Source organism: Pseudomonas sp. CP-1, assembly GCF_021213715.1.
Lineage (GTDB): Bacteria > Pseudomonadota > Gammaproteobacteria > Pseudomonadales > Pseudomonadaceae > Pseudomonas > Pseudomonas aeruginosa.
Genome location: NZ_JAJQKY010000011.1, coordinates 1 through 207,603 on the forward strand (window position 1 = coordinate 1; position 207,603 = coordinate 207,603).

The 207,603-nt window shown below is 66.7% G+C and carries 194 protein-coding genes, 2 tRNA genes and 4 pseudogenes; 110 read left to right on the forward strand and 90 right to left on the reverse strand.

The annotated features are described in order from the left end of the window. Nucleotides 1-675, reverse strand: a 675-nt coding sequence (locus LT948_RS20725; protein ID WP_442964591.1) for a hypothetical protein, incomplete at its 3' end; no start/stop codon positions are given. Nucleotides 676-1,141: 466 nt separating this feature from the next. Here LT948_RS20725 and LT948_RS20730 point away from each other — a divergent pair. The 5 genes from LT948_RS20730 (at nucleotide 1,142) to LT948_RS20750 (ending at nucleotide 6,346) form a co-directional block, all read left to right on the forward strand. After that, complete coding sequence (locus LT948_RS20730; protein ID WP_021265099.1) at nucleotides 1,142-2,182, forward strand: aliphatic amidase; 1,041 nt, start codon at nucleotides 1,142-1,144, stop codon at nucleotides 2,180-2,182. Nucleotides 2,183-2,264: 82 nt separating this feature from the next. Further along, nucleotides 2,265-3,380, forward strand: a complete 1,116-nt coding sequence (locus LT948_RS20735) for an AAA family ATPase (RefSeq protein ID WP_021265098.1) — start codon at nucleotides 2,265-2,267, stop codon at nucleotides 3,378-3,380. Nucleotides 3,381-3,405: 25 nt separating this feature from the next. Beyond that, complete coding sequence (gene amiC / locus LT948_RS20740; protein WP_033995023.1) at nucleotides 3,406-4,563, forward strand: aliphatic amidase expression-regulating protein AmiC; 1,158 nt, start codon at nucleotides 3,406-3,408, stop codon at nucleotides 4,561-4,563. Further along, nucleotides 4,560-5,150 carry a transcriptional antitermination factor AmiR gene (amiR, locus tag LT948_RS20745; protein ID WP_003091749.1) on the forward strand — a complete coding sequence of 197 codons (591 nt, stop codon included), beginning with the start codon at nucleotides 4,560-4,562 and terminating at the stop codon, nucleotides 5,148-5,150. Before amiC ends, amiR begins: the two co-directional genes overlap by 4 nt. A 521-nt stretch (nucleotides 5,151-5,671) precedes the next feature. Next, on the forward strand, nucleotides 5,672-6,346 hold the full coding sequence (locus LT948_RS20750; protein ID WP_015502570.1) for a DUF3313 domain-containing protein: 675 nt from the start codon (nucleotides 5,672-5,674) through the stop codon (nucleotides 6,344-6,346). Between the two features lie 46 nt (nucleotides 6,347-6,392). Here the strand turns inward: LT948_RS20750 and LT948_RS20755 are convergent, their stop codons facing one another. Next, nucleotides 6,393-6,740 (reverse strand): fucose-binding lectin II, encoded by a 348-nt coding sequence (locus LT948_RS20755; RefSeq protein WP_003091745.1) that lies wholly within the window; start codon nucleotides 6,738-6,740, stop codon nucleotides 6,393-6,395. 466 nt (nucleotides 6,741-7,206) lie between these two features. Here LT948_RS20755 and LT948_RS20760 point away from each other — a divergent pair, with 466 nt between their 5' ends. Both LT948_RS20760 and LT948_RS20765 read left to right on the forward strand, forming a co-directional pair. Next, nucleotides 7,207-8,265, forward strand: a complete 1,059-nt coding sequence (locus LT948_RS20760; RefSeq protein WP_003091742.1) for an HlyD family secretion protein — start codon at nucleotides 7,207-7,209, stop codon at nucleotides 8,263-8,265. Between the two features lie 22 nt (nucleotides 8,266-8,287). Further along, the gene (locus tag LT948_RS20765; protein WP_003119630.1) at nucleotides 8,288-9,298 is read left to right on the forward strand and encodes a DUF2955 domain-containing protein; all 1,011 of its coding nucleotides are present in this window, start codon (nucleotides 8,288-8,290) and stop codon (nucleotides 9,296-9,298) included. A 4-nt stretch (nucleotides 9,299-9,302) separates the two neighbouring features. On the opposite strand, the gene LT948_RS20770 is transcribed toward LT948_RS20765, so the two are convergent. Beyond that, on the reverse strand, nucleotides 9,303-10,181 hold the full coding sequence (locus LT948_RS20770; RefSeq protein ID WP_022579679.1) for a DMT family transporter: 879 nt from the start codon (nucleotides 10,179-10,181) through the stop codon (nucleotides 9,303-9,305). A gap of 56 nt (nucleotides 10,182-10,237) precedes the next feature. Continuing rightward, nucleotides 10,238-11,584 (reverse strand): D-serine ammonia-lyase, encoded by a 1,347-nt coding sequence (gene dsdA / locus LT948_RS20775; RefSeq protein WP_073656905.1) that lies wholly within the window; start codon nucleotides 11,582-11,584, stop codon nucleotides 10,238-10,240. Between the two features lie 325 nt (nucleotides 11,585-11,909). On the opposite strand from dsdA, the gene LT948_RS20780 reads away from it, so the two are divergent. The 3 genes from LT948_RS20780 to LT948_RS20790 all read left to right on the forward strand — a co-directional run bounded on the left by LT948_RS20780 (nucleotide 11,910) and on the right by LT948_RS20790 (nucleotide 15,292). Then, nucleotides 11,910-13,151 (forward strand): glutamine synthetase family protein, encoded by a 1,242-nt coding sequence (locus tag LT948_RS20780; protein ID WP_073647204.1) that lies wholly within the window; start codon nucleotides 11,910-11,912, stop codon nucleotides 13,149-13,151. Between the two features lie 183 nt (nucleotides 13,152-13,334). Further along, the gene (locus LT948_RS20785; protein ID WP_009313683.1) at nucleotides 13,335-14,639 is read left to right on the forward strand and encodes an MFS transporter; all 1,305 of its coding nucleotides are present in this window, start codon (nucleotides 13,335-13,337) and stop codon (nucleotides 14,637-14,639) included. A gap of 41 nt (nucleotides 14,640-14,680) precedes the next feature. Further along, nucleotides 14,681-15,292: a TIGR04282 family arsenosugar biosynthesis glycosyltransferase gene (locus LT948_RS20790; RefSeq protein WP_003109303.1), complete on the forward strand. Its 612-nt coding sequence runs from the start codon at nucleotides 14,681-14,683 to the stop codon at nucleotides 15,290-15,292. A 3-nt stretch (nucleotides 15,293-15,295) separates the two neighbouring features. Here LT948_RS20790 and flgZ read toward each other — a convergent pair whose 3' ends face one another. The 4 genes from flgZ to flgA all read right to left on the reverse strand — a co-directional run bounded on the left by flgZ (nucleotide 15,296) and on the right by flgA (nucleotide 17,807). Further along, on the reverse strand, nucleotides 15,296-16,087 hold the full coding sequence (flgZ, locus tag LT948_RS20795; protein WP_003119635.1) for a flagellar brake protein FlgZ: 792 nt from the start codon (nucleotides 16,085-16,087) through the stop codon (nucleotides 15,296-15,298). Nucleotides 16,088-16,115: 28 nt separating this feature from the next. Continuing rightward, nucleotides 16,116-16,586: a flagella synthesis protein FlgN gene (locus LT948_RS20800; protein ID WP_003091733.1), complete on the reverse strand. Its 471-nt coding sequence runs from the start codon at nucleotides 16,584-16,586 to the stop codon at nucleotides 16,116-16,118. Nucleotides 16,587-16,640: 54 nt separating this feature from the next. Then, a complete protein-coding gene (flgM, locus tag LT948_RS20805) occupies nucleotides 16,641-16,964 on the reverse strand; it encodes a flagellar biosynthesis anti-sigma factor FlgM (protein ID WP_003098742.1) in 324 nt (107 codons plus the stop codon). A gap of 144 nt (nucleotides 16,965-17,108) precedes the next feature. Beyond that, complete coding sequence (gene flgA / locus LT948_RS20810) at nucleotides 17,109-17,807, reverse strand: flagellar basal body P-ring formation chaperone FlgA (protein ID WP_009876846.1); 699 nt, start codon at nucleotides 17,805-17,807, stop codon at nucleotides 17,109-17,111. 131 nt (nucleotides 17,808-17,938) lie between these two features. Between flgA and LT948_RS20815 the strand changes: the two genes are divergently transcribed. The 10 genes from LT948_RS20815 to LT948_RS20860 all read left to right on the forward strand — a co-directional run bounded on the left by LT948_RS20815 (nucleotide 17,939) and on the right by LT948_RS20860 (nucleotide 30,049). Then, complete coding sequence (locus LT948_RS20815; RefSeq protein WP_003091730.1) at nucleotides 17,939-18,871, forward strand: chemotaxis protein CheV; 933 nt, start codon at nucleotides 17,939-17,941, stop codon at nucleotides 18,869-18,871. Between the two features lie 76 nt (nucleotides 18,872-18,947). Further along, complete coding sequence (gene cheR, locus LT948_RS20820; protein WP_003091728.1) at nucleotides 18,948-19,772, forward strand: protein-glutamate O-methyltransferase CheR; 825 nt, start codon at nucleotides 18,948-18,950, stop codon at nucleotides 19,770-19,772. Between the two features lie 314 nt (nucleotides 19,773-20,086). Beyond that, on the forward strand, nucleotides 20,087-20,392 hold the full coding sequence (gene hsbA / locus LT948_RS20825; protein ID WP_073657388.1) for an anti-anti sigma factor HsbA: 306 nt from the start codon (nucleotides 20,087-20,089) through the stop codon (nucleotides 20,390-20,392). 1 nt (nucleotide 20,393) lies between these two features. After that, entirely contained in the window at nucleotides 20,394-22,109 is a 1,716-nt protein-coding gene (gene hsbR, locus LT948_RS20830) for a two-component system response regulator HsbR (protein WP_023091505.1), read from the forward strand. Nucleotides 22,110-22,174: 65 nt separating this feature from the next. Continuing rightward, nucleotides 22,175-22,525 (forward strand): two-component system sensor histidine kinase HtpB, encoded by a 351-nt coding sequence (htpB, locus tag LT948_RS20835; RefSeq protein ID WP_003109305.1) that lies wholly within the window; start codon nucleotides 22,175-22,177, stop codon nucleotides 22,523-22,525. An 83-nt stretch (nucleotides 22,526-22,608) separates the two neighbouring features. Next, complete coding sequence (recQ, locus tag LT948_RS20840) at nucleotides 22,609-24,747, forward strand: DNA helicase RecQ (protein ID WP_003091724.1); 2,139 nt, start codon at nucleotides 22,609-22,611, stop codon at nucleotides 24,745-24,747. 88 nt (nucleotides 24,748-24,835) lie between these two features. Continuing rightward, nucleotides 24,836-26,005, forward strand: a complete 1,170-nt coding sequence (locus LT948_RS20845; RefSeq protein WP_023981148.1) for a GGDEF domain-containing protein — start codon at nucleotides 24,836-24,838, stop codon at nucleotides 26,003-26,005. A gap of 150 nt (nucleotides 26,006-26,155) precedes the next feature. Then, nucleotides 26,156-27,172: a DUF2804 domain-containing protein gene (locus tag LT948_RS20850; RefSeq protein ID WP_003109306.1), complete on the forward strand. Its 1,017-nt coding sequence runs from the start codon at nucleotides 26,156-26,158 to the stop codon at nucleotides 27,170-27,172. Nucleotides 27,173-27,289: 117 nt separating this feature from the next. Beyond that, nucleotides 27,290-27,724 (forward strand): MarR family transcriptional regulator, encoded by a 435-nt coding sequence (locus LT948_RS20855; RefSeq protein ID WP_003091721.1) that lies wholly within the window; start codon nucleotides 27,290-27,292, stop codon nucleotides 27,722-27,724. Nucleotides 27,725-28,000: 276 nt separating this feature from the next. Beyond that, nucleotides 28,001-30,049, forward strand: coding sequence for a FimV/HubP family polar landmark protein (locus LT948_RS20860; RefSeq protein WP_069376615.1), 2,049 nt, complete (start codon nucleotides 28,001-28,003; stop codon nucleotides 30,047-30,049). Nucleotides 30,050-30,056: 7 nt separating this feature from the next. Here LT948_RS20860 and plpD read toward each other — a convergent pair whose 3' ends face one another. Beyond that, nucleotides 30,057-32,243, reverse strand: coding sequence for a patatin-like phospholipase PlpD (gene plpD, locus LT948_RS20865; RefSeq protein ID WP_023108600.1), 2,187 nt, complete (start codon nucleotides 32,241-32,243; stop codon nucleotides 30,057-30,059). Between the two features lie 68 nt (nucleotides 32,244-32,311). Here plpD and LT948_RS20870 point away from each other — a divergent pair, with 68 nt between their 5' ends. Next, nucleotides 32,312-32,602, forward strand: a complete 291-nt coding sequence (locus LT948_RS20870; protein ID WP_033995025.1) for a SelT/SelW/SelH family protein — start codon at nucleotides 32,312-32,314, stop codon at nucleotides 32,600-32,602. A 95-nt stretch (nucleotides 32,603-32,697) separates the two neighbouring features. Further along, nucleotides 32,698-33,690 carry an ADP-glyceromanno-heptose 6-epimerase gene (rfaD, locus tag LT948_RS20875; protein ID WP_003106207.1) on the forward strand — a complete coding sequence of 331 codons (993 nt, stop codon included), beginning with the start codon at nucleotides 32,698-32,700 and terminating at the stop codon, nucleotides 33,688-33,690. Nucleotides 33,691-33,700: 10 nt separating this feature from the next. Here the strand turns inward: rfaD and LT948_RS20880 are convergent, their stop codons facing one another. The 10 genes from LT948_RS20880 to LT948_RS20925 form a co-directional block, all read right to left on the reverse strand. Beyond that, nucleotides 33,701-34,867, reverse strand: coding sequence for an MFS transporter (locus tag LT948_RS20880; RefSeq protein WP_003109309.1), 1,167 nt, complete (start codon nucleotides 34,865-34,867; stop codon nucleotides 33,701-33,703). A 91-nt stretch (nucleotides 34,868-34,958) separates the two neighbouring features. Continuing rightward, on the reverse strand, nucleotides 34,959-35,711 hold the full coding sequence (locus LT948_RS20885; protein ID WP_003130295.1) for an SAM-dependent methyltransferase: 753 nt from the start codon (nucleotides 35,709-35,711) through the stop codon (nucleotides 34,959-34,961). 117 nt (nucleotides 35,712-35,828) lie between these two features. Then, nucleotides 35,829-36,068, reverse strand: a complete 240-nt coding sequence (locus tag LT948_RS20890) for an acyl carrier protein (protein WP_003106204.1) — start codon at nucleotides 36,066-36,068, stop codon at nucleotides 35,829-35,831. 13 nt (nucleotides 36,069-36,081) lie between these two features. Further along, nucleotides 36,082-37,074: a beta-ketoacyl-ACP synthase III gene (locus LT948_RS20895; RefSeq protein ID WP_003130297.1), complete on the reverse strand. Its 993-nt coding sequence runs from the start codon at nucleotides 37,072-37,074 to the stop codon at nucleotides 36,082-36,084. Nucleotides 37,075-37,077: 3 nt separating this feature from the next. Beyond that, nucleotides 37,078-37,503 (reverse strand): nuclear transport factor 2 family protein, encoded by a 426-nt coding sequence (locus LT948_RS20900; protein WP_003091711.1) that lies wholly within the window; start codon nucleotides 37,501-37,503, stop codon nucleotides 37,078-37,080. Then, on the reverse strand, nucleotides 37,500-38,756 hold the full coding sequence (locus LT948_RS20905; protein WP_003091710.1) for a cytochrome P450 family protein: 1,257 nt from the start codon (nucleotides 38,754-38,756) through the stop codon (nucleotides 37,500-37,502). The genes LT948_RS20900 and LT948_RS20905 overlap by 4 nt, the downstream gene beginning before the upstream one ends. Then, nucleotides 38,749-39,663 (reverse strand): SDR family NAD(P)-dependent oxidoreductase, encoded by a 915-nt coding sequence (locus LT948_RS20910; protein ID WP_003109310.1) that lies wholly within the window; start codon nucleotides 39,661-39,663, stop codon nucleotides 38,749-38,751. The genes LT948_RS20905 and LT948_RS20910 overlap by 8 nt, the downstream gene beginning before the upstream one ends. A gap of 1 nt (nucleotide 39,664) precedes the next feature. Next, on the reverse strand, nucleotides 39,665-40,993 hold the full coding sequence (locus LT948_RS20915) for a condensation domain-containing protein (RefSeq protein ID WP_073657387.1): 1,329 nt from the start codon (nucleotides 40,991-40,993) through the stop codon (nucleotides 39,665-39,667). Then, entirely contained in the window at nucleotides 40,990-42,156 is a 1,167-nt protein-coding gene (locus tag LT948_RS20920) for an FAD-dependent oxidoreductase (protein ID WP_003091709.1), read from the reverse strand. Before LT948_RS20920 ends, LT948_RS20915 begins: the two co-directional genes overlap by 4 nt. After that, on the reverse strand, nucleotides 42,153-49,211 hold the full coding sequence (locus LT948_RS20925; protein ID WP_033989505.1) for an amino acid adenylation domain-containing protein: 7,059 nt from the start codon (nucleotides 49,209-49,211) through the stop codon (nucleotides 42,153-42,155). Before LT948_RS20925 ends, LT948_RS20920 begins: the two co-directional genes overlap by 4 nt. A 481-nt stretch (nucleotides 49,212-49,692) precedes the next feature. Here LT948_RS20925 and LT948_RS20930 point away from each other — a divergent pair, with 481 nt between their 5' ends. Then, on the forward strand, nucleotides 49,693-50,298 hold the full coding sequence (locus LT948_RS20930; protein WP_003091706.1) for an ATP-dependent Clp protease proteolytic subunit: 606 nt from the start codon (nucleotides 49,693-49,695) through the stop codon (nucleotides 50,296-50,298). A 341-nt stretch (nucleotides 50,299-50,639) separates the two neighbouring features. Here the strand turns inward: LT948_RS20930 and LT948_RS20935 are convergent, their stop codons facing one another. The 3 genes from LT948_RS20935 to LT948_RS20945 are packed head-to-tail and all read right to left on the reverse strand — an operon-like array spanning nucleotide 50,640 to nucleotide 54,190. Next, on the reverse strand, nucleotides 50,640-51,527 hold the full coding sequence (locus tag LT948_RS20935; RefSeq protein WP_003091705.1) for a metal-dependent hydrolase: 888 nt from the start codon (nucleotides 51,525-51,527) through the stop codon (nucleotides 50,640-50,642). Nucleotides 51,528-51,539: 12 nt separating this feature from the next. Next, complete coding sequence (locus LT948_RS20940; RefSeq protein WP_058176423.1) at nucleotides 51,540-53,318, reverse strand: SDR family oxidoreductase; 1,779 nt, start codon at nucleotides 53,316-53,318, stop codon at nucleotides 51,540-51,542. Further along, complete coding sequence (locus LT948_RS20945; protein WP_003138275.1) at nucleotides 53,315-54,190, reverse strand: M24 family metallopeptidase; 876 nt, start codon at nucleotides 54,188-54,190, stop codon at nucleotides 53,315-53,317. The genes LT948_RS20940 and LT948_RS20945 overlap by 4 nt, the downstream gene beginning before the upstream one ends. A 311-nt stretch (nucleotides 54,191-54,501) precedes the next feature. Here LT948_RS20945 and LT948_RS20950 point away from each other — a divergent pair, with 311 nt between their 5' ends. Next, nucleotides 54,502-55,314: a MerR family transcriptional regulator gene (locus LT948_RS20950; RefSeq protein ID WP_003091701.1), complete on the forward strand. Its 813-nt coding sequence runs from the start codon at nucleotides 54,502-54,504 to the stop codon at nucleotides 55,312-55,314. A 7-nt stretch (nucleotides 55,315-55,321) separates the two neighbouring features. On the opposite strand, the pseudogene LT948_RS20955 reads toward LT948_RS20950, so the two are convergent. Beyond that, nucleotides 55,322-56,236 (reverse strand): annotated as a pseudogene (locus LT948_RS20955) (LysR substrate-binding domain-containing protein). Nucleotides 56,237-56,324: 88 nt separating this feature from the next. Between LT948_RS20955 and LT948_RS20960 the strand changes: the two are divergent. Beyond that, nucleotides 56,325-56,780: a DMT family transporter gene (locus tag LT948_RS20960; protein WP_003091697.1), complete on the forward strand. Its 456-nt coding sequence runs from the start codon at nucleotides 56,325-56,327 to the stop codon at nucleotides 56,778-56,780. Nucleotides 56,781-57,011: 231 nt separating this feature from the next. Beyond that, a complete protein-coding gene (locus LT948_RS20965) occupies nucleotides 57,012-59,090 on the forward strand; it encodes a phosphocholine-specific phospholipase C (protein WP_003091692.1) in 2,079 nt (692 codons plus the stop codon). Nucleotides 59,091-59,147: 57 nt separating this feature from the next. Here the strand turns inward: LT948_RS20965 and LT948_RS20970 are convergent, their stop codons facing one another. The 6 genes from LT948_RS20970 to LT948_RS20995 form a co-directional block, all read right to left on the reverse strand. Next, nucleotides 59,148-59,648: a hypothetical protein gene (locus tag LT948_RS20970; protein ID WP_003091690.1), complete on the reverse strand. Its 501-nt coding sequence runs from the start codon at nucleotides 59,646-59,648 to the stop codon at nucleotides 59,148-59,150. A gap of 65 nt (nucleotides 59,649-59,713) precedes the next feature. Then, nucleotides 59,714-60,442: a hypothetical protein gene (locus tag LT948_RS20975; protein WP_003130333.1), complete on the reverse strand. Its 729-nt coding sequence runs from the start codon at nucleotides 60,440-60,442 to the stop codon at nucleotides 59,714-59,716. 106 nt (nucleotides 60,443-60,548) lie between these two features. Then, entirely contained in the window at nucleotides 60,549-61,319 is a 771-nt protein-coding gene (phnE, locus tag LT948_RS20980) for a phosphonate ABC transporter, permease protein PhnE (RefSeq protein ID WP_033939279.1), read from the reverse strand. Continuing rightward, the gene (locus LT948_RS20985) at nucleotides 61,316-62,149 is read right to left on the reverse strand and encodes a PhnE/PtxC family ABC transporter permease (RefSeq protein WP_073657384.1); all 834 of its coding nucleotides are present in this window, start codon (nucleotides 62,147-62,149) and stop codon (nucleotides 61,316-61,318) included. Before LT948_RS20985 ends, phnE begins: the two co-directional genes overlap by 4 nt. Further along, the gene (locus tag LT948_RS20990) at nucleotides 62,143-62,946 is read right to left on the reverse strand and encodes a phosphonate ABC transporter ATP-binding protein (protein ID WP_003138286.1); all 804 of its coding nucleotides are present in this window, start codon (nucleotides 62,944-62,946) and stop codon (nucleotides 62,143-62,145) included. Before LT948_RS20990 ends, LT948_RS20985 begins: the two co-directional genes overlap by 7 nt. Beyond that, the gene (locus tag LT948_RS20995) at nucleotides 62,943-63,800 is read right to left on the reverse strand and encodes a putative selenate ABC transporter substrate-binding protein (RefSeq protein WP_003111582.1); all 858 of its coding nucleotides are present in this window, start codon (nucleotides 63,798-63,800) and stop codon (nucleotides 62,943-62,945) included. The genes LT948_RS20990 and LT948_RS20995 overlap by 4 nt, the downstream gene beginning before the upstream one ends. A 148-nt stretch (nucleotides 63,801-63,948) precedes the next feature. Between LT948_RS20995 and LT948_RS21000 the strand changes: the two genes are divergently transcribed. Further along, complete coding sequence (locus tag LT948_RS21000) at nucleotides 63,949-64,839, forward strand: NAD(P)-dependent oxidoreductase (RefSeq protein WP_043082777.1); 891 nt, start codon at nucleotides 63,949-63,951, stop codon at nucleotides 64,837-64,839. Between the two features lie 3 nt (nucleotides 64,840-64,842). On the opposite strand, the gene LT948_RS21005 is transcribed toward LT948_RS21000, so the two are convergent. Next, nucleotides 64,843-67,023, reverse strand: a complete 2,181-nt coding sequence (locus tag LT948_RS21005; protein ID WP_023099361.1) for a putative bifunctional diguanylate cyclase/phosphodiesterase — start codon at nucleotides 67,021-67,023, stop codon at nucleotides 64,843-64,845. Nucleotides 67,024-67,354: 331 nt separating this feature from the next. On the opposite strand from LT948_RS21005, the gene LT948_RS21010 reads away from it, so the two are divergent. After that, nucleotides 67,355-69,010 (forward strand): phosphoethanolamine transferase, encoded by a 1,656-nt coding sequence (locus LT948_RS21010; RefSeq protein WP_058180805.1) that lies wholly within the window; start codon nucleotides 67,355-67,357, stop codon nucleotides 69,008-69,010. Nucleotides 69,011-69,079: 69 nt separating this feature from the next. On the opposite strand, the gene LT948_RS21015 is transcribed toward LT948_RS21010, so the two are convergent. Both LT948_RS21015 and rapA read right to left on the reverse strand, forming a co-directional pair. Then, a complete protein-coding gene (locus tag LT948_RS21015; protein WP_003091672.1) occupies nucleotides 69,080-69,535 on the reverse strand; it encodes a universal stress protein in 456 nt (151 codons plus the stop codon). A 240-nt stretch (nucleotides 69,536-69,775) separates the two neighbouring features. Then, on the reverse strand, nucleotides 69,776-72,628 hold the full coding sequence (gene rapA / locus LT948_RS21020; RefSeq protein ID WP_003130341.1) for an RNA polymerase-associated protein RapA: 2,853 nt from the start codon (nucleotides 72,626-72,628) through the stop codon (nucleotides 69,776-69,778). A 235-nt stretch (nucleotides 72,629-72,863) separates the two neighbouring features. On the opposite strand from rapA, the gene LT948_RS21025 reads away from it, so the two are divergent. The 7 genes from LT948_RS21025 (at nucleotide 72,864) to LT948_RS21050 (ending at nucleotide 77,625) form a co-directional block, all read left to right on the forward strand. Continuing rightward, nucleotides 72,864-73,172, forward strand: coding sequence for a hypothetical protein (locus tag LT948_RS21025; protein ID WP_004351097.1), 309 nt, complete (start codon nucleotides 72,864-72,866; stop codon nucleotides 73,170-73,172). Nucleotides 73,173-73,225: 53 nt separating this feature from the next. Continuing rightward, nucleotides 73,226-73,828: an alpha-ketoglutarate-dependent dioxygenase AlkB family protein gene (locus LT948_RS21030; protein WP_073657382.1), complete on the forward strand. Its 603-nt coding sequence runs from the start codon at nucleotides 73,226-73,228 to the stop codon at nucleotides 73,826-73,828. Further along, on the forward strand, nucleotides 73,825-73,986 hold the full coding sequence (locus LT948_RS21035) for a hypothetical protein (RefSeq protein WP_003091659.1): 162 nt from the start codon (nucleotides 73,825-73,827) through the stop codon (nucleotides 73,984-73,986). Before LT948_RS21030 ends, LT948_RS21035 begins: the two co-directional genes overlap by 4 nt. Before the next feature lie 248 nt (nucleotides 73,987-74,234). Beyond that, nucleotides 74,235-74,348, forward strand: a complete 114-nt coding sequence (ccoM, locus tag LT948_RS33275; RefSeq protein WP_003091657.1) for a cytochrome c oxidase subunit CcoM — start codon at nucleotides 74,235-74,237, stop codon at nucleotides 74,346-74,348. A 207-nt stretch (nucleotides 74,349-74,555) separates the two neighbouring features. Beyond that, on the forward strand, nucleotides 74,556-76,550 hold the full coding sequence (locus LT948_RS21040) for an FUSC family protein (protein ID WP_031635895.1): 1,995 nt from the start codon (nucleotides 74,556-74,558) through the stop codon (nucleotides 76,548-76,550). Further along, on the forward strand, nucleotides 76,537-76,740 hold the full coding sequence (locus tag LT948_RS21045; protein ID WP_003091655.1) for a DUF1656 domain-containing protein: 204 nt from the start codon (nucleotides 76,537-76,539) through the stop codon (nucleotides 76,738-76,740). Before LT948_RS21040 ends, LT948_RS21045 begins: the two co-directional genes overlap by 14 nt. Before the next feature lie 27 nt (nucleotides 76,741-76,767). Next, nucleotides 76,768-77,625: an efflux RND transporter periplasmic adaptor subunit gene (locus LT948_RS21050; RefSeq protein ID WP_003091654.1), complete on the forward strand. Its 858-nt coding sequence runs from the start codon at nucleotides 76,768-76,770 to the stop codon at nucleotides 77,623-77,625. Here the strand turns inward: LT948_RS21050 and LT948_RS21055 are convergent. From LT948_RS21055 to LT948_RS21065, 3 genes are all read right to left on the reverse strand, one after another. Continuing rightward, the gene (locus LT948_RS21055; protein ID WP_003117592.1) at nucleotides 77,606-78,781 is read right to left on the reverse strand and encodes an MFS transporter; all 1,176 of its coding nucleotides are present in this window, start codon (nucleotides 78,779-78,781) and stop codon (nucleotides 77,606-77,608) included. The genes LT948_RS21050 and LT948_RS21055 overlap by 20 nt on opposite strands. Before the next feature lie 150 nt (nucleotides 78,782-78,931). Next, the gene (locus tag LT948_RS21060; RefSeq protein WP_073657381.1) at nucleotides 78,932-79,402 is read right to left on the reverse strand and encodes a MaoC family dehydratase; all 471 of its coding nucleotides are present in this window, start codon (nucleotides 79,400-79,402) and stop codon (nucleotides 78,932-78,934) included. Continuing rightward, entirely contained in the window at nucleotides 79,399-80,349 is a 951-nt protein-coding gene (locus LT948_RS21065; RefSeq protein WP_073657380.1) for an alpha/beta hydrolase, read from the reverse strand. The genes LT948_RS21060 and LT948_RS21065 overlap by 4 nt, the downstream gene beginning before the upstream one ends. Nucleotides 80,350-80,595: 246 nt before the next feature. On the opposite strand from LT948_RS21065, the gene fadD2 reads away from it, so the two are divergent. The 4 genes from fadD2 (at nucleotide 80,596) to hrpA (ending at nucleotide 88,697) form a co-directional block, all read left to right on the forward strand. Beyond that, nucleotides 80,596-82,284: a long-chain-fatty-acid--CoA ligase FadD2 gene (fadD2, locus tag LT948_RS21070; protein WP_033990726.1), complete on the forward strand. Its 1,689-nt coding sequence runs from the start codon at nucleotides 80,596-80,598 to the stop codon at nucleotides 82,282-82,284. Nucleotides 82,285-82,518: 234 nt separating this feature from the next. Beyond that, nucleotides 82,519-84,207 (forward strand): long-chain-fatty-acid--CoA ligase FadD1, encoded by a 1,689-nt coding sequence (gene fadD1 / locus LT948_RS21075; RefSeq protein ID WP_003091643.1) that lies wholly within the window; start codon nucleotides 82,519-82,521, stop codon nucleotides 84,205-84,207. A 122-nt stretch (nucleotides 84,208-84,329) separates the two neighbouring features. After that, nucleotides 84,330-84,539, forward strand: coding sequence for an addiction module protein (locus LT948_RS21080; protein WP_023090424.1), 210 nt, complete (start codon nucleotides 84,330-84,332; stop codon nucleotides 84,537-84,539). A 177-nt stretch (nucleotides 84,540-84,716) separates the two neighbouring features. Beyond that, a complete protein-coding gene (gene hrpA, locus LT948_RS21085) occupies nucleotides 84,717-88,697 on the forward strand; it encodes an ATP-dependent RNA helicase HrpA (protein WP_073657378.1) in 3,981 nt (1,326 codons plus the stop codon). Nucleotides 88,698-88,769: 72 nt separating this feature from the next. Here hrpA and phoA read toward each other — a convergent pair whose 3' ends face one another. Further along, entirely contained in the window at nucleotides 88,770-90,200 is a 1,431-nt protein-coding gene (gene phoA, locus LT948_RS21090) for an alkaline phosphatase (RefSeq protein WP_003091639.1), read from the reverse strand. Between the two features lie 204 nt (nucleotides 90,201-90,404). Between phoA and LT948_RS21095 the strand changes: the two genes are divergently transcribed. From LT948_RS21095 to LT948_RS21125, 8 genes are all read left to right on the forward strand, one after another. Further along, nucleotides 90,405-90,842 carry an HIT family protein gene (locus LT948_RS21095; RefSeq protein WP_003091638.1) on the forward strand — a complete coding sequence of 146 codons (438 nt, stop codon included), beginning with the start codon at nucleotides 90,405-90,407 and terminating at the stop codon, nucleotides 90,840-90,842. Nucleotides 90,843-91,070: 228 nt separating this feature from the next. Continuing rightward, on the forward strand, nucleotides 91,071-93,137 hold the full coding sequence (gene tssI, locus LT948_RS21100) for a type VI secretion system Vgr family protein (protein WP_073657377.1): 2,067 nt from the start codon (nucleotides 91,071-91,073) through the stop codon (nucleotides 93,135-93,137). Nucleotides 93,138-93,146: 9 nt separating this feature from the next. Further along, nucleotides 93,147-93,962 (forward strand): DUF4123 domain-containing protein, encoded by an 816-nt coding sequence (locus LT948_RS21105; RefSeq protein WP_023097359.1) that lies wholly within the window; start codon nucleotides 93,147-93,149, stop codon nucleotides 93,960-93,962. Then, entirely contained in the window at nucleotides 93,959-94,480 is a 522-nt protein-coding gene (locus tag LT948_RS21110) for a DUF3304 domain-containing protein (RefSeq protein WP_033995040.1), read from the forward strand. The genes LT948_RS21105 and LT948_RS21110 overlap by 4 nt, the downstream gene beginning before the upstream one ends. Continuing rightward, on the forward strand, nucleotides 94,465-94,815 hold the full coding sequence (locus tag LT948_RS33200) for a DUF3304 domain-containing protein (protein WP_170869368.1): 351 nt from the start codon (nucleotides 94,465-94,467) through the stop codon (nucleotides 94,813-94,815). The genes LT948_RS21110 and LT948_RS33200 overlap by 16 nt, the downstream gene beginning before the upstream one ends. After that, entirely contained in the window at nucleotides 94,812-95,015 is a 204-nt protein-coding gene (locus LT948_RS33370) for a DUF3304 domain-containing protein (protein ID WP_071534090.1), read from the forward strand. The genes LT948_RS33200 and LT948_RS33370 overlap by 4 nt, the downstream gene beginning before the upstream one ends. Beyond that, nucleotides 95,003-95,554: a DUF3304 domain-containing protein gene (locus LT948_RS21120; RefSeq protein WP_071534297.1), complete on the forward strand. Its 552-nt coding sequence runs from the start codon at nucleotides 95,003-95,005 to the stop codon at nucleotides 95,552-95,554. Before LT948_RS33370 ends, LT948_RS21120 begins: the two co-directional genes overlap by 13 nt. After that, nucleotides 95,539-98,220 (forward strand): T6SS phospholipase effector Tle1-like catalytic domain-containing protein, encoded by a 2,682-nt coding sequence (locus LT948_RS21125; RefSeq protein WP_073657376.1) that lies wholly within the window; start codon nucleotides 95,539-95,541, stop codon nucleotides 98,218-98,220. Before LT948_RS21120 ends, LT948_RS21125 begins: the two co-directional genes overlap by 16 nt. A 38-nt stretch (nucleotides 98,221-98,258) precedes the next feature. Here LT948_RS21125 and LT948_RS21130 read toward each other — a convergent pair whose 3' ends face one another. Further along, nucleotides 98,259-98,672 carry a hypothetical protein gene (locus LT948_RS21130; protein ID WP_003091632.1) on the reverse strand — a complete coding sequence of 138 codons (414 nt, stop codon included), beginning with the start codon at nucleotides 98,670-98,672 and terminating at the stop codon, nucleotides 98,259-98,261. Between the two features lie 112 nt (nucleotides 98,673-98,784). Here LT948_RS21130 and LT948_RS21135 point away from each other — a divergent pair, with 112 nt between their 5' ends. Then, nucleotides 98,785-99,255, forward strand: a complete 471-nt coding sequence (locus LT948_RS21135) for a cysteine hydrolase family protein (RefSeq protein ID WP_023105117.1) — start codon at nucleotides 98,785-98,787, stop codon at nucleotides 99,253-99,255. 3 nt (nucleotides 99,256-99,258) lie between these two features. On the opposite strand, the gene LT948_RS21140 is transcribed toward LT948_RS21135, so the two are convergent. After that, nucleotides 99,259-99,774 carry an ankyrin repeat domain-containing protein gene (locus LT948_RS21140; RefSeq protein ID WP_003091630.1) on the reverse strand — a complete coding sequence of 172 codons (516 nt, stop codon included), beginning with the start codon at nucleotides 99,772-99,774 and terminating at the stop codon, nucleotides 99,259-99,261. A 490-nt stretch (nucleotides 99,775-100,264) separates the two neighbouring features. Between LT948_RS21140 and LT948_RS21145 the strand changes: the two genes are divergently transcribed. From LT948_RS21145 to LT948_RS21205, 13 genes and pseudogenes are all read left to right on the forward strand, one after another. Further along, a complete protein-coding gene (locus LT948_RS21145; RefSeq protein ID WP_003104436.1) occupies nucleotides 100,265-101,386 on the forward strand; it encodes a beta-ketoacyl-ACP synthase III in 1,122 nt (373 codons plus the stop codon). 2 nt (nucleotides 101,387-101,388) lie between these two features. Then, nucleotides 101,389-102,000 (forward strand): RNA polymerase sigma factor, encoded by a 612-nt coding sequence (locus tag LT948_RS21150; RefSeq protein ID WP_003091628.1) that lies wholly within the window; start codon nucleotides 101,389-101,391, stop codon nucleotides 101,998-102,000. Continuing rightward, a complete protein-coding gene (locus LT948_RS21155; protein WP_003091627.1) occupies nucleotides 101,994-102,233 on the forward strand; it encodes an anti-sigma factor family protein in 240 nt (79 codons plus the stop codon). The genes LT948_RS21150 and LT948_RS21155 overlap by 7 nt, the downstream gene beginning before the upstream one ends. A 405-nt stretch (nucleotides 102,234-102,638) precedes the next feature. Beyond that, entirely contained in the window at nucleotides 102,639-102,953 is a 315-nt protein-coding gene (locus tag LT948_RS21160; RefSeq protein ID WP_003091625.1) for an HvfA family oxazolone/thioamide-modified RiPP metallophore, read from the forward strand. An 18-nt stretch (nucleotides 102,954-102,971) separates the two neighbouring features. Continuing rightward, nucleotides 102,972-103,826 carry an HvfB family MNIO-type RiPP peptide maturase gene (locus LT948_RS21165; protein WP_003091624.1) on the forward strand — a complete coding sequence of 285 codons (855 nt, stop codon included), beginning with the start codon at nucleotides 102,972-102,974 and terminating at the stop codon, nucleotides 103,824-103,826. Further along, on the forward strand, nucleotides 103,823-104,557 hold the full coding sequence (locus LT948_RS21170) for an HvfC family RiPP maturation protein (RefSeq protein WP_019484735.1): 735 nt from the start codon (nucleotides 103,823-103,825) through the stop codon (nucleotides 104,555-104,557). The genes LT948_RS21165 and LT948_RS21170 overlap by 4 nt, the downstream gene beginning before the upstream one ends. Nucleotides 104,558-104,559: 2 nt before the next feature. Beyond that, a complete protein-coding gene (locus tag LT948_RS21175; RefSeq protein WP_031635915.1) occupies nucleotides 104,560-105,150 on the forward strand; it encodes an HvfX family Cu-binding RiPP maturation protein in 591 nt (196 codons plus the stop codon). 246 nt (nucleotides 105,151-105,396) lie between these two features. Further along, a complete protein-coding gene (oprO, locus tag LT948_RS21180) occupies nucleotides 105,397-106,713 on the forward strand; it encodes an outer membrane porin OprO (RefSeq protein WP_003104423.1) in 1,317 nt (438 codons plus the stop codon). 458 nt (nucleotides 106,714-107,171) lie between these two features. Further along, a pseudogene (locus LT948_RS21185) lies at nucleotides 107,172-108,582 on the forward strand (OprO/OprP family phosphate-selective porin). A 168-nt stretch (nucleotides 108,583-108,750) separates the two neighbouring features. After that, nucleotides 108,751-109,050, forward strand: a complete 300-nt coding sequence (locus LT948_RS21190) for a hypothetical protein (RefSeq protein WP_003091621.1) — start codon at nucleotides 108,751-108,753, stop codon at nucleotides 109,048-109,050. Between the two features lie 124 nt (nucleotides 109,051-109,174). Continuing rightward, on the forward strand, nucleotides 109,175-109,987 hold the full coding sequence (locus tag LT948_RS21195) for an SDR family oxidoreductase (RefSeq protein ID WP_003091619.1): 813 nt from the start codon (nucleotides 109,175-109,177) through the stop codon (nucleotides 109,985-109,987). A 232-nt stretch (nucleotides 109,988-110,219) separates the two neighbouring features. Next, the gene (locus LT948_RS21200; protein WP_003091617.1) at nucleotides 110,220-110,642 is read left to right on the forward strand and encodes a hypothetical protein; all 423 of its coding nucleotides are present in this window, start codon (nucleotides 110,220-110,222) and stop codon (nucleotides 110,640-110,642) included. Continuing rightward, the gene (locus LT948_RS21205) at nucleotides 110,639-110,968 is read left to right on the forward strand and encodes a YnfA family protein (RefSeq protein ID WP_003091616.1); all 330 of its coding nucleotides are present in this window, start codon (nucleotides 110,639-110,641) and stop codon (nucleotides 110,966-110,968) included. Before LT948_RS21200 ends, LT948_RS21205 begins: the two co-directional genes overlap by 4 nt. A gap of 78 nt (nucleotides 110,969-111,046) precedes the next feature. Here the strand turns inward: LT948_RS21205 and LT948_RS21210 are convergent, their stop codons facing one another. Beyond that, the gene (locus LT948_RS21210; protein WP_003091615.1) at nucleotides 111,047-111,334 is read right to left on the reverse strand and encodes a hypothetical protein; all 288 of its coding nucleotides are present in this window, start codon (nucleotides 111,332-111,334) and stop codon (nucleotides 111,047-111,049) included. Between the two features lie 166 nt (nucleotides 111,335-111,500). Here LT948_RS21210 and LT948_RS21215 point away from each other — a divergent pair, with 166 nt between their 5' ends. Then, the gene (locus LT948_RS21215; protein WP_003091614.1) at nucleotides 111,501-111,884 is read left to right on the forward strand and encodes a hypothetical protein; all 384 of its coding nucleotides are present in this window, start codon (nucleotides 111,501-111,503) and stop codon (nucleotides 111,882-111,884) included. A 68-nt stretch (nucleotides 111,885-111,952) separates the two neighbouring features. Then, nucleotides 111,953-116,299, forward strand: a complete 4,347-nt coding sequence (locus LT948_RS21220; protein ID WP_033995044.1) for a DEAD/DEAH box helicase — start codon at nucleotides 111,953-111,955, stop codon at nucleotides 116,297-116,299. A 7-nt stretch (nucleotides 116,300-116,306) separates the two neighbouring features. On the opposite strand, the gene LT948_RS21225 is transcribed toward LT948_RS21220, so the two are convergent. Further along, nucleotides 116,307-119,786 carry a PAS domain-containing hybrid sensor histidine kinase/response regulator gene (locus tag LT948_RS21225; protein WP_003091610.1) on the reverse strand — a complete coding sequence of 1,160 codons (3,480 nt, stop codon included), beginning with the start codon at nucleotides 119,784-119,786 and terminating at the stop codon, nucleotides 116,307-116,309. Between the two features lie 265 nt (nucleotides 119,787-120,051). Between LT948_RS21225 and LT948_RS21230 the strand changes: the two genes are divergently transcribed. The 4 genes from LT948_RS21230 (at nucleotide 120,052) to LT948_RS21245 (ending at nucleotide 125,871) form a co-directional block, all read left to right on the forward strand. Then, on the forward strand, nucleotides 120,052-120,639 hold the full coding sequence (locus tag LT948_RS21230; RefSeq protein ID WP_003119682.1) for a GNAT family N-acetyltransferase: 588 nt from the start codon (nucleotides 120,052-120,054) through the stop codon (nucleotides 120,637-120,639). Nucleotides 120,640-120,705: 66 nt separating this feature from the next. Beyond that, complete coding sequence (locus tag LT948_RS21235) at nucleotides 120,706-121,560, forward strand: AraC family transcriptional regulator (RefSeq protein ID WP_003091607.1); 855 nt, start codon at nucleotides 120,706-120,708, stop codon at nucleotides 121,558-121,560. 96 nt (nucleotides 121,561-121,656) lie between these two features. Beyond that, a complete protein-coding gene (locus tag LT948_RS21240; protein WP_019484608.1) occupies nucleotides 121,657-123,822 on the forward strand; it encodes a TonB-dependent receptor family protein in 2,166 nt (721 codons plus the stop codon). 174 nt (nucleotides 123,823-123,996) lie between these two features. Next, nucleotides 123,997-125,871 carry an MFS transporter gene (locus LT948_RS21245; protein ID WP_003117607.1) on the forward strand — a complete coding sequence of 625 codons (1,875 nt, stop codon included), beginning with the start codon at nucleotides 123,997-123,999 and terminating at the stop codon, nucleotides 125,869-125,871. Between the two features lie 60 nt (nucleotides 125,872-125,931). Here LT948_RS21245 and LT948_RS21250 read toward each other — a convergent pair whose 3' ends face one another. The 4 genes from LT948_RS21250 to rdgC all read right to left on the reverse strand — a co-directional run bounded on the left by LT948_RS21250 (nucleotide 125,932) and on the right by rdgC (nucleotide 128,752). Beyond that, entirely contained in the window at nucleotides 125,932-126,141 is a 210-nt protein-coding gene (locus LT948_RS21250; protein WP_003091604.1) for a cold-shock protein, read from the reverse strand. A 214-nt stretch (nucleotides 126,142-126,355) separates the two neighbouring features. Then, nucleotides 126,356-126,670, reverse strand: a complete 315-nt coding sequence (sugE, locus tag LT948_RS21255; RefSeq protein WP_003091603.1) for a quaternary ammonium compound efflux SMR transporter SugE — start codon at nucleotides 126,668-126,670, stop codon at nucleotides 126,356-126,358. A gap of 139 nt (nucleotides 126,671-126,809) precedes the next feature. Beyond that, nucleotides 126,810-127,745: a bile acid:sodium symporter family protein gene (locus tag LT948_RS21260; RefSeq protein WP_003452887.1), complete on the reverse strand. Its 936-nt coding sequence runs from the start codon at nucleotides 127,743-127,745 to the stop codon at nucleotides 126,810-126,812. 86 nt (nucleotides 127,746-127,831) lie between these two features. Beyond that, complete coding sequence (gene rdgC / locus LT948_RS21265) at nucleotides 127,832-128,752, reverse strand: recombination-associated protein RdgC (RefSeq protein ID WP_003091601.1); 921 nt, start codon at nucleotides 128,750-128,752, stop codon at nucleotides 127,832-127,834. Between the two features lie 164 nt (nucleotides 128,753-128,916). Here rdgC and LT948_RS21270 point away from each other — a divergent pair. The 4 genes from LT948_RS21270 (at nucleotide 128,917) to LT948_RS21285 (ending at nucleotide 130,905) form a co-directional block, all read left to right on the forward strand. Next, a tRNA-Val gene (locus tag LT948_RS21270) sits at nucleotides 128,917-128,992 on the forward strand. Nucleotides 128,993-129,008: 16 nt separating this feature from the next. Further along, nucleotides 129,009-129,085, forward strand: a tRNA-Asp gene (locus LT948_RS21275). Between the two features lie 256 nt (nucleotides 129,086-129,341). Next, nucleotides 129,342-130,103 (forward strand): FKBP-type peptidyl-prolyl cis-trans isomerase, encoded by a 762-nt coding sequence (locus LT948_RS21280; RefSeq protein WP_003091600.1) that lies wholly within the window; start codon nucleotides 129,342-129,344, stop codon nucleotides 130,101-130,103. Between the two features lie 370 nt (nucleotides 130,104-130,473). Then, nucleotides 130,474-130,905: a YkvA family protein gene (locus tag LT948_RS21285; protein WP_003091599.1), complete on the forward strand. Its 432-nt coding sequence runs from the start codon at nucleotides 130,474-130,476 to the stop codon at nucleotides 130,903-130,905. On the opposite strand, the gene LT948_RS21290 is transcribed toward LT948_RS21285, so the two are convergent. Beyond that, nucleotides 130,893-131,639 (reverse strand): substrate-binding periplasmic protein, encoded by a 747-nt coding sequence (locus LT948_RS21290; protein WP_003091598.1) that lies wholly within the window; start codon nucleotides 131,637-131,639, stop codon nucleotides 130,893-130,895. The genes LT948_RS21285 and LT948_RS21290 overlap by 13 nt on opposite strands. Before the next feature lie 103 nt (nucleotides 131,640-131,742). On the opposite strand from LT948_RS21290, the gene LT948_RS21295 reads away from it, so the two are divergent. From LT948_RS21295 to LT948_RS21305, 3 genes are read left to right on the forward strand one after another with little or no spacing between them, the layout of a single operon-like run. Then, a complete protein-coding gene (locus tag LT948_RS21295) occupies nucleotides 131,743-132,054 on the forward strand; it encodes a helix-turn-helix domain-containing protein (protein WP_003114792.1) in 312 nt (103 codons plus the stop codon). A gap of 2 nt (nucleotides 132,055-132,056) precedes the next feature. Beyond that, nucleotides 132,057-132,422 (forward strand): hypothetical protein, encoded by a 366-nt coding sequence (locus LT948_RS21300; RefSeq protein WP_003114793.1) that lies wholly within the window; start codon nucleotides 132,057-132,059, stop codon nucleotides 132,420-132,422. Then, the gene (locus LT948_RS21305; RefSeq protein ID WP_003109166.1) at nucleotides 132,412-132,891 is read left to right on the forward strand and encodes a sel1 repeat family protein; all 480 of its coding nucleotides are present in this window, start codon (nucleotides 132,412-132,414) and stop codon (nucleotides 132,889-132,891) included. Before LT948_RS21300 ends, LT948_RS21305 begins: the two co-directional genes overlap by 11 nt. A 13-nt stretch (nucleotides 132,892-132,904) precedes the next feature. Here the strand turns inward: LT948_RS21305 and LT948_RS21310 are convergent, their stop codons facing one another. Together LT948_RS21310 and LT948_RS21315 are read right to left on the reverse strand one after the other, a co-directional pair. Continuing rightward, nucleotides 132,905-134,653 carry a bifunctional diguanylate cyclase/phosphodiesterase gene (locus LT948_RS21310; RefSeq protein WP_023095344.1) on the reverse strand — a complete coding sequence of 583 codons (1,749 nt, stop codon included), beginning with the start codon at nucleotides 134,651-134,653 and terminating at the stop codon, nucleotides 132,905-132,907. Nucleotides 134,654-134,748: 95 nt separating this feature from the next. Next, nucleotides 134,749-136,845 carry a carboxy terminal-processing peptidase gene (locus tag LT948_RS21315; RefSeq protein ID WP_003091593.1) on the reverse strand — a complete coding sequence of 699 codons (2,097 nt, stop codon included), beginning with the start codon at nucleotides 136,843-136,845 and terminating at the stop codon, nucleotides 134,749-134,751. Between the two features lie 129 nt (nucleotides 136,846-136,974). Here LT948_RS21315 and LT948_RS21320 point away from each other — a divergent pair, with 129 nt between their 5' ends. Beyond that, nucleotides 136,975-137,937, forward strand: coding sequence for an NAD(P)H-quinone oxidoreductase (locus LT948_RS21320; protein WP_034084526.1), 963 nt, complete (start codon nucleotides 136,975-136,977; stop codon nucleotides 137,935-137,937). A 66-nt stretch (nucleotides 137,938-138,003) separates the two neighbouring features. Here LT948_RS21320 and LT948_RS21325 read toward each other — a convergent pair whose 3' ends face one another. From LT948_RS21325 to LT948_RS21350, 6 genes are read right to left on the reverse strand one after another with little or no spacing between them, the layout of a single operon-like run. After that, nucleotides 138,004-138,654, reverse strand: a complete 651-nt coding sequence (locus tag LT948_RS21325; RefSeq protein WP_003091591.1) for an HAD family hydrolase — start codon at nucleotides 138,652-138,654, stop codon at nucleotides 138,004-138,006. Continuing rightward, the gene (locus LT948_RS21330) at nucleotides 138,654-139,649 is read right to left on the reverse strand and encodes an ABC transporter ATP-binding protein (RefSeq protein WP_003091590.1); all 996 of its coding nucleotides are present in this window, start codon (nucleotides 139,647-139,649) and stop codon (nucleotides 138,654-138,656) included. Before LT948_RS21330 ends, LT948_RS21325 begins: the two co-directional genes overlap by 1 nt. Before the next feature lie 2 nt (nucleotides 139,650-139,651). Then, nucleotides 139,652-140,449, reverse strand: a complete 798-nt coding sequence (locus tag LT948_RS21335; RefSeq protein ID WP_003091589.1) for an ABC transporter permease — start codon at nucleotides 140,447-140,449, stop codon at nucleotides 139,652-139,654. Next, the gene (locus LT948_RS21340) at nucleotides 140,436-141,275 is read right to left on the reverse strand and encodes an ABC transporter permease (protein ID WP_003091588.1); all 840 of its coding nucleotides are present in this window, start codon (nucleotides 141,273-141,275) and stop codon (nucleotides 140,436-140,438) included. Before LT948_RS21340 ends, LT948_RS21335 begins: the two co-directional genes overlap by 14 nt. After that, nucleotides 141,272-142,081 (reverse strand): alkaline phosphatase family protein, encoded by an 810-nt coding sequence (locus tag LT948_RS21345; RefSeq protein ID WP_103119304.1) that lies wholly within the window; start codon nucleotides 142,079-142,081, stop codon nucleotides 141,272-141,274. The genes LT948_RS21340 and LT948_RS21345 overlap by 4 nt, the downstream gene beginning before the upstream one ends. 54 nt (nucleotides 142,082-142,135) lie before the next feature. Further along, complete coding sequence (locus LT948_RS21350; RefSeq protein ID WP_003091586.1) at nucleotides 142,136-143,194, reverse strand: ABC transporter substrate-binding protein; 1,059 nt, start codon at nucleotides 143,192-143,194, stop codon at nucleotides 142,136-142,138. 363 nt (nucleotides 143,195-143,557) lie between these two features. Here LT948_RS21350 and LT948_RS21355 point away from each other — a divergent pair, with 363 nt between their 5' ends. Then, entirely contained in the window at nucleotides 143,558-144,274 is a 717-nt protein-coding gene (locus LT948_RS21355; protein ID WP_003091585.1) for a UTRA domain-containing protein, read from the forward strand. A 65-nt stretch (nucleotides 144,275-144,339) separates the two neighbouring features. Continuing rightward, a complete protein-coding gene (locus LT948_RS21360; RefSeq protein ID WP_009313721.1) occupies nucleotides 144,340-144,891 on the forward strand; it encodes a GNAT family N-acetyltransferase in 552 nt (183 codons plus the stop codon). 42 nt (nucleotides 144,892-144,933) lie between these two features. Here LT948_RS21360 and LT948_RS21365 read toward each other — a convergent pair whose 3' ends face one another. The 5 genes from LT948_RS21365 to minC form a co-directional block, all read right to left on the reverse strand. Next, a complete protein-coding gene (locus LT948_RS21365; RefSeq protein WP_003091583.1) occupies nucleotides 144,934-146,223 on the reverse strand; it encodes a M18 family aminopeptidase in 1,290 nt (429 codons plus the stop codon). 153 nt (nucleotides 146,224-146,376) lie between these two features. Further along, nucleotides 146,377-147,012 carry an RluA family pseudouridine synthase gene (locus LT948_RS21370; protein ID WP_003091582.1) on the reverse strand — a complete coding sequence of 212 codons (636 nt, stop codon included), beginning with the start codon at nucleotides 147,010-147,012 and terminating at the stop codon, nucleotides 146,377-146,379. Between the two features lie 103 nt (nucleotides 147,013-147,115). Continuing rightward, nucleotides 147,116-147,370 carry a cell division topological specificity factor MinE gene (gene minE / locus LT948_RS21375; RefSeq protein WP_003091581.1) on the reverse strand — a complete coding sequence of 85 codons (255 nt, stop codon included), beginning with the start codon at nucleotides 147,368-147,370 and terminating at the stop codon, nucleotides 147,116-147,118. After that, nucleotides 147,367-148,182: a septum site-determining protein MinD gene (gene minD, locus LT948_RS21380; protein WP_003091579.1), complete on the reverse strand. Its 816-nt coding sequence runs from the start codon at nucleotides 148,180-148,182 to the stop codon at nucleotides 147,367-147,369. Before minD ends, minE begins: the two co-directional genes overlap by 4 nt. A gap of 61 nt (nucleotides 148,183-148,243) precedes the next feature. After that, nucleotides 148,244-149,035, reverse strand: coding sequence for a septum site-determining protein MinC (minC, locus tag LT948_RS21385; RefSeq protein ID WP_003114802.1), 792 nt, complete (start codon nucleotides 149,033-149,035; stop codon nucleotides 148,244-148,246). 159 nt (nucleotides 149,036-149,194) lie between these two features. Between minC and LT948_RS21390 the strand changes: the two genes are divergently transcribed. Together LT948_RS21390 and LT948_RS21395 are read left to right on the forward strand one after the other, a co-directional pair. Then, nucleotides 149,195-150,133 (forward strand): lipid A biosynthesis lauroyl acyltransferase, encoded by a 939-nt coding sequence (locus LT948_RS21390; protein WP_003091577.1) that lies wholly within the window; start codon nucleotides 149,195-149,197, stop codon nucleotides 150,131-150,133. Between the two features lie 67 nt (nucleotides 150,134-150,200). Continuing rightward, nucleotides 150,201-151,370: a patatin-like phospholipase family protein gene (locus LT948_RS21395; RefSeq protein ID WP_003091575.1), complete on the forward strand. Its 1,170-nt coding sequence runs from the start codon at nucleotides 150,201-150,203 to the stop codon at nucleotides 151,368-151,370. Between the two features lie 63 nt (nucleotides 151,371-151,433). Here LT948_RS21395 and LT948_RS21400 read toward each other — a convergent pair whose 3' ends face one another. The 4 genes from LT948_RS21400 to LT948_RS21415 form a co-directional block, all read right to left on the reverse strand. After that, on the reverse strand, nucleotides 151,434-152,291 hold the full coding sequence (locus LT948_RS21400; RefSeq protein ID WP_003109175.1) for a pirin family protein: 858 nt from the start codon (nucleotides 152,289-152,291) through the stop codon (nucleotides 151,434-151,436). A 139-nt stretch (nucleotides 152,292-152,430) separates the two neighbouring features. Then, nucleotides 152,431-153,234: an MlaA family lipoprotein gene (locus tag LT948_RS21405; protein ID WP_004351060.1), complete on the reverse strand. Its 804-nt coding sequence runs from the start codon at nucleotides 153,232-153,234 to the stop codon at nucleotides 152,431-152,433. Between the two features lie 3 nt (nucleotides 153,235-153,237). Then, the gene (locus tag LT948_RS21410) at nucleotides 153,238-154,599 is read right to left on the reverse strand and encodes an alpha/beta fold hydrolase (protein ID WP_031685568.1); all 1,362 of its coding nucleotides are present in this window, start codon (nucleotides 154,597-154,599) and stop codon (nucleotides 153,238-153,240) included. Between the two features lie 142 nt (nucleotides 154,600-154,741). Further along, nucleotides 154,742-154,963: a DUF2061 domain-containing protein gene (locus LT948_RS21415; RefSeq protein ID WP_003091551.1), complete on the reverse strand. Its 222-nt coding sequence runs from the start codon at nucleotides 154,961-154,963 to the stop codon at nucleotides 154,742-154,744. 293 nt (nucleotides 154,964-155,256) lie between these two features. On the opposite strand from LT948_RS21415, the gene LT948_RS21420 reads away from it, so the two are divergent. From LT948_RS21420 to LT948_RS21450, 7 genes are all read left to right on the forward strand, one after another. Next, nucleotides 155,257-156,114: a glycine betaine ABC transporter substrate-binding protein gene (locus LT948_RS21420; protein ID WP_021265067.1), complete on the forward strand. Its 858-nt coding sequence runs from the start codon at nucleotides 155,257-155,259 to the stop codon at nucleotides 156,112-156,114. Nucleotides 156,115-156,331: 217 nt separating this feature from the next. Beyond that, nucleotides 156,332-156,643, forward strand: coding sequence for a DUF485 domain-containing protein (locus LT948_RS21425; protein ID WP_003091547.1), 312 nt, complete (start codon nucleotides 156,332-156,334; stop codon nucleotides 156,641-156,643). Then, nucleotides 156,640-158,295: a cation acetate symporter gene (locus LT948_RS21430; protein WP_003091546.1), complete on the forward strand. Its 1,656-nt coding sequence runs from the start codon at nucleotides 156,640-156,642 to the stop codon at nucleotides 158,293-158,295. The genes LT948_RS21425 and LT948_RS21430 overlap by 4 nt, the downstream gene beginning before the upstream one ends. 89 nt (nucleotides 158,296-158,384) lie before the next feature. Beyond that, entirely contained in the window at nucleotides 158,385-160,184 is a 1,800-nt protein-coding gene (locus LT948_RS21435) for a CBS domain-containing protein (protein ID WP_003091544.1), read from the forward strand. After that, complete coding sequence (locus LT948_RS21440; protein ID WP_003091543.1) at nucleotides 160,181-160,807, forward strand: 3'-5' exonuclease; 627 nt, start codon at nucleotides 160,181-160,183, stop codon at nucleotides 160,805-160,807. The genes LT948_RS21435 and LT948_RS21440 overlap by 4 nt, the downstream gene beginning before the upstream one ends. A gap of 108 nt (nucleotides 160,808-160,915) precedes the next feature. Then, complete coding sequence (locus LT948_RS21445) at nucleotides 160,916-161,074, forward strand: DUF3309 family protein (RefSeq protein ID WP_003091542.1); 159 nt, start codon at nucleotides 160,916-160,918, stop codon at nucleotides 161,072-161,074. 314 nt (nucleotides 161,075-161,388) lie between these two features. Next, nucleotides 161,389-162,513 (forward strand): GNAT family N-acetyltransferase, encoded by a 1,125-nt coding sequence (locus LT948_RS21450; protein ID WP_218816306.1) that lies wholly within the window; start codon nucleotides 161,389-161,391, stop codon nucleotides 162,511-162,513. 32 nt (nucleotides 162,514-162,545) lie between these two features. Here LT948_RS21450 and LT948_RS21455 read toward each other — a convergent pair whose 3' ends face one another. The 5 genes from LT948_RS21455 to LT948_RS21475 all read right to left on the reverse strand — a co-directional run bounded on the left by LT948_RS21455 (nucleotide 162,546) and on the right by LT948_RS21475 (nucleotide 167,297). Continuing rightward, entirely contained in the window at nucleotides 162,546-162,812 is a 267-nt protein-coding gene (locus LT948_RS21455) for a DUF2790 domain-containing protein (RefSeq protein WP_003091540.1), read from the reverse strand. A 281-nt stretch (nucleotides 162,813-163,093) separates the two neighbouring features. Then, complete coding sequence (locus LT948_RS21460) at nucleotides 163,094-164,926, reverse strand: ABC transporter ATP-binding protein (RefSeq protein WP_021265065.1); 1,833 nt, start codon at nucleotides 164,924-164,926, stop codon at nucleotides 163,094-163,096. 62 nt (nucleotides 164,927-164,988) lie between these two features. Further along, nucleotides 164,989-165,552: a peptidylprolyl isomerase PpiA gene (gene ppiA / locus LT948_RS21465; protein WP_003109185.1), complete on the reverse strand. Its 564-nt coding sequence runs from the start codon at nucleotides 165,550-165,552 to the stop codon at nucleotides 164,989-164,991. Continuing rightward, complete coding sequence (locus tag LT948_RS21470) at nucleotides 165,534-166,361, reverse strand: alpha/beta fold hydrolase (RefSeq protein ID WP_023100909.1); 828 nt, start codon at nucleotides 166,359-166,361, stop codon at nucleotides 165,534-165,536. The genes ppiA and LT948_RS21470 overlap by 19 nt, the downstream gene beginning before the upstream one ends. A gap of 6 nt (nucleotides 166,362-166,367) precedes the next feature. Next, nucleotides 166,368-167,297: a LysR family transcriptional regulator gene (locus LT948_RS21475; protein WP_003091534.1), complete on the reverse strand. Its 930-nt coding sequence runs from the start codon at nucleotides 167,295-167,297 to the stop codon at nucleotides 166,368-166,370. Between the two features lie 199 nt (nucleotides 167,298-167,496). Here LT948_RS21475 and LT948_RS21480 point away from each other — a divergent pair, with 199 nt between their 5' ends. Next, nucleotides 167,497-167,814, forward strand: coding sequence for a hypothetical protein (locus LT948_RS21480; protein WP_003091533.1), 318 nt, complete (start codon nucleotides 167,497-167,499; stop codon nucleotides 167,812-167,814). A gap of 146 nt (nucleotides 167,815-167,960) precedes the next feature. Then, on the forward strand, nucleotides 167,961-168,602 hold the full coding sequence (gene azoR3, locus LT948_RS21485; RefSeq protein WP_003091530.1) for an FMN-dependent NADH-azoreductase AzoR3: 642 nt from the start codon (nucleotides 167,961-167,963) through the stop codon (nucleotides 168,600-168,602). Nucleotides 168,603-168,856: 254 nt separating this feature from the next. Here the strand turns inward: azoR3 and LT948_RS21490 are convergent, their stop codons facing one another. From LT948_RS21490 to LT948_RS21510, 5 genes are all read right to left on the reverse strand, one after another. Further along, nucleotides 168,857-169,600 (reverse strand): DsbA family protein, encoded by a 744-nt coding sequence (locus LT948_RS21490; RefSeq protein WP_003109186.1) that lies wholly within the window; start codon nucleotides 169,598-169,600, stop codon nucleotides 168,857-168,859. Nucleotides 169,601-169,684: 84 nt separating this feature from the next. Next, nucleotides 169,685-170,071, reverse strand: a complete 387-nt coding sequence (locus tag LT948_RS21495) for a glycine cleavage system protein H (RefSeq protein WP_009313725.1) — start codon at nucleotides 170,069-170,071, stop codon at nucleotides 169,685-169,687. A 111-nt stretch (nucleotides 170,072-170,182) separates the two neighbouring features. Beyond that, nucleotides 170,183-171,022: an SDR family oxidoreductase gene (locus LT948_RS21500; RefSeq protein WP_023091530.1), complete on the reverse strand. Its 840-nt coding sequence runs from the start codon at nucleotides 171,020-171,022 to the stop codon at nucleotides 170,183-170,185. Nucleotides 171,023-171,166: 144 nt separating this feature from the next. After that, a complete protein-coding gene (locus LT948_RS21505) occupies nucleotides 171,167-171,784 on the reverse strand; it encodes a glutathione binding-like protein (RefSeq protein WP_003091520.1) in 618 nt (205 codons plus the stop codon). A 75-nt stretch (nucleotides 171,785-171,859) separates the two neighbouring features. After that, nucleotides 171,860-172,414 (reverse strand): NAD(P)H-dependent oxidoreductase, encoded by a 555-nt coding sequence (locus LT948_RS21510; RefSeq protein WP_003091518.1) that lies wholly within the window; start codon nucleotides 172,412-172,414, stop codon nucleotides 171,860-171,862. Between the two features lie 101 nt (nucleotides 172,415-172,515). Between LT948_RS21510 and LT948_RS21515 the strand changes: the two genes are divergently transcribed. Then, entirely contained in the window at nucleotides 172,516-173,469 is a 954-nt protein-coding gene (locus LT948_RS21515) for a LysR family transcriptional regulator (RefSeq protein WP_033995047.1), read from the forward strand. Nucleotides 173,470-173,548: 79 nt separating this feature from the next. Here the strand turns inward: LT948_RS21515 and LT948_RS21520 are convergent, their stop codons facing one another. The 3 genes from LT948_RS21520 to LT948_RS21530 all read right to left on the reverse strand — a co-directional run bounded on the left by LT948_RS21520 (nucleotide 173,549) and on the right by LT948_RS21530 (nucleotide 175,616). Further along, entirely contained in the window at nucleotides 173,549-174,442 is an 894-nt protein-coding gene (locus LT948_RS21520; RefSeq protein WP_003109190.1) for a DMT family transporter, read from the reverse strand. Nucleotides 174,443-174,451: 9 nt separating this feature from the next. After that, a complete protein-coding gene (locus LT948_RS21525) occupies nucleotides 174,452-174,787 on the reverse strand; it encodes a tRNA-binding protein (protein WP_023095351.1) in 336 nt (111 codons plus the stop codon). A 64-nt stretch (nucleotides 174,788-174,851) separates the two neighbouring features. Further along, nucleotides 174,852-175,616 (reverse strand): helix-turn-helix domain-containing protein, encoded by a 765-nt coding sequence (locus LT948_RS21530; protein ID WP_003091511.1) that lies wholly within the window; start codon nucleotides 175,614-175,616, stop codon nucleotides 174,852-174,854. A 146-nt stretch (nucleotides 175,617-175,762) separates the two neighbouring features. Here LT948_RS21530 and LT948_RS21535 point away from each other — a divergent pair, with 146 nt between their 5' ends. Together LT948_RS21535 and LT948_RS21540 are read left to right on the forward strand one after the other, a co-directional pair. Beyond that, a complete protein-coding gene (locus tag LT948_RS21535) occupies nucleotides 175,763-176,575 on the forward strand; it encodes a UDP-2,3-diacylglucosamine diphosphatase (protein WP_003091510.1) in 813 nt (270 codons plus the stop codon). Then, entirely contained in the window at nucleotides 176,572-177,627 is a 1,056-nt protein-coding gene (locus LT948_RS21540; protein WP_003109193.1) for a glycosyltransferase family 4 protein, read from the forward strand. Before LT948_RS21535 ends, LT948_RS21540 begins: the two co-directional genes overlap by 4 nt. Here LT948_RS21540 and LT948_RS21545 read toward each other — a convergent pair. Then, on the reverse strand, nucleotides 177,617-179,008 hold the full coding sequence (locus LT948_RS21545) for an adenylate/guanylate cyclase domain-containing protein (RefSeq protein WP_019485235.1): 1,392 nt from the start codon (nucleotides 179,006-179,008) through the stop codon (nucleotides 177,617-177,619). The genes LT948_RS21540 and LT948_RS21545 overlap by 11 nt on opposite strands. Before the next feature lie 218 nt (nucleotides 179,009-179,226). Then, nucleotides 179,227-179,544 (reverse strand): Mpo1-like protein, encoded by a 318-nt coding sequence (locus LT948_RS21550; RefSeq protein ID WP_003091504.1) that lies wholly within the window; start codon nucleotides 179,542-179,544, stop codon nucleotides 179,227-179,229. A gap of 142 nt (nucleotides 179,545-179,686) precedes the next feature. On the opposite strand from LT948_RS21550, the gene LT948_RS21555 reads away from it, so the two are divergent. Then, complete coding sequence (locus tag LT948_RS21555) at nucleotides 179,687-180,700, forward strand: AraC family transcriptional regulator (protein ID WP_033995050.1); 1,014 nt, start codon at nucleotides 179,687-179,689, stop codon at nucleotides 180,698-180,700. 22 nt (nucleotides 180,701-180,722) lie between these two features. Here the strand turns inward: LT948_RS21555 and LT948_RS21560 are convergent, their stop codons facing one another. From LT948_RS21560 to LT948_RS21580, 5 genes are all read right to left on the reverse strand, one after another. Then, nucleotides 180,723-181,367 (reverse strand): ABC-type transport auxiliary lipoprotein family protein, encoded by a 645-nt coding sequence (locus LT948_RS21560; RefSeq protein ID WP_003109195.1) that lies wholly within the window; start codon nucleotides 181,365-181,367, stop codon nucleotides 180,723-180,725. Continuing rightward, complete coding sequence (locus tag LT948_RS21565) at nucleotides 181,364-182,302, reverse strand: MlaD family protein (protein WP_033995051.1); 939 nt, start codon at nucleotides 182,300-182,302, stop codon at nucleotides 181,364-181,366. The genes LT948_RS21560 and LT948_RS21565 overlap by 4 nt, the downstream gene beginning before the upstream one ends. A 1-nt stretch (nucleotide 182,303) precedes the next feature. Next, nucleotides 182,304-183,098 (reverse strand): ABC transporter ATP-binding protein, encoded by a 795-nt coding sequence (locus tag LT948_RS21570; protein WP_003109197.1) that lies wholly within the window; start codon nucleotides 183,096-183,098, stop codon nucleotides 182,304-182,306. Next, nucleotides 183,095-184,240, reverse strand: a complete 1,146-nt coding sequence (locus tag LT948_RS21575; protein WP_004363206.1) for an MlaE family ABC transporter permease — start codon at nucleotides 184,238-184,240, stop codon at nucleotides 183,095-183,097. The genes LT948_RS21570 and LT948_RS21575 overlap by 4 nt, the downstream gene beginning before the upstream one ends. Before the next feature lie 66 nt (nucleotides 184,241-184,306). Further along, entirely contained in the window at nucleotides 184,307-185,761 is a 1,455-nt protein-coding gene (locus LT948_RS21580; RefSeq protein WP_003091497.1) for a TrkH family potassium uptake protein, read from the reverse strand. 157 nt (nucleotides 185,762-185,918) lie between these two features. Here LT948_RS21580 and LT948_RS21585 point away from each other — a divergent pair, with 157 nt between their 5' ends. Together LT948_RS21585 and LT948_RS21590 are read left to right on the forward strand one after the other, a co-directional pair. Next, the gene (locus LT948_RS21585; protein WP_003130476.1) at nucleotides 185,919-186,290 is read left to right on the forward strand and encodes a YkgJ family cysteine cluster protein; all 372 of its coding nucleotides are present in this window, start codon (nucleotides 185,919-185,921) and stop codon (nucleotides 186,288-186,290) included. 64 nt (nucleotides 186,291-186,354) lie between these two features. After that, on the forward strand, nucleotides 186,355-186,915 hold the full coding sequence (locus tag LT948_RS21590) for an NAD(P)H nitroreductase (protein ID WP_003130478.1): 561 nt from the start codon (nucleotides 186,355-186,357) through the stop codon (nucleotides 186,913-186,915). On the opposite strand, the gene LT948_RS21595 is transcribed toward LT948_RS21590, so the two are convergent. The 7 genes from LT948_RS21595 to LT948_RS21625 form a co-directional block, all read right to left on the reverse strand. Next, nucleotides 186,896-187,372 (reverse strand): hypothetical protein, encoded by a 477-nt coding sequence (locus LT948_RS21595; protein ID WP_003091494.1) that lies wholly within the window; start codon nucleotides 187,370-187,372, stop codon nucleotides 186,896-186,898. The genes LT948_RS21590 and LT948_RS21595 overlap by 20 nt on opposite strands. 43 nt (nucleotides 187,373-187,415) lie before the next feature. Then, the gene (locus LT948_RS21600; protein ID WP_003091493.1) at nucleotides 187,416-188,753 is read right to left on the reverse strand and encodes a sensor histidine kinase; all 1,338 of its coding nucleotides are present in this window, start codon (nucleotides 188,751-188,753) and stop codon (nucleotides 187,416-187,418) included. A gap of 114 nt (nucleotides 188,754-188,867) precedes the next feature. After that, nucleotides 188,868-189,308 (reverse strand): Spy/CpxP family protein refolding chaperone, encoded by a 441-nt coding sequence (locus LT948_RS21605; protein WP_003091492.1) that lies wholly within the window; start codon nucleotides 189,306-189,308, stop codon nucleotides 188,868-188,870. 128 nt (nucleotides 189,309-189,436) lie between these two features. Continuing rightward, nucleotides 189,437-190,114, reverse strand: coding sequence for a response regulator transcription factor (locus tag LT948_RS21610; protein WP_003091491.1), 678 nt, complete (start codon nucleotides 190,112-190,114; stop codon nucleotides 189,437-189,439). Between the two features lie 10 nt (nucleotides 190,115-190,124). Continuing rightward, a complete protein-coding gene (locus LT948_RS21615; protein WP_003111064.1) occupies nucleotides 190,125-190,493 on the reverse strand; it encodes a hypothetical protein in 369 nt (122 codons plus the stop codon). A 175-nt stretch (nucleotides 190,494-190,668) separates the two neighbouring features. Beyond that, complete coding sequence (locus tag LT948_RS21620) at nucleotides 190,669-190,968, reverse strand: YciI family protein (protein WP_003091489.1); 300 nt, start codon at nucleotides 190,966-190,968, stop codon at nucleotides 190,669-190,671. Nucleotide 190,969: 1 nt separating this feature from the next. Next, nucleotides 190,970-191,557, reverse strand: coding sequence for a septation protein A (locus LT948_RS21625; protein WP_003091488.1), 588 nt, complete (start codon nucleotides 191,555-191,557; stop codon nucleotides 190,970-190,972). A gap of 215 nt (nucleotides 191,558-191,772) precedes the next feature. On the opposite strand from LT948_RS21625, the gene LT948_RS21630 reads away from it, so the two are divergent. The 6 genes from LT948_RS21630 (at nucleotide 191,773) to LT948_RS21655 (ending at nucleotide 196,257) form a co-directional block, all read left to right on the forward strand. Continuing rightward, entirely contained in the window at nucleotides 191,773-192,660 is an 888-nt protein-coding gene (locus LT948_RS21630) for a PHP domain-containing protein (RefSeq protein WP_003091487.1), read from the forward strand. After that, the gene (locus LT948_RS21635) at nucleotides 192,657-193,286 is read left to right on the forward strand and encodes an L-threonylcarbamoyladenylate synthase (protein WP_003091486.1); all 630 of its coding nucleotides are present in this window, start codon (nucleotides 192,657-192,659) and stop codon (nucleotides 193,284-193,286) included. Before LT948_RS21630 ends, LT948_RS21635 begins: the two co-directional genes overlap by 4 nt. A gap of 172 nt (nucleotides 193,287-193,458) precedes the next feature. Beyond that, nucleotides 193,459-194,211, forward strand: coding sequence for a segregation and condensation protein A (locus tag LT948_RS21640; RefSeq protein WP_003124353.1), 753 nt, complete (start codon nucleotides 193,459-193,461; stop codon nucleotides 194,209-194,211). Between the two features lie 144 nt (nucleotides 194,212-194,355). Continuing rightward, the gene (gene scpB, locus LT948_RS21645) at nucleotides 194,356-195,348 is read left to right on the forward strand and encodes an SMC-Scp complex subunit ScpB (RefSeq protein ID WP_023875071.1); all 993 of its coding nucleotides are present in this window, start codon (nucleotides 194,356-194,358) and stop codon (nucleotides 195,346-195,348) included. An 81-nt stretch (nucleotides 195,349-195,429) separates the two neighbouring features. Then, a complete protein-coding gene (locus LT948_RS21650; RefSeq protein ID WP_003114836.1) occupies nucleotides 195,430-195,960 on the forward strand; it encodes a hypothetical protein in 531 nt (176 codons plus the stop codon). 114 nt (nucleotides 195,961-196,074) lie between these two features. Further along, nucleotides 196,075-196,257: a DUF1289 domain-containing protein gene (locus LT948_RS21655; RefSeq protein WP_003091481.1), complete on the forward strand. Its 183-nt coding sequence runs from the start codon at nucleotides 196,075-196,077 to the stop codon at nucleotides 196,255-196,257. Between the two features lie 6 nt (nucleotides 196,258-196,263). On the opposite strand, the gene gap is transcribed toward LT948_RS21655, so the two are convergent. Next, nucleotides 196,264-197,268, reverse strand: coding sequence for a type I glyceraldehyde-3-phosphate dehydrogenase (gene gap, locus LT948_RS21660; RefSeq protein WP_023875072.1), 1,005 nt, complete (start codon nucleotides 197,266-197,268; stop codon nucleotides 196,264-196,266). 129 nt (nucleotides 197,269-197,397) lie between these two features. Between gap and edd the strand changes: the two genes are divergently transcribed. From edd to LT948_RS21710, 10 genes and pseudogenes are all read left to right on the forward strand, one after another. Next, complete coding sequence (edd, locus tag LT948_RS21665; RefSeq protein WP_003091478.1) at nucleotides 197,398-199,224, forward strand: phosphogluconate dehydratase; 1,827 nt, start codon at nucleotides 197,398-197,400, stop codon at nucleotides 199,222-199,224. Nucleotides 199,225-199,326: 102 nt separating this feature from the next. Beyond that, nucleotides 199,327-200,322 (forward strand): glucokinase, encoded by a 996-nt coding sequence (locus LT948_RS21670; protein WP_003091477.1) that lies wholly within the window; start codon nucleotides 199,327-199,329, stop codon nucleotides 200,320-200,322. 34 nt (nucleotides 200,323-200,356) lie between these two features. Beyond that, the gene (gltR, locus tag LT948_RS21675; RefSeq protein WP_003091475.1) at nucleotides 200,357-201,085 is read left to right on the forward strand and encodes a two-component system response regulator GltR; all 729 of its coding nucleotides are present in this window, start codon (nucleotides 200,357-200,359) and stop codon (nucleotides 201,083-201,085) included. Nucleotides 201,086-201,108: 23 nt separating this feature from the next. Beyond that, nucleotides 201,109-202,530: a two-component system sensor histidine kinase GtrS gene (gene gtrS, locus LT948_RS21680; protein WP_003130488.1), complete on the forward strand. Its 1,422-nt coding sequence runs from the start codon at nucleotides 201,109-201,111 to the stop codon at nucleotides 202,528-202,530. A 57-nt stretch (nucleotides 202,531-202,587) separates the two neighbouring features. Further along, nucleotides 202,588-202,940 (forward strand): annotated as a pseudogene (locus tag LT948_RS21685) (endonuclease domain-containing protein). 113 nt (nucleotides 202,941-203,053) lie between these two features. After that, entirely contained in the window at nucleotides 203,054-204,316 is a 1,263-nt protein-coding gene (locus LT948_RS21690; RefSeq protein WP_003091472.1) for an ABC transporter substrate-binding protein, read from the forward strand. A gap of 100 nt (nucleotides 204,317-204,416) precedes the next feature. After that, on the forward strand, nucleotides 204,417-205,349 hold the full coding sequence (locus LT948_RS21695; protein ID WP_003091471.1) for a carbohydrate ABC transporter permease: 933 nt from the start codon (nucleotides 204,417-204,419) through the stop codon (nucleotides 205,347-205,349). Continuing rightward, complete coding sequence (locus LT948_RS21700; RefSeq protein WP_003091470.1) at nucleotides 205,342-206,187, forward strand: carbohydrate ABC transporter permease; 846 nt, start codon at nucleotides 205,342-205,344, stop codon at nucleotides 206,185-206,187. The genes LT948_RS21695 and LT948_RS21700 overlap by 8 nt, the downstream gene beginning before the upstream one ends. A gap of 32 nt (nucleotides 206,188-206,219) precedes the next feature. After that, nucleotides 206,220-207,380: an ABC transporter ATP-binding protein gene (locus tag LT948_RS21705; protein WP_003091469.1), complete on the forward strand. Its 1,161-nt coding sequence runs from the start codon at nucleotides 206,220-206,222 to the stop codon at nucleotides 207,378-207,380. Nucleotides 207,381-207,423: 43 nt separating this feature from the next. Continuing rightward, nucleotides 207,424-207,603 (forward strand): annotated as a pseudogene (locus LT948_RS21710) (porin); the annotation flags it as partial.

The following is a 207,603-nucleotide window of genomic DNA, read 5'->3' on the forward strand; positions in this document are numbered from 1 at the left end:
GAGGTCCTGCAGGTTGCGGCTTCCCTGCTGTTGCTGCTGGTCGAGGACCGCCGCCAGGTCCTGGAGGAACTGCCGGCCCTTCTGCTGTTGCTGCTGGTCGAGCAGCGCGACGAGGTCCTGCAGGTTGCGGCTTCCCTGCTGTTGCTGCTGGTCGAGGACCGCCGCCAGGTCCTGGAGGAACTGCCGGCCCTTCTGCTGTTGCTGCTGGTCGAGCAGCGCGGCCAGGTTCGGCAGGTTGCGGCCTCCCTGCTGTTGCTGCTGGTCGAGGACGGCGGCCAGGTCCTGAAGGAGCTGCCGGCCTTTCTGCTGCTGTTGTTGGTCAAGTAGAGACGCAAGGTTCTTCAGTGCCTGCGCTCCTCCTTGTTGTTGCTGCTGGTCGAGTAGTGCCACCAGATCCTCTAGCATGTTCGTCGCTCCTTTTTGCTGGCTGACCAGATAGACGAAGTCCTTCAACGTTCGTGTCGAAGGACTCCGGTTGGGTGAATCGGGCTTTAGCAGGTGCTCGAGACGCTCGGCTGCGCGGGCGAGCAGTGCGCTATCGATGGATGAGAGAAATTGCAGATCGTCCGAAGAGATTTCGTGCTCTGCCGAGCGAATGGCATCCTCGGGCGCCGACGCCAGGGCATGGGCCAGCTTCGGATCGAGCAGTGCGCGGGATAGCAAGCTGGAAATCATTTTCCTCACCGTCGGTGATCAACATCCTGTGATGTATTTCGGATTAGCCCACGCCATTGGGGCCTGCAAGCTCCAGGGAATTGACATTTCGCGATTAGATTTCATGCGAAAGGTTATTGCGTTCGAGTGATCGGCGGCGGCGGTATTTCCACTCTGCCGTCGGCTGCCGTTTTCACAGGACGGGGGGGAAATTGCAGAAAAAAGGAACTGTCGCCGGGGCGTCGCGGAACCTTCGTAGGCGTACCGTTCGTCGCCCATGGCGGCGTCCGTGGTCGATTGCATAGCGCTCACAGCTCTTGACAGCCCTTTCCGGCGGGGCTTATATGTCCGCCATCAGGTCATGCGCATCAGCGTCGATGTCGCGGGACCGAACCTAACGCATACGCACAGAGCAAATGGGCTCTCCCGGGGTTACCCGGGAGGGCCTTTTTTCGTCCCGAAAAAATAACAACAAGAGGTGATACCCATGCGTCACGGCGATATTTCCAGCAGCAACGACACCGTCGGAGTGGCGGTGGTCAACTACAAGATGCCGCGCCTGCACACCGCGGCGGAGGTCCTGGACAACGCCCGGAAGATCGCCGACATGATCGTCGGCATGAAGCAGGGCCTGCCCGGCATGGACCTGGTGGTGTTCCCCGAGTACAGCCTGCAGGGCATCATGTACGATCCGGCGGAGATGATGGAAACCGCGGTGGCGATCCCCGGCGAGGAAACCGAGATATTCTCCCGCGCCTGCCGCAAGGCCAATGTCTGGGGCGTATTCTCCCTCACCGGCGAACGGCACGAGGAGCATCCGCGCAAGGCGCCGTACAACACCCTGGTGCTGATCGACAACAACGGCGAGATCGTCCAGAAGTACCGCAAGATCATTCCCTGGTGCCCCATCGAGGGCTGGTATCCCGGTGGCCAGACCTACGTCAGCGAAGGGCCGAAGGGCATGAAGATCAGCCTGATCATCTGCGACGACGGCAACTACCCGGAAATCTGGCGCGACTGCGCGATGAAGGGCGCCGAGCTGATCGTGCGCTGCCAGGGCTACATGTACCCGGCCAAGGACCAGCAGGTGATGATGGCCAAGGCCATGGCCTGGGCCAACAACTGCTATGTGGCGGTGGCCAACGCCGCCGGCTTCGACGGCGTGTATTCCTACTTCGGCCACTCGGCGATCATCGGCTTCGACGGCCGTACCCTGGGCGAGTGCGGCGAGGAGGAAATGGGTATCCAGTACGCCCAGCTGTCGCTTTCGCAGATCCGCGATGCGCGCGCCAACGATCAGTCGCAGAACCACCTGTTCAAGATCCTCCACCGCGGCTACAGCGGCTTGCAGGCGTCCGGCGACGGTGACCGGGGCCTGGCGGAGTGTCCGTTCGAGTTCTACCGCACCTGGGTCACCGACGCCGAGAAGGCGCGCGACAATGTCGAGCGACTGACCCGCTCGTCCACCGGCGTGGCGCAATGCCCGGTCGGCCGGCTGCCCTACGAGGGACTGGAGAAGGAGGCCTGACGGCAGACGCCGCCAGCCCGGCGTGCCGTCGCGCGGCACGCCGTCTCCGCCATTTCCCCCTGTGGCAGAAGGAGTTTCATCCATGCCTTTTCTGAGCGACATGCTCGACCAGTCCCGCCGGCAGCAGGACGAGGAACAGGCCCTGGCGCGGGAGAATCTCGCCGAGGCGAGTCTGCTCCAGGCCCACCTGAGTCACCGCAGCGCCCTGCACAGCCGCTTCCGTTTCGACCCGGCGGCGGTGATGGACTGCCTGCGCGCCGAGGTACTCGGCCAGGAATCGGCGCTACAGGCCGTCGAGGACATGCTCAAGGTGGTTCGCGCGGACATCGCCGACCCGCGCCGTCCGCTGTTCAGCGCGCTGTTCCTCGGCCCCACCGGGGTCGGCAAGACCGAGATCGTGCGCGCCCTGGCCAGGGCCCTGCACGGCGACGCCGAGGGGTTCTGCCGGGTGGACATGAACACCCTGTCCCAGGAGCACTATGCCGCCGCCCTCACCGGTGCGCCGCCGGGCTACGTCGGGGCGAAGGAGGGCACCACCCTGTTGGAGCAGGACACGCTGGACGGCAGTCCCGGGCGCCCCGGCATCGTTCTCTTCGACGAACTGGAGAAGGCCAGCCCGGAAGTGGTCCATACGTTGCTCAACGTGCTCGACAACGGCCTGCTGCGGGTCGCTTCCGGCGAACGCACCTACCATTTCCGCAATACCCTGGTGTTCATGACCAGCAATCTCTGCGCCCATGAGATCCAGCGCTACGACGAGCGTCGCCAGCGCCTGCCCTGGCGCCTGCTGCCGGTCGGCGGCGAACGCCGGCGGCGGGACATCGACGGGATGGTCCGGGCCCGGCTGCTGAAGACCTTCTCGCCGGAGTTCGTCAATCGTCTCGATAGCGTGGTCACCTTCAACTGGATCGAACGCAACGTCGTCGCGCGCCTGGTCGAGTTGGAGGTGCAGCGGCTCAACCGGCGCCTGGAGAAGCATCGCTGCCGCCTGGAGGCGACCCCGGAGGTGCTGGCGAAGATCGCCCGCGCCGGCTTCGACCGGCAGTTCGGCGCCCGTGCGTTGCGCCGCAGCGTCCGTCATCATCTCGAGGTACCGCTGGCCGAGCATCTGCTCGACCACCACCAGCCGGGCGACGGGAACTGCACGACCTACCTGGCGAGCCTGGAGCACGAGCGGGTTCGCTTCGTGCGGCGCTGAGCGACAGTCACAGGAGAGGAAACGGATGGGATCGCATCAGGAGCGGCCGCTGATCGGCCTGCTGTTCTCCGAAACCGGCGTCACCGCCGATATCGAGCGCTCGCAGCGCTATGGCGCATTGCTCGCGGTCGAGCAACTGAACCGCGAGGGCGGCGTCGGCGGTCGCCCGATCGAAACGCTGTCCCAGGACCCCGGCGGCGATCCGGACCGCTATCGGCTGTGCGCCGAGGACTTCATTCGCAACCGGGGGGTACGGTTCCTCGTGGGCTGCTACATGTCGCATACGCGCAAGGCGGTGATGCCGGTGGTCGAGCGCGCCGACGCGCTGCTCTGCTACCCGACCCCCTACGAGGGCTTCGAGTATTCGCCGAACATCGTCTACGGCGGTCCGGCGCCGAACCAGAACAGTGCGCCGCTGGCGGCGTACCTGATCCGTCACTACGGCGAGCGGGTGGTGTTCATCGGCTCGGACTACATCTATCCGCGGGAAAGCAACCATGTGATGCGCCACCTGTACCGCCAGCACGGCGGCACGGTGCTCGAGGAAATCTACATTCCGCTGTATCCCTCCGACGACGACTTGCAGCGCGCCGTCGAGCGCATCTACCAGGCGCGCGCCGACGTGGTCTTCTCCACCGTGGTGGGCACCGGCACCGCCGAGCTGTATCGCGCCATCGCCCGTCGCTACGGCGATGGCAGGCGGCCGCCGATCGCCAGCCTGACCACCAGCGAGGCGGAGGTGGCGAAGATGGAGAGCGACGTGGCGGAGGGGCAGGTGGTGGTCGCGCCGTACTTCTCCAGCATCGATACGGCCGCCAGCCGCGCCTTCGTCCAGGCCTGCCATGGCTTCTTCCCGGAAAACGCGACCATCACCGCCTGGGCCGAGGCGGCCTACTGGCAGACCTTGTTGCTTGGCCGCGCCGCGCAGGCCGCAGGCAACTGGCGAGTGGAAGACGTGCAGCGGCACCTGTACGACATTTGCATCGACGCGCCGCAGGGGCCGGTCCGGGTGGAGCGCCAGAACAACCACAGCCGCCTGTCTTCGCGCATCGCGGAAATCGATGCGCGCGGCGTGTTCCAGGTCCGCTGGCAGTCGCCCGAACCGATTCGCCCCGATCCTTATGTCGTCGTGCATAACCTCGACGACTGGTCCGCCAGCATGGGCGGGGGAGCGCTCCCATGAGCGCCAACTCGCTGCTCGGCAGCCTGCGCGAGTTGCAGGTGCTGGTACTCAACCCGCCGGGGGAGGTCAGCGACGCCCTGGTCTTGCAACTGATCCGCATCGGTTGTTCGGTGCGCCAGTGCTGGCCGCCGCCGGAAGCCTTCGACGTGCCGGTGGACGTGGTCTTCACCAGCATTTTCCAGAATCGCCACCACGACGAGATCGCTGCGCTGCTCGCCGCCGGGACTCCGCGCACTACCCTGGTGGCGCTGGTGGAGTACGAAAGCCCCGCGGTGCTCTCGCAGATCATCGAACTGGAGTGCCACGGCGTGATCACCCAGCCGCTCGACGCCCACCGGGTGCTGCCTGTGCTGGTATCGGCGCGGCGCATCAGCGAGGAAATGGCGAAGCTGAAGCAGAAGACCGAGCAGCTCCAGGAACGCATTGCTGGCCAGGCCCGGATCAACCAGGCCAAGGCGTTGCTGATGCAGCGCCATGGCTGGGACGAGCGCGAGGCGCACCAGTACCTGTCACGGGAGGCGATGAAGCGACGCGAGCCGATCCTGAAGATCGCCCGGGAGTTGCTGGGAGACGAGCCGTCCGCCTGAGCGATACCGGCCTGTTTTCTGGCAACAGGCCGGGGCATGCCGATGTCGGAACGTTCGTCGAAGCATCTTCCTTGGGTTGCGGCGATTCTCTCCAAGTTCTTCGATTCTGTTTGGGAGTGGATCGTCTTCCGCAGGCGCTCGGGTAGAATTCGAAGCCGCTGTTCAGTGTAAATTTAATATGCCCGGAAGTTCGGTAGCGTTCGGGCGGGAAAGCGCAGGCTTGCCCTGGACAGACGCGGGGGCGGCGCGCCTGCGGGCCGTCGCTGTGCGAAGAGGCGCAGATGAACTGCGGCTCCCGCGGTTAGGGCTTCTCAATATTCCGGAGCTGGGTTTTCCTGCGCACTCATAACAGTTCTGAAATGAAAAGGTATTCGCTCTTCGAGAGTTGCGGAGCAATTCCGAATATAGCGTCGGCAAGCGATTTCCGTTTTTGCAACTTCTGCCTATATTCTGAGCGACTCGCTCTCGACTGAGCGTTTTCCATTGTTCGGCGACATTCCTTTCCCTGTTCGAGGCTCTTAATGAAACGACTTCGAGTTGCCGTTTCCTGCGCGCTGCTGGCGGCGCTGGTGGGTTGTTCCAATGGTCAGGTCAAGCCGGAAAACTACTCGGGCTTCATCGGTGACTATTCGATGCTGGCGCCTGCCACCGCGCCTTCCGGAGCGCCGCTCCTGCGCTGGGTAGACCCGCAGGCGGACGTGCGGCACTACCAGCGGATCTACATCGAGCCCAGCAGGTTCTATCCGGTCCCGAAACCGAACGACAAGGTTTCCGCGAAGACGCTTGCGGACATCACGACCTACTACGATCAGGCATTGCGCCGTGAGCTGGGCAAGAGCCTGCCGCTGGCCAGCGCCCCCGGCCCGGGTATCCTGGTGCTGAAACCGGCGATCACCGCAGTTTCCAGCCATACCCAGGGCCTACGGCCATACGAGGTCATCCCCATCGCGCTGATCGCTGCTGGGATGAGCACGGCGGTCGGAATTCGCGACCAGGATACCCAGATCGCCACCGAGGCCATGCTGCTCGACGGTGGGGACAACAAGGTATTGGCGAAGATGGTGCGCCAGGGCACCGGCAAGGCGCTGGACGATTCCGATCAGCCGATCACGGGAGACGATGTCAAGGCGGTGCTGGACGGTTGGGCGGCCGACATGCGCATGTCGTACGAGAAGACTCTCGGTTCTCGTCGATGACGGTCGGCGGGGAACTGGCTAAGCGTCCCCGCCGCCTTTTCCGACGCTAGCCGAGCGGCCAGTTGATCACCACGACGGCGTCGTTGTAGTCGTTGTCGGTGCTGTCTTCAGAGCCGACCAGGGCGAAGTTCAGCTCATTGGCCAGGATCACCTGCGCCGAAACCAGATCCGAAGAGCGGCCATTGACGCTGACCAGGATCTGCACCTTGCCGCCGCCGCCCGAGTTGAGCACCTTGCTGCCGATGATGCCGTTGTTGGTGCTTTGCCCGGTGAAGGTCGCGACGGTTTCGTTGTTGACCTGCACGTTCACCGTCTGGGTTCCGGCCGAGTTGGCGAAGGCGGTGACGCCGAACTGGGTGTTGGCGGGAAGGGTGAACACTCCTTGTGTTGCCATGATGTATCTCCACTGAATACCTGGCCTGCCTTTTCAGGCAGCCGTCTGGCGCGCGGTATGGCGTGTCGGGAGAGATCCGCAGTCCTTGGCGGCAGGCGATGCGCAGGCAGGAAGGACGCATCGTTCAGCCAATCTACGCCGTCGACCGGGCGCGACCACTGCTAGAGTTCGCAGGAGGGCTACAGGGGTGTCCTGGCACTGGCGATGCATGGCCCGGTGCCGGTCTATGGCAGCCGCCTGCCGGCCCGCTCGTTCGATTGTTACGCTGTCTGTAATGATCTATTGCCGATGCCGGCAGGCCAGGGGCGATTGTCTCGAAATATACTGCGTCACCTGGTCGCCGCAGCGGCGACGGCTACCCACTGGCCGTCGTCCGGGTCGCCGGTTCCATCCCGGCCGCGCCAACCCCCGCATTCAGGCCCCGCTGCGGCGACTGCATTCCCGCTGGATTCGAGGCTCGTACCCTATGACTCCCGATCAACGATTTGCCCGTTGGGTTCAAGTCGCTATCGCGGTATTCGTGTTGCTGTTCGTCTACTTCCTGGTCGCCGACCTGTGGATGCCGCTCACCCCGCAGGCCCAGTTGACCCGGCCGGTGGTGCGCGTCGCGCCGCGTGTCAGCGGTCAGGTCGCCGAGGTGCTGGTGTCCAACAACGGCCACGTGCAGCCCGGCGAAGTGTTGTTCCGCCTCGATCCCGAGCCGTTCCAACTGGCCGTGCGCCAGGCCGAACTGGCACTGGAGGAAGCCGAGCGCACCAACCGCGAGCTGGATGCCGCCATCGCCTCGGCCAAGGCCGACCTCCTGGCCGCGCGCAGCAGCGCCGGCGAGCTGGACAGCGAGGCGCGCCGCACCGCCCAACTGGTGCAGCGCCACCATGTGTCGCAGCAGATGCACGAGCAGGTCAGCGCCCAGGCCCAGGCCGCCCGTGCCCGGGTCGCCGCGGCCCAGGCGCGGATCGGCGAGCTGACCGCGCGACGCGGCACGGCCGGCGAGGACAACCTGCGCCTGCGCCAGGCGCGTAACGCCCTGGCCCAGGCCCGTCTGCAACTGCAATACAGCAGCGTCCGGGCCGACCGCGCCGGGACCCTGAGCAACCTGCAACTGACCCCGGGCACCTACGTTCCGGCCGGTACGCCGGTGGCGGCGCTGGTGGACGACCGCATCGACATCGTCGCCGACTTCCGCGAGAAATCGCTGCGCTACGTGCGCCCTGGCGACCGTGCGGCGGTGGTGTTCGACGCGCGTCCCGGCGAAGTGTTCGGCGCGCGGGTGGCGGCCATCGACGCCGGGGTCAAGGAGGGCCAGCTGGACGCCAACGGCGACCTCGCCGCGCCGGTCACCTCCGACCGCTGGGTCCGCGACGCTCAGCGCCAGCGCCTGCACGTGGTGCTCGACGAACTTCCCGAAGGCCTGCTGCCCACCGGTGCCAAGGCCACCGTGCAGCTCTATCCCGGCGACGGCCTGAGCCACCTGCTCGGTCGCGCGCAGATCGTCGCCATCAGCCTGCTGCACTACGTCTACTGACGCCATGCCGGCCAAGCTCGCGATGTCCGCCAACGACCTGCGTCAGTGCCTGCGCATCGCCGGCGGCGGCACCCTGGGGTTCTTCGTCTGCAAGCTGATGAACTGGGACTACGGCTCGTTCTTCGGCGTCTACCCGATGCTGCTGCTCGGCCTGACGCCGGTGATCAACCTGCACATCGTCCGCCAGTTCCTCGCCAACTCCGTGGTGATCAGCGTCGAGGTACTGGTGCTGTACGGGTTGTTCGGCGACCGGCCGCTGCTGATGACGCCTATCGTCTTCGGCCTCTTCGTCTACCGCTTCGCCCTGATGGCGCGCGGCCCGCTGTTCTTCTTCGGCGCACTGAGTTCGGTGTTCCTCTCGATGCTGCTGCACTTTGCCAGCTATCCGGACGTCGATCTGTTCGACATGCTCGCCAGCAACATGGTCGCCACCTGGCTGACGGTGGCCATCGCCGTGCTGATGTTCTACCTGTTCCCCGACGTCGAACCGCGGCCGCCGCGCCAGGCGCCGGCCAAGGACGCCCCCAGCCGGCGCCACGAGACGCTGCTCGGGGCCACGGTGGCGACCCTGTCCTTCGTGGTCTTCCAGACCTTCGACCTGAAGGACTCGCTGTCGGCGCAGATCGCCTCGATCTTGGTGTTGTTTCCCATGCACTGGAAGGGCGTGCACTTCGCCGGGCGCATCCGCGCCCTCGGTACGCTGCTCGGCTGTGCGCTGGCGGTGGGCTTGCAGGTGCTGCTCTACGATCACTACGACATCCTGCCCTTCGTCGCCCTGTTGCTGTGGATCTCGGCGATGTTCTGCGCGCGCATCCACATGCTGGAGAACGGCGTACCGGGGATCGGTTTCGGCGCGCTGACCACCCTGGCGATCGTCCTCGGCCAGTACCTGACGCCGACCCACGACATGATGTACAGCGTGCTCTACCGATTTACCTCGGTGTGCTTCGCGGTGCTGATCACGCTGATGACGGTGCTGGTGATCCACCTGTTCCTCAACCGCTTCGCCGCCACCCGGCACTACAGCCACTGAGGCCTCAGGCGCGCCGGCCCGGCCAGTTGACCAGCGCGACGCCGAGCATCACCAGCAGCATGCCGCCGATCGCCGCCGGCGCCAGGCGCTCGTCGAACAGTAGCCAGGAGGCCAGCGCGGTCACTGGCGGCACCAGGTAGAACAGGCTCGCCACCTTTGACGCGGCGCCATGCCGGATCAGCGTGTAGAGCAGGCCGACGGCGCCGAACGAGAGTCCCAGCACCAGCCAGCCGAGGGTCAGCACGAACGGCGTGCTCCACTGCACCTCGCGGCTTTCGAAAAGCAGCGCGGCGAGGCCGAGCAGGGCGCCGCTGGCCAGGTACTGGACGACGCCGCCGGTGCGCAGGTCCATGCCGCCGCAGAAGCGCTTCTGGTACAGCGTGCCGCAGGTGATCGCCGCCAGCGCCACCAGCACCGCGGCCCAGGCCAGGCCGTCGGCGCCACCGTGGATGCGGCCGAGCACCACCAGGGCTACGCCAGCCAGGCCGAGCGCCAGTCCCAGCCATTGCCGGCGGCTGACCCGCTCGCCGAGCCAGACGCCGGCCAGAGCCGCGGTAGCCAGCGGTTGCAGGCCGACCAACAGGGAGGTCAGGCCGGCCGACATGCCGTGCTCGATGGCGAGGAACACCCCGCCCAGGTACAGGCCATGGACCAGCAGGCCGGCGACCGCGACATGCCCGGCCAGCCGTGCCGAGCCCGGCCAGGGCGCACCGCTGAGCAGGGCGAAGGCGGCCAGCAGGGCGGCCGCGAGGAGCAGGCGGATGGCCAGGAAGGTGAAGGGCTCGGCGTACGGCAGGCCGAACTTGGCGCCGAGGAATCCAGTGCTCCAGAGCAGCACGAAGAGCAGCGGCATGCCGCTGCCGAGCCAGGCGGGTGTGCGCATGCAAGGTCCTCGTCGGGAGGTGGCGGGACGGTCGTGGCGCCCCGCGCGTGTCGGTGTCAGTCCAGCAGCGAGAGGCCTCGCTCCAGGTAGGCGCGCATTTCCGCCTCGGGCACCATGCCGCCGCCGGTGGCCCAGACCAGGTGGGTGGCATTGGCCAGGCGCGCCGAGGTCAGCCCCATGCGTTCGCGATAGCCCTGCGGCTCACGGGTGACCCGGGCGATGCCCGGCGCGCCGGCCAGGGCCGAGGGTTCCAGGCGGATGCCCTGGCTGCGCTCGAGCAAGGCGAGCAGGCGGAACAGTTCGTCGTCGTCCACCGTGTAGTAGCCGTCGAGCAGGCGCTGCATGGCGCGGCCGACGAAGCCCGACGGACGCCCCACCGCCAGGCCATCGGCGGCGGTGCGGTTGTCGATGCTGAAGTCCTGCACCGAAACCTGCTCGTGGCGGCCGGTATAGACGCCGAGGAACATGCAGGGCGAATGGGTCGGCTCGGCGAACAGGCAGTGCACCGCGTCGCCGAACGCCAGCTTGAGGCCGAAGGCCACCCCGCCGGGACCGCCGCCGACCCCGCAGGGCAGGTGGACGAACAGCGGGTGCTCGCTGTCGACGCGGATGCCGGCGGCGTCCAGCTGGCCGCGCAGTCGCTCGGCGGCGACGGCATAGCCGAGGAACAGGTCGCGGGAGTTTTCGTCGTCGACGAAGTGGGTGTAGGGATCGCCGGCCGCTTCGCGGCGGCCCTGTTCCACCGCGACACTGTAGTCGGAGGCGTACTCCACCACCGTCACGCCGTGGGCGCGCAGCTTGTCCTTCTTCCACTGGCGGGCGTCGGCGGACATGTGCACGCTGGCCTGGAAGCCCAGCGCGGCGCCGATGATGCCGATGGAAAGGCCCAGGTTGCCGGTGGAGCCCACGGCTATCCGGTGGCGGGCGAAGAATGCCCGGCAATCCGCCTCGGCCAGCCGCGAGTAGTCGTCGTCGAGGCCGACCAGGCCGTGCTCCAGGGCCAGGCGCTCGGTATGGGCGAGCACTTCATAGATGCCGCCGCGGGCCTTGATCGAGCCGGAGATCGGCAGGTGGCTATCGCGTTTCAGCCAGAGCCGGCCGGGCAGTTCGGCGGCGTAATGCTGGCGCAGGGCATCGTGGAAGGCGGCGACCTCGACCAGGTCGGACTCGATGATGCCGCCGCTGGCGGCGGTTTCCGGAAACAACCGGGCGATCAGCGGGGCGAAGCGCTGCAGGCGGGCGCTGGCGTCGGCCACGTCGGCGGCGCCGAGGCCGACGTCGGCCAGGGCTTCGGCGCTCGGCGCGATGGCCGGGTTGAACCACTCGCTCGGGCGCAGGGCGATCAGGTCGGCCAGGCGCGGGAATTCGGCGAGCCAGTCGGCCTTGGGTGTTCCGAGAGTCAACGGCAGTACTCCTGTGGCGGGTAGGGCGGCGAAGGCACAGAGGATATACGCCTGGCCGGCGTTTTTCCTCGTACCCGGCAGGCAAGGCAGAACGCCTCTGCGGCGAAAGGCTTTGCACACGCGAGAATGTGCCGCATGCTTGATATCTTGAACAAGCGATGCGTATTTTGTACGCGGCCGCCGCCCGGTGCGGCATCCGCGATACCAACAAGGATAAGAAGTCATGACTATCGAAGGCCAAGGCTCACTCGCCGAACGGCTGGCTGGAGTTGAAGAAATCGAATGCGTCACCCCCGACCTCAACGGGGTGCCGCGCGGCAAGGTGATGACCGGCGAGGGCTTCCTCAGCGGCCGGCGCCTGCAGCTCGCCCGTGGCGTACTGCTGCAATGCATCATGGGCGGCTACCCGCCGGCGCGCTTCTATGGCAGCGACGATGGCGACCTGGCGCTGGTCGCCGAGCCGACCCAGGTCCATCGCCTGCCCTGGAGCAACACTCCGCGCGCCTTCGCCATCTGCGACGCGCAGGAACTGGATGGCACGCCGTCCGGGTTGTCCACCCGCGGCCTGCTCAAGCAGGTGGTGGCGCGCTACGCCGCCCACGGCTGGCAACCGGTGGTGGCCACCGAACTGGAGTTCTTCGTCTTCGCCCCGAACACCGATCCCAACGAGCCGTTCCAGGCCCCGCTGGGGCCGGATGGCCGGCGTGAGCTGGGCTATTCGGCCTTCAGCGTGTCTTCCAACAACGGCCTGCGGCCGTTCTTCGAGGACGTTTACCGCTGCATGGATGCGCTGGGCCTGGTGCGCGACACCTTCATGCACGAGATGGGCACCAGCCAGTTCGAGATCAACTTCCTGCATGGCGACCCGGTGCTGCTGGCCGACCAGACTTTCCTGTTCAAGCACCTGCTCAAGGAGGTCGCGCTCAAGCACGGCCTGATCGTGGTGTGCATGGCCAAGCCGCTGGCGAAGACGCCGGGCAGCTCGATGCACATCCACCAGAGCATCGTCGAACTGGACGGCGGGCGAAACATCTTCAGCGAAGCCGATGGCGAGCCTTCCGCCGCGTTCCGCCACTTCATCGGCGGCCAGCAGGCCTGCCTGGCGGACTTCACGCCCTTCTTCGCGCCGCACGTGAACTCCTTCCAGCGCCTCTGCCATCCCTACGCTTCGCCGAACAACGCCTGCTGGTCCCACGATAACCGCGCCGCCGGCCTGCGCATCCCGGCCAGCGGACCGTCCGCGCGGCGCGTCGAGAATCGCCTGCCGGGCGCCGACGCCAACCCTTACCTGGCCATCGCCGCCAGCCTGGCCGCCGGCCTCTACGGCCTGGAGCACGAACTGGAGCCGAGCCCGGCGATCCAGGGCGAGTTCGAGGTGCCGGAGGAACTGACCCTGCCCTGCACCATGTACGATGCCCTGCGGCGCCTGAAAGGCAGCGCGCTGGCGCGCGAACTGTTCGGCAGCGAGTTCGTCGAAGGCTACGTGGCGACCAAGAGCATGGAACTGACCAGCTTCTTCGACGAGATCAGCCCCTGGGAGCGTCGTGTCCTGGCAGCCCAGGCCTGATCCACCGTGGTACTTTCCTAGCCCTGTGTCACCCCCTGCCGCCTCGCGGCGGCAGGGTCGTGGTGTCGGGTGCCGGCTTCGGCATCCCGCGTCCTGTCCCGGGGCCTCCCCGGGACTCCAACGCTGTGCGAGCCGGGCAGTCCGCGAGCGGCGCCGGCTCCCTTGTACGGGACCGGAGGTCCGATGCGGCGGATTTTCTTCTCTTTTCGCGCTCTCTATTTCGCTACCCTGCTGATGCTCACCGGCTCCGGCCTGCTCAGCACCTACCTGGCGCTGCGCCTGGCGGCGGACAAGGTCGACGGCCTGTGGGTCGGCGCGCTGATGGCAGCCAACTACTTCGGCCTGGTGCTGGGCGGCAAGGTCGGTCACCGGCTGATCGCCCGGGTCGGCCACATCCGCGCCTACGTCGCCTGCGCCGGGGTGGTCACCGCCGCGGTCCTCGGCCATGGCCTGCTGCCCTGGCTGCCGGCGTGGATCGCCTTGCGCATGGTGATGGGCCTGGGCCTGATGTGCCAGTACATGGTGATCGAGAGCTGGCTCAACGAGCAGGCCGATGCCAGCCAGCGCGGCGCGGTGTTCGGCGGCTACATGGCGGCTTCCTACCTGGGCCTGGTGCTCGGCCAGATGATCCTGGTGGCGCATCCGCAACTGGGGCCGGAATTGCTGATGCTGGTGGCCTTCTGTTTCGCCCTGTGCCTGGTGCCGCTGGCCCTGACCCACAAGATCCACCCCGCGGCGCTGCGCCCGGCGCCGCTCGAACCACGTTTCTTCATCCGCCGGGTGCCGCAGTCGCTGACCACCGTATTGGTCTCGGGGCTGGTGGTCGGCTCCTTCTATGGCCTGGCGCCGCTGTACGCCAACCAGTTGGGGTTGCCCAACGAGGAGGTCGGCCTGTACATGGGCGCCTGCATCTTCGCCGGGCTGCTGGTGCAGTGGCCGCTCGGCTGGCTGTCCGACCGTCGCGACCGCGCCTGGCTGATCCGCGCCTGCGCCATCCTGCTGTGCCTGTTCGCCTTGCCGCTGGCATTGTTGCAACAGATGCCGCTGGCGTTGCTGCTGGCCCTGGGAATCGCCGCGAGCATGTTGCAGTTCACCCTCTATCCGCTGGCAGTGGCCTTTTCCAACGACCATGTGGAGACCGAGCGACGGGTTTCGCTGACCGCCATGCTGCTGGTGACCTTCGGCGTCGGCGCCTGCATCGGGCCGCTGGCGGCCGGCGCGCTGATGCGGCTGTTTGGCGCTAACATGCTATATGCGTTCGTCAGCGCCTGCGCGCTGATCCTGGTCTGGCGGGTCCATCCGGAGAAGGTCAGCGGCCTGCACCGGGTCGACGACGCGCCGCTGCACCACGTGCCGACCCCGGACAACATGACCAGCTCCCCGCTGGTCGCGGCGCTCGACCCGCGGGTAGACGAACAGGCGGTGCAGGAACAGATGGTCGATGGCGAGCCCGACGCGCCGCAGGCCGACGGCGCGATGCAGAACTGAATTCCGCTCGCCGCGGGAGCCGATAGGCAGGAGAGGTTGCGATGAGTCCGACGCTTTCCCTTCACCTGATGGTGCGCAACCTGCCGCCAGGGCAGCGGCGGCCGAAGATCGCCCAGGCCATCGGCGAGGAGAGCGCGGGACGCTTGCAGCGGGTATTGCTGGAACGCGCCCTGCGCCTGCCCGATCGCGGTTTCAGTGCCCGCATCCTCTGGTTCGACGACGATCTGGACAGCGATCTGCAGGCGCTGGCGGTGGCGTTGGGCTGGAGCCTGATGAGCCAGCCGGCCGGCGATCCCGGCGAGCGCATGCGGCGTATCGCGGCGCTAGGGTTGGCGGAAAGCGAGGCGGTACTGCTGATTCGGCACGACTGCCCGGTGCTGGACGGCGACTACCTGGAAGCGGCCTGCACCGCCCTGGGCCGCCACCAGGCGGTGCTGGGGCCGGTGGAGCGGGGCGGCTACGCGCTGCTCGGCCTGACCCGGGTCGACCCGCTGTTGTTCGAAGCGATGCCCTGGGGCGGAGACCGCCTGCTGGCGCTGACCTGCGAGCGTCTCCGGCAACTGGGCTGGGAGCATCACCTGCTGCCGGCGCTCTGGGACGTCGACCGTCCCGAGGACCTGCCGCGCCTGGCGGCGCTGGGAGTGGTCCTGTGAGACTCAGAACAGTTCGTCTTTCTCGAAGCGCCGGGCTTCGCGTTGCAACTGGTAGACGAAGCGATCCACCTGGCGCTGGGCGAGGCCGCTCATCTCGCTGAAGCGGACGCCGGCGAAGGTCGCGTCGAGCTTTTCGTCGAAACGCACGTGACGCAGTTCGATCGCGCTGCTGATCGCGCCCTGTGGCAACTGGGCGCTGAAGTCTTCGTAGATCTCGCCGGGATGCAGGCGTTCGGCGACATTGCCGGCGAAGCGCAGCTTGGCGCCGGTGGCGGAGATATCCAGCAGTTGTCCGCTCAGCGGCGCGCGGAGTTTCTCCCCGGCGATTTCCGCGGCGATCGGCTGGCTCTGCTTGATGCTGGCGCGGTAGGCGTTGCGGCGCTGGTGGTAGAGCACTTCGGCGGGAAGGGCGGCCCAGTAGCAGGGGACGCCGTCGTGTTCGCCGAACTGCACCGGGCGCTCGCATTCCCAGGCGATACGCACGCCTTCGTGGAAGGCTTCGACGCGAAACGCCTCGCCGTTCTGCAGGAAACGTTCGCCGGTGTTGGGGATGAGTTCGTCCAGCGCGACCATCCCGCGGTCGCGGTCGATGTCCACCAGGAAGCTCTGGAAGCGCTGGTTGCGATCGGCAAAGGTGATCAGCAGGGAGTCGCGGCTATCCTGCAGTAGGCGCAGGTTGGCCTGGATTTCCACGGGGGCCTTGAGCACCTTCGGGGGTTGCGGCCCCGCTTCTTCGACGAACGGGTTGGGCACCTTCAATGCTCTCCTGGGGCACGAATGCCTCAATGATAGCACTGTGCCTTGATACGTGTGCTGGTCGGGTTCAGGCCTGGCTGAGCGGGCGTTGCCGGCTGCTCGAGGCGGTGCCGCCGCGGCTGTCGTACAGGCTAGGGGCGTCCTGGCCGCGGAGGATGTTCAGCAGGCTGCCGGTGGAAGCCTGGTTGGCGCGGATGATCCGCCCGTTGCGCAGGTTGGCCTGCTGGCAACGCTCCAGCAGTTCGCCCAGTTCGTCGCCGCGCGCCAGCAGCTCGGCGCCATCCGCACGCTCGCGGGCGTAGCGGGCAAGGCCTTCGCGGTCGAGGGAAACGCCGGCTTCGCGGAGGATTTCCGCGCGGGCCCGGCCATTTCGCTCCAGTTGCTGCATCAGTGGCTGCTTGGCCCCGAGAAGCTGTTGCAGGACCGGCAGTTCGCGCCGTTCCAGGGCCTGGAATTCTTCGTCGACCAACTGCAGGAGTTGGCTGGCGTGGCCGATATCCTCGGCGAACAGATCGAGCAGGGTAGGGGAGTCAGGCATCTCGGGCTCGGGAGTTCATTCGGCGTCCAATGTCCTCCAGCGCGTCCTTCGAGGTCAGCGCTGGGATTCGAAGTCGAGCAGCTTGCTGGCAACACGCTCGCTGTCGACTTGATAAGTGCCATCGGCGATCGCTTGCTTGATCCGGGCAACCTTATCGTTGTCGACCACCGGCAGGGTCTGCAGCTGGTCCGTGACTTTCTGCATGTTCTGGGCGGTTTCGCTGATCTGCACCGACTCGCCGCTCTTCGGAGCGGAAGTCGCGGCCTGGCCTGCCTTGTCGGCGCCAGTGGCGTCGGGACGCCCCGCGGCGGTGCTGCCGGTACGGCCGGTGGTGGCTGGCGTGCTGCCGGGATTCAGCCGGTTGAAGTCGATGACCATGGTTGTAAACCTCGAAGGTATTGGACGCTTGCCTAGCTTTTCGGCGAAGGCTTGAAAAACTTTAGGACTTATTTTCGTGCGTCGTTTCCCAGTTTAGAGAAACCCGCCGGGGTAGCGCCAGCGCTACCGGCCACGGCTTTCCCTCTACATATTCACCTCGACCGTGCCGGGTTCTATCACGCGGGCCTTGATTATCCGCTGCGAGCGCAGGTTGCGCACGCGGATCTGCTGGCCCGGGGCGCCATCGGACAGCGCCTCGCCGGGCATCTTGACGTTGATGGTGGCGGTGCGTGCGAGGATCACCACCTGGTCGCCCTTGCGCACGGCCTCGGCCTGCTCGAGGAAGACCGGCGCCAGCACCTGGTCGTTGACCACCGGTCGGCGCAGCTTCTGCCCGACGACGCGGGCCGGATCGGTCAGGTAGCCCTGGGTCAGCAGGCCGACGTCGCGCTCGACCAGGGCGATGTCGGCATCCTCCAGCACGTGCGCGCGCTTGAGTGGCTGCACCGCGACCACTACCTGGCGGAACAGTTTCACCTGGGCCGGCATGAAGATGGTCCAGGGCGCACTGCCTTCGCAACCGATGCGCACGGTGACCCTGCCGATCGGTTGTGCCGGACTCTCCTGGCTGAGCGTCAAGTCCCTGTCGCATTCGGCCAGGCGCAAGCGCGGGTCGACGCGATTGACCTGAATCTGGTAGCGCCCGTCGAGTCCGCTATTCTGCAGATATTCTTCTACCTTGAATTCAAGAAACCCCTGGGTGGAGCCGATAAGTACCTCGGGAGCGGTAAAACCCTGGGCCTGGCTGTTGTTAGCCGCGCACAGGTAGCCGAGCCCGAGCAAAACGGGTAAAAACCGTAGAGAAGTATGGCTACGGGCCATTATTCGTCGAAAAACTGTCGTTGCCTGTTTCATGCAACGGGTTAAGCAATGGTCGTGCCGGAGTCCGGTACGACCGTCTGAGGGGAGCGCCAATGGCCGGTGTTTTGGATTCAGTCAACCAGCGTACGCAGTTGGTCGGACAGAACCGTCTGGAGCTGCTTCTGTTCCGTCTGGACGGTAACCAGCTCTACGGCATCAACGTGTTCAAGGTGAAAGAGGTGTTGCAATGCCCGCGCCTGACGGTGATGCCCAAGTCCAGCCCGGTGGTGCGCGGGGTGGCGAACATCCGTGGAGGCACCATTCCGATCCTCGACCTGGCGCTGGCCACCGGCCGCCGCGGGTTGCAGGACCTGACCAACAGCTTCGCGATCATCACCGAGTACAACACCAAGGTGCAGGGCTTCCTGGTGCGCTCGGTGGAGCGCATCGTCAACATGAACTGGGAAGAGATCCATCCGCCACCCAAGGGCGCCGGCCGCGAGCATTACCTGACCGCGGTGACCCGGGTGGACAAGCAGTTGGTGGAAATCATCGACGTGGAAAAAGTGCTCGCGGAGGTCGCACCGACGTCCGAGGAAGTGTCCCACGGCGTGGTGGACGCCGAGACCCAGAGCCGCGCGGTGACCAAGCGGGTGCTGGTGGTGGACGATTCGTCGGTGGCGCGCAAGCAGGTGACCCGTTGCCTGGAGGCGGTCGGCGTGGAAATGACCGCGCTCAACGACGGGCGCCAAGCCCTGGAGTACCTGCAGAACATGCTCGCCGAGGGACGGCGTCCGGAAGACGAGCTGCTGATGCTGATCTCCGACATCGAAATGCCGGAAATGGACGGTTATACCCTGACGGCGGAAATCCGTAGCGATCCCCGCCTGCAGAAACTGCACATTCTCTTGCATACTTCGTTGTCCGGGGTCTTCAACCAGGCGATGGTGAAGAAGGTCGGTGCGGACGACTTCCTCGCCAAGTTCCGTCCGGACGATCTGGCGGCGCGGGTGGTGGAGCGGATCAAGGCGGTGGACGCGGGCTGAGCGATCGGCCCTCGACAACAATGTGAATACGGGCGACCGGCTGCGTTCCGGTTGCCCAGGGCGAAGAGGCTTATGCGTGTCGGCAGCTAATGCGGATTTCGAGTTGTTCAGGGTCTTCCTCGAGAAGACCTGCGGCATTGTGCTGGGCAGCAACAAGCAGTACCTGGTCTCGAGCCGGCTGAACAAGCTGATGGAGCAGCAGGGCATCAAGAGCCTGGGAGAGCTGGTGCAGCGCATCCAGACCCAGCGCGGCGGCCTGCGCGAGATGGTGGTGGACGCGATGACCACCAACGAGACCCTGTGGTTTCGCGATACCTACCCGTTCGAGGTGCTCAAGCAGCGGGTTCTTCCCGAACTGATCAAGGCCAACGGCGGGCAGCGCCTGCGGATCTGGTCGGCGGCCTGTTCGTCCGGCCAGGAGCCGTACTCGCTGTCGATGGCCATCGACGAGTTCGAGAAGACCAACCTGGGGCAGTTGAAGGCGGGTGTGCAGATCGTCGCCACCGACCTGTCGGGGTCGATGCTCACCGCCGCCAAGGCCGGTGAATACGACACCCTGGCGATGGGCCGCGGCCTGTCCCCGGAGCGTCTGCAACGCTATTTCGACGCCAAGGGACCGGGGCGCTGGGCGGTCAAGCCGGCGATCCGCAGCCGCGTCGAGTTCCGCGCCCTGAACCTGCTGGACAGCTACGCCAGCCTCGGCAAGTTCGACATGGTGTTCTGCCGCAACGTGCTGATCTATTTCTCCGCCGAGGTGAAGCGCGACATCCTGCTGCGCATCCATGGCACGCTCAAGCCTGGCGGCTACCTGTTCCTCGGCGCCTCCGAGGCGTTGAACAACCTGCCCGACCACTACCAGATGGTGCAGTGCAGCCCGGGCATCATCTACCGGGCCAAGTAGCGCAAGGAAGCGGACCCGCGCCAGGTTGCGCCGGGGGTGACCTGGCAGCCTGGCGCGGGTCCGCTTGGGACGGGCAGGTGGGACGAGACTTTCGCCCACTGCCCAGGCTCCGAGCGCCACGCGCGGCGGCGCCGTCGCAGCCCGCTCGGCACAGGACGGCTGGCTCGGAGCGGGGCAGTTTAGGACTGCGCGATCTAGTTGTATTGACAGATATTTCTGATAGTCAGGTGATCTGGCAAGTTGCCGCTTTGCCGGGGAACTGCTTACATGATTCAAGCGTTCCCTCGATCCGCCACGCCTACCAGGAGACTTCCATGGCCGTCACTGCGCTGCCCTCGGCCGATGGGCAAGAGTTGACCATCCAGATCCAGGGGCGCTTCGACTTCGGGGCCCATCAGGATTTCCGCGACGCCTACGAGCGCGTCGCGATCACTCCGCGACGCTATGTCGTCGACCTGCGCAACGCCACCTACCTGGACAGCTCGGCCCTCGGCATGCTCCTGCTGCTGCGCGACCACGCCGGCGGCGAGAACGCGCAGATCAGCCTGGCGAACTGCAGCCCGGAAGTGCGCAAGATCCTCGCCATCTCCAACTTCGAGCAGTTGTTCAAGATCAGCTGAGATGAATCCCCCGGCGGCGCGGATCGAGAGCCTGACGATTCTCATCGCCGAGGACAACGCGGCCGACCGCCTGCTGCTGTCGACCATCGTCAGCCGCCAGGGGCACCGCGTGCTGACCGCCGGCAACGGCCTGGAGGCGGTGGCGCTGTTCGAGACCGAGCGGCCGCAACTGGTCCTGATGGACGTGATGATGCCGGTGATGGACGGCTTCGAGGCGGCCCGGCGGATCAAGCAGCAGGCTGGCGAAGAGCTGGTGCCGATCATCTTCCTCACCTCCCTCAGCGAAACCGAGGCGCTGGTGCAGAGCCTGGAGGCGGGCGGCGACGATTTCCTCTCCAAGCCGTACAACCGGGTGATCCTCGAAGCCAAGATCAACGCCATGGGACGCCTGCACCTGCTGCAACGAACGGTGCTGGAGCAGCGCGACCTGATCGTCCGGCACAACGAGCACCTGCTCAACGAACAGCGGGTGGCCAAGGCGGTGTTCGACAAGGTGGCCCATTCCGGCTGCCTGAACGCCAGCAACGTGCGCTACCTGCAATCGCCCCTCGCGCTGTTCAACGGCGACCTGCTGCTGGCCGCCTACAAGCCGTCCGGCGGCATGCACGTGCTGCTCGGCGACTTCACCGGCCACGGCCTGCCGGCGGCGATCGGCGCGATGCCGCTGGCCGAGGTGTTCTACGGGATGACCGCCAAGGGCTATCCGATGTCCGACATCCTCCGCGAGATGAACGCCAAGCTGAAGCGCATCCTGCCGGTCGGCGTGTTCTGCTGCGCCACCTTGCTCAACCTGAGCTTCCAGCGCGAACTGGTGGAGGTCTGGAACGGCGGCTTGCCGGACGGCTACCTGCTGCGCGCCGCCAGCGGCGAGCGGGTCGCCCTGGTGTCCCGCCACCTGCCGCTGGGAATCCTCGAGCCGGCGGCGTTCAGCGACCGTTGCGAAACCTATCCGCTGGATATCGAAGATCGGATATTCCTGTTTTCCGACGGTGTCCTCGAGGCCAGCAACAAGGCTGGCGAGATGTTCGGCGAGGCGCGGCTGCTCCAGCTGTTCGAGCACAATCGCCAGCCGTCCGCGCTGTTCGACGAGATCCAGCGCAGCCTGGCGCAGTTCCGCGGCGCGGTGCAGGACGACGTGAGCATGCTCGAGGTGCGCCTGCAGCCGGATAGCGGCCTGCAATGCCCGCCGCTGGCGTTTTCCGATAGCGGCGTGAGCAGTCCGCTGGACTGGTCGGTGAGCTTCGAATTCCGCGCCGAAACCCTCAAGCACTTCAACCCGTTGCCCCATGTACTGCAACTGCTGCTCGAGGTCCACGACCTGCGCGCGCGCGGCGGCGCGCTGTATACGGTACTCGCCGAACTCTACTCGAACGCCCTGGAACATGGCGTCATCGGCCTCGATTCGACGATGAAGAGCGACGCGGCGGGATTCGCCCGCTATTACCAGGAGCGGGTCAGCCGCCTGCAGGCCTTGCGCGACGGGTACGTGCGGCTGCACCTGGACCTGGCGCCGCATGGCGCGGGGGGGCGTCTGCTGGTGCGGGTCGAGGACAGCGGCGAAGGTTTCGACGTGGAGCGCGCGCTGAATGCCGTGGAGCGTCAGGAACGCCTCTGCGGCAGGGGTTTGCGCCTGATCCGCGAATTGTCCGATCGTTGCCAGTGGTCGGCCGACGGAAAGGTGGTGTCCGTGGAGTTTTTCTGGTCGCCTCAGGCATAATCGCGCTTTCGTCGCGGTGCTCCTAATGGGTAGGGCATCGGAAGTCGACTTCAGGGAGCGATCGAATGTCCGCGCCGCATCTCGATGATCGTGTTCTGGCTTCGTTGCAGGAGGTCATGGAGGACGAATATCCGGTCCTGCTGGATACCTTCGTGCTCGACTCCGAGGAGCGCCTGCGCAGCCTGCATGCCGCCCTCCAGGCCGGCGATGCCCAGGCTTTGCGGCATACCGCGCACAGCTTCAAGGGAGGCAGCAGCAACATGGGCGCGGTACTCCTCGCCGGCTACTGCAAGGAGCTGGAAGAAAGCGCCAGGCGCGGCGAGCTGCAACGGGCGCCGGCGCTGATCGAACAGATGGAGCGCGAATTCGCCATCGTCCGCATCCTTTTCAAACAGGAACGTCAGCGCTATCGCTGAGGTTTTCGTCCTTTCCGGCGACAAGGTACCGGCCCGATCGAGCCTCCCTGGCGTATAATGCGCCGCTCGATTTGGAGTCCTTCATGCGCGAGCAAGCCCTACGCATCCTCAAAGACGTTTTCGGTTACGACGCCTTCCGTGGCAACCAGGCACGGATCATCGAGCGGGTGGCCGAGGGTGGCGATGCGCTGGTACTGATGCCCACCGGCGGTGGCAAGTCCCTGTGTTTCCAGGTCCCGGCGCTGCTGCGCGAAGGCCTGACGGTGGTGGTGTCGCCGCTGATCGCGCTGATGGAGGACCAGGTCGCCACCCTGGACGAACTCGGCGTGCCGGCGGTGGCGCTGAACTCCACCCTCAACCCCGAGCAGCAGCGGGACATCGCCGAGCGCCTGCAGCGTGGCGAGATCAAGCTGCTCTACCTGGCACCGGAACGGTTGGTCCAGCCGCGCATGCTGGCCTTCCTGCAACGACTGCCGGTCGGCCTGTTCGCCATCGACGAAGCGCACTGCGTGTCGCAATGGGGCCATGACTTCCGTCCCGAATACCTGCAGCTCGGCCAGCTTGCCGAGCTGTTCCCGCAGGTGCCGCGGATCGCCCTGACCGCCACCGCGGACATGCGTACCCGCGAGGAGATGATCCAGCGCCTGCACCTGCAGAACGCCGAGCAGTTCCTCTCCAGCTTCGACCGGCCGAACATCTTCTACCGCATCGTGCCCAAGGAGCAGCCGCGCAAGCAGTTGCTCGGCTTCCTCTCCGAGCGGCGCGGCGATGCCGGTATCGTCTACTGCCTGTCGCGGAAGAAGGTCGAGGAGGTCGCGGAATTCCTCGGCAACCAGGGCTTCCCCGCGCTGCCGTATCACGCCGGACTGTCCAACGAACTGCGTGCCCACCACCAGAAGCGCTTCCTCAACGAGGAAGGCTTGATCATGGTGGCGACCATCGCCTTCGGCATGGGCATCGACAAGCCCAACGTGCGATTCGTCGCCCACCTCGACCTGCCCAAGAGCCTCGAGGCCTATTACCAGGAAACCGGTCGCGCCGGCCGCGACGGCCTGCCGGCCGACGCCTGGATGGCCTACGGCCTGCAGGACGTCCTGCTGCTGCGGCAGATGATGCAGAGTTCCGAGGGCGACGAGCGGCACAAGCGCGTCGAGCGGCACAAGCTGGAAGCCATGCTGGCGCTCTGCGAGGAAACCCGCTGCCGGCGCCAGGCGCTGCTGGCCTATTTCGACGAGGAGATGCCGCAGCCCTGCGGGCATTGCGACAACTGCGTGGACGGCGTGGAAACCTGGGATGCCACCGAATCCGCGCGCCAGGCGCTGTCGGCGATCTACCGCAGCGGCCAGCGCTACGGCGTCGGCCATCTGGTGGATATCCTGCTCGGCCGCGAGACCGAGAAGATCCGCAGTCTCGGCCACCAGCACCTGGCGGTGTTCGGGATCGGCAAGGGGCGCGGCGAAGACGAGTGGCGGACCCTGTTTCGCCAGTTGGTCGCGCGCGGCCTGGCCGACGTCGACCTGGACGGCTTCGGCGGCCTGCGCCTGACCGAGGCCTGTCGTCCGCTGTTGCGTGGCGAGGTGCGGCTGGAGCTGCGCCGCGACCTCAAGCCACAGCGCGCCAAGGGCTCCTCCAGCGGCGGCGCCAGCGCCGCCAGCCAATTGGTGCGCAGCGAAGAGCGGGAAATGTGGGAGGCCCTGCGCGCGCTGCGGCGCAAGCTGGCCGAAGAGCATTCGGTGCCGCCCTATGTGATCTTCCCCGACGCGACCCTGCTGGAAATGCTCCGCAGCCAGCCGCGCTCGCTATCCGACATGGCCCAGGTCAGCGGGGTCGGCGCGCGCAAGCTGGAGCGCTACGGCCAGGCCTTCCTCGATGTCCTCACCGACTCGCCGGCGGCGCCCGCCGCGCCGCCGCAGGACCTGCGCCACGAATTGGCCAGCCTGGCCTGTGCGGGGATGACCCCGGCGCAGATAGCCCGCCAGCTCAATTGCAGCGAGAAGAACGTCTACGCGATGCTCGCAGAGGCCATCGCCGGCCAGCAGGTGAGCCTGGAGCAGGCGCTGGATCTGCCCGAGGAACTCCTCGGCGAAATCCAGGACGCCTTCCTCGAGGAAGACGGCGAACTGCCGCCGGTGGCGGCGCTGGAGGAGCGTTTCGGCAAGCGGGTGCCGAGTGGCGTGCTGCACTGCGTGCGCGCCGCCCTGCAGGTGGAACTGGAGTCGTGATATGGCCATTTGCCGGTATTTTCTGACGCCAATCTTGTGACGTCCTTCGCAAGCGTCTACTGTGACGCCAAGCCCTCCAAGAGAAGAGGTGTGCGTGACACAGAAGGACCGGTTGGACGACTCCCGTTCCAACCTCTATGCGGACCAATTGAACCGCGGTTTCCGCGGCCTGCGTTTCCTTCCCGAACTGGAGCGTGACTACCGGCGCTACATGCTGGAGGACAGCTTCGCGCTGAAACGCATCGCCCTCAGCGTCGGCATGCTCGTCTGGCTGGCGTTCATCGGCATCGACCTGCTGATCCTCGCTGGTCCCCCGCTGTGGGGCGTACTGGCGGTGCGCCTTGGCGTGCTGGTCCTGCTACTGGTCTGCGGCTGCCTGATCATGCTGCGCCGGCACATCCAGCTGATGGTGCCGCTGAGCATCGCCTGCGTCCTCGCCCTTGGCGTCGGTGCGGCGGCGGTGGTCGGCCTGGCGCACCGGGCCGATCCCGGCTATCCCTACGAAGGCCTGCTGCTGGTCAGTTTCGCCGCCTATTTCCTCGCCGGCCTGCGGTTGTCGCAGGCATTGAGCTGTGCGTTGGTCGTGCTGCTCGCCTACCTGGGTTTCGAGTGGTGGGCGGGGGCCCAGGAACCGCTGGGCAACAACCTGCTGTTCCTGCTGTTCGGCAACCTGATCGGCGCGGTCGGCTGCTACCTGCTGGAGTTCAAGTCGCGCGAGCATTTCCTCATCAGCCGTCTGCTGCGGGTGATGGCCGACCACGACAGCCTGACCGGCCTGCACAACCGGCGCAGCTTCAACCAGCACCTGGACCGCCTCTGGCGCCAGGCCCAGCGCGAACAGAAGACCCTGGCGCTGCTGCTTTGCGACGTCGACCATTTCAAGGCCTATAACGACCGCTACGGCCACCAGGCCGGCGATGCGGTCCTGCAGCGTATCGGCGCGGTGTTCGAGGCGAATGCCAGGCGTCCGCTGGACATGGCGGTGCGCCTGGGCGGCGAGGAGTTCGCCCTGTTGCTGTACGGCGCCAACGAGCATGAGGCGAGGCTGCGCGCGGAAGCGCTGCGCGCGCAGGTGCAGGCGCTGCGCATGGAGCACGAGGCGTCGGACACGGCGCGCGAAGTGACCCTGTCGGTCGGCGTGTCCTGCCTGTGGCCGACCCCGGGCAACGACCTGAAGCGCCTCTACGATCTCTACGAGCATGCCGATCGCGCGCTTTACGAAGCCAAGGCGTTCGGCCGCAACCAGGTGGTGGCCTGAGTCCATGGCCGATTTTGTCCCTGTGGCTGGCGCCGCCGGTGACTGCGGGACGAAGCGGCGAATGCTAGGTTCGACAGGAAAAAATGGCAGGCACGGCCGCTCTTCGCAGAGCTGCCGGCCCCGCCGCGAGACGACTTCCGGACGGACCCCATGCAGCGCTTGATCCAGGCCAACGGCCAACCGCACTACGGCATCTTCCCGAGTGCCCCGCAGCACATCAATTACCGCGATTTCGACTTCCGTTCGCCGATGGGCCGGCGCGTGGGGGCCCTGGGCAAATGGCGACGCTTCCATCAGTTCCAGTACTTCGGCCTGATCAGCCCGGAGCTGATCGGCGGCTGCGCCCTGGCCCAGCTGAGCTTGCTTGGCGTCGGCTTCGTCTACCTCTACCAGCCTTCCAGCGGACGCATGCTGGAGCGGCGCTTCAAGCTGCCGCTGGGGTTCGGAACCCGGTTTTCCCAGACCCCGGACGACGGCGTCTGCGAACTGCGCCAGGGGCGCAACCTGCTACGCCTGGAGAACCGTACGGCTCCCCGGGAGAAACGCCTGCTGGTGGAACTCGACGATGGCACCCGCATCGACGCCTGCTTCAGCGAGGAGGCGCCGAGCTTCCAGCCTATGTGCCTGTGTACGCCGACCGCGGTGAACGGCTGGGTCTATGCGCAGAAGGTGGCCGGCGTGCGCTGTCGCGGCGACGTGCGCAGCGCCCTCGGCGACCACGACCTGCAGGCGCTGGACGCCTTCGCCCATCACGACTGGTCGGCGGGCTACATGCGCCCGGAAACCTTCTGGAACTGGGCTTGCCTGTCCGGCGAGGCGGACGGCTTGCGGGTCGGCCTGAACCTGTCGTGCGGGGTCAACGAGACCAGCTTCACCGAGAACTGCTACTGGCTGGACGGCGAACTGCTGAAGGTCGACAGCGTGCGCTTCGACTTCGACCGCGACCAGCCGCTGCGGCCCTGGACCATCCGTTCATACGATGGCCAGGTAGAGCTGCGCTTCGAGGCCCACGGCATGCACCAGGAGCGGCTGAACCTCGGTCTGCTGGCGAGCAACTTCAAGCAGATCTTCGGTTGTTTCAGCGGTGTGCTGCGCCCGCGAGGTCGTGCCGAGGTGAGGATCGAGCGGCTCTGGGGCTTCGTCGAGGACCAGTACGCCAAGTGGTAGACAGGGCCTGGCCTGGGCATATCGTGCGACAATTTGTCATTGTACGGGGGGAAATTGGACGGGCATTATTAGCCGACTAATAATTAGTCAAATGAAATATCGGACCTCCTTTTTCCTATGGCTCAGACAGACAAGCACTATTTCGGCACCTTGCTAGCCCAGACTTCCCGTGCTTGGCGCGCTGAACTCGACCGCCGCCTCAGTCACCTCGGCCTGTCCCAGGCGCGCTGGTTGGTGTTGTTGCATCTGGCGCGCCATCGCGATTCGCCCACCCAGCGCGAGTTGGCCCAATCGGTCGGGGTCGAAGGCCCGACCCTGGCGCGACTGCTCGACGGCCTCGAGTCCCAGGGCCTGGTACGACGCCTGGCGGTGGCGGAGGACCGGCGGGCCAAGCACATCGTGCTGACGCCCAAGGCCGATGTGCTGATCGCCGATATCGAGGCCATCGCCGCCAGCGTTCGCAACGACGTACTGACCGGCATCGACGAGTCCGAGCAGGCGCTATGCCAGCAGGTGCTCTTGCGAATCCTGGCGAACCTGGAAAAGCGCTGAGCACTGCGTCACGAAATTCCGCTAGAATCGCCATTTTTATGGCATCACCTCCAGGGCTTTCGTTCGAAAGCCCTCTACAGAGGTTTTCGTCGGTTTTCTGACGAAAAATCTTGACCGTTTCCACGGCATTCCTCTATTCAGTGATGGCAAAAAGCCATGTCTCGCGCCATGTGGTGCGTTCAGCCCTGTACGGGGCGAAATTCGGGCTAACGTGAAATAGATGTAGCAGTCGACCGCTGGCCGGCTGCGTGCTCGAAGTGCGGAGAAAAGAACGGAATGCCCGGTAAAGCCTTGCGTGTCATGCTGTGTGCCTGGTCGTGCCTGTTGGCCGGCCAGGCGAGCGCCCTGGGAGTGGGGGACATCACCCTGCATTCGGCGCTCAACCAGCCGCTGGATGCGGATATCGAACTGCTCGACGTTGGCGATCTCGGCGCGGACGAGATCGAGGTCCGCCTGGCGGGCGCCGACGTCTTCGCCGCGGCCGGGGTGGAACGCTTGCAGTTCCTCAACGAGCTGCGTTTCAGTCCGGTGCTCCAGGGGCGCGGTGGCAATCGCATCCATGTGTCCTCGAGCCGACCGGTGCAGGAGCCCTACCTGAATTTCCTGGTGGAGGTGGCCCGCCCCAACGGCCGCATCGTCCGCGAATTCACCGTACTGCTCGATCCGCTCGGTTATACGCCGCGTATGCTTCCGGCCGCGCGCAGCGGGATCGAGCCGCAGCGGCAATCCTCGACGCCGGCGCCTGCGCCGCGTAGTGCCGCGGTCGTCGTAGACCCGGCACTGCTGGAGCCGGGCGACGACTACCTGACTCGCCCCAGCGACAACCTCTGGGCCATCAGCGGACGCCTGCGTGGTGCCGGCAACGCCGATCGCGCGCAACTCATGGAGGCCCTGTACCAGCTCAATCCGCAGGCCTTCGTCAATGCCGACCGGCACCGGCTCAAGGCCGGCGCGCGCCTGCGCCTGCCGGCCGGCTACCAGGCGGAGCGAGGCGCGCCCGGCGCCGTGAAGGAGGCGGCCGTGGAAGTCCTGCCGCCAGCCGATGCCGCCGTGGTGGAAAACGCTCCGGCGGCTCTCGTCGAGGCGCAGCGCCAGGCGGATGCCGAGGCCGAGGCGCTGGCCCGGCAACGGGAGGAACTGAGCCAGCGGATGGACGATCTGCAACGCCAGTTGCAGGCCTTGCAGGAACAACTGCAGCAGCGCGATCGCCAGGTCGCCGAACTGCAACAGCAACTGGCCCGGCGCCAGGCGGTGCGGCCCGCGGCGCCGCCGCCCGCCGCGGCCGCGCCTTCGGTTGCGCAACCGGTTGAAACGCCGACGGACTCGCAGCACTGGCGCTGGATGATCGTCCTGCTGCTGGTCCTCGCCCTGCTCGGCGTATTGCTGTTGCGTCGCCGCCGCGAAGAGACTCCTGTCCCGGCGGTCGAACCGAAGCGCCGGGTCGCCCTGAACCTGCCGCTGCGGCGTGCGCCGCGCCCCCCGGCGGCCGCACCGGCGCCGGCAAAGGTCGAGGAACAGGCCAGGCCGCCGGTCGCCGTTCCCTCCAGCCCGCCGCCGTCTCCTCCGCCTGCTCCGGCCGCCGCTCCGCGCGCCGCCATGGCTGCGGCGGACAAGCTGGACGGCGCCGACATCTATATCGCCTACGGTCGCTACGGACAGGCCCGCGACCTGCTGCGTCAGGTACTCGCCGAGCAGCCGCAGCGCCTGAGCGCGCGGATGAAGCTGTTGCTGGTGCTGGCTGAGCTGGGCGATGCGGCCGGCTTCGACGCGCTGGCCGAGGAAACCCTGGCCAGTGGCGGCAACCCGGAGGCCATCGACGAGTTGCGCGGACGCTACCCGGCGCTGCTACAGATGCCGGCGACCGAGACGCCGGCGGCAACCAAGGACGACGACTGGAGCGACCTGCCGCTGGCCGACCCGCCCGCCGCGCAGCAGCCGGATGCGACCTCGGGCGCCGACGGCTTCGGCGACCTCAACCTCGATCTCGATCTCGACTGGGGCGCCCTGGAGAATCCCCTGGACAACCCCGACCTGCCGCGCCGCGCCGCTGCCGGCAAGGCGGAACCGGCGGAGGAGGAGCCCCTGGCGTTCGAGAGCAATCTCCATGAACTGCCGGATGTCGCCGAGTACGAACACCTCGAACTCGACCAGCCAGAGCCGGCCACGGTGCCGCCGGAGGAGGCCTCGGCCAGCCTGGACCGGGCCCGCGCCTGCATCGACAGCGGCGATCTCGACCAGGCCAGCCGCATCCTGCGCCTGGTGGTGGCGCACGGCGACCCGTGGCAGAAGGCCGAGGCGCGCGAGTTGCTGGCGCTGATCGCCTGAACTCCGCTCAGAAGTTCTGCCCGAGGTTCAGGTAGAACGCCTTGAAGTTCTCGTCGTTGATCCCGTAGCTGAAGGTCAGCGGCCCCAGCGGCGTATCGAAGCCGATCATCAGGCTGGCGGCGTTGATGTAGCCGCTGTCGTATTCGTTGTCGTTGTTCCAGATGCGTCCGCGCTCGATGCTGCCGCCCAGGTACAGCGGGAAGTCCAGCGGCAGGAAGGAACGTTCGGTGAGGCGCCGGTAATAGACGATCCGTCCCAGGCTGTAGTTCTGCCCGGACAGCGCGTCGCGGCGGAAGCCCGACAGCTCGCGGGCGCCGCCGAGGGTGAAGCTGGAGGTGACCACCTCGGCGTCGTCCAGGGTGCGCCCGTAGCCGCCGCCGAACACCCAGGTGTCGGCGCCGAAGCTGAGCGCCTTGTTCAGCCGCAGGTCCCACTGCCGGTAGCTGTCGTCCGAGCCGAGGGACTTGTCGTAGCGGCGCATGGTCAGGCCGATCTCCTCGCCCTCGTGGGGGAAATTGACGTCGTCGACGGTATCGAACGAGTACTTCAGTTCGTAGTAGCCCTCGGTGAAGTCGATGTCCGGCAGGCTCGGGTCGCCGATGCGCACGTCGGCCTTGCCGTAGGCCTGCACCGCGCCCAGGCGGATTTCGCCGTTGTTGGCGATCTGCCGGCCGACGTTGAGGCCGTAGCCGTAGCGCTCCAGGCGATAGCGCAGCAGCGGGTCGTTGTCCTCGGTGACGTCGACGTTCTGTGCCTCGTGGAACAGGAAGGGCGCGACGAAGTAGCGCGAGCCGACGTCGAGCGGCTGGTAGAACTCGCTGTAGAGTTCCTGGCGGTCGCCGAGCTGGACCCGGGTCAGCCACTCGGCGCCGAGCCGGTTGAGGCCGTTCATGCGGTAGCTGCCGCCGAGGTTGAAGGTGCTTTCGCCGCGCATGTCGTCTGACAGGTTGAGGCCCAGGCGAAGGAAGTCGGTGCCGCCTTTCTTGCCGGTGGCGTGGATCACCAGGGTGTTGAGCTTCTTCTCCTTGACCACCCGGTACTGCACCTGGTCGAAGTAGTCGAGGCCGTAGAGGGTGCTCATGTCGTCCTGCAGGCGGCCGAGGTCGAGGCGCGTGCCGAGCGGCTGGCGGATGTAGTGGCGGATCACCTCGTCGCTGACCTTCGAGTTGTTCTCCACGCGGATCGCGTCGATCACCGGCTTGCGCTGGTTCGGCGTGCGCGCCACGTCGAGCGCTTCGCTGTTGAGGTCCTTCGGCTTGCGCAACTCGGCGAGGCGCGCGGCGAGCACCGTGGTGGCGCGGTAGCCGGCGTCGATCAGTTGCGGCACGCGGCCGAAGTCGGTGGTGCCGTAGCCGGACAGCGGCGGCTGGATCAGCACGTCGCCGGGCTTGAGCGTGGCCAGCTGGGCTTCGGAGTTCTTCCGGGTCATCAGGGTGATCGACTGGTTCATCACGTCGAGCACGGTGCTCAGGTCCTTGCGGTCGCGCAGCGGGTTGCCGATGTCGACCACGATCACCACGTCCACGCCCATGTCGCGCGCCACGTCCACCGGGATGTTGTCGACCATGCCGCCATCCACCAGCAGCCTGCCGTCGATCTCCACCGGGGCGAACACGGCGGGGATCGACATGCTGGCGCGGATCGCCTGGGGCAGGTGGCCCTTGCGGAACACCACTTTCTCGCCGGTTGCGATATCGGTGGAGACGGCGCGGAAGGGGATCGCCAGCTTGTCGAAGTCGCGGTTGTCGCTGGTGTGCACCAGCAGGCTTTCCAGCACCATCGCCAGGTTCTGGCCCTGGATCACCCCCAGCGGCAGGCCGAGGGTGCCGTCGTCGCGGAAGCTGATCTTCTGCTTGACCAGGAAGTCGCGGTCGTCCTGCTTGCGCCGGAACGGCACGTCCTTGCGCGGCGGTGCGTCGGACAGTGCCTGCTGCCAGTCCATCTCCAGGGCGATGCGCTCCAGTTCGGCGGGGGTGTAGCCGGAGGCGTACAGGCCGCCGACCACCGCGCCCATGCTGGTGCCGGCGATGGCGTCGATCTGGATGCCCTGTTCGTCGAGGGCCTTGAGCACGCCGATATGGGCCAGGCCACGGGCGGCACCTCCGGAGAGGACCAGGCCGATCTTCGGCCGGGCCTCCGTGGCGAGGGCGGACAGGGGAAGCAGGAGCAGCAGTACGAGCAGCAGGCGGCGCATGAGAACGATCCGGAGCCGGGTGAAAAGGCGGCTATTATAGGCGCGACCGTTTCCCCTGAGCCGCCGACATGCCCACCGCCAAGCCCGAAATCGTCATCACCTATTGCACCCAGTGCCAGTGGCTGCTGCGTGCCGCCTGGCTGGCCCAGGAACTGCTCAGCACCTTCGCCGACGATCTCGGAAAAGTCTGCCTGGAGCCCGGAACCGGTGGCGTCTTCCGTATCACCTGCGACGGCGTGCAGGTCTGGGAACGCAAGGCCGACGGCGGCTTCCCCGAGGCCAAGGCGCTCAAACAGCGGATTCGCGACCGCATCGACCCGCAACGCGACCTCGGGCACAACGATCGTCCTTCCCGCTGAACCGCTGCCGTCCGCCCATGGCTTGTTGCAGGTCAACGGGCGGCGCGGCGCATAGGCATAGCCTGGGGGCATTCATCCTGTCGAAGGGAGTGCCCATGAGCATCATCGTCACCGGCGCCGCCGGCTTCATCGGCAGCAATCTGCTGCAGGCGCTGAACCGGCGCGGCGAGACCGACATCATCGCGGTGGACGATCTCACCGACGGCGAGCAGTTCCGCAACCTGGCGGACGCCGATATCGCCGACTACCTGGACCAGAACGACTTCCTCGAGCGCTACGCCCGCGGCGACTTCGGCACGGTCCGCGCGCTGTTCCACCAGGGTGCCTGCGCCAGCACCCTGGAAAGCAATGGCCGCTACATGATGGAGAACAACTACCGCTACAGTTGCCGCCTGCTGGAAAGCAGCCTGGAACTCGGCGTGCCGTTCCTCTACGCCTCGTCGGCGGCGGTCTACGGCGCCGGCCGGACCTTCCGCGAGGCGCGCCAGTACGAGCGGCCGCTGAACGTCTATGGCTATTCCAAGTTCCTCTTCGACCAGCGTGTGCGCCGGGCGCTGCCGCAGGCGCGCAGCCAGGTGGTCGGCCTGCGTTACTTCAACGTCTACGGGCCGCGCGAGGAACACAAGGGGCGGATGGCCTCGGTGGCCTACCACTGCTACCAGCAATTGCGCCGCGACGGGCGGGTCGAACTGTTCGGCGAACACGGCGGCTTCCCGCCCGGCGGCCACCTGCGCGACTTCGTCGCGGTGGAGGACGTGGCGCGGGTCAACCTGCATTTCTTCGATCATCCGCAGCGTTCGGGAATCTTCAACCTCGGCAGCGGCCAGGCGCGGACCTTCAACGAGGTCGCCCTGGCGGTGATCAATAGCGTCCGCGCCAACGCCGACCAGCCGCCCCTGTCGCTGCAGCAGGCGGTGGAAAGCGGCCTGCTCGGCTACCGCGAGTTCCCCGAGTCGCTGCGGGCGCGCTACCAGAGCCACACCTGCGCCGACCTGGAGCTGCTGCGCGAGGCGGGCTACCGCGACGATTTCCAGAGCCTGGAAGAGGGCGTCGCCGGCTACTGCCGCTGGCTGGCGCGCAGCGCCTGAGGGATCTCGCTCAGCGGCCCAGCGCCCCGCCCACCGGGGCGCGGGCGAAGCGCAGCTCCGGCAGCAGGGTCAGCAGCGCCAGCACCCCGAGGGCCGCGCCGACCCAGAGCGCGCCCTGCAGGCCGAATCCGCCGGCGATGCCCAGGCCGCCGATCCAGGAACCGGCCATCACGCCGAGCATGATGCAGGCGGTGTGCACCGAGTTGACCAGCATGTTGTTATGGCCGACCCGTGCGCCGCGAGTCACCAGCGCCGGGTTCATCGACACCCCGGTCAGGCCGATCACCACCAGCGCCGCCACCGCCACCGCCGGAACCTGTCCGAACAGGGCGAAGGCCACCATCGCGGCGATGGCCGCCAGCAGGCCGAAAGCCAGGACCGCGATGGTATGGCGGTCGGCCAGGCGGCCGACGATGTTGTTGCCCACCAGCGTCGCCAGGCCGTAGACCACCAGCAGCAGCGGTACGGTCGAGGCGGAGAAGCCGCTGACCTCGGTGAGGATCGGCACGAAATAGGTGAAGCCGGCGAAGGTGGCGCCGATCAGCAGCAGGCTGGTGGCGTAGACCCACCATAGATGGGCGTTCCTGAACACCTTCAGTTCCTCGCGCAGCGAACCGCTGCCCGCCGACCCCGGGATCGCCGGCATCAGCTGCAACACCAGCAGGCCGACCAGCACCGCTACCAGCGCCACCGCGAAGAAGCTCGCGCGCCAGCCGTACCATTCGCCCAGCCAGGTGGCGACGGGCAGGCCGAGCACGGTGCCGACCATCAGGCCACCGAGCACCAGCGACGACGCGCGGCCGAACTGGTTGCCTTCGACCAGTTCGGCGCAGGCGGTCAGCGCCACGCCGAAGAAGGCCGCGGCGGCGACCGCGGTGACCAGTCGCGCCGCCACCATCACCGCATAGCCCGGCGCCAGGGCGCCGATGACCTGGCCGACCACGAACAGCGCGATCAGGCCGAGCAGGGCGTTCTTGCGCGGCACCCGGAGCAGGGCGGTGGTCAGCAGCGGGCCGCCGAGCGCCATCGCGCCGGCGTAGAAGGTGACCAGGTAGCCGATCGCGGCGAAGGACACGCCGAATTCGGCGGCCAGCGCCGGCATCAGCCCGGCGACCATGTATTCGCTGGTGGTCAGGGCGAAGATCGCGGCACCGAGCACGTAGACAATCAAAGGCATGTTTCCAGCTCCCGAGCGGTTCAGACGACGATGAAGCGAGCCACGGCGAGCTGCCCGTGCCGTGGCCGCGCGATGAATGTACGACGGCGACTCATGCCGCCGACGAACCGAAGCCCTGGTCGGCGCCTTCGGGCAGCACCGTCACGCAGTGGGCGAACAGGTTCGAAGCGCTGCGCACCACGGTCAGCCCGCACTCGGCGAGCAGGGCGTGGAGGCAGGCGCGCGAATACGAGCGCGAGTAGAAGCCGTCGCTGCCGGTGAACACGGTGCCGTCGTCCCGCGCGTGCAGCTCCAGGCCCTGCACCCCGCAACGGCGGTAGTAGCTCTGGCGGACGCGGGTGGCCTCGGCGCTGTCGCCGAACACCGAAACCACCGCCGCCACGCTGCGCTCGGCGAGGGAGTCGAGCAGCCGTTTCGGCTCGCGGAAGTTGCCCAGCAGGTTGAACGGCAGCAGGTAGAGTGCGCGCGAGCCGACCGAGGCACCGCGCCTGGTGTGGTTGAGGATGTCGTCGACCACCGTGTCCGCGCGATCGCTCATGCCCTCGCGCTCGATCCGCGTGCGCAGCGTCTCGATCGCCCGCTGGTCGAGGTCGACGCCGAGATAGCGGGCATTGAGCAGGCGCGCGATTTCCAGCGCCCGGCCGTCGTAGCAGCCTAGCTCGACCAGTGCGTCGCAGCGCAGGTAAGCCATCGCCTCGAAGGTCATCAGGCTTTCCATTTGCAACAACGGCAGCACGTCGTCCGGAAAGTTGGCCAGGGTCATTATCGTCCTCGGTCCGAACTCCAGCTCGTAGAAAGCCGACTCCCGATGCGTCCCGATCGTGAGATCCATGTTCTGACTCACCTCTTCCTCCAGCGAATCTCGCTCTGGTGTTGGTTGATCGAAGGCGATGCGCGTTCCCGTGTCCCGGCACCGCCTTCGCCTGGCAGAGAAGCGACGGAACGCCGGCGTTCGCTGGCCTCAGGCGGCGCGGTGCTTCTCGACCAGCTGGAACAGTTCGTCCACCGTTTCCAGCAGGTCGAGTTCGTCGTCGACCCCGGTGACGCCGAACTCCTTGCGCAGCTTCAGCGACAGCTCGCTGACCACCAGCGAATCGAAAGCCAGGTCTTCCATCCTGCTGTCCCGGCTGATTTCCTCCTTCGGCACGCCGCTGGCGACGCTGAGCACGGTGAGGAGATGGTCTTCCATGTCGTTGGGCATTGTTCTTCCCTCTTCAGTCCATTGTCGGAACGATCTTCGGCCAGCGCAGGGCGACCGAACCCCAGGTCAGTCCGGCACCGAAACCGGTGAGGACCATGTTGCCGCCGTCGTGCAGGATGCCTTGGCGCAGGCCGTGGGCCAGGGCCAGGGGAATCGAGGCGGCGACGGTGTTGCCCACCTCGGCGATGTTGCTCACCACTCGCTCGACGGGAAGGTCGAGCTGGTCGGCGACCGCCGCGAGGATGCGTGTGTTGGCCTGGTGCGGGACCAGGTGATGGAGGTCCGAAGCTTGCCAGCCGACCCGGTCGAGCACCCGCCGCACCGAGTCGCTCATCTGCGTCACCGCCTGGCCGAACACTGCCTTGCCGTCCATCCGGAAGTAGTTGGAGGCCTGTCCGGAACTGCGTTCGGCGCGACTGACGGCGGGGGTCATCAGCAGGTCGAACTGGTGGCCGTCGCTGCCGAGGTCGAAGGCCAGCAGCGCGCCTTCTTCCTCGGCATCGCCGGCACGCAGCACCACCGCTCCGGCGCCGTCGCCGAACAGTGCGCGGGTCGAGCGATCGGCGGGGTCGAGGGTATGGCTGAAAGTGTCCACCCCGACCAGCAGCGCGCTGTCCGCCAGCCCGGCGCTGATCAGCGAGCCGACGCTGGCCAGGCCGTAGACGAAGCCGGTGCAGGCGGCGGACAGGTCGAACGCGAGCGCGCCGACCAACCCCAGGCGCGCTGCGACCCTGGGCGCGGTGGCCGGGCAGCAGAAGTCGCCGGTGCTGGTTGCCAGCACCACCGCGTCGACTCGCTCCAGCCCCGCCGAGGCGAGCGCGGCGGAGGCCGCCCGCAGGGCCAGGTCGCCGCTGCCGAGGTCGCCGGCGATATGCCGCTGGCGCACGCCGGTGCGGCTGCTGATCCAGGCGTCGGAAGTGTCCAGCTCGGCGGCGAGCATGTCGTTGCTGAGCACGGCCTCGGGCAGGTAGCTGCCCAGGCCGCAGACCACGGCGGCGCGCGGCATGGCTCAGGCTCCCTGGACGATCTTGGCGGCGGCCTCGACCCCGCCCAGGGCCTCGAGGTGCCGCAGCGGATTCCAGAAGTCGCGGTAGAGCAGGATCTGTCCGTCGCGGGTGCGCAGCACCGAGATGTAGTCCTGCGCCAGCTTGCCGCCGGAAACGGTGGCCACGCCGTCGCCATGGAATTCGCCGATGGCCAGGTCGGGGTCGGCGGTCTCGTAGAACTGCACGTCGGTGAAGCGCACGGTCAGGTGCTCGGGAAACAGGCGCATGTGCGCCCAGATGGTTTCGCGGCCCTCGAAGCGGGTCTTCCAGCCCGGCGGGGCGTAGGGGAATTCGAGTACGCCTTCCGGATGGAACAGGTCGCACCAGCCACGGGCATCGCCGTTTTCCAGGAGGCGCAGGCTGTGGACGAGAATTTCCTTGGCATTCATTGGGCGATCCTCTCGATCGGGTTGGCGTGGGAGGCGGTGTTCGCCGGGGCGCTGCATCCGGTGCGCACCGGCACGCTGATCAGGGCGCGGAGGAAGGTGATCGGCAGCCATTGCAGTTCCGCGTGGGGCACCGCCAACTGGAGGTCGGGGAAGCGCGCGAGCAGGCGCTGGATGGCGATCCGCCCCTCCAGCCGGGCCAGCGAGGCGCCGACGCAGTAGTGCACGCCGAAGCCGTAGCCGAGATGGCCATCGGTGTTGCGGGTGAGGTCGAGGCGGTCGGGATCGTCGAAGCGCTCGGCGTCGTGGTTGGCGGTCAGGTTGGAGACCAGGATGTATTCGCCGGCGGGAATGGTGACCCCGTCCAGTTCTACGTCTTCCACGGTGAAGCGCAACATCGAGGCGCGCACCGGGCTGTCGTGGCGGACCAGTTCTTCCATGGCGTTGGGCAGGAGTTCCGGCTGCGCCCGCAGCAACGCCAGTTGCTCCGGGTTGACCAGCAGGGTGACCAGCGCGTTGCCGATCATGTTCATGGTGGTCTCGAAGCCGCTCATCATCAGCAGGTGGGCCATGGAGACGAGTTCCGCCTCGCTCAGCTGGCCGCTCTCGTCGGCGGCCTGCACCAGCCCGCTGTAGACGTCGTCGGCTGGCTGCCGGCGCTTGGCCTCGAGCAGCACGCGCAGGTAGTCGACCTGCGCATCGGCCAGGGCCTGGGCCTCCTCCGGCGACAGCAGTTCCGCCTGGCGCTCCCAGGACTGGCGGGCGTGTTCGCGCTCGGCCTCGGGAATGCCCAGCAGCTCGAAGATCACCGCGATGGTCAGCGGGATCGCGAAGTCGGCCATCAGGTCGGCCTGTTCGCGGCCGGCCATGGCGTCCAGCAATTCCTCGGTGATCCGTTCTATATGCGGTTGCAGGCGCTCCACCTGGCGCGGGGTGAACGCGCGGCCGACCAGCGAGCGCAGGCGGGTATGGTCCGGCGGGTCGAGGTTGAGCATGTGGTGGCTGAGTCCCTCGCCGATCCCCGCGCGCGGGCTGCCGGTACGCTTCGCGTAGAGTTCGGCGGCCTGCCGGGCGTCGCGGCGGACGCCCGGATGGTTGAGGACCTTGCGCGCGTCGCGGTAGCGCGTCACCACCCACACCGGATGCTCGGCGGCGCGATGCGCGGGACGCGGCGCGCCGTCCACCTGCAGGCCGTCGTAGAGCGCGTGCAGTGGCGAGATCAGTTCCTCGCCCAGTCTCAGTTTGCGATCAGGCACGTTGCTCCTCCTTCGCCGCCGGGGCGGCGGTGACGATGGGGCGGAACATCCCGTCGATCACGCTATCGGGCAGCAGCCGCGCCAGCAGGGTGCCGCGGCGCACGTCGGCGCCCACCCGGTAGCGGGTCCGCGGCTTGGCCGCGGTGAGCGCGGCATGCACCGCGGCGGCGACGTCGGCGGGCTTGGTCGCGCTGTTGCGCGCGCCGTCCTCGTTGGCCTGGAGGAAGCGCAGGTAGGTATCGCGATAGAGGTCGGCGACGGCGTCGGGGGCGTCGGCCAGGGCGCGCTCGCCCTCGCTGGCGATCTTGCCCCAGATCGGCGTCCAGATCGCCCCGGGGCTGACCACCGAGACCTGGATGCCCATGGGCGCCAGCTCGCGGCGCAGGGCGTCGCTCACTCCCTCCTTGGCGAACTGCGCGGCGGAGTAGGCGCCCAGGTAGGGAATGGCGACCGAGCCGAGGCCCGAGGTGACGTTCACCAGGCGCGCCGCGCCGCCACGGCGCAGCAGCGGCAGGATCGCCCGGGTCACCGCGAGCTGGCCGATCAGGTTGACTTCCAGCTGGCGCCGCAGCAGGTCGCTGGAGACGCATTCCAGCGGCGCGGAAATGCAGATCCCGGCGTTGTTCACCAGGCCCCAGAGCCCGGTATCGCCGACTTTCTCCGCCACCTGCGCGGCGGCCCGGCCAATGGATTCCTCGTCGGTGACATCGATCAGCAGCGTGCTGACCCGGCCGGACGGGCAGGCGTTCGCCAGGCGCTCGCCATCCTCCTGGCGGCGCACCCCGGCGATCACCTGGAAACCCTGTTCGGCCAGGTGCAGCGCGGTTTCCCGGCCGAGGCCGCTGGAGGCGCCGGTGATCAGCACGTGGCGGCCCTGGGGCGAGAGAGGTTTGCTGGTGAAAAACATGTCATTGCTCCTCGAGGGCGGATCGTTGGGGGGCGTGGATCGCCGACAGCAGGGTGCCCAGGCAATCTTCGGCCAGGCGTTCGGCGCGTTCGCCGGGGACCGCTTCGTCGATGTAGGTGAAGTTCCAGAACAGCCGGCCATGGCTGGAGTTGATGGCGGCCACGAAGTAGCCGTTCACCGAGATGCCGGTGAGGAACTGCGCGTCGGAGAGGCGCAAGGCGCCGATCCGCTCGGGGAACGGATAGCGACCGATGTTGGAGGAGCACAGGTTGATCGGCCCTTCGGCTTCCATGAAGGCCATGAATGGCCGCGCGTCGGCCATGCAGCGCGGCGCAGCGCTGGCGACCAGGGTGACCAGGTTGAAATGATGGCCCTGGCGACGGCGTTCGCCGAGGTCGTCGGTGAGCGCGCGGGCGACCTCCCAGAACGGCCGGGCGATGTCCAGCACCACCGGTACCGTGGCGACGTAGGTGCCTACTTCGTCGGGGCGCACCGGCGGCTCCAGTTCGTCGCGGAAGTCGATCGGCGAGCCGATGGCGATGTGGCTAGGGCGGCGCTGGTGGTCGTGGCCGGCGGCGATGGCCAGCGCCGCGGTCAGCGCGCCGTGTACCGTGGTGCCGTGTTCGCGGGCGCGTCGTTGCAGCTGTTCCAGCTGCGCGCCGTCCAGCTCCCGGTGCAGCAGGCGGGTACGCCGCGCTTCCAGCGGCACCGGGTGGCTCGGCTCGATCCGGCCCGGGCGGTGGCGGCCGACCAGCGCTTCGTCCTGGGCGGTCTGCTCGGCCAGGCGCGCCGCGCCTTCGTCGCCGGTGAAGCGGCGTGGACGCAGATCCTCCGCCGGCGGCAGGGCGCTGGCGGTCCAGGGTTGCGCGGCGGGGTCGGCGGCCAGGGTCAGCCATTGTTCGGCGAGGGTCAGCACGGTAGTGCCGTCGGCGATGATGTGCGGTACCACGACCAGCAGGTCGTGGGCGCCGGCGTCGGTGGCGATCGCCACGGTACGGATCAGTGGCCCGCTGTCCGGATCGATGCGTTCCGGCAATTCGCGCTCGTTGATTTCCCGCAGCCATTGCTCCTCGCCGCCGCCGCGCACCTCGCGCAGCGGGATGGGCCGCTCGCAGGGCACCCAGCGCGGATCGAGCCCGGCATCGTGCTCGATCCGCGCGCGCAGCAGCGGATGACGCGCCTGCAACGCGTCGAGGCCGCGGCGCAGGTCGTCGATGGACAACCGGCCATGGACCCGCACCCGGGAAATCACGTTCAGCGCGGAGAACTGGTCGCTGAGCCAGTACCAGCGTTCCACCGCGGACAGCGGGCGTCGTATCTCGGCCATCATTCGACTCCTGGGAAGGTCAGTGCCAGTTCGTTCTGCCGGGCGAAGGTTCGCTCCGGAGCGAAGCGGAAGTAGAGATCGCGGGCGACGGTGCGCAGCGGATGCTCCAACTGCTCGATGCGGCTCAGCGCCCGCGAGGTCTCGACCATCGCCCTGGCGCGGTCGCGACGGCGGTTCTCGTAGGCGCGCAGGGCGGCTTGCGGGTCGTCGATGGTGGCCAGGCAGTGGGCCAGCACCGCGGCGTCTTCGATGGCGATGGCAGCGCCCTGGCCGAGGCTGGTCAACATCGGATGCGCGGCATCGCCGAGCAGGGTCACCGGGCCGTCGCCCCAGCGCTCCAGGAACGGTCGGTCCTGGGCCGGCAGGCTGCTGATGTCGGCCTCCGGGGTCGCCTCGATGACCGCCTGCACTTCGTCGGCCCAGCCGGCGTAGAGGCGCTGGATGCCCGCCTTGCCGCCGCGCCAGTCCTTCGCCTGTTCGGCCGGCATGTTGCGGGTGCCCCACCAATAGACGTTGCCTTCGCCGATGTCGGCGAGACCGAAGCGCTGCCCACGACCCCAGTAATGGGCGACGTAGCCCGGCGTCACCTTCGGATGGCGGAACGCCGGCGTGGCGCGCCAGATCACGTAGTGCCAGTCGGTGGGACGCTCCGGGCCGGTCATGGTGGCGCGGATCGCCGAGTTGAAGCCGTCCGCGCCGATCAGCACGTCGGCGTGCACTTCGCGGCCGTCGCTGCAGAGCACGGTGACGCCTTCGCCGTCGGCGTGGCGCAGGTAGCCGGTGGCGCTCACGCCCAGTTCGATGCGGCAGTCGCGGGCCTGTTCCAGCAGCGCCTGCTGCAGGCTCGCGCGGTGGATCGCCAGGCTCGGCTGGCCGAGCTGGCGGGCCAGGCCGCCGAAGTCGATGGCGCGGATCGGTCGCCCGCGCCGGGTGAGGAACCGCAGCGAGTCGAAGGCCTGGGCGCGGGTAAGGTCAGGGCGCACGCCGACCCTCTCCAGGGCGGTCAGCGCGTTGGGCATCAGCGACAGCGCCGAGCCGACCGCGCGCAGCTCCCTGGCCCGCTCGTAGAGTTCGACCTCGAAGCCGGCGGCCTTCAGGCAGGCGGCCGCGGCGAGCCCGCCGATGCCGGCGCCGGCGATGACGATCTTCAGGGGGTGTCTGCTCATGGGCGGGTCCGTTCGCTGGAGGTGGAGGGTTCGAGTAACGCGGCGATCTCTGCCGCGACCGTCTCGACATAGGGTTCTTTCATCAGCACCAGGTGGTCGCCGGGTACGTCGATCACATCGAGGCGGCCGCTGGTCCAGTGCTGCCAGCCGTTCTTCGGGTCGCCGTAGTGGGTGCCGGCGGCGTCGTGCATCGGCTTCAGCGCCAGCGGCAGCGGGCCGTCCGCGCGCAGCAGGGTCATGTCCTGGTCGCTGACTTCCGGGCGATAGCCGATGAGTGCCTGCCAGCTCGCCCGGAACAGCTCGTAGAGCCGCTGCACGGTGGCGCGCGGGGTGCCGGCGGGAAGTACGCCGGCCTCGATGGCGCGTTCGACGATGTGGTCGAGTTTCTGCTCCAGGCTCGCGCCTTCAGGCAGCGGCTCGACCTCCTCGTCGCTGCGCTCGAACCAGACCAGTTCCCAGTAGAAGAACAGCAGCAGGGCTTCGTCGCTGGCGCTGCCGGCGTGGTTGCGGTCGACGGTGATGGAGTCGAGCACGATCAGTTGGGCGACCGCCTGCGGGTCGAGCGCGCGCAGTTGCCGGGCCATCTCGTAGGCGACGAAGCCGCCGAACGACCAGCCGCCGAGGTAATAGGGGCCTTCCGGCTGCACCCGGCGGATCGCCGCGAGGTAACTGGCGGCGATGTCCTCGAGGACCGCCAGCGGCGTACTGCCCTGGCCGGTGCCGGCCGCCTGCAGGGCATATACCGGCTGGTCCGGCGGCAGTGCGCGGACCAGCGGCAGGTAGCAGAGTACGTGGCCGCCGAGCGGGTGGACGAGGAACAGCGGCGGGCGGCTGCCGCCGGCACGGATCGGTACCAGCGGGTCGAAGGCGCGCACCGCCGAGCGTTCCCGCAGGCGTTCGGCCAGGCCCTCCACGGTCGGCGTCTCGATCAGCGCGGCCATCGGCAGGTCGACGCCATAGCGCTTCTCGATCAGCAGCATGAAGCGCATCGCGCTGAGCGAGGTGCCGCCGAGGTCGAAGAAGCTGTCGCGGATGCCTACCCGGGGACGATCCAGCAACTCGCCGAGGAGTCCGGCCAGGGTGCGCTCGTAGTCGTCGCGCGGGGCCAGGTACTCGATGTTCGACCCGTGCTCCAGCGGCAGCGCGCGCAGGGCGGCGTCGTCGCGCTTGCCGCTGGGAGTGAGGGCGAAGCCGTCGACCCAGGCGAAGTGCGCCGGCACCATGTGTTCCGGCAGTTCGCTGCGCAGCGCCTGCTTCAGTTCGGCGAGATCCACCGCCTCGGGCTCGCCGAGCAGGAAGGCAGCGAGGAATGCATCGTTGCCCTGGCGCTCGCGAGCCACCACCGCCGCGCCGCGCAGGCCCGGCTGGCGCTCGGCCTGGCGCATGATCGCCAGCTCGACCTCGGCCGGCTCGATGCGGAAGCCGCGGACCTTGACCTGGGTATCGGCGCGGCCGAGCCAGACGATCTCGCCGTTGCCGAGGATGCGCCCGAGGTCGCCGGTGCGGTAGAGCCTGGCGCCGGGGCGCCAGGGATGTTCGACGAAGCGCTCGGCGGTGAGTTCGGGGGCGCGGTGGTAGCCGCGCGCGAGGCAGTCGCCGCCGAAGTACAGCTCGCCGGTAACGCCGACCGGTACCGGGCGCAGCGCGGCGTCGAGCACCTGCACCTCGACCCCGTCCAGCGGCCGGCCGATCGGCGGCAGGTCCGGGTAGTGCGCCGGATCGCCGCTCAGCGAGTGGTAGGTGACCTGGTGCGTCTCGGTGGGACCGTACTGGTTCTCCAGCAGCAGCCCGGGCATCGCCGCGCAGAACGTGCGGACGTCTTCGGTGATGCGCAACTGCTCGCCGGAGGACACCACCACGCGCAGGGCGCCGGGGCGTACGCCCAGGGTGTTGGAGGCCTCGGCGAGGCGTTGCAGGGCGACGAAGGGCAACAGCACGCGCTGGACCTGGCGGCGTTCGAGGACATGCAGCAGCGCGGAGGGGTCCATCCGCTCGCGGTTGGAGATGAGTTGCAGCTCGCCGCCGCCGCACAGCGTGGAGAAGATCTCCTGGAAGGCCATGTCGAAGCTCAGCGGCGCGAACTGCAGGGTGCGCAGCCCCGGTACGCCGCTGGCGACGCGCAATTGCCACTGGGTGTAGTTGGCCCACATCCGGTGGCTAAGCTCGACGCCCTTCGGCCGCCCGGTGGAACCGGAGGTGAACAGCAGCATGGCCAGTTCGTCGAGCTGCGGCGCGGCGAAGGTCTCGGGCTCGATGTCGGCGACCAGTTCCTCTACCGGCAGCACCCGTTCCGCCGCGGCGACATGGGCGTGCTCGGGATGCGCGACCACCCGGAACGGCTGTGCGGTCTCCAGGATCAGCGCCAGGCGCTGCGCGGGATAGCTGACGTCCAGCGGCACGCAGACCAGGCCGGCGCGCAGGATGCCCCAGATCGTCGCGATCATCTCCGGCGAACGGTTCAGCGCCACTCCGATCGCATCGCCGCGGCGCGCGCCGGCGCGGACCAGGCGGGTGGCCACGCAGCGCGCCACATGGTCGAGGTCGCGATAGGTCCAGCGTTGCTCCTCGAAGGCCAGCGCGGCGCTGCCCGGCAGCGCCTCGACCTGGCGTTCGAACAGGCTGACGACGTCGACCAGCGGCTCGGGCTGGGAAGCGGCGTCGCGGCGAGGGGCGAGGAAGGCGAAGTCGGCGGCTTCGTCGGGATGCTCGGCGAGGCGCCACAGGAGCTCGACGAAGGTCGCGCCGATCAGCGCGGCCTGGCTGCGGCTGATGCCGCGGCCGTCGCTGTCGATGCGCAGGTACATGCCGTCGCTGGGCGTGGCGATCACGTTGACCAGCAGGGCGAAGTTGGTTTCTTCCCAGACGCGGAAGTCGCGCAATTGCCACAGCGGTTCGAGGACATGCAGGTTGACGTAGTTGAAGGCGCTGCTCAGTTCGTCGCCGACGATCTGCTGGATGGCGCTGAGCGGATAGCGGCGGTGGGCGTGTCCGTCGCGCTCCTGGCGGAACAGCGCATCGGCTACCTCGATCCAGCTACACCCGGCAATCTCCGAGCGGACCGGCACGGTATTCAGGAACAGGCCGACCATGCGGTCGGCGTCGGGCAGTTCGGGGCGGCCGTTGCTGATCGCGCCGGTGACCACGCTGTCGCTGCGGGAGAACAGATGCAGGGTCAGGCAATGGGCGGCGAGCAGCAGCGATTTCAATGGCAGTCCGCGTTGCGCCGCAGTGGCCTTGAGTCGTTCGAGCAGCCCGTCCGGCAGCGCTTCGCGATGGCTGGCCGGACCTTGCGCGGCTTGCGGCTCGTGGGCGCCGAAGCCGTCGAGGCGGGTCATCCTCGCGCCCTCCAGCAGCCCGGTCCAGTACCCCACGGCGGCCGGCGAAGCCAGCGCGGCCAGCTCCTCGCGGACATGGCAGGCCAGCGCCGGCGCGGGGCCCGGCAGCGGCTCGCCACGGTAGGCGGCGACCAGCGCGACGATCAGGTTGGCCACGCTCCAGCCGTCGAGGATCGCATGGTGGAAGCTGAACACCAGGTCCAGGCCGTCCTCGCGGACGAACGCGGCGAACAGGAACAGCCCGGGCTGTTGCAGCGAATAGCGATGGAAGCGGCGTTGGCGGATGTGCTCGTCGAGCACCGTCCCGGCCTCCGGGTTGCCGCGCAGGTCCAGGATCAGCGGTTCGCTGCGCGCCTGGGCATGCACCAGTTGCAGCGGTTCGGATGCGCCGCTGAGGTCGAACGACGAACGCAGCGCGGGATAGGCGGCGACCACCCGGTCCAGCGCGTGGCGGAACGCGGCTTCGTCCCAGGCCAGATCGAAGCGGTAGTGGAACACGTCGTGGTAGACCGACGAGTCGGGGCGCTGGCGGCTATGGAAGAGCAGGCCGAGACTCAGCCGGCTGGTCGGGAAGGCGTCCTCCAGCCCTTCCAGGCGCGGCTTGTCGACTTCGGAAACCAGTTCGAACGGCTGGTAGCTTCGCTCCGCGCGCGGACGCACCAGGCGCTCGGCAAGACCCGCCACCGTCGGGTTGCGCATCAGGTCGGCGAGTTCGAAGCCCAGGCCGCGCCGCTGTGCGGCGGCGCGGATGCGCAGCATCAGGATCGAGTCGCCGCCGAGGGCGTAGAAGTCGTCGTGCACGCCGACCTCCGCCACGCCGAGGACATCGGCCCACACCGCCGCCAGTTCGGCCTCGGTCGCCGTGCGCGGCGCAACCGCCGCCACCTGTTCCGGCGGTGCCGGCAGTTGCCGGCGGTCGAGCTTGCCGTTGGCGCTGAGCGGGAGGCTGTCGATGCGCACGAAGAAGGCTGGCAGCATGAAGTCCGGCAGCGTCGCCGAAAGTCCGGCGCGCAATTGACCGGCGTCGAGTTCCGCCGCAGCCACGTAGTAGCCGACCAGGTGCGTGCCGCGTACCGCCGAATCGCGTGCCACGACCGCGGCGTCGCGTACGCCGGGAAGCGCGGCGAGGCGGTCGCGTACTTCGTCGGGTTCGACCCGGTTGCCGCGGATCTTCACCTGGTCGTCGGCGCGGCCGAGGTATTCGAGGTTGCCGTCGGCCAGCCAGCGGGCCAGGTCGCCGGTACGGTAGAGACGGCCGCCGGCGACGAAGGGGTCGGCGAGGAAGCGCTCGGCGTTCAACTCCGGCCGGTTCAGGTAGCCGCGGGCGACGCCGACGCCTCCTATATATAGCTCGCCGACGGCGCCGAGGGGCTGCGGCCTGAGCGCGCGGTCGAGGACGTACAGGCGCAGGTTGTCGATCGGCCGGCCGATCGGGACCCGCGTGGGGTTGTCGCTGGCGCACTCATGGTCGGACACGTCGACGGTGGCCTCGGTCGGCCCGTACAGGTTGACCAGTCGCACGGCGTCGCCGAACAGCCGGCGGAAGCGCGCGACCTGCAACGGCGCGAGGGCTTCGCCGCTGCAGAACACCAGGCGCAGCGAGCTTGCCGCCGCGCGGGCGGTCGGGTCGCCGTCGAGCAGGTCGAGGAACGGCGTCAGCATCGACGGCACGAAGTGGATGACCGTGACCGCGTCGCGCTGGATGCTCCGCAGCATTTCCCGCGGGTCCTTCTCGGCGCCGGGCGGCAACAGCGACAGGCGGGCGCCGGTGAAGCTCCACCAGAACAGTTCCCAGACGGATACGTCGAACGTCACCGGAGTCTTTTGCAGAAGCACGTCGCGTTCGCCGATCGGATAACGACGCTGCATCCAGTTCAGGCGGTTGACCACCGAGCGGTGTTCGACCATCACGCCCTTGGGCACGCCGGTCGAACCGGAGGTATAGATGACATAGGCCAGGTCGCTGGGCGCCACGTTGGCCGCCGGCAGGTCGCCGGTGCTCTGCGGCAGGCGTTCGAGGTGCAGCACGCGCGTCTCGCCGAGGCTCTCGCCGAGTGTCGCCGCGCGTTCGTCCACCAGCACCACGCGGGCGCCGCAGTCTTCCAGCAGCAGGCGGACGCGCTCCAGGGGATGGTCGGGATTGATCGGCACATAGGCGCCGCCGGCGCGCTGCACGCCGAGGATAGCCGGCAGCAGGTGGGGACCGCGGGCGACCAGTAGCGCTACCCGCTCGTCGGCGCTAACACCCGCTGCGCGCAGGGCGTCGGCCACGGCCTGGACCTTGGCGTCCAGCTCGGCATAGCTGAGCGTGCCGCCGTCGGCTTCCAGCAGCGCGGTGCGTTGCGGGGTGCGTGCCACCTGCTCGGCGAACAGCGTGGGCAGGGTAGCCTGCTCGGGGAATGCCTGGTCGGTGGCGTTGCGGGTGTGGATCAGTTCCTCGCGCTCGGCGGCCGACAGCGGATCGAGTTCGCCGAGGCGGCGCTCGCCGCCCTCCACCAGGGCGCGCAGGAAGGTTTCGATATGCCGCGCCGCGGCGTCCATGGGGAAGTCGGCGTCGAACACATCGCAGGCGTATTCGAAATCCACCTGCGCGTCGCTGTGCCCGTCGAACTCGGAGACCCAGATGGCCAACGCGTCCGGGTCATGGGCGTGGGTCTGCGCCACGGTCTCGACGCTGGCGTTCGGGATCGCCTGGGCGGCGGGCCAGCGCATGTAGGAAAGGGTGGTGTCGAACAGTGGCGAGGCGCCGCGCAACAGGTCGCCGAGGGGCATCTTCTGGTGGCGCAGCAGCGTCCGGGTCGCCTCGCGCAACTGCGCCAGGAATTCGTCGACGGTCTGTTCCGGCGCGGTGCGGATGCGTAGCGGCAGGGTATTGGCGAAGTGCCCGACCACTTGCTTGGCCGCGCGGTCGGCGCGGTTCAGCACCGGTACGCCGAGGACCACGTCGTCGTTCTGGTGGATCCGCGCCAGGTACAGCGCCACGGCGGCGGAGAGGAACAGGAAGGGCGATTCGCCACGATCGCGGATCGCGTCGAGCAGTGTGCGTTCCAGCGTCAGCCTGTGGCGCGCGGTGCGGCGCAGCCCGGCCGGGCGCCTGCGGGTGAAGAGGGCCGGCTCCAGGCCCTCCAGGGCGTCGGCGAAATAGGCGCGGTCGCCGCGGTACTGTTCCGAACCGGAGTAGTCGTCGGTCTCGAGTTGCGCCAGGAGGGAAGCCGTCGGCATCTGCGCCTGTGGCTCGCCTAGCTCGCCCAGGTAGCCGGCGCGCACCCGGCTGAGGAATAGCTGCAGGCCCCAGGCGTCGCTGACGATATGGTGGGTGCGCACGTAGACGTAGAGCGCCTGGTCGCTATGCAGCAGGGCCAGGTCCACCAGGCTGCGGCCGTCCAGCGGGTAGGCGTGGCGGAAGGCGTCGCGCAACCAGGATCGCACGGCGGCCTCGGGGTCGCGGTCGGCGCGCAGGTCGACGTGGCGCGCCTCGAACTCGGCATCCGTGTCCAGCCACTGGTACGGCGTACCGTCCGTCTCGCCGAGGCGCAGGCGGAACGCCTCGGTGTCTCGCGCCGCCTGCAGCAGCGCCCGTTCCAGGGCCTGGGTATCGACCTCGCCGGTGAAGCGGTCGTAGCTGAAGATGGTGTACTGGTCGAGTTCCGGAAACTGCGCGGCGGCGACCCAGATGTCCCGTTGGTAGGGCGATAGCGGCAAGCGAGCGAAACGAACCATCCCTGCGTCCTCTTCAACAATCCATCGATTCGGCGAACACGGGCACCGCACGCCTCGCCGGACAGGTTCCACCCGTCGACGTTTCAGCGCGCCGTAGCCAGCGTGGTTGGCAGGGAAGCGGCGGCACCCGAAGCAAGAGCGGGGTGTACTATTACTTTTGGCAGGCTCGAAGAAATAGCTGTTAATTCTTGCAGGGTAATCGCGTTGTTAACTGTTAATTCTGGTAGGTATTTACGAGGCAACTTACAAATCTGTTAGGTTCCGGGAAACGTGCGTCGCGGCCCTGCATGGCTATGCTTCACGAGATTACCTTCGCCGGTCTTTTCGAAGTTGAAGCAAGCCTTTCGAAAGTGTCTGGCTGATGCATAATGGGCCGCTCGGAAGAGGCGCATTAACGGATATATATCCGCGCCCTGGCGAACAACGAACGCATGCCCTGAAAGGTTTGCCGGATGGATTACCAACAGTTCCAGGAGGTTGCATGAAAACCGATGACAAGGACCGCGAAGGCGGCGACTCCCACGGCGCTATCGGCGCCAAGCTGATGGAGTACGCGCTCAAGGTCAGGAAGGTGTTCGTCACCGGCGGGGTCGACGAGAAGATGGCCAAGGACGTTGTCCAGCAGCTGCATATCCTCGCCTCGATCAGCGACGATCCGATCTACATGTTCGTCAATTCCCCGGGTGGCCACGTCGAGTCCGGCGACATGATCTTCGACGCGATCCGCTTCATCACACCGAAGGTCATCATGATCGGTTCCGGCAGCGTAGCCAGCGCCGGCGCGCTGATCTACGCCGCGGCGGACAAGGAAAACCGCTATTCGCTGCCCAATACCCGCTTCCTTCTGCACCAGCCGTCGGGCGGCATCCAGGGGCCGGCGAGCAACATCGAGATCTACCGCCGCGAGATCGTGCGGATGAAGGAACGCCTCGACCGGATCTTCGCCGAAGCCACCGGGCAGACGCCGGAGAAGATCAGCGCCGACACCGAGCGCGACTTCTGGCTGAACGCGGAAGAAGCCGTGCAGTACGGCCTGGTCAACAAGATCATCGTTTCGGAACGGGAGATCACGCTGCCTGGCCAGTGAGTTTCCGCAGGCCGGATAAATACGAAGGCGGGCGCGAAGAGCGTATTTCTCGATTCTCTTCTCGCTCGCTTTTCTTTCTTTAATTTCCGATCGATAGGGTAACTTTTCTTACTTTTATTTTGCTTGCTTTCAAAGTGCTATCGGCAAGAGTGGCTGGCTTTTGCAAAGTCTCACGTCGCGCGCCCGTTATTTTCAATCATTCTATCGAGCGCCATTTTTCAGGCTTATGGAAATTACCTTCCGTCTGCCGGCTTGTTTGACTCGACCTGACGTAACAATGGACAAGCGCCGGGAAAGTTCCAGCTTCCGCGGCGCTTGCCGGTATTTCCAGTGAATTGTTTTCAGGCGTTCGCCGCGCGCCGGGCCGCCGGCGAGTTGGCCAGGTATTCCAGGGCTTCCTGGGTATTCGCCTCGTGCTCGGGGTGGTACCAGGGATTGAAGTAGCGGGCGACGTCGCGGAAGGTGTGCGCGAGGTTCGGCAGCAGGCCCTGCTTGCCGAGCCGCCACCAGGTTCGTAGGAATCCCTGGCGTTTGGCGCCGCGCAGGCTCGGGTCCTGGTCGAGGAGGGTGCGGGTGCCGTCGGCGAGCAGGTAGACCAGTATCGCGATGACCAACAGCATGGTCAGTTGCCGGGTGACGAAGCTGCCGCCCAGGTGCACGTGCAGGTCGTGGGCGACGCTGCGGTGCTCGACTTCCTCGGCGCCGTGCCAGCGCAGCAGGTCGAGCATCACCGGGTCGCTGCCGCGGCGATCCAGCTCCCGGGCCTCCAGCACCCACTTGCCGAGCACGCAGGTGAAATGCTCCACCGCGGCGATGATCGCGCAGCGCTGGCGCAGCCACCAGCCGTCGAGGGCGCGGGTCAGGCGGTTCTGCCCAAGCGGGTAGTCGCAGAGCAGGCGTTCGAAAAGGAAATCCATCTTGTCGGTGAACGGCTTGGAGTCGATGTCGAACCTGCTCAGGTAGCGCTGGATCGCGCCGTCGTGGGCCCGCGAATGCATCGCTTCCTGGCGGATGAAACCCTGCACGTCGTCGCGCAGGCGGGCGTCGCTAACCAACGGCAGGGCCTTGTTGTAGAGGCGGCAGAACCACAGTTCGCCCGAAGGCAGGAGCATGTGCAGGACGTTCATCACCTGGGACGCTTCCGCTTCGCCGGGAACCCAGTGCAGGGGGGTATCGCTGAAGTCGAAGCGGACCTTGCGCTGGACCAGCTTGTGGTGGAATTCGCTCATGGCAGGAGGCTCTCAGGAAGTCAGGTCGAAGCGCGCGAGAAACCGCGTGGCCCAGGGCGCGAAGCGCCATTGCAGGGCGCCGAGGTGCACCTCGCTGCCCACCGAGACCACCGCCTTGTTGCGCTCCACGGCGCGCACCAGCTTTTCCCCGACGGTGTCCGGGCTGAGCCGGCGTCGCTTGTAGAAGCGCTGGATCTTCGCCTGGCGCCGCGCCTGGCGTTCGGCGTCCATGCCGACGAAGCGGGTGGCCTGGACGATGCCGGTATCGACGAAGCCCGGGCACACCGCGGTGACTCCGATCGAACGTCCGGCCAGTTCCGCCCGCAGGCATTCGCTGAGCATCAGTACCGCGGCCTTGCTGGTGGCGTAGGCGGGGTAGTTGCGCGACGGCGCGAAGGCCACGCCGGAGGCGACATTGACCAGGTGCCCCGGCTTGTTCGCCGCGACCATCTGCCGGCCGAACAGGCGGCAGCCATCGATCACGCTCCACAGGTTGACCCGCAGCAGGCGCTCCCATTCCGCAGGCGAGGTGTCGAGCATCGGCCCAGCCATGCCGATGCCGGCATTGCTGACCACCACATCCGGGACTCCGAGGGTATCGCGGACCCACTCGGCGAAGCGCTCCATGGCCTGGGTATCGCCGACGTCGACCTGGTAGGCATGGGCCGTGGCGCCAAGGGCGCGGGCCAGTTCGGCGCTGCGTTCGGCGGCTTCCAGGTCGAGATCGGCGGCGAGCAGGCTGGCGCCGCGCTCGGCGAAGCTGAGCAGGGTCGAACGGCCGATGCCGCCGCCGGCGCCGGTGACCACCACCAGCTTGCCGCTCATCGAGCGCGCGTCGGGGCGGACCTGTGCGCGTTGCAGGGCCGGCGGCGACTCGCCGGTTTCCTGGGCGTCGATGAACTCGCCAAGCCAGCCGGCCAGTTGCTCCGGCTCTGCCAGTAGTTGCCAATGGCCGACGCTCGCCTCGCGCCGCCACAGGCGTGGCGCCCACAGGCTGAGGTGCTGGAACAGCTGGGCGCCGACGTAACGGTCGCGGGTCGGTACGATCAGTTGCACCGGCACTTCGGTGTGGCGCTTGCGCGGACGGAACAGGCTGCGGATGAAGTTGCCGCGGTACAGCTTGACCCCGTGCCGGCCGTCGCTGGCTTGGGTCGGGTTGACCTGTGGATGGCGGACGCCTTCGGCGCGCTTCAGGAACTGCGGCCAGAGCCGGGCCAGGCCGACGCTCCAGAGCAGCTCGGGTACGACGGGGGTATGGAAGAAGGCGATGTACCAGGAGTGGAGCAACTGGCCGAATAGCGCTTTCAGGGCCTTCGGACTGCGCTGCCTGAGGTGTTCGCGCATCCAGAAGCCGACATGGTCCAGGCAGGGCCCGGAGATCGAGGTATAGGACGCGATCAGCGGGCGGCACTGCGGATCGGTGACGCTTTCCCAGGTCTGGATCGAGCCCCAGTCATGGGCCAGCAGGTGCACCGGGCGATCCGGGCTGGTGGCGCGAATCACCGCCTGCAGGTCTTCGCTGAGCCGTTGCAGGTGGTAGTCGCGGCTCCAGCGTGGCTTGTCCGAAGCGCCGGCACCACGCACGTCGTAGGCGACGATGCGGTAGCGCCCAGCCAGTTGGCGGATCAGCGGCAGCCAGGTCTCGTGGTTGTCCGGGTAGCCATGCACCATCAGCAGCGTCGGCTTGTCGTTGTCCGGCGCGCCCCAGCAATGAACCGCCAGGCGCACGTCGCCGGACTGCACGAACAGCCGTTCCGGCTGCAGGTCGGGGAGGGCGAGGAGCGCGTTCATGCGGCCTCCCGTGCTTGCGGCAGCAGGCCGCGCGCCTGCCAGCGGCGGACGTGCGGCAGGTCGTCATCGAGCCAGTAGGCGTCGTCTTCGGTGACCACCAGCAGTTCTTCGAACTTGGCGCCCACCCCGCGTAGCCCCAGGTGCGGCTCCACCGCCCAGAGACCGGGCGTCGGCGGGTGCTCGGAGCGCTTGCCGCTGGACCACAGCGGCGACCAGCCTTCGCGCTTGCCGGTGACCAGCGCGTTGCGCGTCAGGGTGTACAGGTTGCGCACGCCGAAGCGCGCCACCGAGGGACCGCGGCGGTTGCCGAGCTTTTCCACGCGATGGGCGAGCACTTCGAAGGGATAGGCCTTGTGCCGTGGCAGGGTGCCCTGGATCACGCAGAGCCGGTCGACCGCCTGGCTGACTTCGGCCAGGGGGCGCCGTTCGCGGACCAGGTCGAGGATGGTGCGTCGGTGTATCAGCAGGTCGTCCATCAGCCGCTCCTGCAACAGGTTGTGGCCGAGCGCGCCGGAGTAGCCGACATCGGCGGTATAGGCGCCGAGGGTCGGCGCGCAGTCGAGGATGAACGGCATGCCTTCCTCCAGGCGCTGCTTGCCGGGGTAGAAGGCCAGGTTGAAGCCACCGAGATGACGCAGGCCGTCGAAGCCCTTGAACGAGGTGCGGCTGCCGAACCAGGCGAAGGGCTGGTGGAACCAGTCGTCGACGCCGTGATCCTGCAGCCAGGTCTTCATCAGCGCCGCGGCTTCCCTCTCGCTGATGCCGGGGCGCAGTTCGCCGTGGATGGTTTCGCAGCAGGTATAGGCCAGTCGCTGGACCTGGCGGAAGTGATCGAGATCGTCGGGAGTGGGTACCCAGGCGCCTTGGGACATGGCTCTCTCCAGGCTGGCTTGTCGTTATTGTGACATTGATCGATGGCATGGTTGATGCTGGCCCATAAGCAGGCGTTGCGCCAGCCCTGGGAAGTCTCTTCACGCCGGTGTTACGGCACTTGCTACCGGCGCCGGAAGGCCCGGGGCAGAAGGCTCGGGACGTTTCCCCCGGGTTGTGGCGGCGGTGCCGGAGGAGCGGCTGACCGACGAGTCCAGTCTTTGGTTGGCGCCCGCGCATCCCGACGCCGGCAAAGAGCGTTGCACCCCCGGAGGTTGTGGCCGTTCGGCGGGCCTCGTTATGATCCGCCTCCATGAGCACACCCCTGACCCTCCTGCAGCGCCTGCTGCAACGTGGCGAGCAGCCGTCCGCCGAGGATGCCCGCGAATACAGTGTCGACGAACTGGCGCGCGCGGCCGGCAGCAGCGTGCGCAACGTGCGTGCCTACCAGGACCGCGGCCTGCTGCCGCCGCCGGAGCGGCGCGGCCGGGTCGGCGTGTATTTCGACAGCCATCTCAAGCGCCTGCGGCTGATCAACCAGTTGCTCGAACGCGGCTATTCCAGCGCCAACATCAAGGAATTGCTGGAGGCCTGGGAACAGGGCCGCGACCTCGACCACGTGCTCGGCCTGGACCAGGCGATCATCGGCGAGTGGAACCTGGAGACGCCCGGCAGCATCGGCTTCGACGAACTCCGGGCGATCTTCGGCGACGAACTGAACGACCGGGTGATCGACAAGGCCCAGGCGCTGGGCCTGCTGCTGTTCGACGGCGAGTGCATGAAGATCCCCAGTCCGCGGCTGTTCCAGGCCGGGCTGGAGCTGTACCGCAGCGGCATCCCGCTGGAGGCGTTGCTCGATCACCTCGGCGAGTTGCGTAGCGACACCGAGCACCTGGCGGCGGGGATCGTCCGCCTGATCGTCACCCACCTGGTGGACGGCCGCGGCACCGACCTGCTGCCCGGGGCGCCGGACCTGCAGGAGCTGGCCAAGGTGTTCCTGCGCCTGCGCCCGCTGGCGGAACACGTGGTCCAGGTGGAACTGGCGCGCGGCCTCAAGCTGTCGGCCAACGAAATGCTCGGCGAGCGTGTCGGCGAGATGCTGCGCAAGCTGGAAAAGCCTTCCTGACTCTTCTTCAGATCTTCCGCGCCGCCGTCTGGATCTGTTCCCGCAGCCAGGCGCCGGCCGCTTCGCGCTCGGCGTCGCCGCGCCAGATCTGCACGTAGTCGAAGCGCGGGATCGCCAGCGGCGGCTCGCAGACCGCCAGTTCCTCGGGTAGCCGCAGGCGTTCGAGGATGCGCTCGGCGATGGTCAGTACCAGGTCGGTGCCGGCCAGCAGCGCCGGGGCCACGGTGAAGTGCGGCAGGGTCAGCGCTACCTGCCGGCGCAGGCCGCGTTTTTCCAGGGCGCTGTCGACTTCCTCGGCCGGGTTGTCCTGTAGCGAGACGCGCACGTGGCGGGCCGCCAGGTAGCGGTCGAGGGACAGGCCGTCGGGGCGGTCGAACAGGCTGCGCCGACAGACGCAGACGAAACGCTCCTCGAACAGGCGCCTGGCGCGCACGCCCTCCGGAAGCAGGGGGAATACCCCCAGCGCGCAGTCCAGTTGTCCTTCGGCGACCTGCCGGGCGGTTTCCAGGCGCGGTTCCTGGACTATCCCGAAGCTCACCCCGGGCGCCAGCGCCTGTTGCTGGCGCAGCAGCGCCGGCAGCACCACTCAGGCGCCGTAGTCGGACATGCCCAGGCGGAAGTGGCGCCGGCTGCGCACCGGCTCGAAGGCCGGCCCGCCGATCACCCCGCGCACCTGGTCGAGGCTGGCCTGGAGCTTCGGCGCCAGCTCCAGCGCCAGGCTGGTCAACTGCATGCGGCTTTTCACCCGCACCAGCAGCGGATCGCCGAACAGTTCGCGGAGACGCCCGAGGGCGTGGCTGACCGCCGGCTGCGACATGGCCAGGCGCTGCGCCGCGCGGGACACGTGGCGCTCGCTGAGGAGCGCGTCGAGCACCACCAGCAGGTTGAGGTCGATACGGCGTAGGTCATGAATCTGCTGCATGGAGGATGTACCAACTATCGATTTCCATTCGCGAAGTGGATAGCAAAAACTCCGCTCCAGAGGCAATGGCCGGAGGAGGAGAATCAGCATGCCCAATTATCTGATGGTACTGATGGCAGTTTCGGTGGGCGGCATGGTGGTGCTGCAGGCCGGCAGCAACGCCTTGCTCGGGCGCCTGCTCGGCCATCCGCTGAGCGCCAGCCTGACTTCGCTGGGCGTCAGCCTCGGGGTGGTCAGCCTGGGCCTGCTGCTGGTGCGGGTGCCGCTGCCGGCTACCGCCAGCCTCGGCGGCGCGCCCTGGTGGAGCTGGCTCGGCGGGCTGTTCGGCGCGGCCTACCTGACGGTGGCGATCCTGGTCGCGCCGCGCCTGGGCGCCGCCACTTTCATCGCGTGCGTGGTGGCTGGGCAGATGCTGGTCTCGGCGCTCTGCGACCAGTTCGGCTGGGCCGGTTTCCCGGTGCGCCGTTTGTCCTGGGAGGGCTATCTCGGCCTGGCGCTGGTGGTGGCGGGGGTATTGCTCCTGCAATGGCGGGGAAGAGCGTGAGGAGAGTGCCGGCAAAGGCTGTCAAGTGGAATCTGGCCTAGACCAAAATCTTGATCTGAAATTGTGATGAAGTTGGCATGAATAGTTGTTGCAAAGCGTGTTGAAACCAAAGCGTCTTTTTCCCTCACTAGCGTCGTCGGGGTTCGAACAGCTTGCTGCCGAGTGAGCCTGCGGGCGTCATGGATGCGCTCGGCAGCCCTGTGCCACACCCTGACCTGGTGAGTCCCCCCGATGATTTCGAAAAGCAGAAGAAGCTTCATCCGCCTGGCCGCCGGTACGGTCGGCGCCACCGTCGCCACCAGCATGCTGCCGTCGAGCATCCAGGCGGCCCTGGCGATTCCCGCGCACCGCCGGCATGGCAACCTCAAGGACGTCGAGCACGTGGTGATCCTGATGCAGGAGAACCGCTCCTTCGACCACTATTTCGGCACCCTCAAGGGCGTCCGCGGCTTCGGCGACCGCATGGCGATCCCGCTGCCCGATGGCCAGCGGGTCTGGCACCAGAAGGGCAGCAAGGGCGAGATCCTGCCCTACCACTTCGACACCAGCACCACCAGCGCCCAGCGCGTCGACGGTACCCCGCACACCTGGCCGGACGCCCAGCAGGCCTGGAACGAAGGGCGCATGGACAAGTGGCTGCCGGCCAAGACCGAGCGTTCCCTGGGCTACTACAAGGAGCAGGACATCGCCTTCCAGTTCGCGATGGCCAACGCCTTTACCATCTGCGACGCCTATCACTGCTCGTTTCAGGGCGGCACCAACCCCAACCGGCTGTTCCTCTGGACCGGCACCAACGACCCGCTCGGCCAGCATGGCGGCCCGGTAACCACCAACGACCACGACAGCAACGGCCCGGTGGAGCAGGGCTACACCTGGACCACCTATCCCGAGCGCCTGCAGGCCGCCGGCATCACCTGGCGGGTCTACCAGGACATGGCCGACAACTTCTCCGACAACCCGCTGATCGGCTTCCGCCAGTACCGCGCCGCGGCGCCTGACTCGCCGCTGATCGTCAACGGCCTGAGCACCTGGAAGCTCGATGCGCTGAAGCGCGACGTGCTGGCCAACAGCCTGCCGCAGGTGTCCTGGATCGTCGCCCCGGCCAAGTACTCCGAACACCCCGGCCCGTCCAGCCCGATCTGGGGGGCCGAGTACACTTCCTGGGTACTCGACGCGCTGACCGCCAACCCGGAGGTCTGGAGCAAGACCGCGCTGCTGGTGATGTTCGACGAGAACGACGGCTTCTTCGACCACATCGCCCCGCCGGCCGCGCCGAGCCTGAACAAGGACGGCACGCTGCGCGGCAAGACCACCGCCGACGCCACCCTCGAATGGCACACCAAGGGCGATATCCGTTATCGCAACCAGCCCTACGGCCTCGGCCCGCGGGTGCCGATGTACGTGATCTCGCCGTGGAGCAAGGGCGGCTGGGTCAACTCCCAGGTGTTCGACCACACCTCGGTGATCCGCTTCCTGGAGCAGCGCTTCGGGGTCATGGAGCCGAATATCAGTCCCTGGCGTCGTGCCGTCTGCGGCGACCTGACCTCGGCGTTCAACTTCGCCAACCCGAACAACGAGCCGTTCCCCGAACTGCCCGACACCAGCCAGGCCGACGCCATCGTCGCCAGCCAGATCAAGCTGCCGAAGCCGAAGCCGCCGGCGGTGGCCGCCATGCCCAAGCAGGAAATGGGCATCCGTCCGGCCCGCGCCTTGCCCTACGAGCTGGGCGTGCATGCGCGCTACCGCAGCGGCGGAGACGCGCTGAGCCTGACCTTCGCCAACACCGGCAAGGCCGGCGCGGTGTTCCAGGTGTTCGACCTGCTCGACAGCGAGAACCCGCCGAAACGCTACACCGTTGGCGCGCGCAAGCGCCTGCACGACAGCTTCCAGGGCGACGCCAGCGGCGACTACCACCTGGAAGTGCACGGTCCGAACGGTTTCCTCCGGGTCTTTCGCGGCAACCTGCGGCGCGATCTGGCGGAGCGCAAGGCGCCGCTGCCGGAAGTGCGGATCGACTACGAGCCGCTGTTCGGCAACCTGCGCGTGCAACTGATCAACCGTGGCCGCCATCCGGTCAAGCTGACGGTCAAGGACAACGTCTATCGCCAGGGCGAGCGGCGTACCGTCAACGTGCCGCCGGGACAGCGTCGGGAAGTCCGCTATTCGCTGCGCAGCAGCGGCAACTGGTACGACTTCAGCGTCAGCGCGCAGGGGGCGGACAGCTTCCTGCGGCGTTTCAGCGGTCGCATGGAAGATGGTCGCTCCGGCTTCAGCGACCCGGGCATGGGCCTGGGCACGCTGACCTTCTGACCCGGACGGTCGCGCCGGCTCCCTGCAATGGGGCGGCCGGCGCGGACGGCCTGCGCCCTAGTCGAGGGGAACCGGGTAGAGGGTATTGAGGATCCACTTGCCGTCTTTCAGGACGAAACCGTACGAAATCTCCTTGGCCATGTACGTATCCCAGCGCGTGCAGACGCCCTGGCCGTCGGCCTGCTTGCAGGAGTAGGCATCGATCTTGCCCATGTGCAGCTTCTCCAGGGAAACCACCTGGAACTTGCTGTTGCCGCTGCAGGCCACCGGATTGTCGATGTATCCGTACTGGCGCCAGGCCGCGTCGTAGTTGCCTCTCGACTTGAACAGGGTCTTGTCTTTCTGCGACGAGCCGGACGGCGGCGTCATCCCGTAGATGTGCTGGGTCACGTGGCCGCCCATCGAGGTATTGCGCGTGGCGTCGGCGCTTTGCTGCACGCTGGTGATGTCGCGGCAGGCGGCGGCGTTGGCCGAGGAGGCCAGCAGCAGAAGGGCGGAGAAACCCAGGCCGGCGACGCACTGGCGTGCGTCGGGGCGGGGCAGTGAAAAGCGGTTCATCGGCGGCTCCTGTGAGATGGATTGCTTATGAAGGAACGCCGCCGCGCAGTTTTCGTGAAGATGCCTCAGTCGCGATAGCGCGGCGGCGGCGCGTAGCCGCCGCCGTTCCGGGCGTCGGCGGGAAATGCCTGCGGTCCGTCGGCCGGCGCCTCGCGACCGCTGGCCGGAGCGTCCAGCTCGAACAGGGCCACGCCGATCACGCCGAGGTTGCGGCTGTCGCCGGCCGCGCTGTTGCTGGCGTAGGCATCGTCGGGACTGGCGAAGCGGAATGCCGCGACTTCCCGTTCGCTCTTGCGGAAGCCCTCGATCACCAGGTTCTCGCCCGGTTCCAGCACATAGCCGCGGTTCTTCAGGCTGCCCGGCTGGCCGTTGAGCACGTCCAGGCCGTCTACCGTGGCGACCACCTCGTAGGTCGCGCTGCCGAGGTTGTTCAGCCACAGTCGGTAGCGCTGGCCTTCACGACCCTGGAGCTGCAGGGTGCTGCGGTGCTGCACCAGGTCGAACTTGCCGCCATCCTCGTCGAGTACGGCGAAGCCGACCCGGCCCTTGGCCAGGGGCAGTTCCTTGATGGCACGTCCATCGAAGCGGCTCGCGCTGTAGAACACCTGGCGGCGATCGACCGGTTGCTCCGATAGACGTCGTAGGGCCACCGAGGTGACCGGCGAGGCGACGCCTTCGCCCCATTGGGTGCCGAGCCGCTGCTCGGTCGGCGCGCCGGCCTGCTGTTGGGGCAGGCTGCAGCCGCCGAGGGCCAGCAGGCCCAGCAGCAGCGCGGATAGCAGTGGTGTACGCATGATTTTCCTCTCCCTGGATGAGCGGAGGCGCAAGCCGCCTCCCCGATGTCTCTGACCGTCGATGATGGCCGATCTTCGACGGGATTCGGAAATTTCCTAAGGGAGGTTATTGACTGACCCAGCGCTGCCGCGCCCAGGCGCTCAGGCTGTCGACCCCGAGCACCAGGACCAGCATGGCCAGGATCACCGTGGCGGCCTGGGCCTGCTGGAACAGGCTCAGGCTGAAATAGAGCATCTGCCCGAGCCCGCCGGCACCGACGAAGCCGAGCACGCTGGCCATGCGGATATTGTTCTCCCAGCGGTACAGGGTATAGGCCACCAGTTGCGGCCAGACCCCCGGCAGGGTGCCATAGGCGAATGCCGCGAGGCGTCCGCTGCCGGCCAGGCGCAAGGCCTCGGCGGGCTGCGCCGGGGTGTTCTCCAGGGCTTCGGCGAACAGCCGGCCGAGCACGCCGCCGGTGTGCAGGGCTAGGGCGAGGGTCCCGGCGTTCGGCCCGAGCCCGGCCGCCAGCACCATCAGCGCACCCCAGACCAGCTCCGGCACCGCGCGCAGCGCATTGAGCAGGAGTCGCGCCAGGCTCTGCGCCGGCACGCCGAAGCGACCTGCCGCCGGCAGCGCGAAGAGCAGGCCGAGCAGCGCCGCCAGCAGGGTGCCGATGGCCGACATGGCCAGGGTTTCCAGCAGCCCGCGGCCAATCGCCCGCAGGTGCGGGGCGGACAGGTCGGGCGGGAAGAACTCGCTGGCGTAGGCGGCCATCTGGCCCAGTCCCTTGCCGCTGAAAAGACCTGCGGTGGCCATGTCCAGGTAGGCGAACGAGGCGCCCACCGCGGCCACCACCAGCAGCGGCCAGAGCAGCAGGCGCCAGGTCCGGCTCATGCCAGCCTCCCGCGCAGGAAGCGGCTCAGCAGGTCGGCGAGGAGGACCAGCAGGAGGAAGGTCAGCAGGATGCTGGCAACCTCGCCGCCGGCGAACATCCGCAGCGACAGGTCGATCTGCTGGCCGAGGCCGCCGGCGCCGACGAAGCCCATCACCACCGAAGCGCGGATCGCGCACTCCCAGCGATAGACGGTGTAGGAAATCATTTCCCCGGCGGCGTTCGGCAGCACCCCGTAGGCGAACGCCGCCAGCCGCGATCCGCCGCCCAGCAGCAGGGCGCGGGTGGGGCGCGGATCCACCGACTCGAAGATTTCCGCGTAGACCTTGCCGAGCATGCCGGCATAGGTGATGGCGATGGCCAGCACCCCGGCGGTGGGCCCCAGGCCCACGGCGCGGACGAACAGCAGCGCCCAGACGATTTCCGGCACGCTACGCAGGAGGATCAGCAGGCCACGCACCGGCCAGCGCAGTGCCCGTGCCCACCAGGCCGGCAGGCCGCCGCGCGGCAGTGCCGAGAGCGACAGGGCGCGGGTCGCCAGCAGTGCGGCGGGAAACGCCAGGAGCCAGGCCAGGGCCATGCCGGCGGTGGCGATGGCGAGGGTTTCCAGGGTCGCGCGGCCGAGCAGGGCGAGGAACTCGGGATCGTGCGCCAGCGGCCAGAAGCCGGCGAGGAAACCGCCCATGGTGCGCGCGTTGTCGCCGCTGAACAGGGCGGGGATATCCAGTTCGCTGAGGCGCAGCCCCGGCCAGAGCAGCAGTAACGCGGCCAGGGTCAGCAGCAGGCGCGGCAGGGCGGCGGGATCGCGCGGTGGAGAAGCGGCGTTCAGCATCGTGGGATGTGCACCACGGCGGGTTCGCTGGCCGGGCTGGCGCGCTCGGCTTGCAGTTGTTCGTTGGCGTAGAGGGCGTCCAGCGCGGCGCGGTCGACTTCGCCGGCGGGCAGGTCGAAGGCGATGCGTCCGGCGCGCAGGCCGATCACCCGGGGGAAGTGTTGCAACGCCAGGTCCACCGCGTGCAGGCTGGCCAGCAGGGTGCTGCCGCGCGCGGCGGCCTCGCGGTTGAGCAGGGCCAGGGTATGGCCGGCGAGCACCGGGTCCATGGCCGAGACCGGTTCGTCGGCGAGGATCAGCTCGGCGCGCTGGTAGAGCACCCGGGCGATGCCGACCCGCTGCAACTGGCCGCCGGAAAGCTGGTCGCAGCGCTGGAACAGCTTGTCGCCGAGATCCAGGCGTTGCAGCGCGTCGTGGGCGCCGGCGCGGTCCAGCGGATAGACCAGGCTGGCCAGGCTCTTCCACAGCGGCCACTGGCCGAGGCGTCCGGCCAGTACCGCGCTGACCACCCGCTGCCGTGGCGGCAGCGGCGGCGCCTGGTGGACCAGGCCGATGCGCGCGCGCAGGCGTTGGCGGGCGGCGGCGGATAGCGCCCAGGGCTCCTCGCCGAGCAGTTCGACACGGCCGGCGCTGGGCCGCCATTGGCTGGCGAGCACCCGCAGCAGGCTGGTCTTGCCGGCGCCGGAAGGTCCGATCAGGGCCACCCGTTCGCCGGCGGCCAGGCGCAGGCGGATGTCGGCGAGGGCGCGTTGGCCGTCGGCGTGGACCAGGTCCACGCCGTCGAGGCTCAGGCTCACTTCAGCAGGCCGGCGGCGCGTGCGGACTCCTCGATGCCCTTGTAGTTGTCCGGATTGGTCTCGATGAAGCGGCTGGCGGCCTGCAGGTCGAGGATCTCCTTGTCGGCCGGTTTCGCCGGGTCGAGGGCGAGGAAGGCCTGCTTGATCTTCTCGGCCAGGGCCGGGTCGAGGTTGCCGCGCACGGTCCAGTTGTAGTCGTAGTAGGTCGGCGTGGTGGCGAAGACCTTGACCTTGGCGGTATCGACCTTGCCGCTGTCCACCAGCTTCTGCCAGACCGAGGCGTTCAGCACGCCGGCATCGACCTTGCCGGCCTGGACCCAGGCCGCGGTGGCGTCGTGGGCGCCGGAGTAGGCGACGCGGGAGAAGAACTGCTCGGGGACGATGCCGTCCTTCTGCATGAAGTAGCGCGGCATCAGGCTGCCCGAGGTGGAGGAGACCGAGCCGAAGGCGAAGGTCTTGCCCTTCAGGTCCTGCAGGGATTTCACCTGGGGATCGGCCGTGATGAATTTGCTGGTGAACTGCTGGTCCTGCTCGCGCTGCACCAAGGGGATGGCGTTGCCGGTCTTCAGCCGCGCCTGGACGAAGGTGAAGCCACCCAGCCAGGCCATGTCCAGGCGGTCGGCGGCCAGCGCCTCGACCACCCCGGCGTAGTCGGCCACCGGGACGAACTTCACCGGCATGCCGAGTTGCTTCTCCAGATAGGCGCCGAGCGGCTTGAATTTGCGCAGCAGTTCGGTGGGCGCTTCGTCGGGGATCGCCGAGACCTTGAGTTCTTTCAGGGCTTCGGCGTGGGCGAGCGCGGCGGACAGGGACAGGGCGATGCCGGCGGCGAGCGCCAGGGAGCGTTTCAACATGGGAGAGTTCTCCGGTTCAATGGCGGAAAAAACCCGGGGAGTATAGTGGTGCGCGGCCCGCTTGGGCAGCCGTCGCGGCGTTGCTCGCCGGCGCCTCGCGGGTAATATGGCGCTCCCCGTGCCCATTCGTTGCGTATTGGAGTCCGCCATGTCCGCTTCCCTGCCTTCCCTTGCCTTCGCCGGTCTCGGCCTGATGGGCGTGCCCATGTGCCGCCGGCTGCTGGCCGCCGGCTATCCGCTGGCGGTGTGGAACCGTTCGCCGGGCAAACGCGAGTTGCTCGCGGCCGAAGGCGCGAAAGCCGTCGAGGTCCCGGCCCAACTGGCCGCCGACGCGGAAATCCTGATGCTTTGCCTGGCCGATACCGCGGCGGTGCGCGAAGTGGTGTTCGGCGCCGGCGGCATCGTCGAGAACGCCAGGCCCGGGCAGTTGCTGGTGGATTTCTCCAGCGCCGAGCCGGCCGCCACCCGCGAGATGGCCGCCGAGCTGGAGGCGCGCTGCGGCGCGCGCTGGGTCGACGCGCCAGTCTCCGGCGGCACGCCGGGCGCGGAAAGCGGCAGCCTGGCGATCATGGCCGGCGGACGCGCAGCGGATATCGAGCGCCTGCGGCCGGTCCTCTCCCGGCTCGGCCAGCGCCTGACGCGCATGGGCGAGGTGGGCGCCGGGCAGGTGACCAAGGTCTGCAACCAGATGATCGTTGCCTGCAACGCCCTGGTGATCGCCGAAGTGGTGGCGCTGGCGGAGCGGGCCGGGGTCGACGCCAGCCTGGTCGCTCCGGCGCTGGCGGGCGGCTTCGCCGACTCGAAGCCGTTGCAGATCCTCGCCCCGCAAATGGCCGAGAGCCGTTACGAGCCGGTCAAGTGGCACGTACGGACCCTGCTCAAGGATCTCGATACCGCGGTGAAGCTGTCCCGCGAGCAAGGCGCGGCCACCCCGATGAGCGGGTTGGCCGCGCAGTTGATGCGTCTGCACGGCAGCCAGGGCTATCTCGAACGCGATCCGGCGACCCTGGTGGAGCAATACCGGACCGCCGTCGAGTGAACCTCAGGCCTGGTTCAGGCTGCGCAGCGGCGGCGCGGCGTCGAAGCGGTAGGCGCGGAGGAACTCTTCCAGGGCCGCCAGCGGCAGCGGCCGGCTGAACAGGTAGCCCTGCACCAGCTCGCAATGGTTCTCCCGCAGGAACGCCAGTTGCTGCGGGGTCTCCACGCCCTCGGCGACGACTTTCAGATGGAGCTTCTGGGCCATCGCGATGATCGCTTGGGCGATTTCCATGTCCCGCTGCGAGGCGGGGATGTCCATGATGAACGAGCGATCCACCTTCAGCGCGTCCAGCGGCAGGCGGCGCAGGTAGGCGAGCGACGAATAGCCGGTGCCGAAGTCGTCGATCGACAGGCTGACGCCCAGCTCGCGGAGGCGTTCGAGCAGCGGGATGGTCTGGTCGATGTTGTACATCAGCGCGTCCTCGGTCACCTCCAGTTCGAGGAAGCGCGCCGCCAGCCCGGCCTGCTCCAGCGCATGACGGACTTCGTCGACCAGGCTGGCCCGGCCGAGATTGCTGGCGCAGCAGTTGACCGCCACCCGTAGCCGTTCGTGGCCGGCCAGGTGCAGGCTGCGCAGGTCGCGGCAGGCGCGTCGCAGCACCCAGTCGTCGAGCTGGTCGATCATGCCGTTGGCTTCGGCCAGGCCGATGAAGCGGTCCGGACCGAGCAGGCCCTGGGTCGGATGGCGCCAGCGCACCAATGCCTCCAACTGGTGTACCTCGCCGTCGGCGAGGGCGAGGATCGGCTGGTAGTGCAGCTCCAGTTGGTCGTCGCGCAGGGCCTGGCGCAGTTCCTCCTCCATCTGCAGTTCCTGGGTCGCCCGCACCAGCAGTTGCCGGCTGAAGAACTGCGCGTTGTTGCGCCCGCAGGCCTTGGACTGGTGCAGGGCCAGGCCGGCGTTCTTCAGCAACTCCTCGCACTGCTCGCCGTCGTTCGGGTAGAGGCTGACGCCGACGCTGGCGGTCATCACCAGGGTGCGCCCGTCCAGGGCGATGGGTTCCTTCATCTTCTGCATCAGGCGTTGCGAGAGGATGTGCGCCTCGTGGTCCTGGGTGAGGTCGGCGAGCACGCAGAACTCGTCGCCGGCGAAGCGCGCCACCACGTCGCTATCGCGCAACACGCTGCGGATGCGTTCGGAGACGATCTTCAGCAGCTCGTCGCCGGAGTCGTGGCCGAGGGAATCGTTGATCCGCTTGAAGTGATCGAGGTCGAGGAACATCACCGCCAGGCCCTTGCCTCTCAGGCGACAGTTCTCCAGGTGCTGGACGAACACTTCGTTGAATGCCGTGCGGTTCTGCAGGCCGGTCAGGCTGTCGTAGCGAGCCATCTGGCGCAGCGAGGCGTGGGCGTGGTCGAGCTGGTTGAGCAGGGCGTTGACCCGGCTGTTTTCGCTGAGCCGGCGCTCCCGTTGTTTCTCCGACCATGCGGCCCAGATGCCGCAGGCGGCGATGGCGCTGGCGAGCACTCCGGTGAGCCAGCCCAGGCGCAGCGAGTCGGCGCTGGCTTGCAGTTCCAGCGGCGTGCCGGCGGGTACGCTGAGCACCAGCGCGGCCATCCCGGTGAAATGCATGGCGGCGATGGCGCCGGCCAGCAGCAGGCTGGCGATCAGTTTCATGTAGCGGTAGCGCGCGCTGCGCCGGCCGCGCAGGTAGGGGACCGCGGCGAGGGCGGTGAAGGCGGCGCCGATGGCGATCAGTACCGAAAGGGCGAACAGCGATGGCTGGTAGTACTGGGTGGCCACCGAGCGCATCGCCGCCATCCCGGTGTAGTGCATGGCGGCGATGCCCAGGCCGATGCAGCAGGCGGCGAGCAGGCAGGGCAGTAGGCCGAAGCGCGGGCGGGCGGTCATGTACATCGCCAGGTACGAGGCGGCGACGGCGATCAGCAGCGACAGGCCGGTGATCGGCAGGTCGTAGCGCAGGGCGATCGGCGCGTGGAACGCGAGCATGGCGACGAAATGCGTGGCCCAGATGCCGCTGCCCAGGCAGAACGCCCCGACCCATTGCCAGCGGCGCGGGTGGCTCAGGCTGTTGCCGACCCGCTCGACCATGTCCAGCGCCGTGTACCCGGCGAGGCAGGCGACGAGGAAGGCGAGCGCCACCAGCGACGGAGAATAGGTGCAGTTCTGCAGCACGTAGCCGTCGACGGGAGACTCTCCGAGGAAGCGCAGGCCTTGCCAATCCATAGCGGTGTCTCCCTGGACACGGAAAACCCGCGGACGGCGCGGGCGCGGGCTGGGGATGGGGGTGGCATTGTGCTTCCAGTATAGATAGCGGGAGCCACCTGCAAGGTCGGCATGGAAGGAAGTCGCTGGCCGCCGACATACGGCCGGTTTCGGCATCTTCCCAGGGAGAAAAGGCATAGCTGAGCTTGTTCCGGCTCCATCGCCACGGGCATGATCGCTGCGCCCGCGAGGGCTCGCGAGGCTTCACGAAATTTTGACCAGGCGCCCGATAGAGTTCGGGCGCCCCGCCACGGGGGTGGCGGCGGTCCGTTACGTTTCAGGAGTTGCTTCAATGGGTGGGGGTATCAAGCGTTTCTTGCCGGCTATCGGTTCGACCCGGCTGGTGATGCTGTTCGCGCTGGTTCTGGTGGTGTTCTACAACGCGGCGACCTGGAAGGCCCTGCATGGCCTGGTGCCGCTGCAAGGCTTGAAGGGCTTCGCGTTCTTCGCTTCGTTCGCGGCGTTCCTGTGGGCCGCCTTCACGCTCCTGCTGACCCTGGTTTCCTTCCGCCCGCTGCTCAAGCCGGCCTTGACCCTGGTCGCCCTGTGCTCGGCCGGCGCGACCTACTTCATGGGTAGCTACGGCATCAGCATCGACACGGTGATGGTGCAGAACGTCTTCGAGACCAACGCCACCGAGGCCGGCGACCTGGTCAACCCAACCCTGCTCGGCTACCTGCTGTTGCTCGGTGTCCTGCCTTCGCTGCTGATCTGGCTCTGGCCGGTACGCTACCGGCCGTTCTTCCGCGGCCTGCTGAACAAGATCCTGACGCTGCTCGGCTGCCTGCTGATCGTCGCGGTAATGGTAGGCAGCTTCTATTCCACCTACGCGCCGATCTTCCGCGAGGAAGACAAGCTGACCCACTTCATCAACCCGACCAACTACATCTACGCGGTGGGCAAGTACGCCAAGCAGCGCCTGGTGATCAAGGAGCACCTGGTGGTCGAGCCGATCGGCCTGGACGCCCGCCAGGCGCCGGCTGCGCTGCAGCGACAGAAGAAATCGCTGCTGGTGTTCGTGGTCGGCGAGACCGCCCGTGCCGACCATTTCTCGCTGAACGGCTACGCCCGCGAGACCAACCCGGAGCTGAGCAAGCAGGACATCGTCAACTTCACCCAGGTCCGTTCCTGCGGCACTTCCACCGCGGTCTCGGTGCCCTGCATGTTCTCCCAGTACCCGCGCGAGGACTACAGCGACAAGAAGGCCAAGACCCACGAAGGCCTGCTGGACATTCTCCAGCGTGCCGGCGTGCAGGTGTTGTGGCTGGAGAACAACAGCGACTGCAAGGGCACCTGCCTGCGGGTGCCCAACCGGGACATCCCGAAGAACCAGCCGAGTCCGTTCTGCGACGGCAAGAACTGCCTGGACGAGTCGCTGCTGGTAGGCCTGCAGGAGTACATCGACGGGTTGCAGGACGACGCCATCATCGTCCTGCACTCCGATGGCAGCCACGGTCCCGAGTACTACGAGCGCTACCCGAAGGAGATGGAACGCTTCCAGCCGGTATGCCGGACCAACCAGCTCGGCAGTTGCAGCAAGGAAGAGCTGGTGAACGTCTACGACAACACCATCCTCTATACCGACCACTTCCTGACGAAGGTGATCGAATTGCTCAAGCGGAATGCCGACAAGCGCGATACGGCGATGATCTACGTGTCCGACCACGGCGAGTCGCTGGGCGAGAATGGCGTCTACCTGCACGCGGCGCCTTATTCGATCGCGCCCCAGGCGCAGATCCACGTGCCGATGGTCATGTGGTTCGCCCCGCAGGCGCTGGGCAACTGGGGCATCCAGCGCAGTTGCCTGGACGGCAAGCGCGACGACAAGGACCTGAGCCACGACAACCTGTTCCACTCGGTGCTCGGCCTGCTGGACGTACAGACTTCGCTGTACCAGCCGGCGCTGGACATCTTCGCCAGTTGCCGCGCGCCCAGGGCAGCCCAGTGAGCGACGGGGGCTGAAAGAAAAAAGGCCGTGGAGGATTCCCCCCCACGGCCTTTTTCGTCGGCTTTCGCCTTATTTGTCGCGGACCAGCAGGACCGGACGCGAAGCCACGCGGATCAGGCCTTCCGCCACGCTGCCGAGCATCAGGCGGCGCATGCCGCGACGACCATGGGTGCCCATGACCACCACGTCGGCATCGCTGGCCTGGGCCTCGAGTTCGATGCGCTCGGCGATTTCCTCGCTGGCGCGCTCCTGGCAGACGCGATCGAAGGTGGCGCCTTCGACGTTGCTCGCCTCGACCTTCTCGCGGGCCTTGGCCAGGACGTCATCGGCGGCTTTCAGCGCGGCTTCGCGCAGCGGCTCGGGGTTGTAGTACACCGCGTAGTCGGGAAGGTGGCGCAGCGGGCTGTCGACGATGGTGATGACGCGCAGCTTGCCGCCGCTGAGGCCGGCCAGCTTGATGGCCTCTTCCAGGGCGCGGTCGGAGACCGGGCTGCCGTCCACGGCTACCAGAATGCGATCGTACATAAGGTGTCCCTCCAGAGTGAGTGTCCGCCCGCCGGGCGTTCTTGAAACTTCAAGGACACTGTAGACCCTCGCGGGCGGCGGACCTTTGCCGGAGGTCAATAAGTCGCAGGGCGACCGTCGCGATTCCGCTGCGACGCCCGGCTCGCGGCCATCCGCCGTTGCGGCCTTCGCTGGAAATGAAATGAAAGAAGCCATGGGGGAGGCCCATGGCTTCTCGTTTCGCGCAGCCGTTGCCGGACGTCAGCCGGCGACCAGGATGCGGATCGCCTCGAGGCGCAGGGAGGCCTTGTCGAGCAGGGCCAGGCCTTCCTCGCGCTGGGTGCGCAGGCTGTCCAGCTCGCTGTCGCGGACGCTCGGGTTGACCGCCTTGAGCGCGGTCAGGCGCGCCAGTTCCTCGTCCATGGCGGCGGCGAACTGCTGCTTGGCCCTGGCCACGCGTTCCTCGTGGCGCGGGACGATCTTGCCCTCGGCCACGTCGAACTGCTTGGCCAGCACGTCGCGCTGGGCCTGGACGAACTTGTTGGCGCTGACCCGTGGCACGCTTTCCAGCTGGTCGTTGAGGGTTTCCAGGGACACCCGGCCGGCCAGGTCGTTGCCGTTGGCGTCGAGCAGGCAGCGCAGGGCCTGCGGCGGCAGCCAGCGGCCGAGCTGGAGGGCGCGCGGTGCCACGGCCTCGCTGACGAACAGGAGTTCGAGCAGCACGGTGCCAGGCTTCAGCGCCTTGTTCTTGATCAGCGCCACCGAGGTGTTGCCCATCGAGCCGGACAGCACCAGGTCCATGCCGCCCTGAACCATCGGATGTTCCCAGGTGAGGAACTGCATGTCCTCGCGGGCCAGCGCCTGGGCACGGTCGTAGGTGATGGTCACGCCTTCGTCGTCGCCGAGGGGGAAGCCGGCGTCGAGCATCTTCTCGCTTGGCTTGAGGATCAGGGCATTTTCCGAATGGTCTTCGCTGTGGATGCCGTAGGCGTCGAACAGGCGCTCCATGTAGATCGGCAGGGCGAAGTCGTCGTCCTGCTCCTCGATGGCCTCCACCAGCGCCTCGCCTTCGCCGGCGCCGCCGGAGTTCAGCTCCAGCAGGCGGTCGCGACCGCTGTGCAGCTCCGCTTCGAGGGCTTCGCGACGGGCGCGGCCTTCGGCGAGCAGCGCGTCCCAGGCCTTGTCCTCGCCGCCGTCGAGCAGCGGCAGCAGGCGCGGGCCGAACTCGTGTTGCAGGGCGTTGCCGGTGGGGCAGGTATTGAGGAAGGCGTTCAGCGCCTGGTGGTACCACTGGAACAGGCGCTGCTGGGCGCTGTTCTCCAGGTGCGGTACGTGCAACTGGATGGTGTGTCGCTGGCCGATTCGGTCGAGGCGGCCGATGCGCTGCTCGAGCAGGTCCGGGTGGGCCGGCAGGTCGAACAGCACCAGATGGTGGGCGAACTGGAAGTTGCGGCCTTCGCTGCCGATTTCCGAGCAGATCAGCACCTGGGCGCCGAACTCTTCGTCGGCGAAGTAGGCGGCGGCGCGGTCGCGCTCGAGAATGCTCATGCCTTCGTGGAACACCGTGGCGGAGATGCCCGAACGCAGGCGCAGGGCGTCTTCCAGGTCGAGGGCCGTCTCGGCGTGGGCACAGATGACCAGGACCTTGAACTGCTTGAGCATCTTCAGGGTATCGATCAGCCACTCGACGCGCGGGTCGAAGCGCCACCAGCGATTGTTGTCGTCGCCGTCTTCCCACTGTTGCTGGAAATTCACTTCCGGATACAGGTCCGGGTGTTCGCCGGCCGGCAGTTCCTGGTACTGGCTCGGCATCGGCAACGGATAGGCGTGCAGCTCGCGCTGGGGGAAGCCCTGCACGGCGGCGCGGGTGTTGCGGAACAGCACGCGGCCGGTGCCGTGGCGGTCGAGCAGTTCGCGGACCAGGCGCGAGCGGGCGTCTTCATCGCCGCCCTCGACGCTGGCCAGCAGCTCGTCGCCCTCGCTGCCGAGGAAGCCGTGGATGGCCTTGCGCGCGCCGGCCGAAAGATTGCCGTGGTCGAGCAGTTCCTGCACCGCTTCGGCGACCGGGCGGTATTGCTCGCTCTCCCGGCGGAACGCTTCGAGGTCGTGGAAGCGGTTCGGATCGAGCAGGCGCAGGCGCGCGAAGTGGCTGTCCTGGCCGAGTTGCTCCGGGGTCGCGGTGAGCAACAGGACGCCTGGAATGATCTCCGCCAGTTGCTCGACCAGCGCGTATTCGGCGCTGACCTGGTCCTGGTGCCAGACCAGGTGGTGGGCTTCGTCGACCACCAGCAGGTCCCAGCCGGCGGCGAACAGGGCGTCCTGGGCGCGTTCGTCTTCCTTCAGCCACTCCAGGGCGACCAGGGCCAACTGGCTGTCCTCGAAGGGATTGCTGGCATCGCTTTCGGCGAAGCGCTCCTTGTCGAACAGGGCCACCTGCAGGTTGAAGCGCCGGCGCATCTCCACCAGCCACTGGTGCTGGAGGTTTTCCGGAACCAGGATCAGCACCCGCCCGGCGCGGCCGGAAAGCAACTGGCGATGGATGATCAGGCCGGCCTCGATGGTCTTGCCCAGGCCCACTTCGTCGGCCAGCAGGACGCGCGGCGCCATGCGGTCGGCGACTTCGCGGGCGATGTGCAACTGGTGGGCGATCGGCTGGGCGCGGGCGCCGCCGAGGCCCCAGAGCGAGGACTGGAGCAGTTGGCTGCGGCGTTCGAGAGTGTGGTAGCGCAGGGAGAACCAGGGCAGGGGGTCGATCTGTCCGGCGAACAGGCGGTCGCTGGCGAGGCGGAACTGGATGAAGTTGGAGAGCTGGGTTTCCGGCAGGGTGCGCTGCTCGTTCTGCGCGGTGAGGCCGTGGTAGACCAATAGGCCCTCGCTTTCCTCGACCTCGCGGACGGTCATCTTCCAGCCTTCGAAGTGCGTCACTTCATCGCCGGGGGCGAAGCGCACGCGGGTCAGCGGCGCATTGCGCAAGGCGTACTGGCGGGTATCGCCGGTCGCCGGATAGAGCACGGTGAGCAGGCGGCCATCCTGGGCCAGGATGGTCCCCAGGCCCAATTCCGCTTCACTGTCGCTGATCCAGCGTTGCCCCGGTTGATACTGCGCCATGTCCACCTCCCAAAAAAGCCGGGTATGGTACCGCAACGCGTGGCGTTGAGCGACGCTTGGCGATGGATTGCGTGTTGCGCCAGGGCTTCGTCGGAGAGCCGTCCGTCGGTACGGGAGCGACCGCCTGGCGGCTGGTTCTCAAGTCGAGCGGCGGGTCGACCGATAACCCTTGTAGAAGAACGCCGCAAACCGGCACGCTGCGAGAACCCATGACGCGGCACTACCCAGAGAGGTTGCCTGCATGCTTCCGCCGATCCCCCAGGGCCTGATCCCGGTCACCGTCCAGCAGGACCCGCCCAAGCCCCGTCCGGCCACTCCGCCGGTCGCGCCGACCCAGGCTGGCGCGGGCAGCGATGGCGTCGCCTTGCGCCAGGAGCGCGACGAGGAAAGCTGGCTGGAAGAGGAATACCGCCGTCGCCAGCGCCGCCAGGGCGGCGAGGCGCACGCGCGGAGCGACGAGGGGGGCGAGGCGCCGGCTGACGAGGCGGGGGAGAGCGCCCAGGCGGACGAGCTGCCGCGCAAGGGACAATTGATCGACATCGAAGTGTAACCCTGGTTTTCCAGGCTTCAGCAGCGGCCTTGCGGCGTAGTAACCTGCGGCCCATGGACCTGTTCGCCGACGCACCCCTGACCCTGCCGGACGCCGACCTGCGCTATCTCCCGCATTGGCTGGATGCGCCGCTGGCGAGCGCCTGGCTGTTGCGCCTGGAACAGGAAACGCCCTGGGAACAGCCGATCCTGCGCATCCATGGCGAGGAGCATCCGACCCCGCGCCTGGTGGCCTGGTACGGCGACCCGGAAGCCGCCTACCGTTATTCCGGCCAGGTCCACCGGCCGCTGCCATGGACCGCGTTGCTCGGCGAGATCCGCGAGCGCTTGGAGCGCGAGGTCGGCCAGCGGGTCAACGGCGTGCTGCTGAACTACTACCGCGACGGCCAGGACTCCATGGGCTGGCACAGCGACGATGAGCCAGAGCTGCGCCGCGATCCGCTGGTCGCCTCGCTCAGTCTCGGCGGCAGCCGCCGCTTCGACCTGCGGCGCAAGGGCCAGACCCGCATCGCCCATTCCCTGGAACTGACCCATGGCAGCCTGCTGGTCATGCGCGGCGCAACCCAGCATCATTGGCAACATCAGGTGGCGAAGACCCGCCGCTCCTGCATGCCCCGTTTGAACCTGACCTTCCGCCTGGTGTACCCCCAGCCATGAACGACGACGACAAGGTGATCGACCTCAGCGCCGAGCGCGACAAGCGCATCCACGACGTGCACGAGAAGCGCCTGCAGGAGGTCCGCAAGGCCTTCGAACAGGTGTTGCCGCTGGGCAAGCCGCGGAAGAAGCCGAAAGGCAAGCCGAAGAAGCGCTGAAGCCTCCGCCGCCGCGTTCGCCGGCGGCGCATTCCTGCGGGCAACGTGCGGCGATCGGGCAGGTTTCTCCCGGTTATCTGCGGCGTCCGACCGCATTCTCCCTCCTGCGAAACTTGACCTGGGTCAGTGTCATGCACCTGGCCGAAAAAGCCCGTCCGGGCGATTGATCCAGGTCAATATTGCGCCGCCGCGCCTCGCTAATCTGAGCCCATCGAGCAACACCCAACCGGCAACTGGAGGCCATCAACATGTTCATCGACGAAGTGGTTCTCGCAGGGATTCTTACGGTAGGCCTCATGGTCGCTTTCTTCGGTGGGGTCGGTTACTTCATCTGGAAGGATTCCCATAGCCGCAAAGGCTGATCCTCCCGGATACACAGAGCACGCAAGGCACTTAGGGCGACTTCGGTCGCCCGTTTTTTTGCGCCTGGAAAAACACCGGCGCAGCGATCGGGATACTACGAATGTCGCTGGACGATATTGTTAGCAACCTAATAATATAGGCTGCACATATCGCCTCGGCGTTCGCCGGCTATCTATGCTGATGTAGACCCCGTTTCGGAAGACCCTGTGCCCATTCACTGGAAGCCGTTCCTGGCACCCTCGACGCTGGCGCTCAAGTTCGCCATCAAGACGCTCCTGGCCGGCGGCCTGGCGTTGTGGTGCGCCTTTCGCTTCGACCTGGAGCAGCCGCAATGGGCGCTGATGACCGTGCTGATCGTGTCCCAGCCGTTGTCCGGCATGGTGGTGGCGAAGGGCTTGTTCCGCCTGCTCGGCACCCTGGTCGGCACCGCGATGTCGGTGCTGATGATCGCGCTGTTCGCCCAGGCGCCCTGGTTGTTCCTGCTGGCCATCTCGCTCTGGCTGGGGCTCTGCACGGCGGCCTCAACCTCCCTGCGCAACCACGTTTCCTATGCCTTCGTACTTTCCGGCTATACGGTGGCGATCATTGGCCTGCCGGCGGTGGACCAGCCGCTGCTGGTCTTCGAGCAGGCGGTGGCGCGTTGTACCGAGATCTGCCTGGGGATCATCTGCGCCTCGGCGGTCAGTGCGATCCTCTGGCCGCAGCGGGTCGAGCAGAACCTCGACAAGCAGGCCCACGCCACCTGGCTGCTGGGCATGCAGGCCGCGCGCGGCGAGATCGACCCGCGCCAGCGGCAGCCGCAGGGGCTGCTCAACGCGCTGAGCAAGATCGTCGAGGTCGATGCGCAGCGCGACCATGCCTGGTTCGAGGGCGAGCGCGGGCGGCGCCGGGCCGGCGCCCTGGCGTTGCTCTCGCGCGACCTGCTCAGCCTGTTGCGCACCGCGCGCGGCGTGGCCCGGCAACGGGCGCGGCTGAACGACGAGGAAGAGCGCCAGGTGGAGCGCTGGCTGGCTGCGCTGGCCAGCGCCCTGGAAGGGGCCGATCCGGCGTCGATGCAGGCGCTGCGCGAGGAGTTGGCGCAGGTCGCGGTCGAGCCGCAGTGGAGCAACGACCAGCGTTACCTGCTGACCCGTTGCTCGGTGCTGCTGCTCAAGGCGGTGAATGCCGAGAAGGGCATGCGCGCGGTGGCCAGCGGCGAGGTCGAGGGGCGGGTGGGCAGCGCCGGCACCCTGTCCTGGCACCGCGACCTGCAGATGGCGCTGTTCTACGGCGCGCGTAGCGCCCTGGCGTTGCTCGGGCTGTCGGTCTACTGGATCTATACCGCGTGGCCGGCGGCGTCCGGCGCGATGCTGCTGGCGGCGGTGGTGTGCAGCCTGTTCGCCAACCGCGACAACGCGGTGGCCATCGGCCTGAGCTTCCTGCGCGGCATCGTCTACGCGATCCCGGCGGCGATGCTGGTCAGCCAGTGGCTGCTGCCGCAGTGGAATGGCTTCCCGCTGCTCTGCCTGGCGATGGGCGTGCCGCTGTTCTTCGCCACCCTGGGCATGGCCGTACCGGTCACCGCCGGCACCGCCACCTCGTTCGCGATCCACTTCATCGTCCTGGTCGCGCCGCGCAACCAGATGGACTACGACCTCGCGACCCTGCTGAATTCCGCCCAGGGCGTACTGATCGGAGTCGGCTTCGCGGTGGTGATCTTCCGCTTGCTGACCTTGCGTCCGGGCTGGCTGACCCGACGCCTGCTGGACGCCACCTGCGTCGACCTCGGCCGCCTCACCCGGCGCCCGCTGGCGCAGGCGGAGAACTGGTTCGGCGGGCGCATGGCCGACCGCCTGTTGCGCCTGGCGCGGCACGCCAACCTGTTGCCGGAGCAGGAGCGGCGGCGTTGGGACGATGGCCTCCTGGCGCTCGACCTGGGTAACGAACTGATCCACCTGCGGGCCTGCCTGGAAGGCGCCCGTGGCGTCCTGCGCAAGGCGCGCGACCGCTTCCTCGGGGAACTGGGCGAGCTGCTTGAGGCCGGTCCCGCGGGGCCGCGCAGCGACCGCCTGGAACGGATCAGCCTGCCGTTGCGCGAAGCCCTGGAGCGCGACGCTCGCCACGACGACGAAGCCAGCCGCCTGGCGCGCGCGGCCCTGGCGCAACTGCTGTTCACCTGGCAGCAGTGGTGCCATCAGGAGGAAAGCCATGAGTCTGCATGAGTCGGCCTGGGGCGGCGTCTACCTCAGCCCGCTGTTCGTCTATGCCCTGCTGGCGCTGGCGGCCACCGCCGCGCTGCGGGTGCTGATCCAGAAAACGCCGTTGCGTCGCTGGGTCTGGCACGAGGCGCTGTTCGACTGCGCCCTGTTCATTTTGATGTTGAGTGGCATTACCTGGGCGGCCACGACCTGAATCCGTCGCCCCGAGAAGGAGATTCGCATGCGTGCATCGCTTCGCGTCGTCGTCACCCTGCTGGTGGTCGCTGCCGCTGTCCTCGCCGGCATCTGGCTCTGGCGCTACTACATGCTCTCGCCCTGGACCCGCGATGCCCGGGTACGGGCCGACGTGGTGGTGGTGGCGCCGGACGTGTCCGGCTGGGTGACCGACCTGGAGGTCAAGGACAACCAGGTGGTCAAGGTCGGCGACGTGCTGATGCGCATCGACCAGGAACGCTACCAGGCCAATCTGGAGCAGGCCCGCGCCGTCGCCGAGACCCGTCACCAGCAATACCTGTTGCGCCAGAACGAGGCGGCCCGGCGCAGCCGCCTGGGCATCGGCGCGATCAGCGCCGAGGACAAGGAAAACGCCCAGATCAATGCCGCCATCGCTCGCAGCGAGTACCAGGAAGCGCTGGCCCAGGTGAAGATCGCCGAACTCAACCTCAAGCGCAGCGAACTGCGCGCTGCGCGCAACGGCCAGGTGACCAACCTGCGCCTGGCCCAGGGCAACTACGCCACGGCGGGCCAGGCGGTGATGGCGCTGGTCGACCAGCAGTCCTTCTATGTGGTCGCCTACTTCGAGGAAACCAAGCTGCCCGGCATCCGCGTCGGCATGCGCGCCCAGGTCCGCCTGATGAGCGGCGATCAGCCGATCGACGGCACGGTGGAGAGCATCAGCAGCGGTATCACCGACCGCAACTCGACGCCGGACGGCCAGTTGCTGGCCAATGTCGAGCCGACCTTCAACTGGGTGCGCCTGGCGCAGCGCATTCCGGTGCGCATCCGCCTCGACCAGGTGCCGGCGGATGTCCACCTGAGCGCCGGGATGACCGCCAGCGTCACCGTGCAGGGGGACTGAACGGCAGCGCTTGCGTGGCGCCATCCAGCGTGCTGGCGCCAAGCGCGCAGGCCAGCGCCGCCAGCACCAGGGCGAGGCCGACCCAGGGCGTCGCGGCGACTCCCAGTGCCGCCACCACCAGGCCGCCCAGCGCCGCGCCGAGGCCCACGCCCAGGTGCATGGCCGAGGTGTTCAGGGCGACGCCGGCGGAACCGCTGGCCGGATCGCTGCGCAGCAGGAAGCTCTGCACCACCGGCGAGATCATCCAGCTGATCGCGCTCCAGACCATCAGTACCGGCAGGAACCCGATGCTGCCCAGGCTCAGCGGCACCGCCGCCAGCGCCAGGGCGAAGGCCGCCGGCACCAGACGCAGGGCGCGCCGGTGGCCGAGGCGGTCGGCCAGCCAGCCGCCGATATAGCCGCCGCTCAGCGCTGCCAGGCCGATCAGCAGGAGGATCAGGCTGATCTCGCTGGGCGAGCGAATACCGGCCATGCTCGCCAGGTACGGGGTGAAATAGGCGAACAGGGTGAAGTGCCCGCCGAGCAACAGGATCGATACCAGTTGCGCGAGCCACAGCGCGGGCTGGCGCAACTGCCGCAGGTAGCCTTCGCGGCCGGGCAGGTCGCCGGCCTGGCGTTGCGGCAGGTAGCGCCAGAGCAGCAGGCACAAGGGCAGCGAATAGACCGCGATGCCGGCGAAGATCCAGCGCCAGCCGAACCAGTCGCTGATCTGTACGCCCAGTGGCACGCCGAACACCAGCGAACCGCTGATGCCCATGAAGATCAGGCCGATCGCCCGGCCGCGCTGGGCCGGGGCGGCCAGCTCGGCGGCGAGCAGGCTGGCGAGGACGATCAGCAGCCCGCAACAGGCCGACATTCCCAGGCGAGCCAGGAGCAGGCCGAGATAGCCCGGAGCGAGGGCGGCGAGCGCGTTGCTGAGGGCGAACAGCAGCAGGGTCGCCAGCAGCAGGCGGCGGCGTTCGATGCGCCGGGTCAGCCAGCCGAGCAGCGGTGCGGCGAGGGCGAAGCCGAGGGAGAACAGGGTGGTGAGCTGGCCGGCCAGGCTGATGGAGACCCGCAGGTCTTCGGCCAGGGGCGGCAGGATGCCGATCAGGATGCTTTCCGCCAGGCCGGCGGCGAAGGTGGTCAGGGATAGCAACAGCAAGCGAAGGTCCATGGCGGCTCCGATTCCCGGTAAGGGGTTTCGGGCGGTGGAGTGCCTTCGGTTATCCCTGGTGATTGAGGTAAGACAGCGGACAGGGTAGAGCAGCGCGCGGCGGCCCGGCAAGTCCGCCGGGCCGGATGGCCCGACGGCAGGGAAGGCTGCTCAGCCGATGCTGATCGGCGGCAGTTCGGCCAGCTCGACGCTGAGCTTCTCTTCCGGCGCCATGATCTCCGCTTCGCCGTCGACCACCTGCTTGCCTGCCTGGTTGAACACCCGCGTGGCCATGCGCACGCGGTTCTTCGGCAGCTTCTCGATGACTTCCAGTTCGACCTTCAGGTCGTCGCCGAGCTTGACCGGACGGGTGAAGCGCAGGGTCTGGCCGAGATAGATGGTGCCTGGACCGGGCAGCACGGTGGCGATCGCCGCGCTGATCAGGGCGCCGCTGAGCATGCCGTGGGCGATGCGTTCCTTGAACTGGGTGGTGGCCGCGTAGGCGGCGTCCAGATGCACCGGGTTGCGGTCGCCGGAGACTGCGGCGAACAACTGCAGGTCGCGCTCGGCGATGCTGCTGGTGTACTCGGCCTTTTGCCCGACCTCTAGCTCGGCGTAGGGAATGTTCTGGACCTGGCTCATGTTCTCTCCTTTGTCGAATGATCCCGGCGGTGGCGCAGGGCCTGTTCCAGCCAGTCGATCAGGTCTTGGGTGACCGCGTCGCGGTTGCTCTCGTTGAACAGCTCGTGACGGGCCTCGGGATAGGTCTTCAGGGTCACCTGGCGCAGCCCGGCACCGCGCAGGGCGTCGGCCAGGTCGCCCAGGCGCCTGCCCTGGCTGACCGGGTCGCGTTCGCCGCCGATGATCAGCAGCGGCAGGCCGGCATCGATCTGCCGCAGGTGGGTGGGCGGGGTGATATCGGCCAGGCCGCCGAGCAGGTCCACCCACAACTGGTTGCTGCAGCGGAAGCCGCACAGCGGGTCGGCCACGTACCTGTCGACTTCCTGCGGATCGCGACTGAGCCAGTCGAAGGCCGTGCGATTGGGCTTGAACGCCTTGTTGAACGAGCCGAACGAGAGGAAGTCGATCAGCGCGCTCTTGCCCAGCGGCCCCTGGCGCCAGCGCTCGAAGCGGGCGATCAGGCGGGCGATCCGGTAGAGCGCTTGCGGCTGGTAGTTGGAACCGGAAAGGATCGCCCCTTGCAGGCTGCAGCTGTGGTGCAGCAGGTAGGCCATGGAGATGTAGCTGCCCATGCTGTGGCCCAGCAGGAAGATCGGCAGTTCCGGGTGCTGCTGGCGGATATGGTGGTTCAGGCTGGCCAGGTCGCCGACCACCTTGCCCCAGCCGCCCTGGTCGGCGAAGTGGCCCAGCTCGTCGGCTTCGGCGGTCCGGCCGTGGCCGCGCTGGTCGATCGCATAGAAGTGGTAGCCGGCAGCGTTCAGCGCGGCGGCGAGACGCTCGTAGCGACCGGCGTGCTCGGCCATGCCGTGGGACAGCATCACCGCGCCGACGGCCGTTGCGCTCGGCCAGTGGCGGGTGTACAGCGGGGTTTCGTCGCTGGCGGGGAGCCAGTAGGCAGCGGCGGGCATGTTCGTTCCTTGTGCCGGGCGGACGCGTTCCGGCGCATTCTAGCAGCGTACGCGGCTTCGTCCCGGAAAAGCGCCACCCTTGGGCACGGGCCGCTCTGGAATGGCGGGCGGCGAAGAGCGACAGGCTGGAGATTCACACTATCAATAAGGGCAGGAGGAGTATTTGCGCTGTCCGACGCAACTGCTAAGTTGCCCGATGCCCCGCACATGCGGGCCAGACCCGCTCAGGTAAGAGGACAAGAATAAATGCAACCTGAATTCTGGAACGACAAACGCCCGGCCGGCGTACCCGACAGTCTCGACTTCGCCGCCTACCGTTCCGTGGTCGAGGTCTTCGAGCGCTCCTGCAAGAAATTCGCCGACCGCCCGGCCTTCAGCAATCTCGGCGTGACGCTCAGCTACGCCGAACTCGATCGTCTGTCCGCCGCCTTCGCCGCCTACCTGCAGAAACAGACCGATCTCCAGCCCGGCGACCGCATCGCGGTGCAGATGCCCAATGTCCTGCAATATCCCATCGCGGTGTTCGGCGCCTTGCGCGCGGGGCTGGTGGTGGTCAACACCAATCCGCTGTACACCGCCCGCGAAATGCGCCACCAGTTCAAGGACGCCGGCGTGCGTGCGCTGGTCTATCTGAACGTGTTCGGCAAGCTGGTCGAGGAAGTGCTCCCGGATACGCGGATCGAGTACCTGATCGAGGCGCGCATGGGCGACCTGTTGCCGGCGCTGAAGGGTTGGCTGGTGAACAGCGTGGTGAAGTCGGTGAAGAAGATGGTCCCCGATTATCGCTTGCCCCAGGCGCTGCCGTTCAGGCAGGCCTTGAAGCAAGGCCAGGGCCATGCCCTGCAGCCGGTCAGGGTCGGCCTGGAGGATGTCGCCGTGTTGCAGTACACCGGCGGCACCACCGGGGTCTCGAAGGGGGCGATGCTCACCCACGGCAACCTGGTGGCGAACATGCTGCAGGTCCACGCCCAGCTTTCCCAGCTCGGCAAGGATGGCCTGCCGCTGATGAAGGAGGCGCAGGAGGTGATGATCGCGCCGCTGCCGCTCTACCACATCTATGCCTTCACCGCGAACTGCATGTGCATGATGGTCAGCGGCAACCATAACGTGCTGATCACCAACCCGCGCGACATCCCCGCTTTCGTCAAGGAACTGAAGAAGTGGCGTTTCTCCGCGCTGCTCGGCCTCAACACCCTGTTCGTCGCGCTGATGGAGCACCCCGGGTTCAAGGACGTCGATTTCTCCAACCTGAAGCTCACCAACTCCGGCGGCACCGCACTGGTCAGCGCCACCGCCGAGCGCTGGAAGGGCGTCACCGGCTGCACCGTGGTGGAAGGCTATGGCCTCACCGAATGCTCGCCGGTGGTGACCACCAACCCCTACGGCGAGCAGGCACGCCTGGGTACGGTGGGGATACCGGTCGTGGGCACGGCGCTCAAGGTGATCGACGAGCAGGGCAACGAGCTGCCTGTCGGCGAACGTGGCGAACTCTGCGTGAAAGGTCCGCAAGTGATGAAGGGGTACTGGCAGCGTCCCGAGGCCACCGAGGAGATTCTCGATGCCGAAGGCTGGCTGAAGACCGGCGACATCGCGGTGATCGACGAGGACGGCTTCGTGCGCATCGTCGATCGCAAGAAGGACCTGATCCTGGTCTCCGGCTTCAATGTCTACCCCAACGAGATCGAAGACGTGGTGATGGCCCATCCGAAGGTGGCCAGTTGCGCGGCGGTGGGCATTCCCGACGAGAAGTCCGGCGAGGCGGTGAAGCTGTTCGTGGTGGCCCGCGACCCCAGCCTGTCGGTCGAGGAACTCAAGGCCTACTGCAAGGAAAACCTCACCGGATACAAAATTCCGCGACAGATTGTGCTCAAGGATGCATTACCGATGACGCCTGTGGGTAAAATCCTCCGTCGTGAGCTGCGCGAAATCGCCTGATAGCCTTACAAGGCTCTGAAACGGGCATTTGCCGGGGACAGGAAAGACCGTGACCGAGACTAATGTCTCGGTCATTTTTTTGACCGAATAGGTCATGTTTGGTGCTGGTCTGCCTCTGGCAAAGCTGATAATCTCGGCGCGCCTAATAGCCCTGGGTCCAGGGTTAGCGAGCAGATCACAACAAGATGCCGCCATGAGCGGTGAAGATTAGCTGTTGCTTAGGAGTGGGCTTCCATGATCGAAAACTTCTGGAAGGACAAGTACCCAGCGGGTATTGCTGCCGAGATCAATCCCGACCAGTACCCGAACATCCTGTCGGTACTGAAGGAGTCCTGCCAACGTTTTGCCACCAAGCCCGCGTTCACCAACCTGGGCAAGACCCTGACCTACGGCGAGCTGTACAAGCTGTCCGGCGACTTCGCCGCCTATCTGCAGCAGCACACCGATCTCAAGCCCGGCGACCGCATCGCCGTCCAGTTGCCCAACGTCCTGCAATACCCGATCGTGGTCTTCGGCGCCATGCGCGCCGGCCTCATCGTGGTCAACACCAACCCGCTGTACACCGCGCGCGAGCTGGAACACCAGTTCAACGACTCCGGCGCCAAGGCGGTGGTTTGCCTGGCCAACATGGCCCATCTGGTCGAGGGCGTACTGCCGAAGACCGGCGTCAAGCAGGTGATCGTCACCGAAGTCGGCGACATCCTGCCGCCGCTGAAGCGCTTCATCGTCAACTTCGTGGTCAAGCACATCAAGAAGATGGTGCCGGCCTATAGCCTGCCGCAAGCCACCAAGCTGACCGACGCGCTGGCCAGGGGCGCCGGCAAGTCGTTCCAGGAAGCCGCGCCGCAGGCCGACGACGTCGCCGTGCTGCAATACACCGGCGGCACCACCGGGGTCGCCAAGGGCGCCATGCTGACCCACCGCAACCTGGTGGCCAACATGTTGCAGTGCAAGGCGCTGATGGGCGCCAACCTCAACGAGGGCTGCGAGATCCTCATCGCGCCGCTGCCGCTGTACCACATCTACGCCTTCACCTTCCATTGCATGGCGATGATGCTCACCGGCAACCACAACATCCTGATCACCAACCCGCGCGACCTGCCGTCGATGCTCAAGGACCTCGGCCAGTGGAAGTTCACCGGCTTCGTCGGCCTGAACACCCTGTTCGTCGCCCTGTGCAACAACGAGACCTTCCGCAAGCTGGACTTCTCCGCGCTGAAACTGACCCTCTCCGGCGGCATGGCACTGCAGCTGGCCACCGCGGAGCGCTGGAAGGAAGTCACCGGCTGCGCCATCTGCGAAGGCTACGGCATGACCGAGACCGCGCCGGTGGTATCGGTCAACCCGTTCCAGAACATCCAGGTCGGCACCATCGGTATCCCGGTGCCCTCGACCCTGTGCAAGGTGATCGGCGACGACGGCCAGGAAGTGCCCCTGGGCGAGCGCGGCGAACTCTGCGTGAAAGGTCCGCAGGTGATGAAGGGCTACTGGCAGCGCCAGGAAGCCACCGACGAGATCCTCGACGCCGATGGTTGGCTGAAGACCGGCGATATCGCGATCATCCAGGAAGACGGCTACATGCGCATCGTCGACCGGAAGAAGGACATGATCCTGGTCTCCGGCTTCAATGTTTACCCGAACGAGCTGGAAGACGTGCTGGCGACCCTGCCGGGCGTCCTGCAGTGTGCCGCGATCGGCATCCCCGACGAGAAGTCCGGCGAGTCGATCAAGGTCTTCGTGGTGGTCAAGCCGGGGGCGACCCTGACCAAGGAACAGGTCATGCAGCACATGCATGACAACCTGACCGGCTACAAGCGGCCGAAGGCCGTGGAGTTCCGCGACAGCCTGCCGACCACCAACGTCGGCAAGATCCTGCGCCGCGAACTGCGCGACGAAGAGCTGAAGAAGGCGGGCCAGAAGTAAGTCCGCCGTTGCCTGAAGAAGCCCCGCCGATGCGGGGCTTCTTCGTTGCAGGCAGTCGGTTGCGGGGTGAGCGGGCCTGTGCGGACGTGCCTGCAGCGCATCACCTGCCGGAGAAAACCCCCATGGCCCGCCTCGATCCTGCCCTGGCCGAAGAAATACGCCGTCTGCCGATCAGCCGGTGTCTGGAACTGATCCAGGCATTGCTGGATCGCGCCGGCCCCGAGGTGGAGCGCCAATGGCTGCGAGTGGCCGAGGATCGCCTCGCCGACTGCCGGGCGGGCACCGCCGATGCGCTGCCGCTGGCCGAGGTGCTCAAACGACTGGGGCGCTGAGAGGGCCATCGCCCAGCAGCAGCGTCGGCCGTATAGCGGCAGCGAGCGTTAACCGGGATTCGTCCTCTTCCGCTCAAATCTGCGACAATTCCGAATATTTTTCGCCTCGGCAGTGGCCGGAGCTTCTCCCGTCCTCCGCGACTGCGGCACGCTCACAGCATTCGAAAAGCCTACTAGATGACCGACCAGACTCCTTCCCTTGACCAACTCGTCCGGCGCCTCGACCAGGCCCAGATCAGCGACCGCCACCGCTTGCGCCGGCAGCTCCACGAACTGCGCAAGCAGCCCGACGACGCGCGCCTGGCGCAGTGGGTCGAGCGCTTCCAGGCCTCCTGCGCCAAGGTCGAGGCGCGGCGCGCCAGCGTGCCGGCGATCCGCTACGACGACAGCCTGCCGATCGCCGCCAAGCGCGACGAGATCAAGGCCGCCATCGCCGCCCACCAGGTGGTGGTGATCGCCGGCGAGACCGGCTCGGGCAAGACCACCCAGTTGCCGAAGATCTGCCTGGAGCTGGGGCGCGGCATCCACGGCCTGATCGGCCATACCCAGCCGCGTCGGCTGGCGGCGCGCAGCGTGGCGACGCGGGTCGCGGAAGAGATCGGCACGCCGCTGGGCGCGCTGGTCGGCTACCAGGTGCGCTTCGAGGACCAGAGCGACGACAGCACCCTGGTCAAGCTGATGACCGACGGCATCCTCCTGGCCGAGACCCAGCACGACCGCTACCTGGAGCGCTACGACACGCTGATCGTCGACGAAGCCCACGAGCGCAGCCTGAACATCGACTTCCTCCTCGGCTACCTGAAGACCCTGTTGCACCGGCGTCCGGACCTGAAGCTGATCATCACCTCGGCGACCATCGACCTGGAGCGTTTCTCCCGGCATTTCGACGGCGCCCCGGTGATCGAGGTTTCCGGCCGCACCTATCCGGTGGAGACCTGGTACCGGCCGCTGGCGGCGGAAACCGACGAGGAGGGCAACCGGGTCGAGGACGACCTGTCGGTGGACCAGGGCATCCTCGCCGCCCTCGACGAGATCGCCGCCCACGAACGCGAGGTCGGCAAGCGGCCCGGCGACGTGCTGGTGTTCCTCCCCGGCGAGCGGGAGATCCGCGACGCCGCGGAGATGCTGCGCAAGGCCAACCTGCGCCACACCGAGGTGCTGCCGCTGTACGCGCGACTGACCCCGGCCGAGCAGCAGAAGATCTTCCAGCCGCGCCCGGGACGCAAGATCGTGCTGTCCACCAACGTCGCGGAAACCTCGCTGACGGTGCCGGGCATCCGTTACGTGATCGACAGCGGCACCGCGCGGATCAGCCGCTACAGCTACCGCGCCAAGGTCCAGCGGCTGCCCATCGAGGCGGTGTCGCAGGCCAGCGCCAACCAGCGCAAGGGCCGTTGCGGACGGGTCGAGCCGGGCATATGCGTGCGTCTCTACAGCGAGGAGGACTTCAACGCGCGTCCGGCCTTCACCGACCCGGAAATCCTCCGCACCAACCTGGCCGCGGTGATCCTGCAGATGCTGCACCTGCGCCTCGGCGACATCGAGGCGTTCCCCTTCATCGAGCCGCCGGACGGCAAGGCGATCAAGGACGGCTTCACCCTTCTGCAGGAACTGTCGGCGGTCAACCGCGAAGGCCAGCTGACCCCGCTGGGGCGCCAACTGGCGCGCCTGCCGATCGACCCGAGGCTGGGCCGCATGCTGCTGGAGGCGGCCCAGCAGGGTAGCCTCGAGGAAGTGTTGACGGTGGCCAGCGCGCTGTCCGTGCAGGACCCGCGCGAGCGTCCGGTGGAGCGGCAGCAGGCCGCCGACCAGGCGCACGCGCAATGGAAGGACCCGGATTCCGACTTCGCCGCGCTGATCAATCTCTGGCGTGGCTTCGAGGAGCAGCGCCAGGCGCTGGGTTCCAATGCCCTGCGCAGCTGGTGCCGGAAGAACTTCCTCAACTACCTGCGCCTGCGTGAGTGGCGCGACGCCCACCGCCAACTGACCCTGATCTGCCGCGAACTGAAGCTGCCGTTCGGGCGTCCGGCCAAGGCCGAGGCGCGCAAGCCGGAGGCGAAGAAAGGCGCGTCGGCCGACAACGAACGCGAGGTACCGGGGATCGATTACGCGGCGGTCCACAAAGCGATCCTGTCCGGCCTGCTCAGCCAGATCGGGCAGAAGGCCGAGGAAGGCGACTACCTCGGCGCTCGCCAGCGACGTTTCTGGATCCATCCGTCCAGCGGCATCGCTCGCAAGCGCCCGCAATGGATCATGGCCGCGGAACTGGTGGAGACCACCAAGCTGTTCGCCCGAATGGTCGCGAAGATCGAGCCGGACTGGCTGGAGCCGCTGGCTGGGCACCTGATCAAGACCAACCACTTCGAGCCGCACTGGGAGAAGCGTCGCGGCCAGGTGGTGGCGTTCGAGCAGGTCACCCTCTACGGCCTCATCGTCATCGGTCGACGTCCGGTGCACTACGGTCCGATCGACCCGCCGGTGGCGCGCGAGCTGTTCATCCGCGAAGGCCTGGTGCGCGGCGAGATCAACAGCCGCGCCAGGTGCCTGAGCGCCAACCGGCAGTTGCTGGAAAAGCTCGACGAGCTGGAAGCCAAGGCACGCCGGCGCGACATCCTGGCCGACGAGGAAACCCTGTTCGCCTATTACGACGCGCGCCTGCCGGCGGATATCTACCAGACCGCCAGTTTCGAGAAATGGTACGCCCGCGAGCGGCAGAACCAGCCGGACCTGCTGCTGATGCGCGAGGAAGACGTGCTGGCCCGCGAAGCCAGCGAAGTCACTGCGGCGCAGTACCCGGATCGCCTGCGCCTGGGCGATCTGCACCTGTCGCTGAGCTACCAGTTCGAGCCCGGCACCGCGCGCGACGGCGTCACCGTGCGGGTACCGGCGCCGCTGCTGCCGCAATTGCCGGCCGAACGCATCGACTGGCTGGTGCCCGGCCTGCTCTACGACAAGGCGGTGGCGTTGGTGCGCAACCTGCCGAAGGCGATCCGCAAGAGCTTCGTGCCGGTACCGGACTTCGTCCGCGCCGCCCTGGAGCGCATCACCTTCGGCGAAGGTTCGCTGCCGCAGGTGCTGGGCCGCGAGCTTCAGCGCATGACCGGCGTGCGGGTAGCCGACGAGGCCTGGGCCGAGGCGGCGACGCAGTTGGACGATCACCTGCGGATGAACATCGAGGTGGTCGACGCCCAGGGCAAGTTCCTCGGCGAGGGCCGCGACCTGGCCGAACTCACCGCGCGTTTCGCCGAAGCCAGCCAGGCGGCCCTGGCGATACCCCAGGTCGACAAGGAACAGCAGCGTCCGGTGGAGGCCAAGGCCTTTGCCAGCGTCGCCGAGAAGGCCCAGCAGAAGGTCGCCGGATTGTCGATGACGGTATACCCGGCGCTGGTGGAGGAGCAGGGCGAGGTCAAGGAAGGGCGCTTCCCGACCCAGGCCGAGGCCGACTACCAACACCGCCGCGCCCTGCAACGACTGCTGTTGCAGCAACTGGCCGAGCCGGCCAAGTACCTGCGCGCCAAGCTGCCGGGGCAGATCGAGATGGGTCTGCTGTACCGCGAGCTGGGACGGGTCGAGGCGCTGGTCGAGGACATCCTCCTGGCCAGTCTCGACAGTTGCGTGCTGCAGGGCGAAAGCCTGCCGCGCGACGGCGCCGCCCTGGCCGCGCTGGCCGAGCGCAAGCGCGCTGCCTGGAACGAGCACGCCGAGCGCCTGGCACGCCTGGTGCTGGATATCCTCAAGCTCTGGCACGGCCTGCAGAAGCGCTTCAAGGGCAAGGTCGAGCTGGCCATGACCGTGCCGCTGAACGACGTCAAGGGCCAACTGGCCAACCTGGTGTATCCGGGGTTCGTCCGCGCCACCCCGCTGGAGTGGTTGAAGGAGTATCCGCGTTACCTCAAGGCCATCGAGCAGCGCCTGGACAAGGTCGCCGGCCAGGTCCAGCGCGACCGGGTGTGGAGCGGCGAGCTGGGCGAACTCTGGGCGCAATACCAGGCGCGCCTCGCCAAGCACGCCCAGGAAGGCAAGCGCGACGCCGAGTTGCAGGTGTATCGCTGGATGCTGGAGGAGTACCGGGTCTCGTTGTTCGCACAGCAACTGGGGACCCGGCTGCCGGTCTCGGACAAGCGCCTGGCCAAGCAGTGGAGCCAGGTCGAGGGCTAGTTCCAGGGATGCCGCGCGAAATGAAAAAGGCGCGCCGGTCGAAACCGGCGCGCCTTTTTCGTTCTGGTCCGATCAGTCGCGCAGGTTCAGTGCGCGACGGATGGTGAAGAACAGGTCGGTCTGGTCGGTCAGGCCGGTGACATTGGCGGCCTGCGGGCCGTAGGCGGCGATGCGCAACTGGGTGCCGGTGTGCTCCTGGGAGCCTTCCTCGGAGTTGCCGTAGCTGATCGCCAGCGGCGCGCCGTCCTTGGTCGTGAGCAGTTGGGTCAGCCCCGGCGCGGCGGTTTCCGGCGGGATGATCTGGCTGGAGTGGGCGTGGTCGGCGGTGACGATCACCAGGGTCTCGCCATCGGCCTTGGCGAAGGCCAGGGCCTTCTGCACGGCTTCGTCGAGGTCGACGGTCTCGCCGATCTGGCCGCACGGATTCGCGGCGTGGTCCTGCTTGTCGATGGACGCGCCCTCGACCTGCAGGAAGAAGCCGTTCGGATTGTCCTTCAGCAGCTCGATGGCCTTGCTGGTCATTTGCGCCAGGGTCGGGATGTCGGCGGTGCGCTTCGGGTTCGCCTCGCAGCTCACCGCCGGCTGGTTCAGGTTGCCGTGGTAGGTGGCGGTCGGACCGAGCCAGCGCACTGGCATGTTGCCCGGCGCGAACAGGCCGATCAGCGGCTGCTTCTGGTTGGCGCGGCGCACGGCTTTCAGCTCGTCGAGGTTCTCGACGATCCGGTAGCCGCGGGCTTCGGCCTGGGTGCGGAGGGTCTTGCCGGCATAGCGGCCAGCCTTGGCGGTTTCCGCGAAGGTCGCGGCGCCGCCGCCGAGGACCACGTCAGGGCGGGTCTTCAGCCATTGCTCGGTGATCGAGCCGGCGCCGCCGTTCTCCAGGGCATTGCTCGGGCACTGCTTGCTGGTGGCTTCGGGGCCGTAGCACTTGCGAGCGGTGACGTGGGCGAGCAGGGCGGCCGGGGTGGCGTCCTGCAGCTCGGCGGTGGAGACGTTGCCGGTGGCCTTGCCGTTGAGCTTGGCCAGCTCCAGCAGGTTGCGGTGTGGCTGTTCGTGGATATCCACGCCGATTGCGCCGTTGTACGACTTGACCCCGGTGGTCCAGGCGGTGGCGGAGGCGGCGGAATCGGTCACGTAGTCCGGCAGGCCGCTGTCCTTGTGCAGGGAGTAGTGGGTGTACTGGCCGGTCAGCGGCAGCGCATCGATACCCTTGAAGTAGCCGCCCGCGCCGCGCGCGTAGTTGCGCGCCACGGTGATCTCGGAGTCGCCCATGCCGTCGCCGATCAGCAGGATCACGTTCTTCGCCTTCTTCTTCGACAGCGACTGCTTCAGGGCCTGGGTCAGGTCCTGCTCGACGCGCCGTGCGCCGCCGTATTCGCTGAGTTCGCCACGGGCCTGGCGGTTGAACAGCGACGGATCGTCCTGGCGCGCCTGGGCCGGCAAGGCGCTGCCGAGCACGGCCATGGAGACGGCAAGAGAGAGGGCGAGGGGATAACCTGGGGTCATGACGCATTTCCCTATGTTGAGGAGGTGGCTGTGCGAGACGGCGGGGCCATCCGGCGAGTGCTACGAAAGTAGGGAAGGGTGATGACGGGCTTGTGACAATTTCTTTCGAAGTGTGTGGAGCGCGCGACGCATCACGTCGTGACGAGCGGGGAGCGAGCCGGTATGGTGCGCAGGTCTATTCCGGTTCGTTCAAGGAAAGCCTTCATGAGTCTGCACGGCGTTTACGATTCCCAGAACATCTTCGCCAAGATCATTCGCGGCGAAGCTCCCTGCTACAAGGTCTACGAAGACGAGGACGTGCTCGCCTTCCTCGATCTGTTCCCGCAGTCCTACGGGCATACCCTGGTGATTCCCAAGCACGCCGAGGCGCGCAACCTGCTCGAGATCGATGCGCAGAACCTGGCCAAGGTCATGGCCGTGGTCCAGCGCCTGACCCGCGCCCTGGTCGAGGAGGTGCAGCCGGACGGCGTGCAGGTCGCCCAGTTCAATGGCGCCCCCGCCGGGCAGACGGTCTTCCACATCCATTTCCACATCGTCCCGCGCTTCAGTGGCGAGAACCTCGGCATCCATGCGGCGAAGCAGGGCGACCCGGAAGTGCTCGCACAACTTCAGGAGCGTTTGGCGCAGCGTCTGCAAGGCTGATTGCGCAAGGGCCGGCCCGGGACGGGGGCGGTCCTTCGCTCGTCGGATTTCTCTGAAATATTTTGTTACATACTGTCGAGGGTCAGGCGCGCCGCGGTTTTCCGGCGATGTGCGCAACAATTTGCACAGTTTTTTTGACGTAGCATCCGCGCGATCACGCACTTCGGATCGAGCACGGCGAACAGGGACGCCAGCCGTGCAGGTTTTTCGAGAAACAGGGGACAGCGGATGTTCAACCCGGCCAACCAGACCCACTTCAGCCTCAGCCTCGACGGCCTCCGTCACGACCTGCAGGTCCTCGCCTTCAGCGGCCACGAAGGCATCAGCCGGCCCTACCGCTTCGAACTCGAACTGGTCAGCGAGCGCGCCGGCCTCGACCTCGAAGCGCTCATGCACCGACCCGCCTTCCTCGCCTTCACCCCGCAGGGCCAGGGCGTCCACGGGCTGGTCTACGGCGCCGCCCAGGCCGACGCGGGCAAGCGCCTGACCCGCTATCGCCTCACCCTCGTGCCGCAACTGGCCTACCTCGCCCAGCGCAGCAACCAGCGGATCTTCCAGCACCTCACGGTGCCGCAGATCGTCGCCCTGATCCTCGAGGAGCACGGCATCCTCGCCGACGCCTACCGCTTCCAGCTCGGCACCCGGTATCCCGAACGCGAATACTGCGTGCAGTACGACGAAAGCGACCTGCATTTCGTCCAGCGCCTCTGTGCCGAAGAGGGCATCCATTTCCATTTCCGGCACAGCGCCGAGGCGCACCTGCTGGTGTTCGGCGACGACCAGACGGTGTTCCCCCGCCTGGGCCGTCCCACCGCCTACGTGCACGACAGCGGGCTGGTCGCCGACGAACCGGTGATCAAGCGCTTCAGCCTGCGCCTGGCCAGCCGCACCACGCGCACCACTCGCCGCGACTACGACTTCGAGAAGCCGCGGCTGCTGCTGGAGGCCGGCAATCGCCCCGCTGCCGACGCCCCGGCCGAGCCGGACCTGGAGGACTACGACTACCCCGGTCGCTTCGTCGATCGCCAGCGCGGCAAGCTGCTCAGCCAGCGCGCCCTGGAGCGGCACCGCGCCGACCGGCGCCTGGGCGAAGGGGTCAGCGACCAGCCGCTGCTGGTCAGCGGGCATTTCCTGGAGATCGCCGAGCACCCGCGCGCGGAGTGGAACGACCTGTGGCTGCTCAGCGAAATCTTCCACGAAGGCAAGCAGCCGCAGGTGCTGGAAGAGAACGTTACCTCCGACACGTCGGCCAGCACGGACGACTTCCAGCAGGGCTACCGCAACCGCTTCCTCGCCACGCCCTGGGAGGTGTTCTTCCGCCCGCCGCTGGAGCACCCGAAGCCGCGCGTGCTGGGCAGCCAGACCGCGGTGGTGACCGGCCCGCCGGGCGAGGAAATCCACTGCGACCGCTACGGCCGGGTCAGGGTGCAGTTCCACTGGGACCGCGAGGGCCAGGGCGACGACAAGAGCAGTTGCTGGCTGCGCGTAGCCAGCGGTTGGGCCGGCAACGGCTATGGCGGCATCGTCATTCCGCGGGTCGGCATGGAAGTGCTGGTGGACTTCCTCGAAGGCGATCCCGACCAGCCGCTGGTCAGCGGCTGCGTCTACCACGCCGCCCACCCGGTGCCCTACGAGTTGCCGGCGAACCAGACCCGCAGCGTCTTCAAGAGCCTCAGCAGCCCTGGCGGTGGTGGCTACAACGAGCTGCGCATCGAGGATCGCAAGGGCCAGGAACAGATCTTCGTCCATGCCCAGCGCGACTGGGACGAGAACATCGAGCACGACCAGAAGATCCGCGTCGGCCACGAACGCCACGACACCGTGGAGGCGAACAGCTACAGCGAGTTCAAGGCCGAGGAGCATCACACCGTGCACGGAGAGCGCAAGGTCGAGCTGAAGGCCGATGACCACCTGACGGTCGGCGACAGCCAGCACGTGAAGCTCGGTCGTGCCTACCTGGCCAAGGCCGGGCGCGAGATCCACCTGAAGGCCGGGCAGAAGATGGTGATCGAGGCCGACAGCGAACTGACGGTGAAGGCCGGCGGCAGCTTCATCCGGCTCGACGCAAGCGGCATCGCCATCAGCGGCCCGCTGGCACGGATCAATGCAGGCGGCGCGCCGGGAAGCGGCTCGGGGATCGCGATCAAGATGCCGCGGGTGCCGGGCATGGCCGACCAGGACAGCCCCGGCGCGCCACCCGAGGCGGTCGCGGCCAACCTGCCGCCGCGACAACCGGTTTGCGAAGAGTGCCTGCTACAGGCGAAGAAAAGAGGCCAGGCGCTCGCCGAGCGCTGAGGAACCGCGATGACGCCGAACCCCCGCCATTGGGCCCGCGAGCTGTGGCAGCGCTCCCGCGATCGCGGCTTGCAGACCCACATCGATGTATTGGTCGATGCCACCGGGCTGGACGACTATCCCTTGCTCGCCGAGCACGCGCGGCAAAGCGATCCTCCGGCACTGTTCAAATTGCTGGAGCAAACCCCGGAGGCCGCCCTGGCCGACGAGGGCCCGCTGCTGCTGCGCCTGGAAGACGGCCACGCGGTCTGGCTGGACGAGCTGCTCGAGCGCATCGACTGCCGCCGCCACCTGATGCTCCTGTTCAGCCCCTGGCCGTTGCCGCGCCTGGGCGAGCACCTGCGCAGCTGCACCCAGGCCGAGTGGAACCAGGGCCGTTCCAGCGGCGTGCTGCGCTTCTACGAGCCGGGCCTGTTCATGGCCGTCAGCGACATGCTCGACCCCTGGCAGAGCCGCTACCTGCATGCCCCGGTTTCCAGCTGGCACTGGCTGGACCGCGACGGCCGGCCGAGGGCGCTGGCCGGTCATTACCAGGCCCACGAGACGCCGCCGCTGCAAGCGGCCCTCCGCCTGGAAGCGCACCAAGTCGCCGCCTTGCGCGCCTGGAGCGAGGCCGAAACCTACCGCCGCGAATACTTCGTGCTGCCCCGCGAGCATGGCCTGGGCGGCCAGGAAAGCCTGCTCCAGCATCTAGTCCAGGCGCACCTGGCCGCCGACCGCCAGGGCTTGCAGGACTTCGACCAGCGCGATGCCTTCGTCGCCCAGTGGCTGTGCGAACAGACCCCCGGCCCCGGCTTTTCCCCGGCGGGAACGAGTCGCGCATGAACGGGCGCGGCATCGGCCTTCCCGCCCTGCTTCCGGGGCCCCTGCTGGCCGCGGGCTGCCAGAGCGGGCCGGACATGCTGGCGGCGCCGGTGATGGGTTACAACCATACGTCCGCGGCGATCAATTGGTTTTCGGTGAATGGGGCGGGTGGACCGCGTTTAGGCCCTTATCAGGGGGATGGTAGCCAGGTTTGTTGCGGAGTGATTCCAAAGAAGTGGAATCCAAATTTGAAAGCTGTCGTGGAATGGGAGAAAGATCCCAAACCGCACGCCGCTATAAGGCGAGATAAATATGGACGGCTGGATAAAGATGATTACTTGAGACATGCCTCAAGCTACACCCGACACAAGATGATCGTGGATATACCTAGATATAGTGAAAAAATATGCCTGTTGCAGGTGCATTTCCTCCCGTGCGACCAGGTCGCGGTCTCAACAACCTATTACAGCCAGGGGCATCCAGAGTATCCAGATAGAAAGTATTTTCAGAAGAGAGAGTCTTCATGCAAAAGCTCTTGAATGCAAAGGGGTTAAGGACACCTGTTTGGCTGATTGCTTTACTGATAGGTTTTTTGTTTTTACAAGCGTGCCAGGCAGGCCCTGATATGGTGTCTACTCCTATCGGAGGATACAACCATACTTCGGCGGCTATTAACAGATTCAGTGTAAATGGTGCTGGCGGATTAAACCTTGGTCCATTTCAGGGGGGAGCAGGGCAGGTATGTTGTGGTGTCGTTCCTAGAGTTTGGAAGCCGGGCTTGAAGGCAACCGTAGAGTGGGAGGTAGATCCTGAGTCAGGGGATTATAAAGACTGGCCGGAAAGATATTTTCAGATGGCTGGAGAAAACGTATGAGAGAGCATGGGCTCTTGTATGTTCGTCATAAGGAAACTGTCGATATACCTTCTTGTGATAGTAAGGAGATTTGTTCGCTAAAAATACACTTTCTTCCATGTGATAAGGTTGCTACTTCAGCTGCCTGTTATACGTCGTTTCATCCTGAATATCCGAATAAAGGTTACTTTGATATGAGGGGTATGTCATGCAGAAGTTGATGAACTTGATCTGTGTGGGAAATAAAAAGTCCATTGGGCTGGTGGTTTTTCTCGGCACCTTCTTTGGGCTGGTGGCATGCCAAGCTGGGCCTGAAGTGCTGTCTGCACCTGTCATGGGTTACAACCATACTTCGGCGGCGATTAACGAATTTACGGTGAATGGTGCCGGGGGGCCAAACCTGGGCCCTCATCAGGGCGGAGGTGGGCAAGTATGTTGTGGCGTGATTCCAAAGTACTGGGTGCCGGGTTTGGAGGCGATTGTAGAGTGGGAAATTGATCCTAATCCTAAGGCTGAACTAAAGCGAGATCGGTACGGGAGTCTGGATATGCAGGACTATCGACGACATGCTAAAAATTACACGCATCACAAGGCGGTTGTTGAAATACCTAGGTATGAAAGGCCTGGGCCGATAAGAGTTCACTTTCTGCCTTGCAATCAGGTTCGTATAACTGCTGCGGCCACTTCTCCGGGGTACCCTGGATATCCTTATAACTATCCGATGGTTATGGAGAGAGTGGCAGAATGTCCGAAGAAATAAATGTCTTGCGAGAAGATATTCGTGTGACTGTCAGTGTTGCTCCTGAATTTCCGAAGGAAAGGCTTCTTCCGCTTGAGCCAAGTGTTCTCTCTAAGAATATAAGTCGGCAGGTAGAAGAAGAGCGGAAGTATAATGAGGAAAAAATCAAGGGGGATAGGGAGGGTGGCGGAGAAAGCAGTGGAATACCTTGTTGTAAGACTCTGCATGTGAGCATAGGCTATGATGGCACTAATAATAATGATCGGGCTGATGGTGCATCATTGCCGCCTTCTAGAAGTAATGTGGCAAAGCTATTTCATGCTTCTGTCGGAGAAGGTTCCGTGCAGGAAGGGTTGGGTTTCTTTCGATATTACTGCCCTGGGGTTGGTACGGTATTTCCAGATATTCGGGAATATACTCCGTCGAGTCTCGGTTTGATTGCGGCGGCTGGTGGGGAGAACAGAGTAAACTGGGGAATAACCCGCTTGGTTGATGTTTTGCAAGGAACGCTTACCCCAGAAAGTCCTCTTCTGCTAGATGAGTCTCAAACAATGATTGAGAACATGGCAACTAATGGAGTTGCCAAGGTTCTAACCGGTGGGTTATTGGAGAACGGCGAGAAAAAACGCCGAGCTGCCTTGGAGCCAAAACTCAAGGAACTGGAAGAAAAGCTTCGCCAGCGTCAGGACTCAGGGCAGAAACCGCATATCCTGGCCATGCGCTTGTATGTCTATGGATTCTCCCGTGGGGCGGCGGAGGCACGGACATTCGCCAACTGGCTGCAGGAACTGACCCGGGCCAGCGGTGCCGACGGTCGGGTGGAATACCGCTTCGCCGGCCTACCGATCTCCATCGAGTTCCTCGGCCTTTTCGACACCGTGGCCGCCGTGGGCCTGGCGGATAGCGCGCCGTTCGCCGCCGGGCATATGGATTGGGCCGACGACACCATGCGTTTGCCCGATGAGGCCCAGGCTCAGTGCCTGTCGACCATCCTGCCAGAGGACTGCTCTTTTCTGAAACGTTGCGTGCATTTGATCTCATGCCATGAGCAGCGTGCCAGTTTTCCGCTGGATTCGATTCGCCGTCGCGACCTGGATGCCAACGGACGTCGTACGGGGCCTTCCTGCTATCGGCAGGGTACGGTGGAATATGCATACCCTGGTGTTCACTCGGATGTTGGAGGGGGTTATGGCGTTGGCAACCAGGGTAAGGCGGTGGGAGGTTCGGAATTCCTGCTATCCCAGATAGCGCTGCAGCATATGTATGCGGAAGCTTTTGGTGCCGGTGCTCCTTTGCAGGTTCCCAAATCAGCCGTTCATCCGGACTTTCATGAAGTCTGGCGGGAGATGACGCCTGAAACCGAAGCGGAGTTCAGCGTCTCCGAAGAACTCGCCACCCGTTTCAACGCCTGGCAGGCCCAGGCCAAGGCCGGCCCCCTGGAAGAGGTGATCCGTCGCGAGACCGCGTTGATCACCGCCTGGCGCATCGACCGCTATGCCGGCGGGCTGCGCAACAAGGCGTTCTTCGCCAATGTCCCGCCGGACATGCCGGAAGCCCAGCAGAAGGCCTGGGAGGCCCTGCACAAGCGGCGTAGCCGGGAGTACGCGGCCGCCCAGCAGGGCGAGCCGCTCCCGCCGATGAGCGCCGCCGAACAGGCGGAGTGGGATCGCAACGTGGCGCTGATCGGCGGCGAGGACCAACTGCGCGACCTGCGGGTGGAGAAGCAGTTCGACCCGCCGCTGGACCAGCGCCAACTGCTCGGCGCCGCCGCCGAATTCGCCCATGACTACAAGGGCGACTGGGGCGTGCTCGACGACGGCATGACGGTGGGGGGAGTGATCGACCTGCTGCTCGGCGGCACCGTATTCCTGATCAACGAGGAAGACGAAGCCGAGGAATACAGCCAGATCCACCGCGACGGCAGCGCGCGCTACCACCAGTTGTTCAGCGCTCCCGACCGGGTGGCGCCGGGCCAGGAAAAACTGGTGGCGCTATTCGACGAACAGGTGCACGACTCCCGCGCCTGGTTCATGAACACTTCGGCGATAGGCCCGCGAGAACCCTTCACCGACTACTTCCGCTATCGCCTGGTGCATTTCGACAACGAGTCGAACAAGCGGCTCTCGGTACTGGCCACCGCCGGGCGGGTGGTAGGCGTCGGGGTGATGCTGGCCAGCGTCGGCCTCAGCGTCAAGCGTCGCGATCCGCGGATGCTGCTCGGGCTGTTCCTGCCATCGCTGGCGCGTCCGCTGCTGAGCGGCAAGGTCGGCCTGCCGGAGATCAGCGCCTTCGACCCGCTGACCGGGATCGCCTTGCCGATGGTCGGCGGGGCGGCGCTGGACAACCTGCGGGCCTTCACCCGCGAGCCTGGCGACAAGGTCGAGCAGATCGGCCAGTTGCCGCCACCGCCGCCGCTGGCGGTCGCGGCGGTGCAATCGCCCGCATTGCAGCAGGTGCTGCTGGCTCAGCAGACCGTGGAGGCGCTCAAGGCGCGCGACCTGGGCAGCCTGGCCGGGCTGGTGGCCAAGGCCGAACTCACCCAGGCGCCCGCGGCGGCGACCCCGGCCTGGCTCGCCGAGGCGAAGCAGGCCTTGCAGGACATGGGTACGGAGCAGGCGCAACCGCCGAGCCCCGGCTCGGCGCCGGGCTGGCTGCAGCGCGGCAAGGACCTGATGGAATCGCTTTGAACCTCGACCGGCGAACGCGGCCGACCTGTCGCCCCGGATCATTCGGCGCGGATGTCGAACCCGCTGCTGGCCTCGCTGACGATGCGGAAGCGCGCGTTGCCGTCCGCGGCGATCCGGGTTCTCAGCTCGCGGTTCAGCAGGCCCTTGCCGCAGAGGGTGTCGTCCTGGGTATCGATGCCGATACCGACCACATGCTCGCCCGCCGGCACCTGGAAGCTGGCTTCCTCGCCGACGCCGATGCGCGCGGCGACCTGGCGGTCGATAAGGAACGCCACGTAGCAGCCGCCGCCCAGGTAGCCATAGTCGCGGTGGACTTCCAGCCGGCCGCCACCGCTCACCGGTTGCTGGTAGCCGAGCAGGCGTTCGGCGGGGATCGCCCGGGTCTTCTCGGCGGGAACCGAGGAACAGCCAGCCAGGAGGAAAAGGATCGCTACGGCGTACATCGGGCGCATGAAGGCTCTCCGTCGAAAGGTTTCCTCAGGCTAGCCCAGTTTCGCTGGAGCGCGGAGCGACGGGGCGGAGTGGGCTAGAATGCCTGGCCTGTTCTCCCGGAGCTGACTACCGATGCGCCAGGCCCTGCTGATCGTCGACGTGCAACCCTGTTTCGCCCCGCCGGACTGGCTGCTGGAAGGCATTGGCCAACTGCTCGGGCGGATGCCCTCGGTGGCCAGCGTCGAGCGCCATGACGAGTCGCGTACGCCGTTCCAGCGCCAGCTCGGCTGGCGACCGCCGCTCGACGATGCCTGCCTGGTGGCGGCCGACCGGGTCTTCGTCAAGCATGGCTACCTGCCGACGGCGGAACTCGTCGACCATCTGCGTGCGCTGCGAGCGGAACGGGTGCTGGTCTGCGGCATCCAGGCCGACACCTGCGTGCTCGCCGCCGGCTTCGCCCTGTTCGACGCCGGCCTGCAACCGACCCTGGTCGGCGACCTGGTGCTCGGCTCCTCGCTGGATCGCTCGGGGGAGCTGGGTGTGCGCCTGTGGAAGCATCATTTCGGCCAGGTCGTCAGCCTGGCCGAGGTGCTGGAGGATTGAGGCTCAGTGGGGCCGGCTGAGCAGCGCGACCGTGGCCTCGGCATTCATCATCCGCGCCGCCGCCAGCGGCGTCAGCCCGGCGGCGTCCTGGGCGTCACGACGGGCGCCGTGGGCCAGCAGGCTGGCGGCGACCTCGGCCTGGTTGAACATGGCCGCCATCATCAGTGCGGTCTTGCCGTCGGCCGAGGCGCCCTCGACGTCGGCGCCGCCGGCGAGGAGCAGTTCGACCATCGCCAGGTCGCCCTTGAACGCAGCGCCGGCCAGCGGTGTCTGCCCGGCCAGGTTGCGCAGGTCCGGGTCGGCCTTGTAGGCCAGCAGCAGGCGTACCGTGTCGGCGTGGCCATGGTAGCTGGCCAGCATCAGCAGGCTATCGCCCTTGTGGTTACGCAGGTTCGGCGGCAGGCCCTGTTGCAGCAGTTGCTCGAGGCGCTGGCTGTTGCCCTGGCGGGCCAGGTCGAACAGCTGGTGGACGAACTCCTGGGTTTCCATATCCAGTTCTGGGCGAGGGCTATCGGTCATGGGGCTGCTTCCTTGTGAATACCGGGTTTGCCGAATGATAGGCGGCCTTGCCGAGGTGGGCTGTTGAGCATTGCCTATGGGGCGGGTTGGCAAATTCAATCGATGGTTGGGGTGGGAAGGTGCCAGCCTGCTGTGACCGGAAGCCGGCCTGGTTGCGTCGTCTTTACAGTTCGATACGGATATCGGTGGCGAAAACGGGGAAAATAAACCGATCGTGCGCCTATCGGCTGTGCCCGGCGCGCACTCTGGAATATCCTTGTCGCCTTCGATACCACTGAGCGGTGCGCGTGCTTGCCGAAGCGAGGCGGTGGCACACTGCGCAATGGCCGACCTTGCCCGGGCCCTGTACGAAAGCGCGCCGCCAACGTCTTTTCGTAGAGCGCCCGGCATCGCCGCGAGCGAACCCGTTTCCGGTGCCGGCCCCAGGCGGGCACCGCTATGCCTAATCGGCCCCGTTCGACGGCGGCCCAGCGAGAGAAGAGGAACAACTGTGCATAAAGCCGTCATCAGCGGAACCGGTCTTTATACTCCGCCCTACAGCATCTCCAACGATGAGCTGGTGGAGAGCTTCAATACCTTCGTGCGCCAGTACAACGACCAGCACGCCGAGGCCATCGCCAAGGGCGAACTGGAGGCGCTGGCCGAGTCCAGCTCGGCGTTCATCGAGAAGGCGTCCGGCATCAAGAGCCGCTTCGTGATGAACAAGGAAGGCATCCTCGACCCGCAGCGCATGGTTCCGTACCTTCCCGAGCGCAGCAACGACGAGTGGTCGATCCTCTGCGAGATGGCCGTGGCCGCCGCCAGGGAGGCGCTGCAGCGTGCCGGCCGCAGCGCCGCCGACATCGACGGGGTGATCGTCGCCTGCTCCAACCTGCAGCGCGCCTACCCGGCGATCGCGGTGGAGGTGCAGGCCGCGCTGGGCATCCAGGGCTACGGCTACGACATGAACGTGGCCTGCTCCTCGGCCACCTTCGGTATCCAGGCCGCCACCACCGCGATCCAGACCGGCCAGGCGCGGGCGATCCTGATGGTCAACCCGGAGATCTGCACCGGCCACCTGAACTTCCGCGACCGCGACAGCCACTTCATCTTCGGCGACGCCTGCACCGCGGTGATCGTCGAGCGCGCCGACCTGGCCGTGTCGAAGCACCAGTTCGACATCGTCAGCACCAGGCTGCTGACCCAGTTCTCCAACAACATCCGCAACAACTTCGGCTTCCTCAACCGCGCCGACGAGAGCGGTATCGGCAAGCGCGACAAGCTGTTCGTCCAGGAAGGCCGCAAGGTGTTCAAGGATGTCTGCCCGATGGTCGCCGAGCTGATCGGCGAGCACCTGGCGGCCAATGAAATCCAGGTCGCCGAGGTCAAGCGCTTCTGGCTGCACCAGGCCAACCTGAACATGAACCTGCTGATCACCCGCAAGCTGCTCGGCCGCGACGCCGAGGCGCACGAGGCGCCGGTGATCCTCGACAGCTACGCGAATACCAGTTCCGCCGGCTCGGTGATCGCCCTGCACAAGCACCAGGATGACCTGCCCAGCGGCGCCATCGGGGTGCTCAGCTCGTTCGGCGCCGGTTACTCGATCGGTAGCGTGATCCTGCGTAAACACTGATCGTGGCGGCGCCTACCGACGCCGAGCTGCTGCCGCGCCTGCTGGCCGGCGAGCAGCGAGCCTTCCGCGAGCTGGTTGGCGCCTACCAGGGCGCCATGCGGGCCGTGGCCTGGGCGATCATCGGCAGATCGCATACCGAGGAAGTGGTGCAGGACGCCTGGCTTGCGGCGGTTCGCGGACTGGACGGGTTCCAGGGGCGTTCGAGCCTGAAGACCTGGCTGCTGACCATTACCGCCAATACCGCCAAGAGCCGCTTGCGCCAGGTTCGCCGGGAAGTTTTCCTCGACGACCTGCCGGGGCCCCATGGTACGGTGGATGACCAGCGCTTTGCCGCCGACGGTCACTGGAGCCAGCCGCCGCACGCCTGGCACGAGGATTCGCCGGAAGCCCTGCTCACCGAGGGCGAACTGCGCGATTGCCTGGACAAGACCCTCAACGGTCTGTCCGAACTGCAGCGCAGCGTGCTGACCCTGCGCGAACGCCAGGGCTTGGAGCTGGAGGAAATCCGTGATCTCCTGGATATCACGCTTTCCAATGTCCGGGTGCTGCTGCATCGCGCCCGCCTGAAGGTCTTCGCCACCCTGGAGCATTTCGAGGAGACCGGCCAATGCTGAGTTGCAAGGAACTGGTCGCCCGGTCCAGCGACTTTCTCGATGGGCAACTGGACTTCCGCGGACAACTGGCGGTGCGCAGCCACCTGCTCATGTGCCGGCATTGCCGGCGCTTCATCCGCCAGATGCGCCTGACCCAGGCGACCGTGCGCCATCTGCCGGAAGGGCAGGGGCCGGAACTCGACCGCCTGGCCGCGCATCTCTCCGAGTTGCGCAAGGACGCCGCGCGGCGCTGAGCCGGGGTACCCTCGACACCAAGCCGCCGCCCGCGATTCGTGGGCGGCGGCTTTTTCGTTTCCGCTATCCGGCGCGGGCGAACCGGACCCGGCCTGGCGTGGGCGGCTCTCTCTTCCGCGTGACGAGGTCGAGGAGTGTGGCTGGGCTTGGCGGATATCGCTGCGCGATATGCGCCCTACGGAGGGGCGGCAATCCGTTTCGCTGGGCGGGCATCCGAAGTCGAGGAGAACGCCTGGGACCTGGCGGATATCGCCGACCGATATTTCTCCAGCAGGGGCAATCCCTGAGTTCAGGCAAAGGGACGGGAAATTTTTTTCGACTCCGCTGTAACGCCGCCGGGGGTGCTCCGTCCATTGGAGCGAGGACGCCATACCGGCGCCCGCTACCAACTTCAGGAGTTACCCATGAAAAAGATTTCCCTCGCTTCCTCCGTCGTCGGCGCTGCTCTGCTCGGCGTAGCCAGTGTCGGCGCGCATGCCGCGCAGAATCCCTTCGCCGTGCAGGAGCTGAGCAGCGGCTACAGCGTGGCTGCCGCCGAGAAGGCCAAGGAAGGTTCCTGCGGCGAGGCCAAGTGCGGTGCCGACAAGGGCAAGCGCGAAGCCTCCAAGGCCGGCCATGAAGGCAGCTGCGGTGCGGATCGCAAGGCCAAGGAAGGTTCCTGCGGTGGCGAGAAGAAGGCCGGCGAAGGCAACTGCGGCGCCGACAAGAAGAAGTCGTAAGGCCTGAGGAGACGGACCATGCAACGGGAATTCGTCAGCGGCGCCGGGCTAGGCCTGCGTCGCGCGCTGCTGGAGCCGCTCGGCGCCGGCGATGAGGTCCGGGTCGACTTCCTCGAGGTCGCCCCGGAGAACTGGATCGGCATCGGCGGCCGTCTTGGTCGCCAGTTCCGCGAGCTGACCGAGCGCCTGCCGTTCCTCTGCCATGGTCTGTCTCTCAACCTTGGCGGCTACGCCCCGCTGGACATGTCGTTGCTGCGCGCGATCAAGGGTTTCATCGAGCAGCATGGCATCCGTGCCTACAGCGAGCACCTGTCCGCCTGCGCCGACGACGGCCAGCTCTACGACCTGATGCCGCTGCCGTTCAGCGACGAGTCGGTGCGCCGGGTCGCCGAACGGGTCAGGGTGGTACAGGACGTCCTCGAGCGGCCGTTGATCGTCGAGAACGTCTCGGCGTATGCGCGCTTGCCGGGCGAGCTGGAAGAGGTCGATTTCGTCCGCGCGGTACTGGAGGAAGCCGATTGCCAATTGCTGCTGGACGTCAACAACGTCTACGTCAACGCCTGCAACTTCGGTTTCGACGCACACGCCTACATCGCCGCGATGCCCAGCCGGAGGATCGCCTACCTGCACATGGCCGGGCACGACGAACAGGGCGCCAGCCTGAAGATCGACACCCATGGCGCGCCGGTCTGCGATCCGGTCTGGGAACTGCTGGCACATGCCTATGCCTGCCATGGCGAACGCCCGACGCTGCTGGAGCGCGATTTCAACCTCCCGCCACTGAGCGAGCTGTATGCCGAAACCGATCGCATCCGCGAGCTGCAGCGGCGCAGCGGTGAAGCGCAACTGCGCAGCCTGGGGTACGGCACATGAACCACACGACCTTGCAACGGCGTTTCGCCGCACGTATCCGCGATCCGCAGCAGGCCTTGCCGCCCGGCATCGCGACGGAGCGCATGGCGATCTACGAGGAACTGTTCTTCAACAACCTGGACGGTTTCATCAGCAGCGGTTTCCCGGTCCTGCGCCGGTTGTTCGACGAGCCGCGCTGGCATCGCCTGGTGCGTGCCTTCATGCGCGAGCATCGCTGCCGCACACCGTACTTCAGCCAATTGGGCGAGGAGTTCATCGGCTGGCTGCAGGACGGCTACCGCGCGGAGGAGGGCGATCCGCCCTTCCTGCTGGAGCTGGCTCACTACGAGTGGGTCGAGCTGGCCCTGTCGCTGGCCGAGGCGCCTGTCGAGACGCTGCCGCAGGCCTGGTCGTGGTCGCCACTGGCCTGGCCGCTGGCCTATCGCTGGCCGGTCCATCGCCTGGGGCCGAGCCATCGGCCGGTGGAGCCGCCGGCCGAGCCGACCTGCCTGCTGGTCTGGCGCGATCCGGCGGAGCGGGTGCGCTTCCTGCACCTGTCGCCATTCGCCTATCGCCTCGCGCAGCGCCTGAGCGAGGAGGGCGAGGCGCCGGTGACGCTGCTGCCGTTGTTGCGCGAGTTGGCCGGAAGCTGCGGCCTGAGCGCCGACGCGGAGTATTTCGAAAATGCCTTCGCCTTGCTGGAGGACTGGCACGCCCAGGGCATCCTCATGGGCGAGGGCGCTCTGGAGTGATGATGAAGACTGTCTTCTTGCGTTTACAGCATGCCCTCGACGTCACCCGTCGAGCGGATTTCCTCGCCCCGCTGGCGCTGCGCCTGTACCTGGCGCCGGTGTTCTGGATGGCCGGCAGCCAGAAGCTGGCGGACATGCCGGCCACCATCGAGTGGTTCGGCAATCCCGACTGGGGACTCGGTCTGCCGTTTCCCGAACTGCTGGCCTGGCTCGCCGCGCTGAGCGAGGCCGGTGGCGCCGTGCTGCTGTTGTGCGGCCTGGCCGTGCGCTGGATCAGCCTGCCGCTGATGGTGACCATGCTGGTAGCGATCTTCGCCGTGCACTGGCCGAACGGCTGGCAGGCGATCGCCGATCCGTCCGCGCCGTTCGCCAACGCCCAGGTGCTGGAGGCCGGCGAGAAGCTGGTGCGGGCCCGGGAAATCCTGCGCGAATACGGCAACTACGACTGGCTGACGTCGAGCGGAAGCTTCGCCATCGTCAACAACGGCATCGAGTTCGCCGCGACCTACCTGGTGATGTTGCTCGCGCTGTTCTTCGGCGGCGCCGGCAAGTGGCTTTCTGCTGACTTCTGGATTGCGCGAAAATTGCGCTGAGCTTTCTACCCATATCGAATAACCCGAAAGGCCCGTAGTAGAGGGCTTTTCGCGTTATTCGCATTGGAGATAAAAAGTTCCTCTGTAATGAAACATTTATCTCCATGCAATTTGGCTGCAATCTGCCATCGCCAAGATTCCCCCCAACACAAAGGGGCCGCCTTACGGCCAGCGCGGAACAAGGGGCGCGCTGTAGCCAGGCACTCGCGTGTTGCCAATGCACACACCATTAAGGGGAAATCTTCGATGATCCGTAAGCACTCGCTCGGCTTCGTTGCCAGCGCTCTGGCTCTGGCCGTATCTGCCCAGGCGTTCGCCGGCACCGTGACCACCGACGGCGCCGATATCGTGATCAAGACCAAGGGCGGCCTCGAAGTCGCCACCACCGACAAGGAATTCAGCTTCAAGCTGGGCGGTCGCCTGCAGGCCGACTACAGCCGTTTCGACGGTTTCTATACCAAGAATGGCAACACCGCCGACGCCGCCTACTTCCGCCGCGCCTTCATCGAACTCGGCGGCACCGCGTACAAGGACTGGAAATACCAGATCAACTTCGACCTGTCGCACAACACCGGCAGCTCCGACAACGGCTATTTCGACGAAGCTTCGGTCACTTACACCGGCTTCAACCCGGTCAACCTGAAGTTCGGTCGCTTCGACCCCGACTTCGGCCTGGAAAAGGCCACCAGCTCCAAGTGGGTGACCGCTCCCGAGCGTAACGCCGCCTACGAACTGGCCGACTGGATCAACACCCACCAGGACGGCATGGGCGCCCAGGTCAACTCGACCCTCGCCGACATGGCCTACCTGTCCGCCGGCGTATCCGCCAAGGACGCCGACGACAGCGACGGCGACAGCGTCAAGCAGTTCAACTTCCGCGGCGTGTTCGCGCCGATGCACGAAGCCGGCAATGTTCTGCATGTCGGCGTGAACTATGCCTACCGCGACCTCGACGACACCGCCTTCGACTCGCGCATCCGTCCGCGCCTGGGCATGCGCGGCATCGCCACCAGCGGCGGCAACGACGCCGGTGACAACGGCAACCGCGCGACCTTCGGCGGTGTCTCCAACTCGCCGGCCGGTTCCTACAAGGACGACAGCGTCTGGGGCCTGGAAGGCGCCTGGGCGATGGGCCCGTTCTCGGCCCAGGCCGAATACCTGGCACGCAAGCTGAAGGCCGATGACAACGCCTACAAGGACATCAAAGCCAAGGGTTATTACGCACAACTGGCCTACACCCTGACCGGCGAGTCCCGCCAGTACAAGCTGGAGGGCGCCAAGTTCGACTCCGTCAAGCCGGAAAACAAGGAAATCGGCGCCTGGGAAGTGTTCTACCGCTACGACAACATCAAGGTGGAAGACGACAACGTCGTCGCCGATACCGCCACTCGCGAAGTCGGCGACACCAAGGCCAAGGCCCACAACCTGGGTGTGAACTGGTACGTCAACGATGCGGTGAAGATCAGCGCGGCCTACGTCAAGGCGAAGACCGACAAGATCACCAACAACAATGGCGACGATGACGGCGACGGCTTCGTGACCCGTTTGCAGTACGTGTTCTAAGAAGCGACAACGATCTGCTCCTGTTTTCGGCCTCGCTCCGGCGAGGTCTTTTTAATCGCTTCCTTACCCGGTTGTGGCGATGTTGGCAGCCTGCAACCGGGTCTTTCTTTCGTTACAGGTCCACCCGCAGGTACTGGCAGGAATATCCGAAAGCCAGACGGTTATCGGCAGAAACTCTTGAGTTTCATTGCAGTCATGCAATCTTCGCAAGGTTGCCGCAATATATGAAACAAGCTGTTACATCTGTCGCCCGGACCTGATGCCTCTAGGCCTGCGCCCTTATCCGGCGGCCTCTTCCAGGCGCTATCCGGCTGCCTGTCACAAAAGCTTTCGCGCTTTGCAGTCTCGCTGTCACAACCCATCCAGATGATCCCCCTCCAGCAGCGCCGGCCGGCGACAGAACCGGCCGTTTCCGCGCTGCTCAAGACCATTCGAAATCCGAACAGGGGACTTACCTGATGATTCGCAGACACTCGTGCAAAGGGGTGGGGAGCAGTGTTGCCTGGAGTTTGCTGGGCCTGGCGATTTCCGCGCAGAGCCTGGCCGGGACCGTGACCACCGACGGTGCCGACATCGTGATCAAGACCAAGGGCGGCCTCGAAGTCGCCACCACCGACAAGGAATTCAGCTTCAAGCTCGGCGGCCGCCTGCAGGCCGACTACGGCCGCTTCGACGGCTACTACACGAACAACGGCAATACCGCCGATGCCGCCTACTTCCGCCGNCGGCGGCCGCCTGCAGGCCGACTACGGCCGCTTCGACGGCTACTACACGAACAACGGCAATACCGCCGATGCCGCCTACTTCCGCCGCGCCTACCTGGAATTCGGCGGCACCGTCTACCGTGACTGGAAGTACCAGATCAACTACGACCTGTCGCGCAACGTCGGCAACGACAGCGCCGGCTACTTCGACGAAGCCTCGGTCACCTATACCGGCTTCAATCCGGTCAACCTGAAGTTCGGCCGCTTCTACACCGACTTCGGCCTGGAAAAGGCCACCAGCTCCAAATGGGTCACCGCGCTGGAGCGCAACCTCACCTACGACATCGCCGACTGGGTCAACGACAACGTCGGTACCGGTATCCAGGCCAGCTCGGTGGTGGGCGGCATGGCCTTCCTCTCGGGCAGCGTGTTCAGCGAGAACAACAACGATACCGACGGCGACAGCGTCAAGCGCTACAACCTGCGCGGCGTGTTCGCGCCGCTGCACGAGCCGGGCAACGTGGTGCACCTGGGCCTGCAATACGCCTATCGCGACCTGGAGGACAGCGCGGTGGATACCCGGATCCGCCCGCGCATGGGCATGCGCGGCGTCTCCACCAATGGCGGCAACGATGCCGGCAGCAATGGCAACCGTGGCCTGTTCGGCGGCAGTTCGGCAGTCGAGGGGCTGTGGAAGGACGACTCGGTCTGGGGCCTGGAAGGCGCCTGGGCGCTGGGTGCCTTCTCGGCCCAGGCCGAGTACCTGCGGCGCACGGTCAAGGCCGAGCGCGACCGCGAGGATCTCAAGGCCTCCGGCTATTACGCGCAACTGGCCTACACCCTCACCGGCGAGCCGCGCCTCTACAAGCTGGACGGCGCCAAGTTCGACACCATCAAGCCGGAGAACAAGGAAATCGGCGCCTGGGAGCTGTTCTACCGCTACGACTCGATCAAGGTCGAGGATGACAACATCGTCGTCGACAGCGCCACCCGCGAGGTCGGCGACGCCAAGGGCAAGACCCATACCCTGGGCGTCAACTGGTACGCCAACGAGGCGGTGAAGGTCTCCGCCAACTACGTCAAGGCGAAGACCGACAAGATCAGCAATGCCAACGGCGACGATAGCGGCGATGGCCTGGTGATGCGCCTGCAGTACGTGTTCTGAGGCGGTCGGGCCCCGTCCGGCGGGCGGGGCTCGTTTCCGCAGGATGTTACCCGCGTCATGAAATTGCCTGGTGGATGTCCGGGCGGGCCGCCCAGCTTGACCCAGGGCACAGATCGCATGGCGGCATCTGGCTATGCTGGTCCCTCGGAAACGCTCTGGGAGGGACTGATGATCGGCTGGGGACGTGCCTGTATTGGCGTCGGGGGGCTGCTATTGCTGGGCCAGTTGCTGGGGGGCGCCCTGCTGCTCGCGGACGACGGCGAAGCGACGCTGGCGGTCGAACACTTCTGGCAATTCGTCTTCCTGATCCCGGCGATCCTGGTGGCACTGGGAATGTTCGTCCTGCAGCATCACGTGGGTTCCTTCGCCCAGTTGTACCGCCGGCGTCTCGATGGCGCCTCCTACCTGCTGGTTTCCTGCGGCATCGCCCTGGTCCTGGGCAAGCTCTGCGTCCTGCTGCTCGCCTGAGCCCCTCGCGCGGCCCGGCATGTCCGGGTTTGCCCGAGGCATTCAGCTTCCTGATTTAGCCGGAGGCCGCTGAAACCCTTGGTTACACTGGCCTTCATCACACGAACAGGAAGGCAGGACCCCTATGCAAAACCGCATGATGATCACCGGTGCCGGCTCCGGGCTGGGGCGCGAAATCGCCCTGCGCTGGGCGCGTGACGGCTGGCGCCTGGCGCTGGCCGACGTCAACGAAGCCGGCCTGGCGGAAAGCCTGAAACTGGTGCGCGAGGCGGGTGGCGATGGCTTCACCCAGCGTTGCGACGTACGCGACTACAGTCAACTGACCGCGCTGGCGCAGAGCTGCGAGGAGAAGTTCGGCGGCATCGACGTCATCGTCAACAACGCCGGGGTCGCCTCCGGCGGTTTCTTCGGCGAGCTGTCCCTGGAGGACTGGGACTGGCAGATCGCGATCAACCTGATGGGCGTGGTCAAGGGCTGCAAGGCCTTCCTGCCGTTGCTGGAGCGAAGCAAGGGCAAGATCGTCAACATCGCCTCGATGGCGGCGTTGATGCAGGGCCCGGCGATGAGCAACTACAACGTGGCCAAGGCCGGGGTGGTGGCGCTTTCGGAAAGCCTGCTGGTAGAGCTGGCGCTGGTCGAGGTCGGCGTCCATGTGGTCTGTCCTTCGTTCTTCCAGACCAACCTGCTGGACTCTTTCCGCGGCCCGAGCCCCGAGATGAAGCACCAGGTCGGCAAGTTGCTGGAGAGTTCGCCGATCAGCGCCGCCGACATCGCCGACTACATCCACGCCGAAGTGGCCAAGGGCAGTTTCCTGATCCTGCCCCACGAGCAGGCGCGGATGGCCTGGAGGATCAAGCAGCAGAACCCCCAGGCGATCTATGACGAGATGACCGCGATGGCCGGCAAGATGCAGGCCAAGCGTCAGCGCCAGGCCTGAGGGGAAATGGCTGCAGGCCAGCAGGGGCGCGGCTTTGCACCATTGCGGTGCGGCGCAGATAGTGCTTGCCCAAGGCGGTGCGATCGAGTAGCTTGAATCACCGGCCTGCCTGCCGAAGTACGTTGGACCCCACAAGAAGCCTCGCTCATTTGCGAGGCTTTTTGCTTTTCCGGCCTCGCGCCCTGTGCTAGAAGGCTGCCTCTGCGAGTCCGTTCTGTTCTGGAGTACCCCTGTGGAGTCTGAATCCATCGTCTATGGCTGCATCCGCGACTGGCCGGGCGATTCGATGGAACGGCGCATGCGCCGTGCCGCCAACCGCCGCGTGCTGGACAGCCTGCCGGGCGGCGAGGCCTGGCCGTTCCTCGGACGCGAGATGTTCAGCCGCTGCGAGCAGTCCGGGGCCGGGCTCTACCAGACCCAGATCATCCACTTCGGTGCCAGCTACCAGGCCATCGAGTACGAGTGGAGCCTGTGGGTCGAGCAGTTCGAGGCGTTGCTCAGGCGCCTCTACTGGGCCAGCGCGGTGGTCCACCTGGAGACCGAAGTGAACGGCAGCCATACCTTTCGCTGGGAGTCCGAGCGTGGCTTCCATACCCCCCAGGAGAGCGACCTGCAGGTCCGCTGCGCCTGGGAGCGGGAGGGCGGGCGGCGGTGATCAACTACCTCTGGTTCGTCCTCGCGGCGTTCTGCGAGATCGCCGGCTGCTACGCCTTCTATCTCTGGCTGCGGCTGGGCAAGAGCGCCCTGTGGGTGCTGCCCGGCCTGCTCAGCCTGACCCTGTTCGCCTTGCTGCTGACCCGCGTGGAGGCCAGCTACGCCGGCCGCGCCTATGCCGCCTATGGCGGCATCTACGTCGCCGCGTCGCTGTTCTGGCTGGCTTTCGTCGAGCGCTCGCGGCCGCTATGGAGCGACTGGCTGGGCGTGGCCTTGTGCGTGGTCGGTGCCAGCGTCGTGCTGTTCGGCCCGCGCCTGTCGCAGTGACTCAGGCGGGGTGGGCGGCGCGCCCGTCACGGGCGTCGGACCCCGCCGTCCCGGGCCGCCGCACCCCGAACCGGCGGATCACTGCGAAGTGTTGCGCTGTACGTCACCTTTTTCCTGATCCAGTTCCTTGAGCATCTGCGCGTAGGCATCGCAATCGCTCGGCCGGTTCTGTTCCGAGCGGGCTTCCTGGCGCTGGCGCAACTGCTCGTTGAGTTCCCTGGCCCGTTGCGGGTTCTTCTGGGTGATCGAGGCGACCTTGGTGGCGACTTCCTTGCCCATCTTTTCCGCCTCCGCTTCGGAACAGGCGAAGACCGGCGTGGCGACCAGCAGGGCGCAGGCGCTGGCGAGGGCGAAAAGCGGTTTCATGGCGTACTCCTGTGGGGTGGTCCTGAGCGGTGGAGCCCGGTCGAGCCGACAAAGTTCAGCCGCAACGCCGGACGGCGACCGATTCGAACCCTCGCGGCGGGTTGCGGGTCGCACGCATAGAGAGGGTGCGAAGGACCCTCGTCGCTTATGCCGCAGGAGGTATGCCATGACTCACGATTGGGATCTGGTCGAACGGTTGCTGCTGGAGGTCCGGCAGTCCGCCCATGAGAACTTCGCCCCGCGCGCCCATGCCGAACGCCTGGCCGAGGAACGCTCCCAGGCCGGGCAGCGGGTCGGCGACATGGATGCGTTGAAGCAGAAGGCCGCCGACTACGAGGCGATCCTGCTGGAGGGCGGCTTCATCGAGCCGCGTCCGGAAGAGCAGGGCGGCAATGGCGAGAACTTCGTCCTCACGCCGCGCGGCGAGCGCCTGCTCGGCCTGATCGGCGGCGAGACGCCGAAGGCCGCCGAGGCTCGCCGGCTGCTCGAGGAGAACGGCAGCGAAGCGCTGCACGCCGAGCGCTTCGACCGTTTCGTCGCCGGGCTCTGAAACTGCGCCCGACGGGCGATCGGCGGGGCTTGTGAGTCGCCCGCGGCGCCACCATAGTGCGGAGCATGATGCCTATTTCATCCTCTTCCGCCCGCCGCGCCGAGCCGGCTCCGCGGCCCCTGGCGGAGTTCCATCCCGCCGTCCGCCAGTGGTTCGAACGCCACTTCGCCGCGCCCACGCCGGCCCAGGTCGAGGCCTGGCCGGCGATCCGCGAGGGGCTTTCGACCCTGGTCGCCGCGCCCACCGGTTCGGGCAAGACCCTGACCGCCTTCCTCGCCGCCATCGATGCCCTGGTGGTAGAGGGGCTGGCCGCCGGCGGCGAGCTGGCGGATGCCACCCAGGTAGTCTATGTCTCGCCGCTGAAAGCGCTGTCCAACGACATCCGCATCAACCTGGAGCAACCGCTGGCCGGCATCCGCGAAGAACTGGCGCGTCTCGGCCTGCCCGACGTCGATATCCGTAGCGCGGTGCGCACCGGCGATACGCCGCAGTTCGAACGCGGAGCGATGCGCAAGCGCCCGCCGCACATCCTGGTCACCACGCCCGAATCGCTGTACATCCTGCTCGGCTCGGAGTCGGGCCGGCAGATGCTCGCCGGGGTGCGCAGCGTGATCGTCGACGAGATCCATGCCCTGGCCGGCAGCAAGCGCGGCAGCCACCTGGCGCTGTCGCTGGAGCGCCTGCAGGAGCTGTGTCCGCGACCGCTGCTGCGGATCGGGCTGTCCGCCACGCAGAAGCCGATCGAGAAGGTCGCGCGCTTCCTCGTCGGTGCCAGCGGCAATCCGCGCGATCCGGCCTGCCGGATCGTCGACATCGGCTATACGCGCCCCCGCGACCTGGGCATCGAGGTACCGCCGGTGGCGCTGGAAGCGGTGATGTCCAACGACACCTGGGAGCTGGTCTACGACCGCCTGGCGCACCTGGCCGGCGAGCACCGCACCACCCTGGTGTTCGTCAACACCCGGCGCATGGCCGAGCGGGTCACCCGCTTCCTCGCCGAACGCCTCGGCAGCCGCCAGGTGGCGGCCCACCACGGCAGCCTGGCCAAGGAGCTGCGCCTGGATGCCGAGCAGCGCCTCAAGGCCGGGCAATTGAAGGTACTGGTGGCGACCGCCTCGCTGGAGCTGGGCATCGATATCGGCGACGTCGAGCTGGTCTGCCAGTTGTCGTCGCCGCGCTCCATCGCCGCCTTCCTGCAACGGGTCGGGCGTTCCGGGCACAGCGTCGGCGGCACCCCCAAGGGCCGGTTGTTCCCGACCTCCCGCGACGACCTGGTGGAATGCGCGGCGCTGCTCGACAGCGTGCGCCGTGGCGAGCTGGACAGCCTGGTGCTGCCGCGCCAGCCGCTGGACGTGCTGGCGCAGCAGATCGTCGCCGAAGTGGCCTGCCAGGAGTGGCGCGAGGACGACCTCTATCGCCTGGTGATCCGCGCCGAGCCCTACGCCGGGCTGGAGCGCGAGCGCTTCGACGAAGTCCTGCGGATGCTTGCCGAGGGCTACCACTCACGCCTCGGCGTGCGCGGCGCCTATCTCCATCGCGATGCGCTCAACGGCCTGCTCCGTGGCCGCCGTGGCGCGCGGCTGACCGCGCTGACCTCGGGCGGGACCATTCCCGATACCGGCGACTACAGCGTGCTGCTGGAGCCGCAGGGCCTGCTGGTGGGGACGGTCAACGAAGATTTCGCGGTGGAGAGCCTGGCCGGCGACGTGTTCCAGCTGGGCAACACCTCGTACCGGATCATCCGCATCGAGCCGGGACGGGTGCGGGTCGAGGACGCCCAGGGCCAGCCGCCGAACATTCCGTTCTGGCTGGGTGAGGCGCCGGGGCGCAGCGACGAGCTGTCGGCCAGCGTGGCGCGCCTGCGCGACACCCTCGACGAGCTGCTCGGCGAAGGCCAGGCATTGCCGGAAGGGCAGCGGCTGGAGCCAGCCATCGCCTGGCTCGGCGTCACCCTCGGGCTGGACGATGGCGCCGCGCGGCAGATCGTCGAGTACCTGGCCCGCGCCCGCCAGGCCCTGGGTGGCCTGCCCGGGAGCCGGCGGCTGGTGATGGAACGCTTCTTCGACGAATCCGGCGGCATGCAACTGATCATCCACAGTCCTCACGGCAGCCGCCTCAACCGCGCCTGGGGCCTGGCGCTGCGCAAGCGTTTCTGCCGCAGCTTCAACTTCGAGCTGCAGGCGGCGGCCACCGAGGACGCGATCATCCTTTCGCTGTCCACCAGCCACAGCTTTCCCCTCGACGAGGTCTGGCGCTACCTGCATTCGGCGAGCGCCGAGCATCTGTTGGTACAGGCCGTGCTCGACGCGCCGCTGTTCGGCGTGCGCTGGCGCTGGAACCTGACCACCTCGCTCGGTTTGCCGCGCTACACCGGCGGTCGCAAGGTGCCGCCGCAACTGCTGCGGATGAAGAGCGAGGATCTGCTGGCCAGCGTGTTCCCCGACCAGGTGGCGTGCCTGGAGAATATCGTCGGCGAGCGCGAGGTGCCCGATCACCCGCTGGTGGCGCAGACCCTTGACGACTGCCTGCACGAGGCGATGGATTGCGACGGCTGGCTGGCCCTGCTGCGCGACATGGAGAGCGGCGCGGTGGACTTGCTGGCGCGCGACCTGCCGGCGCCTTCGGCGTTGGCGGCGGAGATACTCACCGCGCGTCCCTACGCCTATCTCGACGATGCGCCGCTGGAGGAGCGGCGTACCCAGGCGGTACAGAATCGCCGCTGGAGCGATCCCGAGTCCGCCGACGATCTCGGCGCCCTGGACCTTGAGGCGATCGAGGCGGTGCGTGGCGAGGCCTGGCCGGAAGCGCGCAACGCCGACGAGATGCATGAGGCGCTGAACAGCCTGGGCTACCTCACCTCGGGCGAGGCCGAGGCCAATCCGGGCTGGGGGGAATGGCTTGCGCAACTGTCGGAGCAACGCCGCGCCGGACGCCTGGACTGCGCAGGCAGCATTCTCTGGCTGGCGGCGGAGCGCCTGCCGGCGATGCGCCTGGTGCATCCCGCGGCGAAGGTGCCCGACGCTTTCCAGGCGCCTCGCGGCTATCCGCCGCCGGACTCGGCGGAAGCGGCGACCGTGGAGCTGACCCGCGCCCGCCTGGGTGGCTTCGGGCCGCGCACGGCCGGGCAGTTGGCGGCCGACCTGGGCATCGGCCTGGCCGACCAGCAGTACGCGTTGGCCGCCCTGGAGCGCGAAGGCTATGTGCTGCGTGGCCGCTTCAGTCCTGGCGCGACGGAAGAGGAGTGGTGCGAACGCCATCTGCTGGCGCGCATCCATCGCTATACGGTGAAGCGCCTGCGCCGGGAAATCGAGCCGGTGCAGCGCGCCGATTTCATGCGCTTCCTGTTCGACTGGCAGCGCCTGGCGCCGGGCACCCGTGGCCGGGGAGCGGAGTCCCTGGCTACGGTGGTCGAGCAACTGGAAGGCTTCCAGGCCGCGGCGGCCGCCTGGGAAAGCGAACTGCTGGCAGCGCGGGTGGCCGACTACGCCAGCCATTGGCTGGACCAGCTGTGCCGTTCCGGACGCATCGTCTGGGCGCGCCTGGCCGGACGCAGCAAGGCCGCCGGCGGTCCGCTGCGCAGCGCGCCGATCGTGCTCCTGCCGCGCCGCGAGCTGGGGCTCTGGAGCGTCCTGCAGCGCGACGCGCGGGAGCCGGAACTGTCGCCGCGCGCGGCCAGGGTACTGGAGGTGCTGCGCGAGCAGGGTGCATCGTTCTTCGACGAACTGAGCCAGGACGCCCACCTGCTGCGCAGCGAGCTGGAGAACGCCCTCGGCGAGCTGGTCTCGGTCGGCCGGGTCAACGCCGACAGCTTCGCCGGGCTGCGCACCCTGCTGATGCCGGCGGACAAGCGCAGCCGCCAGGAGCGCCGCTCGCGCGGCCTGCCGGGCGGCATGCAGGACGCCGGGCGCTGGGCGCCGCTGCGCCGGGCGAAGGCGGAAGAGGTGGGGCAGCGTTTGCCGGCGGAGGTTCTCGAACATGTCGCCCGGACCTTGCTGCGGCGCTATGGGGTGGTCGCCTGGCGCCTGCTGGAGCGCGAAGCCGACTGGCTGCCGCCGTGGCGCGAGTTGCTGCGCGTCTACCATCGCCTGGAAGCGCGCGGCGAGATTCGCGGCGGGCGCTTCATCGCCGGCCTGGCCGGCGAGCAGTTCGCCTTGGCGGAAGCGGTCGGCCTGTTGCGCGAGGTGCGCAAGCGGCCGCCGGATGGGGCGATGCTGGTGGTGTCGGCGGTCGATCCGTTGAACCTGGTCGGCGGCCTGCTACCCGGCGAACGGGTGCCGGCGGTGACCGGCAACCGCCTGCTCTATCGAGACGGAGCGCCGCTGGCGGCGCTGGTAGCCGGCAAGGTGCGGATGCTCGCGGAAGTCGACGGCGAGACCGCGCAGCAGATCCGTGCGCTGCTGATCCGCCGTCACTGAGGCCCGCTCAGCGCAGGCTCAGATGGCGGCTGAGCAGGGCCCGCAACGCGGCCGGCTTGACCGGCTTGGACAGGTAGTCGAGGCCGGCGGCGTGGATCTCCGCCACCAGTTCCGGCCGCGCGTCGGCGCTGATCACCACGCCCGGCACCGGCTCGCCCAGGCGCGTGCGCAGCCAGGCCATCAGTTGCGTACCGGTCTCGCCGTCGTCCAGGTGATAGTCGATCAACGCCAGTTGCGGGCGCATCTCGCTGTCCAGCAGCGTGGCGCATTCCTCGCGGCTGCGCGCGGTCCAGACCTGGCAGCCCCAGCGGCTGAGCAGGCTGTTCATGCCGGCGAGGATGCTGTCTTCGTTGTCCACGCAGAGCACCTGGGCGCCGTTCAGCGCTTGCGCCGGTTCGGCCTTGTGGCCGTTGGCCAGGGCCGGCGGCGCCTGCCGCGCCAGCGGTACGCGGACGCTGAAGACGCTGCCCTTGCCCGGCCAGGAACGTACCTCCAGCGGATGGCCGAGGACCTTGCAGAGCCGGTCGGCGATCGCCAGGCCGAGACCGAGGCCTTTCTCCGCGCGGGTCTGGTGGCTGTCCAGGCGCTTGAACTCTTCGAAGATGACTTTCTGCTTGTCCGGTGGGATGCCCGGCCCCTGATCCCAGACTTCCAGGCGCAGGCAGCCGTCCTCGCGGCGCACGCCGAGCAGCACGTGGCCCTTGGCGTAGCGGAAAGCGTTGGTCAGGAAGTTCTGCAGGATGCGCCGCAGCAGCTTGATGTCGCTGTCCACCCGCAGCTGGCTGCCGCGCAGGCGGAAATGCAGGCCCTGCTCCTGGGCCAGCGCCTTGAACTCGACGCCGAGGGCATCGTAGAGGTTGTTCAGCGGGAACGGGTTGCGTTCGGCGCTGACCCGGCCGCTTTCCAGGCGCGAGATGTCCAGCAGGTCGGTGATCAGGTCCTCGGCGGAACGCAGCGATGAGTCGAGGTGCTGCACCAGGTCGCGGACCTCGCCGGGCAGCGCGTCCTGGTGGGCGAGGGCGGCGGAGAACAGCCGCGCGGCGTTCAGCGGCTGCATCAGGTCGTGGCTGACGGCGGCGAGGAAGCGGGTCTTCGACTGGTTGGCGGCCTCGGCGTTGCTCTTCGCCTCGCTGAGTTCCTGGTTCAACTGCGAGAGTTCCTGGGTACGCTCCTGGACCCGCTGTTCCAGCGACTCGTTGGCGCCCTTGAGGCCCTGTTCGGCCTCGCGGTAGGCGGTGATATCGGTGAAGCTCATGACGAAGCCGCCGCCGGGCATCGGGTTGCCGATCAGCTCGATGACCCGGCCGTTGGGGAACAGCCGCTCGGAGGTGTGTGGAGTGCCCTGGCGCATCCAGTACAGGCGCTTGGCCACGTGCATGTCCGGATCGCCGGGCCCGCACAGGCCGCGATCGGCGTTGTAGCGGATGATGTCGGCGATCGGTCGGCCGACGTAGATCAGCCCGTCCGGGTACTCGAACAGTTCCAGGTAGCGGTGGTTCCAGGCCACCAGGCGCAGCGACTGGTCGACCACGCTGATGCCCTGGGTGATGTTCTCGATCGCGCCCTGCAGCAGGGCGCGGTTGAATTGCAGCACCTCGGAGGCTTCGTCGGCGATCCGCACCACGTCCTCCACCTGCATCTCGCGCCCTTCGATGGCGGCCTTCACCACCGCCCGCGCCGAGGACGCGCCGAGGACCCCGGCGAGCAGGCGCTCGGTGTGCGCGATCCACTCGTTGTTGGCGGTCTGGTTCGGGGTGAAGCCCTTGCCCTGGCGGTAGGCGAAGCGGATGAAGCTTTGCCGCGCGCGTTCCTCGCCGACGAAACGCGCGGCGAGCATCAGCAGGTCTTCCACCTGCACCGCGAGCATGAAGCGCGAGTTCTGCCGCTGGGAGATCTCCTGGCCGATGAAGCGGCTGGCCTGCCAGTGCTCGGACACGCGGGTGCGCGAGAGCACCGAGACCAGGCCGAACAGGGCGAAGTTGCCGACCAGCGAGATCAGCACGCCCTGGGTCAGCGGCTCGATCGGCAGGCCGAAGGGATTGCTTGCCAGCCAGGTCAGGCCGGGGATGCGCTCCAGCGGCCAGCCGAGGCCCTTGGCCACCACCGGCAGGACCAGCGTATAGGCCCACAGCAGCGAGCCGGCGGCGAGGCCGGCGAAGACCCCGCGGCGGTTGGCCTGTTTCCAGTACAGCGCGCCGATCATCGCCGGGCCGAGCTGGGCGATGGCGGCGAAGGCGATCTGGCCGATGGTCGCCAGGCTGGCGCTGGAGCCGAGCAGGCGGTAGGCCACGTAGGCGAGCAGCAGGATCACCGCGATGCTCACCCGGCGTACGGTCAGCAGCCAGTGACGGAAGGCCTCGAAGGGCCGTTCGGTGTCCTTTTCCCGGCGTCGCAGCAGCCACGGCAGGAGCATGTCGTTGGAGACCATGGTCGACAGCGCGACGCTGGCGACGATGACCATTCCGGTGGCGGCCGAGGCGCCGCCAATGAATGCCAGCAGGGCCAGCGCCGGGTGCGCCTCGGCCAGCGGCAGGCTGATGACGAAGGAGTCCGGCATTACCCCGGCGGGCAGGTGCAATTGGCCGGCGAGGGCGATCGGCACCACGAACAACGCGGCCAGCACCAGGTAGATGGGGAACACCCAGCGCGCCAGGTTGAGGTCGCGCGGCTCGATGTTCTCCACCACGGTGACGTGGAATTGCCGCGGCAGGCACATGATCGCGGTCATCGCCACGCCGGTCTGCAGCAGCATCGCCGGCCAGTGCACGGTCTCTTCCCAGTAGTCGGCCAACTGCGGCGCGGCGCGGGCCTGGGAGAAGAGATCGGCGAAGCCGTCGTAGAGGCCGAAGGTGACGAAGATGCCCACGGCGAGGAAGGCGGTGAGCTTGACCAGCGACTCGAAGGCGATGGCCAGGACCATGCCGCGGTGGTGTTCGGTGACATCCAGGCTGCGGGTACCGAAGACGATGGTGAACAGCGCCAGCACCAGCGACACGATCAGCGCCGTGTCCTGGGCGCGGGTACCGGTGGAGTCGGCGCCGGAGCCGATCAGCAGATTCACCCCGAGGACGATGCCTTTCAGTTGCAGGGCGATGTAGGGCAGCACGCCGACCATGCAGATCAGCGCCACCACCACCGCCAGCGCCTGCGACTTGCCGTAGCGGGCGGCGATGAAGTCGGCGATGGAGGTGATGTTCTCCTGCTTGCTGATCATGATCATCTTCTGCAGCACCCAGGGCGCGAACAGCATCAGCAGCACCGGTCCGAGGTAGATCGGCAGGAACGACCAGAGCTGGTCGGTGGCCTGGCCGACCGCGCCGAAGAAGGTCCAACTGGTGCAGTACACTGCCAGGGAGAGGCTGTAGACCCAGGCGCGCAGGCGGGGTGAGAGCGGGGTGCGGCGACGGTCGCCATAGAAGGCGATGGCGAACAGGATGGCCATGTAGACCAGGGCGACCACGGCGATCAGCCCGATGGACAGCGACATGCGAACTCCGATGATGTCCCCGCGAGAAGCTGGCGTGAGGCGGGGGTCTTGCTTTCGCGCCAGTTTCGCACTTGTCGGCCCGCGCGTCAGGCCGCCTGCGACCAAGGTCGCACGCATGCTTGAGCCGGACGCGCGGAGTTGGTAGCGTGCCGGGCTGCGTGAGCGCGGACGGCCCCGGCGGCCGGCTGTCCGTTCATCGTAGCCGGTTTCGGCTGCGGCACTAAACGCGGCCGCTACGCTCTGATGGGAGCGGAGTTTTGCGTCGATGTCGAGGAGGGCGCCCATGTTCAAGCCGCTACCGATCACCCTGCAGCGCGGAGCCTTGCGTCTCGAGCCGCTGGTGGAAGCGGACATTCCCGAGCTGGTGAGCCTCGCCGAAGCCAACCGCGAGGCGCTGCAGTACATGGACGGACCGACGCGGCCGGACTGGTACCGCCAGAGCCTCGCCGAGCAGCGCGAGGGCAGGGCGTTGCCGCTCGCCGTCCGCCTCGGCGTGCAACTGGTCGGGACCACGCGCTTCGCCGAATTCCTTCCCGCCTTGCCGGCCTGCGAGATCGGCTGGACCTGGCTCGACCAGGCCCAGCACGGCAGCGGCCTGAACCGCATGATCAAGTACCTGATGCTCAAGCATGCCTTCGACAACCTGCGCATGGTCCGCGTGCAGCTCAGCACGGCGGCGAGCAACCTGCGCGCCCAGGGCGCCATCGACAAGCTCGGCGCGCAGCGCGAGGGCGTGCTGCGCAACCACCGGCGGCTGGCCGGCGGGCGGCTAGACGACACCTTCGTCTACAGCATCACCGACCACGAATGGCCGCAGGTCAAGGCGGCGCTGGAAGCCAGCTTCACCGGCTGAAGCCGGTTCCGTCGCTCCTGCGGTATGCTGGGCGGCCCGTCCGGACGGGCGAACGAGGAGACGGCAGTGCCGGACGAGACGAGCGGAGAACACACGCATTTCTGGCGCGCCGCCGAACTGGGCGGCGTCGAACTTCTGCACGCGCGCTATGTGGAGCAGCGCTTCGCGCCGCACGTGCACAGCAGCTTCGCCCTGGTCATCATCGAGCAGGGCGCGCAGCGCTTCCGCCATCGTGGCGGCGAGCACCTGGCCCCGCTGGGCAGCATGGTGCTGATCAACCCCGACGAAGTGCACACCGGCTCCAAGGCCCATGATGCCGGTTGGCTCTATCGCGGCTACTACCCGGAAATGGAGCAGATCGACGGGATTCTCGACGAGCTGGAAATCCATCATGGCGGCGTGCCGCGTTTCGCCGACAGCGTGATCCACGACCAGCCCCTGGCACGCGCCTTCGTCCACTTGCACCGCCTGCTGGCCGAGCATGCCGGCAGCCTGGAAACCCAGACCCGCTGGCGCGAGACGATGCTCGCCCTGTTCCGTCGCCACGCCCGCCTGCCAGAAGCGCCGAAGGCCGGGCAGGAGCCGTTGGCGGTGGCCCGCGCCCGCGAACTGCTGGCGGCGCGGTTGCTCGATCCGCCTTCGCTGGAGGAACTGGCGGCGGCGGTCAATCTGTCCCCGTTCCATTTTGCCCGGGTCTTCCGTCGCGCCACCGGCATGCCGCCCCACGCCTGGCTCAGGCAGCGCCGCCTGGAGCAGGCCAGGGCACTGCTCAAGAGCGGCCGGGCGCCGCTGGAGGTGGCCCTGGAGCTGGGCTTCGCCGACCAGAGCCACCTCGGTCGCCAGTTCAAGCAGGCCTACGGGGTGGCACCGGGTGAATACCGCTCGGCCTGCGCGCGCTCGTCCTTGACGACATACGAATAAGTCAAGCTCACATTTGCAAATCATTTGTATTTACGTTCTTTACGATTTGCCGTAATTTTGCGCCCCACTTTTTCCTGCGTCCCTGGGGGAGCCTCGATGTCGTCCGTGAGTTCGTTGTCGCGCCTGGCCGTCGCCATCGCGCTGGGTGTGTCCATGCAGGCGGCGCAGGCCGAAGAGGAAGCCAAGGAGCTGGGCACGGTCACCGTGGTCGGCGACTGGCTGGGCGAAGCCGACCAGGCGGTGGTGCAGAACCATCCCGGCGCGCGCAGCGTGGTGCGTCGTCGGGAAATGCTCGAGAGCGGTGCGCAGAACGTCCGCGACGTGCTGCGCAAGGTGCCCGGCGTGCAAGTGCAGGACAACAACGGTACCGGCGGCAGCGACATCTCCCTGAACGTCGGGGTGCGTGGCCTGACTTCACGCCTGTCGCCGCGCTCGACGGTGATGATCGACGGCGTGCCGGCGGCGGTGGCGCCCTACGGCCAGCCGCAGCTGTCGATGATGCCGCTGTCCATCGGCAACCTGGAGAGTATCGACGTCGTGCGCGGCGCCGGCTCGGTGCGCTACGGCCCGCAGAACGTCGGCGGGGTGATCAACTTCGTGACCCGGGCGATTCCGGAGAAGTTCTCCGGCGAAATCGGCACCACCATCGAGCATGCCGGCCACGGCGGCTGGAAGAAGCTCAACCAGGCGTTCCTCGGCGGGACCGCCGACAACGGCCTGGGCGTGGCGCTGCTGTATTCCGGGGTGAAGGGCGCCGACTACCGCGACGGCAACAACGACAACGATATCGATGACGTGCTGCTCAAGACTCATTGGCAGCTCACCGACAGCGACCAGTTGGCGGCCAACTTCCACTACTACGACGCCTACGCCGATATGCCGGGCGGCCTGACCCAGGCGCAGTACGACGACGATCCCTTCCAGTCGGTGCGCGACTGGGACAACTTCCGTGGTCGGCGCAAGGACTTCTCGCTGAAGTACACCCGCCAGGTCGACGACCTCACCCAGTTCGAGGTGCTCACCTACTACAGCGACAGTTTCCGCGGCAGCAGCATCGCCGCGCGCAACCTCAGGACCATCACCTCGTACCCGCGCGACTACCATGTGTTCGCGGTGGAGCCGCGGGTCTCGCGGATCTTCTTCGCCGGCCCGACCACCCAGGAGATCGGCATCGGCTACCGCTACCTGAAGGAAGCGATGAACGAGCGCGCCAGCCAACTGGCCCTGGTCGACAATGTGCCGACCGTGCGTCCCGGCTCGGACGGCCATACCTACCAGGACCGTACCGGCGGTACCGAGGCCAGCGCCTTCTACATCGACGACAAGATCGATGTCGGCAACTGGACCATCACCCCCGGCATCCGCTTCGAGAAGATCGACAGCGACTGGCGCGACCGCCCGGTGCTCGGCCTGAACGGCAAGCCGGTGCAGGAGAAGAAGCGCAGCAAGGACTACAACGAACCGCTGCCGGCGCTGAGCCTGATGTATCACTTGAGCGACGAGTGGAAGCTGTTCGCCAACTACTCCGAATCGTTCGGCAGCCTGCAGTACTTCCAGCTCGGCCAGGGCGGCAGCGGCAACGATACCGCCGCCGGCCTGGAGCCGGAGAAGGCTAAGACCTACGAACTGGGCACGCGCTACGACAACGGCAGTTGGGGCGGCGAGATCACGCTGTTCTACATCGACTTCGACGACGAGCTGCAGTACGTCAGCAACGACGTCGGCTGGACCAACCTCGGCGCCACCAAGCACCAGGGCATCGAGACTTCCGGCCACTATGACTTCGCCGCTCTCGATCCGCGCCTGGTCGGCCTGTCGGTCTACGGCAGCCTCACCTATACCCGCGCCACCTACGAAGGCGACATTCCCTCCTTCAAGGGGCGCGACCTGCCGCTCTACTCGCGCCAGGTGGCCACCGCCGGGGTGCGCTACGAGGTCGACCGCTGGACCTACAACCTCGACGCTTTCGCCCAGTCCATGCAGCGCGCGCCAGGGCTGAGCACCGACAGCCAGGGCAACTTCACCCACAACTACATCACCGAGCCCAGCGCCGACGGCCAGTACGGCGACATTCCCGGCTACGTGACCTGGAATGCCCGCGTCGGCTACGACTTCGGCCCGCAGGCGTCGAACCTGAAGCTCGGCCTCGGGGTGAAGAACCTGTTCGACAAGCAGTATTTCACCCGCTCCAGCGACAACAATTCGGGAATCTACGTGGGTCAGCCGCGAACGCTGTTCATGCAGGCCAGCGTCGGTTTCTGAATATTCGGATGCGACTTGGCGCATCGTCCGACGACAGGCGTCCTGCGGCAACGCGGACGCCTGTTCTATGATGGGCGCGGAATTTCCATCGGAACGCTGTGGCCTGATCCGCGGTCCATGCAGTCCAATCGATGACGGGCTTCCTTTCGGCGGCCACGCAAGGTAACAAGGACGATGACCCAACATTCGCAATTCGCCCTGCTGGGCAAGCGGCGTTTCCTGCCGTTCTTCATCACCCAGCTGCTCGGCGCCTTCAACGACAACATCTTCAAGCAGTCGCTGATCCTCGCCATCCTCTATCACCTCAGCGTCAGCGGCGACCGCAGCCTGCTGGTCAACCTCTGCGCGCTGCTGTTCATCCTGCCGTTCTTCCTGTTCTCGGCACTGGGCGGACAGTTCGGCGAGAAGTACAACAAGGACGCGCTGATGCGCGCGCTGAAGCTGGCCGAGGTGGGCATCATGCTGGTCGGCGCCGCCGGCTTCGTCTTCGGCAGCCTGCCGCTGATGTTCGTCGCGCTGTTCGCCATGGGCACCCACTCGGCGCTATTTGGCCCGGTGAAGTATTCGATCCTGCCCCAGCACCTGCACGAGGACGAACTGGTCGGCGGCAACGCGCTGGTGGAGATGGGCACCTTCCTGGCGATCCTGGCCGGCACCATCGGCGCCGGCGTGCTGATGTCCCATGCGCATTACGCGGCGGCGGTGGCCACCGCGGTGGTGCTGGTGGCCGCCTGCGGCTACCTGGCCAGCCGCGGCATTCCGCGAGCGGCGGCGGCGCTGCCGGGGTTGAAGCTCGACTGGAACATCTTCGCCCAGTCCTGGAGCATCCTCCGCCTGGGGCTCGGCCAGCGCCCGGCGGTCTCGCGCTCGCTGGTGGGCAACTCCTGGTTCTGGTTCCTCGGCGCGGTCTACCTGACGCAGATCCCGACCTTCGCCAAGGAATGGCTGCACGGCGACGAAAGCGTGGTGACCCTGATCCTCACCGTGTTCTCGGTGGGCATCGCGCTGGGCTCGATGCTGTGCGAGAAGCTTTCCGGTCGCAAGGTGGAGATCGGCCTGGTGCCGTTCGGCTCGATCGGCCTGACCGTCTTCGGCATCCTCCTCTGGTGGCACGCCGGCGGCATTCCCCCAGGCGAGGCGCCCTACGACTGGCTGGCGGTGCTGCGCCACCATGAGACCTGGGCGGTGCTGGCCGACATCCTGTTCATCGGCATTTTCGGCGGCTTCTACATCGTACCGCTGTACGCCCTGATCCAGGCGCGCACCGACGAAGACAAGCGGGCCCGGGTGATCGCCGCCAACAACATCCTCAACGCCTTGTTCATGGTCGCCGCGGCGCTGGTCTCGATCCTCTTCCTCAGCGTCGCCAAGCTGTCGATCCCGCAGCTTTTTCTCGCTCTGTCGCTGATGAACGTCGCGGTGAACGTGTACATCTTCAAGATCGTCCCGGAGTTCACCATGCGCTTCCTGGTCTGGCTGCTCAGCCACACCATGTACCGGGTCCGGCATGTGAACCTGGAGGCGATCCCGGACGAGGGAGCGGCGGTGCTGGTGTGCAACCACGTCTCGTACGTGGACGCGCTGCTGATCGCCGGCTCGATCCGGCGGCCGGTGCGCTTCGTCATGTACTACAGGATCTTCTCGCTGCCGGTGCTCAACTTCGTCTTCCGCACCGCCGGCGCGGTGCCCATAGCGGCGCGCCACGAGGACGAAGGGATCTACGAACGCGCCTTCCAGCGCATCGCCGACTACCTGAGGGACGGGGAGCTGGTGTGCATCTTCCCTGAGGGCAAGCTGACCGCCGACGGCGAGATGAATGAGTTCCGCGCCGGGATCGAGCGGATCATCGAGGAAACCCCGGTTCCGGTGATCCCCATGGCGCTGCAGGGTCTGTGGGGCAGCTTCTTCAGCCGCGACCCGAACAAGGGCTTCTTCCGCCGCCTGTGGTCGCGGGTAAGCCTGGTGGCCGGCGAATCGGTGGCGCCGGAGGCGGTGGAGCGCCTCGACCTGCAGGCGCGGGTGACGAGCTTGCGCGGCGAAGCTCGCTGATCGATCCGCAGAAACGAAAAAGCCCCGGCGATGCCGGGGCTTTTTTTGGCGAACTACAAGTTAGATAACTTGTACTTCGTCGGCTTGCAGGCCTTTCTGGCCGTTGACGACCACGAAGGAAACCTTCTGGCCTTCCTGCAGGCTCTTGAAGCCGGTGCCCTGGATGGAACGGAAGTGAACGAACAGGTCGTTACCGCTTTCCGGGGTGATGAAGCCGAAGCCTTTGGCGTCGTTGAACCATTTTACGGTGCCGTTCTGACGATTCGACATGGTGTAACTCCTGAAACAAAGTTGATTGCGGCGACGGAAATATCCGAGCCGGTAGGTACTGAGTTGCAAAGAGTACGAGGAGCCGAGGCGATGAGCGGACCGAGATCTACCACACCAGGTCACGATTCACTGTGACCCAAGCAAGCACAGTGGTCGCAGAGTACGCGATAAAACTGCGGAAAGCGATACCCCTCGGAGCATATTCGATGGATGTCTAATGGCTCAGCTTGAGGCCGACCAGTCCGCAGACGATCAGCGCGACGCTGGCCAGGCGCAGCAATGCCATGGATTCGCCGAACAGGACGATCCCGGCGATTACCGTGCCGACCGCGCCGACCCCGGTCCAGACGGCATAGGCGGTGCCCAGCGGCAGGTGCTTCATGGCCAGGCCGAGCAGGCCCAGGCTGACCAGCATGGCGAGCGCCGTGAGGACCGTGGGAAGCGGCTTGCTGAAGCCTTCGGTGTATTTCAGACCAACGGCCCAGCCCACTTCGAACAGGCCGGCGAAAAACAGGATGATCCAGGACATGGCGATCTCCAGGGCAACGGGTGGCGGGGCCGTCCCCATTCGGTCACCGGCCGGAGGCGGGTGGTGAGGTCGTCCTCACTGCGTGCGGTATTTTGCATGGTTCATCGGTCGGGACAAGGCTTCCCGACCGGGATCCAGCTCAACGCGGCGTATCTTCCATGCGCCGGAACAGGGCGGCCAGCAGCGAACCGGAGAGATTGTGCCAGACGCTGAACAGCGCGCTGGGCACCGCTGCCAGGGGCGAGAAGTGGGCGTTGGCCAGCGCCGCGCCGAGCCCCGAGTTCTGCATGCCGACTTCGATGGCCAGGGCCTTGCGCTGCGCCAGCGGCATGCCGGTCAGCTTGCCGGTGAGATAGCCGAGCGACAGGCCGAAGCCGTTGTGCAGCATCACCACGGCCATGATCAGCAGGCCGGACTCGGCGATCCGCGCCTGGCTGGCGGCCACCACCGCGGCGATGATCACCACGATGCTGAATACCGAGACCAGCGGCAGCACCTCCGCCACCTGCCGGGTGCGCTCGCCGAGCAGGCGCTGTGCCAGCAGGCCGAGGGCGATGGGCACCAGCACCACCTGGAGGATCGACAGGAACATCGCCGCGAACGACACCGGCAGCCAGGCCGAAGCCAGCAGCCAGACCAGCGCCGGCGTGACCAGCGGGGCGAGCAGGGTGGTCACCGAGGTGATCGCCACCGACAGGGCGACATCGCCACGGGACAGCCAGGTCATCACGTTGGAAGCGGTGCCGCCGGGGCAGCAGCCGACCAGGATCACGCCCACCGCGATCTCCGCCGGCAACTGCAACAGGCGACAGAGCAACCAGGCCAGGCCGGGCATGATGACGAACTGGGCCAGCACGCCGATCAGCACCCGTATGGGGTGCCGGGCGACCTCGCGGAAGTCTTCGCCCTTGAGCGTCAGGCCCATGCCGAACATCACCAGGCCGAGCAGCGGCGCGATGGCGACGGTGAGCGGGAGGAACCAGGCCGGCCGGAAGAAGGCGAGGATGGCGAACAGCAGGACCCAGAACGGGAAGCTGGCGCTGACGAAACGGCTCAGGGCGGTCAGGGCACGCATGGGCTTTCCTTGTTATTGGACGGCCGCCAGTCTGCCATGCCGGGCGCGACTCTCCCAGCGGCGGGCGCCGCCGGGAGAGCGGGGCGTCAGACGCCCTGGGGGATTTCTTCGCCGCCGAGGGCCTCGAAGAGCGCCGGAAGGAATTCGGCGAAGGTCAGCATCATCAGGGTGAAGCTGGCATCGAGCTGGCCGAGGGCGTCTTCGCCGCCGTCCTTTTCCGCCTGCTCCTGCAGCAGGTCTTCGAAGCGCAGGCGCTTGACCGCCAGCTTGTCGTCGAGGACGAAGGACAGCTTGTCCGACCAGGCCAGGGACAACTGGGTGACCAGCTTGCCGGCGGTGAGATGCAGCTGGATTTCCTCGCTGGTCAGGTCCTGGCGCTTGCAACGGACCACGCCGCCGTCCTCGTGGGTGTCGCGCAGTTCGCATTCGTCGAGCACGTGGAAGTCGCCGGCGGCTTCCTGGGTCTTGACCCAGTCGGTGAGGGTCGCGGTCGGCGCGACCTTCACGCTCAGCGGGCGTACCGGCAGGGAGCCGAGCGCTTCGCGCAGCGTCGAGAGCAGGTCTTCGGCCTTCTTCGCGCTGGCCGAGTCGACCAGGATCAGGCCGAGGCTCGGCGCGATCGCGGCGAAGGTGCTGGAGCGGCGGATGAAGGCGCGCGGCAGCAGGGTCTGGACGATCTCGTCCTTCAACTGGTCGCGTTCCTTCTTGTAGACCTTGCGCATCTGCTGGGCTTCGATCTCGTCGACCTTTTCCTTCAGTGCGTCACGCACGACGCTGCCCGGCAGGATGCGCTCTTCCTTGCGTGCCGAGATCAGGAAGAAGTCCTGGCTGACGTGTACCAGCGGTGCGTCCGGGCCTTTGCCGAACGGCGCGGTGAAGCCGTAGGTGGTCAGCTCCTGGCTAGCGCAGGGGCGGGCGGGTTTTTCGCCGAGGGCTTTCTCGAGGGAATCGGCATCCAGTTGCAGATCCTGGGTGAGGCGGTAGACGAGCAGATTGCGGAACCACATGGGGTCGTTCTCTCCGGGCACAAAGGACCCATTATTCCGCCGCTGGCGGCTCAGGCCAACCCCGGTCCGTCGCTAACTCCTTGGAACGGCAGAAAATTTTTTTCATCGAGGGGCTTGCCAGGGGCCGAATCGCTCCGTAGAATGCGCCCCACTTCGAGAGTGAAGGGTGATTAGCTCAGCTGGGAGAGCATCTGCCTTACAAGCAGAGGGTCGGCGGTTCGATCCCGTCATCACCCACCAATCTCGCAAGTTACGCGCAGCGGTAGTTCAGTCGGTTAGAATACCGGCCTGTCACGCCGGGGGTCGCGGGTTCGAGTCCCGTCCGCTGCGCCATTTCCTTCCTTCGCTGTATCTCTTGCGCTTCCTTACCGCTTCATAATTCGACGTTTTTCGACGCTTCCTTTCCGCTGTTCTTCTGTCCTCGTTCCACGCGTTCGTTCTGCTATCTCCTTCATTTTTCGAAAAGTTCGGCCTTGAACTTATCCGCGCGCACCTGTTCCTATTGCCCATAGCCACTGGTCGCGACAGCCTGCTAAGCTCGCGGCTTCATCGAATATGCCCGAGCGGCGAACAGATTAAAGGACTCAGCATGAAACAACATCGGTTGGCAGCAGCGATCGCACTGGTCGGTCTGGTTCTCTCCGGCTGCGATTCGCAGACCAACGTTGAGTTGAAGACCCCGGCGCAGAAAGCTTCCTATGGTATCGGCCTGAACATGGGCAAGAGCCTGTCCCAGGAAGGCATGGACGACCTGGATTCGAAAGCCGTCGCCAAGGGCATCGAGGACGCCCTCGGCAAGAAGAAGCAGCAGCTCACCGATGAAGAGCTGACCGAAGCCTTCGCCTTCCTGCAGAAACGTGCCGAGGAGCGCATGGCCGCCATCGGCGACGAAAACGCCAAGGCCGGCAAGAAGTTCCTCGAGGAAAACGGCAAGCGCGACGGCGTGACCACCACCGCTTCCGGCCTCCAGTACGAAATCGTGAAGAAGGCCGATGGCCCGCAACCGAAGGCCACCGACGTGGTGACCGTCCACTACGAAGGCCGCCTGACCGATGGCACCGTCTTCGACAGCTCCATCGAGCGCGGCAGCCCGATCGACCTGCCGGTCAGCGGCGTGATCCCGGGTTGGGTCGAAGCCCTGCAACTGATGCATGTCGGCGAGAAGATCAAGCTGTACATCCCCAGCGAGCTGGCCTACGGCGCGCAGAGCCCGAGCCCGGCGATCCCGGCCAACTCGGTACTGGTCTTCGACATGGAACTGCTCGGCATCAAGGATCCGTCCAAGCCGGACGCGGAGCCCGAGGCCGGTGCCGCAGCGCAGCCCGAAGCCAAGGCGGACGCGAAGAAGTAATTCTTCCGCCGCGATGCATGAAACGCCCCGTCCATGACGGGGCGTTTTCATTTGCGGATTCGGCTGAACCCAGGCGCTGCCGCGAGGGTCTGAAAAACAGGTCGAGGGCACGGCCGGTGTTACCCTTATGCACACATTTGTCGCACGTCGACCCGACCTACGGTATTGACCTCGGGTTGTCCGTTGCGCTAGGTCAAACCCTTGATTTTCAATGCTTTTAGAGCATTGTCTAAAAAGTGTCCGATCTGTCGGAAAGCCTGTAGCGACGGGCCTCTCGCCGACGGAAGGGGGGGCTGTTCACAAGGTTATCCACAGTATGCGTGGATAACCCGGAGAGCCTCGGCGGCAAGCGCTTGAGCGAGGTGGAAGGATGGATGCACCACGAGGATTCAGTCGTTACCTGGGGATCGCGGAACGTTTCCTGGCCCGTGGCCGGGTGCCCGCCTTGTTGATTGCGGTAGCACGCAAGCGCTCGCGCCTGAAGCTGGTGAAGAGCGACCTGCGCCTGCTGCAGGAACTGCTGGTGGCCTGGGTTCGCGGCGAATACCGCGGACTCAGCCGCCAGGCGTTGCTCTCGGTGATCGCGGCGCTGGCCTATTTCCTTTCGCCGGTGGATATCGTCCCCGACTTCATCTTCGGTGTCGGCCTGCTCGACGATCTCGCCGTCCTGGCCTGGGTAGTGCGTCGCTGGCAGTCCGAGCTGGATGCCTTCAAGGTCTGGCGCGACGCCCAGGCCGTCGAGACGCAGCAGGCGCTGCGAGAGCTGCCGGCTCCCAGGGCGGAGCGCGTTCAGGGTTCCTGAGGGGTTCGCAGGCTGTTTTCCAGCAGGCGCTCGATGCTGCCGTCCCTGACCATCTCGTCGAGCACCCGGTCCATACTTTCGACGGGGACCGGCAGTTGTCCGCCATAGATGCAGTGCATCCGATAGCTCTGCAGTACCAGCGGACTGACGCTCAGGCCCAGCTCGGGATGCTGGCGCGTCAGGTAGAGCAGCGGGCGGCGCATGTCCACTGCGGCGTCCAGGCGCGAACGCTTAAGCATCTGCACGCGACTGGCCAGGTCGCGGGTATCTTCGCGGCGAATTTCCCCGGCAGCGAAGGCCTGCATGAGATCGTCCGCGTAGACATAGCCTAGACTTGTACCCAGGGTCTTGCCGCGCAGCTCGGCGAAGTCGCGGATCGCCGGACGGTCGTCGCGCTGCAGCAGGACGTCCTGCTCTTCGAAGAGGGCAGGAGACCAATGGTAGCGTTCGGGTTTGCTATCCCATCCGGGGTTGGAGTTGCAGATCACGTGAATATGTCCGCTGGCCATGAAGCCGTCGATCCTTCGGTTCGGCGTTTCCACGAAACGCAGCGACAATCCCAGCCGCTGCGCGACCCGCTCCCCCAACTGGCGGGTGAAGCCGCCTTGCAGCTGGTGATCGACGATGTCCACGTAGGGCATGCCGTCGGCGGGGCTGAAGCCCCAGCGCAGCTCGCCGGCGAAGGCCTGTCCGACTCCCAGCAGGATGCACAAACCAAGACTTCTCCGGCGCACCCGTGGGCTCCTCCACCAGGCAGACTGTGTGACCAGGGCAGCAGTATAGCCAGTCCGCAGCGGCGCGGTGCCTGATAAGATGGCGGCTTGCAAGGAGACCGACATGAATGTCCAAGTGATCACGCGAGACGGCGAGGCGGAATACGCGGTGTTGCCCTGGGCCGAATACCAGGCGTTGCTGGCCGCCGCCGGTCGCCCGGCCGCCAGTGTCGCGGTGGAGACGACCGCGCCGGCGCCGCCTTCCGCGAGTCTGCTGGAGCGCCGCGAGGCGCGCGGCCTGAGCCTGGAACAGGTGGCCCGGGAGGTCGGTATCAGTCCTTCCTACATGGCGATGATCGAACGCGGCGAACGCGAGGCCAGCGAGGCCATCCTGTTCGCCCTGGAGCGTGTGCTGGGCAAAGCGACGGGGGCCTGACCTTGAGTGTGCTGATCAGCCGTAAACACTGGGATAGCCTGCTGCTGGAAATCGAAGATGCGCGTCGCCAGCGTCATCTGCTCACCTACCGGGCGCTGATCGAGCGCCTGCAACTGCCGACTCCGGCGATGACCACCCTCACCGCGGCTCTCGAGCACCTGGCATCGCTGGATGCGCGCTCGGGGCGTCCGTTGCGCAGTTCGCTGGTCATCAGCCAGGGCGCAAGCCGCTTGCCACGCACCGGTTTCTTCGAGTGCGTGGAGCGCCTCGGGCGTTTTTCCGGTCCGCCGGACGGCCCGGCCGCGGCTGGCTGGCATGCGGCGGAAGTGGTCCGTGTCTTCGAATTCGAGTATCCCGATGAACTCTGAATGGATCTGGCGCCTGCGCGCCCGCCTCGGTTACGGCGTGGCCCGGCAGTTGCTGGGCTGGCCCTGGCTGGTCAAGCAGCCGCGAGCCTGGCAGTGGATGCAGGGGCAGTTCTCGCGCATGGCCAACCTCGGACACCGCGACGCCCAGGCGTTCTACGGTCACCTGCTGCTGTTCCGTGGACAGGGCTTCGGCGCGCGCGAGGAGGGCCTGCGCCTGCTGCGCCTGGCTGCCAGCGCGGGCGATGGGAAAGCGGCCTACCAGCTCGGCGTGCAGGCGCTCAAGGGCGACAGCCGGCAAGCGCCCGACGCGCTGGCAGCCAGCCGCCACTGGGCACTAGCGGCAGAGGCGGGCCACCCGCTGGCGGCGCGCAAGCTGGCGGAACTCTACCGCGATGGAGGCCCGGGCCTGGCGCCGGACAGCGAGCGCGCCGAGCACTATGCGCAACGGGCGTCCGCGCTCGGTCTCTAGCTGAACGAACGGTTCAGGCGGCCTCGATCAGGTGCAGGCTGTAGCCTGGCACCGCCTTGGCCTGGCGCTTGGCCTCGGAGGCCAGCGTCGCCAGGTGCGCGGCATCCATTCCCTGGCAGGCTTCGGCCGGTAGATGCACCACGCCGACGGACAATGACAGCAGCGGGTACTCCTCGCGCTGGCCATGGCGGTTGTGCGCAACGAAACAGCCGGCTTCCAGGTGCTCGCGGCTGTAGAAGCGCCGGCATTGGCTCTGGAAGGTTTCCAGCAACCGGTCGATCCGTGTGCGCCAGTCCTCGGGGCCGAGCACCAGCATGAAGTCGTCACCGCCGATATGGCCGACGAAGTCGCTGCCGGGGTCGATCCGTTCGCTCAGGCACTGTGCCAGGCACAGCAGGACCTCGTCGCCGCGGGCGTAGCCGTAGAGATCGTTGAAGGGTTTGAAGCTGTCGACGTCGATGTAGCAGATCACCGCCTCGCGCCTTTGTTGCAGCAGGCGTTCGAGGCATTGCTGGATCGGCACGTTGCCGGGAAGCAAGGTGAGCGGATTGGCGTGCCGCGCCTGCTGGAGCTTTTCCTCGGTGATCAGCCTGAGCACGTCGATCACCCGGCCCATGCCCGCATAGTGCCCGCCGCGGGTGACGATGAAATCTTCCTCGATACGCTGGCGTGCGCGGCTGGTCAGCAGGCGGCTGACCTGCTGCAGGGTCTGGCCGAGTTCCACGGCGAGAAAATCGTCGCTCATCAGGCGGCTGATCGGCTTGCGCAGGAACAGGTCGCAGGCGAAGGGCCGGAGCAAGGCGTCGGTGAGCGCGTGGCGATGGACGATGCCGATGGGACGCCCCTCTTCGTCGAGGATCGCCAGGGAGTTCAGGTTGGCCTGGCGGCGGAAGATTTCCACCACTTCCTGGGTCGAGGTGCGAACGTCGACCGCGCGCTGTTCCAGCAGCAGCGCACGCAGGTCGCCGTGCTCGTCGCTGGAAGACTGGCTGGGGGCGCCAGCGCTGGGCAGCATCTGTTGTACGTCGCTCGCCGGGTGTTCCTGCGGGCGGCCGAACAGATAGCCTTGCACCAGGTCGACCCCCATCTCGCTAAGCACCGCCAGTTCCTCGGGCAGTTCGATGCCTTCGGCGATGACCTGGGCGCGAGAGGCTCGGGCCATCTTCAGGATGGAGCCGACGAACTCGCGTTTCACGGTGTCCAGGTGGATGCCGTCGACGAAGTGGCGGTCGATCTTCACGTAGTCCGGACGCAGTTCCGACCACAGGCGCAGGCTGGAGTAGCCAGCGCCGAGGTCGTCGAGGGCGATGGAGAAGCCCATGGCGCGATAGTGGTGCAGCGCGGTGTCGAGCAGGTCGAAGTCGTCGATGGGGGTCTGCTCGGTCAGTTCGATCACCACCCGGTTCGGCGAGATCCCCAGCTGTTGCAGCAATTGCAGGGTGCGGCCGGGCGGATGACCGGCCTCGAGGAGGGACTCCGGGGAGACGTTGAGGAACAGCATGGCGTCGCCCTGGATGTCGCGGAAGCGGCTGAAGGCGCGTTGTCGGCAGAGTAGTTCCAGTTCGCTCAGCCGTCCGCATTGGCGGGCCACGGCGAACAACGCCAGGGGCGAGTGCAGCGGGCTGTTGGACGGACCGCGGGTCAGCGCTTCGTAGCCGACCAGGCGTCGTTCGGAAAGCGAGAGGATGGGCTGGAACAGGCAGTGCAGGTCGCCGTGGGCCAGGATGCTGTCCAGGGCGCTCAACTGCTCGGTGACGGTCATGGAACGCTCTCGTCGCAATGAAAAAGGGCCGGTTGTGCAACCGGCCCCGTATTTCACGACAGTCCCATGACTGTTTTATGACGCTCCCGCTGAACTCAGTGCTTGGCCACCGCCGAGTTGAGGTTCAGGTAGTCCAGCAGGATGTGCCCGGACTCGGTGAGGTAGGCGTCGTCCTGCGGCTTGGTCTTGTCGTCCTCTTCCGGCAGGGCGTTCTCGTCCTCGCGCTTGAGTTCCTTCAGCGGCTCCTGGCCCTTGGACTTGCGCAGGGCGTTCTCCATGGCCAACTGGCGGTTCTCGATGCTGGTCTGCTGGGCGCGGCGCTTGGCCTCGTTCAGGCTGACGGTCTTCTCCTTCATCAGCTCCTGTGCCAGCGCCAGGCGCTCGCGGGCGTAGACGAAGTCGGCGTTGTTCTCGGTGCGCGCGTCGTGCTGGGCCTTGAGTTGCGCGAGGAACGGCTTGAACGGGTTGGCCTCGTCCTTCACCACCGGGCGGATGGTGTCCCAGGGCATCGAGTCGGGCAGGGCGCTTTCGCCGATTTCCTTGTCGTCGACGATGGACGGGTAGCTGATGTCCGGGATCACGCCCTGGTGCTGGGTGCTCTGCCCGGAGACACGGTAGAACTTCGCCAGGGTCAGCTTCAGTTCGCCGTGGTTGAGCGGCTGGATGGTCTGCACGGTGCCCTTGCCGAAGGTCTGTCCACCGAGGATCAGCGCGCGGTGGTAGTCCTGCATGGCGCCGGCGAAGATCTCCGAGGCGGAGGCCGAGAGACGGTTGACCAGCACCGCCAGCGGGCCGGTATAGAAGGCCTTGCCTTCGTCGTCGTTGAGCACGTCGACGCGGCCGTCGCTGTTGCGCACCAGCACGGTCGGGCCCTGGTCGATGAACAGGCCGGTCAGCTCGGTGGCTTCCTGCAGGGAGCCGCCGCCGTTGTTGCGCAGGTCGAGGACGATGCCGTCGACCTTGTCCTTCTGCAATTCGGCGACCAGCTTCTTCACGTCGCGGGTGGTGCTCTTGTAGTTCGGGTCGCCGGCGCGGTAGGCCTTGAAGTCCAGGTAGAAGGCCGGCAGGTCGATCACGCCGAGCTTGTAGCTGCGGCCTTCGTGGTCGACCTTGATGATGGATTTCTTCGCCGCCTGGTCCTCCAGCTTCACCGCCTCGCGGGTGATGGCGACGATCTTGCTGGTCTGGTCGTTCGGCGCGTTGCTCGCCGGAATCACTTCCAGGCGTACCTGGGAGCCTTTCGGCCCACGGATCAGCTTGACCACTTCATCCAGGCGCCAGCCGACCACGTCGACCATTTCGCCCTTGCCCTGGGCGACGCCGATGATCTTGTCGGAGGTGGCGATCTGCTTGCTCTTCGCCGCCGGGCCGGCCGGCACCAGGCGTACGACCTTGACGTAGTCGTTGTCGCTCTGCAGCACCGCGCCGATGCCTTCCAGCGAGAGGCTCATGTTGATGTCGAAGTTTTCCGCGTTGTCCGGCGACAGGTACTGGGTGTGCGGATCGTAGGACTGGGCGAAGGCGTTGATGTAGGCCTGGAAGATGTCTTCGCTGCGGGTCTGCTTCAGGCGCGACAGCTGGTTCTTGTAGCGCTTGGTGAGCTGTTCCTGGATCGCCTTGTCGTCCTTGCCGGTGATCTTCAGGCGCAGGACCTCGTCCTTCACCTTCTTGCGCCAGAGGTCGTCGAGCTCTGCGGTGTCCTTCGCCCAGGGGGCCTTCTCGCGGTCGATCAGCAGGCTCTCGTCGACGCTGAAGTCGATCTTGTCGACGCCCTTGTCGAGCATCGCCAGGGCGTAGTCGAGACGGCCTTTCAGGCGGTCGAGGTGACGCTTGTAGATGACGAAGCCGGGATCGAGATCGCCGCTCTTGAGGAAGTCGTCGAACCTGTTGCGCCAGCGATCGAACTCGGCGATGTCGCCGGCGGTGAAGTACATCCGCGCCGGATCGAGCATCTTCAGGTAGCTGTCGTAGATCTTGGCCGAGCGTTCATCGTTCAGCGGCGGCTTGTTGTAGTGGTGCCGCTTGAGCAGCTCCACCACGTTGAGGCTGGCGATGACCTGCTCGCGGTCCGGCTGCAGGCTGTCCCAGGAATTCTGGGCGCTGCCGACGGAGACGGCGGTCGAGGCGAACAGCGGCAGCGAACTGGCGCCGAGGAGGAGCAACAGGGCGGTACGGGGCAGAAAACGCTTCATGCTGATTCGACTGATCGCGGAGTAATGACGCATATTAGGCCTTATTAGCCGGCGCCGGGTTCCCTTGGCGCAATGCAAAAAGCCCGACTCTGGGTGATCGGGCCGTGACAACCCCACTATGGAGGCAGCGTGAACGCATTGCAAGGTATCGAAGGTCGTGTCGAGTGGTCGGAAATCGCCGCCCCGTCCTGCGGTCAGGGCGAAATCCGCATCCGCGTGGCGGCCGCCGGACTCAACCGCGCCGACCTGTTGCAGAAGGCCGGGCTCTACCCGCCGCCACCCGGCGCCAGCCCGGCGCTGGGGCTCGAGTGTGCGGGTGTGGTCAGCGAGGTGGGCGCGGGCAGCACCTGGCAGGTCGGCGACCGGGTCTGCGCGCTGCTCGCCGGCGGCGGCATGGCCGAGGAAGTGGTGGTGGACGCGCGCCACGTACTGCCGGTCCCGGCAGGGCTGAGCCTGGCGGAGGCGGCGGGGATTCCGGAGGTCTACGCCACGGCCTGGCTGAACCTGTTCCAACTGGCGGCGTTGCAGCCCGGCGAGAAAGTGCTGCTGCACGCCGGCGCCAGCGGCGTCGGTTCGGCCGGCATCCAACTGTGCAAGGCGTTCGGCAACCCCTGCTGGGTCAGCGTCGGTTCTGCCGAACGCCTGGCCTACTGCGAATCCCTGGGCGCCGCCGGTGGCGCGCTGCGCAAGCAGAGCCTGGAATCGCTGCGCGATTTCGCCCCGTTCGACGTGATCCTCGACCCGGTCGGTGCCCGCTATGCCGGGTTGAACCTGGAGCTGCTGCGGAGCGACGGGCGCTGGGTGATCATCGGCCTGATGGGCGGCCGCGAGGCACAACTGGACCTGGCACAACTGCTAGGCAAGCGCATCCAGTTGACCGGCTCGACCCTGCGTACCCGCGATACCGAGTTCAAGGCGCAACTGATTGCCGAGCTGGGATTGAAGGTCTGGCCATTGTTCTCCGCCGGGAAACTCCGTGCGCAGCTGGAGCGAACCTTCCCGATCGGCGACGCCGAGACGGCGTTCGAGGCGCTGGCGAGCAACCAGGTGCAGGGCAAGGTCGTGCTGGTGGTGGACCCATCGCTGGCCTGAGGAGCCGCTTCGGCACCGTCGAGGCGATGGAAAGCGCGATCCGCCCGCGCTTTCGCGGCGAGCCTGTCAGCGCCAGGCGTTGACCGGCCAGCCCATTTCCTTGGCGTAGGCGAGCAGGGTCGGGTCCGGATTGACCGTGTTCGGATGGCCGACCAGCTTCAGCAGCGGCAGGTCGTTGCGCGAGTCCGAATAGAACCAGGCGTCGGCCAGTTGGCGATCGTCTCCTTCCAGCAGGTCGAGCAGACGCAATACCTTGCCTTCGCGATAGGTGAGGGTGCCGAGGGTGCGGCCGGTGTAGTGTCCGTCGAGCACTTCGAGATCGATGGCGAGGACTTCGTCGACGCCGATCCGCGCCGCGATCGGCTTGACCAGGTGCACCCCGGATGCGGAGACGATCAGCACCCGGTCGTTGGCGCTGCGGTGGCGCGCCAGGCAGGCGCAGGCGTCGCTGTAGATCAGCGGCTCGATGACCTCCTCGACGTAGGCCTCCACTTCCCGCTCGACTTCCTCGACGCTGCGACCGATCAGCGGTTGCAGGGTGTAGTCCATGTACAGGTCCATGGACAGCTTGCCTTCGGCGTACTGCTCCATCAGTTCGGCGTCGCGGCGGACGAAGGATTCGTCGACCCAGCCGAGACTCGCCATGCGCTGGCTCCACAGGCTGGAGCAGTCGCCGTGGATCATGGTCTCGTCCAGGTCGAAGATCACCAGGCTCATCAAGCTACCTCTCGAATACTGTTGCGATCGATGACCAGCGTCAGCTGACTGCCGGCCGGATACAGGCGGTCTGCGCTGCGGTTGAGGACGTCGACGGTGAGTTCCACCCCGGCGGCCTCGACGCGGTAACGGATCACGTTGCCGAGCAGACTGTGCGAGCGTACCAGCGCCGGCACGCCTTCGCTCGGTTCGTTGCCCAGGCGCAGGGATTCCGGGCGGATCGCCACCTGGTGCGCGCAGGGCTGGCCGAGCAGGCGGCTGGCCTGTTCGGCGTCGAGCAGGTTGTAGTTGCCGATGAAGCCGGCGGCGAAGGCGTTTTCCGGCGCGGTGTAGAGGGTCTCCGCGTCGCCGCTCTGGACGATGCGTCCGGCGTTCATCAGGACGATGCGGTCGGACAGGGTCAGCGCTTCTTCCTGATCATGGGTGACGAACACCGTGGTCAGCCCCAGCTCCTGCTGGATGCGGCGGATCTGTTCGCGCAGGTGCTTGCGGATGCGCGCGTCGAGGGCTGACAGCGGCTCGTCGAGCAGCAGCAGGCGCGGGCGCGTCACCAGCGAGCGGGCCAGCGCCACGCGCTGGCACTGGCCGCCGGAGAGCTGGTGCGGGTAGCGTGCGGCGTACTCGCCCAGTTCCACCAGTTCGATGGCTTCGGCGACCCGCTGCTTCAGTTCCGCCGCCGGCACCTTCTGCATGCGCAGGCCGAAGGCGACGTTCTGTTGCACGGTCATGTTGGGGAACAGCGCGTAGCTCTGGAACACCATGGCGATCCCGCGCTTCTGCGGCGGCAAAGGCACCACATCCTCGCCGTCGATGAGGATGCGCCCGCTGTCGACCTCGGTCAGCCCGGCGATGCAACGCAGCAGGGTGGACTTGCCGCAGCCGCTGGGGCCGAGCAGGGTGACGAACTCGCCGCGGGCGGCGGCGAAGTCGATATCGCGGAAGATGCTGGTGGCACCGTAGCTCTTGTCGAGCTGTTCGACGCTGACGAACGACATGATCAGGCCTTGTCCTTGTTCAGTCGGTTGGCCGCCCAGGTCAGGACCAGGACGAACACGAAGTAGGAGACCACCACTGCGCTGGTGTAGTGGCCGCTGCTGTTGCGCATGTTGTTGAGGAACACCTGCAGGGTCTCGTAGCGGGTACCGACCAGCAGGTTGGCGAAGACGAATTCGCCGATGAGGAAGGAGAACGACAGCAGCAGGGCCACCATCACGCCCTTGCGCAGGTTCGGCAGCACGACCAGCAGCGCCGCCTTCCAGGTGCTGGCGCCGAGCAGGTGGGCGGCGTCCATCAGGTCGCGCAGGTTGATCGCCTGCAGGTTGTTGGTGATCGCCCGGTACATGAACGGCAGGGCGATGGTGAAGTAGCAGCCGACCAGCACCCAGGGCGTGCCGATCATTTCCAGCGGCCCGCTGGCATAGAGTTGCAGCAGGCCCACCGAGGAGACGATCGGCGGCACCGCGAAGGGCAGCAGGATGAGCACGTTCATCACGCCGTCCAGGCGCGGGAAGTGGTAGTGGATGACGAACATCAGCGGCAGGATCAGCAACACGCTGAACGCCAGGGCGCCGAAGCAGACCAGCAGCGAGCGGGCGAAGGCCAGCAGGAAGCGCTGGTCGCTCCACAGCGTCAGGTACCACTTCAGGGTCAGGCCGTCCGGCAGCAGGGTCGCCGACCACTGGGTGGCCAGCGAGTAGAGCAGGGTCGCCGCCAGCGGCAGGACCAGGATCAGGAACAGCGCGCAGACCACCAGGCGATGGTAGAGCGCGGCAGGACGTCGATCAGCGCGCGACATGGTAGCTCCTGCGCAGCAGCCATTGGTGGACCAGGGTGATCAGGGTCATCAGGCCGACCAGCACCATGGCCAGCGCGCTGGCCATGTTCGGGTCGGGGAACACGTCGCCGGCGACCAGCGCGCCGATGCGGATCGGGATCACGTTGAAGTTGCCGGTGGTCAGCGAGTACACCGTGGCGTAGGCGCCGAGGGCATTGGCCAGGAGGATGACGAAGGTGCCCAGCAGTGCCGGGGTCAGCACCGGGATGCCGATGTGTCGCCAGTACTGCCAGCCGTTGGCGCCGAGCAGCGCGGCGGACTCGCGCCAGTCCTCGCGCAGGGCGTCGAAGGCCGGGTAGAGCAGCATCACCCCGAGGGGGATCTGGAAATAGGTGTAGAGGATTATCAGGCCGGTCTTCGAGTAGAGATTGAAGTCGTCGATCCAGCCGGCCTGCTTGAGCAACAGGGTCAGCGCGCCGTTGAAGCCGAGCAGGATGATGAAGGCGAACGCCAGCGGTACCCCGGCGAAGTTGCTGGTCATGTTGGAGAAGGCCATGACGAAGTCGCGCAGGCGGCTGTCGACGTGGCGCAGCGAATGGCTGCCGAGCACCGCGATGAGCAGGCCGAGCAGGCTCGACCAGCCGGCGATCTCCAGGCTATGGCGGATCGCCTGGCGGTAGAAGGGCGAGCCGAACAGCTCGAGGTAGTTGGCCAGGCTCCAGGCATCGCTGGCCTTCAGGCTGTTCAGCGCGACCCAGGCCAGCGGCGCTATCTGGAAAATCACGAAGAACGCCGCGAAGGGCAGCAGGAACAGCAGCGCCAGCCATTTGCCGGAGAGTCGTTTCATGGGGCGAGCAGCTCCCGGCAGACGGGTTTGTCGTGGGCGGCGCCGAGGATTTCGCAGAGCGTGCCGCAGAGGTCGGTCTGCAGCGGTTGCGCCAGGTCGTCGCGGCTGAAGGCGTCGCCGAAGACGAACAGCGGCACCTCGCGCTCCTCCTCGAGGATGCCGCCGTGGCTGCGGTCCTCGTTCATTCCGTGATCGGCGGTGATCGCCACCTGGTAGCCGGCCGCCAGCCACTGGTGCAGGTATTCCGACAGCAGCGCGTCGGCGCGCCGCGCGGCGTTGCGGTAGGCGGTGCTGGCGAGGCCGTTCCTGTGCCCGGCGTCGTCGATGTTCATCGAGTGGACCAGCATGAAGTTCGGTGCGTGCCGGCGGCGCAGGCTTTCCGCATCGGCGAACAGGTGCGAGTCCGGATAGTGGTCGTTCCAGTAGAAGTGTCCGCGCTGGATCGGCAGTGCGCTGTCGTCGGTGTGGCGGTCGCGGGCCGGGTCGAACGGCGCGCGGTTGTACAGTTCGCTGACCCAGTGGTAGGCCGCTGCCGCGGTACTCAGGCCGGCCGCGCGGGCATAGTGGAACAGGCTCTGTTCCTGGCTCAGGCGGACCACGTCGTTGTGCAGGATGCCGCTATCGATCGGCGGCACTCCGGTGAGGATGCATTCGTAGAGCGGCCGGGACAGCGAAGGCAACTCGCATTCCAGGCGGTACGACTGGCCGCGGCCGGCGCCGCAGAGGGCCTGGAGATGCCCCATGCAGTCGCGGGCGACGCTGTGGTTGAGGCCGTCCAGCAGGACGAGGATGACGTCGTGGCGCATTCGGGGTATCCGTCGATGCGGGGCGGCCGCCGGCGAGGGCGGCCGCGCTCCGCGTCACTGCATGTTGATGATCACCGCTTCCTGCCACTGCCGCGGCAGGCGCTTGGAGGTTTCCTCCCAGGCCTTGGCGTCCTTGATCGGCTGGGCCTTGGCGTACTGCTCGTTGGGCAGCAGTTGGGCCTTCACGTCGTCCGGCAGGGTCAGGCTCTCGGCGCGGATCGGTCGCGCGTTGCCCTTGGCCAGGTTGATCTGTCCGGCGTCGCTGAAGATGTACTCGCGGGCGAGCTTGGCGGCGTTCGGGTGCTTGGCGTACTTGTTGATGATGGTGGTGTAGCCGGAGATCACCGAGCCGTCCGAGGGGATCAGCACCTCGAAGCGCTCCGGGTCGATCTGCTGGCGGTAGCTGAGGCCGTTGAAATCCCAGACGATGCCGACTTCGACCTCGCCCTTTTCCAGGGTGGCAATCACCGGGTTGGTCAGCGACAGGCGGCCCTGCTTGGCGATCTTGCCGAAGAACTCCAGGCCCGGCTTGATGTTCTTCTCGTCGCCGCCGTTGGCGATGGCCGCGGCGAGCACCCCATTGACCGCCTGCGCGGCAGCGCTGACGTCGCCGATGGTGACCTTGTACTTGCCCTGCAGCAGGTCGGCCCAGCTGTGCGGTACGTCCTTCACCAGTTGTTTGTTGACGATGAAGGCGATGGTCCCGGTGTAGGCGAGCGCCCAGTGGCCGTCCTGGTCCTTGGCCCAGGCCGGGATCTGTTCCCAGGTGCTCGGCTTGTACGGCTGGCTGACGCCCTGCTGCACGGCGATGGGGCCGAAGGCGGCGCCGACGTCGCCGATGTCGGCGCTGGCGTTGTCCTTCTCGGCCTTGAACTTGGCCAGCTCCTGGGCCGAACTCATGTCGGTATCCATGTGCTTGAGCCCATACTTGCTCTCAAGGTCCTTCCAGGTGTCCTTCCAGTTCGCCCAGCTGTCGGGCATGCCGACGCTGTTGACCTGGCCTTCCTTGCGCGCGGCCTGTTCCAGCGCCTGCAGGTCCGCTTCAGCGGCCAACGCCAGGCCGCTGCCGAGGGCGATGGCGGTTCCCAGCAATGAAGCAAGCATGCGTTTCATTCGGTGCTCCTTCGTTCGAGAGGTTCGGTCGGGCAGCCTCGGGAGTTCTCGACGCTCCTTCGGGCGGGACTGCCGCGGGTGTGGTCTAGATCAGCAAGACCCAGGCCAATCTAGAGCCGCTGGATGACGGTTTCATGTCAGCTAGCCGCGCCTGGCATCGCCGCGGCTTGCATCCGCAGAAGCGTAGACCATGCTTAAGCCCTCGATTCCATGGGCGTCGGGCGCTTCCGGGAAGACCGCTGTCTTGTGCCTGTCACGTCCACGTCATCTGGGTTTCCTAGCATCGGACGAGCCGGAGGCGCAGGGCGGGCCGGTGGAAGTGCCCCTGATTGGGGCTGGACTAGACCAATAAGGAAGCAGTCGATGCGTGACGAAGCGCTACCCACCGTAACGGCGATCTGCCGGGCGCTCAGCGAGCAGATCGGCCATGGTCTGCTGCCGGCGGGTGGCAAGCTGCCGGCCGAGCGCAAGCTCAGCGAGCTGTTCGCGACGACCCGGATCACCCTGCGCGAGGCGCTGATCCAGCTGGAGTCGCAGGGCCTGATCTACCGCGAGGAGCGCCGCGGCTGGTTCGTCTCCCCCGAGCGGCTGGCCTACAACCCGCTGGTCCGCAGCCACTTCCATGCGATGGTCAGCGAACAGGGCCGGGTGCCGGCGACCGAGGTTCTGTCGGCCCGGCAGATGCCGGCGAGCGCGGCGGTCTGCGAGCTGCTGGAGCTGCCGGCGCTGTCCAGCGTCTACCAGATCCGCCGGGCGCGGCGGGTGGACGGGCGGCTGGTGCTGTATGTCGAGCACTACCTGAACGCGCAGTACTTCCCCGGAATCCTCGGCCACGACCTGACCCGCTCGCTGACCGAACTCTATGCCAGCGAGTACGGCATCCACTATGGGCGGGTGCGTTTCGACATGGTGCCCACTGCACTGCATGCCGAGGCTGCGGCGCCGCTGAAGGTGGCGGTGGGCAGCCCGGCTCTGCGCATCAGCCGGATCAACCGCGACCAGCGTGGTCGGCTGATCGACTGCGACCTGGAGTTCTGGCGCCACGACGCCATCCATATCAGCGTCGAGGTACCGCAGTAACGCCACGCGTCGACGACCTGCGGCACCTTCTGCGAGGATGGGCTCCCGGGAAAAGGAGCCCTCGCGTGTTCATACTGCCGATTTCGTCCGACCTGCACCTGGAGCTGCTCGACCAGCCGCGCGCCGAGGAACTGTTCCGCCTGGTGCGTGCCAACAGCGAGCACCTGGCGCCCTGGATGCCGTGGGTGCCACTGACGCAGAGCGCGGACGATACCCGCCGTTTCATTGGCGAAGGCCAGCGGTTGTGGGCGGAGCGCAGGAGTTGCCGCTGCGGGATCGTCGAATCCGGATGCCTGGTCGGCGTCATCGACCTGCACGATTTCACCGAGGACAGCCGCAGCGCCAGCATCGGCTACTGGCTGGCGGCGTCCGCGCAAGGGCGCGGGCTGCTCGCCAGGGCGCTGGGGAAGACGATCGAGCTGGGTTTCCTTGGCTACGACCTGCAGCGCCTGGTGATCCGCTGTTCCACCGAGAACCTGCGCAGCCAGCGCGCCGCCGAGCGCCAGGGCTTCCGGCGCGACGGAGTGATCCGGGCCAACGAGATCATCGCCGGGCGTGCCCACGACCATGCGATCTACACGCTGTTGCGCAGCGAATGGCACGCTGCGCACGCCTGAGTGGCCCCGGGCGAATGCCCGGGGCGTGAGCGCGGCTGGCGCTCAGGGCAGCTCGCTGCTGGCGTAGAAGGCGCCGAGCACCTTGACCAGGTGCGCCAGGTCATGGCTGCCGGCCAGCTCGCGAATCGAGTGCATGGCGAAGGTCGGCAGGCCTATGTCGACGGTGCGCACGCCGACCTGGCTGGCGGTGATCGGGCCGATGGTCGAGCCGCATCCCATGTCGCTGCGGGTCACGAAGCTCTGCACCGGCACTTCGCTGTCCTGACAGAGGTGGCGGAAGAAGCCGGCGGTTTCGCTGTTGGTGGCATAGCGCTGGTTGCTGTTGATCTTGATCACCGGACCGCCGTTCAGCGCCGGGCCATGGTTGGCGTCGTGCTTGTCGGCGTAGTTCGGGTGTACGCCATGGGCGTTGTCGGCCGAGACCAGCAGCGAGCGCTGGATCGCCCGGCTGAAGGCGTCGCCTTCCGGCAGCAGGCGGCGCAGTACCTGTTCGAGGAACGGACCGTCGGCGCCGCAATGCGAACAGGAACCGACTTCCTCGTGGTCGGTGCAGACCAGGATGCAGTTCTCGTCGCCTTCGGCGTTGAGCAGAGCTTCCAGGCCGGCGTGGCAGGACAGCAGGTTGTCCAGGCGCGCCCCGGCGATGAACTCGTCGTTGAGGCCTACCACCGCGGCGGACTGGGTGTCGTAGAACGACAGCTCGTAGTCCAGTACCACGTCGGCGGTGATGCCGTGCTCGCGCAGCAGCTGTTCGTCGAGCAGCAGGCGGAAGTCGGCGGCCTCGCCCGGCGCCAGTTGGGCGATGATCGGCGGCAGTTCGTTCTGCGCGTTGATCGGCCAACCCTCGTTGGCGGCGCGGTTGAGATGGATGGCCAGGTTGGGGATTACCGCGATGGCCTTGCGGAAGTCGACCAGGCGGCTTTCCAGCTTGCCATTGGCGCGGAAGGTGACGCGCCCGGCCAGTGACAGGTCGCGGTCGAACCAAGGGGCGAAGAGGGCGCCGCCATAGACTTCGACGCCGAGCTGGAGGAAGCCGTTGCGAGCGATCTCCGGGTTCGGCTTGACCCGCAGGCAGGGGCTGTCGGTGTGCGCGCCGACCAGGCGGAAGCCGCTTTCCAGGGGCGAGCGACGGCCCAGGCGGATGGCGATCAGCGACGAGTCGTTACGGGTCACGTAGTAGCGGCCGCCGGCTTCGGTGTGCCAGGCGTCGCGCTCGTCGAGGCGGCGGTAGCCGGCGGCTTCCAGGCGGCGGGCGAGGCTGGCGGTAGCATGGAAAGGCGTGGGCGAGGCCTTGAGGAAATCGATCAGGCCCTGGTTGAGTTCTGCGCGCATAGTGGCTCCGGACGGCAATCCATGCAGTCTATCGTATTGTCCGACGGGGTTCAGGTCGTTGGCGGCGGGGCCGGCCAGAAAAAGCGGAAGCTGGTCGTTGTATGGCAAGACGGGGTACCGGAAATCGGCGGGCGGCGTCCCGGCGGGGAAGGCTCAGAACGGCGCCGGCGACTCGAAGCGCAGGCGTTCGCCGCTCTGCGGATGGGTCAGGCACAGCAGGCTGGCGTGCAGGCACAGGCGTTCGTGGGCGGCGAGGGCTTCGGGGTTGGCGTAGAGGCGGTCGCCGAGCAGCGGATGGCCGATGGAGAGCATGTGCACGCGCAACTGGTGCGAACGGCCGGTGATCGGCGTCAGCTCGACCCTGCTCCAGCGCTCATGACGCTCGACCACACGCCAGAAGGTCAGGGCGTGGCGGCCGTGCTCGAAGTCCACCACGTGACGCGGCTTGGTCGGCGGGTCGTAGCGCAGCGGCAGTTCGATGCGCCCGCTGTCCAGTTCCGGCAGGCCCCAGCAAAGGGCGGTATAGGCTTTCTCGGTCTCGCGGTCGTGGAACTGGCGGGACAGCTCGCGGTGGCTGTCGGCGTCGCGGGCGAGCACCATCAGGCCGGAGGTTTCCCAGTCCAGGCGGTGGACGATGCGGGCCTCGGGATAGCCGTTTTCCTGCAGGCGGGTGACCAGGCAGTCCTTGTTGTCATCGGCGCGGCCGGGCACCGACAGCAGCAGGGTGGGCTTGTCGACCACCAGCAGGGCGTCATCCTGGTGAACGATTCGAATCTGGGACAGCGGCATAGCGAACGGGCTCATCGCCGGGAGGCGGCAGGGAGCCTGGCGGGCAGGCTCGGTGAAACGACTGCGGCGGCCAATGGCCGCCGCAGTATGGACCCTGGGCGAATCAACGATCCGGCAGGGTGATGTTGAGTTCCAGGATCGAGCAGTTGCCCTGGTTCTCCAGTTCCACCTGGATCTGCTCCTGGTCGATCGGTACGTACTTGCGGATCACTTCCAGCAGGTCTTTCTGCAACTGGGGCAGATAATCCGGCTGTGCGCGCTGGCCACGTTCGTGGGCAACGATGATCTGCAGTCGTTCTTTCGCGATGGAAGCGCTGTTCTGCGATTTCCGACTGCGAAAGAAGTCTAAAAGGCTCATTCACGTCCTCCGAACAGTCTTTGCAGGAATCCTTTCTTCTGCACATCGAGGAATCGATGCGGTATTTCCTTGCCGAGCAGGCGGTCGACCGCATCGCTGTACGCCTGGCCGGCGTCGCTCTGCTCGTCGAGGATCACCGGCACGCCCTGGTTCGACGCCTTGAGCACGGCCTGGGATTCCGGGATCACCCCGAGCAGGCGGATGGCGAGGATCTCCTCGACGTCGTCGACGCCGAGCATCTCGCCCTTGGTGACGCGCTCCGGGTTGTAGCGGGTCAGCAGCAGGTGTTCCTTGATCGGCTCCTCGCCTTTCTCGGCGCGCTGCGACTTGCTTGCCAGCAGGCCGAGCATGCGGTCGGAGTCGCGTACCGAGGAAACCTCGGGGTTGGTCACGACGATCGCTTCGTCGGCGAAGTACATGGCCAGGTGGGCGCCTTTCTCGATGCCCGCCGGGGAGTCGCAGATGATGTATTCGAAGTCCTTGCGCAGCTCGGCCATGACTTTCTCGACGCCTTCCTTGGTCAGGGCGTCCTTGTCGCGGGTCTGGCTGGCGGCCAGGACATGCAGGTTCTCGAGGCGCTTGTCCTTGATCAGGGCCTGGGTGAGGGTAGCCTCGCCGTTGACGACGTTGACGAAGTCGTACACCACGCGGCGTTCGCAGCCCATGATCAGGTCGAGGTTACGCAGGCCGACGTCGAAGTCGACGATGACGGTCTTGAAACCGCGCAAGGCCAGGCCGGTGCCGATAGCTGCGCTGGTGGTGGTTTTACCGACGCCACCCTTACCGGAAGTGACTACGAGAATTTTGGCCAAGGTGATTCACCCCAATGAAAAACGTAAGAATTCTGGTCCCTGAAAGTGGCGGCAGTATCCGTTAAAGGCGGGTGATGTTCAACACGTCACCCGACAGGCTGACGTGCACTGCCTTGCCCCACTGCGGGCTGCGTCGCAGGTCCTCCGCGACCTTGTAGTTACCGGCGATGGAGACCAGTTCGGCGGCCAGCTGCTGGCAGAAGATTCGCGCCGTGGCGTCGCCTTTCACGCCGGCCAGTGCGCGTCCGCGCATCGGGCCGTACACATGGATGTTTCCGTCGGCGAGAAGTTCCGCGCCGGGACTGACCGCGGCCAGCACGATCAGGTCGCCGCCGGCGGCGTAGATCTGCATGCCGCCGCGCACCGGAGTCTTCACCACCTTGGTCGGGCGGCTGACGGGCTCGGCGGGCTTCTCTTCCGCCTTGGCCGGCTCGGGCCTGGCTTCACCGGCGCTCGGGCTGGGCTCTTCGGCAGGCTTGCGCGGGGCGCTGTCCTTGATGTCCAGCGGTCGTTCGCGGGCGCCCGAGGGCGGCAGCACCGGCAGGTCCAGGGCCTGGGCGGCGGCGATGTCCTCCTCGCGCCCGGCGCGGATCGCCAGGGTGCGCAGGCCGTGGCGGCGACAGACCTCGAGGAGCGCCGGCAGGTCGAGGCGGCCTTCGCCTTCGGGCAGCTTGTCGAGGGCCATGACCAGGGGGGTGTCGCGGAAGAAGTTGGGCGCTTGCGCCACCTTGTCGGCGAGTTGCCGTTCGAGCCTCGCCAGGTCGTTGTGCGCCAGTTCGAGGATGGTCACCGCGAGCATGCTGCCCTTGAGCTGGAATACGGGGTCTTGATCGAGGAGGTCGGCTTGGCTCATGGGGCTTGTCGGTCGTTGAATTGCAGGGACTTATAACGAGAACGCCGGATGCCCGCAAGCGTGGCAGATAGCCGGGGCGGCATCGATCGGCAACGCGGCGTCCCGCCGGGACGGCGGGCAGGGTAGAATGGCGGGCTTTGATCGTCGTCGGAACCGTCCATGGATCGCCCCCGTTTCTCCAGCGCTTTCCTCCATCCCCGCTACTGGCCGCTCTGGTTCGGCCTGGGGCTGCTCTGGCTGGTGGTGCAGTTGCCGTATCCCGTCCTGCTGATGCTCGGCCGTGGCCTGGGGGCGCTGATGTACCGCTTGGTCGGCTCGCGCCGCGAGATTGCCGCGCGCAACCTCGAACTGTGCTTTCCGGAAAAGTCGCCCGCCGAACGCGAGCGTCTGCTGAAGGAGAACTTCGCCTCCAGCGGCATCGCCTTCTTCGAGATGGCCATGAGCTGGTGGTGGCCGAAGGCGCGCCTGGCCCGTCTTGCCCATATAGAAGGCCTGGAGCATCTACGCGAGGCCCAGGCCAAGGGCGAGGGGGTGATCCTCATGGCCCTGCATTTCACCACCCTGGAGATCGGCGCGGCGCTGCTCGGCCAGGTGCACACCATCGACGGCATGTACCGTGAGCACGACAACCCGGTGTTCGACTACATCCAGCGCCGTGGCCGCGAGCGGCATAACCTCGATGCCACCGCCATCGAGCGCGAGGACGTGCGCTCGATGCTTAAGGTGCTGCGTGGCGGCCGCGCCATCTGGTACGCACCGGACCAGGACTACGGCGCCAAGCAGAGCCTGTTCGTGCCGCTGTTCGGCATCCCGGCGGCCACCGTCACTGCCACTACCAAGTTCGCCCGCCTGGGCCGGGCGCGGGTGTTGCCGTTCACCCAGAGCCGCCTGGCCGATGGCAGCGGTTATCGCCTGACCATCCACCCGCCGCTGGAGGACTTCCCCGGCGAGAGCGAGGAAGCCGATTGCCTGCGGATCAACCAGTGGGTCGAGCGTTGCGTGCGCCAGCAGCCCGAGCAGTACCTGTGGGCGCACCGGCGTTTCAAGACCCGCCCGCCAGGTGAAGCCAAGCTCTATCCGAAACGGCGCAAGCGCTGAGGACGGGCATTCCGGACGCGCGCGGGGTCTGGCTATACTCGCCGCAGTTCATGACGGAAGCCCCGCTGTGTCCGATCCCCTTGCCCCACGTCCGCCGCTCACCGGCCTGATCCTTTCCGGGGGCGGTGCCCGCGCGGCCTACCAGGTCGGCGTCCTGGCCGCCATCGCCGACCTGCTGCCGGACAGCGCCGGCAATCCTTTCCCGGTCATCGTCGGTACCTCCGCCGGCGCCATCAACGCCGTTGGCCTGGCTTGCGGCGCCCTGCAATTCCGCCAGGCGATCCAGCGCCTGACCGCGGTCTGGCAGGGATTCCGCACCGAACATGTCTATCGCAGCGACTGGCCGGGCGTGACCCGCCAGGCCTCGCGCTTCCTCGGCCATAGCCTGCTCGGCCTGGGGCGGCGGGTGCCGGTGGCGTTGCTGGACAACCGGCCGTTGCATGAGCTGCTGGCACGTGAGCTGGATTTTTCCGGGATTCATGCGGCGGTGCGCCAGCGCCAGTTGCGCGCGGTGGCGGTGACCGCGTTCGGCTACGAGTCGGGGCAGGCGGTGACCTTCTACCAGGGGCGCGCGACCATCGATCCCTGGGTACGCCATCGGCGCCTGGGCATTCCCACCCGCCTGGAGCTTCGGCACCTGCTGGCCAGCGCGGCGATCCCGCTGCTGTTCCCGCCGGTGCGGATCAACCGCGAGTACTTCGGCGACGGCGCGGTGCGTTCCCAGGCGCCCATCAGCCCGGCGTTGCACCTGGGCGCCACGCGGGTGCTGGTGATCGGCGTCAGCGGCAACCCGGCCACCGGTGGCGACAGTGCCATGACCGGCCTGCCGCCGTCCGACCGACCGCCGAGCCTGGCGCAGATCGGCGCCCACCTGTTGAACAGCACCTTCATCGACAGTCTGGAAGGCGACATCGAGCAGTTGCAGCGGATGAACCAGATCGGCCAGTTGGTGGCGCCGGAGGTGCGCCGCCAGGCGGGTGGGCTGGAGCCGGTGGAGGTATTGCTGGTGTCGCCGAGCCGGCCGCTGGACGAGATCGCCGCGCGGCACTACCGGGAGCTGTCGCGGGTGCTGCGGCTTTTCCTGCGCGGTCCCGGAGCGACCCGCGCCAGCGGGGCGGGGGTATTGAGCTACCTGTTGTTCGAGCGCGGCTATTGCAGCGAACTGATCGAACTGGGCTATCACGATGCGATGGGCAAGCGGGCGGAACTGGAGCGCTTCCTGCGGATCGAGCGGTAAACCTTATTCAGGACGGGACAGGCGGAAGGAAAAAGCCGCCCCGAAGGGCGGCTCGCGCACGGCTCAGACGGCCAGGACACCGTCGCGATAGTCGCGTAGCGCCTGCTCGATTTCCTCGCGGCTGTTCATCACGAACGGACCGTACTGGACGATCGGCTCGCGCAACGGCTTGCCGGCAAGAACCAGTACCCGCGCGCCGGCTTCGCTGCGCAGGCTCAGTTCCCCTTCTTCGGACAGCCGAGCCAGGCGATTGGTGGCGATTTCCACCGGGCGTTCGCCTTCCACCGTCAGGCTGCCTTCGTAGACGTACAGCAGCACGCGATGGCCGTCCGGCAGGCGCGGGGCGATGCGGCCGCCGGCAGGCAGTTGCAGGTCGTAGTAGTGCGGCTCGGTGTCCGGCCTTTCCACGGCGCCGATCTGCTGCGCCTGGCCGTCGTCGAAGCGACCGGCGATCACCGTGACCTTCACGCCTCCGGCGGTTTCCAGGCGCGGCACGTCTTCCGGCTCGATATCGCGATAGCCGGCCGGAGCCAGCTTGCTCTTCGCCGGCAGGTTGACCCACAGCTGGAAGCCACGCATCGCGCCTTCCACCTGTTCCGGCATCTCGCTGTGGATGATGCCGTGGGCGGCGGTCATCCACTGTACGCCGCCGGGCTTGAGCAGGCCGCGATTGCCGAGGTGGTCTTCGTGGCGCATACGCCCTTCGAGCATGTAGGTCACGGTCTCGAAGCCGCGGTGCGGGTGCGAAGGGAAGCCGGCGACATAGTCGTCCGGGTTCTGGGTATCGAACTGGTCGAGCATCAGGAACGGATCGAAGCGTTCCGGGGACGGGCCGCCGATCACGCGGGTCAGGCGGACGCCGGCGCCATCGGAGGCGGGGTGGCCGGTATGCAGTTCGAGGACATCACGGTAGCGGGTCATGGGAACCTCCTGGTTCGTGTATGGCTCGATGATAGTCCTCTCTGGTCGATATATGGTTGCGAGTTTTATGTAATTCCTATCGATTTATTGAATCGTTATGAGGAAAAGAAACCGCCGCACAGGGCGACGGTTCTTCGTCTCACTCGGCGATCTGCAGCTTGCGCGCCTCGGTATAGATGTAGCGCAGTTTCTCGTACTCGAACGGCGAGTTCATCTGGCCGTAGCGGAAGCTGGTGTTGTAGCGCCTGTCCACCACGCGCAGGGCGGTGATCTCCGGGTGGTCGCCGCTGGCCTGGGGAACGTTGAGGTAGTTCACCTGGTATTCGCCGACGTAGTCCACCACCAGTCCGCCGGTGTCGCGCAGGTTGGACGGGCCGAGGATCGGCAGCATCAGGTAGGGGCCGCCGCCCACGCCGTAGAAGCCGAGGGTCTGGCCGAAATCCTCGCTGCGCTTGTGCAGGCCCATCTTGGTCGCCGGGTCCCACAGGCCGAGCACGCCGAAGGTGGTGTTGAACAGCAGCCGCGCGGTGGTTTCCATCGCCGCCTTGCCCTTCAACTGGGCGAGGTTGTTCAGCAGGTTGGGCACGTCGCCGAGGTTGTCGAAGAAATTGCTCACGCCGCTGCGGACGAAGTGCGGGGTGACGTACTCGTAGCCTCGTACCACGGGCAGGAACACCCACTCGTCGAAGCGATAGTTGAAGTGGTAGACCCGGCGGTTCCAGGATTCCCAGGGATCGTACATGTTCAGTGCGTCGAGAGTGGCGCGCTCGAATTCGCGTTGATCCAGGCCGGGATTGAACTTGAGTTGGTCCAGTGGACGGCTGAAACCGTCGCCGTCGAGCTGGCGTGGCGGCAGTTCGGCCGGCGCGGCGGCCTGGTCGGCCTGGGCGCTGGCGGCAGCGCTCAGCAGAAGGGCGAACATCCAGTGTGCGGTTCGGCTCATCGATCAGTTTCCTGCCTGCTGGGTGAGGGCCGCGCTGGCGACCTGGGTCTGTCCGGCAGCGGGCGTGGCGAAGAAGTCCAGCATGTCCTGCGCGTTGACCTTGTAGTTGAGGTTGCCGCAGTGACCGCCATAGGGATAGACGGTCAGGCGTTCGCCGAAGGTCCGGCGGAGGAAGCCGAGGTCGCCCGGGCCGAGGATGACGTCGTCGGCGTTGTGCATCACGGCGATCTTCGGGCTGTCGTGCAGATAGTCCTGCAGCTTGTAGAGGCTGACCTGGTTGACCAACTGGGTCAGGCTGCCGCCGTCGTAACGGGCTCGCCACATCGGGATCAGTTGCTCAGTCATGTAGCACTCGAAGTCGCACTGCAGCGCGCGCTTGAAGAAGGGCTCCAGGCTGGTGCCTTCGTTGATCGGGTAGTTCGGCGGGGTGATCAGGCCGCGACGGTTGACCAGGTCCGAGGTGAAGGCGATGTCGGCGGCGGAGAAACGGAACGAGGTGCCGATCAGCATGGCCATTTCCTCGTTGCTCAGGCGCTGCTTCGACTGCTGGAAGTCGTAGAGCATGGCGTCGTTGATGTCGACGTAGCCTTTCTGCCGGAAGTAGCGGGTCAGCTTGCTCAGCACCACCTCGTAGAAGGTGCGCGAGTCGGTGATGCCCTTGACCTGGGTTTCCACCAGTTTGTCGAGGTTGCTCACCGAGGTGTAGAGGTTCACCGGTGGATTGAGCAGCAGCACCTTCTTGAAGTTGAAGCTCTGGCGGCTTTCGTCGAGGTGGCTGACGAACGCGGCGTTCAGCGCCCCCAGGCTATAGCCGGTGAGGTAGTAGTCGGTCACCGGCAGGTCGCGCTGCTGCGCACGCACCGCCTGCATCACCCGGTACAGGTCATCGGCGTCGTCGCTGGAAAAGCCCGGCGTGGCGAAGCGCGAGGCGCCGGCCATGAAGTCCCAGCTGGTCGGCGAGGACAACTGCACCACGTGGTAGCCGGCCTGGTAGAAGAGCTTCTTCAGGTATTCCGGGAAGCTGCTGGCGTAGTGGGCGCCAGTCCCGGCAATGATGAAGATCAGCGGCGCTGCATGATCCTGGCGGGCCAGGCGGTAGCGCAGCTTCTTCACCGGCCAGAAGTTGTCCGGCAGGGCGAACTCGCGCTCCGGGCGCAATTTCAGGCTGTAGTCCTTCTGGTCGATGTCCTCGCTGTGCGGAAGCTCGGGACGCAGTTCCGGCGGCGTGGTGGCGATGGTCGCCTCGAACGGGTTGGTCAGTGGATAGCCGTAGCTCGCGGCGTCCACGTCCCGGGCCTGCGCCAGATTGGCACAACCGAGGGCGAGGCCGCCGAGCAGGGCAGCGAAACGGAGGAAGTGGGGCATCGGGGGAATCCCTTCGAGGGAAAAGTACTGAGTGAATATACTGCCGCTATGACAACTGCAAGCCTCAGTAGTGCAGTGGGTTATTGCAGCCAGCGTTCCAATCGGTCTTTCCCGCCTCTTGCCGTGCCTCGCGAATATCCCTTCAGGCGTGGCGGTGCAGCCAGCCGTGGGCGCTAGCCGGGCGCGGCGCGCCGTCTTTCTCGAAGCGTTTCCAGATCTTCTCGTGGAAGTAGAAACCGACCGAGTTGCACAGCGGCTCGACCGCCGCCACCAGCCCGCCGACCGCTATGCTGCCGGTCAGCGCATAGGCCACGCTGAAGGCGATGATGAAGTGCATGACGGTGAAGGTCAGGGTCTTGAGCATGGCTGTCCTCCTTTGATCGAGAATCATTCCTCTTTGGCGAAAGCCTATCCAGGCGCTCGGCCAAGCGGAAATCGGCCTGTCCAATCGAGTGCATAGAGCGCTTCGATCGCACTGTCTCGGAGCACATCCGCAGCGTGCCGCAGCGCAGTTCGAGGCATGTCGTTATCGGGTGCGATGGGTGTCGTTCTCAGAGCAGTCCGCCGTCCGGGCGCGCCGATGATGGACGGCGGCACCGCAGAGTGCCGCGACCGCCGGGGAGCGTCCCCGTCGGCATAGAACAAGGGGTACGTCTGATGCGAATGATGCGACGACTGTTGTGCTGGAGTGCGGGCCTGGCAATGTCGGCGGCGGTGGGGATGGCGGCCGCGGCGGACAAGCCGGTGATCACCATCGGTTACGTGGACGGCTGGTCGGACAGCGTGGCGACCACCCATGTGGCCGCCGAGGTGATCCGCGAGAAGCTCGGCTACGAGGTGAAGCTGATGCCGGTGGCGGCGGGGATCATGTGGCAGGGCGTGGCGCGCGGCAAGCTCGATGCCATGCTCTCGGCCTGGCTGCCGGGCACCCACGGCGCCTACTACGAGAAGATGAAGGACAAGGTGGTCAACCTTGCCATCAACTACCCGGACGCACGCATCGGCCTGATCGTCCCCGAATACGTGAGCGCCAACGGCATCGCCGACCTCCAGGCGCAGAAGGACGCTTTCGGCGGCCGCGTGGTGGGCATCGATGCCGGCGCCGGGGTGATGATCAAGACCGACGAGGCGATCAAGCAATATGGCCTCGACTACAAGCTGGTGGCCAGTTCCGGCAGCGGCATGATCGCCGAGCTGACCCGTGCCGAGAACGAGAAGAAGCCGGTGGTGGTGACCGGCTGGATTCCGCACTGGATGTTCGCCAAGTGGAAGCTGAAGTTCCTCGACGATCCGAAGAAGGTCTATGGCGATACCGAGCATGTCGACACCGTCGCCAACCCGGCGCTGGAGGCCAAGGCCAAGCCGGTCTGGGAATTCCTGAAGAAGTTCGGCTGGAAGGATGGCAACGAGGTTGGCCAGGTGATGCTGGCGATCCAGGAGGGCGCCAAACCCGAGGATGCGGCGAAGCAGTGGGTGGCGGCCAACCCGGGACGGGTCAAGGACTGGGTGCAGTAGCACGGCTGGTTCGATCGGGGAACGCCGTGCCCGGGCAACCGGGCACGGCGTTTTTCCTTGCCGAAGGCTGGCTCCGGAATCTGCCGGAAGGCCCGGGAATACCGGTCTAGAGCGGCTGGCGAAACGCTACGACTAAAGTCGTCTGGAGCGCTTGCACCAGCGTCCTACAGTGGATATCGACGACATTCCGCGTCACCCCGCTGTGAGGATAAAAACAATGAACGACAGCATCTACCAGCGGATTGATACCAATCCGCGCTTCAAGGAGTTGGTGGCCAAGCGAGAGCGTTTCGCCTGGATACTTTCTTCGATCATGCTTGGCCTCTACGTGATATTCATCCTGCTGATCGCTTTCCAGCCGCAGCTGCTGGGCGCGCGTATCAGTCCCGATTCGTCCGTGACCTGGGGCATCCCGATGGGTGTCGGACTGATCCTTGCCGCGTTCATCCTGACCGGCCTGTACGTGCGTCGCGCCAACGGCGAGTTCGACAGCCTGAACCAGGAAATCCTCAAGGAGGCGCAGCAATGATCGCTCGTCTCCTTGCCGCGCTCGGCCTTGCGGCCTTCGCTCCAGCCCTCTGGGCCGACGCGCTGACCGGCGACGTGCAGCGCCAGCCGCTGAACGTCTCGGCCATCGTCATGTTCGTCGCCTTCGTCGGCGCGACCCTCTGCATCACCTACTGGGCATCCAAGCGCAACCGCTCGGCGGCCGACTACTATGCCGCAGGCGGCCGCATCACCGGCTTCCAGAATGGCCTGGCGATCGCCGGCGACTACATGTCGGCGGCATCCTTCCTGGGTATTTCGGCGCTGGTCTTCACTTCCGGCTACGACGGCCTGATCTACTCGATCGGCTTCCTGGTCGGCTGGCCGATCATCCTCTTCCTCATCGCCGAGCGCCTGCGCAACCTGGGCAAGTACACCTTCGCCGACGTCGCCTCCTACCGCCTCAAGCAGAAGCAGATCCGCACCCTGTCGGCCTGCGGCTCGCTGGTGGTGGTGGCGTTCTACCTGATCGCGCAGATGGTCGGCGCCGGCAAGCTGATCGAGCTGCTGTTCGGCCTCAACTACCATGTCGCGGTGGTCCTGGTGGGCATCCTGATGGTGCTCTACGTGCTGTTCGGCGGCATGCTGGCGACCACCTGGGTGCAGATCATCAAGGCCGTGCTGTTGCTCTCCGGCGCCTCGTTCATGGCGATCATGGTGCTCAAGCACGTCAACTTCGACGTCAGCACGCTGTTCTCCGAAGCCATCAAGGTGCATCCGAAGGGCGAGGCGATCATGAGTCCGGGCGGCCTGGTCAAGGATCCGATCTCGGCATTCTCCCTGGGCTTCGCGCTGATGTTCGGCACCGCCGGGCTGCCGCACATCCTGATGCGCTTCTTCACCGTCAGCGACGCCAAGGAAGCGCGCAAGAGCGTGTTCTACGCCACCGGTTTCATCGGCTACTTCTACATCCTGACCTTCATCATCGGTTTCGGCGCGATCCTGCTGGTCAGCACCAACCCGGACTTCAAGGACGCCACCGGCGCCCTGATCGGCGGCAACAACATGGCGGCGGTGCACCTGGCCGACGCGGTGGGCGGCAGCCTGTTCCTCGGCTTCATCTCGGCGGTGGCCTTCGCCACCATCCTCGCGGTGGTCGCCGGGCTGACCCTGGCCGGGGCCTCGGCCGTCTCCCATGACCTGTACGCCAGCGTGTTCAAGGGCGGCAAGGCCAACGAGAAGGACGAGCTGCGGGTCTCGAAGATGACCACCGTGGCCCTGGGCGTGGTCGCCATCGTGCTCGGCATCCTCTTCGAGAAGCAGAACATCGCCTTCATGGTCGGCCTGGCCTTCTCCATCGCCGCCAGCTGCAACTTCCCGGTGCTGCTGCTCTCCATGTACTGGAAGAAGCTGACCACCCGCGGCGCCATGATCGGTGGCTGGATGGGCCTGATCACCGCGGTGGGCCTGATGGTCCTCGGCCCGACCATCTGGGTGCAGATCCTCGGCCACGAGAAAGCCATCTACCCGTACGAGTACCCGGCGCTGTTCTCGATGATCGTCGCCTTCGTCGGTATCTGGTTCTTCTCCATCACCGACAAGTCGGCGGCGGCCGACGAGGAGCGGGCGCGCTTCTTCCCGCAGTTCATCCGTTCCCAGACCGGCCTGGGCGCCTCTGGCGCGGTGGCCCACTAAGCGCTACGTGAAGGCGTAGCCCGAGGCGGCGGCCGGGTTTCCGGTCCGCCGCCTTTCGTTTCAGCGTCCCGGCCACAGCGAGATGAGCCATGCCTGACAGTTTCAACTTCGCCTCGCCACCCTTCGACCAGTTGCGCCCCCATCAACGCGAGACCTTCAAGCAGGCTCTCAGCGTCGGCTACTATGCGCCGGGGGAAACCTTGCTGGAGGCCGGCTCGGCGGTCCCCGGGCTGTTCGTCCTGCTCAAGGGCGTGGTCGAGGAGCGCGGCGACGACGGGCGGGTATTCGCCCAATACGCCGCGGACGACCTGTTCGACGTCCGCGGGCTGTTCTCCGGCAGCAGCAAGCACCGCTACCTGGCGATCGAGGAAAGCATCGTCTACGAACTGCCGGCCAGTTGCTTCCACCAGTTGTGCGGGGAGAACCCGGGTTTCGCCCGGTTCTTCCAGGCCGACCTGGCGGCCAAGCGCCAGTTGGCCCAGCGCGACGGGCAGAACCTTGCCGAGTTCATCCTTACCCGCATCGCCCGCGAGCACTTGCTGCCGGCGCTGGAGGTGGAGGCCTCGCTGTCCCTCGGCGACGCCGCGCGCCTGCAATTGAGCCACGGCGCCGATGCCCTGCTGGTGCGGCTGGAGAGGGACGGGTCCGAACTCGGCATCGTCACCCGCACCGACCTCATGAGCGCGCACTTCCGCGACGGGCGCAGCGAGCTGGAGGCGATCGGGCCGTTGGCCCATGGTCCGCTGGCCAGCGTCGAACTGGGCGATTTCCTGTTCGACGCGATGATCCTCATGACGCGCCAGCGTATCGAGCGGGTCGCGGTCACCGAGGACGGCCAGGTGATCGGCCTGTTGCACCTGACCCAGGTGCTCAGCCTGTTCTCCACCCATTCCCACGTCCTGGCGCTGCGCATCGCCCGCGCCGACGACCTCGGCGACCTGCGCCGCTGCGCGGAAACCCTGGACACCCTGATCGCTACCCTGGCCGGCAACGGTATCCGCCTGCGCTTCATCATGCAGCTGGTCAGCGCGCTCAACGAGCAATTGCTCGAACGGCTTTTCGAACTGTTGCTGCCGCCAACCCTGCGCGGGCGCTGCTGCTTGCTGGTGATGGGCAGCGAAGGACGCGGCGAGCAGTTGCTGAAGACCGACCAGGACAATGCCCTGGTCCTGGCCGACGATCTGCCGCAGGAACAGGCCCTGGCGATGATGCAGCGCTTCAGCGCGGCCTTGCTGGAGTTCGGTTATCCGCCCTGTCCCGGAGGGGTGATGGCCAGTCGGCCGGAATGGTGCAAGCCGCTGGCGGCCTGGCAGGCGGAGCTGCGCGGGACGCTGCTGGAGGGCAAGCCGGAGCAGCTGTTGCGCCTGTCGATCCTGGCCGATGCCTGGCCGGTGGCCGGTAACCTGCAACTGTTCGAGCCGTTGCGTCGGCAACTGCGCGGTTTCGCCGACGGCGGTGAGCGCTGGCTGGCGGATATCGCGGCAGCGGCCCTGCAATTCGATACGCCGCTGACCTTCCTCGGCCAACTGAAGACCCAGGACGCCCGCCTCGATCTCAAGCGCGGCGGGATCTTCCCCATCGTCCACGGCATCCGCACCCTGGCCCTGCGCGAAGGCCTGGAAACCCGCGGGACCCTGGCACGGATCGAGGCGCTGAAGCGACACAAGGTCCTCGAAGCGCGCCTGGCGGACGACCTGAGCGAGTCTTTCGAGCTGTTCCTGCAACTGCGCCTGACCCGCCAGTTGGCCGGCCAACGCGACGGTCGCCAGCAGGGCCTGGACGTCAGCGGCATGAGCCGCCACGATCGCGACATGCTGCGCTACGGCCTGCATGTGGTGAAGAAGTTCAAGCAGAGCGTGGCCCGTCAATTCCACCTGGAGACCCGATGAACACCATGGTCAAGTTGCCCGACAGCCGCTGGCCGGGCTGGCGCCGCCGGCTGTATTGGTGGATGCACGAGGCGGTCGAGGCGGAGGAAGTGATCTCCCTCGATCTCGAGACCACCAGCCTCGACCCGCGTCGTGCCGACATCCTCAGCATCGGCGCGGTGCTGGTGCGGCGCGGCAAACTGGTCATGGGCGAGCGCCTGGAACTCTACGTCGAGCCGCCGCCGAGCCTGGACGCGGAGTCGATCCGCATCCACAAGCTGCGCCGCGCCGACCTGGAGGGACAGTTGCAGCTGGAGCAGGCTCTGCGCCAGTTGCTGGCGTTCATCGGCGACCGGCCGCTGCTTGGCTACTACCTGTCGTTCGATGTCGCCGTGCTGAACCGGCACCTGCGCCAGCTCTTCGACCGACAGTTGCACAACCCTTCCATCGAGATTTCGTCGCTGTACCACCGGAAGGTCAGCCGGCATTTTCCCGACGCACACATCGACCTGCGCTTCGACACCCTGGCGCGGGCCCTGGATGTGCCGGTCAGCGGTCGCCATACCGCCCTCGGCGACGCCCAGGCGGTGGCGCTGATGTTCATGCGCCTGCTCAAGGGGCCGGCGCCCAAGGTCATCCACTGAGGCTGGAGGGCGCGGATTTATTGAATCTTCGTTGCTCGGCGGGGGTCGAGAACTACAAGGGCGGAATCTGCCGCCCTTTGCCCCATGAGCCGAACAGGAGCGACGCCCATGAGTCTCGGTACGATTCTTCTGATCATCCTGATCCTGCTGCTGATCGGCGGCCTGCCGGTCTTTCCTCATTCGCGCAACTGGGGCTACGGGCCCTCGGGGATCGTCGGCGCATTGCTGGTGGTGCTGTTGGTCCTGTTGCTGCTGGGCATGATCTAGGGCCCGATCGGGAATGCCGTCGTGGTTGTCCGCCGTCGCGACGGGTATCGGCGGATAACGCCTCCGGCGTTATGCGCCCTACGCGGAGGGTTTCCCTGCTTTCGCTCCGCCCTGGGGTAGGGCGAATAACCGCATCGCGGTTATCCGCCGTTGCGACGGGTATCGGCGGATAACGCCGTTGGCGTCATGCGCTCTACGTAGGATGGTTCGAAGCCTTCGCTTGGTGAAGGGCGGTTTCATCGCGGGGTCCGCCGGGCGCTTTTTTTCCATCGACCGGCTTCACTTGCCTTGCGTCTCGCGCCAGACTGGCGCGCATGCCGATCCAGACGCTCGCCACCCTTGCCGATATCGACGCCGCCGAGTGGGACGCCTTGCTGCCTCCCGCCCAGCCATTCCTGCGTCATGCTTTCCTGTCCGAGCTGGAAGACAGCCGCAGCGTGACGCCCGCCACCGGCTGGCGCCCGGCCCATCGCGTGCTGCGCGATCCGCAAGGGCGGCTGTGCGCGGCGCTGCCGGCCTATGTGAAGGCGCACTCGTACGGCGAATACGTGTTCGACTGGAGCTGGGCCGACGCCTGCCAGCGGGCCGGTATCCGCTACTACCCGAAGCTGCTGGTAGGGGTGCCCTTCACCCCGGTCGCCGGTGCGCGCCTGCTGGGCGAGGACGAAGGGTTGCAGGGGCTGCTCGCGTCCCTTGGCGAGGAGGCCGAGGCGAGCGGTCTGTCGAGCATCCATGTGAATTTCACCGACGCCCGGGCGGACACCTTGCTTGCCGCGCGTGACGGTTGGCTCGAACGCCTGGGTTGCCAGTACCACTGGCACAACCGCGGCTATCGGGACTTCCAGGACTTCCTCGAGGCCCTCAGTTCGCGCAAGCGCAAGCAACTGCGCAAGGAGCGCGAACAGGTCGGCGGACAGGGCATCGAGTTCGAATGGCGGGAAGGCGGCCAGTTGTCCGAACTGGAGTGGGATTTCGTCTATCTCTGCTACGCCAACACCTACCTGGTGCGCGACCGCGATCCCTACCTGAGCCGCGAGTTCTTCGGCCTGCTGGCCGAGCGCATGCCGGAGGCGATCCGCGTGGTCTTCGCCCACCAGCGTGGCAAGCCGGTGGCGATGGCGTTCAGCCTGGTCGCTGGAGACACCCTGTACGGGCGCTACTGGGGATGCCTGGCCGAGTTCGACCGGCTGCACTTCGAGACCTGCTTCTACCAGGGCCTGGAATTCGCCATCGGCGCCGGCCTGGCGCGCTTCGACGCCGGCGCCCAGGGCGAACACAAGCTGATCCGCGGTTTCGAGCCGGTGCTGACGCGCTCCTGGCACTACCTGGCGCATCCCGGTCTGCGCGATGCCGTGGCGCAGTTCCTCGAACAGGAGCGGGCGGGAGTGCGCGCCTACGCCGAGGAGGCCCACGGCCTGTTGCCCTACCGCCAGGCCTGAAGGGGGCCGGAACGATAGGGCGTGGCGTCAGCTCAGCCGTTGCTGGTGCTGCCGCCCCATTCGAGGAAGCGGATCTTGTGCAGCTCGCCGCTATGGTCCTCGTAGACCACGGTCACCGGCACTACGCCGGTCCTGGTCGAATTGTCGGTACGGTGCAGGACATTCTTCACGTCCAGTTGCATGCCGTAGTGGTATTCCTCGACCGGCAGGCCGCGGCCCGGGTCCTTGTCCACGTCCTGGGCGAAGGCCATGGGGGCGAGGCTGGTGATGACGGCGGACACGACAGAGGCAAGTTTCATTCTGTGATTCTCCGTAGCGATGGGGCGAAACCCCCGGTACCGAGCACTGGCATCCTTGGTCGTCCGTGGCCGACGCCAGGTGGACGGGGACGATGCGGCAGGCGTCGGGATCGAGCCGGGGCACGGGTTCGATAAGAACACCGTTTCGCTGGCGGAAAAAATCGAAGCGCGTGTTAGTCGAGATCGACGGCGGTGATGATTGCCGCGCAAAGGCCCGTTGCAGAGCCTTTGACAAGGTCACCCAAGCCGGGCGGCGCGAGCCGCCGCCCGGTGCCGAGGCTTCAGTCGACGCCGACGAAGCCGCCGGTCTGGTGTTGCCAGAGGCGCGCATAGAGGCCGCCATGGGCGAGCAACTCGGCATGCGTGCCGCTTTCGGCGATGTGGCCCTTGTCCAGCACCACCAGGCGGTCCATGCGCGCAATGGTCGACAGGCGGTGGGCGATGGCGATCACCGTCTTGCCCTGCATCAGGGTCTCCAGGCTTTCCTGGATCGCCGATTCGACTTCCGAGTCCAGCGCCGAGGTCGCTTCGTCGAGGATCAGGATCGGCGCGTCCTTGAGCAGCACCCGGGCGATGGCGATGCGCTGGCGCTGGCCGCCGGAGAGCTTCACTCCGCGTTCGCCGACGTGGGCGTCGAAGCCGCGGCGGCCCTCGGCGTCGCTGAGCAGCGGGATGAACTCGTCGGCGCGGGCCTTGCGCACCGCTTCCATGAGTTCCGCGTCGCTGGCGCCGGGGCGGCCGTAGAGCAGGTTGTCGCGGATCGAACGGTGCAACAGCGAGGTGTCCTGGGTGACCATGCCGATCTGCGCGCGCAGGCTTTCCTGGGTCACCCCGGCGATGTCCTGGCCATCGACCAGGATGCGTCCGCTCTCCAGGTCGTACAGGCGCAGCAGCAGGTTGACCAGGGTCGACTTGCCGGCGCCGGAAGGTCCGACCAGGCCGATCTTCTCGCCGGGCCGGACCTTCAGGTCGAGACCCTGGATCACGCCGCTGCCCTTGCCGTAGTGGAAGGCGATGTGCTCGAACTCCACCTCGCCGCGCTCTACCCGCAGCGGCCGGGCGTCCTCGCGGTCGACCACCTTGCGCGGCAGGGCGATGGTCTGCATGCCATCCTGGACCTGGCCGATGTTCTCGAAGATGCCGCCGACCACCCACATGATCCAGCCGGACATGTTGTTGATGCGGATCACCAGCCCGGTGGCCAGGGCGATGGCGCCCACCGAGATCAGCTCCTGGCTCCACAGCCACAGGGCCAGGCCGGTGGTGCCGGTGATCAGCACGCCGTTCATCACCGTGATGGTCACGTCCATGGAGGTCACTACGCGCCCGGCGCGTTGCGACTTGAGGGTCTGGTCGCCGATCGCTTCGCGGGCGTAGTCCTCTTCCTGGCGGGTGTGGGCGAACAGCTTCAGCGTGGTGATGTTGGTGTAGCCGTCGACGATCCGCCCCATCAGCTTCGAGCGCGAATCCGAGGCCTCCACCGAGCGGCGCTTGACCTGGGGAACGAAGTAGGCGAGGGCGCCGACGTAGGCGAACACCCACAGCACCAGAGGGATCATCAGGCGCCAGTCGGCCTCGGCGAACAGCACCAGGGCGCTGACGGTATAGATCAGCACGTGCCAGAGGGCGTCCACCACCTGCACCGCCGAATCGCGCAACGAGTTGCCGGTCTGCATGATGCGCTGGGCGATGCGCCCGGCGAAATCGTTCTGGAAGAAGCCGAGGCTCTGCTTGAGCACGTAGCGGTGGTTCTGCCAGCGGATCAGGTTGGTCATGCTCGGGTTGATGCTCTGGTGCACCAGCATGTCGTGCAGGGCGTTGAACAGCGGGCGCAGGACCAGCGCCACCACCGCCATCCAGATCAGTTCGTTGGCGTGCACGCGGAAGAACTCCGCGCTGGGCGTGCTCTGGGCGAGATCGACGATGCGGCCGAGGTAGCTGAACAGCGCCACCTCGATCAGCGCGACGATCAGGCCGACCGCCAGCAGGGCCAGGAACACCGGCCAGACCTGGCGCAGGAAGTAGACATAGAAACGCAGCACTTCGCTGGGCGGCATGCGTTCGGAAGCACTGCGGAACGGGTCGATCAGACGTTCGAAACGACGATAAAGCATGATGGCTCTCTTCTGGAGCGGGCCCGTCCTGGGCCCGCCGGATCAAGCCCCTGCGGCTGGACTCAGAGGCGTTTGGCGGACAGGATCACCACGTCGTCGCTCGGCACGTCGGCGAAGCCGTTGCGGCGGGTGGTGGGAACCTTGGCGATCTGGTCGACCACGCCCATGCCACGCACCACCTTGCCGAACACGGCATAGCCGAAGTCGCGGGCACCATGGTTGAGGAAGTCGTTGTCGGTCAGGTTGATGAAGAACTGGCTGGTGGCCGAATCGACCACGCCGGTACGGGCCATGGCGAGGGTGCCGCGCTCGTTGAGCAGGCCGTTGTCGGCCTCGTTCTTGATCGGTGCGCGGGTCTTCTTCTCCTGCATGCCGGCGCTGAAGCCGCCGGTCTGCACCATGAAGCCCGGGATCACGCGGTGGAACAGGGTGCCGTCGTAGTAGCCGCTGTCGACGTACTCGAGGAAGTTCTTCACGCTGATCGGCGCCTTGGTCGGATCGAGTTCTACCTCGATCTCGCCGAGGCTGGTGGCGATCAGGACGTGCGGCTTGGCGGCAGGCGTGGCGGCCAGCAGGGAACCGGCGAAGAGCAGGGTGCAGGTGGCGATCAGGAGACGTTTGAGCATGGTTGTTCCTTGGTTTTATCGATATCGGCGAGGAAGCCGAGCAGGGTGGTGTTGAAAATCTCGGGTTGGTCCATCGGCGTGGCGTGGCGGGAGTCCTCCACCACCACCAGGCGGGCGTCGGCGATCCGCTCGCAATAGGCCTGCTTCAGCGATACCGGCGTGTAGTCGCGATCCGCGCTGATCACCAGGGTCGGACAGGCGATCTCGGCCAATCGTTCCTGCACGCCCCAGCCGATGATCGCGTCGAGGCTGGCCAGGTAGGCGCGCTTGTCGTTCTCCGCCCAGCGCGCCTCGATCTTTTCTCGCAGCCCGGCCTGTTCCGCCTTGGGAAACAACAGCCGGCCGAGGGCGCGGCCGATGGTCCGCAGGCTGAGCAGGCGCGAGAGGAGCCTGCGCTTGGCCACTTCCAGGTGTTCGCGGGGCTTGCGCGGGATGACTTCCGGAGTGCTGTTGACGATGGTCAGGCTGCGCAGCAGGTCGGGGCGGTCGCAGGCCAACTGGAAGCCGATCATCCCGCCCATGCTGATGCCGACCAGGTGCACCGGGCCGCAGCCGAGCCGGTCGAGCAGCGCCGCGCAGTCCTCGGCGAAGCCGGCCATGCTGTAGCCGCCGCGCGGCTTGCCGGAGCGGCCGTGGCCACGCAGGTCCGGGACCAGCAGGCGGTAGTGGCCCAGCAGGGCCGGCAACTGGTATTCCCAGTCGCGGGCGCTCGAACCGAGACCGTGCAGCAGCAGGACCGGCGCGCGCTCGGTGGGACCGGGGTGGTCGTCGTAGACGAGGGTGCAGTCGCGGTGCTGGAAGTCAGGCATCTGCGTTCACTCGGCGGCCGGTTCGGGCGCCGCGAAGGGCGCGTTGAGCGGTACGTTGGCGAACGACTTGAGCATTTCCATGAGGATCTGGCTGGCCGGGCCGAGCGGCTTCTCCTTGTTGGTGTAGAGGTAGAAGCGGCTCTGCCGCACGCCGCCCTGGCTCAGCGGCAGCGGCTTGAGCTGGCCGCTCTGCAGTTCGCGCTCGATGATGTGTCGCGGCAGCCAGGCGAAGCCCAGGCCGTTGCCGACGAAGGTCGCCGCGGTAGCCAGGCTGCCCACCGTCCAGCGCTGTTCGGCACCGAGCCAGCCGTGGTCGCGCGGCTGTAGCCGGCCGCTGTCGCGGATCACCACCTGCATCTGGGTTTCCAGGTCCTGGTGGGTCAGCTCGCGTTGCAGGCGGTGCAGCGGATGGTCGGGGTGGGCCACGGCGACGAACTCGACCACGCTGAGGTCGGCGCCGAGGTGGCCGGGAATGATCAGGCCGCTGATCGCCAGGTCGGCGGCGCCCTGGATCAGCGCTTCCTCGACGCCGGAGAGCACTTCCTCGCGCAGCAGCACGCGACAGCCGCGGCTCTGCGGCATGAAGGCGGACAGCGAGCGGACGATCCGCGCGGTGGGGTAGGCGGCGTCCACCACCAGACGCACCTCGGGCTCCCAGCCCTGTTCCATGTGGTGGGCCAGTTCCTCCAGTTGCCCGGCCTGCTTGACCAGTTGCCGCGAGCGGCGCAGCAGCACTTCGCCGGCCTCGGTCAGCACCGCCTTGCGTCCGTCGATGCGCAGCAGCGGCACGCCGAGCTGTTCCTGCATGCGCGCCACGGTATAGCTGATCGACGATTGCGAGCGGTGCAGGGCTTCCGCGGCCTGGGCGAAGCCGCCGTGGTCGACCACCGCCTGCAGGGTCCGCCATTGGTCCAGGGTTACGCGTGGCGCTTTCATTTCCGCCTCCTCGAATGCAGGGATGCCTCGCCGGCGTTTCCGCGGCCGGCAGGCGATGACGAGTGCGCCGGAGGGGCGACTTCGCTTATCGTGTCGTCGGCATCCTGTACGGGATGGCTGTCCATTCTCTTGACGTACGGGATGCCGTGGTTTTCAGGGTGTTGCCATTTTTCCATCTGTCGCTACCGGGAGTCCGGCCATGAAAAGGCTTTGCTGTTTCGCACTATCGCTGCTGCCCCTGTCCGCTTTCGCCTATCCGATCGAGGTCGACCCGCAACTCAACGGCACCGAGGTCTCCTACAGCACCCAGGACATCGGTCGCGACATGGGCGCCATCCTCCTCACCAACCTGGGTGGCCAGGCGGCGGAATGCACGGCGGTGTTCCGCAACGGCCCGGAGACCCCGAAAGTGCGCAAGGGCGTGATCCAGCCCGGGCAGAACAGCAACTTCACCGCGCAGTTCGGCCGCGACATCATCAAGTTGCGGATCAAGCTGACCTGCAAGATCGCGAAATAGAGCGTTCTCTCACCGAAAGACTAGGTGTTGCCTGTTTATAAATCAATATGGTCGATATTTAACAGCGGTTTTTTCAACTTTTTAATCGATTAATCATTCTCTACCCTCACCTCCATCGTTGTATCGCAGTGGGTGGAGGTCGAGTCATGTCCCGTGTCCTGGTTATCGAGAGCAGTGCCCGCCAACGGGGCTCGGTTTCCCGCCTGCTGACGGCGGAATTCATCTCCCACTGGAAAGCCGCGCATCCCGCTGATCGCTTCCAGGTCCGCGACCTGGCGCGCGAGCCGCTGCCGCACCTCGATGAATTATTGCTGGGAGCCTGGACCACTCCCTGCGATGGCCATAGCGCTGCGGAAAGGCGCGCCCTCGAGCGTTCCAATCGCCTGACCGAGGAGTTGCGGATAGCGGACGTGCTGGTGCTGGCGGCGCCGATGTACAACTTCGCCATTCCCAGCAGCCTGAAGAGCTGGTTCGACCATGTGCTGCGCGCCGGCCTGACCTTCCGTTACGCCGAGCAGGGGCCGGAAGGCCTGCTACAGGGCAAGCGCGCCTTCGTTCTCACCGCCCGCGGCGGAATCTACGCCGGCGGCGGTCTCGACCACCAGGAACCCTATCTGCGCCAGGTGCTGGGCTTCGTCGGCATCCACGACGTCACCTTCATCCACGCGGAGGGCATGAACATGGGCCCGGAGTTCCGTGAGAAAGGCCTGGCGCGAGCCCGCGAGCGGATGCTGCAGGCGCTGGAAACGAACACTTCCCTTTGCGTCCCTCTGCCAACGCTCCGGTGATTGGACGCAGCACCCGGTCGAACCCCTTCCCCCCGCGTGTTCGACCGGGTTTTTTTATTTCGCGATGGTTCCAGGCCCCGGATTCCGGAGCGCAGACAGTCTGGCAGGGGCTTTCGCGCTGGCGTTGTCGCATCGACACGGGTGAACGGCGCCAGGGGGCCGCGGGGACTGTTGCAAGGAGGACGGTGGACCCTGCCCGCAGAATGCTGTTGGCGGGCCGTGCATTGCGCCACCCGCCTCGCCGGTCCGGATGTTCAGTCGGTGCGTGCGCCCAGCAGATGTTCGATACGTTCGATCACGCTTGCCGCTGTGGTGGCGCCTGAACTGAGTTGCTTCAGATCACCAGCCAGGTCAAGCAGAAGGGTGGGGAATGCGCGTACGCCCCACTCTCCGCACTGGGCGAATTGCCGATAGACGGCTTGCCGTGCAGCGGCAGTGGCGAAATGCGCGCGGAAGTCTTCGAACGATAGCGAAGCGTCTTCGCAAATGGATCTATAAAAGTCCACGTTCTTGGGGTCCTCGCCTTCGACATAGAACTTGCGCTGCACGGCAGAGAAAAATGCCAGGGTCGCGGAGGCGACAGGCCGCTTCTGGTCGAGCATTTGCTCGGCGACCACAACGGCTCGGCAGGCAGGCTCCGTGTCATAGTCGAAATGCTTTGCCGACAGCAGGGAAAAACCGAATGGTTGACCGGTGACCTTGGCGATATGGGTCCATTCCCGGCGTAGAAACTCCCGGAACTCCGGCCCCCATGCGTCGCCCCCGCCCGCGCGCAGGCCGCCCATGGTGAGGGTGAAGCCGATACCCTTCTGTTCGCAGTACCGTGCGAGTTCTTCGAGCGTGGAGGAAATACCCCAGCACCAGGAGCACATGGGGTCGCCGATGTACCTGAGCGTGACTTCGCCGCCAGGGGCCTGCTTCGCCCCCTGGGGGAGGATGGGAGCAGCGTCGGGAATCCGGCAACTGCCGGTGGCCGGATCGCAGTTCATGAGTGTCATGGTTGGAGTCCACAGGTTGAGGCTGTATGGAGGTCTGCCGCGGCTATCGCGCCGCCAGCGCAGTGCCGGCCAGCCAATCGGTCGTCACGGGGCCCAGAACAGTTCGGCATAAGCCTTCTCGTCGAGCAGCGCATCCAGTTGCCCCGGGTTGCTGAGTTTGACCCTGAAGAACCAGCCGGCGCCCAACGGGTCGGTGTTGGCAAGCGTCGGGGTGTCGCGCAAGGCCGTGTTGACGGCGATGATTTCGCCGGAGACGGGGGTGTACAGGTTCGTCACCGCTTTGTCCGACTCGATCTCGGCCGCGGCGGCTCCCTGCGCCAACGTCTCGCCGACGTTGGGCAGGATCACCGAAATCAGGTTGCCCAGGCCGGCCAGCGCCCGTGGGGTGACACCGACGACAACGCTGTCGATAGCGTGGCCATCGAGGGTGTCGGCGAGGCGAACCCAGTAATGGTCTTTGGAAAATTGCATGGACACGGTCGTCTCCCGTTCAACCTGGAAAAACAGAGGTTATGCTGGCGCCCCCAGGCGTTTCTGGTCGGCGCCTGCGACTTTCGACGCCCAAGGCGTCGCGGCCCGGCCCTAGGCCGTCAGGGCGGCGACCTTGTCTTGTGCGTATTCCCGCAGTGTCCGCGGTCTCTTGCCGGTGAGCTTCATGACATCGTCGGTCACTACGCTCATCCAGCCTTGGCGCACCGGGTGGAAGATCGAGGCCATGTGCGCCGCATTGGCGGCGGGCACACCGTTGTTCTCCAGCATGTCGATGAACGCCTTGTCCGATGTCGCGGCGTATCGCACGGGCTTGCCGGTCACTTCGGACAGGATCGCCGCTGCATCGGCATAACTGAGCGCTTCGGGACCGGTGAGGTTGAATGCTTTGCCGTCGAAAGCGGTTGAGGTGAGCGCGGCGATGGCGCTGGCCGCAATATCGCGCACATCGATGAAACTGGTCCTGCTATCACCGGCTGGCAAGGCGATCTGCCCCTGGTCGAGGCCGGCTTTCCAGAAGTGATGGAAATTGTCGGAGAACCAGTTCGGCCGCAAGATCACATGGGGCGTGCCGGATTTCTCCAGCAGGATTTCCATTTGGCGCATGGGGTTGGCGTCATTCGCATCCACGCCAAAGGCGCTCTGGAAGACTATTTTCACCTTGCGGCTTGCGGCGGCTTCGACGAACGGCAGGAGCAGATCGCGTACGTTCAGGTAGCCGGCGGGCAGGAGCATGTAAGTGCGATCCACACCCTCCAGGGCGGTGGCGATGGTTTCCGGTTTGCCGAAATCGAAGGGCGTACTCTCGACTCCATCCATTTTCCGATTTGCGCGGGAAGCGGCCTTGACGGCCTCTCCCTTGGCCAGCAGGCCTTCGACTAACGGCTTGCCGACTGTTCCCGTCGCACCTAGAACAAGAATTTTCTTCGACATATCGATCTCCAGGATGTCCGCCTCGAGCAGCGGGACGCGTTCAGGAAAGTCCAGGGGGCTGACGTCGGCTGCGAAACCCAGCCACGGGTCTCGTCTGTGCTAGCGCTGGCGTCAGTCCGCGTAGAACCGGTACCTAGCGAGGGCTCAGCACTGGTCGGGGTGTTCCTCCAGTCCTTCGGCCTGTAGCGCGGCCCTGACTGCCGGACGGGCTGCAATCCTGGCCATGAAATCCATCAAGGCTGGGAATGGGGCCAGCGAAATGCCGAATTGGGGGCACCAGCGCGTAAGGGCGAAGAGATGTGCGTCCGCGACGGTGAACTCGTCACCCAGGATGTATGGGCGGCCGTCCGCGAGGAGGTTGTTCAGGTAGGCCACTTTGGCTATCACTGGGCGCTGCGCGGCCGTGGGGTCGTCCGAAGGGGACAGGTAGAACAGCGGGGTGAAGGACTTGTGGTAATCCGAAGAGAGGTAATTCAGTATCTCGTGCAAACGGCTGCGTTCCAGCGTTCCGTTGGCTGGCACCAACGTTGGGGCGTAGCGATCCGCGAGGTATTGGCTGATGGCGGCGCCTTCGGTCAGCAAGCCGCCTTCGAACTCGAGGGCGGGCGCCGTGCCCTTCGGGTTTATCTGGAAGTAATCGCCGCCCGAGGCGGTCTTGTGCTGCCACAGGTCGACCTTGGCCAGTTCGTGAGGCACGTTGGCCTCGCGAAGCACGATGTGGATGGCCAGCGAGCAAGAGCCGGGGGAGTAGTACAGTTTCATGATCGATATCCTTCGAGGTAGTTGCAGGTTCAAGCGACGCGCGCAGGGTGCGCCGGTGATTCATCGGCGCCTGGCTCAGGCGTGCAGCTGTTGTCCGATCCTGGCGACGCGAGCGGCGTAGAGCTTCACGGTCTCGAGATCGCCGCTGGGAATGGCCTGGGCATCCGCGTCGGACGGCGACTGCACCAGCGCGCCGACCGAGGCGCCGAGGTTGTTGATATCCGCGCGGCTCGAGGCCGAGGTGTTGGCGGGAGCCAGGCCCAGGCTGACCCAGATGCCGCCGTGCTGGGACGCCAGCGTGTGCATGAGGATCAGGGAAACCTGCTTGTCGCCGTTCAGGCTTGCGCTGTTGGTGAAGCCGCCGAAGACCTTGTCCTGCCACTGCCGAACAAACCACTTCTTGGAAGTGGCGTCCGCGAACTTCTTGAATTGCCAAGGCACCGAGCCCATGTACGTGGGCGCGCCGAAGAGGATGGATTGCGCCTGGTCGAGCAGGTCCCAGGCTGCCTCGGGAATGTTGCCCTCGCTATCGATCTCGATCAGCGAAGCCTGTGCGCCTTCCGCCGCCGCTTGTGCTACGCGCTTGGTATGGCCATATCCGGAGAAATAAACAACGACTGCTTTTGACATGATGGTTCCCTGGTGGGTGGACGGAAGGAACCATAATTGGGATTGAGAATAAGAAAAATATTATCCAAAGTTACTCTTGGTTCAATAATCGCGAACAATCTATGGACAAACTCACCGCCATGGCCACCTTCGTGAAGGTGGTGGACGCCGGCAGCTTCACACGCGCGGCCGATGCCCTGGGCCTGCCGAAAGCTCGCGTTTCGCAGCGCGTCAGCGATCTTGAAAAGCATCTAGGCGTGCGCTTGCTCAATCGTACGACCCGTGCCCTGAGCCTTACGCACGATGGCAGCGCGTACTTCGACAAATGCCAGGTCCTGCTGCAGCAGATAGACGAACTGGAGGCCACGCTCAGGGGCGGGACGGCGACGCCCATCGGCCGGCTTAGAGTGGACTCCCTGATCACCATCGCCCGATGGGTGATCGCTCCAAGGCTGCACGACTTCCAGGCGCGCTACCCGAGGATCCAGCTGCGGCTGAGTAGTTCGGACCGGATCAGCAATCTGCTGGAGGACGGCATCGATTGCACGATCCGGGGAGGTGCGCTCAAGGATTCCAGCATGATCGCCAGGCATCTTTGCGACATCCAGATGGGCTTGTATGCCTCGCCCGAGTACCTGGCCTCCATAGGCGGTGTAGACAGTCCGGACGATCTATCGCAGTTCAGGCGGTTGAGCTGGTTCAGCGGCAGGGAGCGCAACCCGTTCATGTGGGAGCTGGAGTCCGGCTCGGAGCGTTTCGTGGTGCAGTCCGGCGATGGAATGCAGTTCGACGAACCCGACGTGGCTATTTCGGCCTGCGTGGCGGGCAGCGGCATCTGCCCTGGCGCCCCATTCGCGGTGGCTGGATTCGTACGCGCAGGGAAACTTGTTCCGGTACTGCCGCAATGGCACTTTTCTGCGGCGCCGGTGCATGTCATCTACTCGGGCTCCAGGCACCTGTCGGTTCGTGTGCGCTGCTTTGTGAACTGGGTCATGGAGCTGTTCGCGGAGAACCCCGAGATACAGCTCACGCCCATCGCGCTGGCGCTCGAGTCCGGCCTCGCGCAACGAACCTGAGGCCCGCCGCCGCCATTCCGGGGCAGCTCGTACCTTCCGCTATCCGGTGTGCGTGACCCGGATGCAAGGCTCGGCGGGTTCAGCCCCGGTTAGCGGACAAGCCGTTGTCCGGGACCGGCCGGTTCCTGGCGCCGAGTCGCGCCGACAGCACGATGGCGAGGACGATCAGGGCGCCGCCGAGGAACATCCGCGGCCCCGGCGTTTCATGGAACAACAGCCAGGCGAAGGCGATCCCGTAGACCGGCTCCAGGGCGAATACCAGCGCCGCGGTGCGGGCCTTGACCACCGCCAGGCTGGCCACGAACAGGCTGTGCGCCAGGCCGGTGCAGAAGACGCCCAGCAGGGCCAGCCAGAGCCAGTCGAGAGCGGGTAGCGCCGGTAGTTCGCCGACCGCGAACGGCAGCAGGCACAGGGCGACTACCAGGTTCTGCCAGAGCGCCGCCTGCACCGGGCCGACCTGCCCGCTGTTGCTGCGGTTGGCCAGCGACAGCAGGGCGAACAGCAGGCCGGAAAGGATCGCCCAGAGCAGGCCGAGGGTGGCGCCGCTGGCGAGGTCGAAGTTCGGCGTGACCAGCACCAGGCCAAGGCTGACCAGGACTACCAGCAGTCCTTCCGCGAGATGAATGCGCTCGCGGAAGAGCAGCCCTTCGAGGATTACCGTGAAGGCCGGGAAGCTGGCGAAGCCGAGGGTGGCGATGGCCACGCCGGCGGTCTTCACGGCGATGAAGAAACTCACCCAGTGCCCGGCCAGGAGCAGGCCGCAGAGCGCCAGGCGCAGCCATTGCGCGGGTCCCAGGGCGCGCCAGGCCTGGCCCGCGAGGCGGGCGAAGAGGCCGAGGGCGAGCACCGCGAACAGCGCACGACCGAACACGATCACCCCGGGGGAGGCGCTGGCCAGCTTGCCGAACACCCCGGTCAGGCCGAAGAGGAGGGCGCCGCCGTGCAGGGCGGCGAGGGCGGAACGTCGATTCATGGGGATCCTTCAGGCCAGGCGCGCACCGTTGGGCAGGGGCTTGTCGAAGCCGGCCAGGACCACCTTGTCCTCGCTATCGTAGACCCCAGTGACCAGGACCTCCGAGCGCACCCCGGCGATCTGCTTCGGAGCGAAGTTGCAGACGCAGAGGACCTGGCGTCCGACCAGTTCCTCGGCCTGGTAGTGTGCGGTCAGTTGCGCGCTGGAGGTGCGCAGGCCGAGCGGTCCGAGGTCGACCTCGAGGACATAGGCGGGTTTGCGTGCCTTGGGGTTGGGAGCGGCGCTGAGGATGGTGCCGACGCGCAGTTCGACGCGTTCGAAATCCTGCCATTCGATGATGTCCATGCTGACTCCTGTTCTGTCGATGGGCAGAGAGTAAGGAGTCGTGACGGATTTGTCTGTCGTGCGGCTAGCCGGTTTTGTCGCGGGACTCGCGACGCAGTTGTCGCGGGGTGACGCCGAACTCGCGGACCAGCGCCGCGGTGAAGGCGCTCTGCGAGGCGTAGCCGACCCGGGCGGCGATCTCGCCCACCGCCAGGCTGCTCTCCAGCAGCAGTTCGTGGGCCTGGTGCAGGCGCCGGCTGCGCGCGTAGTCCATGGGCGTCTGCCCGGTCTCGGCGAGGAACAGGCTGTGGAAGCGCGCCACCGAAAGACCGGCCAGCCGTGCCAGGTCGGCGACCTGCAACGGATGGGCGGCATGGCGGTCGAGGTAGGCGTCCAGGCTGGCCAGCGGCAGGCGGGGCTGCTGGCGCGGCGGCTGGCGCTCGCTGGCCAGGCTGGCGAGGAGCAGGCCGGCGCCTTGGTGGGCGATCACCGGGTCGTTGATCGGGCCGCTGGCCAGCCAGTTCACCAGTTGGCCCTGGGCGGGCGTCAGCGACAGCGCCTGCGGTCGCTCGAACAGCCGCCGACCGGCTTCGGCGTGTTCGCCCAGGCCCAGCAGCAGGCTGCCGTCGCAGGGCAGGTCGAGGACCAGGCAGCGGCTGCCGGCGGGACTCGAGCAGGCATGCCGGGCTTGCGCCGGCACCACCGCGAAGGTCTGCCGCAACACGCGGCTGCCGCGCCCCTCGACCTCGAACTCGAGGCAGCCGCTGAGGCCCAGGACCAATTGGGCATGGTCATGGCTGTGGACGATCTGGTCGTGGCTGTAGTGGCGCAGGGAAAGGATCGAACCCATGGCGAAGCTCCCGGAGGCAGGCGCCCAGTCTACCCGCTGGCGCCGGCGACAGACAGTCGCGCCCTGTCACGCAACGGTCGCCGGCCTGTCACAGTCGTTTCACCGGCGCCGTCCAAGATCGGAAAAACACCGTCGGAGACCCGCCGATGAGCACCGCGCAACGCTTCACCTCGAACCGCAAGCAGCGGGTTCGGACCCTGTGGATCTCGGATGTCCACCTGGGGACGCGGGATTGCCAGGCCGAACACCTGGCGGCGTTCCTCAAGCGCTACCACGCCGATCGCATCTACCTGGTGGGCGACATCATCGACGGCTGGAAGCTGCGCGGCGGCATCTACTGGCCGCAGGCGCACACCAACGTGATCCGCCGCCTGCTCACCCTGAGCAAGCGCGGCACCGAGGTGATCTACGTCACCGGCAACCATGATGAATTCCTGCGCCGCTATTCGAGCCTGATCCTCGGCAACATCCGCCTGGTCGACGAGGCGGTGCACAGTACCGCCGACGGCCGCAAGCTGCTGGTGATACACGGCGACCAGTTCGACGTGATTACCCGCTACCACCGCTGGCTGGCGTTCCTCGGCGACTCCGCCTACGAGTTCACCCTGCTCCTCAACCGTTGGCTGAACCACTGGCGGCGGCGCTGGGGCTACGGCTACTGGTCGCTGTCGGCGTACCTCAAGCACAAGGTCAAGACCGCGGTGAACTTCATCAGCGACTTCGAGGAAGCCATCGCCCACGAGTGTCACAAGCGCGGGCTCGACGGGGTGGTCTGCGGGCACATCCACCATGCCGAGATCCGCCGCATCGAGGGCGTCGACTACCTCAACTGCGGCGACTGGGTAGAATCCTGCACGGCGCTGATCGAACATTGGGACGGCAGCATCCAGCTCTACCGCCTGGCCGAGGAGCAGGCGCGGCTGGCGGCGCAGGCCGCGGCGGTCGAGCCGGCGGCATGAGGCTATTGATCGTCAGCGACGCCTGGTTACCGCAAGTCAACGGAGTCGTCACCAGCCTGCTGGCCCTGCAGCGCGAGCTGGAACTGCTGGGCCACCAGGTACGGGTGCTGTCGCCCGCCGACTTCCGCTGCCTGCCCTGTCCCAGCTATCCGGAAATCCCCCTGGCCTGGAATCTCTGGCGCCTCGGCGGGCTGATCGAGGCCTTCGCCCCGGATGCCGTGCACCTGGCCACCGAGGGGCCGCTCGGCTGGGCCGCGCGGCGCTGGCTGGGCAAGCGCGGCCTGGACTTCACCTCGGCGATCCATACGCGCTTTCCCGAATACCTGCGTGACCGCTGTCCGTGGCTGCCGCTGTCCTGGGGCTATGCCTTCCTGCGCGCCTTCCATCGGCCGAGCCGGGCGGTGCTGGTGAGCACCCCGCGCCTGCGCGACGAGTTCTGCGCCTGGCGCTTCCAGCACCTGCGGCTGTGGCGCAAGGGCGTCGATACCGAACTGTTCCATCCCGCCGAGACACCCGCGGCGGAAGCGCGGCCGCCGGTGTTCCTGTATGTCGGGCGGCTGGCGACGGAAAAGAACCTGGAGGCGTTCCTCGATCTCGAACTGCCGGGCGAAAAATGGCTGGTGGGCGACGGCCCGCAGCGGGCGGCGCTGGAGCAGCGCTATCCACAGGCGCGTTTTCTCGGCTACCGCCATGGCCGCGCGCTGGCCGACGCCTACCGGGCGGCCTCGGTGCTGGTGTTTCCCTCGCTGACCGATACCTATGGCCTGGTGATGCTCGAAGCACTGGCCTGCGGCGTGCCGGTGGCGGCCTTCGCCGTGCCGGGGCCGCTGGATGTATTGCAGCAGGGCGTGACCGGGGTCATGCACGAGGATCTTGGCGAAGCCTGCCGCCAGGCGCTGGCGCTGGATCGCCAGGCCTGCGGGCGCTGGGCGCGGGAGCAGTCCTGGCGGGTTTCGGCGGAGGAGTTCCTGGCGCTGCAGGCGAGCGGCCCGCGGACTGCGCCGGAATGGCGCGACGAACTGCCGGCGGCGCTCGACGAACTCAGAGGATGACCTTGTCGCGTAGGCGCTCGGCGGCCTGTTGCAGGGCCTGGATGACCCGTTCCTTGTCGTAGTTCTGGATGTTGTTGGTGTCCAGGTACATGGAGAAGCCGGGCAATTCGTGCTCGACGTAGCTGGGCGCGGCGCCGAGGTCGCGGCGCGAGTCCACCACCTGGTAGATCTGCACCGGGCGGCTGAAGCCCTTGACCGCGATCTGGCCCTTGTCGCGGCACATGATCACGTCCTTGATCAGCGAGTAGGTCTCGTGGGAAATGAGGATTTCGCCGGCTTCCGAGGCGCTTTCCAGGCGGCTGGCGAGGTTCACCTCGCGGCCGATGATGGTGTAGTCCATGCGCGTGTCGGCGCCGAAGTTACCCACCGTGCAATAGCCGGTGTTGATGCCCATGCGGATTTCCAGCGGCTTGGTGATGCCCTGGGCCCGCCACTGCTGGCGCAGCACCTTCATGTGCTTGCGCATGGCGATGCCCATCGATACCGCAGCCACCGCGTCCTTCTTCGCGCCCTGGGTGCTGGGGTCGCCGAAGAACACCATGACGCAGTCGCCGACGAACTTGTCGATGGTGCCGCCGTACTTGAGGGCGATCTTCGACATCTCGTTGAGGTAGTTGTTGAGCAGGTCGGTCAGGGCCTCGGCTTCCAGCTCCTCGGATAGCTCGGTGAAGCCGCGGATGTCGGAGAAGAACACGGTGAGCTTCTTGCGCTGGGTTTCCAGGCGCACGCTCTTCTTGCCGCTGAAGATCATTTCCCAGACCTGCGGCGACAGGTACTTGGCCAGGTTGCGCGCGAGCCGCGCGGCCTTTTCCTGCTCGCGGGCGATCTCCTGGCGCACCTGGGCCAGTCGCAGGCCCTGCTGGTGGCCGAAGAAGGCGGTGATGCAGATGTACAGTCCGCAGAACAGGATGCTGACCGCGGCCACCTCGACCGGGGTATTGCCCAGCAGCGGCGGGGCGACGAGCACGGCGACCAGCAGGGCGCTGCTGGCCGATACCAGCAGGGCCATGCCGAGCAGGCGCAGGCCGCCGATGACCAGCGCGGTGAAGCTCAGCACCAGCAGGAACATCAGGCTGGGCACCACGGAGAAGCCGAGCAGCGCCATGCCCAGGCCGCAGTGCACGGCGTCCACCGCGAGCAGGACGCGGGTCACCTTGCGCGGGTCGTGCTGGCGGAAGCGCTGGCCGAGGTGGTACGCCAGGTGCGGGTAGAGCAGCGCATAGGGCACCATCCAGAGGATGCCGTAGCTGAAATACTGGGTGTAGGTTCCCGCCGCGATGCTGGCGCCACAGGCGATATAGGCCAGCACGCGCGAATAGTATTCACGCATGGACGCGACGGACCGGCTCGTCGGCGAGCGGTCGGGGAGGGTAGGCTTCATGCGCTGGAGAGGATCCCTGTGTATTTTCGTCCTGGCTCGGCTTCGTGAGCTTTCCGCCTGAGGAATGGCGGTTGGCCAGGTTGCTGGCGGAATCTTAACCAAGCGTTTGCGCGGCGGCCAGTGACAGCTGAGCGATAGTTCAGGAAAGCGCACCGATCCGGGACCGACGGTCGTCCCGGCGGAGCGACCGGCCCGGGCGGCCGGCCGCGCGGGACGGGTCAGAAGCGGATGCGGCCGGTGAAGGCGTCCTTGAGCATCACCCAGTCGCCCATGAACGACCACAGCGGGTACTTGAAGGTGGCCGGGCGGTTCTTCTCGAAGACGAAGTGGCCGACCCAGGCGAAGCCATAGCCGACCAGCGGCAGCGCCAGCAGCCATAGCCACTGCTGGCTGGCCACGGCGAGGAACAGCACCGCCAGCACCAGCAGGCTGCCGACGTAGTGCAGGCGGCGGCACACCGCATTGCTGTGTTCCTGCAGGTAGTAGGGGTAGAACTCGGCGAAACTGTGGAAACGCTCGTCGTCAGGGCTGCTCATGGAATGCCTCCTCTCGTTGTGTCCGCGCAGTGTAGTGCGGGCCGCACGATGTCGCGGATGACATACAGGGCCAGTTTAGTATCCTTGGGCCGCCAGGCCGGTCGACGGTCGGCGTGCCTCCCGCCAGAACAAGAAGAGACCGATGCCGGAACGTACAACCTTGTCCAGCTGGGTCCAGGGCATCGTCCTCGCCCTGGAGCTGGAAGGCCTCGACGGACGCCAGCTGTTCGCCGAGCTGGGCCTCGACTACCAGGCCTTGCAGGACCCCGACGCGCGCTTCCCGCAGGATGCGATGAGCCGTCTGTGGCAGCGTGCGGTGGCGCTCAGCGGCAACCCGGCGATCGCCCTGAACATCGCCCGGGTCCGGCGCCCGGCTTTCCACGTCGTCGGCTATGCGCTGATGTCGAGCTGCAACCTGGCGGAAGGCTTCGCGCGCCTGGAACGCTACCAGCGGATCATCGCGGAAGCCTCCGACCTGACTTTCCGCCGCACGCCGCAGGGCTATCGACTCGGCGTCACGGTGCATGGTGATCGCCTGCCGGCGCCGCCGCAGAGTGCCGAATGCTCGCTGGCCTACCTGGTGGACATGGTCCGCTGGATCACCGGCCGGCCGCTGGACCCGCTGGCGGTGGAACTGCCCGGCGCGCCCCGCGAGCCGCTGGCACCCTATGCCGAGCTGTTCCGCGCGCCGCTGCGCTTTCACGCCGAGGAGTTCGCGCTGGTGTTTTCCCGCGTCGACCTCGAGACGCCGCTACCCTCGGCCAACGAGGCGCTGGCCCAGTTGCACGATCGCTTCGCCGGCGAATACCTGGCGCGTTTCAGCACCAGCCGCATCACCCATCTGGCCCGGCAGACCCTGTGCCGGCTGTTGCCGCAGGGAGAACCCAAGCGCGAACGGGTGGCCCAGGCACTGCACCTGTCGCAGCGCACCTTGCAACGACGCCTCCAGGAGGAGGGCACCAGCTACCAGCAACTGCTCGACGACACACGTCGGGATATGGCCGATCAGTATCTCCAGCAGCCCGGCCTGACCTTGCTGGAAGTCGCCTATCTGCTGGGTTTCGCCGATCCGAGCAATTTCTTCCGGGCATTCCGCCGCTGGTTCGGCTGCACGCCCAACGAATACCGGGCGCGCCGCCAGGGGCGCCCGGGCTAGTCGCCAGGCCAGGCGGGACGCTTCAGGGCTGCACGGCGGGTTGCGCCGAGGCCTGGCGCAGGGTCCAGTCGAGAACCTGGGCCGACAGCGTATCGCCGGCCTTGCCGAAGGCGCTGACCACCGCCGCGACCTTCTTGCCGTCCACCGGCTGGCTGACCTCGAAACGCCGGCTGGCGACCACGCGCTTGTCGTCGGTACGCACCAGGCGCGCGTCGTAGCGGATCAGCGCGCTGGCCTGGCCGTTCGGGTACTCGGTCTGGAAGGCGCGAAGGTCGCCGCCCAGTTCGAAATCGGCCTGCAGGTTGCTGTCGTCGCTGCTCAGGCCGCGGACCCGGCCGTCGGCCTGGAACGCCTGCATCAGACGGTCGCGCAGCAGCGACGGTGCCGGATCGCTCCAGCGCGCGCCCTGGTACACGCTGATTTCGTCGCCGTGCGGGCGCACCGCGATGCGCGGGCTCTCCAGCACCAGGCTGGTACGCGGCCGGGCGATCCGCAGCGACCAGTCGACCGGCCGCGCGGCGGCGCTGGCCGGAGGGTTGTGCACCGGTAGCAGGTAGACCTGGAGGACCTGCGCTTCCGGCAGGATCGAGCAGGCGCCGAGGGTGGCGAGCGCGGCCAGGCCGGCGGCCAGGGACAGGCGACGCAGCGGGCGAAGGGCGAGCCTCATGGGGTGAACTCCTTGGTTTTTTCCCGGCCCAGCAGGTAGTTCGCCGGGTTCTCTTCCAGGCGCCGGCTGATTCCGCGCAGTGCCGCCAGGGTATCGCGCAGTTCGCTGACCGCCGGGCCCAGCTCGGCGAGTCCCTGGATGCCGCCGTCCAGCGAGTGGCGATTCTCGCTGATCAACTGGTCGAGGGTGGCGCTGGTGCGCTCCAGCGAAGCCATGGTCTTGTTGGCGTTTTCCATCATCCCTTTGCCTTGCTCGTTGAGCAGGCCGTTGGCGCTGCGCATCAACTCGCTGGCCTGGGCCAGCGCGGCGTTGGCCTGCCTGCTCGCCTGGGCCAACTGCTGCATCACCGCGCTGACGTTCTCGCGCTCGGCGGAGAGCGCGCCGGTGGCCTGGTCGAGATGGTCGAGGGTGCGGCTGATGCGCGCTGTGTTTTCCTCGGAGAGCAGGTTGCTGAAGCGCGCGATGAGCTGGTTGATGTTGCCCATCAGGTCTTCGCCGTTGCTCAGCAACTGGGTCAGCGGCGAGGGCGTGGCGACGATCACCGGGATCCTCCCGTCCTTGCCCTCCAGCATCGGGCTGGCGGGCGTGCCGCTGCTGAGCTGGATGATCGAGGTGCCGGTGATCCCGGTGAGCGCCAGCTTGGCGGTGGTGTCCTGCTTGATCGGCGCGCTGGCCACCACGCGGATGCGTGCCCAGACCTTGCGCGGGTCCTGCGGATCGAGGCGGAGGAAGGCCACGTCGCCGACCTTGATCCCGCTGTACTGCACCGAGCTGCCCTGGGAAAGGCCGCTGACCGCTTCGTTGAAGACGATGTCGTAGTAGTTGAACTTGCCCTCCGAGCCGGACTTGGCCAGCCACAGGCCGAAGAGCAGGGCGGCGCCGATCACGATCACGCTGAACAGGCCGATCAACACATGGTGGGCTCGGGTTTCCATCTCAGTGATTCTCCGGCACGGCGGCGGCTTGGTGGGCGGCGCGCCCGCGCGGCCCGTGGAAGTATTCGCGGACCCAGGGGTCGTCGGTGGCGGCGACCCGTTCCAGGGTATCGACCACCAGGACCTTCTTCTGCGACAGCACGGCGACCCGGTCGCAGATGGTGTACAGGGTGTCCAGGTCATGGGTGACCAGGAACACCGTCAGGCCGAGGGCGTCGCGCAGGGTACGGATCAGGTTGTCGAAGGCCGCCGCGCCGATCGGGTCGAGGCCGGCGGTGGGCTCGTCGAGGAACAGGATGTCCGGGTCCAGCGCCAGGGCGCGGGCCAGGGCGGCGCGCTTGATCATGCCGCCGGAAAGCGAGGCCGGATACTTGTCGCCGGCGTTGGCCGGTAGCCCGGCCAGGGCCAGCTTGACCTGGGCCAGGTGCTCGGCGTCGGCGCGCGGCAGGCCGGCGTTCTCGATCAGCGGCAGGGCGACGTTCTCCACCACGGTAAGCGAGGAAAACAGCGCGCCCTGCTGGAACAGCACGCCGAAGCGCCGTTCGACCAGGGAGCGGCGCTCCTCCGGCAGTTGCAGCAGGTCTTCGCCGAACACCCGCACGCTGCCGGAGGTCGGCCGGCGCAGGCCGACGATACTGCGCAGCAGCACCGACTTGCCGGTGCCGGAGCCGCCGACCACGCCGAGGATCTCGCCGCGACGGACGTCGAGGTCGAGGTGCTCGTGGACCGCCTGGGCGCCGAAACGGTTGCACAGGTCGCGGACCTGGATGATCGCCTGCGGGTTGTCCTGGCTCACCAGCCCATCTCCATGAAGAACAGCGCGGCGAGGGCGTCGAGCAGGATCACCACGAAGATCGAGTGGACCACGCTGGTGGTGGTGTGCTCGCCCACCGACTGGGCGCTGCCGCTGACCTTGAAGCCTTCCAGGCAGCCGATCACGGCGATCAGGAAGGCGAACAGCGGGGCCTTGCTGATACCGACCAGGAAATGCTGTACGCCGATTCCGTCCTCCATGATCGACAGGAACATCGCCGGCGGGATGTCCAGGGTCCAGGCGCAGACGGTCATGCCGCCGACGATGCCGCAGAGCATGCCGACGAAGGTCAGCATCGGCAGCGATACCAGCAGCGCCAGCACCCGCGGCAGCACCAGCAGCTCGATGGGGTTGAGGCCGAGGGCGCGGATCGCGTCGATCTCCTCGTTGGCCTTCATCGAACCGATCTGCGCGGTGAAGGCGCTGGCGGTACGGCCGGCCATGAGGATCGCGGTGAGCAGCACGGCGAACTCGCGGAGGAAGGAGAACACCACCAGGTTGACCGTGTAGATGGTCGCGCCGAAGTTGGCCAGCACCGTGGCGCCGAGGAAGGCGATCACCGCGCCGACCAGGAAGGTCAGCAGGGCGATGATCGGCACCGCGTCCAGGCCGCTCTTCTCGATGTTCGCCACCAGCGGCGTGACCCGCCAACTGGCCGGGCGGACCAGGCTGCGGAGCAGGGTCTCCAGGGTCAGGCCGATGAAGCCGAGGAGTGCCTTGAGGTGCAGCCAGAAGGTCTCCATGGCACAGCCGATGCGAGCCAGCAGTTCGATGGCGGTGGTCGGCGGCTTGGGTTTTTCCGGTTCGCAGAAGTCGTGCAGGGCGTGGCCGACGGTCTTCAGCAGGGCCTGGCGCTCGCGCGGCAGGCCGGGCTCCAGCTCGGCGAGGTCGGCCAGGCGCTCGGCGCCGAGCAATTCGGCGAGCAGGGCGGCGCCGGCGGTATCCAGGGCGCCCAACTGGCTCAGGTCGAAGCTGGCGTTGCCCGCCACTTCGCTGCGCAGGCGCGTCACCTCGCGCTCCAGAGCCGTGTAGTGGGCGAGCGTCCAATCACCTATGGCTCTGACGCGGGCGGGCTGGGTGGAGCTATCCAGGCTCACGTGGCCGGGTTGCGGCTGTGTCGTCATGGTGCAGAAGCTTACACCGGCTTTTCAGTCCCTGAGTAGAGCCATTGCAGACAGGCCCGTGAGCGCTCAGTGGCGCCAGAACGCCGGGGTCAGCAGGACCAGCACGGTGATGATCTCCAGGCGGCCGAGCAGCATGCCGGCGGCCAGCAGCCACTTGGCGGCGTCCGGCAGGCTGGCGAAGTTGCCCGAGGGGCCGATGATGGGGCCCATCCCCGGGCCTACGCCGGCCACGGTGCTGGCGGCGCCGGTGAGGGCGGTCATCCAGTCCAGGCCGATCAGCGACAGGCAGAGGGCGAGCAGGCAGACGACGATGGCGAAGAAGAACGAGAAGGTCAGGATCGAGCGGACGATTTCCTCGTCCAGGCGATGGCCGTTGTAGTTCTGCTTGAGCACCGCGCGCGGGTGGATCAACTGGTAGAGGTTGGCCTTGAGCAGGGTGTAGGCGACCTGGAAGCGGAAGATCTTGATGCCGCCGGCGGTAGAGCCGGAGCAACCGCCGATGAAGCCGAGGTAGAAGAACAGCATGATCGAGAAGTGCCCCCACATGCTGTAGTCGCCGAGGGCGAAGCCGGTGGTGGTGACCACCGAGGTGACATTCACCGCGACGATGCGGAAGGCATCCATCCAGGGCAGCTTGGAGGTTACCGCGTACCAGGTGCCCATCAGCAGCCAGGTCACCAGCAGCAGGCCGAGCAGGCCGCGGACCTGCTGGTCCTTGATCAGCGCCTTGCGGTGTCCGCGCAGGGTGGCGACGTAGAGCGCGAACGGCAGGCTGCCGAGGATCATCACCACTACCGCGGTCCAGTGCACCGCCGGCTGCTTCCACTTGGCCAGGGATTGGTCGGAGGTGGAGAAACCGCCGGTGGAAATCGCCGACATGGCGTGGTTGACCGCGTCGAACGGGCTCATGCCGGCGCCCCAGAAGGCCAGGCTGCCGAGCAGGGTGATGCCGACATAGGTGGCGACGATGTACTTGGCGACCATGTGCGAGCGTGGCAGGACCTTTTCCGAGCGGTCCGAGGATTCGGTCTGGAACAGGCGCATGCCGCCGATCCGCAGCATCGGCAGGATCGCCACGGCCATGGCGATGAAGCCGATGCCGCCCAGCCAGTGCAGCAGCGAGCGCCAGATGAGGATGCCCGGGGACATGTCGTCCAGCCCGCTGAGCACGGTGGAGCCGGTGGCGGTGATCCCCGACATGCTTTCGAAGAAGGCATCGGTGTAGCTGATGTGCTGCTGCAGGACGAACGGCAGGGCGGCGAAGATGCATACCAGCACCCAGCTCGATACGGTGAGCATGTACATGTCCCGCGGGCGCAGGTGGACATGCTCGGGACGCCCCGGCAGGACCAGGCCGAGGCCGGTGACGAAGGTGGCGACGCTGGACCAGATGAACGCCTGGATGCCTTCGGTACGGTCGAAGGCGAGCATGGTCAGGATCGGGACCAGCATGCTGGCGGCCAGAGTGATCAGGAAGATGCCGATGATGAAACCGAGAATGCGTAGGGTCGGCAAGGCCATGGATCGTGGGGCTCTGGGCGGTGGCGGACCGGTCATTCTACCAGCCGTCCGCGGAGAGTAAATCTGCCGCTGCGCCCCTCTTCACAGCAGCCGCGAAATCGCTAGAATCTCGCTTCGCCCGCCGGCGCTCGCCGGTTTCTCTGGTGTTCTGCCAACCATGTCGACTGACAATCCGTGTCTTACCTGCGGCGCCTGCTGTGCGCATTTTCGTGTGTCTTTCTATTGGGGCGAGTGCCGTTCCGCAGGCGGCGTCGTACCCGACGAACTGACCGTCCGCATCAGCCCGCAGATGGTCGCCATGAGCGGTACCGAGAACAAGCCGGCGCGCTGCGTCGGGCTGCTCGGCGAGGTCGGTTGCGGTGTTCGCTGCACCGTCTACGAGCAGCGCTCGAGTACCTGCCGCGAGTTCGAGGCGGCCTGGGTCAACGGCCAGCCCAACCCGGCCTGCGATGCCGCGCGCGCCGCCTACGGCCTGCCACCGCTGACCCCGCCGCTGCAGCCGCACCTGGCGCCGGGCCGGGTCGCCTGAGAGCGGGCGTGAGCCTGGCGATTGCGTCTACAATGGCGATTTCGTTTCTGACAGGAGTTCGCCCATGGAGGCTCTCGACGCCTTGCTCACTCGCGTTTCCCACGCCCGCCTGAGCGATCCCGCGCCCTCGCCGGAGCAGCTCGACCGGCTGTTCCGGGTCGCCTTGCGTGCCCCGGACCACGGGCAACTGCGGCCCTGGCGCTTCATCGTGGTAGAAGGCGAAGGCCGCCGGGCCCTGGGCGACCTCTACGCCCGCGCCCTGGCGAGCCGCCAGCCGGACGCCGCCGAGGAAGCGCTGGCCAAGGCCCGCAACATGCCGCTGCGGGCACCGCTGCTGGTCGTGGCGGTGGCCTGCCTGCAGGATCACCCGAAGGTGCCGCATGGCGAGCAACTGCTGGCCGCCGGATGCGCTGCCCACGGCCTGGTGCTGGGTGCCTATGCCCAGGGATTGGGGGCGATGTGGCGGACCGGCGAGATGGCCACCGATCCGGTGGTGCACGCCGGCCTGGGGCTCGGCGAGCAGGAGCGGATCATCGGCTTCGTCTACCTGGGTACGCCGATGGGCGAGTTGCGCACGCCGACGGAACTCGACCCGACGGCCTTCGTCAGCGCCTGGCCGGGCTGAGCGGCAACAGCAGGCGTACGCACCAATACGCGCCCTGAGCGTGCCAGAGCAGTCGTCCGCCCTGCCAGCCGGCCAGTCGTCGGGCGGCTTCCACGGCCGCCGGCAGCCAGCGCCGGCCTTCTTCCGCCTGGCCGAGGATGTCCAGGCGCAGCCGGCCGTGGCGCGCGTCCAGCGCCGGATTCAGCGTGATGCGCTGCCACGGGCGGGCCTGCGCGGCGCCGCCGAGCAGGCCGTAGAGCGCCTCGTGCAAGGCCGGGCGCCAGCTCTCCAGCGGCCAGGTGCCGCGCTCCGGCAGGCTCAGGTCGAGGCGCGCCCAGCGTTGCCGCAGTTGCTGGGCGACCTGTCCCAGCTCGACCGCCAGGACCAGCGATTGCGGCTCGTCGCCGGGAAGTTCCGGCGGCGCGATGGCCTGGGCGAGCGGGCGTTCATCGAGGAACAACGAAGCGGGAAGAGTCATGCCGGATGCTCCTGGGGGAAGTGCCGCGCATCGGGGCGTGGCGTCATTCGGTCGCCTTGCGCCGTAGCGGCAGGCTGAGGGTGGCGATGAAGCCGCCGTCGGGATGGTTGCCCAGGCGCAGGTGCCCGCCGTGGCGCTCGATGGCGCGGCGGGCGATGGCCAGGCCCAGGCCGTGTCCCGGGCTGCTCTGGTTGGGTGCGCGGAAGAACGGTTCGCCCAACTGCTCCTGCAGTTCGACGGCGATGCCCGGCCCATGGTCGCGGACGCTCAGGCGCAGGTAGTCGCCGGCGCTGCTGGCGCGCACTTCCAGCGGTTGGCCGGCGGGGTTGAAGCGCACGGCGTTGCGCAGCAGGTTGTCCACCGCGCGCTCGAACATGTCCGGCCAGCCGTCGATGCTCAGGTCAGGCGCCACTTCCAGGCGGATATCCTGCTCCGGAGCCAGCAGCAGGGCGTCTTCGCGCAGCCGCTGGAGCAGCGGCAGCAGGGCGATCCGTTGGCTCGCGCCGGGTTCGGCGTCGAGCCGGGCGAGGGCGAGGATCTCGCCGATCAGCGCTTCCAGGCGGTCGCATTCCTGTTCCAGGCGCGGCCACATCTGCGCCCGCGCTTGCGGTTCGGCGCGCTCGGCCAGGGCCAGGGCGATGCGCAGGCGCGCCAACGGCGAGCGCAGTTCGTGGGACACGTCGCGGAGCAACTGTCGCTGGCTGCCGATCAGGCTTTGCAGGCGTTCGCCCATGCGGTTGAAATCGCGCGCCAGGGTGCCCAGTTCATCGCCGCGCCGCGCCAGGCGGGCCAGGCTGTCCTTCTGGTAGGCGGTCTGGCCGAGGTCGTGCACGGCGCGCCGCAGACGGTTCAGCGGACGGGTGATGGACAGCGTCAGCAGCAGGCTGAACAGGGTCAGCACCACCAGTGCGATGCCCAGCGCGCTGAGCGGCCAGAGCAGGCTGCCGCGGTGCCAGGCCTCCAGCTCCGGGTGCGGGATGCGGTAGATGAACAGATAGGTATGGTTGCTCTGCGGGCTGACGTATTCCTGGCTCAGTTGGCGCCAGGGGAAGCGCGGCAGGTTGCGGTCGCTGGTGCGCGGCGGGCGGTGGCGGGGGCGCGGCAGGTAGGTGCCGTCGACCAGGCGCTGGCCGCTTTCGTCGAGCACCTGGATGGAAATCCCGTAGTCGCGGCGGCGTTGCTCCAGCAAGCCCTGGGCCGCGTAGCTGCCCTGTTCTTCGTAGAGGGCGGTCCACTGCTCGGCGAGATCCTTCAGGCCAGGATGGCGGGCGATGATCCAGGTGTCCTGGTTCAGCGCGCGACCCAGCAGGATGGAAAGCCCGGCTACCAGCAGCAGGGCCAGCCAGAAGGCGGCGAGGATTCGCCAGAAGAGTGAACGCATGGTTTTCCTGTTGAATCGCATGTCGGGCCGGCCGCGTGGGTAAACCCCTAGGATATGCGATTCCGGCTGGTCGGAAGACCGCTACCGGAGGACCCGGTAGCGGTGGCTCGGACGTCAGTTGGACTTCTTGTCGGCCTTCCATTGCTGGAATTCGGCCCACTCTGCCTTGCGCTGCTCGCGCTTCTTCTGCAGTTCGTCGAACTTCTTCTGCTGCTCGGGGGTGAGCAGGGCGCGGATGTCCTTCTGGGTCTTCTCGTGGCTGGCCTTGAGTTCGTCCTTCAGGGCCTTCTGCTCGGCCGCCGGCAGCTTGGCCAGGTAGCGCTGGGTGATCTCGTGGCGGGCCTTCATCTGTTCGCCCATCAGTTTGCCCATCTGCTGGCGCTGTTCGCGGGTCAGGTTCAGTTCCTTCATCGGTCCGCCATGCCGGGGACCGTGCTGGCCCATCATGTGGCCGCCTTCCATCGGCGGGGGCGGCAGGTCGTTGGCGGCGGGCGCGGCCATGGCGAAGGTCGGCAGGGCGGCGGCGATGAACAGGGCGGTTAGCGTCTTGCGCATGGTGTTTCTCCTTTCTGGGTCCGGCCATTTACCGGATGAGCCCAGTCTAGGGAGGTCAAGGTCAAGCGCGGTCAACCCTGGGTAAAGCTTGGGTAAAGACCTTGTGTCGGCGGGCTGACGAAACCCGCTCAGTGGCTGTAGTAGTAGCCGCGGCCGCGCAGGGCGAGGATGCGCGGGCTGCCGTCGGGGTGGCTGCCGAGCTTCTTGCGCAGGTTGCTGACGTGCATGTCCAGGCTGCGGTCGTAGAGGGTCAGCTTGCGGCCCAGCGCCAGTTGCGCCAGGGCCTGCTTGTCCAGCGGCTCGCCGGGCTGGCGCAGGAGCGCTTCGAGGATGCGGCTTTCGGAAAGGGTCAGGCTGATCTCCTGGCCGTCGATCTGCGCCACGCCGCGCGTCAGGTTCAGCGACAGGTCGCCCAGTTGCATCTGCGCGCTGGGCTGCGCCGGGTGGGTTCGCCGCAGCACGGCGCGCAGCCGTGCGGTGAGTTCGCGCGGGTCGCAGGGCTTGGCCAGGTAATCGTCGGCGCCCAGTTCCAGACCGAGGATGCGGTCCAGCGGCTCGCCGCGGGCGGACAGCATCAGCACCGGCAGGTCGGGATGGTCGCCGCGCAGTTGCTTGAGCAGTTCCAGGCCGCTGCCGTCCGGCAGCATCACGTCGAGCACCACGGCATCCGGCGTCTGCTCGGCGAGGGCGCGACGGGCCTGGGCGCCGTCGTGGCTGGCACGCACGGAGAAACCTTCCTGGACCAGCCAGGTACCGAGCAGCTCGCAGAGCTCCCGGTCATCGTCGATCAACAGCAGTTCGCTCATCGGGTGTCGCTCAATTGATCCATTCGCGTCGCTGTCGCCGGCGGCCGCGGCTCAGGGCGCCGAGGACGAACGCGAGCAGGGCGGTGGCGGCGCCGGCGACATACCAGGTCTGCTCTTCTGTGAGCAGCGGCGGTTGCCGCTGCGCCTGGGCCGCCTGCAACTGCTCGCGCAACTGGCGGTTCTCCTGGCGCATACGACTGACCAGTTCGTCGCGCTGGCGTTCCGTTTCCACCAGGCGGCGCTCCAGTTCGGCGGTAGCCTGCGCAATGGAAGGCTGCGCGGCTGGAATCGGTGCTGGCGCGGGTTCCTCGGCCTGGGCCAGGGAAGCTCCCAGGCTCAGGCTCAGCAGCAGGCAATGGGCAGTGGATGGACGCATCATGACTCCTTGTACCGATGAAGCGACGGATTGCACTGTCTTCCGGTTCGCCCTTCCGGCTTGGCGAAAGCGCCGGGCCGGCCTGGTTGCGCTGCGGCGGGCACCGGAAAGCGGCGTCCGGTGCGAAAACGTTTGCCGGGAGGGCGACCGGGCCGGCCGCCGGTACCCGGCGACTGCCTCAGGGCAGGACTTTCTTGAACGGCTTGACCACCACCTCGGCATACACCCCGGCGGCCCGGTAGGGGTCGGCCTCGGCCCAGCTCTGCGCCGCGGCCAGGGAATCGAATTCGGCGACGATCAGGCTGCCGGTGAAGCCGGCGGCGCCCGGGTCGTTGCTGTCGATCGCCGGGTGCGGGCCGGCGAGTACCAGGCGGCCTTCTTCCTTCAGCTGTTCGAGACGGGCCAGGTGGGCCGGGCGGCTGGCCAGGCGGCGTTCCTGGGAAGCGGGAATGTCACGGGCGATGATCGCGTAGAGCATGTCAGTCCTTGGGCTTTTCGCCGGTATCGGCGTCGTGCAGGTGGCGAGCCAGGAACAGGCCCTGGCCGATCAGGAACAGCAAGGTCATGCCGAGGCTGCCGAACACCTTGAAGTCCACCCAGAAGTTCGGATAGGTGAAGACCACGTACAGGTTGGCGAAGCCGCACACCAGGAAGAACACCACCCAGGCGATGTTCAGGCGCACCCAGAGGCCCTGCGGCAACTGGATGGCATGGCCCATGATGCGCTGGATCATCGGCTTGTCGCCGATGAAGTGACTGCCGGCGAAGGCCAGGGCGAACAACCAGTTGACCAGCGGCGCCTTCCATTTGAGGAAGGTGTCCTCGTGGAAGGCCAGGGTCAGGCCGCCGAGGACCAGGCAGGCGCCGAGGGTGAACCACTGGCTCTTTTCCAGGTGGCGGTGCTTGAGCCAGAGGGCGCCGTAGACGATCACCGAGGCGAGGATCAGGGTCGCGGTCGCGCCGTAGATGCCACTCAGATTGAACCCGGCGAACTCGACGTTCTGAGGGTCTATCTTGTAGACGATGAAGAACAGGATCAGTGGGATGAAATCGATGAATTGCTTCATGGTGGCAGTCAGGACACGGTTGAAGCGGCATAATAGCAACCTCTGGATGTTCTGAAACAGTCATCCTGTCTTTCCGAATGCGTCAGGCCTGTGCCGCAGGCGCATTCGCCAGGTGGAGCAGGCTCCCCGGACCCATGAACGGTACGTCTCGATACCGCGAGGCAGCGAATCGGCGTTGCTTCATCACCATTCTTCACTGGAATCAGGATTCAGCCATGCGTGTCGATCTGCATTGCCACAGTACCGCCTCCGATGGCGTTCTCGCGCCCGCCGCCCTGGTGCAGCGGGCCCACGAGAAAGGCGTCGGGCTGCTGGCGCTGACCGACCACGACACCCTGGAAGGCTTGCCGGAAGCCCACCAGGCGGCCGCTCGACTCGGTATCGAACTGGTCAACGGCGTCGAGCTGTCCTGCACCTGGGGTGGCGCCACCATCCATGTGCTGGGCTACGGTTTCGACCTCGACGCCGCTCCCCTGCGCCAGGCCACCGAAGCCCTGCACCGCGGCCGCTGGGCGCGCGCCGAGGAAATCGACCGACGGCTGGCGGCCAAGGGTATGCCCGGGGCGCTGGAGGGCGCGCGGGCGATCCAGCGGGCCCTGGGCGACAGCGGCAACGCGCCGGCGCGGCCGCATTTCGCCGAGTTCCTGGTCCAGGGCGGCTGGGTCAAGGATCGCGCCGACGCGTTCCGCAAATGGCTGGGGGCCGGCAAGCTGGGAGACGTCAAGCAGCACTGGCCGACCCTGGAGGAAGTGGTCGGCTGCCTGCGCGAGGCGCGCGCCTGGATCAGCCTGGCGCACCCGTACCATTATGATTTCACCCGGACCAAGCGCCGGCGCCTGGTCGCCGACTTTCTCCAGGCCGGCGGACACGCCATCGAGGTGGTCAATGGCGTGCAGCCGGCCGAACAGGTCGGTACCCTGTCGATCCTGGCCCGCGAGTTCGGCCTGATGGTCACCGCCGGCAGCGATTTCCACGCGCCGGGCGACTGGTCCGAACTGGGCATGTACCGTGCGGTTCCAGAGGACCTTCCGGCCATGTGGCCGCGTTTCGCCAGGCATTTTCGCGATACCGAACGTCATTCCGAAGCCAAGGGGGCCGAATGAGCCAGTTCTTCCAGATCCATCCGGAAAATCCCCAGCCACGGCTGGTCAAGCAGGCGGTGGAAATCGTCCGCCAGGGTGGGGTGATCGTCTATCCCACCGACTCGTCCTATGCCCTGGGCTGCCGCATCGGCGAAAAGACCGCGGTGGATCGCATCCGCCGCATCCGCCAACTGGACGACAAGCACAACTTCACCCTGGTCTGCCGCGACCTTTCCGAGCTGGGGGTCTATGCCAAGGTCGACACCGGCCTGTTCCGCCTGCTCAAGGCGCACACCCCCGGTCCCTACACCTTCATCCTCAGCGCCACCCGCGAGGTGCCGCGCATGCTCCTGCACCCCAAGCGCCGCACCATTGGCCTGCGCGTGCCGAACTGTCCGATCGCCCGGGCGCTGCTGGAGGAACTGGGCGAACCGCTGATGAGCGTGAGCCTGATCATGCCCGGCAGCGGCGAGCCGCTGAACGATCCCTATGAAATGCGCCAGGTACTGGAACACCAGGTCGACCTGATCGTGGACGGGGGCTATGGCGGCGGCGAGGCTTCCACCGTGATCAGCCTGACCGACACCGATCCCGAAGTGATCCGCGTGGGTTGCGGCGATCCTGCGCCGTTCATGCAGCCGGCCTGAGCGCCGCCCGAATCCGCCCACCACGAGCCTACCGATGCAGGACGATAACCCGGCCAACGCCGACACCCCTCCAGCCGAACCCGCCGCCGAGCGGGTGCCGCTGCAACTGGCGCTGGTCTACGGCGAGGCGGTCACCGAGCTGCCGCAGGACCTCTATATCCCGCCGGACGCGCTGGAGGTCTTCCTCGAGGCCTTCGAGGGCCCGCTCGACCTGCTGCTGTACCTGATCCGCAAGCAGAACATCGACATCCTGGATATCCCGGTGGCGGAAATCACCCGCCAGTACATGGGCTATGTCGAGCTGATGAAGGCGGTGCGCCTGGAGCTGGCCGCCGAGTACCTGGTGATGGCGGCGATGCTGGCGGAGATCAAGTCGCGCATGTTGTTGCCGCGCTCGGCGGAAGCCGAGGAGGAAGAGGAAGATCCGCGGGCCGAGCTGATCCGCCGCCTGCAAGAGTACGAACGGTTCAAGAAGGCCGCCGAAGACCTCGACGAACTGCCCCGGGTCGGCCGCGACGTGCTGGTGCCGGCGGTGGCTGCTCCCGAGGCGCGGGCGCGCAAGCTGCTGCCGGAGCTGGCGCTGCAGGAGCTGATGCTGGTGATGGGCGAGATGCTGCGCCGCGCCGACCTGTTCGAGAGCCACCAGGTGACCCGCGAGGTACTGTCCACCCGCGAACGCATGAGCGAAGTGCTGGAGCGCCTGAAAGGCGGCGCCTTCGTGCCCTTCATCCAGTTGTTCACCCTGGAGGAGGGCAAGCTCGGCGTGGTGGTCACCTTCATGGCGATCCTCGAACTGGTCAAGGAGCAGATGGTGGAACTGGTGCAGAACGAGGCTTTCGGCGCCATCCATGTGCGCCTGCGGATAGCCCGCGAAGCGGAGGAAGGCGAAACCCTGGAGGAAGCCCTGGAAGACGATTTCGAGTGATCGCGCCGCGCCGCTGGCCGTTCGTCCCCCTGCGGACTGTCAGCTTTTCCGAGCTTCCGGCTTCGCTCCCTGCCGTGGCCTGTTAAGCTGCATGCCCGATTCCGCTATCTTTCCCTCTTCCTGGCTCCGGTATCCGTTGCGACGATGAACCTGTCCGATCCCCACGAACTCGCCACCCTGCTCGAAGGCATCCTCCTCGCGGCCGGCAAGCCGCTGTCGCTGGAGCGCCTGGCCGAGCTGTTCGACGAGGCCGAGCGGCCGGAACCGGGGCAGTTCCGCGACGCCCTGGCGATCCTCGCGCTGTCCTGCGCGGGGCGTTCCTTCGAGCTGAAGGAAGTCGCGTCCGGGTATCGCCTGCAGATTCGCGAGCGTTTCTCGCCGTGGGTCGGCCGCCTCTGGGAGGAGCGTCCGCAGCGCTATTCGCGCGCGCTCCTGGAAACCCTGGTGCTGATCGCCTACCGCCAGCCGATCACCCGTGGCGAGATCGAGGAGATCCGCGGCGTGGCGGTGAACACCCAGATCGTCAAGACGCTGATGGAGCGGGAGTGGATCCGCATCGTTGGCTACCGCGAGGTGCCGGGGCGCCCGGCGATGCTGGCGACCACCAAGGCGTTCCTCGATTATTTTAACCTGAAGAGCCTCGACGAGCTGCCGCCGCTGTCGGCGCTGCGCGAGATGGAGCCCGAGCCGGAACCGCCGGTCGAAGTGGCGGCGCCGCCGCCGCGCGACGATCTCGACGAGGATGCGATTCCTGCCTCGATCCAAGCCCTGGCCGATCGCGCCATCGCCGAGGCCGGGGAAAGCCTCGAGGAGATCGAGGGGGAGGCCGGCGAGCCGGAGAAGCCGCGCGAGGAAACCAGCTTCCGCAGCCTGCTGCTGGAACTGGACGAGATGGAGCAGGGCCTGAAGACCGACTTCGACGACCTGCTCGACCCTCCGGAGCCCTCGGAGCAGAGCGACGAGTCCGCCGAGCCAGCGGCTGGGCCGATTCCCGTGGACGCGGAGCAAGCCGTCGAGCCTGCCGTCGCGGAGGCTGTCGCGGGCGCCGATCCCGATGACGAGGAGCGCGCCCTGGCGGAGGCCATGCGCGAGGAGCGCGAGGCACTGGACGCCGACGACGACTGGCCGCGCCGCTGACCGTCGTTCCACCCTGTAGAATTCATCCGGCTGCGCCGGCGAGGCCGGCCCGCTCCGTTTCATCGACCCTGGAACCCGCCCATGAAAGAGACCCTGAACGAACTGATCACCCTCATCAGCACCGGCTGCATGGGCGCCGAGGAGATCCGGCGGATCGCCGACGAGGCGGCCCAGGCCTACGCCGATCCGGCAGGGTTCCTCGCCGCCAACCCGGACATCAACTACGACGACAGCTTCCCGATCCCGCTCGGCGAGTGGGTGGTGGTCGGTAGCCTGCCGGATATCGTGCTGTTCCAGGCCGATACCTATGCCGAGCTGTTCGCCCGGATCGTCGCCTCCTTCGGCAAGGACGTGGCGTTCAACATCAAGCCGAAGCAGTTGCTCAAGACCGAGCCGCTGGTCGCCCTCAACCGTATCCAGGTGCAACTGAGCAGCATGTATCCGGAAAAGGGCGGCTACGTGCTGGTGGATTTCAGCGAGCCGCTGGACGACGAGTTGCAGGCGGTGCTGGTCTATACCCAGGACCTGCCGCGGGTCATGGCGCTCTGCGTCGAGGCCGGCATCTATGCCGCGCCTGCCTACGAAAGCCTGCGCGACGCCGAGGCCGAGTGACCGCGGGCCGCTCGATCGGCCCGATAGTCATTCCCTCCTGGACGCCGGCCCACCGCCTGTCGTGAAGTGACGGGCGAGGACCGGTTGCGGTCCGCGCCGAAAAAAGGGGAACGCTTGAAAAGTCCTTGCATCAATATCTGTGAGTTCGATGCCGACGTGTGCCGCGGCTGCGGGCGTACGCGCCAGGAAATCCGTGCCTGGAAGCGCGCGGACAAGGCCGAGCAGCGACTGATCCTCGCCGAGGCCGACCTGCGCCTGCTGGCGTTGCAGGCGCGCGGTCGGCGCAAGTTCCGCTGAGGCGCGTCAGTCGCGGGCGGCGGCCAGCGCCAGGGCGCTGTCCAGCATGCGGTTGGAGAAGCCCCACTCGTTGTCGTACCAGGCCATCGCCTTGACCAGCCGGCCGCTGACCTTGGTGTGGTTGGCGTCGAAGATCGACGAGCGCGGGTCGTGGTTGAAATCCACCGACACCAGCGGCTGGGTGTTGTAACCGAGCACCGGAGAGCCCTCGCTGGCCTCGCGCAGCAGGCGGTTGACCTCGTCTACGCTGGTATCCCGGGCCACCTGCACGGTGAGATCGACCAGCGACACGTTGATCACCGGCACCCGCACCGCCAGCCCGGTAAGCTTGCCGGCGAGTTCCGGCAGGACCAGGCCGACCGCCTCGGCGGCGCCGGTCTTGGTGGGGATCATCGACTGGGTCGCCGAACGTGCGCGGTACAGGTCCGGGTGGTACACGTCGGAGAGGTTCTGGTCGTTGGTGTAGGCATGGATGGTGGTCATCAGGCCGTGCTCGATGCCCAGCTCGCGATGCAGCACCTGGGCCACCGGTGCCAGGCAGTTGGTGGTGCAGGAGGCGTTTGAGACGATCCGATGGGAGGCGCGCAGCACCTCGTGGTTGACGCCGTAGACCACGGTGGCGTCGACGTCCTTGCCGGGCGCCGAGATCAGCACCTTGCCGGCGCCGGCCTGCAGGTGGGCAGCGGCTTTGTCGCGGCTGGTGAAGAGCCCCGTGCACTCGAGCACGATGTCCACGCCGAGGCTCTTCCAGGGCAGTTCCGCCGGGTTGCGGATGGCGCTGACGGCGATGCGGTCGCCCATCACCCGCAGGCTTTCGGCATCGCGCTCGACCTCGCCGGGAAAGCGTCCATGGACGCTGTCGTACTGGAACAGGTGGGCGTTGACCGCGGCGTCGCCGAGGTCATTGATCGCCACTACCTGCAACTGTTCGCGGTAGTGGCCGGTATACAGGGCGCGAAGAACGTTTCGGCCGATGCGACCGAAGCCGTTGATGGCCAGGCGGATAGTCATAATGAGGTCGTCTCTTTTCTATTGTTGTGGTAAAAACCATTACATTTCGTCCAGAAAAAAAAGTAAACATCCTTCAACCGATGATTATGTTGTAAAAACAACAATTGATAGTCTGTAGGAGAATCTGCCATGCACCCTCGTGTGCTCGAAGTCACCCGCCGCATCCAGGCCCGTAGCGCGGCCACTCGCCAGCGCTACCTCGAGATGGTCCGGGCGGCGGCCAGCAAGGGGCCGCACCGCGGCACCCTGCCGTGCGGCAACCTCGCCCACGGGGTCGCGGCCTGTGGCGAAAGCGACAAGCAGACCCTGCGGCTGATGAACCAGGCCAACGTGGCCATCGTTTCCGCCTACAACGACATGCTCTCGGCGCACCAGCCGTTCGAGCGCTTTCCGGGGCTGATCAAGCAGGCGCTGCACGAGATCGGTTCGGTCGGCCAGTTCGCCGGCGGCGTGCCGGCCATGTGCGACGGGGTGACCCAGGGCGAGCCGGGCATGGAACTGTCGCTGGCCAGCCGCGACGTGATCGCCATGTCCACCGCCATCGCGCTGTCTCACAACATGTTCGATGCAGCGCTGTGCCTGGGTGTTTGCGACAAGATCGTGCCGGGCCTGCTGATCGGCTCGCTGCGCTTCGGCCACCTGCCCACCGTGTTCGTCCCGGCCGGGCCGATGCCGACCGGCATCTCCAACAAGGAAAAGGCCGCGGTGCGCCAACTGTTCGCCGAGGGCAAGGCCACTCGCGAAGAGCTGCTGGCCTCGGAAATGGCCTCCTACCATGCACCCGGCACCTGCACCTTCTATGGCACCGCCAATACCAACCAGTTGCTGGTGGAGGTGATGGGCCTGCACTTGCCCGGTGCTTCCTTCGTCAACCCGAACACCCCGCTGCGCGACGAACTCACCCGCGAAGCGGCACGCCAGGCCAGCCGGCTGACCCCCGAGAACGGCAACTACGTACCGATGGCGGAGATCGTCGACGAGAAGGCCATCGTCAACTCGGTGGTGGCGCTGCTCGCCACCGGCGGCTCGACCAACCACACCCTGCACCTGCTGGCGATCGCCCAGGCGGCGGGCATCCAGTTGACCTGGCAGGACATGTCCGAGCTGTCCCATGTGGTGCCGACCCTGGCGCGCATCTATCCGAACGGCCAGGCCGACATCAACCACTTCCAGGCGGCCGGCGGCATGTCCTTCCTGATCCGCCAACTGCTCGACGGCGGGCTGCTTCACGAGGACGTACAGACCGTCGCCGGCCCCGGCCTGCGCCGCTACACCCGCGAGCCGTTCCTCGAGGATGGCCGGCTGGTCTGGCGCGAAGGGCCGGAACGGAGTCTCGACGAAGCCATCCTGCGTCCGCTGGACAAGCCGTTCTCCGCCGAAGGCGGCTTGCGCCTGATGGAGGGCAACCTCGGTCGCGGCGTGATGAAGGTCTCGGCGGTGGCGCCGGAACACCAGGTGGTCGAGGCGCCGGTACGGATCTTCCACGACCAGGCCAGCCTGGCCGCGGCCTTCAAGGCCGGCGAGCTGGAGCGCGACCTGGTCGCCGTGGTGCGTTTCCAGGGCCCGCGGGCGAACGGCATGCCGGAGCTGCACAAGCTCACGCCGTTCCTCGGGGTCCTGCAGGATCGTGGCTTCAAGGTGGCGCTGGTCACCGACGGGCGCATGTCCGGGGCGTCGGGCAAGGTGCCCGCGGCCATCCATGTGAGTCCGGAAGCCATCGCCGGCGGTCCCCTGGCGCGCCTGCGCGACGGCGACCGGGTACGGGTGGATGGGGTGAACGGCGAGTTGCGGGTGCTGGTCGACGACGCCGAATGGCAGGCGCGCAGCCTGGAGCCGGCGCCGCAGGACGGCAATCTCGGTTGCGGCCGCGAGCTGTTCGCCTTCATGCGCAACGCCATGAGCAGCGCGGAAGAGGGCGCCTGCAGCTTTACCGAGAGCCTCAACGGCTGGCGCTGATTCTGATAGGTCGATGTCCGCCGGCGCTTGGCTGGCGGCTGTCTCTCCGGCAACATCTGCCGACCGTCCCGCCCTGGCGCGGGGCATTGCGGTTCAACGACGATGAATAACGACAACAAGAGAAGCGCCGGCGGCCTCGGCCTGGTCGGCGATATCGGCGGCACCAATGCGCGTTTCGCGCTCTGGCGCGGGCAGCGCCTGGAATCCATCGAGGTGCTCGCCTGCGCCGACTACCCACGGCCTGAACTGGCCGTGCGCGACTACCTGGCGCGGATCGGCGAATCGGTGGCGAACATCGACTCGGTCTGCCTGGCCTGCGCCGGTCCGGTTGGGGCGGCGGATTTCCGTTTCACCAACAACCACTGGGTGATCAATCGCGCCGCGTTCCGCGAGGAGCTGGGGCTGGATCACCTGCTGCTGGTCAACGACTTCAGCACCATGGCCTGGGCCGCCTCGCGGCTGGGCGCGGACGAGCTGGTGCAGGTCCGCGCCGGCAGCGCCCAGGCGGATCGCGCCCGGCTGATCATCGGTCCCGGCACCGGCCTTGGCGTCGGCAGCCTGCTGCCGCTGGGCGGGGGACGTTGGGAAGTGCTGCCCTGCGAGGGCGGGCATGTCGACCTGCCGGTCACTTCGCCGCGCGACTTCGCGCTCTGGCAGGGCCTGCAGGCGCGCTACGGACATGTCTCCGCCGAGCGCGCACTGTCCGGCAACGGCCTGCTCGCCCTCTATGAAATCAGCTGTGCCCTGGACGGGGTTGCCGTACGCGCGAGCAGTGCGGCGGAAGTCGGTGCCCTGGCCATGGCCGGCGACGCCCAGGCGGACGCCGTGCTGGAGCACTTCTTCCTGTGGCTGGCGCGGGTCGCCGGCAACGCGGTGCTCACCGTCGGCGCGCTCGGTGGCGTCTACATTACCGGCGGCATCGTCCCGCGTTTCCTCGAGCGCTTCATCGCCAGCGGCTTCGCCGAGGCCTTCGCCAGGCGTGGCAAGACCAGCGGCGCTTACCTGCAGGACGTACCGGTGTGGGTCATGACCGCCGAACATCCGGGCCTGCTCGGCGCCGGGGTCGCCCTGCAGCAGGCCCTGGACGCCGAGGGCTGAGTCGGCGTCGAGCAACCGCATAAGGAGGAGCCTCGTGAGCGCGAACGGACGATCGATCCTGCTGGTGGACGATGACCAGGAGATCCGCGAATTGCTGGAGACCTACCTGAGCCGCGCTGGCTTCCAGGTCCGCAGCGTCTCGCGGGGCGCCGACTTCCGCCAGGCGCTGTGCGAGGAGGAGGCGAGCCTGGCGATCCTCGACGTGATGCTGCCGGACGAGGACGGCTTCAGCCTCTGTCGCTGGATTCGCTCCCACCAGCGCCTGGCCTGCATGCCGATCATTATGCTCACCGCCAGTTCCGACGAGGCCGACCGGGTGATCGGCCTGGAACTGGGCGCCGACGACTACCTGGGCAAGCCGTTCAGCCCGCGCGAGCTACTGGCGCGGATCAAGGCCCTGCTGCGCCGCGCGCAGTTCACCCAGGTGCGCGGTGGCGACGTACTGGCCTTCGAGGACTGGCGACTGGATACGGTCAGCCACCGGCTGTTCCACGAGGACGGCGAGGAGTTCTTCCTCAGCGGCGCGGATTTCGCCCTGCTCAAGCTGTTCCTCGACCATCCGCAGCAGATCCTCGACCGCGACACCATCGCCAACGCCACCCGCGGCCGCGAGGTGCTGCCGCTGGAGCGCATCGTCGACATGGCGGTCAGCCGCCTGCGCCAGCGCCTGCGCGACACCGGCAAGGCGCCGCGGCTGATCCAGACCGTGCGCGGCAGTGGCTACCTGCTGGCGGCGCAGGTGCGGCCGCACCTGCAGCCATGAGCGAACGGCGGCGCTGGTCGCCGGTGCCGCGCTCGCTGCTCGGGCGCATGCTGCTCCTGACCCTGCTCGCGGTGCTGGTCGCGCAAGGGCTTTCCAGCCTGTTCTGGCTGTCGCACCTGCGCTCCAGCCAGCGCGAGGGCCTGCTCACCAGCTCGCGCAGCCTGGCCTACTCGATGGCGGCCAGCGTCAGCTACTTCCGTTCCCTGCCGCTCGGCTACCGTCCGCTGGTGCTCGACCAGTTGCGCAGCATGGGCGGTACGCGCTTCTTCGTCTCGCTGAACGACCGGCCGCTGGAGATGCGTGCCCTGCCGGACACGCCGAACAAGCAGGCGGTGCTGGAGATCGTCCAGGACGTGTTGCATCAACGCCTGGGCAAGGAGGTCGAGCTGCAGGTCGAATTCGTCAGTCCCGACGAGCTGCGCCTGTTCAACGGCGCGCTGAAGCTCGACGAGCTGCCGCGTTCCTGGGCGCACTACGCGCTGACCCTGGAGCCGGTGAACCCGCCGGTGCTGGTGACCCAGATCCGCATCGGCGACAGCGAGTGGCTGTACATCGCCAGCCTGATGCCGGCGCCGTACGTCAGCCTGGAACCCGAGGGACTGCAACCGCAGCAGGTGCTCTCGATCGTTTTCACCAGCCTGTTGCTGCTGCTTTTCACCGGCTTGCTGATGCATTGGCAGAGCCGTCCGCTCAAGCGCCTGGCGCGCGCCGCACGCGACCTGGCCCTGGGCAGTCCGTCGGCAGCGCTGGAGGAACGCGGCGCCAGCGAACTGGTGGAGGTGGCGCGCGCCTTCAACACCATGCACGAGCGCATCGACCGTTACCTGAACGAGCGCGGGCAGTTGTTCAGCGCCATTTCCCACGACCTGCGCACGCCGATCACCCGCCTGCGCCTGCGGGTAGAACTCCTCGAGGACGAGCGCTTGCAGGAGAAGTTCGGGCGCGACCTGGACGAGCTGGAACTGCTGGTGAAGGGCGCGCTGCAGTGCGTGAAGGACACCGATATCCACGAGAACGTCGAGCCGGTCGACCTCAACCTGTTGCTCCAGCACATCGCCGAGCCCTACCTGGCCGATGGCCGGGTGGAGGTCGTCGGTCGTGCCGCGGAGCCTTATCCGGGCAAGCCCCTGGCGCTCAAGCGCTGTATCGGCAACCTGCTGGACAATGCGCTGAAATACGGCGAACGCGCCCGCCTGAGCCTGGAGGACGGGCCGGAAGCGGTGGTGCTGCACGTCGACGACGACGGCCCCGGCGTGCCCGAGCAGCGCCTGGAACAGATCTTCGAGCCGCGCTTCCGCCTGTCTCCGCGAGGGCAGGGCTACGGGCTGGGCCTGGGCATCGCGCGCAACATCGCGCACACCCATGGCGGCGAAGTCAGTTTGCAGAACCGTCGCGAGGGCGGCCTGCGGGTCAGCCTGCGCTTGCCGCGCCTGGGGCTGGAGTGATGGGCTGGCTTGGCGGGCCCTTGAACGAGGCAGGTAGGCACGAGGTTCTCCCGCGTTCTGTGGCAGCGGCAGACAGAGGCGGAGCGGGCGCTATGGCAGTGTTTGCGCGGGCATCGATTGCTCCGGCTGAAGTTTCGTCGGCAGAAGATTCTCGGGCGTACATCGTCGATTTCGTCTGTCATGAGCGGATGCTGGTGATCGAACTGGATGGCGGGCAGCATGTGGGTTCGCCGGCCGATGCCTGGCTGGAGAGCCGGGGTCCAGGGTACTGCGGTTCTGGAACGACAACGTGCTGGCGCGCAGGGAGGTGGTGCTGGAGGTCATTCTCGTGTTGTAGGAGGTTTCTGTCGCGAAACCGCCTTGCCGAGTTCAAGTCCAGATTTTCCTGCTCTGCCTCAATCCCAATGTAACCACTCCGTGACAAACCCGGATCGCTTCGTTACCCGCGACGCGGAACGCTTGAATAGACTCGAAGCATTGCAAGCGCAGACTTGCTCCGAATAACAAGAAGAAGGTTTTCCTCATGAATGCGATCCGTCGCCTCTCTGCCGTCATCTGTCTTTCCTCCCTCTGTCTCTCCCCTCTGCTGGCCCAGGCCGGCGAAGTCGAAGTGCTGCACTGGTGGACCTCCGCCGGCGAGAAGCGCGCCGCCGAAACCCTGAAGAAGCTGGTCGAAGCCAAGGGCCACACCTGGAAGGACTTCGCCGTGGCCGGCGGTGGCGGCGAGGCGGCGATGACCGTGCTGAAGACCCGCGCGGTGTCCGGCAATCCGCCGGCCGCGGCGCAGATCAAGGGGCCGGATATCCAGGAGTGGGGCGAACTGGGCCTGCTCGCCGACCTCAACGCGGTGGCCGCCGAAGGCAAGTGGGACAGCCTGCTGCCGAAGCAGGTGGCGCAGATCATGAAGTACGACGGCGACTACGTAGCAGTGCCGATCAACGTACACCGGGTGAACTGGCTCTACATCAACCCGGAAGTGTTCAAGAAGGCCGGCGCCACCCCGCCGACCACCCTCGACGAACTGTTCGTCGCCGCCGACAAGCTCAAGGCCGCCGGTTTCACGCCGCTGGCCCATGGCAGCCAACCGTGGCAGGACGGCACCGTGTTCGAGAACCTGGTGCTGAGCAAGATGGGCCCGGAAGGCTATCGCAAGGCCTTCGTCGAACAGGACAAGGCGACCCTCACCGGAGCGCAGATGGTCGAGGTGTTCGCCGCGCTGAAGAAGCTCCGCGGCTACGTCGATGCCGACGCCGCCGGTCGCGAATGGAGCGCCGCCACGGCGATGGTGATCAACGGCAAGGCCGGGATGCAGATCATGGGCGACTGGGCGAAGAGCGAATTCACCGCCGCCGGCAAGGTGCCGGGCAAGGACTACCAGTGCCTGCCGTTCCCCGGCACGCAGAAGGCCTTCGACTACAACATCGACTCGCTGGTGATGTTCAAGCTGAGCAACGCGGAGAACCGCAAGGCCCAGGAAGACCTGGCGCGCAGCGTGCTCGATCCGTCCTTCCAGAAGGACTTCAACCTCAACAAGGGCTCCATCCCGGTTCGCCTGGACGCCGACATGGCGCCGTTCGACAGTTGCGCCCAGCAGTCGATGAAGGACTTCAAGCAGGCTTCCCAGGACGGCAACCTGGTGCCGAGCATGGCCCACAGCATGGCCGCTTCCAGCTACGTGCAGGGGGCGATCTTCGACGTGGTGACCAACTTCTTCAACGACCCCGCCGCGGACCCGCAGAAGGCCGCCCAGCAACTGGCGGCCGCCATCGAGGCGGCGGCGCAGTAAGTCCCTGGCGCGGAGCCCGGCCTGGGCTCCGCTCGATCCTCCCGACTGGCTCCGTGCCGCCGAGCGGCACGGGTGGGTTCCTTCGCACGCGAGAAAACGCATGGCGACCAATTCCCCTGTCTATCCCACGGCTCCGGTAGCGCCTCGTCGCGTCTCGCCGCTCGATCGCCTGCAAGGCTGGCTGCCGAAGCTGGTGCTGGCGCCAAGCGTGGTCGTGGTGCTGTTCTGCATGTATGGCTACATCGGCTGGACGCTGCTGCTGTCCTTCACCAACTCGCGCTTCATGCCCAGCTACAAGTGGGCCGGGCTGAGCCAGTACCAGCGCCTGTGGGACAACGACCGCTGGTGGGTGGCGAGCAAGAACCTGCTGCTCTTCGGCGGCTCGTTCATCGCCATCTGCCTGGTGCTCGGAGTGTTCCTCGCAGTGCTGCTGGACCAGCGCATCCGCCGCGAAGGCTTCATCCGTACCCTCTACCTGTATCCCATGGCGTTGTCGATGATCGTCACCGGCACCGCCTGGAAGTGGCTGCTCAATCCGGGCCTGGGCCTGGACAAGCTGCTCCGCGACTGGGGCTGGGAAGGTTTCCGCTTCGACTGGCTGGTGGACCCGGAGCGGGTCGTCTACTGCCTGGTGATCGCCGCCGTGTGGCAGGCCTCCGGCTTCGTCATGGCGCTGTTCCTCGCCGGCCTGCGCGGGGTCGACCCGGCCATCGTGCGCGCCGCCCAGGTCGACGGTGCGAGCCTGCCGACCATCTACCTGCGCATCGTCCTGCCGAGCCTGCGCCCGGTGTTCTTCAGCGCGCTGATGATTCTCGCCCATATCGCGATCAAGAGCTTCGACCTGGTAGCGGCGATGACCGCCGGCGGGCCGGGTTATTCCTCCGACCTGCCGGCGATGTTCATGTATGCGCATACCTTCACCCGTGGCCAGATGGGGCTCGGCGCGGCGAGCGCGATGCTGATGCTCGGCGCGGTACTGGCGATCGTGGTGCCTTACCTGTATTCCGAACTGCGAGGCAAGCGCCATGCGTGACGCGTCCCTGAACCCGAGCTTCAGCGTCAGCCGCCTGGCCGTGCACCTGACCCTCTGGGGCGCCTGCGCGCTTTACCTGGTGCCGCTGCTGGTGATGCTGCTGACCAGCTTCAAGACGCCGGACGACATCCGCACCGGCAACCTGCTGTCGCTGCCCGACACCTTCACCGTCATCGGCTGGCTCAAGGCCTGGGACAGCGTCGGCGCGTTCTTCTGGAACTCGGTGCTGATCACCGTGCCCGGCGTGCTGATCTCCACCTTCATCGGCGCGTTGAACGGCTACGTGCTGTCGATGTGGCGCTTCCGCGGTTCCCAGCTGTTCTTCGGCGCGCTGTTGTTCGGCTGCTTTCTACCGTTCCAGGTGATCCTCCTGCCGATGTCCTTCACCCTCGGCAAGCTCGGCCTGGCCAATACCACCAGTGGCCTGGTGCTGGTCCACGTGATCTACGGCCTGGCCTTCACCACGCTGTTCTTCCGCAACTATTTCGTGGCGATCCCGGATGCCCTGGTCAAGGCCGCGCGCCTGGACGGCGCCGGTTTCTTCACCATCTTCCTGCGCATCCTGCTGCCGATGTCCACGCCCATCGTGATGGTCTGCCTGATCTGGCAGTTCACCCAGATCTGGAACGACTTCCTGTTCGGCGTGGTGTTCGCCAGCGGCGATTCGCAACCGATCACCGTGGCCCTGAACAACCTGGTGAACATCACCACCGGGGTCAAGGAATACAACGTCGACATGGCCGCGGCGATGATCGCCGCGCTGCCCACGCTGGTGGTCTACGTACTGGCCGGCAAGTACTTCGTGCGCGGCCTCACCGCCGGTGCCGTGAAAGGCTGAGACGGGTCGCTGACCCCGGAGACGAACGAAACATGGCAACCCTCGAACTGCGCAACCTGCACAAGAGCTACGGCAGCGGCCTGGCCGATACCCTCAGGGACATCCGGCTGAAGATCGACTCCGGCGAATTCCTGATCCTCGTCGGCCCCTCGGGCTGCGGCAAGTCGACCCTGATGAACTGCATCGCCGGACTGGAGAGCATCACCGGCGGTGCGATCCTGGTGGACGGCCAGGACATCAGCGGCATGAGCCCCAAGGACCGCGACATCGCCATGGTCTTCCAGTCCTACGCCCTGTACCCGACCATGAGCGTGCGCGAGAACATCGCCTTCGGCCTGAAGATCCGCAAGATGTCCCAGGCCGCCATCGACGAGGAGGTGGCGCGGGTGGCCAGGCTGTTGCAGATCGAGCACCTGCTCGAACGCAAGCCGTCGCAGCTCTCCGGCGGCCAGCAGCAGCGGGTGGCCATGGGCCGGGCGCTGGCGCGGCGGCCCAAGGTCTACCTGTTCGACGAGCCGCTGTCCAACCTCGATGCCAAGCTGCGGGTGGAAATGCGCACCGAGCTGAAGCTGATGCACCAGCGGCTGAAGACCACGACCGTGTATGTCACCCACGACCAGATCGAGGCCATGACCCTCGGCGACAAGGTGGCGGTGATGAAGGACGGCGTCATCCAGCAGTTCGGCACGCCGCAGCAGATCTACAACGACCCGGCCAACCTGTTCGTCGCCAGCTTCATCGGTTCGCCGCCGATGAATTTCATTCCGTTGCGCCTGCAGCGCCGGGACGGACGCTGGACCGGCCTGCTCGATAGCGGCCAGGACCGTATCGAACTGCCGCTGAGCCTGGAGCCTGGCCTGGAGGAGGGGCGCGAGCTGATCCTCGGCGTACGGCCCGAGCAGATCGCCCTGGGCGATGGCAGCGCTGCCCATGACCTGCGTACCGAGGTCGAGGTGCTCGAACCGACCGGGCCGGACACCCTGGTCTTCGTCACCGTCAACCAGGTCAAGGTCTGTTGCCGCCTGGCGCCGGACGTCGCGCCGGCCGCGGGCAGCGGCATGAGCCTGCGCTTCGATCCCGCGCGGGTCCTGCTGTTCGACGCGCAGAGCGGCGAGCGCGTGGCCGTGCGCACGGCGGGCGTGGCGGCGGAGAAGGTCACCGCCTTGAACGGCAATCGCCAGAAGAACTCCTGAATCCTTTCGTACTGCCTAGACCACAACCACGAGGACGCTGGAAATGTACAAGAACAAGAAAACCAGACCGGCCGCCAGGACCGTTGGCTGCCTGTTTGCCCTTGGAGCGCTGGGCTTGGGGAGCGCGGCGCACGCCGCCGAGGCGTTCTCCCCGAACTCGAAATGGATGCTCGGCGATTGGGGCGGCAAGCGCACCGAGCTGCTGGAGAAGGGCTACGACTTC

What these genes read in the sequence shown, in the direction of transcription:
- LT948_RS21050 (WP_003091654.1), top strand. Translation starts at nt 76,768, where the DNA reads ATGCGTGCATCGCTTCGCGTCGTCGTCACCCTGCTGGTGGTCGCTGCC.
- LT948_RS21580 (WP_003091497.1), bottom strand. Translation starts at nt 185,761, where the DNA reads ATGGCCTTGCCGACCCTACGCATTCTCGGTTTCATCATCGGCATCTTC.
- LT948_RS21155 (WP_003091627.1), top strand. Translation starts at nt 101,994, where the DNA reads ATGCTGAGTTGCAAGGAACTGGTCGCCCGGTCCAGCGACTTTCTCGAT.
- minE (WP_003091581.1), bottom strand. Translation starts at nt 147,370, where the DNA reads ATGAGCCTTTTAGACTTCTTTCGCAGTCGGAAATCGCAGAACAGCGCT.
- LT948_RS21700 (WP_003091470.1), top strand. Translation starts at nt 205,342, where the DNA reads ATGCGTGACGCGTCCCTGAACCCGAGCTTCAGCGTCAGCCGCCTGGCC.
- LT948_RS21355 (WP_003091585.1), top strand. Translation starts at nt 143,558, where the DNA reads ATGCGTGACGAAGCGCTACCCACCGTAACGGCGATCTGCCGGGCGCTC.
- LT948_RS21630 (WP_003091487.1), top strand. Translation starts at nt 191,773, where the DNA reads ATGCGTGTCGATCTGCATTGCCACAGTACCGCCTCCGATGGCGTTCTC.
- LT948_RS21240 (WP_019484608.1), top strand. Translation starts at nt 121,657, where the DNA reads ATGTCGTCCGTGAGTTCGTTGTCGCGCCTGGCCGTCGCCATCGCGCTG.
- LT948_RS21245 (WP_003117607.1), top strand. Translation starts at nt 123,997, where the DNA reads ATGACCCAACATTCGCAATTCGCCCTGCTGGGCAAGCGGCGTTTCCTG.
- LT948_RS21590 (WP_003130478.1), top strand. Translation starts at nt 186,355, where the DNA reads ATGGAGGCTCTCGACGCCTTGCTCACTCGCGTTTCCCACGCCCGCCTG.
- LT948_RS21125 (WP_073657376.1), top strand. Translation starts at nt 95,539, where the DNA reads ATGTCCGAAGAAATAAATGTCTTGCGAGAAGATATTCGTGTGACTGTC.
- plpD (WP_023108600.1), bottom strand. Translation starts at nt 32,243, where the DNA reads ATGCGCCGCCTGCTGCTCGTACTGCTGCTCCTGCTTCCCCTGTCCGCC.
- LT948_RS20960 (WP_003091697.1), top strand. Translation starts at nt 56,325, where the DNA reads ATGCCCAATTATCTGATGGTACTGATGGCAGTTTCGGTGGGCGGCATG.
- LT948_RS21335 (WP_003091589.1), bottom strand. Translation starts at nt 140,449, where the DNA reads ATGTCGCGCGCTGATCGACGTCCTGCCGCGCTCTACCATCGCCTGGTG.
- LT948_RS21620 (WP_003091489.1), bottom strand. Translation starts at nt 190,968, where the DNA reads ATGCTCTACGCGATCATCGCCCGTGACATTCCCGCTTCCCAGGAACGC.
- edd (WP_003091478.1), top strand. Translation starts at nt 197,398, where the DNA reads ATGCACCCTCGTGTGCTCGAAGTCACCCGCCGCATCCAGGCCCGTAGC.
- phoA (WP_003091639.1), bottom strand. Translation starts at nt 90,200, where the DNA reads ATGACCCCAGGTTATCCCCTCGCCCTCTCTCTTGCCGTCTCCATGGCC.
- amiC (WP_033995023.1), top strand. Translation starts at nt 3,406, where the DNA reads ATGGGATCGCATCAGGAGCGGCCGCTGATCGGCCTGCTGTTCTCCGAA.
- htpB (WP_003109305.1), top strand. Translation starts at nt 22,175, where the DNA reads ATGTCCGCGCCGCATCTCGATGATCGTGTTCTGGCTTCGTTGCAGGAG.
- LT948_RS21605 (WP_003091492.1), bottom strand. Translation starts at nt 189,308, where the DNA reads ATGCGCAAGACGCTAACCGCCCTGTTCATCGCCGCCGCCCTGCCGACC.
- LT948_RS21440 (WP_003091543.1), top strand. Translation starts at nt 160,181, where the DNA reads ATGAACACCATGGTCAAGTTGCCCGACAGCCGCTGGCCGGGCTGGCGC.
- LT948_RS21195 (WP_003091619.1), top strand. Translation starts at nt 109,175, where the DNA reads ATGCAAAACCGCATGATGATCACCGGTGCCGGCTCCGGGCTGGGGCGC.
- LT948_RS21470 (WP_023100909.1), bottom strand. Translation starts at nt 166,361, where the DNA reads ATGCCTGACTTCCAGCACCGCGACTGCACCCTCGTCTACGACGACCAC.
- LT948_RS20855 (WP_003091721.1), top strand. Translation starts at nt 27,290, where the DNA reads ATGGCTCAGACAGACAAGCACTATTTCGGCACCTTGCTAGCCCAGACT.
- LT948_RS21545 (WP_019485235.1), bottom strand. Translation starts at nt 179,008, where the DNA reads ATGAAGCCTACCCTCCCCGACCGCTCGCCGACGAGCCGGTCCGTCGCG.
- LT948_RS20850 (WP_003109306.1), top strand. Translation starts at nt 26,156, where the DNA reads ATGCAGCGCTTGATCCAGGCCAACGGCCAACCGCACTACGGCATCTTC.
- LT948_RS21515 (WP_033995047.1), top strand. Translation starts at nt 172,516, where the DNA reads ATGGACAAACTCACCGCCATGGCCACCTTCGTGAAGGTGGTGGACGCC.
- LT948_RS21480 (WP_003091533.1), top strand. Translation starts at nt 167,497, where the DNA reads ATGAAAAGGCTTTGCTGTTTCGCACTATCGCTGCTGCCCCTGTCCGCT.
- LT948_RS21600 (WP_003091493.1), bottom strand. Translation starts at nt 188,753, where the DNA reads ATGCGTTCACTCTTCTGGCGAATCCTCGCCGCCTTCTGGCTGGCCCTG.
- amiR (WP_003091749.1), top strand. Translation starts at nt 4,560, where the DNA reads ATGAGCGCCAACTCGCTGCTCGGCAGCCTGCGCGAGTTGCAGGTGCTG.
- LT948_RS21365 (WP_003091583.1), bottom strand. Translation starts at nt 146,223, where the DNA reads ATGCGCGCAGAACTCAACCAGGGCCTGATCGATTTCCTCAAGGCCTCG.
- LT948_RS20925 (WP_033989505.1), bottom strand. Translation starts at nt 49,211, where the DNA reads ATGGTTCGTTTCGCTCGCTTGCCGCTATCGCCCTACCAACGGGACATC.
- LT948_RS21120 (WP_071534297.1), top strand. Translation starts at nt 95,003, where the DNA reads ATGCAGAAGTTGATGAACTTGATCTGTGTGGGAAATAAAAAGTCCATT.
- LT948_RS20800 (WP_003091733.1), bottom strand. Translation starts at nt 16,586, where the DNA reads ATGCCTGACTCCCCTACCCTGCTCGATCTGTTCGCCGAGGATATCGGC.
- LT948_RS21615 (WP_003111064.1), bottom strand. Translation starts at nt 190,493, where the DNA reads ATGATGCGTCCATCCACTGCCCATTGCCTGCTGCTGAGCCTGAGCCTG.
- LT948_RS21540 (WP_003109193.1), top strand. Translation starts at nt 176,572, where the DNA reads ATGAGGCTATTGATCGTCAGCGACGCCTGGTTACCGCAAGTCAACGGA.
- LT948_RS21430 (WP_003091546.1), top strand. Translation starts at nt 156,640, where the DNA reads ATGATCGCTCGTCTCCTTGCCGCGCTCGGCCTTGCGGCCTTCGCTCCA.
- LT948_RS21410 (WP_031685568.1), bottom strand. Translation starts at nt 154,599, where the DNA reads ATGCCCCACTTCCTCCGTTTCGCTGCCCTGCTCGGCGGCCTCGCCCTC.
- LT948_RS21130 (WP_003091632.1), bottom strand. Translation starts at nt 98,672, where the DNA reads ATGCGCCCGATGTACGCCGTAGCGATCCTTTTCCTCCTGGCTGGCTGT.
- LT948_RS21215 (WP_003091614.1), top strand. Translation starts at nt 111,501, where the DNA reads ATGACTCACGATTGGGATCTGGTCGAACGGTTGCTGCTGGAGGTCCGG.
- LT948_RS20900 (WP_003091711.1), bottom strand. Translation starts at nt 37,503, where the DNA reads ATGAATGCCAAGGAAATTCTCGTCCACAGCCTGCGCCTCCTGGAAAAC.
- LT948_RS21495 (WP_009313725.1), bottom strand. Translation starts at nt 170,071, where the DNA reads ATGCAATTTTCCAAAGACCATTACTGGGTTCGCCTCGCCGACACCCTC.
- LT948_RS20935 (WP_003091705.1), bottom strand. Translation starts at nt 51,527, where the DNA reads ATGAGCGAATTCCACCACAAGCTGGTCCAGCGCAAGGTCCGCTTCGAC.
- LT948_RS21610 (WP_003091491.1), bottom strand. Translation starts at nt 190,114, where the DNA reads ATGAGCGAACTGCTGTTGATCGACGATGACCGGGAGCTCTGCGAGCTG.
- LT948_RS20730 (WP_021265099.1), top strand. Translation starts at nt 1,142, where the DNA reads ATGCGTCACGGCGATATTTCCAGCAGCAACGACACCGTCGGAGTGGCG.
- LT948_RS21555 (WP_033995050.1), top strand. Translation starts at nt 179,687, where the DNA reads ATGCCGGAACGTACAACCTTGTCCAGCTGGGTCCAGGGCATCGTCCTC.
- LT948_RS21575 (WP_004363206.1), bottom strand. Translation starts at nt 184,240, where the DNA reads ATGACGACACAGCCGCAACCCGGCCACGTGAGCCTGGATAGCTCCACC.
- LT948_RS21140 (WP_003091630.1), bottom strand. Translation starts at nt 99,774, where the DNA reads ATGACCGATAGCCCTCGCCCAGAACTGGATATGGAAACCCAGGAGTTC.
- LT948_RS20770 (WP_022579679.1), bottom strand. Translation starts at nt 10,181, where the DNA reads ATGCGCACACCCGCCTGGCTCGGCAGCGGCATGCCGCTGCTCTTCGTG.
- LT948_RS20950 (WP_003091701.1), top strand. Translation starts at nt 54,502, where the DNA reads ATGAGCACACCCCTGACCCTCCTGCAGCGCCTGCTGCAACGTGGCGAG.
- LT948_RS20860 (WP_069376615.1), top strand. Translation starts at nt 28,001, where the DNA reads ATGCCCGGTAAAGCCTTGCGTGTCATGCTGTGTGCCTGGTCGTGCCTG.
- LT948_RS21325 (WP_003091591.1), bottom strand. Translation starts at nt 138,654, where the DNA reads ATGAGCCTGGTGATCTTCGACCTGGACGAGACCATGATCCACGGCGAC.
- LT948_RS21015 (WP_003091672.1), bottom strand. Translation starts at nt 69,535, where the DNA reads ATGTACGATCGCATTCTGGTAGCCGTGGACGGCAGCCCGGTCTCCGAC.
- LT948_RS21420 (WP_021265067.1), top strand. Translation starts at nt 155,257, where the DNA reads ATGCGAATGATGCGACGACTGTTGTGCTGGAGTGCGGGCCTGGCAATG.
- LT948_RS21110 (WP_033995040.1), top strand. Translation starts at nt 93,959, where the DNA reads ATGAACGGGCGCGGCATCGGCCTTCCCGCCCTGCTTCCGGGGCCCCTG.
- LT948_RS21210 (WP_003091615.1), bottom strand. Translation starts at nt 111,334, where the DNA reads ATGAAACCGCTTTTCGCCCTCGCCAGCGCCTGCGCCCTGCTGGTCGCC.
- LT948_RS20940 (WP_058176423.1), bottom strand. Translation starts at nt 53,318, where the DNA reads ATGAACGCGCTCCTCGCCCTCCCCGACCTGCAGCCGGAACGGCTGTTC.
- tssI (WP_073657377.1), top strand. Translation starts at nt 91,071, where the DNA reads ATGTTCAACCCGGCCAACCAGACCCACTTCAGCCTCAGCCTCGACGGC.
- hrpA (WP_073657378.1), top strand. Translation starts at nt 84,717, where the DNA reads ATGACCGACCAGACTCCTTCCCTTGACCAACTCGTCCGGCGCCTCGAC.
- LT948_RS21220 (WP_033995044.1), top strand. Translation starts at nt 111,953, where the DNA reads ATGCCTATTTCATCCTCTTCCGCCCGCCGCGCCGAGCCGGCTCCGCGG.
- LT948_RS21565 (WP_033995051.1), bottom strand. Translation starts at nt 182,302, where the DNA reads ATGGAAACCCGAGCCCACCATGTGTTGATCGGCCTGTTCAGCGTGATC.
- LT948_RS21450 (WP_218816306.1), top strand. Translation starts at nt 161,389, where the DNA reads ATGCCGATCCAGACGCTCGCCACCCTTGCCGATATCGACGCCGCCGAG.
- LT948_RS20995 (WP_003111582.1), bottom strand. Translation starts at nt 63,800, where the DNA reads ATGTTGAAACGCTCCCTGGCGCTCGCCGCCGGCATCGCCCTGTCCCTG.
- LT948_RS21285 (WP_003091599.1), top strand. Translation starts at nt 130,474, where the DNA reads ATGGATGCACCACGAGGATTCAGTCGTTACCTGGGGATCGCGGAACGT.
- LT948_RS33370 (WP_071534090.1), top strand. Translation starts at nt 94,812, where the DNA reads ATGAGAGAGCATGGGCTCTTGTATGTTCGTCATAAGGAAACTGTCGAT.
- LT948_RS20750 (WP_015502570.1), top strand. Translation starts at nt 5,672, where the DNA reads ATGAAACGACTTCGAGTTGCCGTTTCCTGCGCGCTGCTGGCGGCGCTG.
- LT948_RS21055 (WP_003117592.1), bottom strand. Translation starts at nt 78,781, where the DNA reads ATGGACCTTCGCTTGCTGTTGCTATCCCTGACCACCTTCGCCGCCGGC.
- LT948_RS21315 (WP_003091593.1), bottom strand. Translation starts at nt 136,845, where the DNA reads ATGAAGCGTTTTCTGCCCCGTACCGCCCTGTTGCTCCTCCTCGGCGCC.
- LT948_RS20780 (WP_073647204.1), top strand. Translation starts at nt 11,910, where the DNA reads ATGACCGGCGAGGGCTTCCTCAGCGGCCGGCGCCTGCAGCTCGCCCGT.
- recQ (WP_003091724.1), top strand. Translation starts at nt 22,609, where the DNA reads ATGCGCGAGCAAGCCCTACGCATCCTCAAAGACGTTTTCGGTTACGAC.
- phnE (WP_033939279.1), bottom strand. Translation starts at nt 61,319, where the DNA reads ATGAGCCGGACCTGGCGCCTGCTGCTCTGGCCGCTGCTGGTGGTGGCC.
- LT948_RS21625 (WP_003091488.1), bottom strand. Translation starts at nt 191,557, where the DNA reads ATGAAGCAATTCATCGATTTCATCCCACTGATCCTGTTCTTCATCGTC.
- LT948_RS20765 (WP_003119630.1), top strand. Translation starts at nt 8,288, where the DNA reads ATGTCCGCCAACGACCTGCGTCAGTGCCTGCGCATCGCCGGCGGCGGC.
- LT948_RS20895 (WP_003130297.1), bottom strand. Translation starts at nt 37,074, where the DNA reads ATGCCGCGCGCCGCCGTGGTCTGCGGCCTGGGCAGCTACCTGCCCGAG.
- LT948_RS21250 (WP_003091604.1), bottom strand. Translation starts at nt 126,141, where the DNA reads ATGTCGAATCGTCAGAACGGCACCGTAAAATGGTTCAACGACGCCAAA.
- LT948_RS21045 (WP_003091655.1), top strand. Translation starts at nt 76,537, where the DNA reads ATGAGTCTGCATGAGTCGGCCTGGGGCGGCGTCTACCTCAGCCCGCTG.
- LT948_RS21525 (WP_023095351.1), bottom strand. Translation starts at nt 174,787, where the DNA reads ATGGACATCATCGAATGGCAGGATTTCGAACGCGTCGAACTGCGCGTC.
- LT948_RS21035 (WP_003091659.1), top strand. Translation starts at nt 73,825, where the DNA reads ATGAACGACGACGACAAGGTGATCGACCTCAGCGCCGAGCGCGACAAG.
- LT948_RS20910 (WP_003109310.1), bottom strand. Translation starts at nt 39,663, where the DNA reads ATGTTTTTCACCAGCAAACCTCTCTCGCCCCAGGGCCGCCACGTGCTG.
- LT948_RS21705 (WP_003091469.1), top strand. Translation starts at nt 206,220, where the DNA reads ATGGCAACCCTCGAACTGCGCAACCTGCACAAGAGCTACGGCAGCGGC.
- rfaD (WP_003106207.1), top strand. Translation starts at nt 32,698, where the DNA reads ATGAGCATCATCGTCACCGGCGCCGCCGGCTTCATCGGCAGCAATCTG.
- LT948_RS21550 (WP_003091504.1), bottom strand. Translation starts at nt 179,544, where the DNA reads ATGAGCAGCCCTGACGACGAGCGTTTCCACAGTTTCGCCGAGTTCTAC.
- LT948_RS21585 (WP_003130476.1), top strand. Translation starts at nt 185,919, where the DNA reads ATGTCGACTGACAATCCGTGTCTTACCTGCGGCGCCTGCTGTGCGCAT.
- LT948_RS21080 (WP_023090424.1), top strand. Translation starts at nt 84,330, where the DNA reads ATGGCCCGCCTCGATCCTGCCCTGGCCGAAGAAATACGCCGTCTGCCG.
- LT948_RS20755 (WP_003091745.1), bottom strand. Translation starts at nt 6,740, where the DNA reads ATGGCAACACAAGGAGTGTTCACCCTTCCCGCCAACACCCAGTTCGGC.
- LT948_RS21635 (WP_003091486.1), top strand. Translation starts at nt 192,657, where the DNA reads ATGAGCCAGTTCTTCCAGATCCATCCGGAAAATCCCCAGCCACGGCTG.
- LT948_RS21165 (WP_003091624.1), top strand. Translation starts at nt 102,972, where the DNA reads ATGCAACGGGAATTCGTCAGCGGCGCCGGGCTAGGCCTGCGTCGCGCG.
- LT948_RS21405 (WP_004351060.1), bottom strand. Translation starts at nt 153,234, where the DNA reads ATGAGCCGAACCGCACACTGGATGTTCGCCCTTCTGCTGAGCGCTGCC.
- LT948_RS21340 (WP_003091588.1), bottom strand. Translation starts at nt 141,275, where the DNA reads ATGAAACGACTCTCCGGCAAATGGCTGGCGCTGCTGTTCCTGCTGCCC.
- hsbA (WP_073657388.1), top strand. Translation starts at nt 20,087, where the DNA reads ATGGCCGTCACTGCGCTGCCCTCGGCCGATGGGCAAGAGTTGACCATC.
- LT948_RS21595 (WP_003091494.1), bottom strand. Translation starts at nt 187,372, where the DNA reads ATGACTCTTCCCGCTTCGTTGTTCCTCGATGAACGCCCGCTCGCCCAG.
- LT948_RS21560 (WP_003109195.1), bottom strand. Translation starts at nt 181,367, where the DNA reads ATGAGGCTCGCCCTTCGCCCGCTGCGTCGCCTGTCCCTGGCCGCCGGC.
- fadD1 (WP_003091643.1), top strand. Translation starts at nt 82,519, where the DNA reads ATGATCGAAAACTTCTGGAAGGACAAGTACCCAGCGGGTATTGCTGCC.
- LT948_RS20785 (WP_009313683.1), top strand. Translation starts at nt 13,335, where the DNA reads ATGCGGCGGATTTTCTTCTCTTTTCGCGCTCTCTATTTCGCTACCCTG.
- LT948_RS21390 (WP_003091577.1), top strand. Translation starts at nt 149,195, where the DNA reads ATGGATCGCCCCCGTTTCTCCAGCGCTTTCCTCCATCCCCGCTACTGG.
- LT948_RS21175 (WP_031635915.1), top strand. Translation starts at nt 104,560, where the DNA reads ATGAAGACTGTCTTCTTGCGTTTACAGCATGCCCTCGACGTCACCCGT.
- LT948_RS20880 (WP_003109309.1), bottom strand. Translation starts at nt 34,867, where the DNA reads ATGCCTTTGATTGTCTACGTGCTCGGTGCCGCGATCTTCGCCCTGACC.
- LT948_RS21095 (WP_003091638.1), top strand. Translation starts at nt 90,405, where the DNA reads ATGAGTCTGCACGGCGTTTACGATTCCCAGAACATCTTCGCCAAGATC.
- LT948_RS21530 (WP_003091511.1), bottom strand. Translation starts at nt 175,616, where the DNA reads ATGGGTTCGATCCTTTCCCTGCGCCACTACAGCCACGACCAGATCGTC.
- LT948_RS21350 (WP_003091586.1), bottom strand. Translation starts at nt 143,194, where the DNA reads ATGAAACGCATGCTTGCTTCATTGCTGGGAACCGCCATCGCCCTCGGC.
- LT948_RS21170 (WP_019484735.1), top strand. Translation starts at nt 103,823, where the DNA reads ATGAACCACACGACCTTGCAACGGCGTTTCGCCGCACGTATCCGCGAT.
- LT948_RS21010 (WP_058180805.1), top strand. Translation starts at nt 67,355, where the DNA reads ATGGGTGGGGGTATCAAGCGTTTCTTGCCGGCTATCGGTTCGACCCGG.
- LT948_RS20920 (WP_003091709.1), bottom strand. Translation starts at nt 42,156, where the DNA reads ATGAGCAGACACCCCCTGAAGATCGTCATCGCCGGCGCCGGCATCGGC.
- LT948_RS20815 (WP_003091730.1), top strand. Translation starts at nt 17,939, where the DNA reads ATGGCCGGTGTTTTGGATTCAGTCAACCAGCGTACGCAGTTGGTCGGA.
- sugE (WP_003091603.1), bottom strand. Translation starts at nt 126,670, where the DNA reads ATGTCCTGGATCATCCTGTTTTTCGCCGGCCTGTTCGAAGTGGGCTGG.
- LT948_RS21690 (WP_003091472.1), top strand. Translation starts at nt 203,054, where the DNA reads ATGAATGCGATCCGTCGCCTCTCTGCCGTCATCTGTCTTTCCTCCCTC.
- LT948_RS21500 (WP_023091530.1), bottom strand. Translation starts at nt 171,022, where the DNA reads ATGTCGAAGAAAATTCTTGTTCTAGGTGCGACGGGAACAGTCGGCAAG.
- LT948_RS21330 (WP_003091590.1), bottom strand. Translation starts at nt 139,649, where the DNA reads ATGTCGTTCGTCAGCGTCGAACAGCTCGACAAGAGCTACGGTGCCACC.
- LT948_RS21005 (WP_023099361.1), bottom strand. Translation starts at nt 67,023, where the DNA reads ATGGATTGGCAAGGCCTGCGCTTCCTCGGAGAGTCTCCCGTCGACGGC.
- ppiA (WP_003109185.1), bottom strand. Translation starts at nt 165,552, where the DNA reads ATGCTCAAACGTCTCCTGATCGCCACCTGCACCCTGCTCTTCGCCGGT.
- LT948_RS21435 (WP_003091544.1), top strand. Translation starts at nt 158,385, where the DNA reads ATGCCTGACAGTTTCAACTTCGCCTCGCCACCCTTCGACCAGTTGCGC.
- LT948_RS21425 (WP_003091547.1), top strand. Translation starts at nt 156,332, where the DNA reads ATGAACGACAGCATCTACCAGCGGATTGATACCAATCCGCGCTTCAAG.
- LT948_RS21105 (WP_023097359.1), top strand. Translation starts at nt 93,147, where the DNA reads ATGACGCCGAACCCCCGCCATTGGGCCCGCGAGCTGTGGCAGCGCTCC.
- LT948_RS21000 (WP_043082777.1), top strand. Translation starts at nt 63,949, where the DNA reads ATGTCCGCTTCCCTGCCTTCCCTTGCCTTCGCCGGTCTCGGCCTGATG.
- scpB (WP_023875071.1), top strand. Translation starts at nt 194,356, where the DNA reads ATGAACCTGTCCGATCCCCACGAACTCGCCACCCTGCTCGAAGGCATC.
- LT948_RS21535 (WP_003091510.1), top strand. Translation starts at nt 175,763, where the DNA reads ATGAGCACCGCGCAACGCTTCACCTCGAACCGCAAGCAGCGGGTTCGG.
- LT948_RS21650 (WP_003114836.1), top strand. Translation starts at nt 195,430, where the DNA reads ATGAAAGAGACCCTGAACGAACTGATCACCCTCATCAGCACCGGCTGC.
- rdgC (WP_003091601.1), bottom strand. Translation starts at nt 128,752, where the DNA reads ATGTGGTTCCGCAATCTGCTCGTCTACCGCCTCACCCAGGATCTGCAA.
- LT948_RS21030 (WP_073657382.1), top strand. Translation starts at nt 73,226, where the DNA reads ATGGACCTGTTCGCCGACGCACCCCTGACCCTGCCGGACGCCGACCTG.
- LT948_RS21295 (WP_003114792.1), top strand. Translation starts at nt 131,743, where the DNA reads ATGAATGTCCAAGTGATCACGCGAGACGGCGAGGCGGAATACGCGGTG.
- LT948_RS21370 (WP_003091582.1), bottom strand. Translation starts at nt 147,012, where the DNA reads ATGCCGCTGTCCCAGATTCGAATCGTTCACCAGGATGACGCCCTGCTG.
- LT948_RS20735 (WP_021265098.1), top strand. Translation starts at nt 2,265, where the DNA reads ATGCCTTTTCTGAGCGACATGCTCGACCAGTCCCGCCGGCAGCAGGAC.
- LT948_RS21310 (WP_023095344.1), bottom strand. Translation starts at nt 134,653, where the DNA reads ATGACCGTCACCGAGCAGTTGAGCGCCCTGGACAGCATCCTGGCCCAC.
- LT948_RS20790 (WP_003109303.1), top strand. Translation starts at nt 14,681, where the DNA reads ATGAGTCCGACGCTTTCCCTTCACCTGATGGTGCGCAACCTGCCGCCA.
- LT948_RS21280 (WP_003091600.1), top strand. Translation starts at nt 129,342, where the DNA reads ATGAAACAACATCGGTTGGCAGCAGCGATCGCACTGGTCGGTCTGGTT.
- LT948_RS20915 (WP_073657387.1), bottom strand. Translation starts at nt 40,993, where the DNA reads ATGATGGCCGAGATACGACGCCCGCTGTCCGCGGTGGAACGCTGGTAC.
- LT948_RS20760 (WP_003091742.1), top strand. Translation starts at nt 7,207, where the DNA reads ATGACTCCCGATCAACGATTTGCCCGTTGGGTTCAAGTCGCTATCGCG.
- ccoM (WP_003091657.1), top strand. Translation starts at nt 74,235, where the DNA reads ATGTTCATCGACGAAGTGGTTCTCGCAGGGATTCTTACGGTAGGCCTC.
- LT948_RS21510 (WP_003091518.1), bottom strand. Translation starts at nt 172,414, where the DNA reads ATGTCAAAAGCAGTCGTTGTTTATTTCTCCGGATATGGCCATACCAAG.
- flgM (WP_003098742.1), bottom strand. Translation starts at nt 16,964, where the DNA reads ATGGTCATCGACTTCAACCGGCTGAATCCCGGCAGCACGCCAGCCACC.
- LT948_RS21445 (WP_003091542.1), top strand. Translation starts at nt 160,916, where the DNA reads ATGAGTCTCGGTACGATTCTTCTGATCATCCTGATCCTGCTGCTGATC.
- LT948_RS21190 (WP_003091621.1), top strand. Translation starts at nt 108,751, where the DNA reads ATGATCGGCTGGGGACGTGCCTGTATTGGCGTCGGGGGGCTGCTATTG.
- fadD2 (WP_033990726.1), top strand. Translation starts at nt 80,596, where the DNA reads ATGCAACCTGAATTCTGGAACGACAAACGCCCGGCCGGCGTACCCGAC.
- LT948_RS20975 (WP_003130333.1), bottom strand. Translation starts at nt 60,442, where the DNA reads ATGCGTACACCACTGCTATCCGCGCTGCTGCTGGGCCTGCTGGCCCTC.
- LT948_RS21475 (WP_003091534.1), bottom strand. Translation starts at nt 167,297, where the DNA reads ATGAAAGCGCCACGCGTAACCCTGGACCAATGGCGGACCCTGCAGGCG.
- LT948_RS21400 (WP_003109175.1), bottom strand. Translation starts at nt 152,291, where the DNA reads ATGACCCGCTACCGTGATGTCCTCGAACTGCATACCGGCCACCCCGCC.
- LT948_RS21135 (WP_023105117.1), top strand. Translation starts at nt 98,785, where the DNA reads ATGCGCCAGGCCCTGCTGATCGTCGACGTGCAACCCTGTTTCGCCCCG.
- LT948_RS20945 (WP_003138275.1), bottom strand. Translation starts at nt 54,190, where the DNA reads ATGTCCCAAGGCGCCTGGGTACCCACTCCCGACGATCTCGATCACTTC.
- LT948_RS21670 (WP_003091477.1), top strand. Translation starts at nt 199,327, where the DNA reads ATGAATAACGACAACAAGAGAAGCGCCGGCGGCCTCGGCCTGGTCGGC.
- LT948_RS20870 (WP_033995025.1), top strand. Translation starts at nt 32,312, where the DNA reads ATGCCCACCGCCAAGCCCGAAATCGTCATCACCTATTGCACCCAGTGC.
- oprO (WP_003104423.1), top strand. Translation starts at nt 105,397, where the DNA reads ATGATCCGTAAGCACTCGCTCGGCTTCGTTGCCAGCGCTCTGGCTCTG.
- LT948_RS20930 (WP_003091706.1), top strand. Translation starts at nt 49,693, where the DNA reads ATGAAAACCGATGACAAGGACCGCGAAGGCGGCGACTCCCACGGCGCT.
- LT948_RS21505 (WP_003091520.1), bottom strand. Translation starts at nt 171,784, where the DNA reads ATGAAACTGTACTACTCCCCCGGCTCTTGCTCGCTGGCCATCCACATC.
- LT948_RS21490 (WP_003109186.1), bottom strand. Translation starts at nt 169,600, where the DNA reads ATGACACTCATGAACTGCGATCCGGCCACCGGCAGTTGCCGGATTCCC.
- LT948_RS21455 (WP_003091540.1), bottom strand. Translation starts at nt 162,812, where the DNA reads ATGAAACTTGCCTCTGTCGTGTCCGCCGTCATCACCAGCCTCGCCCCC.
- LT948_RS21230 (WP_003119682.1), top strand. Translation starts at nt 120,052, where the DNA reads ATGTCGAGGAGGGCGCCCATGTTCAAGCCGCTACCGATCACCCTGCAG.
- LT948_RS21345 (WP_103119304.1), bottom strand. Translation starts at nt 142,081, where the DNA reads ATGCGCCACGACGTCATCCTCGTCCTGCTGGACGGCCTCAACCACAGC.
- azoR3 (WP_003091530.1), top strand. Translation starts at nt 167,961, where the DNA reads ATGTCCCGTGTCCTGGTTATCGAGAGCAGTGCCCGCCAACGGGGCTCG.
- LT948_RS21225 (WP_003091610.1), bottom strand. Translation starts at nt 119,786, where the DNA reads ATGTCGCTGTCCATCGGGCTGATCGCCGTGGTCGCCCTGGTCTACATG.
- LT948_RS21160 (WP_003091625.1), top strand. Translation starts at nt 102,639, where the DNA reads ATGAAAAAGATTTCCCTCGCTTCCTCCGTCGTCGGCGCTGCTCTGCTC.
- LT948_RS21025 (WP_004351097.1), top strand. Translation starts at nt 72,864, where the DNA reads ATGCTTCCGCCGATCCCCCAGGGCCTGATCCCGGTCACCGTCCAGCAG.
- LT948_RS20985 (WP_073657384.1), bottom strand. Translation starts at nt 62,149, where the DNA reads ATGCTGAACGCCGCTTCTCCACCGCGCGATCCCGCCGCCCTGCCGCGC.
- gap (WP_023875072.1), bottom strand. Translation starts at nt 197,268, where the DNA reads ATGACTATCCGCCTGGCCATCAACGGCTTCGGTCGCATCGGCCGAAAC.
- LT948_RS21060 (WP_073657381.1), bottom strand. Translation starts at nt 79,402, where the DNA reads ATGAGCCAGGTCCAGAACATTCCCTACGCCGAGCTAGAGGTCGGGCAA.
- LT948_RS21065 (WP_073657380.1), bottom strand. Translation starts at nt 80,349, where the DNA reads ATGCCCGCCGCTGCCTACTGGCTCCCCGCCAGCGACGAAACCCCGCTG.
- LT948_RS21415 (WP_003091551.1), bottom strand. Translation starts at nt 154,963, where the DNA reads ATGCTCAAGACCCTGACCTTCACCGTCATGCACTTCATCATCGCCTTC.
- hsbR (WP_023091505.1), top strand. Translation starts at nt 20,394, where the DNA reads ATGAATCCCCCGGCGGCGCGGATCGAGAGCCTGACGATTCTCATCGCC.
- LT948_RS33200 (WP_170869368.1), top strand. Translation starts at nt 94,465, where the DNA reads ATGCAAAAGCTCTTGAATGCAAAGGGGTTAAGGACACCTGTTTGGCTG.
- LT948_RS21695 (WP_003091471.1), top strand. Translation starts at nt 204,417, where the DNA reads ATGGCGACCAATTCCCCTGTCTATCCCACGGCTCCGGTAGCGCCTCGT.
- minC (WP_003114802.1), bottom strand. Translation starts at nt 149,035, where the DNA reads ATGAGCCAAGCCGACCTCCTCGATCAAGACCCCGTATTCCAGCTCAAG.
- LT948_RS21305 (WP_003109166.1), top strand. Translation starts at nt 132,412, where the DNA reads ATGAACTCTGAATGGATCTGGCGCCTGCGCGCCCGCCTCGGTTACGGC.
- LT948_RS21460 (WP_021265065.1), bottom strand. Translation starts at nt 164,926, where the DNA reads ATGCTTTATCGTCGTTTCGAACGTCTGATCGACCCGTTCCGCAGTGCT.
- LT948_RS20965 (WP_003091692.1), top strand. Translation starts at nt 57,012, where the DNA reads ATGATTTCGAAAAGCAGAAGAAGCTTCATCCGCCTGGCCGCCGGTACG.
- LT948_RS20970 (WP_003091690.1), bottom strand. Translation starts at nt 59,648, where the DNA reads ATGAACCGCTTTTCACTGCCCCGCCCCGACGCACGCCAGTGCGTCGCC.
- LT948_RS21520 (WP_003109190.1), bottom strand. Translation starts at nt 174,442, where the DNA reads ATGAATCGACGTTCCGCCCTCGCCGCCCTGCACGGCGGCGCCCTCCTC.
- LT948_RS20890 (WP_003106204.1), bottom strand. Translation starts at nt 36,068, where the DNA reads ATGCCCAACGACATGGAAGACCATCTCCTCACCGTGCTCAGCGTCGCC.
- LT948_RS21260 (WP_003452887.1), bottom strand. Translation starts at nt 127,745, where the DNA reads ATGCGTGCCCTGACCGCCCTGAGCCGTTTCGTCAGCGCCAGCTTCCCG.